The 230,686-nt window shown below is 29.9% G+C and carries 251 protein-coding genes, 1 tRNA gene, 1 other RNA gene, 1 pseudogene and 1 riboswitch (2 of these 255 cut by a window edge); of the genes and pseudogenes, 229 read left to right on the top strand and 25 right to left on the bottom strand.

What is annotated here, in order from left to right; all coding sequences use genetic code 11:
• The 20 genes from CLTEP_RS02070 to aspS all read left to right on the top strand — a co-directional run.
• On the top strand, nt 1-1,652 hold the 3' portion of the coding sequence (locus CLTEP_RS02070; RefSeq protein WP_066821807.1) for a phosphoenolpyruvate carboxykinase (ATP). The gene continues 82 nt to the left of window position 1, outside the view; 1,652 of the gene's 1,734 nt are visible here — the last part of the coding sequence; its start codon lies off the left edge, out of view; the stop codon is at nt 1,650-1,652.
• Nucleotides 1,653-1,893: 241 nt separating this feature from the next.
• Complete coding sequence (locus CLTEP_RS02065) at nt 1,894-2,484, top strand: hypothetical protein (RefSeq protein ID WP_066821804.1); 591 nt, start codon at nt 1,894-1,896, stop codon at nt 2,482-2,484.
• 127 nt (nt 2,485-2,611) lie between these two features.
• Complete coding sequence (ruvA, locus tag CLTEP_RS02060) at nt 2,612-3,211, top strand: Holliday junction branch migration protein RuvA (protein ID WP_066821803.1); 600 nt, start codon at nt 2,612-2,614, stop codon at nt 3,209-3,211.
• A 10-nt stretch (nt 3,212-3,221) separates the two neighbouring features.
• Complete coding sequence (gene ruvB, locus CLTEP_RS02055; protein WP_066821801.1) at nt 3,222-4,280, top strand: Holliday junction branch migration DNA helicase RuvB; 1,059 nt, start codon at nt 3,222-3,224, stop codon at nt 4,278-4,280.
• 88 nt (nt 4,281-4,368) lie between these two features.
• Nucleotides 4,369-5,394 (top strand): tRNA preQ1(34) S-adenosylmethionine ribosyltransferase-isomerase QueA, encoded by a 1,026-nt coding sequence (queA, locus tag CLTEP_RS02050; protein ID WP_066821798.1) that lies wholly within the window; start codon nt 4,369-4,371, stop codon nt 5,392-5,394.
• 30 nt (nt 5,395-5,424) lie between these two features.
• Complete coding sequence (tgt, locus tag CLTEP_RS02045) at nt 5,425-6,561, top strand: tRNA guanosine(34) transglycosylase Tgt (protein ID WP_066821796.1); 1,137 nt, start codon at nt 5,425-5,427, stop codon at nt 6,559-6,561.
• 79 nt (nt 6,562-6,640) lie between these two features.
• Nucleotides 6,641-6,928, top strand: coding sequence for a preprotein translocase subunit YajC (yajC, locus tag CLTEP_RS02040; protein ID WP_066821793.1), 288 nt, complete (start codon nt 6,641-6,643; stop codon nt 6,926-6,928).
• An 88-nt stretch (nt 6,929-7,016) separates the two neighbouring features.
• Complete coding sequence (locus CLTEP_RS02035; RefSeq protein WP_066821790.1) at nt 7,017-7,385, top strand: TIGR04086 family membrane protein; 369 nt, start codon at nt 7,017-7,019, stop codon at nt 7,383-7,385.
• A 69-nt stretch (nt 7,386-7,454) separates the two neighbouring features.
• Nucleotides 7,455-7,592, top strand: a complete 138-nt coding sequence (gene scfA, locus CLTEP_RS02030; RefSeq protein WP_066821788.1) for a six-cysteine ranthipeptide SCIFF — start codon at nt 7,455-7,457, stop codon at nt 7,590-7,592.
• A gap of 67 nt (nt 7,593-7,659) precedes the next feature.
• The gene (scfB, locus tag CLTEP_RS02025) at nt 7,660-9,051 is read left to right on the top strand and encodes a thioether cross-link-forming SCIFF peptide maturase (RefSeq protein ID WP_066821786.1); all 1,392 of its coding nucleotides are present in this window, start codon (nt 7,660-7,662) and stop codon (nt 9,049-9,051) included.
• 69 nt (nt 9,052-9,120) lie between these two features.
• On the top strand, nt 9,121-10,359 hold the full coding sequence (gene secD / locus CLTEP_RS02020) for a protein translocase subunit SecD (RefSeq protein WP_066821783.1): 1,239 nt from the start codon (nt 9,121-9,123) through the stop codon (nt 10,357-10,359).
• A gap of 4 nt (nt 10,360-10,363) precedes the next feature.
• Entirely contained in the window at nt 10,364-11,239 is an 876-nt protein-coding gene (gene secF, locus CLTEP_RS02015; protein WP_066821781.1) for a protein translocase subunit SecF, read from the top strand.
• A 130-nt stretch (nt 11,240-11,369) separates the two neighbouring features.
• Nucleotides 11,370-12,281: a DHH family phosphoesterase gene (locus CLTEP_RS02010; protein WP_066821779.1), complete on the top strand. Its 912-nt coding sequence runs from the start codon at nt 11,370-11,372 to the stop codon at nt 12,279-12,281.
• A 1-nt stretch (nt 12,282) separates the two neighbouring features.
• Nucleotides 12,283-12,801, top strand: coding sequence for an adenine phosphoribosyltransferase (locus CLTEP_RS02005; RefSeq protein WP_066821777.1), 519 nt, complete (start codon nt 12,283-12,285; stop codon nt 12,799-12,801).
• Nucleotides 12,802-12,936: 135 nt separating this feature from the next.
• The gene (locus tag CLTEP_RS02000) at nt 12,937-15,114 is read left to right on the top strand and encodes a RelA/SpoT family protein (protein ID WP_066821775.1); all 2,178 of its coding nucleotides are present in this window, start codon (nt 12,937-12,939) and stop codon (nt 15,112-15,114) included.
• Nucleotides 15,115-15,127: 13 nt separating this feature from the next.
• Nucleotides 15,128-15,577 (top strand): D-aminoacyl-tRNA deacylase, encoded by a 450-nt coding sequence (dtd, locus tag CLTEP_RS01995; RefSeq protein WP_066821772.1) that lies wholly within the window; start codon nt 15,128-15,130, stop codon nt 15,575-15,577.
• A 28-nt stretch (nt 15,578-15,605) separates the two neighbouring features.
• On the top strand, nt 15,606-16,220 hold the full coding sequence (locus tag CLTEP_RS01990; RefSeq protein ID WP_066821770.1) for an MBL fold metallo-hydrolase: 615 nt from the start codon (nt 15,606-15,608) through the stop codon (nt 16,218-16,220).
• Nucleotides 16,221-16,247: 27 nt separating this feature from the next.
• Nucleotides 16,248-17,684 carry a coproporphyrinogen III oxidase gene (locus CLTEP_RS01985; RefSeq protein ID WP_066821768.1) on the top strand — a complete coding sequence of 479 codons (1,437 nt, stop codon included), beginning with the start codon at nt 16,248-16,250 and terminating at the stop codon, nt 17,682-17,684.
• Nucleotides 17,684-18,937, top strand: a complete 1,254-nt coding sequence (hisS, locus tag CLTEP_RS01980; RefSeq protein WP_066821765.1) for a histidine--tRNA ligase — start codon at nt 17,684-17,686, stop codon at nt 18,935-18,937. The genes CLTEP_RS01985 and hisS overlap by 1 nt, the downstream gene beginning before the upstream one ends.
• 23 nt (nt 18,938-18,960) lie before the next feature.
• Nucleotides 18,961-20,751: an aspartate--tRNA ligase gene (gene aspS / locus CLTEP_RS01975; RefSeq protein WP_066821762.1), complete on the top strand. Its 1,791-nt coding sequence runs from the start codon at nt 18,961-18,963 to the stop codon at nt 20,749-20,751.
• A 41-nt stretch (nt 20,752-20,792) separates the two neighbouring features.
• Here the strand turns inward: aspS and CLTEP_RS01970 are convergent, their stop codons facing one another.
• From CLTEP_RS01970 to CLTEP_RS01960, 3 genes are all read right to left on the bottom strand, one after another.
• The gene (locus CLTEP_RS01970) at nt 20,793-21,041 is read right to left on the bottom strand and encodes an AbrB/MazE/SpoVT family DNA-binding domain-containing protein (protein WP_066821759.1); all 249 of its coding nucleotides are present in this window, start codon (nt 21,039-21,041) and stop codon (nt 20,793-20,795) included.
• Nucleotides 21,042-21,171: 130 nt separating this feature from the next.
• Nucleotides 21,172-22,188: a hypothetical protein gene (locus CLTEP_RS01965; RefSeq protein WP_084364526.1), complete on the bottom strand. Its 1,017-nt coding sequence runs from the start codon at nt 22,186-22,188 to the stop codon at nt 21,172-21,174.
• A gap of 13 nt (nt 22,189-22,201) precedes the next feature.
• Entirely contained in the window at nt 22,202-23,200 is a 999-nt protein-coding gene (locus CLTEP_RS01960) for a polysaccharide deacetylase family protein (RefSeq protein WP_066821752.1), read from the bottom strand.
• 89 nt (nt 23,201-23,289) lie between these two features.
• Between CLTEP_RS01960 and ssrS the strand changes: the two genes are divergently transcribed.
• From ssrS to CLTEP_RS01945, 3 genes are all read left to right on the top strand, one after another.
• Nucleotides 23,290-23,467, top strand: a non-coding RNA gene (gene ssrS / locus CLTEP_RS01955) — 6S RNA.
• A 288-nt stretch (nt 23,468-23,755) separates the two neighbouring features.
• The gene (locus CLTEP_RS01950) at nt 23,756-24,019 is read left to right on the top strand and encodes a metal-sensitive transcriptional regulator (protein ID WP_066821918.1); all 264 of its coding nucleotides are present in this window, start codon (nt 23,756-23,758) and stop codon (nt 24,017-24,019) included.
• A gap of 227 nt (nt 24,020-24,246) precedes the next feature.
• Nucleotides 24,247-25,887 (top strand): glycosyl hydrolase family 18 protein, encoded by a 1,641-nt coding sequence (locus CLTEP_RS01945; protein WP_066821749.1) that lies wholly within the window; start codon nt 24,247-24,249, stop codon nt 25,885-25,887.
• Nucleotides 25,888-25,915: 28 nt separating this feature from the next.
• On the opposite strand, the gene CLTEP_RS01940 is transcribed toward CLTEP_RS01945, so the two are convergent.
• The 3 genes from CLTEP_RS01940 to CLTEP_RS15430 all read right to left on the bottom strand — a co-directional run bounded on the left by CLTEP_RS01940 (nt 25,916) and on the right by CLTEP_RS15430 (nt 28,314).
• Nucleotides 25,916-26,563 (bottom strand): MgtC/SapB family protein, encoded by a 648-nt coding sequence (locus CLTEP_RS01940; RefSeq protein ID WP_066821746.1) that lies wholly within the window; start codon nt 26,561-26,563, stop codon nt 25,916-25,918.
• Between the two features lie 382 nt (nt 26,564-26,945).
• A complete protein-coding gene (locus CLTEP_RS01935; RefSeq protein WP_066821743.1) occupies nt 26,946-27,968 on the bottom strand; it encodes a LysM peptidoglycan-binding domain-containing protein in 1,023 nt (340 codons plus the stop codon).
• A gap of 220 nt (nt 27,969-28,188) precedes the next feature.
• Entirely contained in the window at nt 28,189-28,314 is a 126-nt protein-coding gene (locus CLTEP_RS15430) for a hypothetical protein (protein WP_278319505.1), read from the bottom strand.
• Between the two features lie 235 nt (nt 28,315-28,549).
• On the opposite strand from CLTEP_RS15430, the gene CLTEP_RS01930 reads away from it, so the two are divergent.
• Nucleotides 28,550-29,200, top strand: a complete 651-nt coding sequence (locus CLTEP_RS01930) for an HD domain-containing protein (protein ID WP_242863846.1) — start codon at nt 28,550-28,552, stop codon at nt 29,198-29,200.
• Between the two features lie 132 nt (nt 29,201-29,332).
• Here the strand turns inward: CLTEP_RS01930 and CLTEP_RS01925 are convergent, their stop codons facing one another.
• Nucleotides 29,333-29,524 (bottom strand): H-type small acid-soluble spore protein, encoded by a 192-nt coding sequence (locus CLTEP_RS01925; protein ID WP_066821740.1) that lies wholly within the window; start codon nt 29,522-29,524, stop codon nt 29,333-29,335.
• 450 nt (nt 29,525-29,974) lie between these two features.
• On the opposite strand from CLTEP_RS01925, the gene CLTEP_RS01920 reads away from it, so the two are divergent.
• Nucleotides 29,975-30,652, top strand: a complete 678-nt coding sequence (locus tag CLTEP_RS01920; protein WP_066821737.1) for a CvpA family protein — start codon at nt 29,975-29,977, stop codon at nt 30,650-30,652.
• Nucleotides 30,653-30,724: 72 nt separating this feature from the next.
• Here CLTEP_RS01920 and CLTEP_RS01915 read toward each other — a convergent pair whose 3' ends face one another.
• A complete protein-coding gene (locus CLTEP_RS01915; protein WP_066821913.1) occupies nt 30,725-31,165 on the bottom strand; it encodes a methylglyoxal synthase in 441 nt (146 codons plus the stop codon).
• Between the two features lie 660 nt (nt 31,166-31,825).
• Here CLTEP_RS01915 and CLTEP_RS01910 point away from each other — a divergent pair.
• The 10 genes and pseudogenes from CLTEP_RS01910 to CLTEP_RS14300 all read left to right on the top strand — a co-directional run.
• Entirely contained in the window at nt 31,826-32,746 is a 921-nt protein-coding gene (locus CLTEP_RS01910; protein ID WP_066821734.1) for an ABC transporter permease, read from the top strand.
• A 13-nt stretch (nt 32,747-32,759) separates the two neighbouring features.
• On the top strand, nt 32,760-33,707 hold the full coding sequence (locus tag CLTEP_RS01905) for an ABC transporter permease (RefSeq protein ID WP_066821731.1): 948 nt from the start codon (nt 32,760-32,762) through the stop codon (nt 33,705-33,707).
• 14 nt (nt 33,708-33,721) lie between these two features.
• A complete protein-coding gene (locus CLTEP_RS01900; protein WP_066821728.1) occupies nt 33,722-34,732 on the top strand; it encodes an ABC transporter ATP-binding protein in 1,011 nt (336 codons plus the stop codon).
• A complete protein-coding gene (locus CLTEP_RS01895) occupies nt 34,732-35,709 on the top strand; it encodes an ABC transporter ATP-binding protein (protein WP_066821725.1) in 978 nt (325 codons plus the stop codon). Before CLTEP_RS01900 ends, CLTEP_RS01895 begins: the two co-directional genes overlap by 1 nt.
• An 88-nt stretch (nt 35,710-35,797) precedes the next feature.
• On the top strand, nt 35,798-37,453 hold the full coding sequence (locus CLTEP_RS01890) for a peptide ABC transporter substrate-binding protein (protein WP_066821723.1): 1,656 nt from the start codon (nt 35,798-35,800) through the stop codon (nt 37,451-37,453).
• A 113-nt stretch (nt 37,454-37,566) separates the two neighbouring features.
• The gene (locus CLTEP_RS01885; RefSeq protein ID WP_066821719.1) at nt 37,567-38,154 is read left to right on the top strand and encodes a DUF1836 domain-containing protein; all 588 of its coding nucleotides are present in this window, start codon (nt 37,567-37,569) and stop codon (nt 38,152-38,154) included.
• Between the two features lie 144 nt (nt 38,155-38,298).
• A complete protein-coding gene (locus CLTEP_RS14820; RefSeq protein WP_066821708.1) occupies nt 38,299-38,478 on the top strand; it encodes a hypothetical protein in 180 nt (59 codons plus the stop codon).
• Nucleotides 38,468-38,818 carry a hypothetical protein gene (locus CLTEP_RS01875; RefSeq protein WP_066821705.1) on the top strand — a complete coding sequence of 117 codons (351 nt, stop codon included), beginning with the start codon at nt 38,468-38,470 and terminating at the stop codon, nt 38,816-38,818. The genes CLTEP_RS14820 and CLTEP_RS01875 overlap by 11 nt, the downstream gene beginning before the upstream one ends.
• A gap of 64 nt (nt 38,819-38,882) precedes the next feature.
• Nucleotides 38,883-40,262 carry an MBL fold metallo-hydrolase gene (locus CLTEP_RS01870; RefSeq protein WP_066821703.1) on the top strand — a complete coding sequence of 460 codons (1,380 nt, stop codon included), beginning with the start codon at nt 38,883-38,885 and terminating at the stop codon, nt 40,260-40,262.
• Between the two features lie 160 nt (nt 40,263-40,422).
• A pseudogene (locus tag CLTEP_RS14300) lies at nt 40,423-40,518 on the top strand (transposase); the annotation flags it as partial.
• 168 nt (nt 40,519-40,686) lie between these two features.
• On the opposite strand, the gene CLTEP_RS01865 reads toward CLTEP_RS14300, so the two are convergent.
• Nucleotides 40,687-41,286: a flavin reductase family protein gene (locus CLTEP_RS01865; RefSeq protein WP_066821693.1), complete on the bottom strand. Its 600-nt coding sequence runs from the start codon at nt 41,284-41,286 to the stop codon at nt 40,687-40,689.
• Nucleotides 41,283-41,447: a hypothetical protein gene (locus CLTEP_RS14600; protein WP_423230722.1), complete on the bottom strand. Its 165-nt coding sequence runs from the start codon at nt 41,445-41,447 to the stop codon at nt 41,283-41,285. Before CLTEP_RS14600 ends, CLTEP_RS01865 begins: the two co-directional genes overlap by 4 nt.
• 205 nt (nt 41,448-41,652) lie before the next feature.
• On the opposite strand from CLTEP_RS14600, the gene CLTEP_RS01860 reads away from it, so the two are divergent.
• From CLTEP_RS01860 to orr, 9 genes are all read left to right on the top strand, one after another.
• Nucleotides 41,653-41,853 carry a cold-shock protein gene (locus CLTEP_RS01860; protein ID WP_066821689.1) on the top strand — a complete coding sequence of 67 codons (201 nt, stop codon included), beginning with the start codon at nt 41,653-41,655 and terminating at the stop codon, nt 41,851-41,853.
• Between the two features lie 337 nt (nt 41,854-42,190).
• Nucleotides 42,191-43,552, top strand: coding sequence for a sigma-54 interaction domain-containing protein (locus CLTEP_RS01855; RefSeq protein ID WP_066821686.1), 1,362 nt, complete (start codon nt 42,191-42,193; stop codon nt 43,550-43,552).
• A 319-nt stretch (nt 43,553-43,871) separates the two neighbouring features.
• Complete coding sequence (gene ord / locus CLTEP_RS01850) at nt 43,872-44,921, top strand: 2,4-diaminopentanoate dehydrogenase (RefSeq protein WP_066821683.1); 1,050 nt, start codon at nt 43,872-43,874, stop codon at nt 44,919-44,921.
• A 15-nt stretch (nt 44,922-44,936) separates the two neighbouring features.
• Nucleotides 44,937-45,236, top strand: coding sequence for a 2-amino-4-oxopentanoate thiolase subunit OrtA (gene ortA / locus CLTEP_RS01845; protein WP_066821680.1), 300 nt, complete (start codon nt 44,937-44,939; stop codon nt 45,234-45,236).
• 22 nt (nt 45,237-45,258) lie between these two features.
• Entirely contained in the window at nt 45,259-46,671 is a 1,413-nt protein-coding gene (ortB, locus tag CLTEP_RS01840) for a 2-amino-4-oxopentanoate thiolase subunit OrtB (protein ID WP_066821910.1), read from the top strand.
• Between the two features lie 20 nt (nt 46,672-46,691).
• A complete protein-coding gene (locus CLTEP_RS01835) occupies nt 46,692-47,054 on the top strand; it encodes an ornithine aminomutase subunit alpha (RefSeq protein WP_066821677.1) in 363 nt (120 codons plus the stop codon).
• Nucleotides 47,054-49,249: a D-ornithine 4,5-aminomutase subunit OraE gene (gene oraE / locus CLTEP_RS01830; protein ID WP_066821674.1), complete on the top strand. Its 2,196-nt coding sequence runs from the start codon at nt 47,054-47,056 to the stop codon at nt 49,247-49,249. Before CLTEP_RS01835 ends, oraE begins: the two co-directional genes overlap by 1 nt.
• A complete protein-coding gene (locus CLTEP_RS01825) occupies nt 49,239-50,567 on the top strand; it encodes a GlmL-related ornithine degradation protein (RefSeq protein ID WP_066821671.1) in 1,329 nt (442 codons plus the stop codon). Before oraE ends, CLTEP_RS01825 begins: the two co-directional genes overlap by 11 nt.
• A 22-nt stretch (nt 50,568-50,589) precedes the next feature.
• Nucleotides 50,590-51,657: an ornithine racemase Orr gene (gene orr / locus CLTEP_RS01820; RefSeq protein ID WP_066821668.1), complete on the top strand. Its 1,068-nt coding sequence runs from the start codon at nt 50,590-50,592 to the stop codon at nt 51,655-51,657.
• A 40-nt stretch (nt 51,658-51,697) separates the two neighbouring features.
• Here the strand turns inward: orr and CLTEP_RS01815 are convergent, their stop codons facing one another.
• Entirely contained in the window at nt 51,698-52,216 is a 519-nt protein-coding gene (locus tag CLTEP_RS01815) for a hydrogenase maturation protease (protein WP_161938339.1), read from the bottom strand.
• A gap of 132 nt (nt 52,217-52,348) precedes the next feature.
• Between CLTEP_RS01815 and CLTEP_RS01810 the strand changes: the two genes are divergently transcribed.
• Together CLTEP_RS01810 and CLTEP_RS01805 are read left to right on the top strand one after the other, a co-directional pair.
• Entirely contained in the window at nt 52,349-53,263 is a 915-nt protein-coding gene (locus CLTEP_RS01810; protein WP_066821655.1) for an AEC family transporter, read from the top strand.
• A 146-nt stretch (nt 53,264-53,409) separates the two neighbouring features.
• Entirely contained in the window at nt 53,410-54,702 is a 1,293-nt protein-coding gene (locus CLTEP_RS01805; RefSeq protein WP_066821651.1) for an MFS transporter, read from the top strand.
• 51 nt (nt 54,703-54,753) lie between these two features.
• Here the strand turns inward: CLTEP_RS01805 and CLTEP_RS14815 are convergent, their stop codons facing one another.
• Together CLTEP_RS14815 and CLTEP_RS01800 are read right to left on the bottom strand one after the other, a co-directional pair.
• Nucleotides 54,754-54,897 carry a hypothetical protein gene (locus CLTEP_RS14815; protein WP_161938338.1) on the bottom strand — a complete coding sequence of 48 codons (144 nt, stop codon included), beginning with the start codon at nt 54,895-54,897 and terminating at the stop codon, nt 54,754-54,756.
• Nucleotides 54,898-55,049: 152 nt separating this feature from the next.
• On the bottom strand, nt 55,050-55,601 hold the full coding sequence (locus CLTEP_RS01800) for a helix-turn-helix domain-containing protein (RefSeq protein WP_066821649.1): 552 nt from the start codon (nt 55,599-55,601) through the stop codon (nt 55,050-55,052).
• A gap of 346 nt (nt 55,602-55,947) precedes the next feature.
• On the opposite strand from CLTEP_RS01800, the gene CLTEP_RS01795 reads away from it, so the two are divergent.
• From CLTEP_RS01795 to proC, 3 genes are read left to right on the top strand one after another with little or no spacing between them, the layout of a single operon-like run.
• Nucleotides 55,948-56,859: a trans-4-hydroxy-L-proline dehydratase activase gene (locus CLTEP_RS01795; RefSeq protein ID WP_423230721.1), complete on the top strand. Its 912-nt coding sequence runs from the start codon at nt 55,948-55,950 to the stop codon at nt 56,857-56,859.
• Nucleotides 56,856-59,216 carry a trans-4-hydroxy-L-proline dehydratase gene (gene hypD / locus CLTEP_RS01790; RefSeq protein ID WP_066821646.1) on the top strand — a complete coding sequence of 787 codons (2,361 nt, stop codon included), beginning with the start codon at nt 56,856-56,858 and terminating at the stop codon, nt 59,214-59,216. Before CLTEP_RS01795 ends, hypD begins: the two co-directional genes overlap by 4 nt.
• Before the next feature lie 32 nt (nt 59,217-59,248).
• Nucleotides 59,249-60,055 (top strand): pyrroline-5-carboxylate reductase, encoded by an 807-nt coding sequence (gene proC / locus CLTEP_RS01785; RefSeq protein WP_066821643.1) that lies wholly within the window; start codon nt 59,249-59,251, stop codon nt 60,053-60,055.
• 116 nt (nt 60,056-60,171) lie between these two features.
• On the opposite strand, the gene CLTEP_RS01780 is transcribed toward proC, so the two are convergent.
• Nucleotides 60,172-61,950 (bottom strand): aminopeptidase P family protein, encoded by a 1,779-nt coding sequence (locus CLTEP_RS01780; protein ID WP_066821640.1) that lies wholly within the window; start codon nt 61,948-61,950, stop codon nt 60,172-60,174.
• Nucleotides 61,951-62,325: 375 nt separating this feature from the next.
• Between CLTEP_RS01780 and CLTEP_RS01775 the strand changes: the two genes are divergently transcribed.
• From CLTEP_RS01775 to CLTEP_RS01590, 38 genes are all read left to right on the top strand, one after another.
• On the top strand, nt 62,326-63,141 hold the full coding sequence (locus CLTEP_RS01775; RefSeq protein ID WP_066821637.1) for a carbon-nitrogen hydrolase family protein: 816 nt from the start codon (nt 62,326-62,328) through the stop codon (nt 63,139-63,141).
• A 75-nt stretch (nt 63,142-63,216) separates the two neighbouring features.
• Nucleotides 63,217-64,206: a DUF2971 domain-containing protein gene (locus tag CLTEP_RS01770; protein WP_066821634.1), complete on the top strand. Its 990-nt coding sequence runs from the start codon at nt 63,217-63,219 to the stop codon at nt 64,204-64,206.
• Nucleotides 64,207-64,297: 91 nt separating this feature from the next.
• Nucleotides 64,298-64,726, top strand: a complete 429-nt coding sequence (locus tag CLTEP_RS01765; protein WP_066821631.1) for an RrF2 family transcriptional regulator — start codon at nt 64,298-64,300, stop codon at nt 64,724-64,726.
• Between the two features lie 2 nt (nt 64,727-64,728).
• Nucleotides 64,729-65,910, top strand: a complete 1,182-nt coding sequence (gene nifS / locus CLTEP_RS01760) for a cysteine desulfurase NifS (RefSeq protein ID WP_066821628.1) — start codon at nt 64,729-64,731, stop codon at nt 65,908-65,910.
• A gap of 5 nt (nt 65,911-65,915) precedes the next feature.
• Nucleotides 65,916-66,335: a Fe-S cluster assembly scaffold protein NifU gene (gene nifU / locus CLTEP_RS01755; protein WP_066821625.1), complete on the top strand. Its 420-nt coding sequence runs from the start codon at nt 65,916-65,918 to the stop codon at nt 66,333-66,335.
• Nucleotides 66,336-66,477: 142 nt separating this feature from the next.
• On the top strand, nt 66,478-67,554 hold the full coding sequence (gene mnmA, locus CLTEP_RS01750; RefSeq protein WP_066821623.1) for a tRNA 2-thiouridine(34) synthase MnmA: 1,077 nt from the start codon (nt 66,478-66,480) through the stop codon (nt 67,552-67,554).
• Between the two features lie 19 nt (nt 67,555-67,573).
• Nucleotides 67,574-67,969: a Fe-S cluster assembly scaffold protein NifU gene (nifU, locus tag CLTEP_RS01745; protein WP_066821620.1), complete on the top strand. Its 396-nt coding sequence runs from the start codon at nt 67,574-67,576 to the stop codon at nt 67,967-67,969.
• Between the two features lie 165 nt (nt 67,970-68,134).
• Nucleotides 68,135-68,614 carry a PRC-barrel domain-containing protein gene (locus CLTEP_RS01740; RefSeq protein ID WP_066821618.1) on the top strand — a complete coding sequence of 160 codons (480 nt, stop codon included), beginning with the start codon at nt 68,135-68,137 and terminating at the stop codon, nt 68,612-68,614.
• Between the two features lie 19 nt (nt 68,615-68,633).
• Complete coding sequence (locus CLTEP_RS01735; protein WP_066821615.1) at nt 68,634-69,656, top strand: AI-2E family transporter; 1,023 nt, start codon at nt 68,634-68,636, stop codon at nt 69,654-69,656.
• 277 nt (nt 69,657-69,933) lie between these two features.
• The gene (gene alaS / locus CLTEP_RS01730) at nt 69,934-72,573 is read left to right on the top strand and encodes an alanine--tRNA ligase (RefSeq protein WP_066821612.1); all 2,640 of its coding nucleotides are present in this window, start codon (nt 69,934-69,936) and stop codon (nt 72,571-72,573) included.
• A 78-nt stretch (nt 72,574-72,651) separates the two neighbouring features.
• Entirely contained in the window at nt 72,652-72,906 is a 255-nt protein-coding gene (locus CLTEP_RS01725; RefSeq protein WP_066821609.1) for an IreB family regulatory phosphoprotein, read from the top strand.
• Between the two features lie 58 nt (nt 72,907-72,964).
• Nucleotides 72,965-73,375 carry a Holliday junction resolvase RuvX gene (gene ruvX / locus CLTEP_RS01720; RefSeq protein WP_066821605.1) on the top strand — a complete coding sequence of 137 codons (411 nt, stop codon included), beginning with the start codon at nt 72,965-72,967 and terminating at the stop codon, nt 73,373-73,375.
• Between the two features lie 12 nt (nt 73,376-73,387).
• Nucleotides 73,388-73,636 (top strand): DUF1292 domain-containing protein, encoded by a 249-nt coding sequence (locus CLTEP_RS01715; RefSeq protein ID WP_066821602.1) that lies wholly within the window; start codon nt 73,388-73,390, stop codon nt 73,634-73,636.
• A 345-nt stretch (nt 73,637-73,981) separates the two neighbouring features.
• The gene (locus CLTEP_RS01710) at nt 73,982-74,434 is read left to right on the top strand and encodes a Fur family transcriptional regulator (protein ID WP_066821599.1); all 453 of its coding nucleotides are present in this window, start codon (nt 73,982-73,984) and stop codon (nt 74,432-74,434) included.
• A gap of 32 nt (nt 74,435-74,466) precedes the next feature.
• Nucleotides 74,467-76,134, top strand: a complete 1,668-nt coding sequence (locus CLTEP_RS01705; RefSeq protein WP_066821597.1) for a ribonuclease J — start codon at nt 74,467-74,469, stop codon at nt 76,132-76,134.
• Between the two features lie 162 nt (nt 76,135-76,296).
• Nucleotides 76,297-78,123 carry a translational GTPase TypA gene (gene typA, locus CLTEP_RS01700; protein ID WP_066821594.1) on the top strand — a complete coding sequence of 609 codons (1,827 nt, stop codon included), beginning with the start codon at nt 76,297-76,299 and terminating at the stop codon, nt 78,121-78,123.
• Nucleotides 78,124-78,151: 28 nt separating this feature from the next.
• Nucleotides 78,152-79,162 carry an endolytic transglycosylase MltG gene (gene mltG / locus CLTEP_RS01695; protein WP_066821591.1) on the top strand — a complete coding sequence of 337 codons (1,011 nt, stop codon included), beginning with the start codon at nt 78,152-78,154 and terminating at the stop codon, nt 79,160-79,162.
• A gap of 15 nt (nt 79,163-79,177) precedes the next feature.
• On the top strand, nt 79,178-79,846 hold the full coding sequence (locus CLTEP_RS01690) for an O-methyltransferase (RefSeq protein WP_066821587.1): 669 nt from the start codon (nt 79,178-79,180) through the stop codon (nt 79,844-79,846).
• Complete coding sequence (locus CLTEP_RS01685) at nt 79,839-81,065, top strand: peptidase U32 family protein (RefSeq protein WP_066821577.1); 1,227 nt, start codon at nt 79,839-79,841, stop codon at nt 81,063-81,065. Before CLTEP_RS01690 ends, CLTEP_RS01685 begins: the two co-directional genes overlap by 8 nt.
• Nucleotides 81,066-81,067: 2 nt before the next feature.
• Nucleotides 81,068-81,688 (top strand): uridine kinase, encoded by a 621-nt coding sequence (gene udk / locus CLTEP_RS01680; RefSeq protein ID WP_066821574.1) that lies wholly within the window; start codon nt 81,068-81,070, stop codon nt 81,686-81,688.
• Nucleotides 81,689-81,746: 58 nt separating this feature from the next.
• Entirely contained in the window at nt 81,747-83,450 is a 1,704-nt protein-coding gene (locus tag CLTEP_RS01675) for a penicillin-binding transpeptidase domain-containing protein (protein WP_066821571.1), read from the top strand.
• A gap of 73 nt (nt 83,451-83,523) precedes the next feature.
• Nucleotides 83,524-84,252, top strand: a complete 729-nt coding sequence (sigK, locus tag CLTEP_RS01670; RefSeq protein WP_084364520.1) for an RNA polymerase sporulation sigma factor SigK — start codon at nt 83,524-83,526, stop codon at nt 84,250-84,252.
• A 75-nt stretch (nt 84,253-84,327) separates the two neighbouring features.
• Entirely contained in the window at nt 84,328-85,380 is a 1,053-nt protein-coding gene (locus CLTEP_RS01665; RefSeq protein ID WP_201786573.1) for a type IV pilus twitching motility protein PilT, read from the top strand.
• Between the two features lie 222 nt (nt 85,381-85,602).
• Nucleotides 85,603-86,868, top strand: coding sequence for a cell division protein FtsA (ftsA, locus tag CLTEP_RS01660; protein WP_066821565.1), 1,266 nt, complete (start codon nt 85,603-85,605; stop codon nt 86,866-86,868).
• 4 nt (nt 86,869-86,872) lie between these two features.
• Nucleotides 86,873-87,973 (top strand): cell division protein FtsZ, encoded by a 1,101-nt coding sequence (gene ftsZ / locus CLTEP_RS01655; RefSeq protein WP_066821563.1) that lies wholly within the window; start codon nt 86,873-86,875, stop codon nt 87,971-87,973.
• Between the two features lie 213 nt (nt 87,974-88,186).
• Nucleotides 88,187-88,993, top strand: a complete 807-nt coding sequence (spoIIGA, locus tag CLTEP_RS01650; protein ID WP_066821561.1) for a sigma-E processing peptidase SpoIIGA — start codon at nt 88,187-88,189, stop codon at nt 88,991-88,993.
• 22 nt (nt 88,994-89,015) lie between these two features.
• The gene (gene sigE, locus CLTEP_RS01645; RefSeq protein ID WP_066821558.1) at nt 89,016-89,723 is read left to right on the top strand and encodes an RNA polymerase sporulation sigma factor SigE; all 708 of its coding nucleotides are present in this window, start codon (nt 89,016-89,018) and stop codon (nt 89,721-89,723) included.
• Nucleotides 89,724-89,786: 63 nt separating this feature from the next.
• A complete protein-coding gene (gene sigG, locus CLTEP_RS01640) occupies nt 89,787-90,569 on the top strand; it encodes an RNA polymerase sporulation sigma factor SigG (RefSeq protein WP_066821555.1) in 783 nt (260 codons plus the stop codon).
• 267 nt (nt 90,570-90,836) lie between these two features.
• The gene (locus CLTEP_RS01635) at nt 90,837-91,106 is read left to right on the top strand and encodes a YlmC/YmxH family sporulation protein (RefSeq protein WP_066821552.1); all 270 of its coding nucleotides are present in this window, start codon (nt 90,837-90,839) and stop codon (nt 91,104-91,106) included.
• A 144-nt stretch (nt 91,107-91,250) separates the two neighbouring features.
• Nucleotides 91,251-91,706, top strand: a complete 456-nt coding sequence (gene nrdR, locus CLTEP_RS01630) for a transcriptional regulator NrdR (RefSeq protein WP_066821549.1) — start codon at nt 91,251-91,253, stop codon at nt 91,704-91,706.
• A gap of 175 nt (nt 91,707-91,881) precedes the next feature.
• On the top strand, nt 91,882-92,577 hold the full coding sequence (locus CLTEP_RS01625) for a response regulator (protein ID WP_066821546.1): 696 nt from the start codon (nt 91,882-91,884) through the stop codon (nt 92,575-92,577).
• Between the two features lie 2 nt (nt 92,578-92,579).
• Complete coding sequence (gene pnpS / locus CLTEP_RS01620; protein ID WP_066821543.1) at nt 92,580-94,280, top strand: two-component system histidine kinase PnpS; 1,701 nt, start codon at nt 92,580-92,582, stop codon at nt 94,278-94,280.
• A 212-nt stretch (nt 94,281-94,492) separates the two neighbouring features.
• Nucleotides 94,493-95,377: a phosphate ABC transporter substrate-binding protein PstS family protein gene (locus CLTEP_RS01615; protein ID WP_066821540.1), complete on the top strand. Its 885-nt coding sequence runs from the start codon at nt 94,493-94,495 to the stop codon at nt 95,375-95,377.
• A 76-nt stretch (nt 95,378-95,453) separates the two neighbouring features.
• Complete coding sequence (gene pstC / locus CLTEP_RS01610; RefSeq protein WP_066821531.1) at nt 95,454-96,347, top strand: phosphate ABC transporter permease subunit PstC; 894 nt, start codon at nt 95,454-95,456, stop codon at nt 96,345-96,347.
• Nucleotides 96,347-97,237, top strand: coding sequence for a phosphate ABC transporter permease PstA (pstA, locus tag CLTEP_RS01605; protein ID WP_066821528.1), 891 nt, complete (start codon nt 96,347-96,349; stop codon nt 97,235-97,237). Before pstC ends, pstA begins: the two co-directional genes overlap by 1 nt.
• 20 nt (nt 97,238-97,257) lie before the next feature.
• The gene (gene pstB, locus CLTEP_RS01600; RefSeq protein ID WP_066821526.1) at nt 97,258-98,010 is read left to right on the top strand and encodes a phosphate ABC transporter ATP-binding protein PstB; all 753 of its coding nucleotides are present in this window, start codon (nt 97,258-97,260) and stop codon (nt 98,008-98,010) included.
• A gap of 27 nt (nt 98,011-98,037) precedes the next feature.
• Entirely contained in the window at nt 98,038-98,694 is a 657-nt protein-coding gene (phoU, locus tag CLTEP_RS01595; RefSeq protein ID WP_066821523.1) for a phosphate signaling complex protein PhoU, read from the top strand.
• A 65-nt stretch (nt 98,695-98,759) separates the two neighbouring features.
• Nucleotides 98,760-99,626: a type 2 periplasmic-binding domain-containing protein gene (locus CLTEP_RS01590; protein WP_066821520.1), complete on the top strand. Its 867-nt coding sequence runs from the start codon at nt 98,760-98,762 to the stop codon at nt 99,624-99,626.
• A 113-nt stretch (nt 99,627-99,739) separates the two neighbouring features.
• On the opposite strand, the gene CLTEP_RS01585 is transcribed toward CLTEP_RS01590, so the two are convergent.
• Nucleotides 99,740-101,788 (bottom strand): methyl-accepting chemotaxis protein, encoded by a 2,049-nt coding sequence (locus tag CLTEP_RS01585; protein WP_066821517.1) that lies wholly within the window; start codon nt 101,786-101,788, stop codon nt 99,740-99,742.
• Nucleotides 101,789-102,002: 214 nt separating this feature from the next.
• Here CLTEP_RS01585 and CLTEP_RS01580 point away from each other — a divergent pair, with 214 nt between their 5' ends.
• The 5 genes from CLTEP_RS01580 (at nt 102,003) to CLTEP_RS01560 (ending at nt 107,388) form a co-directional block, all read left to right on the top strand.
• Complete coding sequence (locus CLTEP_RS01580; protein WP_066821514.1) at nt 102,003-103,337, top strand: DUF512 domain-containing protein; 1,335 nt, start codon at nt 102,003-102,005, stop codon at nt 103,335-103,337.
• A gap of 1 nt (nt 103,338) precedes the next feature.
• The gene (der, locus tag CLTEP_RS01575) at nt 103,339-104,655 is read left to right on the top strand and encodes a ribosome biogenesis GTPase Der (RefSeq protein ID WP_066821511.1); all 1,317 of its coding nucleotides are present in this window, start codon (nt 103,339-103,341) and stop codon (nt 104,653-104,655) included.
• A 1-nt stretch (nt 104,656) separates the two neighbouring features.
• The gene (locus CLTEP_RS01570) at nt 104,657-105,652 is read left to right on the top strand and encodes an NAD(P)H-dependent glycerol-3-phosphate dehydrogenase (protein WP_066821901.1); all 996 of its coding nucleotides are present in this window, start codon (nt 104,657-104,659) and stop codon (nt 105,650-105,652) included.
• 62 nt (nt 105,653-105,714) lie between these two features.
• Complete coding sequence (spoIVA, locus tag CLTEP_RS01565; RefSeq protein ID WP_066821508.1) at nt 105,715-107,193, top strand: stage IV sporulation protein A; 1,479 nt, start codon at nt 105,715-105,717, stop codon at nt 107,191-107,193.
• Nucleotides 107,194-107,312: 119 nt separating this feature from the next.
• Nucleotides 107,313-107,388 (top strand) — tRNA-Pro (locus CLTEP_RS01560).
• 91 nt (nt 107,389-107,479) lie between these two features.
• Here the strand turns inward: CLTEP_RS01560 and CLTEP_RS01555 are convergent.
• A complete protein-coding gene (locus tag CLTEP_RS01555; protein WP_066821505.1) occupies nt 107,480-109,087 on the bottom strand; it encodes a DEAD/DEAH box helicase in 1,608 nt (535 codons plus the stop codon).
• A gap of 263 nt (nt 109,088-109,350) precedes the next feature.
• On the opposite strand from CLTEP_RS01555, the gene CLTEP_RS01550 reads away from it, so the two are divergent.
• From CLTEP_RS01550 to CLTEP_RS15055, 21 genes are all read left to right on the top strand, one after another.
• The gene (locus CLTEP_RS01550) at nt 109,351-110,634 is read left to right on the top strand and encodes a glycoside hydrolase family 18 protein (protein WP_066821897.1); all 1,284 of its coding nucleotides are present in this window, start codon (nt 109,351-109,353) and stop codon (nt 110,632-110,634) included.
• Nucleotides 110,635-110,721: 87 nt separating this feature from the next.
• On the top strand, nt 110,722-110,892 hold the full coding sequence (locus CLTEP_RS14810) for a hypothetical protein (protein WP_161938337.1): 171 nt from the start codon (nt 110,722-110,724) through the stop codon (nt 110,890-110,892).
• A gap of 223 nt (nt 110,893-111,115) precedes the next feature.
• Nucleotides 111,116-112,102 carry an asparaginase gene (locus tag CLTEP_RS01545; RefSeq protein ID WP_066821501.1) on the top strand — a complete coding sequence of 329 codons (987 nt, stop codon included), beginning with the start codon at nt 111,116-111,118 and terminating at the stop codon, nt 112,100-112,102.
• An 81-nt stretch (nt 112,103-112,183) separates the two neighbouring features.
• Nucleotides 112,184-112,283, top strand: a riboswitch (purine riboswitch).
• Between the two features lie 105 nt (nt 112,284-112,388).
• Entirely contained in the window at nt 112,389-113,762 is a 1,374-nt protein-coding gene (locus CLTEP_RS01540; RefSeq protein WP_066821490.1) for an NCS2 family permease, read from the top strand.
• Nucleotides 113,763-113,953: 191 nt separating this feature from the next.
• Nucleotides 113,954-115,105, top strand: a complete 1,152-nt coding sequence (locus CLTEP_RS01535) for an aminotransferase class I/II-fold pyridoxal phosphate-dependent enzyme (protein WP_066821487.1) — start codon at nt 113,954-113,956, stop codon at nt 115,103-115,105.
• Nucleotides 115,106-115,276: 171 nt separating this feature from the next.
• A complete protein-coding gene (locus CLTEP_RS01530) occupies nt 115,277-116,155 on the top strand; it encodes a YicC/YloC family endoribonuclease (RefSeq protein ID WP_066821484.1) in 879 nt (292 codons plus the stop codon).
• Nucleotides 116,156-116,175: 20 nt separating this feature from the next.
• Entirely contained in the window at nt 116,176-116,448 is a 273-nt protein-coding gene (remA, locus tag CLTEP_RS01525; RefSeq protein WP_066821481.1) for an extracellular matrix/biofilm regulator RemA, read from the top strand.
• Nucleotides 116,448-117,062, top strand: a complete 615-nt coding sequence (gmk, locus tag CLTEP_RS01520) for a guanylate kinase (RefSeq protein ID WP_201786576.1) — start codon at nt 116,448-116,450, stop codon at nt 117,060-117,062. The genes remA and gmk overlap by 1 nt, the downstream gene beginning before the upstream one ends.
• Nucleotides 117,055-117,276: a DNA-directed RNA polymerase subunit omega gene (gene rpoZ / locus CLTEP_RS01515; RefSeq protein WP_066821476.1), complete on the top strand. Its 222-nt coding sequence runs from the start codon at nt 117,055-117,057 to the stop codon at nt 117,274-117,276. Before gmk ends, rpoZ begins: the two co-directional genes overlap by 8 nt.
• Complete coding sequence (gene coaBC, locus CLTEP_RS01510) at nt 117,257-118,474, top strand: bifunctional phosphopantothenoylcysteine decarboxylase/phosphopantothenate--cysteine ligase CoaBC (RefSeq protein WP_242863845.1); 1,218 nt, start codon at nt 117,257-117,259, stop codon at nt 118,472-118,474. Before rpoZ ends, coaBC begins: the two co-directional genes overlap by 20 nt.
• Before the next feature lie 38 nt (nt 118,475-118,512).
• Nucleotides 118,513-120,711, top strand: coding sequence for a primosomal protein N' (gene priA, locus CLTEP_RS01505; RefSeq protein WP_066821473.1), 2,199 nt, complete (start codon nt 118,513-118,515; stop codon nt 120,709-120,711).
• Nucleotides 120,712-120,766: 55 nt separating this feature from the next.
• The gene (def, locus tag CLTEP_RS01500) at nt 120,767-121,222 is read left to right on the top strand and encodes a peptide deformylase (RefSeq protein WP_066821469.1); all 456 of its coding nucleotides are present in this window, start codon (nt 120,767-120,769) and stop codon (nt 121,220-121,222) included.
• Nucleotides 121,215-122,147, top strand: a complete 933-nt coding sequence (gene fmt, locus CLTEP_RS01495; RefSeq protein ID WP_066821458.1) for a methionyl-tRNA formyltransferase — start codon at nt 121,215-121,217, stop codon at nt 122,145-122,147. Before def ends, fmt begins: the two co-directional genes overlap by 8 nt.
• Nucleotides 122,148-122,179: 32 nt before the next feature.
• Complete coding sequence (gene rsmB / locus CLTEP_RS01490; RefSeq protein WP_066821455.1) at nt 122,180-123,511, top strand: 16S rRNA (cytosine(967)-C(5))-methyltransferase RsmB; 1,332 nt, start codon at nt 122,180-122,182, stop codon at nt 123,509-123,511.
• Nucleotides 123,512-123,519: 8 nt separating this feature from the next.
• Complete coding sequence (gene rlmN / locus CLTEP_RS01485; protein WP_066821452.1) at nt 123,520-124,554, top strand: dual-specificity RNA methyltransferase RlmN; 1,035 nt, start codon at nt 123,520-123,522, stop codon at nt 124,552-124,554.
• A gap of 12 nt (nt 124,555-124,566) precedes the next feature.
• Entirely contained in the window at nt 124,567-125,310 is a 744-nt protein-coding gene (locus CLTEP_RS01480) for a Stp1/IreP family PP2C-type Ser/Thr phosphatase (protein ID WP_066821449.1), read from the top strand.
• Nucleotides 125,285-127,141 carry a Stk1 family PASTA domain-containing Ser/Thr kinase gene (gene pknB, locus CLTEP_RS01475; protein ID WP_066821446.1) on the top strand — a complete coding sequence of 619 codons (1,857 nt, stop codon included), beginning with the start codon at nt 125,285-125,287 and terminating at the stop codon, nt 127,139-127,141. Before CLTEP_RS01480 ends, pknB begins: the two co-directional genes overlap by 26 nt.
• 88 nt (nt 127,142-127,229) lie before the next feature.
• Nucleotides 127,230-128,096 (top strand): ribosome small subunit-dependent GTPase A, encoded by an 867-nt coding sequence (gene rsgA, locus CLTEP_RS01470; RefSeq protein ID WP_066821891.1) that lies wholly within the window; start codon nt 127,230-127,232, stop codon nt 128,094-128,096.
• Nucleotides 128,090-128,743: a ribulose-phosphate 3-epimerase gene (rpe, locus tag CLTEP_RS01465; RefSeq protein WP_066821444.1), complete on the top strand. Its 654-nt coding sequence runs from the start codon at nt 128,090-128,092 to the stop codon at nt 128,741-128,743. The genes rsgA and rpe overlap by 7 nt, the downstream gene beginning before the upstream one ends.
• On the top strand, nt 128,740-129,375 hold the full coding sequence (locus CLTEP_RS01460) for a thiamine diphosphokinase (RefSeq protein ID WP_066821442.1): 636 nt from the start codon (nt 128,740-128,742) through the stop codon (nt 129,373-129,375). Before rpe ends, CLTEP_RS01460 begins: the two co-directional genes overlap by 4 nt.
• Nucleotides 129,372-129,707 carry a hypothetical protein gene (locus CLTEP_RS15055; RefSeq protein WP_066821440.1) on the top strand — a complete coding sequence of 112 codons (336 nt, stop codon included), beginning with the start codon at nt 129,372-129,374 and terminating at the stop codon, nt 129,705-129,707. The genes CLTEP_RS01460 and CLTEP_RS15055 overlap by 4 nt, the downstream gene beginning before the upstream one ends.
• A gap of 120 nt (nt 129,708-129,827) precedes the next feature.
• On the opposite strand, the gene rpmB is transcribed toward CLTEP_RS15055, so the two are convergent.
• Nucleotides 129,828-130,019, bottom strand: coding sequence for a 50S ribosomal protein L28 (gene rpmB, locus CLTEP_RS01450; RefSeq protein WP_066821437.1), 192 nt, complete (start codon nt 130,017-130,019; stop codon nt 129,828-129,830).
• A 191-nt stretch (nt 130,020-130,210) separates the two neighbouring features.
• Here rpmB and CLTEP_RS01445 point away from each other — a divergent pair, with 191 nt between their 5' ends.
• From CLTEP_RS01445 to CLTEP_RS01420, 6 genes are all read left to right on the top strand, one after another.
• Entirely contained in the window at nt 130,211-130,561 is a 351-nt protein-coding gene (locus CLTEP_RS01445) for an Asp23/Gls24 family envelope stress response protein (RefSeq protein ID WP_066821435.1), read from the top strand.
• Nucleotides 130,562-130,574: 13 nt separating this feature from the next.
• Nucleotides 130,575-132,206: a DAK2 domain-containing protein gene (locus tag CLTEP_RS01440; protein ID WP_066821433.1), complete on the top strand. Its 1,632-nt coding sequence runs from the start codon at nt 130,575-130,577 to the stop codon at nt 132,204-132,206.
• Between the two features lie 164 nt (nt 132,207-132,370).
• Nucleotides 132,371-134,407, top strand: coding sequence for an ATP-dependent DNA helicase RecG (recG, locus tag CLTEP_RS01435; protein ID WP_066821431.1), 2,037 nt, complete (start codon nt 132,371-132,373; stop codon nt 134,405-134,407).
• Nucleotides 134,408-134,539: 132 nt separating this feature from the next.
• Complete coding sequence (gene rsmD, locus CLTEP_RS01430) at nt 134,540-135,097, top strand: 16S rRNA (guanine(966)-N(2))-methyltransferase RsmD (protein WP_066821429.1); 558 nt, start codon at nt 134,540-134,542, stop codon at nt 135,095-135,097.
• 1 nt (nt 135,098) lies between these two features.
• Nucleotides 135,099-135,575 (top strand): pantetheine-phosphate adenylyltransferase, encoded by a 477-nt coding sequence (coaD, locus tag CLTEP_RS01425; protein WP_066821426.1) that lies wholly within the window; start codon nt 135,099-135,101, stop codon nt 135,573-135,575.
• Nucleotides 135,576-135,600: 25 nt separating this feature from the next.
• Nucleotides 135,601-136,125 (top strand): ATPase, encoded by a 525-nt coding sequence (locus CLTEP_RS01420; RefSeq protein ID WP_066821424.1) that lies wholly within the window; start codon nt 135,601-135,603, stop codon nt 136,123-136,125.
• Here CLTEP_RS01420 and ylbJ read toward each other — a convergent pair.
• Nucleotides 136,108-137,244: a sporulation integral membrane protein YlbJ gene (ylbJ, locus tag CLTEP_RS01415; RefSeq protein WP_066821888.1), complete on the bottom strand. Its 1,137-nt coding sequence runs from the start codon at nt 137,242-137,244 to the stop codon at nt 136,108-136,110. The genes CLTEP_RS01420 and ylbJ overlap by 18 nt on opposite strands.
• A gap of 111 nt (nt 137,245-137,355) precedes the next feature.
• Nucleotides 137,356-138,588 (bottom strand): nucleotidyltransferase, encoded by a 1,233-nt coding sequence (locus tag CLTEP_RS01410; RefSeq protein WP_066821421.1) that lies wholly within the window; start codon nt 138,586-138,588, stop codon nt 137,356-137,358.
• A 422-nt stretch (nt 138,589-139,010) separates the two neighbouring features.
• Between CLTEP_RS01410 and pta the strand changes: the two genes are divergently transcribed.
• From pta to CLTEP_RS01315, 19 genes are all read left to right on the top strand, one after another.
• On the top strand, nt 139,011-140,009 hold the full coding sequence (gene pta, locus CLTEP_RS01405) for a phosphate acetyltransferase (RefSeq protein WP_066821420.1): 999 nt from the start codon (nt 139,011-139,013) through the stop codon (nt 140,007-140,009).
• Between the two features lie 28 nt (nt 140,010-140,037).
• Nucleotides 140,038-141,228: an acetate kinase gene (locus tag CLTEP_RS01400; RefSeq protein WP_066821417.1), complete on the top strand. Its 1,191-nt coding sequence runs from the start codon at nt 140,038-140,040 to the stop codon at nt 141,226-141,228.
• 186 nt (nt 141,229-141,414) lie between these two features.
• Nucleotides 141,415-141,945: a YceD family protein gene (locus CLTEP_RS01395; RefSeq protein WP_066821413.1), complete on the top strand. Its 531-nt coding sequence runs from the start codon at nt 141,415-141,417 to the stop codon at nt 141,943-141,945.
• Between the two features lie 33 nt (nt 141,946-141,978).
• Nucleotides 141,979-142,161, top strand: a complete 183-nt coding sequence (gene rpmF / locus CLTEP_RS01390) for a 50S ribosomal protein L32 (RefSeq protein WP_066821410.1) — start codon at nt 141,979-141,981, stop codon at nt 142,159-142,161.
• 130 nt (nt 142,162-142,291) lie between these two features.
• Nucleotides 142,292-143,296, top strand: coding sequence for a phosphate acyltransferase PlsX (gene plsX / locus CLTEP_RS01385; RefSeq protein ID WP_066821407.1), 1,005 nt, complete (start codon nt 142,292-142,294; stop codon nt 143,294-143,296).
• 124 nt (nt 143,297-143,420) lie between these two features.
• Complete coding sequence (acpP, locus tag CLTEP_RS01380) at nt 143,421-143,654, top strand: acyl carrier protein (protein ID WP_066821404.1); 234 nt, start codon at nt 143,421-143,423, stop codon at nt 143,652-143,654.
• A gap of 58 nt (nt 143,655-143,712) precedes the next feature.
• Complete coding sequence (gene rnc, locus CLTEP_RS01375) at nt 143,713-144,426, top strand: ribonuclease III (RefSeq protein WP_066821402.1); 714 nt, start codon at nt 143,713-143,715, stop codon at nt 144,424-144,426.
• Nucleotides 144,416-145,495 carry an elongator complex protein 3 gene (locus CLTEP_RS01370; RefSeq protein WP_066821399.1) on the top strand — a complete coding sequence of 360 codons (1,080 nt, stop codon included), beginning with the start codon at nt 144,416-144,418 and terminating at the stop codon, nt 145,493-145,495. The genes rnc and CLTEP_RS01370 overlap by 11 nt, the downstream gene beginning before the upstream one ends.
• Before the next feature lie 163 nt (nt 145,496-145,658).
• Nucleotides 145,659-149,228 carry a chromosome segregation protein SMC gene (gene smc, locus CLTEP_RS01365; protein ID WP_066821393.1) on the top strand — a complete coding sequence of 1,190 codons (3,570 nt, stop codon included), beginning with the start codon at nt 145,659-145,661 and terminating at the stop codon, nt 149,226-149,228.
• A gap of 13 nt (nt 149,229-149,241) precedes the next feature.
• Nucleotides 149,242-150,153 (top strand): signal recognition particle-docking protein FtsY, encoded by a 912-nt coding sequence (gene ftsY / locus CLTEP_RS01360; RefSeq protein WP_066821389.1) that lies wholly within the window; start codon nt 149,242-149,244, stop codon nt 150,151-150,153.
• A 95-nt stretch (nt 150,154-150,248) separates the two neighbouring features.
• Nucleotides 150,249-150,590, top strand: coding sequence for a putative DNA-binding protein (locus CLTEP_RS01355; protein WP_066821387.1), 342 nt, complete (start codon nt 150,249-150,251; stop codon nt 150,588-150,590).
• A 9-nt stretch (nt 150,591-150,599) separates the two neighbouring features.
• Nucleotides 150,600-151,949 (top strand): signal recognition particle protein, encoded by a 1,350-nt coding sequence (ffh, locus tag CLTEP_RS01350; protein ID WP_066821385.1) that lies wholly within the window; start codon nt 150,600-150,602, stop codon nt 151,947-151,949.
• A 41-nt stretch (nt 151,950-151,990) separates the two neighbouring features.
• Nucleotides 151,991-152,236: a 30S ribosomal protein S16 gene (rpsP, locus tag CLTEP_RS01345; protein WP_066821382.1), complete on the top strand. Its 246-nt coding sequence runs from the start codon at nt 151,991-151,993 to the stop codon at nt 152,234-152,236.
• Between the two features lie 21 nt (nt 152,237-152,257).
• A complete protein-coding gene (locus CLTEP_RS01340) occupies nt 152,258-152,485 on the top strand; it encodes a KH domain-containing protein (RefSeq protein ID WP_066821380.1) in 228 nt (75 codons plus the stop codon).
• Nucleotides 152,486-152,642: 157 nt separating this feature from the next.
• Nucleotides 152,643-153,143, top strand: a complete 501-nt coding sequence (rimM, locus tag CLTEP_RS01335) for a ribosome maturation factor RimM (protein ID WP_066821378.1) — start codon at nt 152,643-152,645, stop codon at nt 153,141-153,143.
• A complete protein-coding gene (gene trmD, locus CLTEP_RS01330) occupies nt 153,140-153,850 on the top strand; it encodes a tRNA (guanosine(37)-N1)-methyltransferase TrmD (protein ID WP_066821376.1) in 711 nt (236 codons plus the stop codon). The genes rimM and trmD overlap by 4 nt, the downstream gene beginning before the upstream one ends.
• Before the next feature lie 116 nt (nt 153,851-153,966).
• A complete protein-coding gene (gene rplS, locus CLTEP_RS01325) occupies nt 153,967-154,311 on the top strand; it encodes a 50S ribosomal protein L19 (protein WP_066821374.1) in 345 nt (114 codons plus the stop codon).
• A gap of 72 nt (nt 154,312-154,383) precedes the next feature.
• Nucleotides 154,384-155,226: a ribosome biogenesis GTPase YlqF gene (ylqF, locus tag CLTEP_RS01320; protein ID WP_066821371.1), complete on the top strand. Its 843-nt coding sequence runs from the start codon at nt 154,384-154,386 to the stop codon at nt 155,224-155,226.
• Between the two features lie 88 nt (nt 155,227-155,314).
• A complete protein-coding gene (locus CLTEP_RS01315) occupies nt 155,315-156,133 on the top strand; it encodes a ribonuclease HII (protein ID WP_084364540.1) in 819 nt (272 codons plus the stop codon).
• A 21-nt stretch (nt 156,134-156,154) separates the two neighbouring features.
• Here CLTEP_RS01315 and CLTEP_RS01310 read toward each other — a convergent pair whose 3' ends face one another.
• Nucleotides 156,155-156,523 carry a YraN family protein gene (locus tag CLTEP_RS01310; protein ID WP_066821368.1) on the bottom strand — a complete coding sequence of 123 codons (369 nt, stop codon included), beginning with the start codon at nt 156,521-156,523 and terminating at the stop codon, nt 156,155-156,157.
• A gap of 151 nt (nt 156,524-156,674) precedes the next feature.
• Here CLTEP_RS01310 and CLTEP_RS01305 point away from each other — a divergent pair, with 151 nt between their 5' ends.
• The gene (locus CLTEP_RS01305; protein ID WP_066821365.1) at nt 156,675-157,739 is read left to right on the top strand and encodes a YifB family Mg chelatase-like AAA ATPase; all 1,065 of its coding nucleotides are present in this window, start codon (nt 156,675-156,677) and stop codon (nt 157,737-157,739) included.
• Here CLTEP_RS01305 and CLTEP_RS01300 read toward each other — a convergent pair.
• Nucleotides 157,705-159,249 carry a recombinase family protein gene (locus tag CLTEP_RS01300; RefSeq protein WP_066821362.1) on the bottom strand — a complete coding sequence of 515 codons (1,545 nt, stop codon included), beginning with the start codon at nt 159,247-159,249 and terminating at the stop codon, nt 157,705-157,707. The two genes, CLTEP_RS01305 and CLTEP_RS01300, sit on opposite strands and share 35 nt — an antisense overlap.
• 12 nt (nt 159,250-159,261) lie before the next feature.
• A complete protein-coding gene (locus CLTEP_RS01295; protein ID WP_066821360.1) occupies nt 159,262-159,642 on the bottom strand; it encodes a helix-turn-helix domain-containing protein in 381 nt (126 codons plus the stop codon).
• 254 nt (nt 159,643-159,896) lie between these two features.
• Between CLTEP_RS01295 and CLTEP_RS01290 the strand changes: the two genes are divergently transcribed.
• From CLTEP_RS01290 to CLTEP_RS01020, 59 genes are all read left to right on the top strand, one after another.
• Nucleotides 159,897-160,091 (top strand): helix-turn-helix domain-containing protein, encoded by a 195-nt coding sequence (locus CLTEP_RS01290; RefSeq protein ID WP_066821358.1) that lies wholly within the window; start codon nt 159,897-159,899, stop codon nt 160,089-160,091.
• Between the two features lie 4 nt (nt 160,092-160,095).
• A complete protein-coding gene (locus CLTEP_RS14805) occupies nt 160,096-160,242 on the top strand; it encodes a hypothetical protein (protein ID WP_161938336.1) in 147 nt (48 codons plus the stop codon).
• Complete coding sequence (locus CLTEP_RS01285; RefSeq protein WP_066821355.1) at nt 160,235-160,966, top strand: Rha family transcriptional regulator; 732 nt, start codon at nt 160,235-160,237, stop codon at nt 160,964-160,966. Before CLTEP_RS14805 ends, CLTEP_RS01285 begins: the two co-directional genes overlap by 8 nt.
• Nucleotides 160,967-161,221 (top strand): hypothetical protein, encoded by a 255-nt coding sequence (locus CLTEP_RS01280; RefSeq protein WP_066821354.1) that lies wholly within the window; start codon nt 160,967-160,969, stop codon nt 161,219-161,221.
• A gap of 17 nt (nt 161,222-161,238) precedes the next feature.
• Complete coding sequence (locus tag CLTEP_RS01275) at nt 161,239-161,535, top strand: hypothetical protein (protein ID WP_066821352.1); 297 nt, start codon at nt 161,239-161,241, stop codon at nt 161,533-161,535.
• 18 nt (nt 161,536-161,553) lie between these two features.
• A complete protein-coding gene (locus tag CLTEP_RS01270) occupies nt 161,554-161,736 on the top strand; it encodes a hypothetical protein (protein ID WP_066821350.1) in 183 nt (60 codons plus the stop codon).
• Nucleotides 161,737-161,746: 10 nt separating this feature from the next.
• Nucleotides 161,747-161,905, top strand: coding sequence for a flavodoxin (locus CLTEP_RS01265; protein ID WP_066821347.1), 159 nt, complete (start codon nt 161,747-161,749; stop codon nt 161,903-161,905).
• The gene (locus CLTEP_RS01260) at nt 161,906-163,843 is read left to right on the top strand and encodes an AAA family ATPase (protein ID WP_066821343.1); all 1,938 of its coding nucleotides are present in this window, start codon (nt 161,906-161,908) and stop codon (nt 163,841-163,843) included.
• Nucleotides 163,844-164,566, top strand: coding sequence for a phage recombination protein Bet (bet, locus tag CLTEP_RS01255; RefSeq protein WP_084364512.1), 723 nt, complete (start codon nt 163,844-163,846; stop codon nt 164,564-164,566). It begins immediately after the preceding gene.
• Between the two features lies 1 nt (nt 164,567).
• Entirely contained in the window at nt 164,568-165,296 is a 729-nt protein-coding gene (locus tag CLTEP_RS01250) for an MBL fold metallo-hydrolase (protein WP_066821340.1), read from the top strand.
• A 175-nt stretch (nt 165,297-165,471) separates the two neighbouring features.
• Nucleotides 165,472-166,245 carry a DnaD domain protein gene (locus CLTEP_RS14295; RefSeq protein WP_161938335.1) on the top strand — a complete coding sequence of 258 codons (774 nt, stop codon included), beginning with the start codon at nt 165,472-165,474 and terminating at the stop codon, nt 166,243-166,245.
• The gene (locus CLTEP_RS01245; protein ID WP_084364508.1) at nt 166,208-166,927 is read left to right on the top strand and encodes an ATP-binding protein; all 720 of its coding nucleotides are present in this window, start codon (nt 166,208-166,210) and stop codon (nt 166,925-166,927) included. Before CLTEP_RS14295 ends, CLTEP_RS01245 begins: the two co-directional genes overlap by 38 nt.
• A 4-nt stretch (nt 166,928-166,931) precedes the next feature.
• Nucleotides 166,932-167,336, top strand: coding sequence for a single-stranded DNA-binding protein (locus tag CLTEP_RS01240; RefSeq protein ID WP_066821334.1), 405 nt, complete (start codon nt 166,932-166,934; stop codon nt 167,334-167,336).
• A gap of 29 nt (nt 167,337-167,365) precedes the next feature.
• Nucleotides 167,366-167,539 carry a hypothetical protein gene (locus tag CLTEP_RS15050; RefSeq protein WP_169798780.1) on the top strand — a complete coding sequence of 58 codons (174 nt, stop codon included), beginning with the start codon at nt 167,366-167,368 and terminating at the stop codon, nt 167,537-167,539.
• A 16-nt stretch (nt 167,540-167,555) separates the two neighbouring features.
• A complete protein-coding gene (locus CLTEP_RS01235) occupies nt 167,556-167,744 on the top strand; it encodes a hypothetical protein (protein WP_066821331.1) in 189 nt (62 codons plus the stop codon).
• 25 nt (nt 167,745-167,769) lie between these two features.
• A complete protein-coding gene (locus CLTEP_RS01230) occupies nt 167,770-167,994 on the top strand; it encodes a hypothetical protein (protein ID WP_066821328.1) in 225 nt (74 codons plus the stop codon).
• On the top strand, nt 167,987-168,166 hold the full coding sequence (locus CLTEP_RS01225; protein ID WP_066821325.1) for a hypothetical protein: 180 nt from the start codon (nt 167,987-167,989) through the stop codon (nt 168,164-168,166). The genes CLTEP_RS01230 and CLTEP_RS01225 overlap by 8 nt, the downstream gene beginning before the upstream one ends.
• Nucleotides 168,167-168,168: 2 nt before the next feature.
• Nucleotides 168,169-168,528, top strand: a complete 360-nt coding sequence (locus tag CLTEP_RS01220; RefSeq protein WP_066821323.1) for a dUTPase — start codon at nt 168,169-168,171, stop codon at nt 168,526-168,528.
• 225 nt (nt 168,529-168,753) lie between these two features.
• Nucleotides 168,754-169,479, top strand: a complete 726-nt coding sequence (locus CLTEP_RS01215) for a phosphoadenosine phosphosulfate reductase domain-containing protein (protein ID WP_066821320.1) — start codon at nt 168,754-168,756, stop codon at nt 169,477-169,479.
• 47 nt (nt 169,480-169,526) lie between these two features.
• Entirely contained in the window at nt 169,527-169,766 is a 240-nt protein-coding gene (locus CLTEP_RS01210; RefSeq protein ID WP_066821312.1) for a hypothetical protein, read from the top strand.
• A 95-nt stretch (nt 169,767-169,861) separates the two neighbouring features.
• The gene (locus tag CLTEP_RS01205) at nt 169,862-170,041 is read left to right on the top strand and encodes a hypothetical protein (protein ID WP_066821311.1); all 180 of its coding nucleotides are present in this window, start codon (nt 169,862-169,864) and stop codon (nt 170,039-170,041) included.
• A complete protein-coding gene (locus CLTEP_RS01200) occupies nt 170,038-170,331 on the top strand; it encodes an HNH endonuclease signature motif containing protein (protein ID WP_066821309.1) in 294 nt (97 codons plus the stop codon). Before CLTEP_RS01205 ends, CLTEP_RS01200 begins: the two co-directional genes overlap by 4 nt.
• Nucleotides 170,331-170,705, top strand: coding sequence for a RusA family crossover junction endodeoxyribonuclease (locus tag CLTEP_RS01195; RefSeq protein WP_066821306.1), 375 nt, complete (start codon nt 170,331-170,333; stop codon nt 170,703-170,705). Before CLTEP_RS01200 ends, CLTEP_RS01195 begins: the two co-directional genes overlap by 1 nt.
• 4 nt (nt 170,706-170,709) lie before the next feature.
• Nucleotides 170,710-171,036 carry a hypothetical protein gene (locus CLTEP_RS01190; RefSeq protein WP_066821304.1) on the top strand — a complete coding sequence of 109 codons (327 nt, stop codon included), beginning with the start codon at nt 170,710-170,712 and terminating at the stop codon, nt 171,034-171,036.
• A 3-nt stretch (nt 171,037-171,039) separates the two neighbouring features.
• Nucleotides 171,040-171,237 carry a hypothetical protein gene (locus CLTEP_RS01185; protein ID WP_066821301.1) on the top strand — a complete coding sequence of 66 codons (198 nt, stop codon included), beginning with the start codon at nt 171,040-171,042 and terminating at the stop codon, nt 171,235-171,237.
• 72 nt (nt 171,238-171,309) lie between these two features.
• On the top strand, nt 171,310-171,687 hold the full coding sequence (locus tag CLTEP_RS01180) for a hypothetical protein (RefSeq protein WP_084364506.1): 378 nt from the start codon (nt 171,310-171,312) through the stop codon (nt 171,685-171,687).
• Nucleotides 171,684-172,103: an ArpU family phage packaging/lysis transcriptional regulator gene (locus tag CLTEP_RS01175; RefSeq protein WP_066821298.1), complete on the top strand. Its 420-nt coding sequence runs from the start codon at nt 171,684-171,686 to the stop codon at nt 172,101-172,103. The genes CLTEP_RS01180 and CLTEP_RS01175 overlap by 4 nt, the downstream gene beginning before the upstream one ends.
• A 23-nt stretch (nt 172,104-172,126) precedes the next feature.
• On the top strand, nt 172,127-172,465 hold the full coding sequence (locus CLTEP_RS01170) for a hypothetical protein (protein WP_066821295.1): 339 nt from the start codon (nt 172,127-172,129) through the stop codon (nt 172,463-172,465).
• 181 nt (nt 172,466-172,646) lie between these two features.
• On the top strand, nt 172,647-172,835 hold the full coding sequence (locus CLTEP_RS01165) for a hypothetical protein (RefSeq protein ID WP_066821291.1): 189 nt from the start codon (nt 172,647-172,649) through the stop codon (nt 172,833-172,835).
• 92 nt (nt 172,836-172,927) lie between these two features.
• Complete coding sequence (locus CLTEP_RS01160) at nt 172,928-173,305, top strand: hypothetical protein (RefSeq protein WP_066821289.1); 378 nt, start codon at nt 172,928-172,930, stop codon at nt 173,303-173,305.
• Nucleotides 173,306-173,362: 57 nt separating this feature from the next.
• On the top strand, nt 173,363-173,776 hold the full coding sequence (locus CLTEP_RS01155; RefSeq protein WP_066821287.1) for an HNH endonuclease: 414 nt from the start codon (nt 173,363-173,365) through the stop codon (nt 173,774-173,776).
• 100 nt (nt 173,777-173,876) lie between these two features.
• Nucleotides 173,877-174,329, top strand: coding sequence for a phage terminase small subunit P27 family (locus CLTEP_RS01150; RefSeq protein ID WP_066821284.1), 453 nt, complete (start codon nt 173,877-173,879; stop codon nt 174,327-174,329).
• 11 nt (nt 174,330-174,340) lie between these two features.
• Complete coding sequence (locus CLTEP_RS01145; RefSeq protein ID WP_201786572.1) at nt 174,341-176,065, top strand: terminase large subunit; 1,725 nt, start codon at nt 174,341-174,343, stop codon at nt 176,063-176,065.
• A 1-nt stretch (nt 176,066) separates the two neighbouring features.
• The gene (locus CLTEP_RS15045) at nt 176,067-176,231 is read left to right on the top strand and encodes a hypothetical protein (RefSeq protein ID WP_169798782.1); all 165 of its coding nucleotides are present in this window, start codon (nt 176,067-176,069) and stop codon (nt 176,229-176,231) included.
• 4 nt (nt 176,232-176,235) lie between these two features.
• Nucleotides 176,236-177,486, top strand: coding sequence for a phage portal protein (locus CLTEP_RS01140; protein WP_066821281.1), 1,251 nt, complete (start codon nt 176,236-176,238; stop codon nt 177,484-177,486).
• A complete protein-coding gene (locus CLTEP_RS01135; RefSeq protein WP_066821278.1) occupies nt 177,486-178,229 on the top strand; it encodes a head maturation protease, ClpP-related in 744 nt (247 codons plus the stop codon). The genes CLTEP_RS01140 and CLTEP_RS01135 overlap by 1 nt, the downstream gene beginning before the upstream one ends.
• A gap of 39 nt (nt 178,230-178,268) precedes the next feature.
• On the top strand, nt 178,269-179,426 hold the full coding sequence (locus CLTEP_RS01130) for a phage major capsid protein (protein ID WP_066821275.1): 1,158 nt from the start codon (nt 178,269-178,271) through the stop codon (nt 179,424-179,426).
• A gap of 40 nt (nt 179,427-179,466) precedes the next feature.
• A complete protein-coding gene (locus CLTEP_RS01125; protein WP_066821271.1) occupies nt 179,467-179,769 on the top strand; it encodes a head-tail connector protein in 303 nt (100 codons plus the stop codon).
• Nucleotides 179,766-180,095: a phage head closure protein gene (locus CLTEP_RS01120; protein ID WP_066821268.1), complete on the top strand. Its 330-nt coding sequence runs from the start codon at nt 179,766-179,768 to the stop codon at nt 180,093-180,095. Before CLTEP_RS01125 ends, CLTEP_RS01120 begins: the two co-directional genes overlap by 4 nt.
• Nucleotides 180,095-180,535, top strand: a complete 441-nt coding sequence (locus CLTEP_RS01115; protein ID WP_066821256.1) for an HK97 gp10 family phage protein — start codon at nt 180,095-180,097, stop codon at nt 180,533-180,535. Before CLTEP_RS01120 ends, CLTEP_RS01115 begins: the two co-directional genes overlap by 1 nt.
• A 13-nt stretch (nt 180,536-180,548) precedes the next feature.
• On the top strand, nt 180,549-180,998 hold the full coding sequence (locus CLTEP_RS01110; RefSeq protein ID WP_066821253.1) for a phage tail terminator family protein: 450 nt from the start codon (nt 180,549-180,551) through the stop codon (nt 180,996-180,998).
• A gap of 26 nt (nt 180,999-181,024) precedes the next feature.
• Complete coding sequence (locus CLTEP_RS01105) at nt 181,025-182,116, top strand: phage tail sheath C-terminal domain-containing protein (RefSeq protein ID WP_066821249.1); 1,092 nt, start codon at nt 181,025-181,027, stop codon at nt 182,114-182,116.
• Nucleotides 182,117-182,137: 21 nt separating this feature from the next.
• Nucleotides 182,138-182,569: a phage tail tube protein gene (locus tag CLTEP_RS01100; protein ID WP_066821242.1), complete on the top strand. Its 432-nt coding sequence runs from the start codon at nt 182,138-182,140 to the stop codon at nt 182,567-182,569.
• 67 nt (nt 182,570-182,636) lie between these two features.
• Nucleotides 182,637-183,065, top strand: coding sequence for a hypothetical protein (locus CLTEP_RS01095; protein ID WP_066821240.1), 429 nt, complete (start codon nt 182,637-182,639; stop codon nt 183,063-183,065).
• Nucleotides 183,066-183,263: 198 nt separating this feature from the next.
• Entirely contained in the window at nt 183,264-185,591 is a 2,328-nt protein-coding gene (locus CLTEP_RS01090) for a phage tail tape measure protein (protein ID WP_066821238.1), read from the top strand.
• 48 nt (nt 185,592-185,639) lie between these two features.
• A complete protein-coding gene (locus CLTEP_RS01085; protein ID WP_066821236.1) occupies nt 185,640-186,053 on the top strand; it encodes a hypothetical protein in 414 nt (137 codons plus the stop codon).
• A 1-nt stretch (nt 186,054) separates the two neighbouring features.
• Nucleotides 186,055-186,990, top strand: coding sequence for an XkdQ/YqbQ family protein (locus tag CLTEP_RS01080; RefSeq protein WP_066821231.1), 936 nt, complete (start codon nt 186,055-186,057; stop codon nt 186,988-186,990).
• Nucleotides 186,991-187,326, top strand: a complete 336-nt coding sequence (locus CLTEP_RS01075; RefSeq protein WP_066821228.1) for a DUF2577 family protein — start codon at nt 186,991-186,993, stop codon at nt 187,324-187,326. It abuts the gene before it with no gap.
• Nucleotides 187,326-187,781, top strand: a complete 456-nt coding sequence (locus CLTEP_RS01070; protein ID WP_066821226.1) for a DUF2634 domain-containing protein — start codon at nt 187,326-187,328, stop codon at nt 187,779-187,781. The genes CLTEP_RS01075 and CLTEP_RS01070 overlap by 1 nt, the downstream gene beginning before the upstream one ends.
• Nucleotides 187,774-188,802, top strand: a complete 1,029-nt coding sequence (locus CLTEP_RS01065) for a baseplate J/gp47 family protein (RefSeq protein WP_084364504.1) — start codon at nt 187,774-187,776, stop codon at nt 188,800-188,802. The genes CLTEP_RS01070 and CLTEP_RS01065 overlap by 8 nt, the downstream gene beginning before the upstream one ends.
• Nucleotides 188,803-188,816: 14 nt before the next feature.
• A complete protein-coding gene (locus tag CLTEP_RS01060; protein ID WP_084364502.1) occupies nt 188,817-189,194 on the top strand; it encodes a phage tail fiber protein in 378 nt (125 codons plus the stop codon).
• A 9-nt stretch (nt 189,195-189,203) separates the two neighbouring features.
• A complete protein-coding gene (locus tag CLTEP_RS01055; RefSeq protein ID WP_066821221.1) occupies nt 189,204-190,025 on the top strand; it encodes a putative phage tail protein in 822 nt (273 codons plus the stop codon).
• Between the two features lie 11 nt (nt 190,026-190,036).
• The gene (locus CLTEP_RS01050; protein WP_066821218.1) at nt 190,037-191,590 is read left to right on the top strand and encodes a WD40 repeat domain-containing protein; all 1,554 of its coding nucleotides are present in this window, start codon (nt 190,037-190,039) and stop codon (nt 191,588-191,590) included.
• 31 nt (nt 191,591-191,621) lie between these two features.
• A complete protein-coding gene (locus CLTEP_RS01045; protein ID WP_066821215.1) occupies nt 191,622-191,924 on the top strand; it encodes a hypothetical protein in 303 nt (100 codons plus the stop codon).
• Between the two features lie 163 nt (nt 191,925-192,087).
• The gene (locus tag CLTEP_RS01040) at nt 192,088-192,321 is read left to right on the top strand and encodes a hemolysin XhlA family protein (protein ID WP_066821212.1); all 234 of its coding nucleotides are present in this window, start codon (nt 192,088-192,090) and stop codon (nt 192,319-192,321) included.
• 10 nt (nt 192,322-192,331) lie between these two features.
• Complete coding sequence (locus CLTEP_RS01035; RefSeq protein ID WP_066821209.1) at nt 192,332-192,931, top strand: peptidoglycan recognition protein family protein; 600 nt, start codon at nt 192,332-192,334, stop codon at nt 192,929-192,931.
• Between the two features lie 12 nt (nt 192,932-192,943).
• Nucleotides 192,944-193,144, top strand: a complete 201-nt coding sequence (locus CLTEP_RS01030) for a hypothetical protein (protein ID WP_066821206.1) — start codon at nt 192,944-192,946, stop codon at nt 193,142-193,144.
• 194 nt (nt 193,145-193,338) lie between these two features.
• Nucleotides 193,339-194,472: a hypothetical protein gene (locus CLTEP_RS01025; protein WP_066821203.1), complete on the top strand. Its 1,134-nt coding sequence runs from the start codon at nt 193,339-193,341 to the stop codon at nt 194,470-194,472.
• A 542-nt stretch (nt 194,473-195,014) separates the two neighbouring features.
• Nucleotides 195,015-196,604 carry an MBL fold metallo-hydrolase gene (locus tag CLTEP_RS01020; RefSeq protein ID WP_066821200.1) on the top strand — a complete coding sequence of 530 codons (1,590 nt, stop codon included), beginning with the start codon at nt 195,015-195,017 and terminating at the stop codon, nt 196,602-196,604.
• A gap of 38 nt (nt 196,605-196,642) precedes the next feature.
• Here the strand turns inward: CLTEP_RS01020 and CLTEP_RS14290 are convergent, their stop codons facing one another.
• From CLTEP_RS14290 to CLTEP_RS01010, 3 genes are all read right to left on the bottom strand, one after another.
• Nucleotides 196,643-196,795, bottom strand: a complete 153-nt coding sequence (locus tag CLTEP_RS14290; RefSeq protein WP_084364500.1) for a ribbon-helix-helix domain-containing protein — start codon at nt 196,793-196,795, stop codon at nt 196,643-196,645.
• 59 nt (nt 196,796-196,854) lie between these two features.
• A complete protein-coding gene (locus CLTEP_RS01015) occupies nt 196,855-197,061 on the bottom strand; it encodes a helix-turn-helix domain-containing protein (RefSeq protein ID WP_242863843.1) in 207 nt (68 codons plus the stop codon).
• Between the two features lie 422 nt (nt 197,062-197,483).
• The gene (locus CLTEP_RS01010) at nt 197,484-197,933 is read right to left on the bottom strand and encodes a helix-turn-helix domain-containing protein (protein ID WP_201786571.1); all 450 of its coding nucleotides are present in this window, start codon (nt 197,931-197,933) and stop codon (nt 197,484-197,486) included.
• 17 nt (nt 197,934-197,950) lie between these two features.
• Between CLTEP_RS01010 and CLTEP_RS01005 the strand changes: the two genes are divergently transcribed.
• The 31 genes from CLTEP_RS01005 to CLTEP_RS00855 all read left to right on the top strand — a co-directional run.
• Entirely contained in the window at nt 197,951-198,439 is a 489-nt protein-coding gene (locus CLTEP_RS01005) for a magnesium chelatase subunit ChlI family protein (protein ID WP_278319506.1), read from the top strand.
• 41 nt (nt 198,440-198,480) lie between these two features.
• A complete protein-coding gene (gene dprA / locus CLTEP_RS01000; protein WP_066821191.1) occupies nt 198,481-199,575 on the top strand; it encodes a DNA-processing protein DprA in 1,095 nt (364 codons plus the stop codon).
• Between the two features lie 59 nt (nt 199,576-199,634).
• Entirely contained in the window at nt 199,635-201,716 is a 2,082-nt protein-coding gene (topA, locus tag CLTEP_RS00995; protein WP_066821188.1) for a type I DNA topoisomerase, read from the top strand.
• A 208-nt stretch (nt 201,717-201,924) separates the two neighbouring features.
• Nucleotides 201,925-202,698 (top strand): GTP-sensing pleiotropic transcriptional regulator CodY, encoded by a 774-nt coding sequence (codY, locus tag CLTEP_RS00990; protein ID WP_066821185.1) that lies wholly within the window; start codon nt 201,925-201,927, stop codon nt 202,696-202,698.
• 149 nt (nt 202,699-202,847) lie between these two features.
• Complete coding sequence (gene rpsB / locus CLTEP_RS00985; protein ID WP_066821182.1) at nt 202,848-203,549, top strand: 30S ribosomal protein S2; 702 nt, start codon at nt 202,848-202,850, stop codon at nt 203,547-203,549.
• Between the two features lie 65 nt (nt 203,550-203,614).
• Nucleotides 203,615-204,535 (top strand): translation elongation factor Ts, encoded by a 921-nt coding sequence (gene tsf / locus CLTEP_RS00980; protein WP_066821179.1) that lies wholly within the window; start codon nt 203,615-203,617, stop codon nt 204,533-204,535.
• Nucleotides 204,536-204,608: 73 nt separating this feature from the next.
• On the top strand, nt 204,609-205,319 hold the full coding sequence (gene pyrH / locus CLTEP_RS00975; RefSeq protein WP_066821176.1) for a UMP kinase: 711 nt from the start codon (nt 204,609-204,611) through the stop codon (nt 205,317-205,319).
• 14 nt (nt 205,320-205,333) lie between these two features.
• Nucleotides 205,334-205,891, top strand: a complete 558-nt coding sequence (gene frr / locus CLTEP_RS00970) for a ribosome recycling factor (protein WP_066821173.1) — start codon at nt 205,334-205,336, stop codon at nt 205,889-205,891.
• A gap of 208 nt (nt 205,892-206,099) precedes the next feature.
• Entirely contained in the window at nt 206,100-206,792 is a 693-nt protein-coding gene (locus tag CLTEP_RS00965; RefSeq protein WP_423230724.1) for an isoprenyl transferase, read from the top strand.
• Nucleotide 206,793: 1 nt separating this feature from the next.
• Entirely contained in the window at nt 206,794-207,588 is a 795-nt protein-coding gene (locus tag CLTEP_RS00960; protein WP_066821171.1) for a phosphatidate cytidylyltransferase, read from the top strand.
• A 2-nt stretch (nt 207,589-207,590) separates the two neighbouring features.
• Complete coding sequence (locus CLTEP_RS00955; RefSeq protein WP_066821169.1) at nt 207,591-208,559, top strand: AI-2E family transporter; 969 nt, start codon at nt 207,591-207,593, stop codon at nt 208,557-208,559.
• A gap of 15 nt (nt 208,560-208,574) precedes the next feature.
• Nucleotides 208,575-209,732 (top strand): 1-deoxy-D-xylulose-5-phosphate reductoisomerase, encoded by a 1,158-nt coding sequence (locus CLTEP_RS00950; protein WP_066821167.1) that lies wholly within the window; start codon nt 208,575-208,577, stop codon nt 209,730-209,732.
• 40 nt (nt 209,733-209,772) lie between these two features.
• Nucleotides 209,773-210,762 carry an RIP metalloprotease RseP gene (gene rseP / locus CLTEP_RS00945; RefSeq protein WP_201786575.1) on the top strand — a complete coding sequence of 330 codons (990 nt, stop codon included), beginning with the start codon at nt 209,773-209,775 and terminating at the stop codon, nt 210,760-210,762.
• A gap of 12 nt (nt 210,763-210,774) precedes the next feature.
• A complete protein-coding gene (ispG, locus tag CLTEP_RS00940; protein ID WP_066821861.1) occupies nt 210,775-211,824 on the top strand; it encodes a flavodoxin-dependent (E)-4-hydroxy-3-methylbut-2-enyl-diphosphate synthase in 1,050 nt (349 codons plus the stop codon).
• A gap of 190 nt (nt 211,825-212,014) precedes the next feature.
• The gene (locus CLTEP_RS00935) at nt 212,015-216,340 is read left to right on the top strand and encodes a PolC-type DNA polymerase III (RefSeq protein ID WP_066821165.1); all 4,326 of its coding nucleotides are present in this window, start codon (nt 212,015-212,017) and stop codon (nt 216,338-216,340) included.
• A 218-nt stretch (nt 216,341-216,558) separates the two neighbouring features.
• Nucleotides 216,559-217,011 carry a ribosome maturation factor RimP gene (gene rimP / locus CLTEP_RS00930; protein WP_066821163.1) on the top strand — a complete coding sequence of 151 codons (453 nt, stop codon included), beginning with the start codon at nt 216,559-216,561 and terminating at the stop codon, nt 217,009-217,011.
• Between the two features lies 1 nt (nt 217,012).
• Entirely contained in the window at nt 217,013-218,134 is a 1,122-nt protein-coding gene (gene nusA, locus CLTEP_RS00925) for a transcription termination factor NusA (protein WP_066821161.1), read from the top strand.
• Between the two features lie 15 nt (nt 218,135-218,149).
• On the top strand, nt 218,150-218,419 hold the full coding sequence (gene rnpM, locus CLTEP_RS00920) for an RNase P modulator RnpM (protein WP_066821158.1): 270 nt from the start codon (nt 218,150-218,152) through the stop codon (nt 218,417-218,419).
• Nucleotides 218,409-218,738: a ribosomal L7Ae/L30e/S12e/Gadd45 family protein gene (locus tag CLTEP_RS00915; protein WP_066821155.1), complete on the top strand. Its 330-nt coding sequence runs from the start codon at nt 218,409-218,411 to the stop codon at nt 218,736-218,738. The genes rnpM and CLTEP_RS00915 overlap by 11 nt, the downstream gene beginning before the upstream one ends.
• 1 nt (nt 218,739) lies before the next feature.
• Complete coding sequence (infB, locus tag CLTEP_RS00910) at nt 218,740-220,836, top strand: translation initiation factor IF-2 (protein ID WP_066821151.1); 2,097 nt, start codon at nt 218,740-218,742, stop codon at nt 220,834-220,836.
• A gap of 16 nt (nt 220,837-220,852) precedes the next feature.
• Nucleotides 220,853-221,215, top strand: coding sequence for a 30S ribosome-binding factor RbfA (gene rbfA / locus CLTEP_RS00905; protein ID WP_066821148.1), 363 nt, complete (start codon nt 220,853-220,855; stop codon nt 221,213-221,215).
• Nucleotides 221,205-222,167, top strand: a complete 963-nt coding sequence (locus tag CLTEP_RS00900) for a DHH family phosphoesterase (protein WP_066821145.1) — start codon at nt 221,205-221,207, stop codon at nt 222,165-222,167. The genes rbfA and CLTEP_RS00900 overlap by 11 nt, the downstream gene beginning before the upstream one ends.
• Nucleotides 222,164-223,033: a tRNA pseudouridine(55) synthase TruB gene (truB, locus tag CLTEP_RS00895; protein WP_066821142.1), complete on the top strand. Its 870-nt coding sequence runs from the start codon at nt 222,164-222,166 to the stop codon at nt 223,031-223,033. The genes CLTEP_RS00900 and truB overlap by 4 nt, the downstream gene beginning before the upstream one ends.
• 10 nt (nt 223,034-223,043) lie before the next feature.
• The gene (locus CLTEP_RS00890) at nt 223,044-223,967 is read left to right on the top strand and encodes a bifunctional riboflavin kinase/FAD synthetase (RefSeq protein WP_066821856.1); all 924 of its coding nucleotides are present in this window, start codon (nt 223,044-223,046) and stop codon (nt 223,965-223,967) included.
• 122 nt (nt 223,968-224,089) lie between these two features.
• Nucleotides 224,090-224,353 carry a 30S ribosomal protein S15 gene (gene rpsO, locus CLTEP_RS00885; protein ID WP_084364534.1) on the top strand — a complete coding sequence of 88 codons (264 nt, stop codon included), beginning with the start codon at nt 224,090-224,092 and terminating at the stop codon, nt 224,351-224,353.
• Between the two features lie 251 nt (nt 224,354-224,604).
• Nucleotides 224,605-226,719 carry a polyribonucleotide nucleotidyltransferase gene (locus CLTEP_RS00880; RefSeq protein ID WP_066821852.1) on the top strand — a complete coding sequence of 705 codons (2,115 nt, stop codon included), beginning with the start codon at nt 224,605-224,607 and terminating at the stop codon, nt 226,717-226,719.
• A 69-nt stretch (nt 226,720-226,788) separates the two neighbouring features.
• Nucleotides 226,789-228,060, top strand: coding sequence for a M16 family metallopeptidase (locus CLTEP_RS00875; RefSeq protein ID WP_066821138.1), 1,272 nt, complete (start codon nt 226,789-226,791; stop codon nt 228,058-228,060).
• A 72-nt stretch (nt 228,061-228,132) separates the two neighbouring features.
• Nucleotides 228,133-228,396, top strand: a complete 264-nt coding sequence (locus tag CLTEP_RS00870) for a YlmC/YmxH family sporulation protein (protein ID WP_066821136.1) — start codon at nt 228,133-228,135, stop codon at nt 228,394-228,396.
• 15 nt (nt 228,397-228,411) lie between these two features.
• Complete coding sequence (dapG, locus tag CLTEP_RS00865; protein WP_066821134.1) at nt 228,412-229,596, top strand: aspartate kinase; 1,185 nt, start codon at nt 228,412-228,414, stop codon at nt 229,594-229,596.
• Between the two features lie 68 nt (nt 229,597-229,664).
• Nucleotides 229,665-230,369 carry a ClpP family protease gene (locus CLTEP_RS00860; RefSeq protein ID WP_066821130.1) on the top strand — a complete coding sequence of 235 codons (705 nt, stop codon included), beginning with the start codon at nt 229,665-229,667 and terminating at the stop codon, nt 230,367-230,369.
• 77 nt (nt 230,370-230,446) lie between these two features.
• On the top strand, nt 230,447-230,686 hold the beginning of the coding sequence (locus CLTEP_RS00855; RefSeq protein ID WP_066821128.1) for an FtsK/SpoIIIE family DNA translocase. 2,112 nt of this gene lie beyond the right edge of the window; 240 of the gene's 2,352 nt are visible here — the first part of the coding sequence; the start codon lies at nt 230,447-230,449; its stop codon lies beyond the right edge, outside the window.

Genomic DNA, 230,686 nt, shown 5'->3' with positions numbered 1-230,686 from the left:
TGGATAGCTATGGATTTAAAAAAGTTTTGGGTACTTATATAAAAAGAATAAAAAAACGTGATTGTGGAATATACAACTATATAGTAAATTGTATAGATAATGATGATGATGTATTAATGGACTGTATAGTAACATTGTTTAAACTTTTAGTTGTTTTAGATGTAGACAGTATAAAGAAAATCGATGCTAGATATGCGTGTCTTTTAAAAGATACTGAAAAATTTGTTGAGCTTATTGAAGGGTTATATAACTTTTGGAGAAAAATAGAGAGATATACTATTGTGCATAATAAAAGGATTGGTGATGGACTTCAAAATGTTAGTTTTATAGAAGCTAATTACAATTTTACAAAGCTGGTATTGGATACTTATAGAAAAATAGAAGAAACTGTCTTGGGATATAATCACAAGGTTTATAGACAGTTGTCTGCAGGTGGAAATGTTGGTTTAATATTGAATGATATTAAAGGCAATTGTCCAGAAGAATATTCATTTTTAAATGCAGTTCCATTTGTTGATTCCATACTACTTCAGACGCCTTTTATAAGTTATCCAAAGAGAAACAAAAGAAGTGGAATATTTAAGGAAGAATTTAAAAATCCATTAGAGGGACTTTCGATAAATGCTGATCATTGGTTTTGCTTCCCAATTAAAGTGGGAGAGTTACTAGCATATGTGTATTTTCACAGAGATTTTATGACTCAGGGAGTATCTTTAAGCAATTTATTTGAGATTGCAAGAGAAGAGGAATACAATGGTAAGAAACCTGATATTATTTATGTTTATGGAATAAGAGATAATAATAATGAAATGAAAACAGTTTTTTATAAAGATAAAAGTAATGATATAATTCTTGGATATGCAAATCATAATGAAGATATAGATTATTTTGGATATATGAAAAAAATGCTCTTAACAATTCATAACATCAAAATGATTGAATCTGGTTATATACCTATACATGGAGCTATGGTTAATATAACTATGAAGAATGGTAAAACTGCAAATGTAATAATAATGGGTGATAGTGGTGCTGGAAAATCAGAGAGCCTTGAAGCGTTCAGACAACTAAGTGAGGATTATATAAAGGACATGACAATTATATTTGATGATATGGGTGTTGTTAAGATTGAAAAAGAAAATGAACTGAGAGCTTATGGAACAGAAATAGGTGCTTTTGTAAGATTGGATGATTTGGATGTTGGATATGCTTACAAAAATATAGATAGAAGTATATTTATGAATCCTGACAAGATAAACGCTAGGGTTATTATACCTGTAGCCAGTTACAGCGAAATAATGAGAGGATATCCTGTAGATATTTTCCTTTATGCAAATAATTATGAAGAAGGAGAAGAAATTCAATTCTTCAATACTCCAGAGGAGGCAATCCCAGTTTTTAAAGCTGGAGCAAGAATGGCAAAGGGAACGACTACTGAAAAGGGACTTGTAACTTCTTATTTTGCAAATCCATTTGGTCCTGTTCAGAGAAAAGAAGAAATGGATAAACTTTTAGAGAAATATTTCAATAAATTCTATGAGAATAATGTAAAAGTTGGTGTGATAAGAACATGCTTAGGTATAGATGGCAAAGAAAAGGAAGGTCCAAGAAAAGCAGCTGTAAAGCTTTTTGAACTAATTAAATCTCTATAAAATAGTTAGAATACAGGTGAATCTTTTACACTGACTTATATTCCCTGTAAGGTTTCTAAATTTAAAATATATACAAATGCCCTAGAACATTTGAAAACGTTCTAGGGCGTTTGTGTGAAGTTATATTTACAATTGTATCTCAAGTTACAGCGCTAATTTTTGTAGTAGTTTAAAATTTGCTCCCCATATTTGAATAAAATTACAACATTTGGGTAAAATCAGATTTAAAGGGAGTGATTTTATGTTTAAGAGAAATTATTTAATCGAATTTCTTATGTTGTTAATAATAGTTTTAGGATTAGGTTTGTGGATAAATGTAAATTTGAATAGCAATAAAGAAGCTGTTATTAGTTATATTGAGCATGTATACTCAGATGATGATTGTGTTAAAATAATCTATCAAAGTAAGTATATTACCGATGAACAAAGTAAAAAAGAAAAATGCATAATTGATGAAACTATAAGTAAGTACGATGATAAAAAGATAGTTTTATCTATGTCTAAAGAAGAACTAATAAATATGTTTGGAAAAGAAGACTATAATTTTGAAAAGATTGAAGGAAATAAAATATTTTTTACGAGAAAATATAAAAAATACAAGTATGAGCCTAATAAGTATGTGATAGGTATTAAGAATAATAGAATAGCAATTTTTAAAACCAATGAAAAGGGAGAATTATTTATTGAAGATCCAAAGAAAGATGTTACTGATATATTTGTGGATAAATTACCCGAAGATGATATCATATATTTGAAATTTGGGGGTAAAGAATATCAATATAATTCTAGAGAAGAGGCTGAAGAAGGAGTTAAGGCAATGTTTAAATCATAGGGACTATCTTAAAGATGGTCTCTTTTTCATTTTGAACGATTTAATTTTAACTTAATGTGTGATAGTATTGAATTAAAGCAATTTAGATGGTAAAGTATATTGTAGTCTTTTGTAAGGGGTTGAGTTTATGTATGAGTATATTAAAGGCTTTTTTAAAGGTATAAATAAGGATTATGTTATAATAGAGAATAATGGATTAGGGTACAAAATATTTACATCCGGAAGTACAATGGCTAAAATGCCCAAAGTTGATGAAGAAGTACTGCTTTATTTGGTGCAAATTGTTAGACAAGATTTTATTGGGTTATATGGTTTTTTAACAAAAGATGAACTCGATATGTTTAATAAACTTATAACTATTAATGGTGTAGGTACTAAGGCAGCATTATCCCTATTATCGATAACAAGTATAGATAAATTGAAATATTCTATAATTTCCTCAGATATGAAAACTATTATTAAGGCACCGGGTATTGGTAAAAAGATAGCTCAAAGGATAATTCTAGAATTAAAAGATAAGATAGATGTTAGCGAAAGTGCCATTGGTGCTGAAGATGAAAATATAATTATAAATAGTGAGTCGAGTAATAACAGTATGGAAGCAATGGCTGCACTCATGTCGCTTGGATATACAGAAAAGGAAGCGAAAAAGGCACTTAAAAATGTCGAAAAAGATGATTCAATAGAAAATATTATTAAAAATTCCTTGAAAATTTTGATGAATTAAGGGTGATACTATGGAAGAAAGAATTATTACTTCTTCAGTACTTGAAGAAGATATAGTGACAGAGTATTCATTAAGACCACAAAGATTAAGTGAATATATAGGTCAGAAAAAAGTAAAAGAAAAACTGAAAATTTTTATTGAAGCAGCTAAAAAAAGAGATGAACCACTTGATCATGTTCTTTTGTATGGACCTCCTGGATTAGGTAAAACAACTTTAGCGAATATTATTGCAAAAGAAATGGGAGGAGAACTAAAAATTACTTCTGGGCCTGCAATCGAAAGGGCAGGAGATTTAGCTGCAATACTGACAAACTTGAAGGATTTTGATGTTCTTTTTATAGATGAAATTCATAGGCTTAATAGAGCAGTAGAAGAAATATTGTATCCTGCTATGGAAGATTATGCTTTGGATATAGTTATTGGAAAGGGTGCAGCGGCAAAATCCATAAGAATTGATTTGCCTAAATTTACTCTTATAGGAGCGACGACAAGGGTAGGATTATTAACATCACCATTAAGAGATAGATTCGGTGTAATGTGTTCTATGGAGTTCTACGATGAGAAAGAACTATCTGAAATAGTTATAAGATCTTCTGATATTTTGGATGTAAAAATACAACAAGAAGCGGCTTATAAAATAGCAAAGAGATCAAGAGGTACACCAAGAATTGCTAATAGGTTGCTTAAGAGGGTTAGAGATTATTGTGAAGTCAGAGGAGATGGAATTATAGATGATGAAGTTGTAAGAAAAGCTTCTGAATTGCTTGAAATAGATGATGAAGGATTTGACAGAATAGATAAAAAGATATTGTTAGCAATAATAGATAATTTTAATGGTGGACCAGTTGGAATTGAAACACTTGCATACTTTATTGGTGAAGAAACTGAAACTATAGAAGATGTGTATGAACCATATTTACTTCAAAAAGGATTTATTATTAGAACTCCACGAGGAAGAATTGCGGGTGATAAAGCTTTTGAACATTTTGGGAGAAAAGCTTCAAAGAGTAGAACATCAACTTCAATGCAAGATAATGTTAAACAATGTAGTATATTCAATAGTGATTAATCAATGTATATTCAATAAAATAACTGACTTGTTATTTTTGAATACATAAGCTGATTTAAATTTTGATGACAGAAAGGGTGTAGTAGATTTGAAAGTTAAAGATTTTGATTTTGATTTACCACAGGAATATATAGCACAGCATCCAATAGAAAAAAGAGATGAGTCTAGGCTATTGGTTTTAGACAAAAAAACAGGGAATATTGAGCATAGGAAATTTAAAAATATTATTGAATATTTAAGAGATGGAGATTGTTTAATTCTCAATAACACAAAAGTTTTGCCAGCTAGACTTTTTGGCATTAAAGAAAATACTGGAGGCAAAATGGAATTCCTTTTGCTTAAAAGAGTATCTGAAGATACTTGGGAAACACTAGTTAAGCCAGGCAAGAGGGCTAAGATTGGTTCAAGATTTGTTTTTGGTGATGGTGAGTTAAAAGCAGAGATAATGGGTATGGGTGAAGATGGAAGTAGAATTGTGAAATTTGAGTATGAAGGCATATTTGAGCAAGTATTGGATCAGCTTGGACAAATGCCTTTGCCACCATATATAACAGAACAATTAGAAGATAAGGATAGATATCAAACAGTGTACTCAAAGGAGTTGGGTTCTGCAGCTGCACCAACAGCGGGGTTACATTTTACACAGGAATTATTGAAGAAAATAGAAGAAAAGGGTGTTAAAATTGGATATGTAACACTGCATGTAGGATTGGGTACATTTAGACCAGTAAAATCAGATACTATTGAAGAGCATCATATGCATTCAGAATACTATGAAATGTCTAAGGAAACAGCGGAGCTTATTAATAGAACAAAAGAGAATGGTGGAAGGGTAATAGCTGTTGGTACAACTTCTTGTAGAACATTGGAAAGCATAGCTGATGAAAGTGGAAATGTAGAAGCAAAGTCTGGTTGGACAGATATATTTATTTATCCAGGATATAAATTCAAAGTTCTTGATGCATTAATTACAAATTTCCATTTGCCACAATCAACGCTCATTATGCTTGTAAGTGCTTTAGCAGGAAAAGAAAAAGTTATGAATGCTTATAAGATAGCAGTTGAAGAAAAATATAGATTCTTTAGCTTTGGAGATGCTATGTTCATAAAGTGATTACAAAAATTAACAAAGGAAGTGAATAAAATGGGAGAATATAAACTATTAAAAAAAAGTGGTAAGGTTAGAAGAGGTGAATTTAAGACGGTTCATGGTGTTATTCAGACTCCCGTATTTATGAATGTGGGTACGTTAGCTGCTATTAAAGGAGCGGTATCAACCATGGATTTAAAAGAAATACGTTGTCAAGTAGAATTATCTAATACATATCACCTACATTTGCGACCAGGAGATGAAATTGTAAAAAAGATGGGTGGACTTCATAAATTTATGAATTGGGATAGACCTATATTAACAGATTCGGGTGGATTTCAAGTTTTTTCTCTTTCGGGTATTAGAAAGATAAAGGAGGAAGGAGTATATTTTAGTTCGCATATTGATGGTAGAAAGATATTTATGGGACCAGAGGAAAGTATGCAAATCCAGAGCAATCTAGGGTCAACTATTGCTATGGCATTTGATGAATGTATTCCTAATCCTTCGCCAAGAGAATATGTAGAAAGGTCTGTTGCAAGGACAACAAGATGGCTTGAAAGATGCAAAAATGAATTGGACAGACTTAACTCTCTACCAAATACTGTTAATAAAGAGCAGATGTTATTTGGAATTAATCAGGGTGGAACATATGAGGATATAAGAATAGAACATGCTAAAACAATTTCAAAAATGAATTTAGATGGTTATGCAATTGGAGGATTGGCAGTTGGTGAAACACATGACGAAATGTATAGAATAATTGATGCAGTTGTTCCATATTTACCTCAAGACAAACCAATATATTTAATGGGGGTAGGTCTTCCTAGTAATATTTTAGAGGCTGTATCAAGAGGGGTTGATTTCTTTGATTGTGTACTTCCTGCGAGAAATGGACGACATGGTCATGTATTCACCAAAAATGGTAAGATAAATTTATTTAATAAAAAATATGAATTAGATGATTCACCTATTGACGAAGGTTGTCAGTGCCCGGCATGTAGAAATTACTCAAGAGCATATATTAGGCATTTATTTAAAGCTAAGGAAATGCTTGCTATGAGATTATGTGTGTTGCATAATTTATATTTTTATAATAAGCTAATGGAAGATATTAGAGATGCAATTGATAATGATTATTTTGATGAATTTAAAGAACAAAAATTGCAAGAATGGAATGGCAAAGCTTAATATATAATAAAAATATATTATCAATTTGATAAAAATTAGAATTTAGATTACAATATAAATATGGAAAGGAGGGAATAACATGCAACAATGGGCATCAATGATACCTATAATTGTGATACTTGTACTGTTTTATTTGATTATTTTTATTCCAGAAAGCAGAAGAAAAAAGAAATACAATCAGATGTTGAATGATCTTAAAGTAAACGATGAGATAATGACAAAAGGTGGAATAATGGGAAAAATAATCAACATAAAAGATGATTACATAATTTTAGAATCTGGTCCTGATAGAGCCAGAATAAAATTGAGTAAGAATGGAATTTCTACTGTACTATCAAGTAACAATGAAAATGTTGAAAGTAAATAACAGATAATATTTTAGAATTCAAAAAAAGAGTAATAAAAGACCTCCTGTTTACATAATTAATATTAATTGGTAAATGGGGGGCGCTTTTATGAGTAAGAATATTAAATTTTCATGTATTTCTGAAGGGGTTATAAGAGGCATAATACTGACAGTAATAGCATTACTGATATATTCAGCTATTACAATGATTTTCCCGGATAATGTAAAGGTTAAAGCTATTTTTTTAATGATAATAACTTGTATTAGTGTATTATATGGAGCAGCATTTGCGGCTAAAAAAGCAGGTAGAAAAGGATGGCTCACGGGTATGCTTGTGGCACTATTATATTGTTTTGTTATTTATATTGTTTCAGTTATAGCTGGAAGGGGTTTTATTATTGGAACTAAGGATATATTGAGGATACTAATAGCCTTGATGGTTGGAGCTTTATCGGGAATGCTAGGAATAAATCTTTAAAAATACTTTATTTTAAAAAATATTTATGATATAATCTTAAGGAAATCTTTGAGCAATGGGGGAATATAAATGAAGCATATTAAAGTTATTAATAAATCAAATTTAAAAGAAAGCTTAAAAAGACCAGGATGCAAGGAATGTGCAAATTCTTGTCAATCAGCATGTAAAACTTCATGTACTGTTGCTAATTTAGCATGCGAAAGATAATATTATCTTTAAAGCAGTAACAAGATTGTTACTGCTTAAAATTTAGTTTGATACAGGAGGAATGGACGTGGCATTTATACATAAATTTAAACAAGGCAATGAATATTTTGTATTAGACGTAAATTCAGGTTCGGTTCATAAAGTTGATGAACTGGTATATGATATTTTGGATGAAGAAAAATTGTTGGATAAGCAAAATGTGATTGAAAAATTAAAAGATAAATATTCTAGAGAAGAAATAAGTGAAGCTTATGATGAAATTGAATATTTAATTAGGGAAGATATTCTTTATTCAAAAGATCTATATGAGGATATAGCGAATGAAAGTGGTACAAGTCCTACTTACATAAAAGCATTGTGCTTGAATGTTATTCATGATTGTAATTTGAGATGTAAATATTGTTTTGCAGATGAAGGGGAATATCATGGTGAAAGAAAGGCTATGCCGGTAGAAGTTGGCAAAAAAGCTATTGATTATGTTATAAAACATTCTGGTCCTAGAAAAAATATTGAAGTTGACCTATTTGGAGGAGAACCATTAATGGCTATGAAACAGATAAAGGAGATTGTTTCATATGCTAGAGAACAGGAAAAAATACACAATAAAAATATTAGATTTACTATGACAACAAATTGTACATTGCTCAATGATGAATTAATGGATTATTTGAATGAAAACATGGTCAATATTGTATTAAGTATTGATGGAAGGAAAGAGGTTAATGATAAAGTTAGGATTAGAATAGATGGTTCTGGAACATATGATTCTATAATGCCTAAAATAAAAAAAATGGTAGAAAAAAGAGATAAGGACAAGCTTCACTATGTAAGAGGAACTTTCACGAGAAATAATTTGGATTTCTGTGAAGATGTAATTCATTTATCAGATCAAGGCTTTACGGAGATTTCTATTGAACCTGTTGTTCTTCCAGATGAACATACTTTATCTATAAGAAAGGAAGATTTACCTAAAATATTTGACGAGTACGATAGATTATATGATGAAATTTTAAAACGTGAAAAGGAAGGTAAGAAAATCAATTTTTATCATTTTAATATTGATTTAAATGGTGGACCATGTGTTTATAAAAGGATATCTGGTTGTGGTGCAGGACATGAATATATAGCGGTAACACCTGATGGCGATATATATCCTTGTCATCAATTTATTGGAAATGAAGATTTTAAGATGGGCAATATTTTTACTGAAGAATTCAATGAAGATATGGCCACTGAATTTAAAAATGCACATATTTACAATAAACCGCAATGTAGAGAGTGCTGGGCTAGATTTTATTGCAGTGGGGGATGTCAAGCAAATAATTATAATTTCAATAAAGATATTCATATACCATATGAAATTGGGTGTGAAATGCAGAAAAAAAGAATAGAATGTGCTATTGCATTAAAAGCTAAAAGAATGGAAGAAAGACAAGAATTATTACCTATTATTGACTAATTTAACTAAAAGTAATATAATGTTGCTTATGGAATATTATAATGCAATGGTTAGCGAAGGAGGATAAACATGAAAAAAGGGAGAAGTACAGCGTTTTTTATATTATTTGTACTTATGACGGGCTTTTTAGGTTATTGGGGATTCAATGGATTTACACTAGGAAATTATAATTTTTTACCATTTACACAATCTATTAACAAGGGTTTAGACTTACAGGGAGGAATTTCAGTTGTTGAAGAGATTCAAGCAGATAATGTGAAACAGGAAGACCGTAATAGAGTAATAGAATTGTTGAAGAGAAGAGTAGATAAGCTTGGTATAGCAGAAACCACAGTTGCCGCTGAGGGACAGAAGAGAATTAGGATTGAAATACCAGGTGAATCGAATTCAAAGTCAATTATTGCAATGTTAGAAAAAACTGGGGAATTAAAGTTTGTTGGCCCAGATAATAAAGTTATTTTAACTGGTAAAGATGTTAAGGATGCTAAACCTGTTTTAGATCAATTTGGAAAGCCTGAGATAAAATTAGAATTGACAACAGATGGGGCTAAAAAGTTTGCTGATGCTACAAGAAAGTTTGTAAAGCAGAAAATTTCAATCTATATGGATGACCAAGTATTGACTGCACCTGTTGTTAATGACGTTATAACAGATGGAAATGCCGTTATTAGTGGTAATATGACTCAAGATGAAGCTGCATACCAAGCAAGCATTATTAAATCAGGTGCATTACCGGTTCCTGTTAAAACAGTTACGCATAAAACGGTAGGGGCAACACTAGGCAAAAATGCTCTTCCGCTTAGTATGAAAGCAGCTAAAATTGGTGTTTTATTGGTTATGTTATTTATGATACTATATTACAGAGTACCTGGTATTATAGCAGATATTGCTTTGGCATTATTTATAATATTAGATTTGGGAGTATTTTCTGCAATAGGTGCTACAATGACACTTGCAGGTATTGCGGGTATGCTTTTGACTATAGGTATGGCAGTTGATGCTAATGTGCTTATATTTGAAAGGATTAAAGAAGAATTGAAGACGGGTAAATCAATAAGGTCTTCAGTTGAGTCTGGCTTCCATAGAGCACTTTCATCTATATTAGATTCTAATATTACAACTATTATCGCCGGAATAGTTCTTTACTCTGTTGGAACAGGTTCAGTAAAAGGCTTTGCTTTAACACTAATGATTGGTATAGTTATAAGTATATTTACGGCTTTGACTGTTACAAAATTATTGATGAGATTTGCAATAGACATGGGAATGTTAAAGAAGGCAAGCTACTTCGGAGTAAAGAGGAGGTAATTTTATGCTAAAAGTTGTTGAAAAGACTAAAATTTGGATTGCAATATCTTTAACTATAATTATTATAGGTTTAGGATTTATTGCTTTTAAGGGTCTTAATTTTGGAATAGATTTTAAAGGTGGTTCTGTTATTACAGTAGACATTGGGAAGAAAGTAACGACTCAAGATTTGGATACTGTAAGAGATGTTATAGGAAAGTATGTAAAATCAGATTCTTATTCTTTACGTACAACAAATCAAAAAGAGATAGAAATGACAATAAAGAGTGGTGCTATTGAAGAAGAAAAAGTTGGTGCATTGAAGGATGATGTTATAAAATCGTTTAAATCTGCTAAACTTTTATCAGAAGAAACGATTGGTTCTGTTATAGGGAAAGAGTTAACAAAGAAAGCTTGGATTGCTGTAATTATTGCATCAATAGCTATGCTCATTTACATAGCAATGAGATTTGAATTTACATTTGGCTTAGCCGCAATAATAGCTTTGGTTCACGATATTTTAATTACATTAAGCGTGTATGCTATATTTGGTTTGAAATTGAATTCACCATTTATTGCGGCTATGTTGACTATTCTAGGATATTCTATAAATGATACTATTGTTGTGTTTGATAGAATAAGAGAAAATATGAAAAAGTCGCATAAGCTTAGTTTAGATGAATTAACAAATATGAGTGTAAACCAAACTTTGGCTAGATCGATAAACACTAGTTTATCAACACTATTTACGATTGTAGCTGTATTGATATTCGTTCCATCTATAAGAGAGTTAGCTATTCCATTGATAGTTGGTATTATTTCAGGTTCTTATTCATCTATATTTATTGCAAGTCCTATATGGGTGCTATTAAAGAAGAGAAAGTCAATTGCAAAGGCATAAATGTTTAAGGTAGATTATTTAGACACCAAGGTAAATTATTACTTTGGTGTTTTTTTTACAAAAAAATTTGTAAAATATCGAATTATAAATTATAATATATATGTTTTTTAAATAATTTGGGGGTAATTTTATGTTTAAGCATTCAGAGAAAATAGAAAAACAGAATAGTATACCCTTTAAAATTGACTCATACTATAAAAATTATAATCCATATCTTTTAAAGAATATGAGTGAGTTATTGAAAAGAATAATTAGTTCTATAAATAACAGAGAAAAGATAATACTTTATTCTTATCCAGATGTTGATTGTATAACAAGTGTATCAATGCTACTCTTGGTTATGAGATATTTAAATGCTGATGTTGAACATTTTATTACCAGCAATATTGATTGCAATAAATGTTTAAATTATGATGATGTCTTGGGTCATTTGAAATTTTTAAATCCAGATTTAATATTATGTATTGGTTGTGGAAACAATTCTTCTATTGAAGTGGAGTTATGCAATAGAATGGGAATCGATGTTATAATAATTGGGAATCAATATTTTGATGATACGGTTTTAAATGATATTTCTATAAATCCGAGCCAAAAAGGATGTGAGTATCCTTTTAAAGAATTATCCTGTTCTGGTGTTGTTTTTAAATTAATTCAAACACTATCTAATTGTTATAAAATAAAATATTTTTACAGATATGTAGATTTAGCAATGTTGGGTACTCTTTCATGTGGAGTAAAGTTGACTGGAGAGAATAGACTTATTTTGGATGCAGGAATGAAATATTTAAAACATACGAACAATTATGGAATTAGGGCATTAATGAAAATTCACAACATTATAGATATCAATATCGATAATTTATTTAAGCTAATTGATACTATAAAGCCAACTATGAATGCTGTAGGTCTTATAGATAATGCAAGGATTATAATAGAATTGTTTACTACCTCAAATTATTTTAGAGCTGAACAGATTGCGAAATATTTGTATACAGAAGCTCATAAGATTAAGAATGAAAATATTTTTGTAAGGGGGAGTTAGTATGAACTTAAATGATAAGATTAGAATAATTGAAGGTTTCCCAAAAGAAGGTATTAGCTTTAAAGATGTTACGCCTTTACTTCAAGATGGTGAAGCATTAAATGAAACAATTGATAAATTAGCTGAGTATTTAAATGATAAAAATATTGATGTTATTGTTGGACCAGAGGCTAGAGGTTTTTTGTTTGGGGCACCAGTTGCATATAAAATGAAGAAAGGCTTTGTACCTATTAGAAAACCTGGTAAATTACCTTATGATACAATTTCAGTTGAGTATGATCTTGAATATGGTAAAGATAAGATTGAGATACACAAGGATGCAATAAAGCCTGGCATGAGGGTAGCAATAGTTGATGATTTGTTAGCAACTGGAGGTACAATAGCTGCTGCTAGCAAACTTATAGAAGAAATGGGTGGAGATATCGTAGCATTAGCATTTGTAATTGAACTTACCGATTTAAGAGGAAGAGAAAAACTAAAAGATTATGATGTGATGTCGCTTTTGAAATATAATATTTAATAATATTTCAATTAAAATTATATTAATGAAATAAAAATTATAATTATAAATTGCATATTTTAACACAATATTATATAATGAACTTAAAAAATGGCTGGTGGGTGTACCAGCCTTTCACTTTAGGAGAGTTTATGTATGCTAAGTAAGTTATTATTTATAGTAGATGATAATTGTAACAATATTGATAAAAATTTAATAAAAAAAGCATATGATATGGCATATGCGGCACATAAGGAACAAAGAAGAAAGTCGGGTGAACCTTATATAATTCATCCTGTAGAAGTGGCTTGTATATTAGCAGAGCTAGGATTAGATACAGCAACAATAGCGGCAGGACTCTTACATGATATTATTGAGGATACTGAATACACATATAAGGATATTTCGGATATATTTGGTGATGAGATTGCTGATTTGGTTGAAGGTGTTACAAAATTAGGGGAGATTGAATTCAAGTCTAAAGAAGAACAGCAGGCTGATAATGTTAGAAAAATGCTTTTGGCAATGGCAAAGGATATTAGGGTTATTCTTATCAAATTAGCAGATAGATTGCATAATATGCGAACACTAAAATTTATGCCTGTTTTTAAACAGAAGGAGAAGGCAAGGGAGACTCTCGATATATATGCACCGCTTGCACACAGATTAGGTATATCAAAAATAAAGTGGGAACTCGAAGATTTGTCACTCAGATATTTAAATCCGAATCAGTACTATAGTTTGGTAAAAAAAATAGCAGAAAAGAGAGCTGAACGTGAAGAAAATATCAGTAAAATAGTAGATTCACTTCAAAAGAGCCTTGCTAGTTCGGGTATAAGTGCTGAAATTGAAGGAAGACCTAAACATTTCTATAGTATATATAACAAAATGGTAAAAAAGAATAAAACATTAGATCAAATATTTGATTTAACTGCAATAAGAATATTAGTTGATTCAATAAGCGATTGCTATGCTGCATTAGGAATAGTTCACACATTATATAAGCCTATGCCAGGAAGATTTAAGGATTATATTGCTATGCCTAAGCCTAATATGTATCAATCATTGCATTCAACTGTTATAGGACCACAGGGTAAACCTTTTGAAATACAAATTCGTACTTATGAAATGCATAGAACTGCCGAGTATGGTATTGCAGCTCATTGGAAGTACAAAGAAGGAAATATAAGTAGGGAAGATGATTTGGATTCTAAATTGTCTTGGCTTAGAGATGTGCTCGAGTGGCAGTATGAAACTTCCGATGCAGAAGAATTTATGGAAGCATTTAAAATTGACTTATTTTCTGACGAGGTGTTTGTGTTTACACCAAAAGGAAAAGTTATCAATTTACCATATAATTCTACGCCCATAGATTTTGCTTATAGGATTCATACAGATGTAGGGCATAGATGTGTTGGTGCAAAAGTAAATGGTAAAATGGTACCATTAGATTATAGGCTTAAGACGGGTCAAATTGTTGAGATAATTACTTCTCCAACATTTAAAGGACCAAGTATTGATTGGCTTTCTATTGTTAATAGCAATCATGCTAAGAGTAAGATAAAATCTTGGTTTAAAAAATTAAATAGAGAAGAAAATATTGTAAGAGGGAAAGAGCTATTAGAGAAAGAATCTAAGAAGTATGGTTATTATTTTAGCGAACTTGCAGAGAGTAAAGAGATGGAAAAGATTTTCAAGAAATATGCTTTTAAATCTATGGAAGACTTATATGCTGCAGTTGGTACTGGCATTGTATTAGCATCTAATATTGTGGTAAGATTAAAAGATGATTATATCAGTGATTATGAAAAAAACAATAATTTATTAAAACAAATTGAAAGTAAAGCTGTTTCTAATAATAAAGCTAGAAAAAAGTCGAATATATCCCATGCTGTTTCAGTAAAAGGTTCAAATAATATCATGGTAAGATTTGCAAAATGTTGTAATCCTGTACCTGGTGATGATATTATAGGATATATAACTAAGGGCAGAGGTGTTTCAGTGCATAGAAAGGATTGTAAAAATATTGCTCGACTCATGGAAACCGAAGGTGAAAAGATAATAGAGGTTAGTTGGGAAAATATAAAAGGTTCTGATTATGTTACTGAAATTCAAGTTAAGGCTGATGATAGAAATGGATTATTGACGGAAGTAATGAATACCATTATACAAAGTAAAGCAATTATTTGTTCTGTAAGTGCAAATACAGATAGAAATAATATAGCTTCAATAAATATTAAGTTAAAAATAAATGATGTGGCACATTTAAAAAGTGTTAGCAAGAAAATAAAGAAAATAAAGGGAGTAATTGATGTCTTTAGATTAAACAGTTAATTGAGGTGGTATTATGCGTGCAGTTGTTCAAAGAGTTAATGAATCAAAAGTATTAGTTGAAGGCAAAATAGTAGGTGAAATTAGAAAAGGTTTAAATGTTTTGATTGGTATTTCTAATGACGATACAGTTGATGATATTAAGTATATAAGAGATAAGATTTTGAATTTAAGAATATTTGAAGATGAAAATGGGAAGATGAATAAATCGCTTATAGATATAGGAGGCGAACTATTAGTTATTTCTCAATTTACGTTATATGGAGATTGTAGAAAGGGAAGAAGACCTAATTTTATGAGGGCATTATCAGGTGATAAGGCTGAAAAACTATATGATGAATTTGTTCATCAATGCAGAAGTGTAATAAAAAAAGTGGAAACAGGTGTTTTTGGAGCCGATATGCAGGTGTATATTGAGAATGATGGTCCTGTTACTTTGCTTTTAGAAAGCAATAAAGAATTTTGATATATATAACTAAAGGGAGAGATAGAATGTGGAAATAAAGAGAGTTGTTGCAGGAATTTATGGGGCGAATTGTTACATCATAATGGATAAAAAAACAAAAGAAGCTGTTGTTATTGATCCGGGTGGAGATGTAGATGATATAGAAAAAGCTATAAATAGTATTGATGCAAATGTAAAGTACATATTGTTAACTCATGGTCATCTTGATCATACATCGGGGGTAGCAGAGCTAAAGAAGATATTTAATGTTCCTGTTTGTATTAGCAAAAAGGATGATGAATTGATTGCTTGTGGTACTCAATTGTATGGACCCTTGTTAGAAGGAGAAGCCGATATTCATATTAAAGAGGGTGATGTATTTAGTGTTGGAGAAATAAGCATAAGATGTATCGAAACACCAGGACATACACCTGGTGGAATGAGTTTTATTATAGATGGCAAATCGGTTTTTACAGGAGATACATTATTTTATGGCTCTATTGGTAGAACTGATTTGGAAGGTGGAGATTTTGATATTTTAATAAATAGTATAACAAAAAAATTAATGAGTTTAGATGATAATATAATTGTGTATCCAGGACATGGACCGCAGAGTACAATTATGAATGAAAAGAATAATAATCCTTTTTTGAAGAATAAATAATTTATTGATTTTTAGTAAGGAGCAGTCATGATAAAAATTAATTTAAATGATATGCAGTACAGATATGATGTATACCATATAGTTAAGTTATTTTTTGATTTTAGTAGTATTGAATTTGTGGATGAAGAGTGTGATTATAAAGTTGATATTTATGATAATAGATTAAACATAGCAAGTGGTAATGATGTCAAAGAGTTTTTATTTGATGAAAGGTTTACAATAAAAGAGGAAGTCAAAAAGGCAGTATTTAAATATTTTTCTACCAGAACAAATAAGGAATTGCCATGGGGAACTTTGATTGGAATAAGGCCATCTAAGATAGCTATGAAAATGCTTGAGCAAGGTAAAAATTATGATGATATAATTAGGTATTTTAATGATGCTTATTTAACAAGAAGAGATAAGGCAAAATTATGCATAGAAGTTGCTGAAAACGAAAAGAAGTACTTAAATACGAATAGTAATATGGTAAGTATATACATAGGTATGCCTTTTTGTCCTACAAGATGCTTATATTGCTCATTTGCGTCTAATCCTATTCATAAGAGCAAGGAGCTTATAATACCATATTTGGAGACGCTTAAATATGAAATTACCCAAATTAGTCGATATATAGATAATAAAGGTTTAAAAATTCAATCGGTTTATTTTGGTGGAGGTACGCCTACCTCGGTAAATGATGAAAACTTTGAAGAAATAATGAAAACTATAAGTGAGTATTTTGTTTTAAATAGAGATATTCAAGAATTTACTGTAGAATGCGGTAGACCAGATAGCATTACAATAAACAAATTACAAACAATGAAGAGATATTCTGTTGATAGAATAAGTATTAATCCTCAAAGTATGAATGATGAAACACTGAGATTAATAGGCAGAAATCATAATTGTTATGATATAATAGAAAAATATGAAATGGCAAGGAGTTTAGGATTTGATAATATTAATATGGATATTATTGTTGGACTCCCAGGTGAAAAATTAAGTCATATAGAGAATACTTGTGAAAAAATATTAAAATTAAAACCCGACAGCTTAACTGTTCATGGATTGTCTATTAAGAGGGCATCAAGGCTTTATGAAAATATAATTAACAATTTGAGATATGAAATACCAAAACAACATGAATTGAACAAAATGTATGAAAGAACAGCTAGGCTTGCATATGAGTTGAGTATGAAACCTTATTATATGTATAGGCAAAAGAATATGGTTGGCAATATGGAGAATATAGGATATTCATTAGAGGGTAAAGAGTGTATATATAATATAGAAATGATAGAGGATAGACAAACCATAATAGCATTGGGGGCTGATTCTGTCTCTAAAGTTGTATATAATGACACTGGCAAGATAGACAGGTTTGGAAATGTCAAAGATGTAAAGGAATATTTAAAGAGAATTGATGAAATGATAAAGAATAAGTTGAAATTACTTGATAGTTTTGTAAGGGAGGAGTTATAGTGGCTATTAAAGCACCAAAAGGTACAAAAGACTTGTTACCACAAAATTCATATAAATGGCAATATTTAGAGGAAAAATTAAGAAAAATTGCTTCTACATATGGTTGTAGAGAAATAAGAACTCCAATGTTTGAGTCAACAGAACTCTTTAAGAGAGGGGTTGGAGAAACTACTGATGTAGTACAAAAAGAAATGTATACATTTGAAGATAAAGCAGGAAGAAGTATTACATTGAAACCAGAGGGAACTGCACCAGCAGCAAGAGCTTTTATTGAAAATAGCATGTATAATGATGTACAGCCAACAAAGTTATATTATTTTACTCCATGTTTTAGGTATGAGAATGTTCAGAAGGGAAGACTAAGGCAACATCATCAATTTGGAGTTGAGATATTTGGTTCGTATGATGCATCAGCTGATGTTGAGGTAATAAGTATTATAAAAAGAGTTTATGATGAATTAGGTATAGGAGGAGTATCTTTAAGAATTAATAATATAGGTTGTCCTGATTGCAGACCTAAGTACAATGAGGCTTTAAAGCAATATTTATCATCAAGATATGATGAACTTTGTCCAATATGTAAGACAAGATTTGAAAAGAATCCTCTTAGAATATTGGACTGTAAAAATAAAAATTGCAAGGAAATTGTAAAAGAAGCACCTACTATATTGGATTATGTATGTGATGATTGTGCAAACCATTTTGATATGCTTGAGAAGTATTTAAATGCTGTTGAAATTGAGTTTACTGTAGATACTCTTATTGTGAGGGGACTAGATTATTATACTAGAACAGTATTTGAATTTATCGATGGTAATGGAAGCACACTTTGTGGAGGGGGAAGATACAATAATCTTATAAAAGAAATTGGTGGACCTGATGTTCCAGCAGTTGGATTTGGCATGGGAATTGAGAGATTATTGATTGCATTAGATGAGCAAAATATAGAAATACCAAAAGAAAATTATATTGATTTGTTCATTGGCTCTATGGGAGAAAAAGGAAGATTATTTGCACTAGGGTTGGCTAATAAACTTAGATATAGAGGAATAAAATGTGAGTGTGATCACATGAATAAAAAAGTTAAAGGACAAATGAAATATGCAAATAAAATAGAAGCTAAATACTCTGTTATAATAGGTGAAAACGAAATTGAAAATAACAGTGCTATATTTAAAAAAATGGACAATGGAGAACAAATTGACATAAGTTTACATGATTTAGATAGAATATGTCATATTATAAATAAATAGAGTGTAAAAGGAGGAAATATTATATGGGAGAGTCACTAAATGGCCTAAAAAGAACCATAATGTGTGGAGAACCTAGAGAAAACAATGTTGGAAGTAATATAACAGTAATGGGATGGGTTCAGAGAAAAAGAAATTTAGGAGGCCTTGTTTTTATAGATCTAAGGGATAGAACAGGAATTCTTCAGGTTGTTTTTGGTGAAGAAATCAATAAAGAGGCTTTTGAAAAAGCTGATTTGGTTAAGCCTGAATATTGTTTAGCGATATCAGGTAAACTAGTTGAAAGACAGTCTATTAATCCTAAATTGCCTACTGGTAAGGTGGAATTGCTTGGAGAATCGATCAAAATATTGTCTGAATCTGAAACTCCACCAATATATATAAAAGAAAATTTAGATGCTGCTGAAAATGTAAGGTTAAAATATAGGTATTTAGATTTAAGAAGACCAGATATGCAGAAAAAGCTTATTATTAGACATAAAACTGCTAAAATTGTTAGGGATTTTTTAGATGAAAATGGATTCTTAGAAATTGAAACACCTATGCTTACAAAGAGTACTCCAGAAGGGGCAAGAGATTATTTGGTACCAAGTAGAAATTTTCCAGGGAAATTTTATGCTTTGCCTCAATCACCACAAATATTTAAGCAGTTATTAATGGTATCAGGTTATGATAGATATTTCCAAATAGTTAAATGTTTTAGAGATGAAGATTTAAGAGCAAATAGACAACCTGAATTTACTCAGATAGATATAGAAATGTCTTTTGTTGAAGAAGACGATGTTATTGCTATTAATGAAAGACTTATTAAAAGAGTTTTTAAGGAAATTTTGGATGTAGATGTTGAATTGCCAATTAAGAGAATGTCTTATTCTGAGGCGATGAATAAATATGGTTCAGATAAGCCTGATTTGAGATTTGGTATGGAGATAAAAGATTTATCAGATGTCGTTAAAGAGTGTGAATTTGGAGTATTTAAAAATGCTATTGCAGAAGGAGGTTCTGTAAGAGCAATTGTTGCAAAAGATTGTGCAGGTATGGGAAGAAAGAAAATAGATAAATTAGGTGAGTTTGTTAAGACATACAAGGCTAAAGGACTTGCATGGATTGCATATAAATCTGAAGATGAGATTAAGTCTCCAATATCTAAGTTCTTCTCAGAAGACGATATAAAAGCAATTTTGGATAAAGCTGAAGCAAAAGTAGGAGATTTAGTATTAATTATTGCAGATAAAAATAGAGTTGTTCTTCAAGCTTTAGGTGCTCTAAGACTTGAACTTGCAAAACAGCTTGAATTATTGAAAGACAATAAAGAGTTTAATTTTGTATGGATTACAGATTTCCCTCTTTTAGAGTATGATGAAGAAGAAGACAGATATGTAGCACAACATCATCCATTTACTATGCCTAAAGATGAAGACATTCAGTATTTGGAAACAGATCCGGGAAGAGTGAGAGCTAAAGCATATGATATTGTACTTAATGGTGAAGAATTAGGTGGTGGAAGTATTAGGATACATAATACTGAAATACAAGAGAAAATGTTTAAAGCACTTGGATTTACTCAAGAAAAAGCATGGGAGAGATTTGGTTTCTTGCTTGAAGCATTTAAATATGGACCACCTCCACATGGTGGTATAGCTTATGGGCTTGATAGATTGATAATGTTTTTATCAGGAACAGAGAATATTAAAGATGTTATTGCATTCCCTAAGAATCAGAATGCCTACTGTCCTATGTCTGAAGCACCTAATATAGTTGATTACAAACAATTAGAAGAATTAGGAATTGAAATCAGTAAACTTGATGAAAACTAAAAATAACAAAAATAAAAAGTACAGCTTTTAAGCTGTACTTTTTATTTTTCGTTATTTCTTAATTCTGCTAAACAAGCTTCACATATGTTTTTACCTTTATAATGTACAACATCTTTAGCATCTCCGCAGAATATACAAGAAGGATTGTATTTCTTTAAAATAATCTGTTCGCCATCTACGAATATTTCTAAAGAGTCTTTTATGTTAATGTCCAAAGTTCTTCTCAACTCTATTGGAATTACAATTCTTCCTAATTCATCAATTTTTCTCACTATACCTGTAGATTTCATTATGTTACCTCCTAAAACAAATTTCGACCTTATCTCTGTTATATGGTATCACTCTTACAAAAAAAAGTCAATATTTTTTCGGAAAAATAATATTTAGATTAAAAAAATCTATAATTAATAGAATTTTTTATCAAATATTTGGTCTATCTTGATCACTATCACCTTTAAAAAAAACATATTCATCATAGTTACCCTTATGTCCACATATAATTTCAATATTTTTTTGCTCGAAAGGTTCAAAGTAATTTGGTATTATAATGTTATTATCATGCTCTTTTTTTAAGAATCCGAGTGTTGTGAATATTTGCTCATCAATACCATAATTGTAGCAATCTATGTACTCGGCATTTTCTTTTTTGAGTATTTCTTGAAGTTGAGCAGAAATATTACCAACTTTATTTAGCCTGCCATATATGTCTATTATACGTATACAGCTTCTATCTAATATTGATATTTTTCTTGTAACTAACACAGACAACAACTTATTAAAACAGTAAATTCCATATAACTTATAGCTATAAACAGGATGATTTAAATATTTGTTTTTAATAAAAGCTGGTGATTTATATGGCTTATATAATTCTTTAATTGATTCAAGTTCACTAATGTTATATAGTTCGCGTATTGTTGTATTTGTGTTCCTATATGGTGTATGGGAAAGTGAACTGTTAAGAGGTATTTTAGCAATTTTATATTCACATAAAGATTCATTTAATAAATAGTAGTGGCTTAATTTACCCATTGTAAATCCATTTTGAGTAAAAGACTTAACAGAGTATTTGCTCATACCAATTCCAGCAGAAGAATTTAAATTTAGTTTATCTTCTACAAAAAAGAGCAAATCAATACCTCTTATTTTACCAAGAGTTTTTTCTTTTTTGATTTTCCAAATTGCATACCACAAATCATTATTTTTTAAATTTTTATCATACTGTTTAAAGGGTATAAAACCCAATATAGCATCGAATTCACCGTCATTTTTATTTTCAGCGACAACGAAATTAATTCTATTATTAATTCTATCTAAATGCTGCCATCTGAAAAGCTCTTTATTTTTAATGAAAATATGGTCTTCTTTCCAATTTTCTTTCAGAAAGTTTAATAGTTTTTCTTCTTCACTTATTTTGCAAAAACGTATTTCATACATAATCATTACCTCACTAGTATTTATAATTACATACTTCTTTCAATTTATTTATGTTATTTGGAGCGTATCTATCCTTAGGAAAATCATTTGTGTCGAATCTTGGCACTTCATGTTTATTACACACATTAAAGTCAGCAAAATTAACATCACTTGTAAAAGCTAGTTTACAATTTTTATTTTTAAGTATTTCAATTGTGTTTTTATTGTGTCCACTATATGGATAACACATAGTCCAATTTGTTAAATCAATGCCAATGTCTTTTAAGAATTTCAAACTCATATCTACTTGCTTTTCTTGTTCATGAAAGCTTAAGCTATTAAGCCAACAATGATCATAGCTGTGAGAGCCAATATGCATACCATGTCTATACATGCATTTGATTTGACTTGAGTTTACATACAGTTCTTTTGAAAAACTTTTTTCATCCATTCCTATATATTTTTCAAAAAGATAGTTTAATATTTTTTTTCTCAAGTTTTCTTGAAGTTCAACTTGGAGTAATCGCTTTATAAATATTATTTCTTTAGAATCATATCTATTGGCAATAGCTAATTTTTTAAAATATTCTTCATTTGATTTTAAGTTGTAATCTTTTCTGTAAAAATCAAGTTGCTCAAAAATATCATTAACAAGTTTTGATTTATCATCTTCAGAAGCTAGTATGAAATGTATTTTGTTCACATCAAGTACTTTATTTTCGAGTATAGCCTTTGCTGGTATAAAAAAACTACCTTTTAATTTCATTTCATCTAATATTGGAAATACATATTTATAATGATCAGTATATCCATCATCAAATGTTAAAAGCATAGAATTATTGGGGATTTTTGATCCATTTTCAATAGCATCAATAGCTTCTTCCATTGAAATTATAGTATAATATTTTTTTAGATAATTTAATTGTTCAACAAAAAGTTTTATATCAAGTCCTTTTAATTCTGGAAATCTAGAATGTTTTATTTCTCTTACATAATGATACATTACGCAAGTTATTTTTGGAAAATATCTCATTGTAATCTCCTTTCAATTTGAAAATCATTTCTTAAGTGAATATGTATATAATTATAGCATATAATAGGAATATAGGAATATAGGAGTATGTTGTCCTGCTGTATTTGTATATTAAGTTATGTTGAATCAACATAAATGAATTGGGAATCCAGCTCTTCTTGTGGAATGATACTTATTTTGATTATAAGAACATGAAATGAGAAGGAGATACCCACTTAATGGGTTTGGATTTAGACAATAACTTATTTACGGTACAGCGGGGTTAATTATTTTTATTTTCAATTTGTGGTTTAGATTCTTATGATGAATATTAATATAAAATATATGTATACAATGTATTGTGCATATAACGAATTGAAGTTTGTGTTGAAAGTTTTTAGTTATAATGATATAATCTATTCGTTATTTGTAAAGTAAATTAATATTTTACTAATTATTTAGTGATAATTTTCATAGTAGGAGTTGGTATTCGTGGAAGAAAAAAAAGATATGAAAGAAGAAAAAAAAGATGTGAAATTGGAAGAAAATGAAAAGATAGATTATAATACACTTGGTTTGGATGATAATTTACAAAAGAGTATTCTAGTTAGGCTTAGAAGAATTGAAGGACAAGTAAAAGGTATTGAAAAAATGGTATCTTCTGAGGCGTGCTGTAAGGATATTTTGGTTCAGGTGGCAGCTGTTCGTTCAGCTTTAAATAAGGTTGGAGGATTATTGCTAGAGAATTATTCTCGAAATTGTTTATTATCAGGCGATGATAAAATCACTGATGAAAAGCTTCAACAGTTGGTTTCAACGTTTTTAATGTTTTTGAAATAATATTGTTTCTATAATTTTATGCCAAAAGACTCAAGAGATCTTTCTATATTTTGAGAAGATATTGGGGTCTTTTTTTAATAATAATTATTGGGAAATTAAGAGTGAAATATATAGAAAATAAAATACCATAAATTACATGTGATATTATTGATGATTTTATCTAAAGTTTATAGAAATTATCACGTTTACTAATATGTAATATATAATTATGTTTTGGAGTGATGACAATGAGGAAAAAGATATATTTTTTAATGTATGTGTTTATTATTTTGATGATTCCAATATGTGTACAAGCTAAAGAAATGAAAGCATCAAATAGAGTAAGTATAAATAAGATTTGGACTATAAAATTTAGCAAACAAATTGATAAAAGTACAGTTAATGATAAAAATATATATGTGATTGATAGCAATAAGAATAGAGTAGATATTGACTTAGAAATATTGAATGATGGTAAGTGGATCACGGTATCACCAAAATATAGTTACAAATCAAATGAAACTTATACATTATTTGTTTCCAATAGAATAAAAGATATAAATGGTAATCATATGAAAGATAGTACTGCTATGGTATTTACAACTTCTGATAAGACTAATGATAAAATAGTTTTAGCATGGAATTATGTTTATAATAAAGAAAAAAATAAAAGTTTTTATGATTCCAAAGATGATGTAGTAATGAATAGTTCAGATTACTCGGGTATAAGTGTAATTAGTCCTATATGGTTTAAACTTAAATGGAGGGATGGCAATGTTATTGGTATTACAGAAAAAATGGATGAAACTTATTTAAAAATTGCTAGAATGAATGGATACGAAATATGGCCCTGTTTTCAAGGAATGTACAAAAGTTCCATAGCTAATTCGCTAGATGATTATGCAGATAAGATGGACAAGTTCTTTCAGAACGAAGATGTAGAAAACTTAGTTATTGACCAATTGATTGCTTATATAGACAAATACAATTTTAAAGGTATCAATGTCGATTTTGAGGCATTAGGTAAGAAAAATAGAGAAAACTATAGCCAATTTGTAAAAAAATTAACTGATAAACTCCGAAGCAGAGGAGTTATTACTTCTGTTGATGTTAATGAACCGGTTCTTCATTCAGCGTATTCTGAATGTTATGATAGGGCTGCATTAGCTGATTATGCTGATTATATTATGTTTATGGCATATGATGAACATTGGGTAGGAGATAAAAATCCAGGTTCGGTTGGTTCATATCCATGGGTTGAAAAAGGCATAAACAAAATATTGAATTTAGGGGTTCCGAACGAAAAATTAATACTAGGGGTACCATTTTATATGCGAGAATTTCAAGAAGTTGAAGCTTCACCCAAAGTTGAGTCTGTAGTAGTAACCAAACGAATTATTGGTAATGTTAGAACAATGCTTTATTCAGAGCCGAGTCAAAGTAGCAAGAATATTAAATCATGTGCATATGGCGACTTGTTTAGTGTTATATCTTTTGATGGAGAATGGTATAAAGTTATGTATAATAATGAAACTGCATATATTAAAAAAGAAGCAGTTGCTCTTGTTAAAGGAAATGAATCAAAAAAAATAGCTGTAGGATGTCATACTAAAACTATGAATGATATCAAAAAAATACTTAGTGATGAATCTAAAAGACCTTATATATATTATGATAAAGTCTCGAAGCAAAATGTTTTAGTTTATTATGACTATGATAGTAGTAGAACTTCTCTGTTAAAACATGAAATATGGCTTGAAGATAAGGAATCTATGAAGTGGAGAATTGATTTGGCTAATAAATATGATTTAAAAGGTGTTGCAGCATGGAATATAGGATACTCAAGCTATGAGTTACTTCAGGTATTAAGAAATTATAATAACAATTAGAGAGCAGTGTTCCTGTTCTCTAATTGTTTTAACAGATAATTTTTTCTATACCCTTTATTTTATACAATTCGTATTCAAGTATTTTTATGTCGAAATCTTTTGGTAATTTTAATGCTAATCTTATCATTATTTTCCCAGAATCATTACTTTTTGTGTTAGAAAGCTTTAATTCTTTTATTGAAATATTGTATTCAGAAAATAGCAGTCCTAATTCGCCAACAAGACCTTTTCTATCTATGCATTGAATATTTACTTTTTTTAAATTGTTTCTAAACATTTTCTTTTCAATAAATCCAAGAGAAAACAGAGAAAACAATACTATACCGGTTGCAAAACAAGCTCCGAAATAAAAACCATTACCAATAGCAAGTCCAATTCCACCACTAACCCATATGCTTGCAGCTGTTGTAAGACCGCTAATGTCACTGCCGTTTCTTATTATTGTACCAGCACCTAAGAATCCTATACCGCTTATTACTTGTGCTGCAAGTCTTGAAGGATCGCCATATGTAAAGCCATACATAGATATAAGCATTACTAAAGTAGAACCTACTGTGACTAATATATGAGTTCTTAGACCGGCGGGTCTATTGTTTATTTCCCTTTCAATTCCTATTAAACCACCAAGAATACAAGATAACAATAGCCTAATAATTATTGTAAAATAAAAATTCATAAAAATTCCCCCAATGATTGTATTATTGTGGAGATAAACTATTTATTATTATGATATAATATAAACATATAGAAGTAAAGTGAACTCTTTTTGCTGAAACAAAATATAGAGACTTCAGGTGGATATTTTATTCCACCTGAAGCAAAAAACTTCAATCTCCTACTTATAGAAGGGAGAGTTTTGTAGAATTGATAAAAATCGTATTATGTTAAATGAAGAATATAAAGGGATATAGTAACTAGTGAAAATTAGGATTTTAGAAGCTTAAGGGGTTGTCGCATTAAGGAATTTACATACAATATATTGTTTTGCGAATTTTATATTAGCACAATATATTGTAGTATTTACTCTTAGTGCGACAGCCCCTTATAAAGTTGATAAATTATTGACCATTCGCAATTAATATGTTTTTTTGACTTACACTATCAATTTGATTTGTTTTATGGCTTGTACTATTATAAAAATACATACAGAAATGACCATTTACTCCATTGTCATAAATATCTGTAGTAGAATGAGGCATACCTATTAGGCTTACAGCTAATTGATAATTTTTATTGCCTTGGTTAAAATATAATACCATAGGTCTTTTATATTCCCATGACCAAACAGGGAATATTTTTTTCATTTGATACGTGTCTGACTTGGTCAGAGGTACTATATCAGCATGATGTGAACCACCATAGTATTTTATATTAAAACAAATTCCTGTTTTTAGATCTTTTAGGGTACCTTTTGTTCCAACTGTAAATAGTCTTCTGCCATTATCCCAATCATATATATCGCCGTAGTTATCATTTAATCTTCTTTTAATCATCGTTATTCCAACTGGAGTTACTATTTTAGTTGAATTAACAGGAATGGTTAGTACTTGACCGGGCATTAAGTTATCAGCATTTAAGAAATTACTCTTTTTTATAGTATCTATTGAGGTGTTAAATTTTTTAGATACTGACCATATAGTGTCACCTGAAACAACTCTATAGTTGACAGTTTTAACTGAAATATTTTCAGAAATTGAAGAAGAGTTTTTTGGAATATTCAGAACTTGTCCGATAAATATCATATCATTTGACAGATTATTTGCATTTTTTATTTTATCAATTGTTGTTGAATACTTTATTGATAATTTCCAAAGAGTATCTCCTTTTACAACTGTATGTTTGATATAATGATGATTTGTAGGACTATCAATAAGCAAAGTTTGTCCAACATAAATATATTTATTTACATCAAGTGAATTTAGTGAAGCTATTTTATAAATTGATGTATTGAATTTTTGTGAGATCTTCCAAAGGGAGTCTCCACTTTGAACTGTGTATTTGATTGTATCTGCATTTACTAAATGTGGAAATGAACACAACATCAGTGCTGTAATCATTGTTGCAATTTTCTTTGATTTCATAGTATCCCTCCATATACGAGTATATCTATATTATTAATGATTTTAAGTATTAAATAAATAGTGGATTGATGGGTATGAAGGAATTATTATGAATTATATTTAATATGGTAGTTGCAATGTTTGGGTTATAAGAAATTTGTATGAAGAAATTATTATTAAATGTATTTTCATAATATGAGAAAGGATGATGAGGTTACATACTGTAACCCCATCAATTAGATTAAGAGAGATTCTTTTTTCTAGGCATGTTTTTATGGTTTTTCCTTACTTCTCTTGTGATTGGTGTATCTCCATTACTTTTTTTTATTCTTGAAATTTTATTGTCAGGTTGACTGTCTTTAGGCATAAAATCATCTCCAAATATAATGTATTACACGATTATTATTTGCCGATAGAATTTAATATATACAAAATATGCATCTACATATTTTGATAAATAACAAACTATATTATAGATAACATCAGTAAACTTGTTTTGCTAAAAAAACGTTGTAAAACCTTAATAATTGAATTATATTTTTGTTTTATTATATAATAATTGATAAGATAATTTCAAAAGATAAGTATGAGGAAATATTATTATGAAAATATTAGGAGATGACAAATATATGAATAAACACTTAAATATATTTAAAGAATTTGATAAGCACTTATTAAATGACGAAAAGCCATCAAAATACTTCAATGAAATAAAGAAAACAGGGATTTTTTATAATGTATATCCCTTTACTTTTTTAGGAGACTTAATAGGTGTCCCTCAATCGCTTCAGCATCATCCAGAAGGAGATGTTTGGAATCATACAATGCTAGTTGTTGATTATGCTGCTAAAAAGAAACAAATTAGCAAAGAACCTAGAACATTAATGTGGGCTGCATTGCTTCATGATTTAGGAAAAGCACGTACCACAAGATTGAGAAAAGGAAAAATCACATCATACAATCATGATAAGGTTGGTAAAGAATTAGTGTTAAATTTTTTAGAGTATTTTGATGAAGATAAAAATTTCATAAAAAAGGTTTCTGCACTAGTCAGATGGCATATGCAGTCGCTTTTTGTTGTAAAAAATATGCCATATGCAGAAATAGAAAATATGCTAAAAGATGTAGAACCTAGAGAGATTGCGTTGCTTACTGAATGCGATAGATTGGGTAGAGGAGGACTAACAGAAGAAAAAATAAATTCTGAGAAAAAAAGTATAGATTTGTTTTTATATAAAATTACAAAACGCTAAATTTAAACAATTTCAACACGGTTGGTGAAAAAAGAGATTTCAGATGGAGTAGAATTTTCATCTGAAATCTTGATACTTTGCTTTAGTAAAACGAGTTTAATTTCCGACAATCTTATTTTGGTATATAGACAGTCACTGTTTTAAACCAAAATCTTCATTGAGTGTTTTTACATTCACAACAAAATCCTTTCCAGTTTGAAGATTTTCGACTTTGACAGTATCGCTCTTATTATCAACTTCTTTTATATGCACCGGTGTATTTTTATAATATACAGTTTCTTTTTTCTTAGAATCTATAATTTGTTGTGCTCTTTTAGAATCCATATTTATCTCCTCACGTTTCAAAGTTGTTTACACGATTATTTTTTACGTATATAATTCATATTATACATGTTTTTTAATGTAAATATACTTTAATGTTAATTAAAGGACATGTATACTCATTATAGAATATATTTTCTTAAGGGCATTTATCGATTTTACAAAACTCCTACTTCTATAAGGCATTTGAAAGAAAATAACAAGTCAAAGATGCGACGTATATTTTGTGAAATACAAAGAGTTGGGTTCCGCTGATAGTAGGTCCTATCAACGGGTTCCGACGATGAAGTAGTTCGCAAAATAGACTAGCATACTGACTAGTTATTTTTTTGAAAATGCCTAAGTGGGAGATTGAAGCTTTTGCTTTAGGTGGAGTAGAGTCTCCACGTGAAGTCCCGATGTTTTGCTTTAGCAAAACGAGTTCGTTTAAGAGTTATGAGAGGAGTGATATTATTGAATACTATAGATATAATAATTATTTCTATTGTAGTTATTGGAGCATTATTTGGATTGATTAGAGGGTTTATGCTATCCTTGTTTAGCTTTGCTAGTTATATTGTGGCGGTGGTTTGTATTAAAATGTATTCAGGAAGACTAGCAAATTTTTTTGCGGCTAATACAACTATATTAAATAGAGTTACAGACTTTGTGGCAGGAAAATTGAGTTCAATGGCTGTGCCGTCTTCGAGTATTCCTGCTTCGAATACTGTGTTCCCAACAAGTAATAAAAATATGGGTATATTTTCTTTTGTAGAGGATACTATTAAGAGTGGTTTAACATCAGGTGAACATACGATTGCTGAATTTTTAGTACACATTATACTTATAACAATAAGCGCTATATTGATTTTTGTTGCTGTTAAAACTGTATTTGCTTTAATAGGCTTGTTGATTAATAGTTTGCTGAAAAAGAGTTCAATACTCAATGCTATGAATAGGATATTAGGAATGCTTTTGGGAATAGTGACATCAACAATTATTATTGCTTTTATAATAATGATTGTTACGCCATTTGTATTTATGACACCAGATTCGTATATAGCACAAATGTTTAATAAGTCTATAATTTTAGTTTATATATACAAAAGTGGAATGATTTCAAATATATTAAATGGAATATTGCTTAAATAATAAGAACATGTCTTTTGGCATGTTCTTATTTAAAAAGTTGATATGTCTATTTTAAAGGTTGATATGTCTATTTTAAAGGTTGATATGTCTATTAAAATAACCTTCATATATGTTTAATTTTCTTTCGTACTCTTCATTCATAAGAGGAGAAGATATTATAAAATCTGCTGTTGCTTTGTTTGTCGCCACTGGTATATTATATAGTGCAGCAATCCTAAGCAGAGCTTTTACATCGGGGTCATGAGGTTGAGATTCTAATGGATCCCAAAAGAATATCAAACAATCTATTTCGCAATCAACGATTTTTGCACCTAATTGCTGATCTCCTCCCAAAGGTCCGCTTTTATATTTTGTTATAATAAGATTTGTTTTATCAGCAATAATTGAGCCTGTTGTTCCGGTAGCACATAGTCTGTGATTTGTTAATTTCTCAGAATTATTCATTACCCATTCTAAAAGTTCTTTTTTCATATTATCATGAGCAACTAAAGCTATAGTTTTTCTTTTATCCATTGTCTGTTTTTTATTTATCACAATGTTCACCTCTTTTTAAGTCTAAATAGATTATATACATTTTGCTTTATATACACTATATTCTATCAGAAAGTAATTTATCCTTCAATTTAGTAAATTTTTTTATTATATTTTTATTTATGCTAGATTGAGGATTTTTGTGTATTCAACAATTTTTATATTCTCAATGTTTAAAAATCATCAAAATAACTACAATATTTCGACTATTTGCGCAAATGCTTTTTTTATTTAATATTATTTCATATACAAATATTTTGATTCATATATTAAAATACCAATATAATACAAATATAGAACATAAACAATATTATTAATTGTTTTTGCCATATAAAAAGAATTTCATATATTGTTTATTTTAAATAAAATTATTTAGAAATTTAAACATCATATTAAATATAAACAGTAAATACGGGTGATATAGTGGAGCTTGGGTGGGTTAAACGACAAAAAAATACAAATATCGTCGATGAAATGTAAAAACTGTAATATGAATAAAGTTGACAAATCGTAATGCGTGTGATAACATTATTTTTGAATTTATGGAATTTCAAATTTGTTCAGAATTGATTGAAAATTTAATAATTTGAAATTCTACAATTCGATTTTTTTATTACGTATATTTAGAGTGGGGGGAATGAAATGACAGTTTACATTTTAAAGAGACTTGTAGCAAGTATTGTTACATTGTTTATCGTAGTGACGGCGACGTTTTTTTTGATGCATCAAATGCCAGGTGGACCATTTGATAGCGATAAACCTCTTCCGCCAAAGATTAAGGCAAACATGGAAAAAAAATATGGCTTGGATAAACCTATTGGTCAGCAGTATGCTTTGTATATGAAAGGCATTTTACATGGAGACTTAGGTGATTCAATGAAGTATGAGGGCATGACTGTAAATTATGTTATTGGGTATTCATTTAAGGCATCAGCAAAACTTGGAGCCGCATGTGTAGTATTTGCTCTTTTATTTGGATTGTTTTTGGGCATAAATGCTGCATTAAATCAAGGTAAATGGCCCGATGGAGTTAATATGGTTTTATCAACTATAGGAGTTGTAGTACCAAGTTTTGTTTTAGCTACTTTTTTGATATATGTTTTTGCGGTTAAGCTTCACATATTCAATGCTATTGGATTTAGTAGTCCTAAAGATTATGTGTTGCCAGTTATTTCTCTAGCAGGTTTTCCTCTTGCAACGATTGCAAGGCTTTCTAGGTCTTCAATGCTTGATGTGATTAGGCAAGATTATATAAGAACTGCTAAAGCGAAAGGTCTTTCTAGAAATATGATCATATATAAACATGCATTGAGAAACGCACTAATACCAGTTGTAACATATCTTGGACCGTTGATTGCGGCAATATTAACAGGTAGTTTTATTGTGGAGTCTCTATTTGGTATTCCCGGTTTAGGTAGAGAATTTGTAACAAGTATTAGCAATAGAGATTTTCCTACTATTTTGGGCGTTACAGTATTTTACAGTGCATTTTTGGTTCTTTGCAATCTTATAGTGGATATATTATATGTTTATATTGATCCGAGAATTAAGCTTGAGGGTTAGGAGGAATACGCATATGAATACTGGAGTTATAGACAAGTCATTAGAATTAAAATTAGATGATAGTATGTTTGAACTGGTGCCAAAAGAGCAAAAGAAATTAAATGAGATAGTTAGACCAAGTATGTCATATTGGCAAGATGTTTGGAGACGATTAAAGAAAAACAAATTGGCTATGTTTGGATTGATAGTTGTTATTTTGATGACGGTGATAGCGATTTTTGGGCCTATGTTTTCAAAATATAATTATTTTGCAAATGATTTTACTATAGCAAATCAGAGACCGAGTCTAGAGCATTGGTTTGGAACAGATCAATTCGGTAGGGATATATTCGTGAGGGTTCTTTATGGAGCTAGAATATCATTAATTGTTGGATATGCGGCTGCATTTATAAGTTTTGTAATTGGAACTTTATATGGTAGTATATCAGGATACGCCGGTGGTTTGGCTGATAATATAATGATGAGAATTGTTGATATACTTATGTCAATACCTATGATGATTTATGTAATACTTTTAATGGTGGTAATAGGAGCGGGATTAAAGAGTATTATAATTGCACTGGCTATTACTCAATGGTTGGGTATGGCAAGGATAGTTAGAGGGCAGATAATACAGTTAAAGAATCAAGAATTTGTATTAGCAGCTAAAACATTAGGTGCTTCTAGGAATAGAATATTATTGAAACATTTAGTGCCTAATAGCATGGGACCTATAATAGTTACGTTGACTCTAGCGGTTCCTTCTGCAATATTTACAGAAGCGTTTTTGAGCTTTATAGGTTTAGGGGTTTCTGCACCTAAAGCATCATGGGGTACTTTGGTTTCGGAAGCTCAGCAGCTTTATATGATTTATCCTTATCAGCTGTTCTTCCCAGCGATTGCTATTTGTATTACTATTCTTGCATTTAACTTACTAGGTGATGGATTGAGAGATGCACTTGATCCTAAAATGAGAAGATAGTTAGGGGGAGCGATATGGATAATTTACTTGAAATATGTAATTTGCAAACATCTTTTTTTACTTATGCTGGTGAGGTACAAGCTGTTAGAAATATATCTATCGATTTAAGAGTTGGTGAAGCAATAGGAATTGTTGGTGAGTCTGGTAGTGGTAAGAGCATTACTATGATGTCATTGATGAAACTTTTAGATGATAACGGAAAAATAAAAAATGGCAAACTGTTATTTAATGGTAGTGATTTATTAGATGTTTCTGAAAAGGGTATGCAGAGAATAAGGGGAAATGAGATAGGGATGATATTTCAGGATCCTATGACATGCTTAAATCCTGTATTTACTATAGGTAATCAATTGATTGAGCCAATAATAAAACATAAAAAGGTTAGTAAACAGGAGGCTTTTAAGAGAGCTGTTCATATGCTATCTTTGGTAGGAATTCCAAGCCCTGAAGAAAGAATGAAGCAATATCCTCATGAATTTTCTGGTGGTATGAGGCAGAGGGTTATGATAGCTATGGCACTTTCATGTGATCCAAAATTATTAATAGCAGATGAGCCTACAACTGCATTGGATGTAACAATACAGGCGCAGATATTGGAATTGATGAAGGATTTAAGAGAAAAATTAGGTACATCAATAATTCTTATTACGCATGATTTAGGGGTTGTTGCCGATGTTTGTTCTAGAATAAATGTTATGTATGGAGGAACAATAGTCGAAACTGGTACTACTAGAGATATTTTTTACAAATCAAAACATCCATATACTTGGGGGTTATTGAGGAGTGTACCAAATCCAAAAACTTTAGTTAAAGAAAGGCTTATCCCTATTGATGGTACTCCACCAGATTTGATTAAACCACCTTTAGGATGTCCTTTTGCACCAAGATGTGATTATGCAATGAAGGTGTGCATGACAAATAGACCTCCATTGTTTGAGATAGAAGGACAGCATAAATCAGCGTGTTGGTTAAATCATCCTAAGGCACCAAAGGTTGAATCACCACTTGTAAGGAGGGATAGCTAATGCAGAATACTGAAAACTTTATTGAAATTAAAAACTTAAAGAAATGGTTCCCTGTCAAGAAAAAGTTATTTGGTGGACATATAAGTTTTGTTAAAGCTGTTGATGATGTGTCTTTTTCTATAAATAAAGGTGAGACGTTGGGGCTTGTAGGAGAGTCAGGATGTGGAAAAACTACAACAGGAAGGACAATAATTAAGTTATATGAACCGACTGGCGGTAATATTATATATAATGGGGAAGATATTTCAAGACTTACACCTAAGCGTATGTTACCTTATAGAAGAAAAATGCAGATGATTTTCCAAGACCCTTATGCATCTTTGAATGCTAGAATGACTGTTGGAGATATTATTGGAGAAGCGATAGATATTCACAATCTAGCAAAGGGAAAGGAAAGATTAGAAAGAATACAGTATTTGTTGAGGAGGGTTGGATTGAATTCTGAGCATGCGAATAGATATCCGCATGAGTTTTCAGGTGGTCAAAGGCAGAGAGTAGGCATAGCAAGGGCACTGGCTGTAGAACCAGAATTTATTGTGTGTGATGAACCAATTTCAGCACTTGATGTATCAATACAGGCACAGGTTGTTAACATGCTTGAAGATTTACAGGAAGATTTAGGACTAACGTATTTGTTTATTGCGCATGACCTTTCAATGGTTAAGCATATATCTGATAGAGTTGGAGTTATGTATTTAGGTAAGATGGTTGAAATTGCAGAAAGCAATGAATTATATAGCCATCCAGTACATCCTTATACACAGGCTCTGTTATCAGCAATACCTATACCTGATCCTGATGAAGCGGCTACAAGCCAGAGAATAGTGCTAGAAGGGGATATTCCTTCACCGATAGACCCACCACCGGGATGCAGATTTAAAAACAGGTGTAGGTTTGCGAAACCTATTTGTTCTGAGGAAGAACCTGAATTAAAGGATGTAGGAGGTGGACATCTAGCGGCGTGTCATTTATTATAAATGATTAATTATTACAAGGCTTATTTACATATGATTGAATATTTTTGATGTTCTATCATGTGAAATTATAAATAAAGGGGGATTATTAATGTTAAAAAGTAAAAAAACTAAACTTGGAGCAATTATTTTAACGGTTGCTATGAGTTTAACTATGTTGGCTGGCTGTGGAGGAACAAGCGGCGACAAAGCTGAAAAGCAAATTATTACTTATAATCTCGGTGCAGAACCTAAGACATTAGATCCTGGAACAAACGAAGCAGTAGACGGTGCTACCGTTGTTGTTAATGCTTTTGATGGATTAACTAGACTTGATGCACATGACAATCCAGTTGCAGCTGTTGCAGAAAAATGGGATGTATCTCCGGATGGTAAAAAATATACTTTTCATTTAAAGAAAGGTATACTTTGGTCAGATGGAAAAGAAGTTACAGCTAAAGATTTTGAATATGCTTGGAAGAGGGCATTGGACCCTAAGACGGCTTCAGGTTATGCATATCAGCTTTATTATTTGAAAAATGGTGAAGCGTATAATACAGGAAAAGTTACTGATCCAAATGAAGTTGGAGTAAAAGCTATCGATGATTATACATTAGAAGTTGAATTGGATTATCCAACAGCTTATTTCTTATCATTAACTGCATTTCCAACTTATATGCCATTAAGAAAAGATGTTGTTGATGCTAATCCTGATAGTTGGTTTAGAAATCCTGATACTTATATTTGTAATGGTCCATTCAAGATGAAAGAATGGAAACCAAAAGATCAGATTACATTTGTTAAGAATGATAAGTATTGGAATGCTAAAAAAATTAAGTTGCAAGAAATTCATTATAAGATGATTGAACAAGAAACTAGTGCACTAGCTGCATTCAAAACTGGTCAAATGGATTTTATAGAAGGACCACCATCTCAAGAGATACCAACTCTATTAAAAAATGGAACTGCAAAAATATATCCATATTTAGGAACTTATTTCTATTGTGTTAATGTTTCAGATAAAGCTGCAGAGGTAAATGCAGATGTTGCTAAAGTGCTCAAAGATAAGAGAGTAAGAAAAGCTTTAGCATTGGCTATCAATAGAAAAGATATAGTAGAAAAGATTACAAAAGGTGGACAGATTCCAGCAACAAGTTTTGTACCACCTGCAATAGCAGAAAACAAGGAAGGTAAAGATTTCAAGGATAAGGATTACTACCCACCGGAAGGTAATGTAGAGGAAGCTAAGAAGCTTCTCTCAGATGCTGGTTATGCAGATGGTAAAGGATTTCCAACAATCACTCTTCTTTACAATACCAACCAAGGACATCAAAATATTGCTATGGCTGTGCAAGATATGTGGAGAAAGAATTTAGGTATAAATGTTGAACTTCAGAACCAAGAGTGGAAAGTATTCCAAGTTACGAGAACTAATAAAGACTATGAAATTGCTAGACATGGTTGGATTGGTGACTATGTTGATCCAATGACTTTCTTAGATATGTGGACTACTACTTCAGGTCAAAATGATGCTGGTTGGTCAAATTCAAAGTATGATGAATTGATAAAGAAAGCTAAAATGGACAGCAAACAAGCAAATAGAATGAAGTATATGCATGAAGCAGAAGATATATTAATAGATGAAATGCCTGTAATTCCGATTTATTACTATACAAATGTAGTTTGTATAAAAGACTATGTTAAGAATGTTCATAAGTCTCCATTAGGAATGGTTTACTTCGATGACACTTATATAGCTAAACATTAATAAAGGTAGAAGTGTTTTGCTTTTCGGCAAAACACTTCTACTTTTATATGGAAACAAATCGATGTATGTGATATAGTAGTAATGAAAACTATTTGTTGTGATGAGGTGATACGGTGGAATTTAGTGAAAAATTAAATAATATTATCAATGATATATCTTTTTTTGATGAAATTGAAATCAGTGAGATACCTTGTGTTGATTTGTATATGGATCAGGTTACAACGTTTTTTGATGATAAGTTAAACCATTATAAGAGAAATGATAAAGATAAAATATTGACAAAAACTATGATTAACAATTATTCTAAGGCTAGAATTTTACCTCCGGCTAAGAAAAAGAAATATTCTAAGGAACATATTATTTTATTAATACTTATATATAATCTTAAACAAGTTTTGTCGATTAATGATATCAAAACAATAATGGAACCATTATTAGAAAAAGTAAGTGATGAAAGCAACAGTGTGAGTTTGGAAAATCTTTATTCAATATTTTTGGACATTAAAGAAAAAGAATTCAAGAATTTTAAAGAATCATTTCAGTTTCAGCAAAATCAGATAAAATATAAGCTAGATGAGCTTAGTGAAGAATCGAAAGAAATGGTTCAGGTTATATTATTGATAGTGACATTAATAAACAATGCTTGTATTCAAAAAAGGATGGCTGAGAAGCTAATTGATAATTTTTTTAATAAGAAATAGCCACACATTTTTTAGTGTGGCTATTTCTTTTGATGTGCCCAGCATGGATGTTTGCTTGTCGATGAAAGTCCGATATGGGGGTTGATAGTGCCAACCGTTAGCTTAAGACAAGGCTGTCCACCGTGAGGTGGAATCTGAAAGAAGTTGGCGGCAAAACTCTGGTCTGACGAACAGGAACTACATATGAAGCATATGCTTGTGGGTAAGTTTGCAAAACAAAACATTTCTTCCATGCCCAAAGAAGGAAGAAACGGTGGAAATGAATATGTTAGTGAATTATTTGAGCAAATATTATCAAGAAATAACTTGAATAATGCATATTAAGAAAGTAAAAGTTAATAAAGAAAGTCATGGTATCGACGGTATGAAAGTAGATGAACTTCTACAACATCTAAAAGAACATGGACAAGAATTGAGGCAATCACTAAAGGAAGGTAGATATAAACAACCAGTAAGGAGAGTAGAAATACCAAAACCTGATGGGGGAATAAGGAAAGTTTCAATAGTGTTGTGCGAAGAAGTAAAGGATATTCAATTGAAAGAAAAGGATATTGAAGTAAGTGGAGTTAAAAGAATAGAGACCTATAAGCTCCAAAATATAGAGGAACTGTTAGGTTCATTAAGTACTAAAACTCAAATAACGGATATTATTATTCAACTATAAAAAGGAAAATGAGATTATTTGTAGAAATATATACTCGGAATGGATTAAAAAAGGGGGTATTATGATGAAAAATCGAAAAAAGTTTTATGATAAGCTAGTCAAAAGTGTTTTGTCTGTAATTTTGGGAATAATATTTTTGTCTGCCATTATAGGTAATAGTACAGATGCTAAAGAAACTATAAAGAAAAATAATCAAATAGTAATATCTAAAACTGTAAAACTATCAAAAAAGGACGCAATTAAGATAGAAGAAACTAAATATGGAGCTAATGTAAGAACAAAAATTAATGGGAATTTAAAAGTGCATTTTATTGATGTTGGACAAGCTGATAGTATACTTATTGAACAAGACAAACATTTTATGCTCATTGATGCAGGAAATAATGCTGATAGCACTCTAGTAGTTAATTATTTAAAGCAACAAGGTGTATCTAAACTAGACTATCTTATTGGTACACATCCACACGAAGATCATATTGGAGGTTTAGATGCTGTAATTAATACGTTCAACATTGGCAAAGTTTTAATGCCTAAAAAAGTTAGTACAACAAAAACTTATAAAGATGTAATTTTAGCAATAAAAAATAAAGGGCTTAAAATTACTGTTCCAGTACCAGGAGCAACATATAAACTAGGAGCAGCTGAATGGACTATATTAGCACCAGGTAAAGATGAAGACTATGAAAAGACAAATAATTATTCGATAGTTCAAAAATTAAGGTTTGGAAATACTTCATTTATATTTACAGGTGATGCAGAAGATATATCAGAAAGAGAAATATTAGCGAGAAAATATGATTTAAAAGCAGATGTATTAAAAATAGGTCATCATGGAAGTAAGACTTCAACTACAAAAGAATTTTTAGTAGCTGTGGATCCAAAATATGCAGTAATTTCATGTGGTAAAAATAATGACTATGGTTTTCCACATAAAACAACAATGGATAAATTAAAAAATAGAGGAATTACAGTTTACAGAACTGATGAATGTGGTACTATAGTGTGTACATCAAATGGCAAAAATATTTCTTTTGATACAAAGGCAGGAGATTATATTTACAGAGATAGTGAAACAATAATTGAAGATGACAAGGATAATACCTCTAAAACAAATACCGTTACAAATACTGTTCAAACTTCAAAAGAAACTAATAATAAAATTATTATACAAAGCATAGATAAAGTAGCTGAAATAGTTGTAATTAAAAATAATTCTGATAGAGATATTGATTTAACAGGCTGGAAATTAGTATCTGTTACAGGAAATCAAACATACATATTTCCAAAATATATTCTAAAAGCTGGTGTTTCAATTAAAATTTCAAGCGGAAATTCAAAAGGAGATTTAAAATGGAGCAAAAGAAATATTTGGAATAATTCAAAAGAAGACGATGGAGAACTTTATGATGGTCTTGGGAATTTAGTATATCATTATGATAATTAAACCTTGGATTTTCCAAGGTTTTTTATTGTGAAATGAAAAGCACGGGCTATGCCTGTGGTTCAAAAAAGCTTATAGCTATGAGTAGAAAAAATAAAACCTCCAATGTAAAATGGTAGTAGGTTTGCCGACCGATACCATTAAACAAAGGAGGTTATCCAATATGGATAATAGTAGTTTAGCATATACTAAGTGGAATTGTAAATATCATATAGTTTTTGCACCAAAGTACAGAAGACAAATAATATATGGAAAAATATAAGTTTAAAAGAGTATATTGACCCGTTTACGGGTGGTTATGATTTTTTATAATAATTTAGTGAAGAATGTAAGAAAAAATTGTACATTTGTCGAACGTATCGATGTGCTCGATATTTTTGAAATTATAGCAAATATATTAAAAGCAGAGGAGAAATAATCCCTCTGCTTAGTTCTTTTTATTTCTTCTTTTAGTTTTCTTATTTTTTTTCTTTACGGAGTAACCGAAAGAACCAAGCGGTTCTGAAATTAATCCATAATATTCACCATGACTATAACAAATAAGGTTTGCTTTATTAAAGCATATTTTATTATTTGAATCTAATAAATTTTCATCTACCTTAACATTTAAAACTTCGAGCAAAAACAAATCATGTGTTCCAAGTGGCGTAATTGATTTTACTTTACATTCTAAAGCTACTGGTGAGCATTGTAATGAAGGAGTAGAGATGGATATTCCTTCATGAAGTTTTAAATTAAAATGTTTGATTTTATCTTCTTTTTTACCAGAACGAACACCGCAATAGTCTACAATTTTAACCATATCTTTTGTTGGAAGGTTAATAACACATTCGCCGCTTTCTTTTATATACTGGTAAGAAAGCCTTTCAGGCCTTATTCCCATAGCAATAATAGGTTCCTTTGTGCATACAGTGCTGACCCATGCTACAGTAAAAATATTTAATTTATTAGTCTTACTCTTAGAAGTAACAAGAACTACGGGAGTAGGGTTCAACATTACGCTACCTTTAAAACATAATTTTTTCAAAATGTAAACACCAACTTTCTAAACGGTGTTTGTATCTGTGTAGCAGTTCCTATCCACCCAACGGTAAAAACATTAATTTCATTATTTTTATTTTTAGATGTGACTAATACTGCTGGAACGGGGTTGAGCATAGCGCTTCCTTTGAATGTTTTTTTACTCATAAAATACCTCTTTTCATTTAATATTTTTCAGAATGTAGCTTTAGGGTATACATAAATAGTATTTATATATAGGATTATAATGGTTTATGTGTTATATTGTAAAGAAAGAATTGAGTATTTAATTTTTGGAATTTAATATTGACAAATAATTTTACGTGTGATAGTATCATTAAGAAATATATTTTTAGTTTTGGAGGAAATTTAAATGAAAACAGGAACAGTTAAATGGTTTAATAATCAAAAAGGATATGGATTTATCACAGTAGAAGGTGGAGAAGATGTATTCGTACATTTTTCTGCTATACAAGATGAAGGATTTAAAACTTTAGAAGAGGGTCAAAAAGTTCAATTTGATATAGTTGAAGGTGAAAGAGGACCTCAAGCTGCTAATGTTGTTAAATTATAATCCGTATTTAAAATAGATTATAATATAGTTTTGGATTTAAGCTACTGACTTAGTCGGTAGCTTTTACTTTTATACTCATGTTCAAAAATATGTTATAATATATATTATAACATATTTTTGGTAATAACTGTTTCGATACAATTTTAAGTTTAATACTATAAAAGAGCAAATTTCAATCCATTAAATGTAAAATAACATTTTAGTGCAATTTTCAAGCATCATCTAGTACAGTAAAACAGTAAAATTAAGTATTACAAATTGAGTTGTCAAGTCATTTGTAACTTATTGTAATGATTTTTGCTCATTTAAAGTTTAATATTTTATTAAGGGTGATTATATGAATAAAATAGAAAAGATATTTTTGTGTTTAATAGATAACTTGGAAGAGGGAATTCATATAGTTGATAGTGAAGGTAAAACAATATACTATAATGAAACAATGGCGAGAATGGAAGGACAGAATAAGGAGAATATTATAGGTAAAAAAATTTATGAATATCTTGATGGTGTTGAGGAAGAATCATCAACTCTAATGAATGCACTAAAAAGTAACCAAAAGATTGTTGATGTTCTTCAACATTATAGTAATCACTACAAAAAGGATATAGTAACAATAAATACAACAATACCTGTTAATATAGATGGAAATACTATAGCTGCGCTGGAGATTGCCAGGGATATGACGCAGCTGAAGGAGCTAAATGAAAGGATTTGTAAATTAGAGGAAAGAAGTACTTCAAAAAAAAGAAACTATAAATTTAGCGATATTATTGGTAATAGCAAAGTAATAAGGAAAGCAATTAATAAAGCAATGAGGTCTAGTTTGTCGAATTCTTCGGTATTGATATATGGTGAAACGGGTTCAGGAAAAGAGGTTTTTGCACAGAGTATTCATTATAATGGTATAAGAAAAGATAAGCCTTTTATTGCAGTTAATTGTGCAGCTATACCAAGTGCACTACTTGAGGGTATGTTCTTTGGAACTGTGAAAGGAAGTTATACAGGTGCTGAAAATAAAAAGGGTATATTTGAAGAAGCTAATAGAGGTACATTGCTTTTAGATGAAGTTAATTCATTAGAACCATATCTTCAATCTAAATTGCTTAGGGTGTTGCAAGATGGGTATATTAGGCCATTGGGTAGCAATAAAATAATCGATGTAGACGTAAGGGTTATTGCTACATTGAATGAGAAACCAGAAAAATTGATTGAAGAAGGAAGGCTTAGAAAGGATTTTTATTACAGATTAAGTGTAATACGAATAGATATTCCTCCATTAAGGGAAAGAAAAGAGGATATTATAGAATTTGTAAATCATTTTATTGAGTATTACAATGCTATTCTCGGTAAAAATATACTAGGCATAGACAAGTGTGTTTTAGAGAATTTTTATGAATATGATTGGCCTGGAAATATAAGAGAACTAAAAAATGTGATTGAGTCTGCTGTTAATATGGCAGATAATAATGCTGTGTTGACGAGAGAGTACTTTGAAAGTAAATTAATTAATAAAACTTACAATGATTTTAATATTAAAGATGAATCATTAACACATTATTTGGAGAGAATTGAAAAGAAAATTATTGAGCTAACATTAAGTGAAAATGGGAATAATATCAGCAAGGCTGCAAGAAAATTAAAAATATCAAGACAAAAATTGCAGTATAAAATAAAAAAGTATGATTTGAATATAGAATAATAAAACATTATATATATATATATATATATGCCTAATATTCAGCATATACGTGCAAAATATTTTGCTATTAGTAAGAAAAATAGATGTTATTTTAGTATATATACTTTAGTTAAAGCATAGAAGTGCAAAATTATTTGCACTTCTATGCTTTTTTGAAAAAATAATAGTTAGAATTTTGCCTAAATTCAAAAATATCTGTCAAAATCATAGTTTAATTTTGATAATTCGCAATATTTAATAAACTTTTGATATGTAAATTTTGGCATGGAATTTGCGTGCATTAATAAATGATGAAGTTAATTTTGGGGAGGTATTAAATATGAGGGAAAAAGTTAAAGTAATTTTATGGGGACTAGGTTTAATGGGACAGGGAATGGGAAATATGATACTAAAGAAGAAAGGATTTAAAATTGTAGGAGCAATTGATATAGATACTAATAAAGTTGGTAAAAAATTATATGAAGTTTTAGGAGTTGAAAAAACTGCAGATAATGATGTGACTATAGTTAATAATCCTGATGATGTTATTAAAAAAGGTGCAGCTGATATTGTATTACTTGCTACAGCATCATTTACAAAAGTAGTTTATCCTCAAATAATGAAAGTTGTTGAAAATGGTATTAATGTTATAACTACAGCTGAAGAAATGTCTTATCCAAAGGCATTAGATACAGAGCTAGCAGAAAAAATGGATAAAGCAGCTAAAGAAAATAATGTTGCAATTTTGGGTACGGGTATTAATCCAGGATTTGTGATGGATTATTTAGTAATTGCATTAACTGGTGTATGTGAAGAAGTTAATAAAATAAAAGTTTCAAGAGTGAATGATTTATCATGTTTTGGTAAAGCTGTTATGGAGGAACAAGGAATTGGTTTAACAAAGGAACAATTTATTAAAGGTGTTGAGGAAGAGACAATAGCTGGACATGTTGGATTTGTACAATCTTTTGGTATGTTTGAAGAAGCATTTAATATTAAATTCGATAATATTAAACAAACAAAAGAGCCTATTATTACGAATGTTCCAAGGAGTACAGACTTAGTTGATGTCAAGGCTGGTGATGTTGCTGGTTGTAAGCAGATGGGATATGGATACATTGGTGAAGATGTTTTTATTGAAATGGCACATCCACAACAAATAAAACCTGAAATGGAGAATCAAGGGACAGGAGATTATATTACAATTGAGGGTATACCAAATATAAATTTAGCTAATACTCCAGAAATAGCAGGTGGAGTTGGTACTTATGCTATATGCGTTAACATGATTCCTCATGTACTAAATGCAGTACCAGGTTTAAAAACAATGCTTGATTTACCTATTCCGGCAGCTATTTTGGGTGATGTTAGAGATTTAATAAAAAAATAAAGGATGGTGATTGGAATGATTATTAAGGGTACATGGGTTGAAATTGAAAGGATTGTTCTATCACCTGAGGAGAGAGCTAATAACCTTCCAGAAGATACAAAAAAGACGCCTTTAGTTATGTGGGTGAAAGGATTTTGTTTAGACAATTGTAAAATTGGTGAAGAAGTTGAAGTTGAAACAATTACGGGAAGAATTGAAAAGGGTATAGTTACTCGAGTGGAACCTAATTACACTCACAGTTTTGGCAAATATATAAGTGAAATTGCTTATATAGGATTACAAGCTAGAGAAATATTATTTGGTAATGATGAATAATGCTAAAATGGGGGTGTATATAGTGAATAAGTATGATGAATTGATGAATAGAAAAAATGAAATTATGCTAAAGTCTGTAGGAATCAATTTTGAAAAATATAAAAAAGGGACGATTGCATTTGACTATGAATACATGATGAGAGATGTAGGATATTCAATTAGTGATATTATGAAGATTCAATCTGAAACGGGAGTTGGGAATACACCATTAATTGAATTAAAGAATCTTACACAGCTAGCAAGAAAGGTTTCTAAAACAGGTAGAGCGGCGCGTATATTTGTTAAAGATGAACAATGTAATCCTTCGGGAAGTTTTAAGGATAGGAGAGCTGCAGTATCGGTATATGATGCAAAGAAAAAAGGATATGTTGGGGTTGTATCAGCTACATCAGGTAATTATGGTGCAGCTGTGGCATCACAGGCAGCAATGAGAGGTTTGAAATGTATTATAGTTCAAGAGTGCTATGATTCAAAAAAAGTTGGTCAACCTGAAATTATAGAAAAAGCTAGAAAATGCGAATGTTTTGGTGCAGAGGTAATTCAATTAACTGTTGGACCAGAACTATTTTATACATTTTTGAAAGTGCTTGATGATACAGGTTATTTTAATGCTTCGTTGTATTCGCCGTATGGTATTGCAGGGGTTGAAACGCTTGGATATGAAATAGCAACTCAATGCAGAGAAAAACTCGGTAAGGATCCGGATGTTGTTGTTGCTACTCATGCTGGAGGAGGAAATTTAACAGGTACAGCAAGAGGACTAAAAAAAGCAGGGGCTGATAGTACAAAAGTTATTGGAGCTTCTGTTGATTTAACTGGACTTCATATGGCATCTGATTATGATTTTAATAGGAAATCATTTACTACTGGTCATACTGGATTTGGAATTCCTTTTATGACATGGCCAGATAGATCTGATGTTCCAAGAAGTGCTGCAAGACCTTTAAGATATATGGATAGGTATGTTACAGTTTCTCAAGGGCAGGTATTTTATATGACTGAATTACTTGCTCAGATAGAAGGATTAGAAAGAGGACCTGCCGGAAATACATCACTTGCAGCGGCATTTGTAATAGCTCAAGAGATGGATAATGATCAAATAATAATTGTTCAAGAAACTGAGTATACTGGTGCAGGTAAACATGTTATGCCTCAGTTATCATTTGCTAAGGAGAATGGTATAAAGATTATAAAAGGGAATCCACTTGATGAAATACCAGGAAAGAATATTGTTCTTCCTGACCATCCTTCAAAATTAGCAGTTAATGAAAAGGATTTAGATGTATATAGAAAATCATTAATAAGAAATTCAGTCAAAGGATTAGAATGCAGTACAATAAGTATTATTGATGTTGATTACTTATGTGAGGAGACAAGGTTAGATAAAGTTAATGTTATAAAAATAATAGAAGAATTAGGTGTATATATAAAATAATCTGATTTGGGGGTAGTGTAATGAAGAGAGATGATGATTTTGAAAAGAGAAGAACTCACTTAAAGGATTTATCAGATGAAGAATTGAGTGAGAGGTTTTGGCAACTTACAACTGAAGTAGTGAAACCACTGGTTGAATTAGCATATTCACATACATCTGCATCTATTGAACGTTCTGTACTTTTAAGAATGGGTTTTTCGAGTATTGAAGCTGCTGATATAGTTAAAGAAGGGTTAGCGTGGAATCTTTTAGGAAAGGGTATGGGTAATGTAGTGCTTACATATGCTGAACTAAAGGATATGGAATACTTAAATGCTGGTAGAGAATTAGCCTCTGGTAAGGGTTGGAGTGAAGTTAATAAAGTAATGAGAGGTGATAATTAATGCTAGATAAGAATAAAAAAATAGATGTAGAGGAAATATTGAAGGATTTAGATAAATATGAACCTAAGAGAAGAGGGTGGCACTGGAGAGAAAAACACGATACAGGTAATATAGGTGAATTTCATTATTCTGAAGTATCAAAAGACTTAGTTCAAAGCGAAGGTTTACCTGCATCACCTAGTTTTGGGAATATTGATCCACAACCTATGCCTGTTATTACTTCTGAAATTGCATCTGGAAGGTTTGAAGATGATATCAGAAGAATGAGAATGGCTGCATGGCATGGTGCAGATCATTTAATGGTAATAAGAACGGCTGGTCAAAGTCATTTTGATGGTTTGATTGAAGGTACTCCTGAAGGCGTTGGAGGAGTTCCTATAACGAGAAAGCAGGTTAGAGCAACAAGAAAAGCACTTGATATGATTGAAGAAGAAGTTGGAAGACCCATTAATTTTCACTCATATGTATCTGGAGTAGCGGGGCCTGATATCGCTGTAATGTTTGCTGAAGAAGGTGTAAATGGTGCACATCAGGATCCACAGTATAATGTACTTTATAGAAATATAAATATGATACGTTCTTTTGTTGATGCGGCTGTTGCAAAGAGGATTATGGCAGCGGCTGATATGGCACAAATCGATGGAGCGCATAATGCGAATGCTACTGCAATGAAGGGATATGCAGTCATGCCTGAATTGATGGTTCAGCATGCAATTAATTGTAAATTTTCAGAGATGGTTGGAATGAAAAAGGAGAATATTTGTCTTTCGACTGTACCACCTTCTGCTCCTCCAGCTCCATGTATGAAACTTGATTTACCTTATGCAGTTGCGCTAAGAGAGCTATTTAAAGAATATAAGATGAGGGCGCAGATGAATACAAAATATATGACTTCATGTACAAGAGAAGCAACTGTTACTCATGTATTAAATCTTTTGATTTCTGAGCTTACTTCTGCTGATATACAAAGTACAATTACTCCTGATGAAGGAAGAAATGTACCATGGCATTACAATAATATACATGCAATAAATACTGCTAAACAGGCTTTGATAGGCATGGATGGACTTAATGAAATGGTAGAGCTTAAGAAGGATGGCTATTTAAGAAATAAAGTAAGAGAGTTGAAGGAAAGAGCTATATTGTTCCTTGAAGAGATACTGGAAGTTGGTGGATATTTTAAAGCGGTTGAATACGGTTTCTTTGTTGATTCAGGAGAGTATCCTGCAAGAAATGGTGATGGAATAGCTAGATTTATAGATAAAGGTGTTGCTGCAGGAACTGTAGTTGAAAGAGAAGAGGACTATTTCGCACCAGTTTGTGCACATTTTGGTTATAATAATGTTCCTAGGGAATATAATAAGCCTTGCGATGCAATAGATGGATGTACTCTGTGTGTTCATTCAAAGATTAAGTATATTGATGAATTAGATGAAGAAGATAATGTGTATAAGAGATTAGAAAGAGTAAAAGATGATGCTACTATTACTCCAGAGGTTGAATGGAAAAAAGATGGTTATGTTACTGTTACGCTAATGATTCCTGAAGAAGAAAATGTTGCAGAGGCTGCAGCATTGGAGATGGGTAAAAGAATGAATTTAACCGATGTTGAGGTAATTCATAAACAGGTTATGCAAGCAGCAGAAGGAACTTTAGTTGAAATTAAGGGAAGGGTTAATTTTAAAATAGATAAGTCTAATTTAGTTATTCCAGAGAAGCAGAAACTTTTAGATGAACAATTTATGAAAGATTGGGTAGCTGAGCATCCTGTTAAAGTTGTTTGTGCTACGGTTGGACAAGATGAACATTCTGTTGGTTTAAGAGAAGTAATAGATATTAAACACGGAGGAATTGAAAAATATGGTATCAAATATATATACCTTGGAACGTCCTGTCCTGTTGAGAAATTGGTTGATGCTGCAATAGAAAGTAAAGCTGATGCAATAATTGCAAGTACAATAATTACTCATAATGATGTTCATACAAAGAATATGGATAAATTAAATAATATTTGTATTGAAAAAGGTGTAAGAGATAAGTTTATACTTATTTCAGGTGGTACTCAAGTTACAGATGAGATAGCTAAAGCACATGGTATGGATGCTGGATTTGGAAGAGGAACTCATGGTATTCATGTAGCTTCATTTTTGATAGAAACTTTGATTAAGAAAAGAGGTAACACCAATGAAAGCTGATTATATAATAGCTGAAATTGGAAGTACTACAACCGTTGTAACTGCATTTGATTTTTCAGGAGAGAAACCCAAAGTATTAGCCCAAGGTAAGGGTTATACAACTGTTTTAGAAGGTGATGTTACTATAGGCTTGAAAAAAGCTATTAATGATATAGAAAATCAAACCAACCAAAAATTGATATGGGGTAAGATGCTTGCAACTAGTAGTGCAGCAGGAGGACTTAAAATGACTGTTCATGGTCTTGTACATGATATGACAGTTAAAGCTGCTAGGGAAGCTGCACTTGGTGCAGGTGGAATTATCAAAATGGTTACATCAGGTAAATTAAGGGAAAATGATATTAAAAAAATAAGAGAAATTAACCCAAACTTAATAATGATTGCTGGTGGTACAGATTATGGAGAGAGAGATACTGCTCTTTACAATGCAAATGTAATAAGAAAAGCTGATTTTAATATTCCTGTTATATACTGTGGTAATGTAGCAAATGATGATGAAATAAGAGAGATATTTTTTGAAAAAGAGATTTATGTTGTTGAAAATGTATATCCTAGAATTGATGAATTAAATGTTGAACCTGCAAGAAAAATAATACAGGAAGCATTTGAAAATAATATAATAAAAGCTCCAGGTATGGATAAAATAAGGTCTATGGTAGATGGCACTATAATGCCAACACCTGGTGCAGTAATGCAAAGTACAAAATTATTATATGAATTACTTGGAGATGTTGTAGTTTTTGATGTCGGTGGTGCGACCACAGATGTTCATTCTGTAACTGAAGGTAGTTCTGATGTTCTTGATATATTAGTAAATCCAGAACCTAAAGCTAAAAGAACTGTTGAAGGAGATTTAGGTGTTTATATTAATAGTAAAAACGTAATTGATATATTGAATGAAAGGGATATAGGGGATTTGAATAAGGAATATATAAGGCAGCATATTAAACCTATACCAACCCAAAAAGAGGATATTGATTGCAGTCTTATTCTTACCAAAAAAGCTGTGGAAACAGCAATAAGCAGGCATGTTGGCTACATTAAAAGGTTGTATACGGGTGGCAAAAATTTTGTAGCATATGGAAAAGACCTTTCCCAAGTGAAATATATTGTTGGAACTGGTGGTGCATTAACAAGATTGCCTAAAGGAAGGAGTATACTTGAAAATATAAGATATAATGGTGAAGAATTGACTATGCTACCTAGAAAAGAAGCTAAAGTATTAATTGATGAAATGTATATTATGGCTTGTGCAGGAGTTTTAAGCAGGGAAAACAAAGAGGGTGCTATAAGACTTTTGAAAGCGAGCGTAATGTAGCAAATTTTTGGAGGGGAATTTCATGGGGAAAAAATATCCTTGTATGGAGGTGGACTTAAATAAAATAACTCATAATACTAGATTTATAGTATCAAAGTGTAAAGAAAAAGGAATTGATGTTTTTGGTGTAACAAAGGTATTTTGTGCAAATATTCCTATTGTAAAAGCTATGATTAAAGGTGGAATTGTTGGTGTTGCTGATGCTAGAATAAAAAATCTTATTAAAATGCAGGAGTTACCGATTCCAAAAGTGTTATTAAGAATTCCTGAAATCAGTGAAGCATACAATGTAATAAAATATTCGGATATTAGTTTTAATTCAGAATATAAAACTATTGAAAAGCTATCAGAGGTGGCAGCAAAACAAGGCAGTATTCATAAAATAATATTAATGGTTGATTTAGGAGATTTAAGAGAAGGAATATGGGAAAATAATATAGTGGCGGTTACCAAAAAGATAATGAAACTTAGTAATATAGATGTTATTGGAATAGGTACTAATTTGACTTGCTATGGAGGAATTATACCTAATGATGACAATTTAGGTGAATTGGTTAATATTAAGAATATGTTAAAAAATGAAGTTGGACTAGATTTTAAAATTATATCTGGTGGAAACTCAAGTAGCTTATATAAAGTTTTTGATGGTACTATTCCAAAGGAAATTAATAATTTAAGAATTGGTGAAGCAATTGTTTTGGGGAGAGAAACAGCTTATGGGAAGCATATAGAAGGTTGCTACTGTGATGCATTTACAATAAAAGGTGAGATAGTAGAGATTAAGCAAAAACCGTCTGTACCTATAGGAACTATAGGTAAGGATGCATTTGGGAATATTCCTCATTTTGAAGATAAAGGTATTATGAAAAGAGCTATTGTGGCATTGGGAAGACAGGATGTTAATATTGATGGTATGTTTCCTTATGATAAAAATATTGAAATACTTGGTGCAAGTTCAGATCATTTGATTTTAGATGTAACTAATAGTTATAAAGAGTATAATGTAGGAGATGTAATTGATTTTAATGTTGATTATGGTTGTTTACTTAGAGCAATGACATCAGAATATGTTAATAAATATTATAAATAAAATATAACGATATGAATAAGCCTATCCTTTAATGATAGGCTTATTCATATAAGGCATTTTCAAAAAAATAATCGTAATATAATGATGAATGAATATAACTTGAATTTACTATTTTAAGTATTTTGTAACATATTTCATCAAATGAATTATATAGTTCTTTTGATATACTATTGCAAAGATTTATGCTAGATATTTCTATTCCAATTAGAAAACCCGAATTATATTTACTGTATGAGTTTACTAGTGTCATTAATGCTTGTTCATGCTGTGAGTAAAATTGTCTAGAAGACATAATATCGTGAATATTCAGCAATGATAAGCTTCCGGGTGATTTGCCCGTACATATTGAGTCTATAATTATTAAGAAATCATTTTTATATACCTCTTCGATACAGTATTCAGTATCTATTTCACCAATAATAAATTTTATATTGTCATATTTAAGTTTATTTTTGATATTTTCTCCTACAAGTATGCCAATGCCATCATCACCCATATATTGATTACCAATGCATACTATTTTTATTGGAATTCTTCTTAAAATGCTAATCGTAAACACCTCCTATAGTACATTACAATAAATTATATGAAAGTGATGTAAAAAATACATTAAATATTTTCTATATATTGTGGACTAGCAAGGAAATAATTGATATTATTGTTATATCATTTAATGGGTGGGTGATTTGTTATGGCTAGAAATGCTATTTTTAATCAGGTAATAATATTATTTTTGATTATGTTAATTGGGTTTTATGTAAGGAAGAAAAAGATTTTTAATGGTGAAATAAACAAAGGTTTATCAGAATTACTAATTAATATTACTTTGCCATGTATGATTATTTCATCATTTATGATGGAGTATGATAGTAAAATGATGCTCAAAGGAACTAAAATATTAATTTATTCAATAATCATACATAGTACATTAGTGTTTGTTGGATATTTGTTGTTTTTAAGATATCCTAAAGATAAGAGAAATGTGTTGAGATTTATTACAGTATTTTCAAATACAGGTTTTATGGGATATCCAATTTTATATGGTATTTTGGGCAAAACAGGAGTGTTTTATGCTTCAATTTTCAACATACCATTTAATCTTTTTCTGTGGACAGTTGGAGTTATGATTTTTACAGGAGATAAAAGCTTTAATTCAATTAAAAAAGTGGCTACAAATCCCTCAACGATTTCAGTATTTGTTGGATTGATTATTTTTAGATTTTCTATTAATATTCCATATTCAATTGAATCTACAGTTAAAATGGTGGGGGATATTACAACACCAATATCAATGATGATAATAGGTTCAATGTTAGCAGAAAGAAGTGTTAAAGAAATATTAAAAGATATTACACTTTATTATGGTGCTGTCGTAAGATTGATTTTAGTACCCATTAGTATTTTCTTAATAATGAAATTATTAGGCGTTGAAGATTTATTGATTAATATATGTGTTATATTGGAAGCTATGCCAGCTGCAGTTGTTACTGCTATAATTGCCGAAAAGTATGATGGTAATGCAATTTATGCATCACAAAGTGTTTTTATAACAACTGTATTATCTATAATTACTATTCCGATGATGGTTATTTTATTAAAATTTTGAGTATATATGTATATATAAGTATGTTCTTTAACTAATTATGATAGGCGATTAATGTTTGGTGAAGTATTTCGACAAAATTTTCTAAACATTTGCATTTGTTTTTGATATAATAAATTGTATGACAGTTTATTATTGGGAGGAAATATATGGAAAAGAATATCAACAAATTAAAGAAATATCGTTGGGCGGTATGGGGAATATTATCGTTAGCGTATATTATTGTTTTTTTTCACAGATTGGCTGTTGGCGTTGTTAGAGATGATTTAGTTGGTTGTTTTAATATATCATCTACGACATTTGCTAATTTGGGAGCTACATATTTTTATGCTTATATGTTAATGCAAATACCATCAGGTATATTAGCAGATACATTAGGGGCTAGATTAACGGTTACTATTGGAACAATGCTTGCAGGTGCTGGATCGATACTGTTTGGGCTTGCACCAAACATAACTAGTGCATTTATTGGAAGGTTGGTTGTTGGTATAGGGGTATCTGTTGTATTTATTTCTATATTAAAAGTACAGTCTGAATGGTTTTATGAGAGAGAATTTGGTACTATGTCAGGGTTGACTTCATTTGTAGGTAATATAGGTGGTTTATTGGCCCAAACACCACTTGTGATGCTTGTTGCAGCTTTTACTTGGAGAAAGACATTTGTAGCAATAGGACTAATTTCATTGGCAGTTTCTTTACTGTGTTATATGATAGTTCGAAATAGACCAACTGATATAGGATTACCTTCCATAGCAGAGCTTGAAGGAAGAAAGATTAAAAATAATAAAATCAATATCAAAAATGCACTTTTAGAGGTTATTAGCAATTTAAAGACTTGGCCCGCATTTTTTGTTTTTGCTGGTTTCTTTGGTGCATATGTTTCAATAACAGGTACGTGGGGAGTAAGCTTTTTGAAGGATGTATATGGAATGTCAAAGATAACAGCTGGAAATTACATGATGATTGCTGTTCTTGGGCTATCTATTGGTAGTATTGCCATTGGAAAAATATCTGATAAGATGGGCAGAAGAAAGTTACCCATGATAATATTTGGTTCTGTATATTTATTATCTTGGTTTGTTTTGGTATTTGTTAATGGTGGCAGACCACCAGTTAAGATATTGGGAATTTTATTCTTTGTTATGGGATTTTCATGTTCGACTTTTGTACTTGGTTGGGCATGTGGTAAAGAAATTAATAATCCTAAATATTCAGGTATTTCGACTTCTGTTGTTAATATAGGTGGATTTGTTGGAGCAGCTTTGATTCCTTTGTTGATAGGTAAATTTATGGATAAGTATGCCAATGTATTAAATTCAACAAATCTCTATCATAGAGCATTTTTATTTTCTCTTGTGGCTGCTCTTATAGGATTTATTTTTATTCTTCTTGTAAAGGAGACAGAGTGTAGAAATATTTATTCAAATAATGAAGGTAATTAGGTTAAAATATATTATGGAAGCTACAGAGAGTTTGTAGCTTCCATAATATATTTACCTTTTTAAATTTTTTCTTGCAGGCATTAGTTCTTTCTCCTTATAACCAGTTTTTGAAGATTTACTATCCATGTTTGCATCATATGCAGATTTAATTTCATTGCTTATTTTTAGATTTGTCTTGTTTCGGTTTTTATCCATTTTATGCCTCCCCAATAAAATATACTTCATTATTAGTCTTGGCAAATGAGTTTTTTTAATGCACATTAGTGTACAAAAATAAACATTCTTTTGGTTTTAAATTTAAGTTTTTATACAACAAAACTGCATAACATAATCAATTATGAATGAAGCTATGTCAAATTATTTGGAGAATGTACAACTAATATTTTAACTTTTTTATTTGTGAAATTAGCCCAGTTATGGGGAGTGGTTGACATCATATGAATAGAATCACCTGGATACAATTCATATTTTTTATCATGTAGATAGAGAGTCAAAATTCCTTCTAATACATATACAAATTCTTCACCTTTATGGTTGTAACAAGTGATTTCTTCATCTTCTTTATGAGGAAGTATTTCAATTAGTCTAGGTACAAATGATTTATCATATACATTTGTAGTTAGTAAGTAGTGTATGAATCCACTTTTATCTACATCGAGTACAACTTTTTCATAACTTCTTAAAATTTTAATATCTTTTTTTTGGGGTAAATCAAAAAAATATGTTAATTGAACATCGAATATATTAGCTATTTTTTCTAAAGAATCTACTGCAATAGTTGTTAACCCTCTTTCTAGTTGTGATAAAAAGCCAATAGATAGATCGCATTTTTCACTTAGTTCTTTCAGTGTCATTCCATTTTTTATTCGTAAGTTTTTTATTTTACTTCCAATATCCATGTTTTCACCTCATTTTGATAATAATTACTATACACAATATTATACATCATTTTTGTGATTAGCAATATACAGTTGTGAATTTTTTTTACAATAATGAATTTTTAAATTAAGAAATAAAACAATAATTGCCATATAATTTTACTATGAGGAAACAACAAAAGATAAACAGGGTATTATTGCGATGTTTTGTTTAATTTATACATGCACGTATTCATTATTATGAAACAGATTTAATATATACAAAAAAATATTATTTGATGTGTTTTATTTTATCATAAAAAATAGTATAATATAAGTATAAAATTGATTTCATATATATGAAATCAATTTTGTAAGGAGGGATTTTTTGAAAACTGGAATTATAATGAACATTCAAAAGTACTCAATACATGATGGACCGGGTATACGTACTACAGTATTTTTAAAAGGCTGCCCACTAAATTGTTGGTGGTGTCACAATCCTGAAAGTCAATTAAATAATTGTGAAATTATGTTTTGGAAGGATAAATGTAAATTGTGTGGTGCTTGTATAAAAGTATGTCCGCAGGGAGCTATAGAAATTAAAGATAACAAATTAATTACGGATAAAAATAAGTGTAATGTATGTGAAAAATGTGTAGATTTCTGTATACATAATGCAAGGGAAATTGTTGGGCAAAAAATGAATACAAGCCAACTTATGAAGGAAATACAAAAGGATGAGGTTTTTTATAATGAGTCAGGTGGAGGAGTTACTTTTTCGGGTGGTGAACCTTTGCAGCAGCATGAATTTTTAAGCTACATGTTAGACGAATGTAGAAAAAAAGGCATACATACTGCTGTGGATACATCAGGTTTTACATCATGGGATATTTTAAGTAAAATAGCTGATAAAACAGATTTATTTTTATATGATATAAAGCATATGGATGATGATAAACATAAAAAATATACTGGTGTTTCAAATAAAATTATATTAGATAATCTTAAAAAGCTTTCATTAAGGCATAATAATATTTCTGTGAGAATGCCTATTATACCGGATATAAATGATGATTATGAAAATTTAAATAGGACTAAAGAATTTTTATCCACAATAAATGTTACACAGATAAATTTATTACCTTATCATAAAATAGGTATCGATAAGTATAATAGAATTTTTAAAGAGTATAAGCTTTTGAATATTGAGGAACCTTCAAAGGAAAAAATGTCGGAAATTTTAAAAAGCTTTTGTGAATTAGGAATAAAGGTTAAAATAGGAGGATACTTTATATGAATGAAAGAGTTTCAAAATTACGCCAACAGAGTGTAAATGCTATGCCATATATTTCAATGGAGAGAGCAAGAATAGTAACTGAGACTTATAAAAAATATCAAGGGACGGTATCTGTACCTGTCCTAAGAGCATTAACTTTTAAGAATATAATGGAGAATAAGAAATTATGTATCAACGATGGTGAGCTTATTGTTGGAGAAAGAGGAGAAAGCCCTGCAGCTACACCTACTTATCCAGAATTATGTTGCCATACTATTGAAGATTTAGAAATAATGGATAAGAGAGATAAGATTTCATTTAAGGTAAGTGATGAAGCAAAGAAATTTCAAGAGAATGTGATAATACCATTTTGGGAAAATAGGGCAATGCGCCACATAATTTTAAACGAAATGGATAAAGAGTGGTATGATATATATGAGGCTGGTATAATTACTGAATTTATGGAGCAGAGAGCGCCTGGACATACTGTTTGTGATGATAAGATTTATAAGAAAGGTTTTTTAGATTTTAAAGCTGATATAAAAGCCGAATTAGATAAGCTTGATTTTATAAATGATATGGATGCATACCATAAAAAATCACAATTAGAGGCAATGTATATATGTTGTGATGCTATAATAACTCTAGCTGAAAGATATGCTTCTTTAGCAGAAAAAATGGCACAAGAAGAAAAGAGAGAAAAAAGAAAAAAAGAACTTATTCACATTGCAGAAAATTGTAGATGGGTTCCGGCACATGCACCAAGAACATTTGAGGAAGCACTCCAAATGTACTGGTTTGTTCACATAGGAGTTATAACTGAATTAAATACATGGGACTCATTCTGTCCGGGTAGGTTAGACCAACATTTATATCCTTTTTACAAAAGAGAAATTGAAGAAGGAAGTTTAACGGAAGAAAAAGCTAAAGAACTTTTGGAATGTTTTTGGGTTAAATTCAATAATCAGCCAGCACCTCCCAAAGTGGGAATAACACTGGAAGAGAGTGGTACGTATACAGATTTTTGCAATATCAATATTGGAGGGCTTACAAAAGAGGGGAGAGATGGAGTTAATGATGTGACGTATCTTATTCTCGATGTAATAGAAGATATGAGATTACTTCAACCAAGTTCTAATTTGCAGGTTAGTAGTTTGAATCCAGATGAGTTTATAAAAAGAGCATGTAAAATATTAAAAACTGGTTTTGGTCAACCTTCAATATTTAATGCAGATGTTGTAATTCAAGAAATGTTAAGAGTGGGTAAGTCAATTGAAGATGCTAGATGTGGTGGTACAAGTGGGTGTGTAGAAACTGGAGCCTTTGGTAAAGAAGCATATATATTGACTGGATATTTAAATTTGCCGAAGATACTTGAAATAACATTGAATAATGGAATTGATATTGAAACGGGGAAAAAACTTGGATTAGAGACAGGCGATCCAACAACCTTTGAAACTTATGAAGAATTATTTAATGCTTATAAAAAACAGATAAAGCACTTTGTAGATATAAAGATAAGAGGTAATCAAATTATTGAAAAGTTATATGCTGATAAAATGCCAGCTCCATTTATGTCAGTGGTTATAAGTGATTGCATCAAAAAGGCTAAAGATTATAATGCTGGTGGCGCAAGATATAATACTAGATATATTCAAGGTGTTGGAATAGGAACAATAACAGATTCGCTTACTGCAATAAAATATCATGTTTATGACAAGAAAAATATTGGTATGGAAGAAATGTTAAATGCACTTAAATATAATTTTGAAGGACATGAATTAGTATATAATTTAGTACGCAATAAAACACCTAAGTATGGTAATGATGATGACTATGCAGATGATATTATGCAGTCTGTATTTAATGCATATTATGATGCTGTTGATGGGAAACCAACTGTTAATGGTGGAATATATAGAATAGATATGCTTCCTACTACATGCCATGTTTATTTTGGGAAGGTTATGGGAGCTTCTCCAGATGGTAGAAAAGCGCATGAACCTCTTTCGGAGGGTATATCTCCGTCTAAAGGAGCTGATAGATTAGGACCTACAGCTGTTGTGAAATCAGCATCTAAAATGGATCATGTTAGGACGGGAGGAACTCTGCTGAATCAGAAATTTCTACCAAGTGTGTTTGCAACAGAGGAAGGTTTAGATAATTTAGTACATTTAATAAGAGCATACTTTAAACTTGGAGGACACCATATTCAATTTAACGTAGTAGATAAACAAACACTTATTGCTGCTCAAAAGGAACCTGAAAAATATAAAAATTTGATTGTAAGAGTGGCAGGGTATAGTGATTATTTTTGTAATCTAAATAAGGTTTTACAGGATGAAATTATTAATAGAACAGAGCAAAGTTTTAACTAATAAAAATTGAAATAATAGTGGAGGAAAATAATATGGAAAAGATTATTGGATTTATTGGTTGTGGTAATATGGGTAAGGCGATGATAGGAGGATTGGTTAAATCTAAATTGGTAGAATCAGATAGTATTATTGTATCCGATAAAAATAAAACTAGTTTAGAGCTTGTACAAGAGGAATGTGGTATTAAAATAGCAATGAATAATAGAGAGGTTTCAAAAGTTGCTGATATTCTGATATTATCAATTAAACCTAATATATATACAATGATAATTGATGAAATAAAAGATTATGTAAAAGATGAAGTTATAATAGTAACAATAGCTGCAGGAAAAGCTATAAATGATACTGAAGCAAGATTTGCGAGAAAATTAAAAGTAGTTAGAGTAATGCCTAATACGCCTGCACTTGTAGGAGAAGGAATGGCTGCTATTTGCCCAAATGAAAAAGTATCAGAAGAAGAAATTAAAGAAGTAATTAGTATATTTGAAAGCTTTGGTAAAGCTGAAATTGTAGAGGAAAAATTGATAGATGCTGTTACGGCAGTAAGTGGTTCTTCTCCAGCATATGTATTTATGTTTATTGAAGCTTTAGCAGATGGAGCGGTGTTAGAGGGGATGCCAAGGAATAAAGCATATAAAATGGCTGCACAAGCTGTACTTGGTTCGGCAAAAATGGTGCTTGAAACAGGAAGGCATCCGGGTGAACTCAAGGATATGGTTTGTTCTCCAGGAGGAACTACTATTGAAGCAGTTTCTGAATTAGAAGAAAAAGGATTTAGAGCTGCTGTTATTTCAGCTATGAGAAAATGTGCAGATAAGTCGAGGAAAATGTCAAAGTGAACTTGTTTTGCTAAAACAAAATATTCAATTTCCTATGTATAGAAGTTGAGTCTTGCAGAATTTATTAAAAAATATGCGTAAATTACTCAGTAATTTACGCATATTTTTTAATAAGATTAAATTTTTCTTGTTTTATTTTTTAGCCACTGTTTTTCATCTTCATTCAAATAAATTGATAATTTATCATATACTTGTTTGTGATAATTATTCAACCAATTTCTTTCTTCATCTGTTAGCATAGTTACATCTATAGCTTCTATATCAATAGGACAATACGTTAGTGTTTCAAATTTCATAAATTGACCAAATTCTGTTTTTTCATCGTTCACAACTAAAAGCATATTTTCTAATCGAATTCCATGTCTATTTTCTTTATATATTCCAGGTTCATTAGTGACAACCATTCCTTCTTCGAGCTTTATATCATTTGGTGCTAGACTTATTCTATGAGGCCCTTCATGTACATTTAGAAAAAAGCCAACTCCATGTCCTGTACCACATTTATAATCTATTCCTTGTTGCCAAATAGGCATTCTAGCAATGATATCTAAATTTGAACCGGTTGTACCATACAGGAATTTAATCATACTTAAGTCGATCATTCCTTTCAACACTAGTGTGAAATCCTTTTTTTCTTCTTCACTTATATTACCTAAAGATATAGTTCGAGTTATATCAGTAGTTCCATCAAGATATTGTCCACCAGAATCAAATAATAAGAATCCTTCTTTTTTTAGTTTATATGTGTTTTCTTCAGTAGCTTTATAGTGCATCATAGCTGCATGTTCTTTGTATCCTGCTATGGTATCAAAACTTGTATTCATAAATAACTTTTGCTGACTTCTAAAATATTTTAATTTCTCTTCTACGGTAATTTCTGTAATTTCTTCTCTTTCGATATTTTCTTCAAGCCATTTCATAAATTTTACCACAGCAATGCAATCTCTTATTTCACAATTTTTCAAGTTTTCTATTTCGACTGAATTTTTTATTGATTTCAATTTAGTTGTTATATTTAATTCTTCAACTTTTTTCACGTTTGGTTTTATTGAACTATAAAGCCAAAAGTTAGTTTTTGAAGGATCGAAAATGATAGTTTCATTTTGTTCTATTTTTTCAATATATTCTTTTATTTCGTTATAGTGTTTGATAATAACTCCATCTTCTTCTAGTTTACCTTTTGTAATATTGTTTACTTTATTTGTATCAACAAATAGAAAAGCATTTTCTTTTTCGATTAAGGCATATGATGTAACTACTGGATTATTGTTCACATCATTTCCCCTTATGTTAAAAAGCCATGCAATATCATCTAGTGAGGATAAAACATAATACTGTGCTTTGTTTTTAGTCATATTTTCTCTTACCATGGCTAGTTTTTCGATTCTAGATTTACCAGCATATTTAACATCGTGATCCATTATAGGATTATCGGGTATATCAGGTCTGTCGTTCCAAATCGCACCAATTAAATCATAATCGCTTTGAATTTTAATATTCTTATTCATAAATTTTTTCTGCATTTTTTTAACTGCGGCAGTTGAAAAAACGCGTCCATCAAATCCTATTACAGAGTTATTGAAAAGAATTTCATTTAGCCAATCAACATATGATGGTACGTCAGGTAAACCTTCTTTAAATAATTTTATGCCTGTACCTTTAAGTTGTTTTTCTGCTTGAATGTGATATCGTCCATCAGTCCATAATCCAGCTTCACTAAGAGTAACTACTACAGTACCAGCTGAGCCTGTAAATCCAGAAATCCACTGCCTGCATTTCCAATGTTCTGCTACATATTCACTTTGATGAGCATCAAAACTTGGTATAATATAGGCATCGATTGAATATTCTTTCATCAATTCTCTTAATTTTTGTAATTTTTCATTGATTTTCATACAAAATCCCACCCCTTTTGATGTAACATAGTTATTTTAAACAAATTGATTAAAATAATTATGTTTTTTATACTGTATTAAACAATAATATTATACAACATTTTTAGAAATATATATACATATATATGAATTTTTTTTATATATATGAATTATTGATATTAATGAATTGAATAATATAAGTGCGATTTTCATAGGAGATTTCACGTGAAATATATTAATAATTTCTACATATCAAAATTCATAATTATAAAATTTCATAATAACTTATATAAATGTATATTTAATTTTGCAACTAAATTTGACAAATCTTTTGAAAAATTTGTAGTATAATTATTAAAAGCAGATAGTATATGGTATGTTAACTGGAGGAGTAAGATGAGTACTGTAAAAGTTGCAATATGTCAAATGATTGTTACAGATAATAAGATGAAAAATATTGTTAAGGCAGAAGAAATGATAGTGAAAGCTTCTGAAAAAGGAGCAAAGTTAGTGGTATTACCAGAAATGTTTAATTGTCCTTATGACAAGAAGTATTTTGCAGAATTTGCAGAAAGTTATCCGTGTGGTTGTACAATTAAAATGTTATCCAAAGTATCTAAAGAAAATAAGATTTATTTGATTGGGGGTTCTATACCAGAAAGAGATAGTGAAGGGAGAATTTATAATTCAAGCTTTATATTTGACAGTAATGGCAATCTTATAGGAAAACATAGAAAAATTCATTTATTTGATATCGATATAGAAGGAAAAATAAAATTCAAAGAATCTGACACTTTACATGGAGGAAATGATATTACAGTTTTTAATACGGAATATGGCAAAATAGGAGTGGCTATCTGTTATGATATTAGATTTCCAGAGTTAATAAGACTTATGGTGTTAAATGGTGCTGAAATTATAGTAATTCCTGCTGCGTTTAATATGACAACCGGTCCCGCTCATTGGGAAACTTTATTTAAGTGTAGAGCACTGGATAATCAGGTATATATGTTAGGATGTGCTCCAGCAAGAAATGTGAATGCGTTTTATATATCTTATGGGAATTCAATCATTACTGATCCATGGGGATGCGTAATAGGTAGATTGGGTGAAGAAGAAGGAATTTTGATTCAAGATTTGAATTTGGATAGAATAAAGAGAGTAAGAGCAGAGTTGCCCTTATTAAAGCATAGAAGAACAGATGTATACTAATAAGTCTTACAATGCATAATAAGATTAGTGTTGTGTTTGTAATTAGTGAGTTTGATTGGAGATGATGGAACAAATATGAGTTATGATAATATACAACTAAAAAGAAAAGGTAATTTATCGTACATTGATTCTTTTGATATTGAAGATGTGTTTCACTATACAAATATAGAATCTTTAGAAAAAATAATATTATATAATAGCTTCAAGATTACAAATTGTAAATATGTTAATGATAAAACGGAATTAGATTATTCTATTGCTTTGATTGAAAGGTTATTTAACACTAAAACTGATTTTAAAAATATATCACAAAAAGGTATGATTGATATAGTAAACTATATTAAAAATAGATTCGAGGAAAGTTACGTTTTAAGTTTTTCGGTAAAAGATGATTCATTGGCGTTGTGGGGAAATTATTCAGAATTTGAAGGATATAATTTAAATTTAAATATTAACAAAATCATTAATAAATTTGATTGTGGCAGTGTTTATATATTGAGCAATTATACTGATAAGAATGATGATTATGAGCTAATTCAAATAAATGCTCTAAAAGATAGTATTTCGGTGTGTTCTGGAAGAGTAATCTATGATTCATGTAAGCAAGAACAGATAATTATTGATATATTTACTACTTTAGACGACTTTTATAGAAAAACAGCAGAACAAAATATTCAACTATACAAATCGGAATTAATATGTATTTACAATGAATTAGCAAATTTTAGTCAATTATTTAAAGATCCATGTTTTGAACAGGAAGAAGAGTATAGAATAATATTTACTGTAAAGGATAATCTAGATGTGATTAAATTTAAGAAAAGTAGAGGAGTGTTTATTCCATATATAGAAATAGCTTTTAGAGATGATAATAATAAAACAAAAAGAGGACTACCTATAGAAAGCATTACTATTGGACCTAAAAACAACATGGATATTGCTGCTAAAGGGCTTAGAGGATTTTTGAGAAGTAATGGTTATAAAGCATATTTAGAAAATGAAATTGAGTATGATTGTTCTGAAAATGTTATAATAAAGAAATCAAAAATACCTTTAAGATATTAGATAAAAGGTTATCAATAATGTTGACAAATTTACTTGGGTTTGTTATTATAATTAAAGTAGAGTAAATTACTCGGAATAAGGATGTGATTTAATGAAGTTGTCTACTAAAAGCAGGTACGGAGTTAAAGCTTTGGCGGATTTAGCACTTCAAAGTTCTTCTGAACCTGTTACAATAAAAAGTATTTCTGAAAGGCAAAATATTTCAGAATATTATTTGGAACAGTTATTTGCTATACTACGAAAGGCAGGACTTATTAGGAGTATAAGAGGAGCACAGGGGGGATATGTATTAAATAAATCGCCTGAAAATATTACTGTAAAGGAAATTATAAGTGCTTTAGAGGGACCTATAAGTGTATCAGCATGTTTGACTGAGGAATCATGTGAAAACATTAACGATTGTCCAACAAGATTACTATGGAAAAAAATCAAAGAAAGTATTGATTTAGTAACATCAACAACGACATTGAAAGATATTATTGATGATTATAAAGAATTCAGTAAGAAAAGGAGCGAATAGCAATGAAAAAAATTATTTATATGGATCATGCAGCAACAACTTATACTAAACCAGAAGTTGTAAAAGAAATGATGCCATATTTTACAGAATATTATGGTAATCCTTCTTCTATTTATTCATTTTCGCGAGAGTCAAAAAAAGCAATTGATATTGCAAGAGAAAGGGTTGCAGGTGCAATTAATGCTGATGCGAGTGAAATCTATTTTACTGGTGGTGGATCAGAAGCAGATAATTGGGCTATAAAAGGTATTGCATTTGCACATAAAGATAAAGGAAATCATATTATCACTACTAGTATTGAACACCATGCTGTTTTGCATGCATGTGAATTCTTAAAAAAGCAAGGATTTGAAATAACTTATTTACCTGTTGATGATAATGGTATGGTGAGATTAGAAGATTTGAAGAATGCAATTACTGATAAAACAATTTTGGTAACCATTATGTTTGCAAATAATGAAATTGGCACAATACAACCAATAAAAGAAATTGGGAAGCTATGCAGGGAAAGGAATATAATTTTCCATACTGATGCTGTTCAGGCAGTAGGACACATACCAGTAGATGTCAAAGAAATGAATATTGATTTGCTATCTATGGCTGCACATAAGTTTTACGGACCAAAGGGTGTAGGTGCACTTTATATAAGAAAGGGAATTAAAATTGATAATTTAATCCATGGAGGAGCTCAGGAGAGAAACAGAAGAGCTGGTACAGAAAATATTTCTGGTATTGTTGGATTGGGTAAGGCAATCGATATGGCAGTTAAAAATATGGATGCTAATTCAAAGAGAATAAGCAAGCTAAGAGATAAATTAATTGATGGATTATTAAAAATTCCACATACTATATTAAATGGTGCAATTGGAGAAAATAGATTACCAGGAAATGTTAATGTATGTTTCAGGTTTATTGAAGGTGAGTCTATACTGTTGCTTTTAGATATGAATGGAATATGTGCTTCTAGTGGAAGTGCCTGTACATCAGGTTCGTTGGATCCATCTCATGTATTATTGGCGATTGGATTGCCACATGAAATAGCACATGGTTCATTGAGATTGACATTAGGTGATGAAACTACGGAAGATGAAGTGGATTATGTTTTGGAAGTTGTTCCCAAAATAGTTCAGAGATTGAGAGATATGTCTCCACTGTGGGATGACTATTTGAAGAAGGGAGAGTAGGAGAAATGATATATAGTGAAAAAGTATTGGAGCATTTTAATAACCCAAGGAATGTAGGAGAAATACCAGATGCTAATGGTATAGGAGAAGTTGGAAATCCTCAGTGTGGTGATATAATGAAGATATACTTAAAGGTTGAAGACAATATAATAAAAGATGTTAAATTCAAAACTTTTGGGTGTGGATCTGCAATTGCTTCTTCAAGCATGGCAACAGAATTAATAAAAGGAAAAACATTGGAAGAGGCTTGGCAGCTTACAAATAAAGCAGTTGCAGAAGCACTTGATGGACTTCCACCTGTAAAAATGCATTGTTCTGTACTTGCTGAAGAGGCTATACATAAAGCTATAAACGATTATAGAGAGAAAGCTGGTTTAGAAGTATGGGACTATAAAGAACATGATGATGTTCACAGTATTATATAATAGTATTAGTATATTAATACTGATGTAAATAGGGGTTATCAGATTATGAAAAAAGTAGTTTCCAAAGCATTAAATATGTTTTATTGGTTTTAATAATTTTGGTAACCTAAAGTAACAATGAATAAAATATAGGAGATATGCTATGAAAAAAAGAGTTGTTATTGGTATGAGCGGAGGCGTTGATAGTTCTGTGGCAGCATATTTGCTTAAAGAACAGGGATATGATGTAATCGGTATAATGATGAAATTAACTAAGGATGATTCTGAAATTGTAAATACTGAGGGGGGATGTTGTTCTTTATCTGCTGCTAATGATGCAAGAAAAATAGCGGATTTATTAGATATACCATTTTATGTTCTTAATTTTAAAGAACCTTTTAAGATAAATGTAATTGATTATTTTATTGATGAGTATATTAAGGGAAGAACGCCAAACCCATGTGTTATGTGTAATAAAACTATTAAATTTTCTCGATTATTAGATAAAGCAAGAATGTTAGGTGCAGATTATATAGCAACAGGGCATTATGCTGAAATAGTAAAGAAAAATGATAGATATGTATTAAAAGTAGGTAAAGATAAAAGGAAAGATCAGACTTACATGCTTTATTCTTTAAATCAAGATATATTAGAGCATACGTTGATGCCGTGTGGGCAGTATACTAAAGAAGAAATAAGGGAAATTGCTGAAAAAATAGGAATGCATGTATCATCAAAGAGAGACAGTCAAGAAATTTGTTTTATTCCAAACAAAGATCATGGTGATTTTATTGCTAAAAATTCTAATAAAAAAATCAGACCAGGTAATTTTGTTGATAAGCAAGGAAATATATTGGGTAGGCATAAAGGAATTGTGTATTATACTATTGGTCAAAGGAAGGGTCTTGGTATAGCAGTTGGCAGACCAGTATACGTGATTGATATTTTACCGCAGAAGAATCAAGTGGTTTTAGGAGATGAAGGCGATTTATTCAAATCAGAATTGATTGCTAAAGATTTAAACTTTTTACCTTTTGACAGCCTTAAAGAAAAAATGAAAGTAAAAGCCAAAATAAGATATTCAGCAAAACCAGCGCATGCTGAAATTGAGCCTTTGAGTGATGGAACTCTTCATGTTAGATTTGCTGAAAAGCAAAGGGCGATTACTAAAGGTCAATCTGTTGTATTTTATGATGGAGATTATCTTTTAGGTGGAGGAATAATTGATAAAGTTCTATAATTTATAGGGAGTGATATTGTTGGAGTATAGTGAAAAGGTTTTGGAGCATTTTTATTCGCCAAGGAATGTTGGAATTATTCCTTATGCAAATGGTATAGGTGAAGAAGGGGATCCCAATTGTGGCGATATAATGAAGATATATTTATTTGTTGAAGATAATGTGATTAAGGAAGTGAAATTCAAAGCATTTGGTTGCGGATCGGCTATTGCTTCGGCTAGTATTGCAACCGAGCTTATAAAAGGTAAGACTTTAAAAGAAGCATGGAAATTAACTAATAAATCAGTAATTGAAGCGTTAGATGGATTGCCTGCATCAAAGATACATTGTTCAGTATTGGCTGAGCAGTGTATACATAAGGCTATAAATAATTATTTAGTTTCAAGTGGTCTTGAACCTTGGCAAGATAACTATTAATATGTAGTTTTGCTCATATTATTGAAAATTGATTCAGTATGTTCAATAATATGAGCAATTTTTAATTTATGATGAAATTTTACTAGAAAATGTAGAATATATTTTGATTTAATGCAAATTATAGGAACAGAAGTATAACGACGCAATTTTGTGTAAGGTGATGCTATGTATAAAAAGAAAGATTTTATTTTTATGGATGTTTTTGATAATAAAGGTAAAAAGGTTGGATACATAAATGACATTCTCATTGATTGTCACAAAGGAAAAGTAATTGGGTTTAATATTATACCAAAAAGATTTTTTAAAAAGAGCATGAGTGTATTAAAAGAGGATATAGTGTATTACAATAATACAATGGTTATTAGAAAAATTGCTAGATATAAAAGTTTAGGCTTTTCTGAAATCAACAACATGGATGTGATTGACAATAAAGGTAATGTTATTGGAATAGTTGAGGATATTATTTTTGATGAATATACTTTTCAAATTCATGCTATTATTGTGTCAGTGGGTTTTCTTAAACGATTTACGGAGGGGAAAAAAATCATTTTATTAAAAAATATTCTTTTTGGAGAAAGAAATTTATTGAATTTCAATTGTTCAAATATGGTTAATTTTTATTGCAAACTTAAAACAAGCATTTAAACTATTAGGAGAAAATATTATGAAGAAATTAAACATAAAATACAGAACAATTGTATATGTTTTAATTATGTTTTCTATAGTGTTTTGCATAATTCAATTCCAGTTTTTGAGGGGAGTTGCAGAAATAGTTTTTATATCATTTATTATAGCGTATACATTAATGCCTATTCACAAGAAAATGATAGAAAAAGGATTAGGGAATAAATTTTCTGCTTTATGTATAATATTATTATTTATTACTATTTTTTCTTTGTTTTTCGTGATATTAATACCTATGATTACTAGAGAAAGTGTTAACATTAATGATATAATAGAACAAATAGGCAAGTATTTTAATAGACTATGCAACAGTAAAAAATATTTAAGAACAAATAAAATAGTTGGAGTGATTACGGATAAATTATATTCATATGGAAATACGACATTAAAAAAGCTTATGGAATCAATTGTTAATAATGTTATTAAGTTTGGTGAAAGTTTTTTATCATTTCTTGTTGTGCCTATATTTGTCTATTACTTTTTAGTTGATAGAGAAATGATAAGCAATAGATTTATGATGTATTTTCCACGAGAAAGAAGAGGCATAATCAAAAAAATTTTAAAAGATATTGATAAGATATTGAGTAGATATATAATTAGTCAATTTTTATTATGTACATTGATAGGTATATTTACATATTTTGTACTATTGATTGCTGGAGTAAAGTTTGCAGTCATATTGTCTGTTATAAATGGATTTTTTAATATTATTCCTTATTTTGGACCTATAATTGGATGCATACCAGCAATATTGATAGGATTTACTAAGTCGATTAAGACGGGTGTTATAACTTTCTTGGGGCTTTATATAATTCAACAAATAGAAGGTAATATTATTTCACCTAAAATAGTTGGAGAGACTGTAAGTATACACCCATTTATTGTTATTTTACTTTTAATAATAGGTGGAAAAGTGGGCGGCTTTTTAGGAATGGTATTAGCTATTCCAATAGGAGTTACAGTAAAAATAATATATGAAGATATAAACTACTATTTATTTTAAAGATTGAGCTGTGGAGTTAAAAATTAATAATTATTGACATCAATAGTTATTTTTTTTATAATCGAAGTTAAGATTGATACATGAAAAAATATGCAATTTTGCGAATTTGGACTTATCTCATAAGAGACTTTAATAAATGTTAGTATTCAAGAGTTTATCTGATTGAGTGTAGTTTTAGTTTTTTATCGATTTTACAAGACTCCCACTTCTATAAGTGGGAGATTGAAGATTTTGCTTTAGCAAAACGAGTTCACTTATGCGTATTGGAGGCGATTTTGTGGAAAAAATGAGTTTAAATGATATACGTGAATCATATTTGAAGTTTTTTGAAAACAAAGGACATTTAAGGTTAAAGAGTTTTTCACTGGTTCCTAAAAATGATAAAAGTTTATTGCTTATTAATGCCGGTATGGCACCGTTAAAACCATATTTTACGGGACTTCAAGAACCACCAAAAAAAAGGGTTACTACGTGTCAAAAATGTATAAGAACTGGTGATATTGATAATGTTGGTAAGACTTCAAGACATGGTACATTTTTTGAGATGCTTGGAAATTTTTCTTTCGGAGATTATTTCAAAAATGAGATTATTCCATGGGCATGGGAATATGTTACTGAAGTATTGAAAGTGCCTAAAAGCAAATTGTATGTTACAATATATTTAGAAGATGATGAAGCTTACGAAATTTGGAGTAAAAAGACTGATATCGATCCAGCTAGAATATTCAGATTGGGTAAAGAAGATAATTTTTGGGAGCATGGAAATGGACCTTGTGGACCATGTTCAGAAATACACTATGATAAAGGCGAAGGAAAGATAAATAACGTTGAAGAGTTTGTTAAAGCTAGTGAAGAAGATAGAATTGTTGAATTTTGGAATCTTGTGTTTACTCAGTTTAACAAAGAAGAGGATGGAAGTTATTCTGATCTTGAACATCCCAATATAGATACTGGAATGGGATTAGAAAGAATAGCATCAATTATGCAAGGAGTAGAAAGTATTTTTGAAGTGGATACCATAAGAAGTATATTAGATAAAGCTTCAAGTATTTTTAAGCTTCAATATGGAGAGAATGAAAAAAAGGATGTTTCATTGAGAATAATTACAGATCACATAAGAAGTATTACATTTATGATTAGTGATGGTATTCTCCCGTCTAATGAAGGCAGAGGTTACGTTTTAAGACGACTTTTAAGAAGAGCTGCCAGACATGGTAGACTATTAGGTGTAGAAGGAGTTTTTTTGTGTGATCTATGTGATGCTGTTATAGAGAATTCTTCAAATGCTTATCCAGAGTTGAATGAGAAAAAGGATTATATAAAGAAAGTTATAAGATTAGAAGAGCAAAGATTTGCTGAAACTATAGGTGCGGGTTCAGATATACTCAAAGGTTATGTGAAAGATATGGAAATGGAAAAATCAAAAATTCTCTCAGGTGATAAGGTATTCAAGTTGTATGATACTTATGGATTTCCATATGAGCTTACGGAAGAGATACTTGCTGAGAAAGGTTTTGGTATTGACTTAGAAGGCTTCAATAAAGAGATGAAAGAGCAGAGAGAAAGAGCTAGAGCCGCTAGGAGTGAAACCAATTATATGGGAAAAGATGAAAGTATCATTGACAAAGTACCTAGTGATATAGAAACTCATTTTGATGGGTATGATAATATTGAGAGCACTTCACTTATTGTTAAATTAGCAAAGGATGAGGAATTTGTTAATGAGCTAATTGAAGGAGATAAAGGTATACTTATAACCACTAATACTCCTTTTTATGCAGAAATGGGTGGTCAAGTAGGAGACACAGGATATATATATTCTGATGGTTGTAAGGTTAAAGTGTTTGATTGTCAGAAGAATATTGCAGGTAAAATTATTCATTTTGTTGAGATTTTAGAAGGAAAAATATCCATAAATGATGAAGTGAAACTTGTAGTTGAAGAAGATAGAAGAAATTCTATATGTAGAAATCACACAGCTACTCACATGTTACATGAGGCATTAAAAGAGGTTTTAGGTGAGCATGTACAGCAGAAGGGTTCATATGTAGATGAGAAGAGATTAAGATTTGACTTTACTCATTTTTCGGCAATGTCAAAGGAAGAACTTAAAAAGGTTGAATACATTGTGAATAATGCTATTATGAAAGCATATATTGTTAATACTGATGTTATGAGCATTGATGAAGCTAAGGCGAGTGGTGCTGTTGCTTTATTCGATGAAAAATATTCTGAAAAAGTGCGTGTTGTATCTATTGGTGATTTTAGCAAAGAACTGTGTGGGGGTACTCATGTAAAAAACAGTGGTGAAATAGGATTATTTAGAATAGTATCTGAATCAGGAGTTGCATCAGGAATAAGAAGAATTGAGGCACTTACTGGTAACAATGCTATTAACTTTATAGATGAAAAAAGTAAATTGTTATATGAAGTGAGCAGTATATTAAAATGTGCAGAAAAAGATATTGTACACAAAATAAGTATGAAGATTGATGAATTGAAAAATAAAGATAAGGAAATCAATTCTTTGAAGAAGGAACTATCAAAAGGATTAGAAGAGGAATTGTTAAGTAGTGTAAAAGAGATTAATGGTATAAGATTTGTTACTGCTGTTGTTAATGATATTGATGCAAATTCTCTGAGGGATTTAGCTGATAAGGTAAGAGATAAACTTAAATCAGGTGTTGTAGTTTTAGGTAGTGCTAATGGGGCTAAGGTTGTGTTTATAGCAATGGCAACTAAGGATGTTGTGTCTAAGGGAATTCATTGTGGAAATTTAGTTAAGGAAGCTGCTCTTGTAACAGGAGGCGGTGGTGGTGGAAGACCAGACATGGCACAAGCTGGAGGTAAAAATATAGATAAAATTAGTGATGCTATCACCAAAGTTGAAGAATTAATTGCTTCAATGACTAAATAATAAAAATCTGTTATTAAAGCTTTATTTGTGATACAATTGTATAAGAAGTGAGTGTTAAAATTTACGAGGTGGTATGTTATGGTAGATAACCAAAATACTGTTCAATTTGATGCTTTAAAGAATAAGAAGGATTTGACAAAAGTTATTCTTAATGAGGTATATGAAGCTCTATTAGAGAAGGGATATAACCCGGTTAACCAATTAGTAGGCTATTTTATATCTGGAGATCCAACATACATTACTAATTTTAATGGTGCAAGAGCACTAATTAGAAAATTAGAAAGAGATGAAATATTGGAGGAAGTTTTGAAGCACTATTTGAACATAAAATAAAAATGCCCCTAGGGGCATTTTTATTTCTAAATAGAGAAAAATATTAAGGAGCATTATTATGAGAATATTAGGATTGGATGTGGGTGACAAAACTATAGGAGTTGCTTTGAGTGATCCTTTGGGATTTACAGCACAGGGAATTACTACTATTAGAAGAAGAAAAGAAGATTATGATATAAATGAAGTAAAAAAAATATGTATGGAGTATGATGTTGATAAAATTGTTTGTGGATTGCCTAAAAATATGAATGGCTCAATAGGAAACCAAGGAGAAAAAGTATTAGAGTTTTGCGAAAAAGTTAAGGAAATTATTGATTTACCTATAATAATGTGGGACGAGAGGTTAACTACGGTTGCAGCACATAAAGCAATGCTTGAAGCGGATATTTCAAGGAAAAAGAGAAAAAAAATTGTTGATAAAATAGCTGCGACATATATTTTACAAGGATATCTTGATAGTTTACATTAAGGAGGAAATATTATGGAAAATGTTGTATTATATGACGAAATGGGAAATGAAGTTGAATTTGAGGTTGTTACTAAGCTAGAAATTGAAGATAATGAGTACTTTATTGTTGTTCCATTAGAAAGATTAGAAAATGAAGATGGTGAAGCAATTGCATTAAAGGTAGATAAAGATGATAAAGGTGAGGAAGTTCTTACTGTTGTAGATGATGATGATGAATTTAATATGGTAGCAGAGGCATATGAAATCTTATTTTCAGAGTAATATGTTATGAGTTGCTGGATGCTAGGCATTAGGTGCTAGGTACTAGGATGGAAAAGAAGGTACTGCGAATTCGGTATTAGGTACTAGGAATAAGGTATCGGTGCAGACTTTCTTAAGTGAATAAACTAGTAGAGTTGCTTACTTAAAGTATGTTTTTTTACTAATTTGTGTGGTTAAGAAAGTCTGCACTGGCATCTATATTTGCATGCTTTATATATACAATAATTATAATAAGTTGGAAAAGGGTAATGATTATCAATTGACAAAACCACTCTTTATATATTAAACTAGTACATATGTTTTATATGCATGTATTGGATAAATTGTATGAAATGAGGTATTGAAATGTCAAAAATTTCACTCGATAGAATTAATGAATTAAAGGAAATATTAAAGAATAGAGGATATAAACTTACTCCTCAGAGGAGAGCAATTATAAACGGAATAATAGATAGTGTAGGAACACATCTTACTGCTGAAGAATTATATGATGTAGTAAAAAAGAAATGTCCTGAAATTGGATTGGCTACGATTTACAGAACACTCCAATTGTTGGAAGATACCGGAATTGTGTGTAAATTAGATTTTGATGATGGATGTAGCAGATATGAATTGGCTAATGATAATGAAAAACATCAGCATCATCACCTTATTTGTAGTAAGTGTGGAAAGGTTATAGAGGTTGAAGGTGATCTGCTAGGTGAATTGGAAAAGTTAATTGAACAAAAATATAATTTTGATATTCAAGACCATAGCTTAAAATTTTATGGTATTTGTGAAGAGTGTAGAAAAAAATAATTTGAAATAATAAAATTGAGGAGGGTTGCATTTTGAGACGAGATAAGGAAAAAATCAAAATAATTCCGTTAGGTGGACTTAATGAGATAGGAAAGAATTTGACAGCTTTTGAATATAAAAACGAAATTATTGTTATTGATTGTGGACTTAAGTTTCCTGATGATGAAATGCTAGGAATAGATGTTGTAATTCCAGACATTAGTTATTTGTTAAAAAATCAAGATAAAGTGAAAGGTATATTTTTGACGCATGGTCACGAGGATCATATTGGTGCACTTCCATATATACTTAAACAGTTGAATGTCCCTGTATATGGTACAAAATTGACACTAGGTATAGTGGAAACTAAGCTTAGAGAACATGGACTATTAAGTTCTACTAAACTTAGATGTGTTAGACCAAAAGATGTAGTAAAATTAGAGAATTTGTCTGTGGAATTTATTAGAATAAGTCATAGTATTGCAGATTCGGTTGCTATTGCTATACATACTCCAATTGGAATAATACTTCATACTGGAGATTTCAAAATAGATTTTACACCTATTGATGGTTGTGTTGCCGATTTAACAAGATTTGCAGAACTAGGTAAAAAAGGTGTAATTGCAATGTTAGCAGATAGTACAAATGTAGAGAGAAAAGGTTATACTATGTCTGAAAGTACGGTTGGAGAGGCATTTGAAAATATATTTTCTCAAGCAAAGGGAAGGATTATTGTAGCAACATTTGCTTCGAATGTTCATAGGATTCAACAGATAATCATGGCTGCTGAAAAATTTGAGAGAAAGGTAGCTGTTTCTGGTAGAAGTATGGAAAATATAGTTGCTGTTGCAACTGAACTAGGATATTTAAATGTTAAAGATGGAATTCTTATCGGAATTGAGGATATAAATAGATATCCAGATGACAAAATAGTTATTATTACTACTGGAAGTCAAGGTGAGCCAATGTCTGCGCTTTCTAGGATGGCAGCATCTGAACATAAAAAAGTAAATATTGAAAAAGGTGATATGGTTATTATTTCGGCTACACCAATACCCGGTAATGAAAAATTTGTATTTAAGGTTATAAATCAGTTGTTTAAAAAGGGTGCTGAAGTAATATATGAATCGCTTGCGGATGTTCATGTTTCAGGTCATGCTTGTCAAGAAGAATTAAAACTTATGCATACTTTAGTAAAACCGAAGTTTTTCATGCCAGTTCATGGTGAGTATAGGCATTTAAAACAACATGCAGAATTGGCTATTAAGCTTGGTTTACCTGAAGAGAATGTAGTAATTGCAAATAATGGAGAAGTGATTGAAGTTAGCAGAGATTCGATACGAAAGAATGGTACTATAATAGCAGGACATGTTTTTGTTGATGGACTTGGAGTTGGAGATGTTGGAAATATAGTATTAAGAGATAGAAGACATTTATCACAAGATGGAATTTTAACTGTTGTAGTTACTATAGAAAAAGAAACAGGTAAAGTTGTTGCAGGTCCTGATATTATTTCAAGGGGATTTGTGTATGTTAGAGAATCTGAGGACTTAATTGATGAAGCTAAGGAAAAGGTTAGAAATGTTCTTAAAGAATGTGAGGCAAAGCATATTAAAGAATGGGCAACAATAAAGTCTAGTGTAAAAGATGTACTTAGAATGTTTTTATATGAAAAAACAAAGAGAAATCCAATGATACTTCCAATCATTGTTGAGGTTTAATTGTGTTTTTTATCGTAAAAAACATTAAACTTTCAAAACATTAGTAAATGATTTGACTTTTTATGAATGTAATATTAGAATTAAGTAGGATTATTGAAGATTGGATACTTAAAGTGTCCAATCTTTTTATAAATATATATTGGAAACTATGGAGGAATTTAAATGACTAATTTTACAAGGAATGATATTAGAAATATAGCTATAATTGCACACGTTGACCATGGTAAAACAACTCTTGTTGATGCTATGTTAAAACAAAGCAATGTATTTAGAGAAAATGAAAAAATTGAAGAGAGAATTATGGATTCTAATGATTTAGAAAAAGAAAGAGGTATTACTATACTTTCTAAAAATACATCGGTATTTCATAATGGTATAAAAATAAATATAATTGATACACCAGGACATGCTGATTTTGGTGGAGAAGTTGAGCGTGTTTTAAAAATGGTTGATAGCGTTCTATTAATTGTGGATGCTTATGAAGGTGCTATGCCTCAGACTAAGTTTGTTTTAAAAAAAGCATTGGAATTGGAATTGAAACCAATAGTTGTAATCAACAAAATAGATAGAAAAGATAGTAGGCCTGGAGAGGTTATAGACGAAATATTTGATTTGTTTGTTGAATTAGGTGCAAATGATGAACAATTGGATTTCCCTATTGTGTACTGTTCTGCAAAGCAAGGAATAGCTAAAAAAGAATTAGATGATGATAGCGATAATATGAATCCTTTATTTGATGTAATAATTAAGCATGTTAAAGCACCAGAAGGAGAATTAGATAAACCATTTCAGCTGCTTATTTCAAGCATTGATTATAATAATTTTGTTGGTAAAATAGGAATAGGTAAGATTGAAAGAGGAAAATTGAGTAAAAATCAACAGGTTGCTTTGATAAGAAAAGATGGACAAATTAATAATGTAAGAGTTTCAAATTTGTTTGTGTTTGATGGATTAAAAAGGGTTGAAACAGATGAAGCTATTTTGGGAGATATTGTTGCAGTATCAGGTATACCTGATATCAATATTGGAGAAACTCTTGCTGATAAAGAAAATCCAGAGGCTTTGCCTTTTGTAGAAATTGATGAACCTACTTTGACAATGAATTTTATGGTAAACAATTCTCCATTTGCTGGTCAAGATGGTGAATATGTAACATCAAGACATTTGAGAGATAGATTATTAAAAGAACTAGAAACTAACGTAAGTTTGAGGGTTGAAGAAACTGATTCACCTGATTGCTTAAAAGTAAGTGGAAGGGGTGAATTACATCTTTCTATACTCATTGAAACAATGAGAAGGGAAGGATATGAATTTCAAGTTTCAAAGCCAAGTGTTATATATAAATATGAAGATGGAAAAAAACTTGAACCAATGGAATATCTTACAATTGATGTTCCAGAAGAATTTATGGGAGTTGTTATGGAAAAACTAGGTCCAAGAAAAGCTGAAATGATTAATATGACTTCAGCAGTAAATGGATATGTAAGGCTTGAATTTAACATACCTTCTAGGGGACTTATTGGTTTTAGAAATGAATTCATGACTGATACAAAAGGTAATGGAATAATGAATCATGTTTTAGAAGGGTATGAAAAATATAAAGGAGAAATACCAGAAAGAAGCAGAGGTTCTTTAGTAGCTTTTGAAACAGGAACTGCAATTACTTATGGTTTGTTTAATGCACAAGAAAGAGGTACTCTTTTTATACTTCCAGGTACAGAAGTTTATGAAGGTATGATAGTTGGTGAAAATTCAAGAACAGGGGATATTGAAGTAAATGTTTGTAAGAAAAAACATCTAACTAATACTAGATCTTCTGGTGCTGATGATGCACTTAAATTAGTACCGGCAAAACAAATGAGTTTAGAACAATGTTTAGAGTTTATAGCATCAGATGAATTAGTTGAAATAACTCCTAAAAATATTAGAATGAGAAAGAGGATTCTTGATACTTCGCAGAGAAAGAAACAATTAAACAGAAAAAGGTAAATTTGGTTCTTTGGTTTAGGGGGATACTATGAAAAAAGGTATTATTATGGTATTATGTGTAGTTTTTATAGTCTGTATGGGTGCTTTGTATGTAAATATTGAGTGTAATAAAGCTATTACCGATCCATTAAAAATAACTAAAGAATTAACAGTGAAAGTCGATAGACATGAGGGGTTATATAGTGTATTAAACAGGCTCTATAAAGAAAAAAAAATAATTAATCCATTCTTTATAAAGTATTGTATTAAGAAAAATAATATAAATACAGAAATAAAACAGGGTGAACATAAAATTTCACCACATACAGACTTGGTGGGGATGATTAAAACATTAAATGAAAGTGTTGACCTAAAGGAAGATATAAAGGTGACTATTAAGGAAGGGTATGACATTGAAGATATTGCAGAAGTTTTAGATGATAAGGGAGTAATAAGTAAGGAAAAATTTCTAGAATGTTGTAGAAATTATAAACTTCCTCAATACATAAAAAAGGATTCTAAAAGAAGATATGCTCTAGAGGGCTTTTTGTTTCCAGATACTTATAGATTTAAAGCAAATACAGATGGAAATATTATCATTTCTACAATGCTGAAACGATTTGAGTATGTTATAAGTGATATTTATGCCCATGGTAAAATTAATTATGATAAATTGGATAAAATAATAACTATAGCTTCAATTATTGAAAAAGAAGTAAGAGTACCGGAAGAGAGAGCTAAGGTTTCTTCAGTAATATACAACAGATTAAAGAAAAATATGCTTATTCAGTGTGATCCGACGGTATTGTATGCTTTGGGTAAACATAAAGAAAAAGTTTTATATAAAGACCTAGAGGTTGATTCCCCTTATAATACCTATAAGTATAAAGGACTACCTGCAGGTCCTATCTGTAATCCTGGTAAAGCTTCTATATTAGCGGCAATTAATCCAGATAACACTAAATATATTTATTTTGTTTCTAACAATGATGGCACTCATTTTTTTACAGATAACTACAATGAATTTTTAAGGGTTAAAAAGGTTACTCAAGGATTTTAGCATGGAGGAAAATTTATGAGTGGAATAATGTACGACTACATGGAGAAATATATAAGAAGTTTGATACCTGAAAATAAGGGAGTATTAAGAGAAATAGAAGAATATGCAAAAGAAAACAATGTTCCTATAGTTCAAAAAGAAACGGCAAATTTCTTAGAATTGATGATACATTTAAAAAAACCAAAAAGGATACTAGAACTTGGGACTGCAATAGGTTACTCAGCTATATTGATGCATACTGCATCAAACTGCAGTAATAAAATAGTTACGATTGAAAGAGATTCCAACATGATATGTAAAGCAAAGGAAAATATAAAAAGATTTAATTTTGAAGAAAATATAAAGATTGTTGAGGGAGAATGTTTAGATGCATTACATGAGTTATCAGAGAATAGTGCTGGTGACTTTGATATGATTTTTATGGATGCAGGTAAGGGACATTATAATCATTTTTTACCGTATTGTCTTGAATTGTTAAGTAATGATGGTGTAATAATTGCTGATAATGTTCTATTTAGGGGTATGGTTGCTTCAAGGGAATTGCTTAAGAGAAGAAAGATAACTATAGTTAAGAGAATGAAGAATTATTTAGAGATTGTTTCAGATAAGCAAAAATTTATTACTACGGTTATACCTATGGGAGATGGAATTGCGGTAACTGTGAGGAGGAATTCAGATGAATAAGCCAGAGATTTTGTCACCAGCTGGAAATTTAGAGAAGTTAAAGGCAGCGATTAATTTTGGAGCAGATGCTGTTTATTTAGGTGGAAACAGGCTAAATTTAAGAGCTTTTGCAGATAACTTTACAGATGAAAAACTTGAAGAAGGAATTAAATATGCGCATGACAGAGGAAAAAAAGTTTATGTAACATTAAATGTCTTTCCTCATAATGAAGATATGATAGGTTTGGAAGAGTATCTTATTAAGCTGTATAATATGGGAGTAGATGCTATAATTGTGTCTGATCCAGGTATTATAATGACCGCTAGGGAGGTTGTGCCTGAACTTGAACTCCATTTAAGTACTCAAGCAAATTGTGTAAACTGGAAATCAGCCCTTTATTGGCATAGACAAGGTATAAAGAGGATTGTATTGGCTAGAGAATTGTCTCTTGAAGAAATAATAGAACTGAGAAAAAAACTTCCTATGACATGTGAAATTGAAGCATTTGTTCATGGTGCAATGTGTGTTTCTTATTCCGGTAGATGTTTACTTTCAAATTATTTAACAGGAAGAGATTCAAATAGAGGTCAATGTGCTCAACCATGCAGATATAAATATTATATTATGGAAGAAAAGAGAGAAGGGGAGTATTTCCCAATATTTGAAGATGAGAGAGGCACTTATATAATGAATTCTAAGGATATGTGCATGATTGAACATATTCCAGAGTTAGTTAAAGCAGGTGTTAGTTCTTTTAAAATTGAGGGAAGAATGAAAAGTGTATTTTATGTTGCATCTGTCACGAAGGCGTATAGGCAGGCATTAGATGCTTATTTAGAGGATCCAGTTAATTATAAATTTCAACAAAAGTGGATGGATTACTTGATGAAGCCGAGTCATAGAAAGTATTTTACAGGATTCTATTTTAATGAAGATAATAAACAGGTTTTAGAATCATCAGCTTACGAAAGACAATATGATATAGTTGGAACAGTAGTTGATTATGATGAAACAGAAAACAGGGTGACAATAGAACAAAGAAATAAGGTATGGGATTCACAAGAAGTTGAGGTTTTAAGACCTGAAGGAGACAATGTGATTGTAACTTTGAATGATATGCGCAATGATAATGGCGAAAAAATAGAATCTGCACCAGCTGCTCAAATGATTTTTACGGCAGTTGTAGATAAAAAGCTAGAGAAAAATGATATTATTATAGTGAAAAAGGAGGACAAATAATAATGAAGCGTCCAGTAATAATAGGTATCACTGGTGGTTCTGGATCAGGTAAAAGTACAATTTCAAGGGCGATATTTGAGAAATTTGATGATGAATGTATAGCTACAATTGAAATGGATTCATATTATAAAGATCAAAGTCAACTTACATTTGAAGAGAGAGTTAAAACAAATTATGACCACCCTGATGCATTTGATACAGATTTATTGATAGAACATATTGAGGCATTATCAAATGGACAAGCGATTAATAAACCTATTTATGATTTCGAGATACATAATAGGAAAAAAGAGACGATACTTGTACAACCGAGGGATATTATAATTGTTGAGGGAATTCTAGTGCTTGAAGATGAAAAATTAAGAAATCTTATGGATATAAAAATATTTGTGGATACGGATCCAGATGTGAGATTTATTAGGAGACTAGTTAGAGATATTAAAGAAAGAGGAAGAACGGTTCAATCAGTTATTGATCAATACTTAAATGTAGTTAGACCAATGCATATGCAATTTACAGAACCAACTAAAAGATATGCTGATCTTATTATTCCAGAAGGTGGACATAATAAGGTTGCTATAGATGTAATAACAGCAAACATAAAGCACATTCTTCAAAATTGATAATATTTGAATAAACAACCTCATTTTGGCAATAATTAAGCTGAGTGAGGTGTTTTTTATGTATAAGTACTATAAATCTAAGCATATAACGTTTTACAAAGATAAATTATCAAAAAAGAGAATAGTTTCAATTGGTATTTTGCTATCCATTATATTTTTCGCATTAATTTTAAGATATAGTTATATATGTATGTATCGTGGAGATAAATTAGCAGCGATGGCTCAATCTCAATATTGCTATGAAGAAAACATTGAAAACTTAAATTATAGAGTATTTGATACAAATGGTAAAGAACTAATTGAACATTATTTTAAATATTATGCTGTTATTGATCCTATGTTTTACTTGAAATATAATTCTAATAAAAACGCAGATGAAATTAAAGATATAAAAAGAGCACTAATAAAATGTAATGCTGATTATAAATTGCCTGACGAAATAAATAATGTTTGTATAAAAAATAAAATTTATTATGAAATAGATGAAAATACATATAAGAAAATCATTAATATTAGTGGACTGGAGAGAATAAAAGGATTTTATGTATATAGGAATTCGATTGCCAAGAGTGATAAAGCTTGGAATATTATTAATATGTTAACAAGAAAATTTGATAGTAGAACTGGTAAACCTAAAAAGCAGTATTGCCTTGAAATGTATATTGAGGATAAAGTTGCGAAAAATAAGTTTACAGAAATTAAAATTATGAACGATATATATAATGATAAATATAATAACAAAATTGTCATGCCGAGTGATAACATTAATGTGAAATTGACTTTAGACAAAAATATTCAAGATAGCATAAAAAGAATAATATCTAATAAAAAATACGATAAATATGAAGAAATTAGCGTAGTGCTTATGGAAGCTAAAACTGGGAAAATAAAAGCATTAACTCAAAGGGATGATTCTAAGCCCAATCTAAATTTAGGTGTTGCGTCAAATCATGGATATTTTCCAGGGTCGATTTTTAAAGTTATAGTAGAAGAGGCTGGATTGGATTTGGGTATAATTTCAAAGCATGATGTATATGAGTATACAGATGCAAAAAGTAGGTCTAGTGAAAAAAAGAATATGACAGTTGAGAAGGCATTTATTACTTCTTCAAATGATGTTTTCTATCAAATAGGTGAAGAAGTTGGATTTGATAATATTTATAGATATGCTTATAAACAGGGATTATTAAATACTGTATTGAATTTGTATGATGAACAAAATGGTAATTTTGAAGTTATAGAAAATAATATTACTGTTGATCAAGTTAGACAAGCAGCTATAGGACAAAAGATTAGAATTACTCCTGTAGAGGCTCTGAGTATACCTAGTACTGTTGTTAATAATGGTATATATGTTCGTCCTTACATTATTGAAGGATTTGTTGATAGTAATAATAATTATATTGAAAAAGAACATTCGATTAAAAGAAGAGTAATGAAAAAATCAACTGCAAAAATTTTAAAAGAACAAATGCAGCAAGTTGTAAATTCGCACTTTGGAACCGGTAGGAATGCTAAAATAAGTGGAATTAATATGGGAGGTAAGACAGGGACAACGGAGTATTATGAAATAGATGACCATAATAAAAGGCAGAAATATTCTGATGGATGGTTTGTTGGATTTTTCGAACATAATAAGAAAATATATTCTATGGTTGTTTTGGTTAGAAAAATAAATATAAATACTGAAGAAGCTAGTAACACTGCAGTGCCTATTTTTAAAGAGATTGTTGAAGAATTGATAAAATCAAAATATGTTTAATGTTTACATGATTATGCACATTTTTGATTTAAAAGTCATATTATAATAATAAGCACTGTTAGGAGGAACTACTTTGATATTCATTGAATATTTACTTGGACTTATTGGTAATATGACTTTTTTAACAGCATATGTAACTAGCAATAATTCTTTTCCGCAGCCACTTAGTGAAAAAGAAGAAAAGTATTATCTTAATAAACTTAATGAAGGGGATTTATTAGCTAAAAGTGTACTTGTTGAAAGAAATTTAAGGTTGGTTGCACATATTGTAAAAAAATATTCTTTTTCTAACAAAGATATAGATGACCTTATTTCAATAGGAACCGTTGGATTGATAAAAGCTATAGATTCATTTGATAGCAAAAAGGGGACTAGGTTAGCTACTTATGCTGCAAGATGTATTGAAAATGAGATACTTATGCTTATTAGAAACAATAAGAAAACGAGAGGAGAGGTATATCTTCAAGATCCAATAGGAATCGATAAAGAGGGTAATGAAATTTCACTTATGGATGTTTTAAGTAGTGAAGAGGATTCTATAGTTGAGATTGTTGAAAATAAGATTCAAATTAAAAAGCTTTACGATAAAATAAATACTTCATTGCAAGAAAGAGAGAAATCAATAATTCAAATGAGATATGGACTTTTAGATGGTAAACCGAAAACTCAGAGAGAAATAGCAAAATTATTAGGTATTTCTAGATCTTATGTATCGAGAATAGAAAAAAGAGCATTGAAAAAATTGCAAAAGGAATTAAGCTGTACGAAAATTTTACCTAATAATAAATGTAAAGATAAATAGTAAGTTTTACAAGGATTACCATTATGCGATTGATAAAACATATAAACGTATGAGCATATAAGGGGGAACGTACTGATGTTACTTACTGAATTATTAAAATTAACGATTGATAAAAATGCTTCTGATTTACATTTAACTGTAGGTGCTGTACCTAATATAAGAGTAAATGGTAGATTAATTCCTGTAAAATGTAATAAATTAACACCAGATGATACTGAGAATTACGCTAAAGAGATTTTGGGAGAAAATTATAGCGAATATTTAAAGTTAGGTGAATTTGACACATCGTATTCGATTAGTGGAGTAGGAAGGTTTAGAGTAAATGTTTATAAACAAAGAGGTAGTGATGCAATTGCTATAAGAGTAGTTGGACTAAAAATTCCAAGTCTTAAGGAATTAAATTTTCCTGATGTAATTAAAGAATTGTCAGAGAGACAGAGAGGATTGGTATTGGTTACTGGGCCTACAGGTAGCGGGAAAAGTACAACATTAGCAGCGATTATAAATGAAATAAACTCAACAAGAGCAGAACATATAATAACATTAGAAGAGCCAATTGAGTATTTACATAGACATAATAAGTCAATAATTAACCAAAGAGAAATAGGTAGAGATAGTAGGGGGTATAAAAATGCACTTAAGGCAATACTAAGGGAAGATCCAGATGTAATTTTGGTTGGTGAGATGAGAGATTTAGAGACCATTTCAATAGCAATAACTGCGGCAGAGACTGGACATCTGGTATTTTCGACATTGCATACTATAGGTGCAGCTAAGACAATAGATAGAATAGTAGATGTTTTTCCTTCTCATCAACAACAACAAATAAAGATTCAATTAGCAGCCGTACTTCAAGGAATAGTTTCTCAGCAATTACTTCCAAAAATAAATAATTCTGGTAGAGTAGCAGCGCTAGAAGTTATGGTAAATACTCCAGCTATTCAGAATTTAATAAGAGAAGGAAAGACACATCAAATTCAATCTTCAGTGCAGACTGGTTCAAAATATGGTATGAAAACTATGGATATGGCAATAGTAGAATTGTTTAAAAAGGGAATAATATCACAAGAAACTGCAATAACCTATTCTGTTGACAAAGAAATGATAACTAGAATGATGTTTTTATAATCTTTATTTAATTAGGGATAAAGCTATGAATATAGTTTTATCCCTAATTAAATTTGGAGAATTAAATCGATGCCAATAATTGGTTTTTAAATTATAGTATAATTCAATTTGATATTAAATTTGAATTTAATTCAAAAAAAATTATAATTACTTAAGAGGAAATATAAAATTTATGTTGAATATATACCTTTGAGAGTTCTCTTATAAGGAGGTTTATATTTTATGAGCAATTACATTGTTGGAATTGATATTGGCTCTTCGAAGATTTATGCTGCAGTTGGGAAATTAGATGAAAATAGAGAACTTCAAATGGTTGGAATTGATTCTGTCAAATGCAAAGGTGTTAGAAAAGGAATAATTATTGATATTAATGATACTGCTAATTCTATAAAGAAATGTATTGATAATATTGAAGACATGCTTAATATTGAAATAAAAGGAGTATACGTATCTATACCGAGTGGCTTATGTGAGTTTGTAGATAGCAAAGGTGTTGTTGCTATAACTTCAGACAACAGAGAAATTAATTATGATGATATATTTAGGGTAGAAGAATCAGCTAAATTGATATCATTAGATTCGAAAAAAAAGATTGTGGAAGTGATTCCTGAAAATTATGTCATTGATGGTAAATATAATGTTAAGAATGCAATAGGAATGACTGGAACAAGGCTTGAAATTAGTGCAAAAGTGGTTTTTGCAGAGACTGATTTGATAAATAAAATAATCAACAGTGTGAATATGACGGGCAAAAAAGTTGATGGTATAGTTGTTGCTTCTCAAGCTGTACTCAGAACAATATTGGATAATAAAGAGTATAATAATGCTATTGCACTAGTGGACATTGGTTCTCAAACTATTGATATTTCTATTTATAAAAATTATATTTTATGTTATACTGCAAGTATACCACTAGGTGGAAATAATATTACAAATGATATTTCTATATGTTTGAATATGAAATATGATGAGGCAGAAGGAATAAAGGTCAAATATGGCTCTTTAATAGGGAAGAGTAATTCTATTCAAGGTACAGTAAAGAATAGACTTCATGATGGTAGTATTATTGAATTTGATAGAAATATGTTGGCGGAAATAATAGAAGCAAGAGCCGAAGAACTATTAAAATTTATAAGTGTTCATTTAAAAAATAGTGGTTATTTTAATGAAATAGACAAGGTGATTTTATTTGGGGGTGGAATGTCATTATTTGGAGGTATAGAGAATTTTGCGAGTGATATCCTAAACAAGCCTGTGGAAGTTAGTGTTTCACGATGTGTATGTGAAGAAAGCCCTTTATATGTTACGTGTGTTGGTATAGTTAAGTATGTGGCTGAAACACTACTAAATGAAAATATTTCTTGTACTGAAAATGAAAATGACATTGGAAATAAATACTGTGATAGTGAAAATATAAGATATGAGAAAAGGAAGTTTTTGAAGACTGTTAAAGATTATTTGGTTGACTTTTTTAATATAAGGAGGTAGTATTGTGCTGGATTTTGATATTGGTAATCAAGAATTTGCTCAAATAAAGGTAATAGGATGTGGCGGCGGTGGTAATAATGCTGTTAACAGAATGATAAAAGAAGGACTAAAGAATGTAGAATTTATAGGTATAAATACCGATAAGCAGGCGTTGGCTATTTCACAAGCTTCACAGAAGATTCAAATTGGTGATAAATTAACAAAAGGTTTAGGTGCTGGTGCCAATCCTGAAATTGGTAAAAAAGCAGCCGAAGAAAGTAGAGATGAAATTACTGAGGCAATTAAAGGTGCAGATATGGTTTTTATTACTGCTGGTATGGGTGGTGGAACTGGAACTGGTGCTGCTCCAGTGGTTGCTGAAATAGCTAAGTCTATGAATATTCTGACCGTTGGAGTAGTTACTAAGCCTTTTCCATTTGAAGGAAGAAAAAGAATGATGCAGGCTGAAATGGGAATTAAAGAGTTAAAAGGTAAGGTTGATACATTAGTAACCATTCCAAATGAAAGATTACTTACTATGGTTGATAAAAAGACTTCATTAATTGAGGCGTTTAAATTTGCAGATGATGTATTAAGGCAAGGTGTTCAGGGAATTTCTGACTTAATCACTATACCTGGTCTAGTAAATCTGGATTTTGCTGATGTTAAGACTGTTATGGAAAATACAGGTCTAGCACATATGGGAGTAGGAAGAGCTACAGGTGAAAATAGAGCTGAAGAAGCTGCTAAGCAGGCAATATCTAGTCCATTGCTAGAAACTTCGATAGTAGGAGCTACAGGGGTATTGTTAAATGTTACAGGTGGCATGGATTTAGGCTTATTAGAAATTAATGATGCTGCTAAGATAGTTCAGGATGCAGCTGATCCAGATGCAAATATTATTTTTGGTGCTGTTATCGATGAAACGATGCAAGATGAGATTAGAATTACAGTCATTGCAACGGGATTTGATCAGGACAGAGTTAATAAAAAAGAATTGACTGTAGAAGAAAAAAATGATGATAAAAGTAATTCTGGTGTATCAGTAGAAGAGGTGGCAGCAACGAATGATTATGATATTCCAGATTTAGAGATTCCACCATTTTTAAGGAGACACAACAAATAGAGTTATTAAAAAAACAAGCAATCAAAATTTGATTGCTTGTTTTTTTATATTTAATTTTACAATGAATGAAATGGATACTGAAATATTAGGGATTAGCGTGTTTTATATAGCAAAATGTGGAAATATGACGGAATAAAATTACATGTAACACAACAAAAATGACAAAATTTTGAATTAAAATATTGTATAATTGTTTTGAGGAGGGAAAAATAAGTGATAATTTACTTGGATGTCATTATTGTTGAAAATTTTATTGTTGATTTCTTTCTTTTGTATATTACATGCCAAACTTTGAAAGTAAAAGTTAATATTAAATACACTATAATTGCAGCAATATTTGGAGATATATATGGCATATTGGTTTTATATCCTATTGGAAAGTATTTTTCTATAATACCATTTAAAATGATTATAGCGTTTATTATGGTAGCAATAGCCATTAAAAATAGAAATTTAGAATTAATTTTCAAGGGGGGCATAATTTTTTTACTGTATTCTATGCTTTTAGCAGGGAGTTGTATTTTTATAGCTTTGAGAGAAGGTAAATTTTACAACATCAGTAATGTAATAATAGATTTTTCGTATAAAAATTTGATGCTAGCGTTGATAGTCATTTACATAATAATTTCGAGGATAGTAGTATACATCAGGGATAGAAAAACTCTTGATAAACTTATATACACTGTAGAGATAAAATTTAATAATTCACAGAAGACTATTAGGGCTTTTTTAGACACAGGAAATGAGTTGAGAGAGCCTGTTACTAATTTACCAGTGATAGTTGTAGAAAAAGATATGTTAAAAGGAATAGTAATTCCTGAAGATAAAAAAATGGTTATTCCTTATAAAGTAATTAATAAACAATATGGAAAATTGTATGGATTTATTCCAGACAAAGTTGAAATACACATAGATAAGGATGACATAATAAACATTAAAGCTATTATTGCTGAATGTGAAAATAAGTTGAGTGATGTAGGAGAATACAATGCTTTATTATCAAGAGGAATAATTTATTAAATTTATAATATGGGGGAATAATATGATAAATATTCAAGTAATGTTGAATAAACTGATTACAAGATTTAAAATTTTTACAAAGAAACTGTTTTATATTGGTGGAAATGATGCTCTTCCTCCACCACTTTCGAAAGAAGAAGAGTATGAATTAGTTTGTAAATTGTCCAATGATGATGGTAAGATACGCTCTATTCTAATAGAGAGGAATTTAAGATTGGTTGTTTATATTGCAAGAAAATTTGAGAACACAGGTGTAAACGTTGAAGATTTGATATCTGTTGGTACTATAGGGCTAATTAAGGCAGTAAATACATTTGATCCAGAAAAAAAAATTAAATTGGCTACATATGCTTCAAGATGTATTGAAAATGAAATTTTAATGTATCTAAGACGGAATAGCAAGGTGAAGGCTGAAATTTCATTTTATGAGCCTCTAAATATTGATTGGGATGGTAATGAACTTTTGCTTTCTGATATATTGGGAACAGAGAATGATATGGTTTATCATATGATAGAGGATGAAGTTGATAAACAATTATTGGTGCTGGCTATGGAAAAATTGAATAATAGAGAAAAGGAAATAGTTCAATTAAGATTTGGATTGAATGGTAGAACTGAAAGAACCCAAAAGGAAGTGGCAGATATGCTTGGAATTTCTCAATCATACATTTCAAGGCTAGAAAAGAGAATAATAAAAATATTAAAAAAAGAGATTAGAAAAATGTTATAAGTTTGTCTTCAGTATAAAAAGTATTTCAGTAGGGGATAATGAAAATGCGACTATACTGAAGGGATGGATTACCTTATGATAAATAAAGTTGAAATATGTGGAGTAAATACATCGAAATTACCTGTGTTAAATGAAAAAGAAATGAATAGATTGCTTTTGGAATTAAAGAATGGAAATATTCATTCCAGAGAAAAATTTATTAAAGGAAATTTAAGACTTGTTTTAAGTGTAATCCAAAGATTTAATAATAGAGGAGAAAATGTAGATGATTTATTTCAGGTTGGATGTATTGGACTAATCAAAGCAATAGATAATTTTGATTTATCACAGAATGTAAAATTTTCGACTTATGCTGTTCCCATGATAATTGGTGAGATTAGGAGATATTTGAGAGATAATAATTCAATTAGGGTAAGTAGATCACTTAGGGATATTGCATACAGAGCTCTGCAAGTAAGAGATAGGCTTGTTAACAAGAATAATAAGGAACCTACAATATCACAAATAGCTAAAGAATTAAAGATTCCTAGAGAAGAAGTTGTGTTTGCATTAGATGCAATTCAAGATCCAATTTCTCTTTTTGAACCTATATATCACGATGGTGGAGATGCTATCTACGTAATGGATCAAATTAGTGATAATAAGAATACTGATAGAAAGTGGGCAGAGAATATTTCTATTAAAGAAGCAATGAAAAAATTAAACAGTCGTGAGAAATTAATATTGAATTTGAGGTTCTTTAATGGAAAGACTCAAATGGAGGTTGCTGAAGAAATAGGTATTTCACAAGCACAGGTTTCAAGACTTGAAAAATCAGCACTGAAGCATATGCGAAAGTATGTTTAGAGCCATGTAACTTGGCTCTATTTTTATGTCCGTTTATAAGAACACAATATTTTCACTTGAAACTTTAAAATTTTAGAATTTAGTATTTTACTGCATATTGCTGTAATTTTTTAGTAGTTGACTCATTTTGCTTTAGCAAAATGAGTTCACTGAGTTTACTCAATAAGTCAGTTAGGAATATAATTTTATTTTATAAATATAATATACAAAGCGGATTTTATTTTTTATTTTATATATTATTTTATAGAATGTAAGGGGGAACACTTTATGGAATTTGATATTGAATCAAATTTATTTTCAATTAATAGCTTAAAGACAATGGAAGTAATTGATATAAATTCTGGGAGTAGATTGGGATATATTAAGGATTTTGTAATTGATTGTGAGGAGTATAAAGTTTTATCATTGATTATTCCAGTGCAGAAAGTTTCTTTGTTTGGAAAAACTAATACAATTGAGATACCTTGGGAAAAAATAAAAAAAATTGGGGTTGATGTGATATTAGTTGACGGTCAAGATATTGTTGATGAAGAATAAATATAAATGGAGTGGAATTTTATTCATTATGATGGTATTATAAATATGAGGCATATAAAAATAAATTATAATTTGGTTATGCAGTTGATTTTGAATTTGTTTTTATGTGTCAATACAAAATTTATATAGAAAGATGTGAATATTGTGAGATGTCCTTATTGTAATTTTGAGGAAAGTAAAGTGGTAGATTCAAGAGCTACAGATGATAAAACAACTATAAGAAGAAGAAGAGAATGTTTAAATTGCAATAGGAGGTATACTACATATGAAAGAGTAGAAACTATACCAATATTGGTAATTAAAAAGAATTCAAGTAGAGAATATTTTAATAGGAATAAGATTATAAATGGATTGATGAAGGCATGTGAGAAAAGACCTGTTTCGAGAGATAGTATTGAAAAAATTGCTGATGAAATTGAAAAAAAATTATATAATGACATGAAAACAGAGGTTTCATCTACATATATTGGTGAGCTGATAATGAACAAACTTAAAGAAATAGATGAAGTTTGTTATGTGAGATTTGCATCGGTATACAGGCAGTTTAAAGATATAAACACATTCATGGAAGAAATAAAAAATTTAATGGATAGAAAGTAAATTTTAAACAAAATATCTTGCCAGGGACAGTTTATTATGTATCTCTGGCAAGATATTTATCAATTTTGGAAGACTTCTATTTCTATAAGTGGGAGATTGAAGCGTTTTGATTTAGCAAGAGTTCACTAAAACAATTGAAATACTTAATTTAGTGTATTTACGAAGGAGTGGTAGTATGTCAGAGCAAACAATATTAATTGTAGATGATGAAGAGCATATTCAAGAATTAATTAAATTTAATCTTGAAAGAAATGGTTATAAAGTGATATGTGCTAATAATGGAGTAGATGCATTAAGAATCATAAAAGATAAAGTCCCTCAATTGGTACTATTAGATCTTATGCTTCCAGGAATTGATGGCTATGATGTATGTAAAGAAATACGAAAAGATAGTACTATATCAAGCATACCAATTATTATGATTACTGCTAAAAGTGAAGAGTTTGATAAAATTTTAGGGCTCGAATTAGGTGCAGATGATTATATAACTAAACCGTTTTCGGTTAGAGAACTCATAGCTAGGGTTAAAGCATTATTGAGGAGAGCTGCTATGCAATATGAAAAAAAATTCATATCGTTTGGGAATATTGTTATTAATTTTGATAGGCATGAAGTATTAAAAAATGGCGAAATTGTAGAGTTAACATTAAAAGAATTTGAACTCTTAGAAATATTGTGTAAGAATAAAGGAAAAGTAATGACAAGAGAATTTTTGCTTGATAAGATTTGGGGATATGAATATATTGGTGAAACGAGAACTGTTGATGTACATATAAGGCATTTAAGACAAAAAATTGAGGACGATGATAAAAAACCTAGGTATATTCAAACAGTTAGAGGTATAGGTTATAGATTTAGTTTAGGAGAATAAATATGAGAAAAAAGTTGACAGTATACATTTTAACGTCAATAATATTGTTTCTATTTACTATTACATCGCTACTTACATTTATTTTTAAGCAACAGTATCAGGAAAGTGTGAAATCTAATCTTAAAGATAACAATGAGTTTATTAGTAATCTATTAAAGAATGAAAATTATGATTATAAAAAAGTATTTAATGGAGAACGTTTTAAAAATTTTCCTATTAGAATAACATTTATTGATAATAAAGGAACAGTACTATTTGATTCTTCATTAAATCCAATTAGTATGGAAAACCATGGTACACGTCCTGAAGTTATTAGTGCTATAAAATATGGTGAGGGTTATAATATTAGATATAGTAAATCGATAGGCAAAGATATGATTTACTGTGCACTAAGGCTTGAAAATGGATATATAATAAGGAGTTCATTGCCAATGAATTCTGTTAGTTTATTTAATACACAATTTCTAAAAGAATACATATTTATTCTTTGCATTGCAATTATATTAGCAATTTGGTTTTCAAGTAAATTGGCATACATAATTGTTAAGCCTATAAAAGATTTAGATGAAACAACAACATCAATTGCAAGTGGTAATCTTGATAAGAGAGTTCGTATTAATTCGAATGATGAACTAGGTAAACTAGCAGAAAATTTCAATTATATGGCAGAGAAATTGCAAGAATCGATAAATGAAGGTATTGATAAACAAAACAGATTAAGGGCAATATTAACGAGTATGGATAGTGGTGTAATTGCAATTGATAGAAAAAATAAAATAATTATGATAAATCCATATGCGGAAAAAATTTTTGGGATAGATCAAGAAGTAACTAAGAATAAAAATTTAGATACTATTCAAAATATTGAACTCAAGAGGATATTTAAGGAATATTATGGAGAATACAATGAAATTAAAATCTATTGGCCTAAAGAAAGAATTTTAAGAATAAAAACTACAGATATAATAAATAGAAATGAGCACATAGGAACTGTTGCGGTTGTTCAAGATATTACTGATCTTAAAAAGCTTGAACAAATGAGAACTCAATTTGTGGCAAATGTATCTCATGAACTCAAAACACCACTTACATCAATTAAGGGATTTTCAGAAACTCTCAAAGATGTAGAAGATTCAGAAACTAGGATAAAGTTTTTAAATATTATTAATCAAGAGGCGGAAAGACTGACTAGATTGATAAATGACATATTGATATTATCCCGTATTGAGCAACAAAGAGATATAAATACTAAAGAAGAGGTAAATGTAAATAAAATAATACTTGATGTATATAATCTACTAAAAAATACTGCTGAGAAGAAAAATATTTCTTTGGTACTTCAGTGTGAAAAAGTAAATAATTTGATTGGTGATAGTGATAAATTCAAACAAATGGTTATAAATCTTGTTGATAATGGTATAAAATATTCTGAATCAGGAGATTGTGTAACAATAGGTGTTAAAGAAAAAGATGGTAAATGTATTATTTGGGTTAAAGATACAGGCGTTGGTATACCTGAAAAACACATTAGTAGATTGTTTGAAAGATTTTATAGAGTGGATAAAGCAAGGTCAAGGGCTAAAGGAGGAACTGGATTAGGTCTTGCTATTGTTAAACACATAGTAATACTGTTTAAAGGTACAATAGAGGTTGAGAGTAAAGTAGGCAAAGGAAGTAAGTTTACTATCAAAATACCGTATTAAACATAAAAAATATATTATAATTAAATACTATAGAAAACAAGACTACCGCATAAAGGTAGTCTTGTTTTCTATACAAATATTTATGTGTAAATTTTATTTAACATATAATTGTTTTTCTTAACATGTTAATAATAATGGCTTAACTTTACGGTGATACTATTATTAATGTAATGGTAAATGAAATTATATAATAATTTTTGAGGAGGATAATTATGAAATTTAAGGGATTAAAATTAATGGTAGGTGTATTATCAATTTCTTTAATGACAGGGTTATTTTCAGGATGCGGAAATACTACAAAATCAAAGAGTAATATATCAGAATCTCCATATTCAGGAGAGATAACAGCTTTAGGTTCATCTGCGCTACAACCACTTGTTGAAGCAGCTGCAAAGGATTTTATGAATAAACACACTGAAGCAACGATTAATGTACAAGGTGGGGGAAGTGGTAATGGCATAAAAGGAGTAGTAGAGGGAAGTTGTGAAATTGGAGATTCAGACATTAAAGCTGAAGAAAAATTAGGAGATAGTGAATTAGCAAAACAATTAGTTGATCATAAAGTATGTGGTATAGGTTTTGCTGTAGTAGTTAACAATAGTGTTACAGTTGATAGTTTGACTAAACAACAGATTCAAGACATATTTACAGGTAAAATTACAAATTGGAAACAGGTTGGTGGTGAAGATATGAAAATTCAAGTCATAAACAGAAAATCTTCATCAGGTACAAGGGCAACATTTATAGATACAGTTATGGATGGAAAGAGGGAAAAACAAGGATTAGGAACAGTTCAGCCAGAAAACAGTGGAGTTAGAGATGCCATAAAAGTAACAAAAGGAGCTATAAGTTATCTAGCACTATCTTATATTACTGATGATATTAAAAAAGATGTTAAAATAATGAAAATTAATGGTATTGGGGCAACAACAGAAAATATTAAAAGTGGTAAATACCCATTTTGGTCTTTTGAGCATATGTATACTAAAGGTGAAGCAAAAGGACTTACAAAATCATTCTTAGATTTTATGGTAAGCGATGAAAATAAGAAAAATATTAAAAAATTAGGATATATACCAATTAGTGAATTGAAATAAATATTAGTAAAATCCCCCTTAATATAACCGGCATAAAGCTGGTTATATTTTATCAAAATTAGTAAGGCGTGATGATATGAGTAATAGGAATTTTATGAAAAAATTAAAAACTGAATATTTAGGAAGAGGCTTTTCTGTATTTTGTGGAATGCTTATAATTGCTTTAACGATTTCAATAGTAGCTTTTGTAACATATAAAGGATTGAATACATTTACAAAACATGGATATAGCATGACAGAATTTTTATTTTCATTAACTTGGGATCCAGAAGCTAAAATTCCTAAATTTGGGTCATTATATTTTATATTAGGTTCTATATTTGTTTCATTTGGAGCAGTAATAATATCAGCACCAATAAGTATTGCATTGGCAGTTTTTATGAATAATATATCACCTAAATTTGGACAAAATTTCCTTCAACCTGCATTGGAGATTTTTGTTGGAATACCATCTGTTGTTTATGGATGGATTGGTATAACTCTAGTGGTGCCTCTGATAAAAAAATATTTTAGTGGAGTTGGTTTCAGCTTACTTGCTGGCATTTTGGTGCTAAGCGTTATGATATTGCCTACAATAGCAAGTATTGCAGCAGACGCTGTGAGGCTTGTACCTAGGAGCTATGTTGAGGCTTCTTATGGACTTGGAGCAACTAGATGGCAAACAATAAAAAATGTTATAATACCGTCGTCTTTTAATGGAATTTTAACAGGAATTGTACTAGGGCTTGCAAGAGCTTTTGGTGAAGCACTTGCTGTTACTATGGTTATTGGTAATTCTATAAGAATGCCTAGTAATTTATTTAAACCAATGTCAACTTTAACGGGAATTTTGACAATGGACATGGCTAATACGTTTAATGGTACTGCATGGAATGATGCATTATGGTCACTAGCATTGATTTTATTGGTTTCTTCATTTATTTTTATTTTTATAATAAAGGGTATTGGAAGCAGAGGTGACAAACATTGATGAAAGCTAAAGTTATTGATAAATTATGGACAGTAATATTATATATTGTTTCAATACTTGTTGTTGCTTTATTAGCAATGCTCATAATATATATATTGTATACAGGCAGAAATTGTTTTGACATAAATTTTTTATTTGGAGATCCTAAGATAGGTGAAGCAGGGGGAGGAATAGCTCCTCAGCTGTTTAATTCATTTTATATGCTTATAGTTTCGTTATCTATTTCTGTACCTTTTGGCATAGGAGCAGGTATATATTTGTCACAGTATGCTAAGGATGGATTTTGGGTAAGGATTATTAGAGCATCTATTGAAGCAATTGCTGCTTTACCATCAATAGTTGTTGGTCTTTTTGGGTTATTAGTTTTTGTTAATATGACAGGATGGGGATTTACATTATTTGGCGGTGCACTGGCGATAACAATATTAAATTTGCCAGCTTTGACAAGAGTAAGTGAAAATGCTATAACTGCTGCAGCAGAAGGAATTAAGGAAGCTAGCTTGGGTCTTGGAGCAACTAAATGGCAAACAATATGGAAAGTAATACTTCCTACTGCATTTTCACAAATACTAACGGGTATTATATTAGCAGCAGGCAGAATTTTTGGCGAAGCGGCAGCACTATTATATACAGCAGGTATGAGTGCACAACATTTAAATTTTGGAGTTGCAAACATATTAACAGGGAAATCACCATTTAGTTTATTCAGATCTGCAGAAACATTGGCAGTATATATATTTCAATTAAATTCAGAGGCTAGTGTTCCTGATGCTACAAAAATTGCTAGTGGAGCTTCAGCAGTTTTGATAATTATGGTTTTGATATTCAATATTGGTGCAAGAATATTAGGAAAGAAATTGCACGAAAAATATACTGGTAAAAATAATTGAGTTGATAAAGAGGTGTGTATATGGACATAATAACAACAAAAAACTTGAATCTGTTTTATGGAGAGAGTCAAGCATTGAAAAATATTAATATGAATATTGAAAAAAATTCAGTTACTGCATTGATAGGACCATCTGGATGTGGTAAGTCAACTTTTCTTAGAAGTATAAATAGGATGAATGATTTGATTGACTGTGCGAGGATAGAAGGCGAAGTAATATATGAGGGTAAAAATGTTTATTCAGATGATTATGATGAAATTGAACTTAGAAAAAAAATAGGTATGGTTTTTCAAAAGCCTAATCCATTTCCAATGTCTATATATGATAACATTACTTATGGACCTAAAATACATGGAATAAGGAAGAAATCAGAACTAGATGATATTGTCGAAAGGAGTTTAAAGGGGGCTGCACTGTGGTATGAGGTAAAAGATAGACTTCATAAAAGTGCACTTGGTTTATCAGGAGGACAACAGCAGAGACTTTGTATAGCTAGAACTCTTGCAGTAGAACCAGAAGTTATTCTTATGGATGAACCAACATCAGCATTGGATCCAGTATCAACATTAAAGGTCGAAGAATTGATGTCTGAACTTAAGAAGAAATATACCGTTGTAATTGTTACACATAATATGCAGCAAGCTGGAAGAATTTCTGATTATACTGCTTTTTTTCTTATAGGTGAACTTGTTGAATTTGGGAAAACAGAAGATATTTTCTATAATCCTAGAGATAAGAGAACAGAAGATTATATTACTGGAAGATTTGGCTAAAAATATTTTTTAAAAGAGGTGTCAAATATGGTTAGAACAGTTTTCAATGATAGCCTAAATGAAATGCATAATGATGTTGTAAACATGGCGAATGTTGCAAAGCAGCAAATATGCGAAAGTATACAATCATTAGTTAATAAGGATATAACTCTTGCCGAAAAAGTTATAAAAAACGATGATATTGTGGATAATATGGAAAAAGAAATTGAAGATAAAGCTATAAAACTTATAGCAACGCAGCAACCACTTGCCTATGATTTAAGAGATATATTTACAGCAACTAAAATAATTACAGATTTAGAAAGAATTGCTGACCTTGCAGTAGATATAGCTAAGATTACAAAAAAACTATATAAAGAACAATATATGAAACAATTAATTGATATACCTAGAATGAGTAATATTGTAGAATCAATGATTAGTGATTCATTGCAGGCATATATTGATAAAGATGCTGTTAAAGCATATGAGATTTGTAAGAGAGATGATGAAATTGATTCTTTATATAAACAGATATTTAGTGAATTACTGATTATGATGATGGAAAATACAAAGCTTATTGCACAAGCGAGTCAATTCCTCTTCATTTCAAAATATTTAGAAAGAGCTGGTGACCATGTAACAAATATATGTGAATGGATTATCTATCTTTCAACTGGTGAATTAGTTGATTTAAATGAATAAATAAATTTAGAAATGAGAAAACTAATATTGATTTGGAGAAATTGTAATGATTTGGGGTAATGAATATGAAAAAATCAATATTAGTTTTTTTGTTAATAACGATTTTAATTTTAAGCAATGCTTGTACTAAGCAACAGAGTAAAGATAAAAAAGAAAATATTACTAATGCTCAAAATCAAAAGGCTGTTGTGTATTGCGATGAGTCGGTATTAGCAATGGTAAAAGATTTGGTTTTTGTTTATAATTCTAATAATAAGAATAATATTGCTTATAATGTCTTAAGAAGAGAGGATGCATTTGCTAAACTTAATAGTGGTGAAAAGTGCATTTTACTTGGTTATATGAGTGATTGTGATAAAAAAGATAAGAATATAAAGCAAGATGTTATTGCATATGAAGGAATAGCTATAGTAGTGGATAGCGGAAGTCTTATAAATAATATTACAACAGTACAATTAAGGGAAATTTATTCAGGTAAGAAAATTTATGTTAAGGATTTGATATCTAATAGTAAAACAGGAAACATTGATACTGAACAGCTAAATACTTTAGTTAGGCCACTTGCATATAATGGTAATATGAGTCTCGAAAGCTACTTCAGAAGTCAAGTTATGAATATGCCAACAAAACTTTCTTATGGTAGTGATGTAAAATATGTTTCTAATGTTCATGACATGAAAGGAAACATTAAAAATAGTTTTAATATTGGATACGTTAATTTGCAAAATTACGATACAGGTTTAAAGATGCTTTTAGTTGATGGCGTAAAATTAGTGCGAGGAACTTTAGAATCAGAACTATATCCATTAAGAATTCCAATAAATATTTTTTATAATTCAGAGAATGAAGACGCATTGGAAGATTTTAATAAATTTTTAAAAAGTGATTCAAGCAAAGCAATAATAAGAAAATATTGCATTCAAGCGTTTTAAATGCTGAATGATGTTTTATCATTCTACACAATGCTTATACTTCTACAAATAGAAAATTGGAGCTTTTGATTCAGGTGGAGTAAATTCTCCACCTGAAGTTTCTAAATTGGTAATCAATCTATTTTAAATTTTTCTACACCTTTTTCAAGTATTTGTGCTAGTTCATTAAGATTTTCTGATTCTTGTCTTAATTTTTCCATATCATTCAACTGTGAAGCTACACTAGCAGTAATTTCTTCAATAGCAGCTGCTGATTGTTCAGATACTGAAGAAATACTTTCAATAGATTCCATAAGTATAGTGCTTTTCTGAGTTAATTCATTTATACTTACAACTACATTGTTAATTGTAGTTGTAATATTGTCTATAGATTTACTTAATTCTTCAAAAGATTGTTCTGTTATTGTTACAGCATCGTTTTGGCTTTCAACATAGTTGGCTACATTATCCATACTATGAACAGTTTCTTTTGTGGTGTTTTGTATTTTACTAATTATGTTTTGAATTTCTTCTGCTGAATTTGAGGATTGTTCTGATAGTTTTCGTACTTCATCAGCAACAACAGAAAAACCTTTACCAGCATCTCCAGCTCTAGCAGCTTCAATAGCAGCATTTAATGATAATAGATTTGTTTGTGAAGATATACTTAAAATGACTGAAGATATTTTCCCTATATTTTCAGAATAGCTTTCAAGTTCTTTTATTCTTTTAGAAATAGTTGAAACAGCAGTTGTGGTTAAATCGTTTTTTTGCTTCAGATTGACAACTGCATCAAATGCTTCTTTATTATAGTCATTCATTTTTGAACTTTCATTATTAATTTCTTTACTATATGTATTAATTTCATTTAATTTATCAATAAATTTTAGTGCTATTTCTGAGGAGATTTGAGCATCAGTTGCTTGTTGTTGTACTCCAGCAGATATCTCGTCCATTGTAGAAGCTATTTCATTAGCTGATATTGATGATACATTTGACTGGTTTTTGAGAGTATCAGAAAATATTAATATTTTCTTTGAAGTTTCTTTTATGGATGATATTAAATCTTTTATACCAGCTGTCATATTTGAAAAGCTCTTCCCTAAAGTACCGAATTCATCATTAGTTTTTATAGAACATATTTGAGTTAAATCACCATTTTCTGCTTTAAGCATTATTTCATTTAAATGATTAAGTGGATTTGTTACACTTTTAGATATTATTAAAGCAGCAAGTATTGAAATAACTAGGGATACTATAAATACTATAATGAATAGAAGTAGTGTTGAAAAAATTTTTTTTGTAAGAATATTCTTGTCCATTGTAACGATTATTTTCCATCCAGATGCGATGTTATTCATATAATATACAAAATTGTTGGTATTTAAGAAATGAGCTGATTCAAGCCCAGACTTTCCTGACATTAAATTTTTCATCCATGACACTTCAGAAGATGAATTATAAATATTTAATATTTTTGTATCTTTGGTTAGTGCAGCTTCTTTTCTATCTGGATTAAAATTTTTGCCAAGAACATTATCGTTTCTAGATGCAATCGCAACGCCTGTTCTATCTAATAAATACACATGGCCATTATTATCGATTGTAATATCTTTAACTAAATTTTTAATATATGAAATATCAATGTCTATACAAGCAACTCCAACAAAGATGTCATTATTATCAAAAATACTTTTGCAAAGAGTTATAACCATTTTACCAGTGGTTAAATCTTTATATGCATCAACGCAAAGTATATCATTTTTCTTTGTTTTTGTGTCTTTGTATAATTTTGAATCTGTCGGAACAAAATCATTTAATGAATCTGTTTTAGGATAAATTAATATTTTATTGTTCTTTGTAAATATGTATGCATTTAAAATTGATTTGTTGCTTTTTACTATACTAAACAATTCTTTCTCTAATGTTTTATCATCTACTGTAAGACATGATTTTATTATTCCGTTTTCTGACATTTGCAAAATAGAATTTTTATATCCTGTATAGGCTTCTGTTATTATATTGTCGATGAGATTAGATGATTTTTTTAGACTATATGTTGCTTGATTTTGCAAAGAAGATTTTAATATAGTGATTGCTATAATACTTGAAAACATTAAAGGCAATACTATTAGTAAAGTAAAAATTGAAATAAGTTTGTGTTTGATAGATTTAAATTTCATATTGTTCCTCCTCATGATGTAGAATTTTAATATCATAAACGTCTAAAACCTATACTAGTTTAAATCAATTTGGTAACAATTTCAATAGTATTTAAGAAATTTAAATAATTCTTAAGCAGAAAGTGAGAAAATGTAGAAAATTAACCTCATTGACTTACAATAATAATTAATGTAAGATAATTAGATGAATGATTTTTTCTTTTGGGAGGAAATGATGGAAAATAAGATTAAAAGAGTTTTCCCAGGAAGTATTGCTGAAGAAGTTGAAATAGAATCTGGAGATATTCTTCTAAAAATTAACGGAAAAGATATTAAAGATATTATAGATTATAAATTTTTAGTAACAGACGAATTTTTAGAGTTAGAGGTGCTTAAACAGTCAGGCGAGATATGGGAAATAGAAATAGAAAAAACTTATGATGAAGATTTGGGAATTGAATTTTATGAACCAACAATAGATAGTGCTAGAAGTTGTAGAAATAAATGTATATTTTGCTTTATAGATCAACTTCCTAAGGGAATGAGAGAAACACTATATTTTAAAGATGATGACTCTAGGTTATCGTTTTTGCAAGGAAATTTTATAACGCTTACAAATATGAGCGATGATGAAATAGATAGGATTATACAATACAAAATAAGTCCTATTAATGTTTCGGTACATACAACTAATCCAGAATTAAGAGTAAAAATGCTAAATAATAGGTTTGCAGGCAATGTGTATGAGCGATTAAAAAGGATGGCACATGCTGGTATAATAATCAATTGTCAAATAGTACTTTGTCCTGGTATAAATAATGGTGAGGAATTATTGAGAACTGTAGAAGATTTATATGCACTTTATCCTAATGTGCAGAATGTAGCTGCGGTGCCAATAGGAATAACCAAATATAGAAAAGGATTATTTAAGCTTGACATATATGACAAGGAAACTGCTCGAAAAGAAATTGATATGGTTGAAAAACTTCAACGAAAGTATTTTAAATTATCTGGAGTACCTTTTATAAGGCTTTCTGATGAATTTTATGTTTTAGCAGAGAAGGATGTACCGAGTGCAGAATTTTACAGAGATTTTGAACAACTTGAAGATGGAGTGGGTGTTATAAGATTATTTAGAGATACTATACAAGAAACTCTAAAATATTTGAAGAAAAATATTAAAGGAAGTTTTACAATTATTACTGGTGAATCAGCGTATGATGAAATATTGTATGCTTCAAAAAAAATTACCTCAACAAATGAAAATATAAAAATTGATGTAAAAAAAATAGTTAATAATTTCTTTGGTACCACAATAACTGTAGCAGGATTGCTTACAGGGCAGGATATTATTGAACAAACAAGGTATGAAAAACTTGGCGAATATGTTATAATGCCAGATGTTATGTTGAAAAAAGGATATGAGTTAGGAAAAACAGAGGAACAGATTTTATTAGATGATTATACTGTACATGATTTAGAAAAATGCTTAAACAGGAAGATATTAATTTGTGATTATACAGGAAAAGATTTGATAAAAATAATTAATGAATACAGTGAGGAGGAATAATATGGGAAAGCCAGTTGTTGCGATAGTAGGAAGACCAAATGTAGGTAAATCAACTCTATTTAATAGATTAGCAGGTGAGAGAATTTCAATTGTAGAGGATACACCAGGTGTAACTAGAGATAGGATTTATGCGGAAAGTGAGTGGGTTGGTAAACCATTTACTATAATAGATACAGGTGGAATAGAAACAAAAACTAACGATGTGATTTTTTCACAGATGAGGACTCAAGCAGAAATTGCGATTGCAACGTCAGATGTAATAATGTTCATTGTAGATGGTAAACAAGGATTGACTGATTCAGATCATGAGGTTGCATTGATGCTAAGAAAGAGCAAAAAACCTATAGTATTAGTTGTAAACAAGATAGATAAACTGGATGAGGAAGGCAATGCTTATGAATTTTATAATTTAGGATTAGGTACTCCGAATACTATATCTGCTTCACAAGGACTTGGCATTGGTGATATGTTGGATGAAGTTGTAAAGCATTTTGATGATTTAGATTATGATTATGAAGATGATGATAAAATAAGAGTTGCAGTTATTGGTAAACCAAACGTTGGTAAATCATCATTGATAAATAAAATTTTAGGTGAAGAAAGGAATATTGTAAGTAATATTCCAGGTACTACTAGGGATGCAGTTGATAGTTATATTGAAACAGATGAAGGAAAATTTATACTTATTGATACAGCAGGTATTAGAAGAAAAAGCAAAGTTAAAGAAGCTATAGAGAAATATAGTGTAATTAGAAGTTTAACTGCATTGGATAAAGCAGATGTTTGTGTTCTTTTAATAGATGCTGTTGAAGGCTTAACTGAACAAGATGCAAGAATTATAGGATATGCTCATGAAAAGAATAAAGCTATTATGATTATAGTTAACAAGTGGGATTTGATTGAAAAGGACTATAGAACATTAGATATATATAAAAAGCAGTTATCACAAAGACTTGATTTTATGCCTTATGCAAAGTACTTGTTTATTTCTGCTAAAACAGGGCAAAGAGTTCATAAAGTGCTTAAAATAGTTAAAGAATGTTATGATAATTATTCTAAGAGAATATCTACAGGGATACTAAATGATGTAATTAATAGAGCTATATTGATGAAAGAACCACCAGTTATAGGCACTAGAAGATTAAAAATATATTATGCAACTCAGGTTGGAATTAAGCCACCTACTTTTGTGTTTTTTGTTAATTCACCAGAACTTTTACATTTTTCATATAGAAGATATCTTGAAAATCAATTAAGAAGTAGCTTTGGTTTTGAGGGAACAGGTATTAAGCTCATATTTAGGGAGAGGAATGAGTAATATGAAAAGAGTTGCATTTATAGGTGGAGGAAGTTTTGGAACTGCACTAGCTGCAATGTTAGGGAATAAAGGGCTTGATGTATCAATTTGGGATAGAAAGAAAAGTGTAGTAGACAATATAAATAAATTCAGACATAATGAAAAATATTTAAAGAATTGTGTTATTCCTGATTGTGTTACAGCATACGAAGATATTCAAAAAGCTGTAAGTGGTAGTGATATTGTTGTTTTAGCGGTTCCTTCTCATGTAATAAGAGAAATGAGCGTGAAAATATCTAGTTATTTGAGAAAAGATCAAATAATTGTGAGTATAGCAAAGGGAATTGAAGAGAAAACTTTTAAGAGGTTATCCCAAGTAATTAAGGATGAAATACCATATAACACTGTAGTTGTTTTATCTGGACCGAGTCATGCAGAGGAAGTGGCAGTAAATATTCCGACTGCTGTAGTGGCTTCATCTGAAGATATTGAAGCGGCTAAAATAGTTCAAGATGTTTTTATGACAGATAGCTTTAGAATATATACAAATGATGATTTAATAGGGGTTGAGATAGGAGGTGCTGTTAAGAATATTATTGCATTAGCTGCAGGTGTTTTAGATGGCTTAGGATATGGAGATAATGCAAAGGCAGCACTTATGACTAGAGGAATGAGTGAGATAGTTAGAATTGGAGTAAAGCTTGGAGGGAAACAGGAAACATTTTATGGACTGACTGGTATGGGTGATTTAATTGTTACATGCACAAGTATGCACAGTAGAAATAGACGTGCTGGAATATTAATTGGTCAAGGAAACAGTATGGAATATGCATGTGAGAAAGTTGGTATGGTAGTTGAAGGTATTAAAGCTTGTAAGGCTTTCTATGAATTAAAGGAAGAGAGAAATGTTTCAATGCCAATTACGGATTCTTTATACAATGTTTTATTTAACAATAAGGAACCAAGAGAGTGTGTATATAAATTAATGACTAGAGATAAAAAAGATGAAATTTATTAGTAATAATTTTTATATTATTCCAATATATATATAATGTTAAAAAGTATACAGGAGGGTATATATTGGAGACTTTTGATATATATAAGGATATAGCAGAGAGAACCCAAGGAGATATTTATGTTGGGGTAGTTGGGCCAGTAAGAACAGGTAAATCCACGTTTATAAAGCGTTTTATGGATTTAATGGTTATACCTAAGATTGATAATCCTCATAAAAGAGAAAGAGCTAAAGACGAACTTCCTCAAAGTGCATCGGGGAAGTCGATTCATACAACAGAACCCAAATTTGTACCAAATGAAGCAGTAGAGATAAGTTTAGATGAAGAAAGTAAATTTAAGGTTAGAATGGTTGATTGTGTTGGTTATATTGTTAAATCAGCCTTAGGCTATAAAGAAGGAGAAAAACCTAGAATGGTCAGAACACCTTGGTATGATTATGATATTCCTTTTGAGGAAGCTGCTGAAATAGGGACAAAAAAGGTAATTAATGAGCATTCAACAATAGGAATTGTAGTAACCACAGATGGATCTATTACTGATATTAATAGAGAAGATTATATAGAAGCAGAAGAAAGGGTAATAAATGAATTAAAAGAAATAAACAAGCCATTTATGATAATATTGAATACTGCTAATAGTGATTCAGAAGAAACATTAAAAATTAAAGAGAGTATGGAACAAAAATATGATGTTCCTGTTGAAGTAATTGATGTAATGCATATGAGTGAAAGGGATATTTCGGACATATTTGAGAAGGTATTAAAAGAATTTCCAGTTAAAGAAATCAATATTGATATGCCTGAGTGGATAGAGAAATTAAATCCATCTCATTGGCTAAAGAGCGATTTCTTGAAAGTAGTTAAGGAAATGTGTAAGGACATATTTAAAGTGAGAGATATAAAAGACTCTTTGGCAAATTTTGAAACAATAGAATTTTTAAATAATCCTAAAATAGATGAAATAGATATGGGACATGGTATCGCAAGGATAAATTTATTACCTAAAAAGGGATTGTTCTATAAGGTTTTAGGTGAAATTTGTGATTGTGAAATAAAAGATGAGAATGACTTAATGAGTAAGATAAAGATATTTCACGAAGCTAAGATTGAGTATGATAAAGTGAAAGATGCCTTAAAAGATGTTAGGGAAACAGGATATGGGTTGGTTGCACCAGAACTTTCAGAAATGAGTTTAGAAGAGCCAGAAATAGTTAAACAAGGGAATAGATATAGTGTAAAACTAAAAGCGAGTGCTCCTAGTTTACATCTTATAAAAGCAAATATAGAGACGGAAGTTACTCCTATAATGGGTACCGAAAGGCAAAGTGAAGAATTCGTTAAGTCGCTTCTTGAACAATTTGAAAACGATCCTTCTGAAATTTGGCAGAGCAATATGTTTGGTAAGTCACTTGAAGTGTTAGTTAAAGAAGGACTTCAGAAGAAGTTATATAAAATGCCTGAAGATGTCCAAGATAAAATTCAGAAAACACTAGAAAAAATAATTAATGAAGGTAATGGAGGACTGATTTGCATAATACTGTAATGAGTGTATTTACGTGATAAAACATAAATATCCCTGATTTTGTATTTCAAGCTATAACACTTGAAGTAGGGAATTAGGGATTGATTTTATTTGTTTTTTTGATATAATTATTGTGTTAGCTGGGTGTGGCGCAGATGGTAGCGCGCAAGAATGGGGTTCTTGAGGCCGCGAGTTCAAGTCTCGCCACTCAGACCATGGAAAAATGAAGTTTAAACATACTAAAGCGAATGTAATAAGTAAAAAAGCCTGTAATTCATCGAATTACAGGCTTTTTATCATAATATCATTAACTAGCAACTTTTTTAGTTGTTCTTCTTTTACTGTTTGATATTTCCATTGAAATTTTCTTACCTTTGATTTTTTTTCTATTCATTACATCTAAAATTTTATTTACATGGTGGCTAGGAACTTCGACAAAGGAAAACTTATCAAATATGTCTATAACTCCAATTTCACTTCCATTAATTTTAGCTTCACCAGCTATTGCACCTAGTATGTCTTTTGCTTGTATTTTATGTTCTTTACCAGCATTTAAATAAAGCCTAGTCATATCATCTTCAGTGCTGTCAAAAGTATCACTATCGTATGAGTTACTATCTATATTGCTTACTTTTTGAGATTCGATATGCATTTTCAATAATGCTGCCGCAATTTCTGTTGGTGAGCAATTATTATCAGTAATATTATTGATAATTTCAATATAATTTTTCATATCATCTTCCAGTAATATAGTTTTAATCTTATCTTGTAAATTGTTAATCTTTGCAATATTTACATCCTTAACAGATGGAATATTAGACTTTTTAATTTTCTTTTTGGTATAATTCATAATATTTTTTAATTTGTGATATTGTCCTTTTGAAACAAAAGTATATGAGCTACCTTTTCTACCAGCTCTACCAGTTCTTCCTATTCTATGAACATAGTATTCTTCATTTTCAGGAAGATCATAATTAAATACTGCTTCAATATCATCAATATCTATTCCCCTTGCAGCTACATCTGTTGCAACGAGAATATTGATAGTTCCTGAATTAAATCTCCTTAAAACATTTAATCTTAAATTTTGTTTCATATCACCATGAATCTTATCGCAAGCATATCCGCTGGCCTGAAGTTTTTCTGTTATATCATCAACTTTCTTTTTAGTGTTACAAAAAACAAGCGATAATTTATGGTTATTGAAATCTATTAATCTAGTCAATGCTTCAAATTTTTGTCTTTCAGGAATTTCAAAATAATATTGTTTTATTGTTGGAGTAGTGAGTTGCTTGTTTGCTATCTTTACTACAGCAGGGTTGTTTAGATATTTTTTAGCAAGCGATAATATACTCTTTGGCATTGTTGCAGAGAAAAGAATCATTTGCTTTTCATGCTCAATTTCATCGAGTATAGTTTCTATATCTTCCCTAAATCCCATATTAAGCATTTCATCAGCTTCATCCAATATAATGGTATTTAAATTGTCAAATTTTATAGTCTTTCTTCTCATATGATCCATTACCCTGCCAGGTGTACCTACTATAATGTGAATACCTTTCTTTAAGGCCTTAAGTTGGTAGTTGATTGATTGGCCACCATATATAGGTAATATGTTAATTCCATTAACATATTTTGAGAGTCTTTTCAATTCTTCGCTTATTTGAATCGATAACTCTCTAGTAGGGCATAAAATAATTGCTTGAGTCTTCTTTAATTTAGGTGATACTTTTTGCAATACAGGAATTCCAAAGGCGCTTGTTTTACCTGTTCCTGTTTGAGATTGACCAATAATATCTCTATTATCTAATATCAAAGGTATTGCTTCGCTTTGAATTGGTGTAGCATTTTCAAATCCCATGTCTGCTACTGCTTTTTTTAGTTCTTCTAAAATGTTTAATTCTTTAAATTTCATTAATTAAATCCTTCCTACAAGTTTATTATTAATATTATTTTCATAATTAATCTCAAAATTAAGTTAAAAAAACACTAACCTAATCATTATACTTGTTTTCATGATAAATAGCAAGTAAAAATGTTGTTATCATATATTGTAAATTTTAATTAATTTTCCCTGTAGCAGTTTTTACTTCACCAAAATGAGTTTAATTACGGTAACTCATAAGTTGATTATTGAATATGCTATATAAAGAAAATAAATTATATGAGGTGAAAACATTGCAAATACACGTTATTAAGCGGGGAGAAACTTTATGGAAAATTGCACAATTATACAGCATTCCTTTAACTCAGCTAATTCAAGCAAATAAGATACCTAATCCGGAAAAACTTGTAATAGGTCAATCCTTAGTTATTCCTATTTGGGGAATATATCATTGGGTAAAACCTGGTGAAAATTTGTATGAAATCAGTCAAAAATATGATATTTCTGTGCAAGAACTTGCAAGAATTAATGGAATTACTAATCCAGATGAAATTACAATAGGTATGAGACTTTATATTCCTCAAAAGAAAAGAAAATTGATAGATGTTGGGGCATATATCGATCCGAGTATAACAGCAGGACGTTCGGTTAAAGAAGTGGGTAAAATAGGAAATAATTTAACTTTTTTAAATGTATTTAGTTACCATATCAATTCAGATGGTACATTAACATCTTTAAATGATCAGAAAATAATAAATGCAGCTTACCAAAAGAGTATTGTGCCATTGATGGTACTTACTAATTTTGAAAATGGTACATTCAGCAAGGAAATAGCTTCAAAATTATTTAATGATAAAGTACTACAAGATAAGGTATTGCATGAAGCTATCAGTATTATGAAACAAAAAGGCTATTTAGGTTTGGATTTTGATTTTGAATATTTAGGTGCAGAAAATAGAGAAAAATATAATCAATTTTTAAGAAAAGCTTCAGCTGAACTCAAAAAAAATGGATATTTTATATCATCAGCGTTAGCACCTAAAATGAGAGAAAACCAAGTAGGTGTGTTGTATGAAGGACATGATTATGAGGCACATGGTAATATAGTTGATTTTATATTTTTTATGACATATGAGTGGGGATGGTCTGGTGGTCCACCTATGCCGGTTTCTCCAATAAATAAAGTTCGTAATGTTATGGAATATGCTATTTCTAAGGTTCCTAAAAACAAAATTATGATGGGAATTCCTTTGTATGGATATGATTGGACATTACCATATGTAAAGGGAGGAAAATGGGCAAAATCCATTAGTCCTCAACAGGCTATAATGTTAGCGGCAAAATATAATGCGAATATTCAATATGACATTGTTGCTCAGGCACCTTATTTTAAATATATTGATGAACAGAAAAAAGAGCATATAGTTTGGTTTGAAGATGCAAGAAGTATTCAAGCAAAATTAAATCTTGTTAAAGAATTGGGCATAAAGGGATTTTTCTATTGGGTAATGGGAAATGATTTTCCACAAAACTGGTTACTTGTTCAGGATAATTTTGTTGTTAGAAAAAGAGTGTGAAATGCATTAAAAAAATAATTTTGCTCAAAATATTATTAGAATATTGTGGTATATAGGGTTTGAATTACAAAAGTTTGGAAGGTGATTATGTTGAATGAGGAATTTACAAAACTAAGGATGCAGAGAGGGGAGTCTATAGAAAATATTGCTAACATATTGAATTTGTCTGTTGATGAGTATAATGATAAAGAAAAAGGGCATGTTTGCTTAACAAACCATGAAAAAACCATTCTTAGAGAGCACTATAGGCTAATATAAAATCAAGCATTAAAAACCGTAAGGTTTTTAATGCTTGATTTTATATTTCATATTATAGAATTGGGCGTTTTGTAAAATCGATAAATTTAAAAATTAACTATATATTATTCTAAAAAAATGTTGTAAAATGTTCTTGAGGAAATCGATTATTATTTGTGTTGAAATTTGAATCAAATGTTTTTGATTAAGTGGACTAGCCATAATGATATTAGGAGGAAAAACTATGAAAAAAGTTGCGGTAATATTTAATGGTGGTACAATTTCAATGAAGGTTGATCCAAAATTACAAGCTGCTGTACCAGGGTTGAGCGGCGAAGAGATTATGTCTATGGTAACAGGTATAGAAAAATTTGCAGAGATTAAAACTTATACTTATTCTAGTCTTCCTGGACCCCATATGACACCTGAATTGATGATGGGGTTATCAAAATGTGTGAGGGATTTACTAGAGAGAGATGATATATCAGGTGTAGTTGTAACTCATGGAACTGATACTTTAGAAGAAACAGCTTATTTTTTAGATTTAACAATTGATTCAGAAAAACCTGTTGTTGTAACTGGTTCTATGAGAAACAGTTCAGAATTGGGATATGATGGACCTGCTAATCTCGCAGCATCAATATGTACAGCTATATCTAAAGAAGCTAGAAATAGAGGTGTTCTTGTGTGTTTAAATGATGAATTGAATTGTGCTAGTGAAGTAACAAAAGAACACTCAATGCACTTAAATACATTTACAAGTCCAGAATTTGGTCCTATAGGAGTTGTGGATGACAATAAGGTTATTTTTTACAGAGACAATTTAAATAAACAGCATATTTTAACAGATTCATATGAGGAAAAAGTTGAATTAATAAAGGCTTGTGCTGGAATGGATGGTAAATTAATAGATTTTTGCGTAAAAGAAGGAGCAAGAGGATTGGTTATTGAAGGAATGGGAAGAGGAAATATTCCTCCTAAAATGGCGGAATCGGTTGAAAAGGCTGTAAAAAGTGGTGTTGTGGTTGTGCTTGTTTCTAGATGCTACAAGGGAAGAGTACTTGATTCATATGGTTATCCTGGAGGAGGTAAAGGATTAAGAGAATCAGGTGTGATTTTTGGAGATGCTTTGCCAGGACAAAAGGCTAGAATAAAATTAATTCTTGCTCTAGGTAAAACACATAATATTGAAGAAGTAAGAAATATATTTGAGGAAGGATTTTACGCTTAACGAATTATTGATTTATTATATATAAAAATGTTCGTATTTTTCATTGACATATAGTATATCCTCTGCTATCATAGAGTTGTAAATTTAATAGGATTGGATGCTTATATAATGCTGATAATATGGTTCAGCAGTTTCTACCGAATACCTTAAATATTCGACTATGAGTATTCTTAATGTATTTTATGCCATATAATAGCACTTTGTTGCTATTTATTTGGTGTATTAAGACGCTAAGAATCTCATTTTCTTAGCGTCTTAATTTTTATATTTTGCAGGAGGGATACATATGGAAAATTTTTTCAAGTTAAGAGAAAACGGCACTACTGTTAAGAGAGAAGTAATTGGGGGTATAACGACATTTCTTACGATGGCGTATATTATTGCAGTAAATTCAATTATTCTTGGTGAAGCAGGAATGCCAAAAGGGGCTGTAATAACTACAACTTGTTTAACAGCCGGGTTTACAACTATTTTGATGGGGCTTTATGCTAATTTGCCATTTGCACTTGCTTCAGGTATGGGGCTTAATGCTTTCTTTGCATATAGCGTTTGTGGAAGGGGAATACCATGGCAAGTAGCTCTTACAGCAGTTTTTGTTGAAGGTCTTATTTTTATAATTTTATCAGTAACAAAAGTTAGAGAAGCTGTTGCCAATAGCATTCCAAATACTTTGAAAATTGCTGTTACAGCAGGTATAGGATTGTTTATTGCATTTATCGGATTTGTAAATGCAGGTATAGTAGTTTTTGATAAAATAACCAAAATTAAGATGGGGAATTTTTCTGATCCTACTGTTATAATAGCACTTATTGGTATATTAGTAATGGTTGTTTTATATAAAAAGAATATAAAAGGTGCTATATTGGTTGGTATGGTTGTTAGTACGATTATTGCATGGGTTTATGCTACTATATCTCCGGATGTGGCTGCAGGGTTTAAGATTTTTAGACCAAGTGGTAATATATTTGATTTCCAGTCTATTAAACCTATTGCATTTAAAATTGATTTAACCTATTTTAAGGAACCAGCAAAACTTGTTTCGATATTGGGAATAGTTATAACATTTTTATTTGTTGATTTTTTCGATACGGTTGGTACATTAGTAGGGGTTGCTTCAAAGGCAGATATGCTAGATAGTGAAGGTAAAGTAAGGAATGGTGGAAAAGCATTATTGGTTGATTCTATTGGTACTACAGTAGGAGCACTTTTAGGAACATCTACAGTAACTACTTATGTAGAAAGTTCAGCAGGTGTTGCGGAAGGGGCTAGAACTGGACTAGCATCGGTTGTTACAGGAATTTTGTTTTTAGCAGCCATGTTTTTATCACCAATTTTTATGGTGATTCCAAGTTGTGCAACTGCACCAGCTTTAATAATGGTTGGTTTCTTTATGATGGGTAATATTGTTAAAGTCAATTTTGATGATTTCACTGAAGGTATACCAGCATTCTTGACAATTGCATTAATGCCTTTGACATATAGTATTGGTGATGGGTTAACAATAGGTATTTTATCATATGGAGTTATTAATTTTGTTTCTAATTTATTAGAAAAAGATGTAAGCAAGAAGAAAAAGGTTTCACCTGTGATTTATGTTCTAACTATAATATTCATTATAAAGCTTGTTTTAACTGGTTTACATGCAAAGGGAGTTATCTAAATTATATATAAAATGTTTATTTGCTATGATGGATAGTCTTCTTATGAAGTCTATCCATTTTTAGACGATGATTTTAAAAATATATTATTGCTCAACTATTTATAGTTTTGGTTTGTAAGAGCGACTAAAGTTGTAACAAACTTACTTTTAATTGAATAAAATATTATAATCAATTTTAGTGGAGTGATAATATGAAAATAAATAATAGATTAAATTCTATTGAGGAGTACCATTTTAAAGATTTAGAATCTATTAAAGAAAAGGCTAAATCGGATGGTAAGGAAATAATTGATTTAAGCATAGGAGATCCGGATTTGCCTATACATCCATCCATAATACGAGGACTTATTGATGGGTTGGATGGAGAGGAATTTAACAAATATCCACCTTATGATGGATTAAAGGAATTAAAGTTAGAGGTTATTAAATATTATAGAGAAGTTTTTTCTGTTAACTTAAATTTAGAGCAAGTAATTATTTTAATAGGTTCTAAGGAAGGTATTAACAATATTATTCCTGCTGTTTGTGATATTGGAGATATTGTTATTACACCACATCCCTCTTATCCAGTTTATAGAACGAGTGGTAAATTGTGGGGGTGCAAGACATATAATGTATTATTAAAAATGAAGAATAACTATATGCCTATACTTGAAGAAATTCCTTTAGCTATTGCTAGAAAAGCGAAGTTATTTTTTATAAATTATCCTAATAATCCTACTGGTGCGGTAGCTGATGAAATGTTTTATAAAGATATAATATCATTTTGCGAGAAGTATGATATAGTATTGTGTAATGATGCAGCTTATAATGAAATAATTCCACCCAATAAAAGGCCAACAAGTTTACTTCAATTTGATAATAAAATGAATTGTATAGAATTTGGAAGTATGTCAAAAACTTATAACATGACAGGATTTAGAATTGGATATGCTGTTGGTAATTCAAAAGTGATAAAGTCTTTATTAAAGATTAAAAGCAATGTTGATTCGGGACAATTTATACCTATTCAGAAAGCTGCAATAAATGCTTTAAAATTAGATAGAATGTATATAAATACTATGAGAAAGATTTATTATGAAAGAAAAGAAGCTACATGTGATATTTTGGATAAACATAATATTAAATATTTTAGAGGCGAAGGTACATTTTACATTTGGTGTACTACTCCTAAAAACTATACTACAAGTGAATTCTGTGGAGAATTATTAAAAGATTATGGAATTATAATAACTCCAGGTCACATATTTGGAAATATGTGCTATAATAATTTTAGAATTGCACTAACAAACACACGAGAATATATTTGCAACATGCTTTCCCAGATAGGTTATTATAATTGATAATTTTGGGTTGCAATTATGGATAAATTATATGTATAATAAATAATATGTTTTATATTAGTTTTGTGGCGATTTTGTGTGAAAGGTTAGTATGTAAGGGAGAGTTCTTAAAGAAAGGAGTTGAAAACCGTTATTAAGCTATATATAAATACTAAATAACGGTGCATTATTATGATATATAGTATGACAGGGTTTGGACGGGATAGTATAATGGAAGATGGGCAGTGTTTTGTGGTTGAAGTTAAAAGTGTTAATCATAGATATTTAGATATCAATGTTAAGATGCCAAGAACATTGATATCATTGGAAGATAAAATTAGAAAGCTTGTTAGTCAAAGAATCAGTAGAGGGAAGGTTGATATATACATTACTCAAAAAAGATTTGATAGAGAAGATGTTGAGGCATGCTTGAATGAAGTGTTAGCAGACAGTTATTATGATTGCTTATTAAAAATAAGGGATAGATATGGTGTTAGAGATGATATTTCTGTCAGCAGTATAGCACGTTTTCCAGAAGTGATTTCTATTCAACAGAAGGAAGAAGACTATGAAAAAGTATGGTCTATACTTAAGAAGCCACTTGAGGGTGCTCTTGAACTCATGATTTCCATGAGAAAGTGTGAAGGCGAAAAATTATGTAAGGACATATCTCAAAAGTGTGAAAATATTAAGCTATTGATTGATAACATTGAAAAAAGAGCACCTAAGGTTGTAGAGCAGTACAGTGATAAACTTAATGCAAGACTAAAGAAAATTCTTAATGAATCACAATATGATGAGAGCAGAATAGCTATGGAAATTGCTATTTTTGCAGACAAAGCAAGCATAGATGAGGAGATTGTTAGACTAAATAGCCACATTGTTCAACTTAGAGAGACTCTAAATTTAAGTGAGCCTGTTGGAAGAAAGCTTGATTTTATTGTTCAAGAGATGAATAGGGAAACTAATACTATTGCTTCAAAAGCTAATGATTTAGAAATAGTAAATGCAATTTTAAATGTTAAAAGTGAAATTGAGAAAATAAGAGAACAAACTCAAAATATAGAGTAGGTAAATTTAGGAGGAATAATATGGGTATTAAATTAATCAATATTGGATTTGGAAATATTATATCAGCAAATAGGCTTGTAGCAATTGTTAGTCCTGAGTCTGCCCCTATTAAAAGAATAATTCAAGAAGCTAGAGATAGAGGAATGCTTATCGATGCTACATATGGTAGGAGGACTAGGGCTGTAATAATAACTGACAGTGATCATATAATTTTATCTGCTGTTCAGCCGGAAACAGTTGCACATAGATTATCAAATAAAGATATAGATACTTCTGAAGAGGTGGATGTTTAATTATGGAAAGAGGATTGTTAATAGTCATTTCTGGGCCATCGGGTGCAGGGAAAGGAACTATATGTAAAGAATTAATAAGAAAAGGGAAATGTTGGCTTTCGATATCGGCTACAACTCGTTCTCCTAGAGAAGGTGAAGTTGATGGTGAAAATTATTATTTTTTGTCCAAAGAAGAGTTTGCTGATAAAATTAAAAATAATGAATTTTTAGAGTATGCTCAAGTATATAATAACTATTATGGTACTCCTAAGAAAAATATAGAAGAAAAACTTGATGCAGGAATAGATGTTATTCTTGAAATAGATATTCAGGGTGCATTACAAGTGAAAGAAGTTTGGAAAGAAGGGGTATATATTTTTATACTTCCACCATCTATGGAAGAACTTAAAAAGAGAATTATTAACAGAGGTTCAGAAACGGAAGAATCATTAAATACTAGGTTTAACTCTGCATATAGTGAACTTAATTATATGGGTAAGTACAATTATGCAGTAATCAATGATGAAGTTGAAACAGCTGTTCAAAAAATTGAAAGTATTATTATGGCTGAAAAATGCCGTGTACATAGAGTGAAAAATAATTATCTTAATAAGGAGGCAAAAATAAATGATTAATTCAGATGCTATGATTAATCCATCAATTGTTGATTTACTTAAAAAGGTTGATAATAGGTATTCTCTTATTATTGCATCATCAAAAAGAGCAAGGCAAATAATAGGAGGTAGTGATACATTTGCTCATGCACCTTCAAATAAACCTCTTACTATTGCTATTAATGAGATAAACATGGATGCACTATATCTTGAGGATGAGAAAGAAGGTATCTAGTACTATGAGTCACCAAAAGAAAACAGTTGTTTTAGGTGTAACTGGAGGAATTGCTGCATATAAAGCGCTCGATATTGTAAGTAGATTAAAAAAATATGATATCGATGTACATGTCATTATGAGTAATTCTTCATGTGAATTTGTTACACCATTAAGTTTTCAATCATTGAGCCAAAATATAGTTATTAGTGATATGTTTGCTGAACCAAAATCGTGGGAAATACAACATATATCACTTGCAAAAAAGGCAGATTTGCTTTTGATTGCACCAGCAACAGCGAATATTATCGGGAAAGTCGCAAATGGAATTGCTGATGATATGCTTTCAACTACTGTTATGGCAACAAAAGCTCCTGTTGTTTTTGCACCTGCAATGAACACAAATATGTATGCTAATAAAATTGTTCAAGATAATATAAGTAAATTAAAAGGATATGGATATGATTTTATTGAACCTAATAGTGGAAGGTTAGCATGTGGAGATAATGGAACTGGAAAATTAGCTGATACAAAATTGATAGCAGATATTGTAATTAGCAAACTACATACATGTAAAGATTTAGTTGGTAAAAAAGTTTTGGTAACAGCAGGACCTACTATTGCTCCTATTGATCCTGTAAGATATATTTCTAATAGATCATCTGGTAAAATGGGGTATGCAATTGCTGAGGAAGCACGTGATAGGGGGGCTGATGTTACATTGATTTCAGGACCTTGTGATTTAGAAATTCCCTTTGGTGTCAAATTTCTTAAAGTGGAAACAAATGGAGATATGTTGTGTTCTGTATTGAAAATTTATGATAATATGGATATAGTTGTAAAGTGTGCTGCTGTTGCTGATTATAAGCCTAAAAAATATGCAAAAGAGAAGATAAAAAAGACAGATAAAGAATTTACTCTTGAATTGGAAAAAGATAATGATATATTATATGAACTTGGAAAGAAAAAGAAAAATCAAATTCTTGTAGGATTTGCTGCAGAAAGTGAAAATTTGTTAAAGAATGCTGAAGCTAAATTAAATAAAAAGAATTTAGATATGATTGTAGCAAATGATATTTCATGTAATGATACAGGCTTTAAATCTGATTTTAACAGGGTAACTATATTGACACGCAATGATAAGTTTTCATTAGATAAGATGACAAAGAAGGAAGTAGCACACGAATTGTTTAATCTAATAAATAAATTAAAGCGCTAATGCGCTTTTTTGTTATGTAAAGTTCAGAAGGTGATGAAATGAGCTTATATGCCGGTATTGTAGTAAATAATTCTTCAAGGCAACTTGATAGGATTTTTACATATAAAGTACCAGAAAAATTAATAAATTATGTTTCTGTAGGGTACAGAGTTAAAGTGCCATTTGGCAATAGCAACAGATTAATTGAAGGATTTGTTATAGAAATATCTGATCAAAGTGATAAAATTGAAAATTTGAAAGACATTAATAAAGTATGCGATTCGTTTCCTGTGTTAACTAAAAATGATATAGAAATAGTTAAATTCATGAGAAGAAGGTATTTGTGCACGTACATAGATGCTATAAAAGTGTTTATTCCAAGAGGATTAATAAAGGGAAATACTTTCAAGATAAAAAAAACACTTGTTTTTAATAAGGAGTTAAGTGGAAAGTATATTAAAGAATATTATATAAAAATAATTGATATTGTAAAGGAAAATGAAGGTATATTTAGTAAAACTGAATTTGCAAATAAATTTGATGTGTCTATATCTTCGATAAATACTTTGATTAAGCATGACTTTCTAAAATTAAAAGAAGTTTCTGTTAGTAGGTTGGACAAAAAAATATATAAAAATTATGGTAAAAAAAATTTGACTACTGAACAGAAATATGCTGTTGATGTCATTAAAAATTCGAATGAAAAAATGTTCTTAATACATGGAGTAACCGGAAGTGGAAAAACTGAAATATATATGCATCTAGTAGATTATATGCTCAAACAGGGTAAACAATCAATTATACTTGTTCCAGAAATTTCACTTACTCCTCAAATGGTTGAAAGATTTAAAGGAAGATTTGGTACCAATATAACAGTTTTTCATAGTAGACTTTCTGATGGTGAACGATTTGATGAATGGATGAGAATAAAAAATGGTGAAGTAAATGTTGCAATTGGAGCTAGATCGGCTATATTTTTACCTTTTGATAATTTGGGACTTATTGTTATTGATGAAGAACATGAAAATAGTTATAAATCAGATAGTAATCCTAAATATAATGCAAAAGAAATTGCTTTTTTTAAATCAAAGTTTTATGATTGTAGGGTAGTATTGGGTTCAGCTACGCCATCAGTTGAAACATATTATGCATCTATGAACAAAAATATTAGATTAATTTCAATTAAAAATAGAGTCGATAGTTTGCCAATGCCAAAAGTTGAAATAGTTGATATGCGTGATGAACTTTTAAATAATAATAAATCAATATTTAGTAGAAAACTTTATGAAGAGATAAATGGGGCACTTTCAAAGAAGGAACAGGTAATATTATTCTTAAACAGGAGAGGATTTTCTAGCTTTGTTTCTTGCAGAAAATGTGGCTATGTGTTTAAGTGCGATAATTGTGATATATCATTAACATACCATAACAGTGGCAATTATTTAAGCTGTCATTATTGTGGAAAAAAATTTAGAGTTCAAAATGTTTGTCCTAAGTGTGGCAGTAAATATGTTAAGTACTTTGGACTTGGTACTGAAAAGGTTGAAGAGGAAGTTTTAAAGAAATTTCCTAATGCAAGAACATTGAGAATGGACTTTGATACTACAAGGAAAAAAAATTCTCATGAAAATATATATAAATCGTTTAAAAATGGTGAAGCTGATATTCTTATAGGTACACAAATGGTTGCAAAGGGACTAGATTTTCAAAATGTTACACTAGTAGGTGTTATTGCAGCAGATATGTCTCTCAATTTACCAGATTATAGAGCTCAAGAGAAAACGTTTCAGATTATAACGCAAGTATCAGGAAGAGCAGGTAGAGGAAAAAAGAAGGGTAAGGTAATTGTTCAAACATATGACCCAGATAATTTTAGCATAGTATGTGCTTCTAGCAATGATTATGAGAGATTTTACAAAGAAGAAATTAATTTGAGATATATTATGCAATATCCTCCATTTTCAAAGATTATGTTAATTAATTTATCATCTAAAAATGAAAAACAATTAATTGATAATACTAATAACATAGGAAATATTATTAGAAATAAAATAGTGACATATGATAAAATTAATATGTTAGGACCTAGTGCATGTTCTATTAATAAAATCAAAAACAATTATAGGTGGCAGATTATAATAAAGGGTAATTTGAATTATAAAATAATGGATGAAATAAAGACCATAGTGTACAATAATGTACCTCAAAGTACAGGTGTGAAAGTAAGTATTGACATTAATCCTAATAGCCTTATTTAGGGACATTAGTGAATAAAATTTTAATATTGATTTTAAAAGAAAGGAATGATTATGTATGGCATTAAGAAAGATAAGAATTTATGATGATGAAATATTGAGAAAGAAGTGTAGAAAAGTTGAAAATATAAATGAAAGAGTTTTGACTTTAATAGAAGATATGAAAGAAACTATGTATAAAGAAGATGGAGTAGGACTTGCAGCACCACAAGTAGGAATACTTAAAAGAATAGCTGTTATAGATGTTGGAGAAGGGCCTATTACAATTATTAATCCAGAGATAATAGATCAAAGGGGAAGTTATATCGATGTAGAAGGATGTTTGAGTATACCGGGAAAACAGGGAGAAGTTGAAAGACCAGAATGGGTTAAGGTAAGAGCTTTAAATGAAAAAGGAGAAGAAGTGATTTATGAAGGTGAAGAACTTCTTGCAAGGGCATTTTGTCATGAAATTGATCATTTAGATGGAATTTTGTTTATAGATAAAATAGTGGAGAGTGGTGAAAATGATTAAGATTATATTCATGGGTACTCCTGATTTTGCTGTGCCATCATTTGAGGCACTTGTTAAGGAATATGATGTAAAAGCTGTTGTAACACAACCAGATAGACCAAAAGGAAGGGGTAAAAAATTAGCTTTTTCACCAGTTAAGGAAGCTGCATTAAATAAAAATGTAGAAATATTTCAACCAGCTAAACTCAAAAATGATTCTGAAACTATAGAAAAACTAAAAAAAATTGCTCCGGATTTTATTGTTGTTGTTGCTTTTGGTCAGATTTTATCGAAGGAAGTATTAGATATACCCAAGTATGGATGTATTAATTTACATGCTTCTCTTCTACCTAAGTATAGGGGAGCTGCACCTATAAATTGGGCGATAATAAATGGAGAGAAAATTAGTGGTAATACAACTATGCTTATGGATGAAGGATTGGATACTGGGGATATTTTACTTAAGCAGGAAGTTGAAATAACACATAGTATGACTGCCGAAGAATTACATAATATTTTAATGAAAGAGGGGGCAGTATTATTAGTAGAGACTATTAATAAGTTTATGTCAGGGCAAATTCATCCTAAAAAACAACCTAAAGAGTGTGACTTTTATGCTTCTATGTTAAATAAGGATATGGCTAAAATAAATTGGAATTCCTCTGCCGAGAAAGTACATAATTTTATTAGAGGAATGAATCCATGGCCGGTAGCATATACACATTATGAAGACAGAATTATGAAAGTGTTTAGTTCAAAAGTAATATATGAAAAAACAAATAAAGAACCTGGAACAATATGTGATATTTCAAATGAGGGAATAAAAGTTGCATGTAAGGAGAATAGCATTTTAATTGATACAATTCAGTTTCCAGGTAAAAAACCTTTAAAAGTAAAAGAATTTATTAAGGGTAATTCATTAAAGAATGGTACAATACTGGTATAATATATACTAAAAAACGAGTCGAGGTAAAAATAATGGAAAATAGTAGAAAAGTTGCAGTGGATGTTCTCATTAATGTTTTTGATAGAAAGTCATATTCAAATATAACGCTAGATAAAATGCTTAATAGTTCAAAATTAAATGCACAGGATAGAGCATTAACAACAGAAATAGTATATGGTACAATCAAGTATAAATATACTATCGATAAGATTATAGATTCCTTTTTAGTCGAAGGATTAAGTAGTTTAGATAGTTCAATATTAAATATTTTAAGAATTTCAATTTATCAAATAAAGTATCTTGATAAAGTACCTAATTTTGCAGTAGTTGATGAAGCTGTAGAACTTGCTAAGAAATATAAATCTAAAGGAGCTTCAAAACTTGTAAATGCTGTTTTGAGAAATTATATTAGAAAGCCTGATAAACATAGTTTTAATAGATTTAGTTCCATTGATGCAATGTGTTCAGAGTTTTCTTTTCCAAAATGGTTAGTTAAATTGTTTACAAAGCAATATGGTGAAGCTCTAACAAAAAAAATACTTAAGGGTTTAAATGAGAGACCTTGTGTAACTGTTAGAGTTAATTCTTTAAAGGCAAGTTATGATGAGGTTTTTGAAGCACTTCAGCGAAATGGATATGTTGTTAAAGAAGGTATTATTTGTCCTGATGCAATTATGATTATAAGAGGGCAAAGTATTTTAAAAAATACTTTATTTGATGAAGGATATTTCACTGTTCAAGATGAAAGCGCAATGCTTGTTGCAGATTCGATGGATTTATGTGAAAATTTAAATGTATTAGATTTATGCAGTGCACCTGGGGGGAAAACTACTCATATTGCTGAGATAATGAACAATAAAGGAAGTATTGAAGCATTTGATATTTATGAAAATAAATTAGAATTGATTCAGAGCAATTTAATTAGGTTGGGCATCAATAATGTAAAGTGTAGCATTATGGATGCTGAGAAATATAATGAAAGTTTAAAAAATAGTGCTGATAGAGTGTTGATAGATGTACCATGTTCTGGGTTAGGAATAATAAGAAAAAAACCAGAAATAAAGTGGAATAAATCTAATAATCAATTGAATGCTTTGGTAAAAATTCAAAGAAACATACTGATGAATGCTTCGAGGTATGTCAAAGTTGGAGGAAGTATTTTATATTCAACTTGTACATTAAATAAGGATGAAAATGAAAATAACATATTATGGTTTATTAATAATAATACTAATTTTGAGATAGAGCCTTTGTATTTTGGAAAAGGAGATAATTTATTGTATTCAAAAGAAGGATATGTTACAATTCTGCCAAATGAATATATGGATGGATTTTTTATTTGTAAAATCAAAAGATTGAAGTAGGTGTTTTAATGGAAAACATATTAGATTATACTCTAGAGGAATTACAAATTTGGATGAAAGAAAATGGAGAGAGTTCATTTAGGGCAAAGCAAATATTTGATTGGATTTATAAGAATGAATGGAATTTTGAAAATATGTCGAATTTATCAAAAAAGACAATAAAAAATATTTCAGAGAATTTTTATATTGGTATTCCTGAAATAATAAGAGAGATAAAATCCGATATTGATGGTACTCAAAAGTTATTACTTGCACTGAAGGATAATAACCTTATTGAAGCTGTAGTAATGAAGTATAAATACGGAAATTCAATATGTATATCTACTCAAATTGGATGCAGGATGGGGTGTAAGTTTTGTGCATCTACTGTTGGAGGTATGATAAGAAATTTGACAGCAGGAGAAATGCTTGGCGAAATACTTAGAGCCCAAAATAAAATTGGGGACAGAATATCTAACGTAGTTTTAATGGGAACTGGTGAACCATTGGATAATTATGATAATGTAATGAAATTTTTAAAGATTGTTAATTCAAAATACGGTTTAAATATAGGGCAAAGACATATAACGCTTTCAACGTGTGGTATTGTGCCAAATATTATAAAATTGGCAGATGAAAAACTTCAAATTACTTTGGCTATTTCATTACATGCCCCAAACGATTTAATTAGAAAAAAGACTATGCCAATAGCAAATAAATATTCTATTAATCAAATTATAGATGCTTGCAAATATTATATCAATAAAACTAATAGACGAATTACATTTGAGTATGCTCTTATAAATGGACTTAACGATAAAAATGAACATGCTAAAGAATTAAGTAATTTGTTAAAAGGATTACTTTGTCATGTGAATTTGATACCTGTAAATGAAGTTACTGAAAGTGGATTTGTAAGATCAACTTCTGAAAGTATTAATAATTTTAGAAAGATTTTAGAATATAATGGAATAGAAACTACTGTAAGGAGAGAGATGGGTTCTGATATTAATGCAGCTTGTGGTCAGCTTAGAAGAAGTTATATGAAGGGTTCTTTAAAGTAAGGGGGGATAGTAATGGTAAGTGTGATATCGGATATTGGAAACGGAAGAAGCATTAACCAAGATTTTACAGGATACTTTGAAGAAAATGAAATAAGGTTTTATGCTATTGCTGATGGTATGGGTGGACATAATGCAGGAGAAATTGCAAGTGAAATAGCAATTAAGACGACAATTGAGGTCATTAGATCAAATTTAAACACTGAAGATTTAGAAGAACTTATGAGGAATGCTATTAGTGAAGCTAATAAAAAGATATATAATCTGTCAAATAAGGATAAAGCTCTGAAAGGTATGGGTACGACTATCACTACTTGTCTTATAAAAGATAATAAAGCTGTGATTGCAAATGTAGGTGATAGTAGCTGTATTGCAATTGAGGGTTATAACATTTTTAAAATTACAAGAGATCATTCTTTGGTTCAAGAGCTTATTGATAGTGGAGATATTACGGAGGAAGAAGCACAAAATCATCCTAACAAAAATATTATTACTAGAGCACTTGGAACTAATGCTTCAGTTGAGGTGGATATATTTATATTGAATCCTTGTGAAGTTGAAAGATTTATATTATGCACAGATGGATTAACTAATAAGGTTAAATTGAGTGAGATTCTAGAAATTGTTTACAATAATGATGAAGAAGAAAGCTGCAAAAAACTGGTTGAATTAAGCAAATATAAGGGCAGCTCCGATAATATTTCCGTTATTGTTTTTGAAGGAGTGAGAAAATATGATAGGAACTATACTAGGGAGTAGATATGAGATTATCGAAAAAATAGGAGAAGGTGGAATGGCTGAAGTATACAAAGCTAAATGCCATTTACTTGATAGATTTGTTGCTATAAAAATATTAAAAAAGCAGTTTGCAAATGATAAAGATTTTGTTAAAAAGTTTCAAAAGGAAGCTTCTTCAGCAGCTGGGCTATTAGGTACAAATATCGTAAATATATATGATGTTGGTAATGAAAATAATATTAATTATATTGTTATGGAACTTGTAGAGGGCAAAACTTTAAAGGAAATAATTAACGAAAATGGGCCATTGCCCATTGAAAAAGTGATTGACTATAGCATTCAAATTGCCAAAGCTTTAGAGTGTGCACATAAAAATAATATTATTCATAGAGATGTAAAGCCTCATAATATTTTAGTTACAGATGAAGAAAATATTAAGGTAACTGATTTTGGGATAGCAAAGGCTTCAGGTTCGGCTACAATAACTAACACTTGTAAAGTTATGGGTTCAGCACATTATTTTTCACCCGAACAGGCTAAGGGAAGCTATGTTGATTGTAGAACTGATATTTATTCATTAGGAATTGTTATATATGAAATGGTAACTGGTAGAGTACCATTTGATGCAGAAAGCCCTGTTTCTGTTGCACTAAAACATATTCAAGAACCAGTAATACCACCTAGATTAGTTAATCCAAATGTGCCAAGTAATCTAAATAACCTTATTTTAAAATGTATTGAAAAGGAACCAATAAAAAGATATCAATCTATAAGTGAATTGCTTAATGATATTAACATGATTAAAAGAAATAATAGCTATGATATAATTACAAAAGATATTGATGATGGAAATACTAAAATCATGGATCCAGTCATAGTAGATGATAAAAAAAATGCCAATAAAAGGTCTAGGAGTATTAAGAAAAATAAAAATAAAAATAATAAATCAAAATCTAGGATTTTTGTTGCTGTTTTAGCATTATTAGCAATAGGTATATTATCAGGTTGGGGTTATGGAAAAATAATGAGTAGAATGAATGCTATTAAAGAAGTACTAGTACCAGATGTTGTAGGATTGAGAAAAGAAGAAGCTAAGATAAAAATTGAAAACTCTGGTTTGAATTTTATATTAGGGGAAAGTGAAACAAGTGATGAGCCTAAGGATAAAGTTTTAAGAACTTTTCCTAATTCAGGGTCAAAAGTAAAAGTACATTCTGATGTTACAGTTTGTGTTAGCAAAGGTCCTGAGAAGGTTTTGGTAAGAGATTTTAGAGAATATGATTATATTACAGCTAAGAATATTATTAAAAATGATAATTTGAGAGTTGAAATTTCGTATGAGTTCAGCGATGTAATTTCAAAAGGAAGGATAATAACACAAACACCTGAGCCAGGAGTGAAAGTTAATAAAAATGATAAAATTGTTCTCGTGGTAAGCAATGGTCCTAAAGTTAAAATTGTTACTGTGCCTGATTTAAATGGATTAACTTTGAATGAAGCGAAAACACTCTTAAAACTGAAGAAGCTTAATTTAGGAAATTCGGTTAAAACATTAATTGATAAAAAAGAACTCAATGGAAAAATATATAGTCAAAGCATTGAAAAAAATGATGAAGTTAAAGAGGGTAGTAAAATTGATGTGAGTTATTATGTTTATGACAGTAAAGAGGTACAAAGGGTAAAAGTACCAAATTTTGAGGGTATGACTGTTTTAAAAGCAAAGGAATTAGCTAATTCGAAAGGAATTAACATTAATGTTTATGGAAAAGATAATGATATTGTAGTATCTCAAGATAAGGAAGCTGGAAGTGAAATATATTTAGGAGATATAGTTAATTTATCTATTGACTAATCGTTGATTATATAGATATATTAAAATATATATTACATTTTGAAAGGAGTTGAAAAACCGTTAATAAGTATCAATGAATAACGGTAATATGAGAGGGATAATTACTAAAGGAATAGGTGGACTTTATTTTGTTAGTATAGGCGATTCAATTGTAAAGTGTAAAGCTAGAGGCAAATTTAGATACAATGGCCTTACACCCACTGTTGGTGATGAAGTTGAAATATCTATAGATAATGATGAAGGTGTAATAGAAAAAATATTTGAAAGAAAGAATGAATTAATTAGACCTGTTGTTGCAAATGTAACACAAGCATTTGTTGTAATTACTTTGAAAAATCCAAAGTTAAATATGGATTTGCTTAATAAATTTCTTATATTATGTGAATATAACAACTTAAATATTGTTTTATGTGTTAATAAGATAGATTTGGTTTCTGAAAGAGATTTTTTAAAATTTGATGCTTTTAAAAATATCGACTATGAAATTATTTATACTAACGCTATGACAGGTCGAGGCATAGAGAGATTGAAAAATAAAGTAGATAACAATATTTCGGTATTTTGTGGTCCTTCTGGAGTGGGTAAATCAACATTATTAAATGCTCTAGTTGGTGAACAAATTATGAAGACAGGTGATATAAGTAGCAAACTAAAGAGAGGAAAGCACACTACAAGGCATAGTGAACTTATAAAATGTTCTGAAGGGTATTTAGTAGATACACCAGGTTTCTCATCGTTGGATATTTCTTTTATTGATGAAACAGAACTTCAATATTGTTTTCCTGAATTTAGACCGTATATTGGTATGTGTAAGTTTTCGAATTGTATTCACTATAAGGAACCAGACTGTTGTGTAAAACAGGCTGTTATGGAAAATAACATATGTAAAGAAAGATTTGATTTTTATATTAAGACACTAGAGGAACTTAAGAATAGGAGGAGTAATAAATGGTAAAGATTGCACCATCAATATTGTCAGCAGATTTTTCTCAACTAGGAAAGGATATTGAATTAATTGAAAGATTCGGTGCTGATTTTGTTCATATTGATGTAATGGATGGAATGTTTGTTCCAAATATTTCCTTGGGAATACCAGTGATTAAGAGTATAAGAAAAATGACAAAATTACCTTTTGATGTACATTTAATGATTGAAAAGCCAGATAGATATATAGAAGATTTTGTTGATGCGGGTGCAGATATAATTACGGTTCATTACGAGGCTGATAGACATATAGACAGGACTATTAATTATATTAAAAGTTTTGGTAAAAAAGCTGCAATTGCTATTAACCCAGGTACGCCTGTATGTGTAATAGAAGAACTTATTGGTGAAATAGATATGGTATTGATAATGACTGTTAATCCTGGATTTGGAGGTCAAAAATATATAAATTATTGCTCAAATAAAATAAAAAATGTTAAACAATTAGCGGACAAGTATAATCCAAATCTATTGATTGAAGTAGATGGGGGAATAAATGATAATATTATAAAGAATGTTGTTGACTGTGGAGCTAATGTAGTAGTAGCGGGTTCTGCTGTGTTTAAAAATGGTGATGTTGAACAAAATATTAATAGATTAAGGGAAGCATTAATATGAAGGCTGTCATAGTTTCAGGAGGAATGCCGCCATCTAAGGAAATTTTAGAGAATGAACTGATAGAAAGTTCTTTGTTGATTTGTGCCGATGGAGGAGCTAATTGTGTACTTGATTATGAAATTATTCCAGATTATTTGATTGGAGATTTTGATTCAATAGATGAAAGAAAATTAAAGTTTTTGGAAAGCACATCGTGTAAAATTGAGAGATATCCAACAGAAAAGGATTATACTGATTCAGAATTGGCATTGTTTAAAGCAGCTGAGATGGGAGTAGATGAAATCTGTTTTTTAGGGTGTACGGGAACGAGAATCGATCACGTATTTGGAAATATATGTTTATTACATAAAGCAGCAAATATGAATATTAATGCTGTAATAAAAGATAATAACAATGTTATTAGTTTGATGAATAATTCTGGTAAGATTTTGGGCAAAAAAGGGCAGATTTTTTCGATTCAGCCTTATTGTGATTTAGTTAAAAATTTATCAATTACTGGAGCAAAGTATCCATTAACCAATTATGATTTGCATATTGGTGATGTTATTACGATTTCTAATGAGTTTTTAAGCAATGAAGTTGAGATCACATTTGAATCGGGTAGCATATTGATTTTTTGCAGTAAAGATTGATAATATTTATAGAAATAACACAAGAAAACACCCTTGCTTATCTAGGGGAGTTTACAAAGCATGTAGAAAATTTATCTACATGTTTTTTTGTAACCAAATTATTATATGTTCATATAATGGTAGTAGAGTATTTTTGGAGGGTAAATAAGTGTCCAAAAAAAAATAAATATAGAAGTGTTATATATAAGAAAAAGAGTAAAATTAAAAAGTATAGGTTTATTATTTTAGCAATAATCGCTATAATTATTGTTATTCCAGTTATTGGATGGATAATGGCAATTGGAGGATTACTTATATTTGTAGGATGGAATATTATCGATAGGAAGCATTAGGGGGTAAATTTATGAAGTTTGTTACAATTAAAGTTCCCAAATTCATATCTAGGATAATAAGAATTTTCATGAAGAAACAAAAATAAAAAAATGCAGTTAAGACTGCATTTTTTTTATTAATTAAATTGCACGTTGAACTTTTCCTGAACGTAAACATCTAGTACATACATTGATAGTTTTAGGTGTTCCGTTAACAATTGCTTTAACTTTTTTAATATTTGGAGCCCAACTTCTATTTGATCTACGGTGAGAGTGACTGTATTGACCACCAAATACAACGCCTTTACCGCATATATCGCATTTTCTTGACATAGAAAACACCTCCTCTTAACCATAAAATAAACAATGAATTGAAACAAAATCTATTTTAACATAAAAGGTATATTTTTATCAAGTAATATATAAAATTTATAGTAAATAAAGTTATAATAAATTAATTTTCTTGAATAATCTATGTATATAATATAAAATATTCATATGGTGGTAATTAAGGAGGAATAGTAATGAAAGGTAATTTGGTTACTGAGAATGGTAATATTTTTTATACCGAAGATGTTTTAGCAAATATCATAGGTTTATCTACAATGGAATGCTATGGTGTAGTGGGTATGGCATCTAGAACTGCTACAGATGGACTGTGGGAACTTTTAAAGAGAGAAAATTTAAGTAAAGGGGTTAGGATTAATTCAAAAGAGAATGCTCTTAGCATAGAACTATATATCATAGTGCAATATGGAACGAAAATATCTGTTATAGCCAATAATATTATTAAAAGAGTAAAATATACTGTTGAAAATTATACTGGACTAAAAGTGTCACGAATAACAGTTAATGTTCAGGGTGTAAGAGTCTAAGGAGGTACTGAAATTGAATTATTTAAAGATAGATGGTGAGCATTTTTACAATATGGTTGTAAATGCTTCTAATAGACTAGAAGAGCAAAAGGAATTTGTTAATTCTTTAAATGTTTTTCCGGTGCCTGATGGTGATACTGGTACAAATATGTCAATGACATTTAAAACTGCGGTTTGTGAAATAGAGAATATTAATACAAAATCAATTGATGAAGTTTCTAAGAAATTAGCAAGAGGAGCATTGATGGGTGCTAGAGGGAATTCTGGTGTTATTTTGTCCCAAATATTTAGAGGAATATCTAAAGGTATGGAAAATAAAAAAGAAGTCAATTCTAGAGAGTTTGCAATTTCTTTGAAAGAGGGGGCAAATTTTGCATATAAGGCAGTTATGAGACCTACCGAAGGTACTATATTGACTATAATAAAAGCTGCTGGTGAAAGTGCTATAAATAATCCTAATAGTGATATTGTAAAATTATTAGAAGAAGTATGTAATCATTGCGAAGCTGTATTAAACAAAACTCCTGATATGTTACCAGCATTGAAGAAAGCTAAGGTAGTAGATGCAGGAGGAATGGGATTACTTATTTTATTAAAGGGTATGTTAGAGGCATTACAAGGAAATGTTATTACAGAAATAAAAAAAGATATTGCAAAACCAAATATATCTGAAAATAAGCAAATAATACAAAGTGATATCAAATTTGGATATTGCACTGAATTCTTTATATTAGCGAATAATGCTGATATTGAAAGCTTTAAAAAAGAATTAGAGCAGTATGGTGATTCTATGGTTGTAGTTGCTTTTGAAGACATAGTTAAGGTACATATTCACACTAATGATCCTGGTCTGATATTATCAAAAGCACTTAAATTAGGAGAACTTTCAAAGATTAAGATAGATAATATGAGAGAGCAACACAGAAATTTATTAAATATTGAAGATGAAACAAAACAACAAGAAGAGGAAGTAGTTGAGAATGTAAGAAAGAAATATGCATTTGTTTCAGTGTCTAGAGGTAAAGGTTTAGATGATATTTTTAAGGACCTTGGAGTTGACTGTGTTATAGAAGGTGGGCAGACAATGAATCCAAGTACGCAGGACATTTTGAAAAGCATTGAAAAATTGAATGCAGATAATATTTTCATTTTGCCTAATAATAAAAATATCATAATGTCTGCATCACAAGCTTCAGAACTTGCAGATAAGAATGTAGTTGTAATTCCTTCAAAGACAATTCCACAAGGAATTACAGCATTAACGGTGTTTGATTTTAATTCAGACTTAGATGAAAACATTAAAAATATGAATGAAGCTATTGGTATGGTTTCAACTGGAGCTGTAACTTATGCAGTTAAGGATACTGAAACCGATGGAAAAGTTATTAAGCAAGGCGACATATTAGGATTGATAGAAGGTAAAATACAGGAGATAGGAAAAGATGTTTTCAATGTTTGCAGTGATATGATTGAAAAAATGGTCAATGAACATAGTGAACTTATAACACTGTATTATGGAGAGGATTGTAAAAGTGAAGATGTAGAGAAATTTGTTAAAGAGTTAGAGGAAAAGTATTCTGACTTAGATATTCAATACTATGAAGGTAAACAACCTCTTTATTATTTTATTGTTTCAGTAGAGTAAACTCGTTTTGCTAAAGCAAAACATCGGGACTTCAGATGGGGGCTCTATTCCACCTGAAGCAAAAAGCTTCAATCTCCCACTTTTATAAGTGGGAGTCTTGTAGAATTGATAAAAGCCTTAGGGCTTTTTTATTTTAATAATTATTGAATATGGAGTGAAATATAGTGAATTTATATGATGATGTCAGATATTTAAAAGGCGTTGGTCCTAAAATGAGTGCAGAATTGCATAAGTGTGGAGTGTTTACTATTTTAGATTTATTGCTATATTTCCCTAGAGATTATGAGTACATTAAATCAAATAAGTATTTTAAAGAAACTACAGTAAATGAAAATGTTATATTGAAATGTACTGTAGAAAAAATATTACAGGATTCTATTACAAGAACAAGGAAAAAAATGTCTACTGTGATATTCAATGATAGTAAAAGTACATTTAAAGGAATATGGTTTAATCAGCCCTATGCTAAAAGAAATTTTGTTCTGGGAAATTCATATATGATTTACGGTAAAATACAAAAATTAGGGCGTGAAATAGTATTGATAAACCCTAAAATAGTTAAAGGAAATGTACATTGCAAAGATAAGATTATTGCAAAGTATCCATTAAAAGGAAAATTAACTAATAGTTTTATGAGTAGAATTATTTCTCAAGTACTAAATTGTGTAGAAATAACGGAAAATATGCCATTGTATATTATTAACAAATTTAAGTTTTGTTCATTGAAAGAAGCTTTAATAAACATACATATTCCAATGGATTATAATAAGCTTAATGAAGCTAAGAGAAGATTAAAATTTCAAGAATTATTTACTTATTCTTTGAAAATATTAATGCTTAGGCATTATATAAACAAAAGCAAGCTAGGAATATCATTTTCGATTTCACCAGAGTTAAAGTTACTAAAAGAAAAAATACCTTTTTCATTGACCAATGCACAAAGTAGAGTTATTAGGGAAATATTGATTGATGAAAAATCAAACAAACCTATGAATAGGCTTCTACAAGGAGATGTAGGATGTGGTAAAACAATAGTAGCTATTATTAGTATTTTTAATGTTGCTATGAATGGTTATCAAGTAGCTATGATGGTTCCTACTGAAATATTAGCTCGTCAGCATTATAATGAAATGTGCAATATTCTAAGAGATTTTGATTTAAGTATAGAATTGTTAGTTGGTAGTACTTCAAATAAGAACAAGAAATTAATTAAAGAGAGATTAAAAAATGGTGAAATAGATATAATTGTTGGTACGCATTCATTACTAGAGTATGATGTTGAATTTAAAAAATTGGGTTTTGTTGTGACTGATGAGCAACATAGATTTGGGGTAAATCAAAGATGTGTATTGTTAAATAAAGGCAATAACATAGATGTATTAGTAATGACTGCAACACCAATCCCTAGAACATTAACACTTTATTTATACGGTGATTTGGATGTTTCAGTAATTGACGAGTTGCCACCAGGAAGAAAAAAAGTTGAAACATATTATTTAAGCAAGTTTGAGAAAAACAGAGTTTATAAATTTGCTTTAGAACAAATAAAACAGGGTAGACAGATATACATTGTTTGTCCCTTAATAGAAGAAAATGAGAACATGGTGTTGACATCTGTTGATAAGTTATATAATGAATTAAAAGATAAATATTTTAGTGATTCAAATGTTGCTGTATTACATGGCAAAATGAATGGAAAAGAAAAAGAAGATATAATGCTTAAATTTAAGAATCATGATATTGATGTATTGATATCCACAACTGTCATTGAAGTTGGAATAAATGTTCCTAATGCCTCTGTAATGATTATCGAAAATGCAGAGAGATTCGGATTAGCACAATTGCATCAATTAAGAGGGAGAGTAGGGAGAGGTAAGTATAAATCTTACTGTATTTTAATTGCTGATATCAAAAGTGACATTACCAAAAGAAGAATGGAAACTATGAAGAAAAGTTCTGATGGATTTTTTATAGCAGAAGAGGATTTAAAAATAAGGGGAAGTGGAGAATTATTTGGTTTAAAACAGCATGGTGAAGATGAATTAATTCTTGCAGATGTTGTTGAAGATTTTGAGTTATTAAAGTATGCAAATGAAGAAGCAAAAAAATTATTATTAAATGATGAACAGGAATATGTTAAAATAAAAGAAGATATATTAAAAAAGATAGATAAGAGCTCAACGTATATTTGTTTCAATTAGTGTAAATATTTAAAAATATGTGTTTATGCAAAATTACAATTTACAAATTTAAAAAATGAAAAACATTTTGTATAATCTAATCGTATATGCTAAAATGTTTACGTTACTTGAAATAAGAAGGGAGATACAATAGTGAGAATTATTTCTGGTATTGCTAAAGGAAGAAAGATTTTGCCTCCAGAAGGGGATGTGACTCGTCCTACTCTTGATCGTGTAAAAGAATCTATATTTAATATTATACAGAATAGAGTAAGAGGTGCAGTTGTTGCAGATATTTTTGCAGGTACTGGGAGTCTTGGTCTTGAAGCAGCGAGTAGGGGAGCAGAAAAGTGTTATTTAATTGATAGGAATGATACAACATTTTCTTTATTAAAGAAAAATGTAGAGAATTTAAAATTTAAGGGCATATGTAAATGCTGCAAAGGTGATTCATATGAGTGGCTTAAAAAGTTTGCGGATGAGAAAATTGTTTTTGATTTGATTTTTATAGATCCGCCATATGCAAAGGATATGATACCTCCAGCAATTGACATTGTTTCAGACTACAAGTTATTGAAAAATGATGGCTTGATAGTATGTAAGATAGATTCAGGAGAGGATATTTTTGAGGGTAATGACATTATAAAACTTTCGGATAAGAGAAAATATGGAAACACAACAGTTGTTTTTTATAAGCATAGGGAGGACTAATATGAAAAAGGCAGTATATCCGGGCTCATTTGATCCAATTACAAATGGGCACCTAGACATTATTGAGAGAGCTTCAAAGCTTTTTGATGAACTTACAGTGGCTGTTCTTGTAAATCCGGATAAAAAAGGTATGTTTGATATTGATGAAAGAGTGGAATTAATTAAAAAAGTTATTGCACAATATGACAATGTGAATGTTGTGAGCTTTAATGGTCTTCTTATTGATTTTATGAATAAGAATGATATAGATGTTATTGTCAAGGGATTAAGGGCAGTATCTGACTTTGAATATGAGCTACAAATGGCATTAATGAACAATAAACTGGATGCTACAAAGGAAACTGTTTTTATGATGACGAGTGCTAAGTATTCTTTTTTAAGTTCATCTGCAGTAAAACAGGTAGCAAAATTTGGAGGATGCATTGAAGGATTAGTTCCAGATGAATTAGTGGAGTTGATTTCAAAAAGAGTTAAGTAAATTAATAAATAGGTGGGGAGCATTTATGGAAGTAATAAAATTATTGGAATATTTACAGGAATTATTAGACACATCTTCTAAAATTCCAATGACCAATAAAGTAGTTGTTAAATATGATGAATTTAATGAGGTTATTGAACAAATAATTAATTATCTACCTGACGAATTTAAAAAAGCACAGTGGATTTGTGAAGAAAAGGAGAGAATACTCAAAGAAGCCACAGAACATGCAGAATTAATACAAAAAGAAAGCATTGACATAATAAGAAAGAAGATAAACAACCATGACTACGTTAAAGAAGCACATATTAAGGCAGAAGAAATTGTCTCTGCAGCTCAAAGAAATGCAAAGACAATTAAATATACTGCACGTGATTATGCTAATGAAATAATGACAGGTATTCAAAATGAGATTACCGAGAAAGAAAAAATTATGCTGAATAATATTAAAAAAGAGTGCGAAAATTTTATTATTGCTATTGAGAAAGATGTTGCCGAAACAAATGCTGTTCTTAAAAAGAATATTGAGGAACTAAGAAAAATTAAATAATCTAAAGAGTTTTTTTATTAATACAGGTGTAACTAGAACACTAATTGTTAATGGTATATACTTATTTGCATTACTGATATGACTAGTATTAACTATTTTTATAGTTGTAGAAACGGAGTCATTGAATAAAATTTTATATAGCAATGCTGTTATCAATGAAGAAAAGAATCCTTGTATAAATTTTTTATAAATGTACTTTTTTATTGATATTTTGTGTTTGTATGTGAAAGAATAAACTTGCATTATTATAGATAGTCCACTAAATGAAACAAGAAAACTTATTATAATAAGTTTTGTGAGTAAATTTAGAGAAATAGATGAAATCATGTTGCACCCATTTGTCATTTCTAATAATCCTAGAGTACTGCTTTCAACAATTTGTTTTAAAGAAGTTTGAATGAAGAGTTTTGATAATATATATTTAAATAATACATTGTTTTTTAGAATGTGTGTAATAACTGAAAATATAGTTATAAAACCTCCTATCATAAGTGAGGTTTTTATTGAGTCTTCAATACTTATCTGAAATATACTTCCAATATTTTGTGATTTTGGCTTATATATATTTTCAGGAATATATTTTGAAATAACTACTTCTTCATTTTTAAGGATTGTACCCATTATAAAACATGATATATAATTTGATATCAGAAGAAGATATCCTATTTTAGGGTTTCCTAACATAGATGTACCTACTGCACCTATCAAGAATAATGGACTTGCATTAGATGCTACATTTAATAGTTTTTCATAGGTATTGATATCTATAATATTCTTTTCATACAGTTGAGCAGAATATTTAGCCCCTAATGGATATCCACATAGAGCACTAACAATTATCACAAAACTACATTGTTTAGGTAGTCTTAATGGCTTACAGATAATGTTTCCAAATAATTTTGAATATATATCTATTCCATTGGAATAGATTATTATATTACAAACTACTAAAAATGGAAAAAGAGATGGAAAGACATTACTAAAAAAAAGTTTAGCACCTGTTAATGCTGATTGAATACAAATTTTAGGATATATTATTATTTGCAATATAAATATACTAGAAATTATTGTTAATAAAATATTGTTTTTGATATTTTTAAACAATTTAAAAGATAACATAATTATGATGATTATAGTAATATATAAAAATAAGTTTAACAAAATAAAAACTCCTAATAATTGTTTATACTATGTATATTTACTTATTGATGAATTGATTACAAAATATTATTAGTTATCAATTATTATGGGTTTATTTATATAGTCACAGTTATATTTAATATTATTATTTAATAAACTATAAGCTTTTGTTGATTGAATGTCTAAAGCTAGAAAATCATTGTGATATTTTGGAATATTAGTAATAAGAGCTATGTCTGTATTTTTCTTTATTTTATTTAATATGTATTTACCTTTGTTATTAAATCCTAGTATTCTAGCATAAGGTGCTTCCATTTTTCTCATGTTGTCAATATCAAATTGTTCAAATCCTATAAAGTATTGACAAAGAATTCTAGATATTCTCGTGTAAGTATATCTTTTGCTTTTAATGTTTTTTACGATAGCTTCGTAAGAATTATTGTTTTGTAGTACATCTATAATTTTGTTATCTAGTCCCTCTGAAACATCAGGGATTTTTTTTATAGCTCTCTTGTAATCAGTAAGTGCTTTATACTTTAAATGTTTTAGCATATCATCTGGATATGTGAAACTGTAATTTGATAAAATCAATTCATTTATAATATTGTATGATTCATTAGGAACATGTTTTTTTAGAATATCAATTTTTGAACTTGATTTAATGTATCTTCTTATAGATGTAGCACTAGAAAATATGTTATTTAACTTACCTTCATTGTAAGCTCCGCCTTGCCTTTTAATAGTTATTACATCTATGTTACTCTTTAATTTTATCAAAGCTTTGCAGTATTCAATACCTAAAATGTTATTAGAAGAATTTAATATTTTATCTGAATCATTATTAAATTTGTTAAATAAATCACTATTTGCTAAGTATTCTTTTAGAGAATTACTTCTAGCAGTAGGAAATCTCTCACCCCTAGATATGTGATATTTTAACAGTTTTTTATAGTTTGCATCTTCTTTTACTAAAACAGAAGCAATTTTGTATAGAACTTCAGCGTTACCTATTTCACTTCCAAATGAAATATAGTCAACAATACCTAACCTGTTTAGTATGCTTACTGCACCAAAAGCAAAAAATTCAGCTGAAGCTAGGCTATATACTATTGGCAATTCTATGATTAAATCTATACCATTCTTAAGAGCCATTCTTGTTCTTATAAATTTATCAATTAGAGCAGGTTCACCTCTTTGCACAAAATTACCACTCATAATACAAATAACTGCATCGCAATTTGTAAGCTTTTTTGTGCTGTCTATATGGTAAACATGCCCGGAATGAAGAGGATTATATTCTGCAATTATTGCTGCTACTTTCATATAAGTTACCTCCAGTAATTATTATTTAATGGTTATATATTATAATATCACAAATTTGTATAAATAATATATAAAATTTCTATAAATGAGCAAATTTCAATCCATTAAATGTAAAACAACATTTTAGTGCGATTTCCAAGCATCATATAGTACATGAAAATGATAAAATTCAATATTACAAACTGAGTTGTAAAGTCATTTGTAATATATTGTAATGAATTTTGCTCGTTTAAAGAATAATATATATAATTTGATAATGTTAATACATATAAGTATGTTAAATATATAACAAATTAAAATATACATTGTGTGTTATACTAAATCTATAATTTAATGTTTTATTTTAATATTTTACTTGAAATATGTGTATCAAAAGATTATATTATTTATGTAATCCTAAAAGTTTGAAAGGAGTAATAATTATGGAACTCATGAAAAAAATTTATGACATGGCTAAAGCAGATAAAAAAAGAATAGTTCTTCCTGAAGGAGAAGAGGAAAGAACTTTAGTTGCTGCTGAAAAAATAAAAAATGAAGGATTAGCTGAATTGATATTAGTTGGTTCAGAAGATGTAATTAATGAAAAAGCTAAAGAGTTAAATGTAGATATAAGTGGAATTGAAATTGTTAATCCTGAGACATCTAAAAAAACTAGCGAATATGCTAAAGCTCTTTATGAATTGAGGAAACATAAAGGAGTAACTATAGATAAAGCAGAAAAGATGGTTCTAGATACTGTGTATTATGGAACTATGATGGTAAAATTAGATGATGCTGATGGTATGGTTTCAGGAGCAATTCATACAACAGGTGATTTATTAAGACCAGGACTTCAAATAATAAAAACAGCTCCAGGAATTAATGCTGTATCAAGTTTCTTCTTAATGGAAGTTCCAAACTGTGAATATGGAGAAAATGGATTTTTACTATTTGCAGATTGTGCAGTTAATCCGAATCCTACAGCTGAACAATTAGCTTCTATAGCTATTTCGACAGCTGAAAGTGCAAGAGGACTAGCTAAAATAGAGCCAAAGGTAGCAATGTTATCATTTTCAACAATGGGAAGTGCCAGTCACGAATTAGTTGATAAGGTGAAAAAAGCAACTGAAATAGCTAAAGAACAAAGAAGTGATATTATGATTGATGGTGAATTACAATTAGATGCAGCTATTGTTCCAAAAGTTGCAGCACAAAAAGCACCAAACAGCAAAGTTGCTGGAAGTGCAAATGTTTTAGTATTCCCTGATTTACAAGCTGGTAATATTGGTTACAAACTAGTACAAAGATTTGCTAAAGCTGAGGCAATTGGACCGATCTGTCAAGGATTTGCTAAGCCAATAAATGATTTATCTAGAGGATGCAGTCCAGAAGATATAGTAAATGTGGTTGCGGTAACAGCGGTTCAAGCGCAAAGCAAATAACATAAATTTATTTAAGGAGGACAAAGTGATGAAAATATTAGTTATTAATTGTGGAAGTTCATCATTAAAATATCAGTTAATTGATATGGAAAATGAGAAAGTTCTTGCGAAAGGACTTGTGGAAAGAATAGGAATTGAAGGTTCAATACTAACTCAAAAAGTTAATGATGAAAAATACATAATAGAGAAACCTATGAAAGATCATCAGGTGGCTGTTGAGCTTGTATTAGGAGCTCTAGTTGATAGTACTCATGGAGTGATTTCTGACATGTCAGAAATATCAGCAGTTGGACATAGAGTTGTTCATGGTGGAGAAAAATATGATAGATCTGTTATTATAGATGATGATGTTATGAATAACTTGGAGGAATGTGCTAAGCTTGCACCACTTCATAATCCAGCAAATATTATTGGTATTAATGCATGTAAAAAATTAATGCCTAATACTCCTATGGTTGCAGTTTTTGATACAGCATTTCATCAAACTATGCCAGAGCATGCATATATGTATGCATTACCATATGAATACTATGAAAAGCACAGTATTAGAAGATATGGTTTCCACGGTACTTCTCATAAATTTGTTTCACTTGCAGCTGCAGAAATGATGGGCAAAAGTATAGAAGATTTAAAAATAATAACTTGTCATTTAGGCAATGGAGCAAGTTGTACAGCAATTAAAAATGGTAAATCTGTTGATACATCAATGGGATTTACACCACTTGAAGGATTAGTAATGGGTACAAGATGTGGCGATTTAGATCCTGCAATAATTCCTTTTCTAATGAGGGAAGAAAATTTATCAGCTGAAGAGGTTGATAAAGTTATGAATAAGAAATCAGGAGTGCTTGGAGTTTCTGGTGTTAGCAGTGACTTCAGAGATATAGAGGCTGCGGCTGAAAGTGGAAATCATAGAGCACAGCTTGCATTAGATTTATTCCATTACAGAGTGAAAAAATATATTGGTGAATATGCAGCAGCGATGGACGGTGTAGATGCTATTGTATTTACAGCAGGTCTTGGAGAAAATTCTAAAGAATCTCGTAAAGAAATATGCAAAGGTTTAGAATTTATGGGAATTGAAATAGATAAAGAAAAGAATAATATTAGAGGTAAAGCTGTTGAAATAAGTACTGATGATTCTAAAATAAAGGTGTTTGTAATACCAACAAATGAAGAATTGATGATAGCAAGAGATACATTAGAATTAGTAAAATAGAAATATCAAAATAATCTATTAATATTATTTTTAAATATTATTATTTTGGGCAGATTTTACTGCCCAGAATAATTTTATAAGCTAATTAACTTGACTTTTTTTATTATTATTTATATAATAACTTATGTTTGAATTCATTGCTTCTAAAAAAGTTATGAAGAAAGTACATACAAATGAGGGTTGACTATGTTGATTGATTTATCTAAATTGCTTAGAGGACAAGAGCTTAAAAAAAATATTCATATTGAATTTGAAAAAGAAAAATTTTTTGATGGAAGTGAGTATATTGACTTTTCTAAACCAGTTGTTATTACTGGAAGTTTTAGCAAAAGTGGCGATGTAATTGAATTCAAAGGTCAAATAAAAACTGAGTTGATTTTGAATTGCTCAAGATGTCTGGAGAGATTCAAGCATGCATTTGATGAACCATTAGAGGTTTCATTTACATCAGATGTTAAATTATCGGATGAACATATTTTTATTGACTCAGAAGAAATTGAATTTGATTCAATTATTGAATCGTGTATTATTTTTGAACTTCCATTTAAAAGGCTCTGCAGAGAGGATTGTAAAGGTCTATGTCCTTATTGTGGCGTAAATCTTAATTATGTTTCTTGCAATTGTAAACAGAATCATAACTTTGATTTAGAAGAAAATGAAGAAGATAATTTTGATCCTAGATTTGCTAAATTGAAGGATTTATTTAAAAATAATTAATACATTTGTTGCACTTATTAAGGAGGTGTTATAATGGCTCATCCAAAGAGAAAAACTTCAAGAGGAAGAAGAGATCAAAGAAGAGCTTCTAATTTCAAGGCAACTATGCCTGGAATAGTAGAATGTCCTCAATGTCATGAAATGAAATTAGCTCATAGAGTATGTAAGAATTGTGGATATTACAAAAACACAGAAGTTGTTGCAGCTAATGAATAATAAGAAAGTCGAAAGACTTTCTTTTTCTTTGCCCGTTTCTGTTGAATGAGTATTTTATTTATATGGATAAAACAAACAAAATGATATATAATTATATTATTATTTCATTTTTGGAAAGAGAGTGGTAATTGTGAGAATTGTTGTAGATGGAATGGGCGGAGATAATTGTCCAAATGCAATTGTAGAAGGATGCGTATTAGCACAAAAAGAGTATGATATAGAAATTTTTATAACAGGTCCTAAAGAACTTATAAGTAAAGAACTGAAAAAATATAATGTTAATACTAATAAAATAACCATTGTAGATGCTAGGGAAGTAATTAGCCCAGAAGAACATCCTGCAATGGCTGTTAGGAGAAAAAAAAATTCATCGTTAAGTAAAGCACTCTATATGGTTAAAAACGGCGAGGCTAATGCTGTAATATCTGCGGGTAGTACTGGAGCGTTTCTTACTGGTGCGACTCTAATAGTAGGGAGAATTAAAGGTATAAATAGACCAGCATTGGCACCAGTTATGCCAGGGAAAAATGCACCTTTTATGGTGATTGATTGTGGTGCAAATGCAGAATGTAAACCTAAAAATTTGATACAGTTTGCATTGATGGGCGATATATATTTCAAAAAAATTATGGGTGTTGATAATCCTACCATAGGATTGGTTAATATAGGTACAGAAGAAGGAAAGGGTAATGAGCTCACTAAAGAGACTTACAATATGTTAAAACAAATGAAATTTAATTTTGTTGGTAATGTTGAAGCTAGAGAAATTTCTACAGGTAATGTAAATGTGTTGGTTTGTGATGGATTTGTTGGAAATACCGTATTAAAAATGTATGAAGGAGTTTCAATGAATCTATTTAGCATAATAAAAAAGGAAATGTTATCTTCATTTAGAGGTAAAATAGGTGGATTGATGTTAAAACCAGTATTTAAGAAGATAGCTAAAGATTTTGACTATAAAGAGTATGGAGGTGCTGCATTTTTAGGTGTAGATGGAATTTGTATAAAAGCACATGGAAGTTCTGATGCTAAGGCTATTAAAAATGCTATTGCTCAAAGTGTAAAATATTATAATAATAAAATAATTGAGAGTATTAAAAGTGAATTAGAAGAAATAAATAATGAATTTGAATAAAAACTTAATTTTTGTAAACTATATTTTTATATAATTAAAAAATTTATAGTTGATAAAATAACTTAAACATATTAATATTTATGTAGAGGAATTTATATATCTGATTATTATGGGAGGTAAATTTATGGTTTTAGAAAAAGTAAAAAACGTTATAATTGATCAATTAAATGTGGATGAAGAGGAGATTAATTTGGATTCATCTTTTATAGATGACTTAGGTGCTGATTCTTTAGATGTTGTAGAGTTAATAATGGCTCTTGAAGAAGAATTCGACATTGAAATTCCAGATGAAGATGCTGAAAAGGTTTCAACTGTTGGAGATGTAGTTGAATACATTAAGTCTCGTGTTGAAGAGTAATTAGTCCCGCTTAGGCGGGATTTTAAATTCTAATTAATGATTTTTTTCTTAAGGAGAAATGAAAGTGAGCAGTATAGAAGATATAATAAGTAAGTTTGAAGAAGAAATAAATATTAAATTTAATGATAAAAATATAATAAAAATAGCATTAACACATAGTTCTTTTGCAAATGAAAGAAGAGGCATAAAGTATAATGAAAGATTAGAATATCTTGGTGATGCAGTTTTGGAACTTATAATTTCAGAGTATTTATTTAATAACTTCAAAGACAAATCTGAAGGGGATTTGACTAAGCTGAGAGCACTAATTGTATGCGAAAATTCATTATTTGAAATTGCTGAAATGTGGAATTTGGGAAATTACATTATAATGAGCAAAGGAGAAGAAGCAACAGGTGGAAGAACAAGAACTTCAATATTAGCGGATTGTGTTGAAGCTGTGATTGCGGCAGTATATAAAGACAAGGGAATTGATGTTACTAGAAAGTTTATAATCGATAATTTTAAGGAACTCATTAAAAAGGCTAGTAGAGATGAAATTGTATTGGATTATAAAACTAAGTTACAAGAAATGCTTCAAAGAAATGGAGAGGTTTCTATTAACTATAATCTTTTAAACATAGAAGGTCCTGCACATAGACCTAAATTTTATGTTGAAATAAATGTGAACGATAATTGTTTAGGTTTTGGAACAGGATATTCTAAAAAGGATGCTGAACAAAATGCAGCAAAGAAAGTAGTATTGGATTTGGAGGGGAAAAATGAGCAATAGACACTATATAATACCGATATTTGTTCCACATGAGGGTTGTCCGCATAATTGTGTATTTTGCAATCAAAACACAATTACAGGTGTTTCTGAAATGGTTAATGCTCATTTTGTTAAAAGAACTGTAGAGACTTATTTAAAAACAATAAACAAAAAAAAGTTTTCAAATGCTGTGGTCGAGATTTCATTCTTTGGAGGTACTTTTACGGCAATTCCTATTGATAAACAGAATGAATTACTTGAAGAAGCGAAAAGATTTAAAAAGTTAGGATATGTTGATTATATAAGGCTTTCTACAAGGCCAGATTATATTGATGAATATATATTAAGTAATTTAAAGAAATATTGTGTAGATATAATCGAATTAGGTGTACAATCTCTTGATGAAGAAGTCTTGATTAAATCTGGGAGAGGACATACGGCAAATGATGTTGTTTATGCTTCTGAGTTGATTAAAAAATATGGTTTTACGCTAGGGCATCAGATAATGCTTGGTTTGCCAGGAGATAGTTTTGAAAAGGATATTATAACTGCTAAAAATATTATTTCAATGAAACCTGATATATGCAGAATATATCCTACCATAATTGTTAAAAACACTCCAATGGAAATAATGTATGATAAGGGAATATATAAACCTTATTCTATTGAAGAAGCTGTCGATATATGCAAGACTATTTATGGTATGTTTTTGAACGAGGGTATAGATATTATAAGGATAGGGCTTCAACCTACAAAAGAGATAAATGTTAATGCAGAAGTTGTCGCTGGTCCTTTTCATCCTGCTTTTCGTGAATTGGTAGAAGGAAGTTTGATGAATGACATGTTATTTGATGAAATAAATCAATTTAATAATTGCAATATTAATTTACGCATCAATGGTAAGGATGTTTCTAAATTATTTGCAAATAGTAAAAAATACTTTAATGATATGCTGAAGAAAATACCTTCTAACAAAATAAACATTAAGCAAGATATGGATGTTAATAGAGGAACTATTGTAATTGAGGTTGGAGATGTGTTTAAAATTGCTTCTTTAAGAGAGTATACATCTAAAAGATTTAGCTTTTAAGTACTGTTTGGTTAATTATTAAACTTATATATTTGGAGGTAAATTATGAACAGGAAACAGAGCAGAATTGCAACAAAAGTATTTGCGTATTTGACATTAGCAGTTTTTATATTAGGAACTCTTTTATCTGTATTCGCAAGATAGAAAGTAGGGGACTATATTTATGTTTCTAAAATCAATAGAAATAAGAGGATTTAAATCTTTTGCTGATAAAACAGAATTAGAATTTAAGAAGGGAATAACCGCAGTTGTAGGACCAAATGGAAGCGGAAAAAGTAATATTTCTGATGCAGTAAGATGGGTGCTTGGTGAGCAAAGTGTCAAAAGTCTAAGAGGAGATAAAATGTCAGATGTAATTTTTGCAGGAACCCAGTTTAGAAAGCCGGTAGGTTTGGCTCAAGTTTCTTTAGTATTGGATAATGTTCAAAAGGAACTCGATATAGATTATTCAGATGTTAAGATAACAAGGAGGCTTTACCGTTCAGGTGAAAGTGAATACTTTATTAATAATACTAAATGTAGATTAAAAGATATTCAAGAATTGTTTATGGATACTGGTATTGGTAAAGAAGGTTATTCTCTAATTGGACAAGGTAAGATTGATGCTATATTGAATGGAAAGCCAGAAGACAGAAGAAAACTTATGGAAGAAGCAGCTGGTATTGTAAAATTTAAAACCAGAAAAATAGAAGCAGAGAGAAGACTTGAATATACTGAACAAAATTTGGTTAGAATCAATGATATTTTAAGTACTTATTCGGAGAGATTAGAGCCTTTAAGAAATGAAATGGAGAAGGCTAAAAAGTTTTTAAAGTTGTCTTCTGAATTAAAAAACATGGAAGTTAATTTATTAATTGATTCAATTGAAAAAGTTGAACAAAAGATTTTAAATGTAAAAAATGAAATAGATGAAGCAAATAATTTAATAAATTCTCATATAGAAGAAAAAGATAATTTGAAACATGAAAAAATAGAAATTGAAAAAGAGATAGAAGATTTTGATACAAAAATAAGTATTGAAAAACAGAAATATTTTGATATTAAAGAAATGAATCAAGGTATTTTATCAGATATTAAGTTGCTTCAAGAAAAAATCAAAAATCTGTCTGAAACTATTGAAAAATATGATGATGAATTAAACAACATAAATAACAAAAAAGAAATAATTAAGAAAAATTATGATGTTGAAAGTAGCACATTAAGTGAATTGCAAACATACCAAAATAAATTATATCAACAAATTAAGGATTTTGAACAAAAAGTAGATGTTTTGAGTACTTCAATAGCTAAAGAAAACAATATGTTAGATAGATTTAAAAATAAAAAAGTATTATTAGAATCAGAATTAAGCAAACACAATAGTGATATTACTTTATTGAACAAAGATATTGAAATGTTAGTATCTAGAAAACAAAAGCTTGAAATAGATATGAATGGATATTCAAATAAATTGAAGATAAACTTAAGTACAAAAAAAAATATTAAGGTAGAGATTGATAACATTTCTAAGACGATTGATGAAATACAAACTACAATAGATTTAAATAATAATAATCTATCAAAGTATAGACGAGAGTTATCGAAAAAACAAAAAAGTAATGTAGATTTAAATAAGGAATTTCAAAGGATAGAAGCTAATCATAGTGTACTTGTTAATTTAAATAATCAATATGAGGGATATACTAGAGCAGTTAAGCAACTTATGCAACATGTAAATAAAGGGTATGTTGCTGGTACAAAAAATAAGACTTTTGTATTGGGTGAGGTTATTGCAGTAGATAAGGAATATGAAACTGCCATTGAAATAGCATTAGGTGCTGCTATTTCAAATATCATAACTGATGATGATGATGTTGCTAAAAAATTGATTTCTTATCTTAAAAATAGGAATTTAGGTAGGGCGACTTTCTTACCTCTCAACATAATACAAGGGAGAAAAATAAACAATAGTGGAAGTGTTATAAAGCATAATGGTGTTATTGGTATAGCATCTGATTTGATAAAGTATGATAAAAAATTTGTTAAGGCTATTGAATATGTATTGGGTAAAGTTATTATTGTAAATAATATGGATAATGCTTTGGAATTTGCTAAAAGTGCAAATTATCAATACAAAATTGTTACGCTTGGCGGAGAGTTAATAAATCCTGGCGGCTCATTAACTGGTGGTAGTGTATATAAGAAAAACACTAATGTATTCAGTAGAAAAAGGGAAATAGCTTACTTAGAAAATCAAAAAGTAATAATATCAAATAAATTAAATGATATTAAACAAGAAATAATAAAGTATAATAATTTGATTTCAAAGTTAGATGAGGAAAATTTAAATTTAAAAGATGAAATTCATTTTCAAAATATCGAACTAACAAAAACTCAAGCCAAACTTACTGCTATTGAACAAGATAATTCTAATATAAATAATTTATTGATGGATATACGAAAAGAAATGAAATCTATCAATAACGAAATCCATAAAAATAAAAGAGCTATTTCTAGCATCAATGTTGAAATTAAAAATAAAAATTTGATAAGTGATGAACTAAAAGAAAAAATAGAAAATTTGGAATTACAGCTTAAGGATAGGTTAAACAATATAGAAAGCATTAAGAATGATTTGACAGGAATTAAAATTAAAAAAGCTAAGTGCGATGAAAGTGTTATAAACAAAAAACAAAATATTAAAAGAATAGAAAATGAAATATTGGAATATAATACAAAATATCAAAAATTGATTGAAGAAATACATAATAGTATTAAAATTAAGGATATGTGTATAAAAGAATTAGGAGAGAAAAAGATAAAGCATATGGATACGATTCAAGTAATAAAGGATTATGAAGAAAAATTTGAATCACATGATATGCAAAGGTTAAAGCTTAAAGAAAAAGCAAATGTTAATTACGAAAAGCTAGATAAGATTTTAGCAGTTATAAAAAATCATGAGAATCATTTATACAAACTTCAGTTGAATCTTACTAGATTTGAATCTGAGAAGGAAATGCTTTTTTCAAAATTAAATAATGAAATGGAATTAACTTATGCCGAAGCTTTAGATCTAAAAAAGGATATAAAAGACTTTAATAGATTAAAATTAGATATTTCTAAAACAAAAAAGATGATTTCGGATATGGGATTTGTAAATGTTGGTGCCATTGAAGAATATAAAGAAGTGAATGAAAAACATAAATTTTTAAGTGAACAAAGGGAAGATCTTATAACTTCTAAAATGGAGATATTAGATATAATAAATGAAATGACTGAAAAGATGAAAGTTGTATTCAAGCAAAATTTTGAAAAACTTAGGAAGTATTTTGATGAAACTTTTAAAGAATTGTTTAAAGGTGGAAGTGCCGATTTGATTTTATCAGATGGAGATGAACTCAATTCAAATATCGAAATAAGTGTTCAACCTCCAGGTAAAAAACTTCAAAATATAAATCTTATGTCTGGTGGAGAAAAAGTATTATCGGCTATTGCTTTGCTTTTTGCTATATTGAAGATGAAACCAACACCATTTTGTATTTTAGATGAGATAGAAGCAGCACTTGATGATGCAAATGTTTATAGATATGCTCAATTTTTAAGAAAATTTTCTGGTGATATTCAATTTATCGTTATAACACATAGAAAAGGTACAATGGAAGCTAGTGATGTTCTTTATGGAGTAACTATGGAGGAAAAAGGTGTTTCAAAAATTGTATCAGTGGATTTAGCTGAACAATTAATAAGTTAAAAGAGGTGGCAAAATGTTTGGTAAATTTTTTAATAAACTTAAGGGTGGACTTACAAAAACTAGGGACACTTTTACTGAAAAAATTACAGAAGTACTTAATTTATCTGTTACAATTGATGATGAAATGTATGAAGAATTAGAAGAAGTATTGATCATGTCAGATATTGGATATGAGACGACGGTTGATATTATAGAAAAATTGAAAGATAAGATAAAAGAAAATAAAGTAAAGGATCCATCAGAAGTAAAATTTTATTTAAAAGAAGTAATAATAGAAATTTTAGGAGAATCAACAAATGATATTAAAAATATTGTTACTCCTAAAGTAATGCTTGTTATTGGTGTAAATGGTGTGGGCAAGACTACTTCGATAGGTAAAATTGCATCAAGAATAAAAAATGAAAATTATAAAGTGCTTTTAGCGGCAGCGGATACTTTTAGAGCAGCTGCTATTGAACAGCTTGAGATTTGGAGCAAAAGAGCAGGAGTAGCAATAGTTAAACATCAAGAAGGTTCTGACCCTGCAGCGGTTGTTTTTGACGCTGTTCAAGCTGCAAAAGCAAGAAATGTAGATGTTTTGATATGCGATACAGCAGGAAGACTTCACAACAAGAAAAATCTTATGAATGAGCTTGAAAAGATTAACAGAGTTATAGCACGAGAGTATTCAGAAGCTAATATGGAAACTTTACTTGTTCTAGATGCAACTACAGGACAGAATGCTGTACAGCAAGCAAAACAATTTATGGAAGTATGTCATATTGACGGCATAATATTAACTAAGTTGGATGGTACAGCAAAAGGTGGAGTGGTTATATCTATTAAAAGTCAATTAAACATTCCAGTCAAGTTCATTGGTGTTGGAGAAGGAATAGATGATCTACAGGAATTTGATGCAAGAGAATTTGTTGAAGCACTTTTCTAGTAAATTTAAGAGTAAATTTAGAAAGGTGTTAAGTAAAAATACTTGACACCTTCTAAAAAGTTTGATATCATATCCATTGTTGATTGGGTGATTTTATGGAAAAAAGATTTGAAATATCATTATTGCTTGATTTTTATGGAGAATTGTTGACTGACAAGCAAAGAGATATAATGGATTTGTATTATAATGATGATTTGTCGCTTGCAGAAATTGCAGAAAATAATAATACAAGTAGACAGGCAATACATGATTTGCTCAAAAGAGGAGAAAAATTTTTGTTTGAATATGAGAGTAAATTACACTTATTAGAAAGACAGTTTTTTGTCGATAATGTTAAGAAGGATATTGTTGAAAATTTAAATTTACTCATTAATGGTGATATAGATATACAGAAGGCAGTTGATAGAATTATTGATGATTTAAAAGAGATTCATTAGGAGGTTCCTATGTTATTTGAAGGGTTATCAACCAAATTACAAGATACATTGAAAAAGTTAAAGGGAAAAGGAAAACTTAATGAAAAAGATATAAAAACTGCTATGCGAGAGGTTAAGTTGGCGTTATTAGAAGCTGATGTTAACTATAAGGTGGTTAAGGACTTTATAAAAAAGGTTAGCGAGAAATGCATGGGCAATCAAGTTATGGAAAGCTTAACACCGGGTCAGCAGGTAATAAAAATAGTAAGTGATGAGTTATCTATTTTAATGGGAAATGATGAAAGTAAAATTGAGTTTTCTAAAGATGGGCTTACAGTAATTATGTTAGTAGGGCTTCAAGGTGCAGGTAAAACAACAATGGCTAGTAAGTTAGCTTTGCATCTAAGGAAGCATAATAAAAAACCTCTTTTAGTAGCTTGTGATGTTTATAGACCAGCAGCTATAAAACAATTACAAGTGCTTGGAAAACAGATAGATATACCTGTTTTTTCCATGGGAGACAAGGTAAGTCCAGTAGATATTTCTAAAGCAGCAATTGGGCATGCTAAAGATAATGGTTATAATGTTGTTATTATAGATACTGCAGGAAGACTTCATATAGATGAAGCATTGATGGACGAATTGAAAGATATTGAGAATAGTATCAGTCCTAATGAAATACTGCTTGTTGTCGATGCAATGACAGGTCAAGATGCTGTAAATGTTTCAAAGAGTTTTGATGAGCAGTTGGGTATAACAGGTGTAATACTAACAAAACTTGATGGCGATACTAGGGGTGGTGCAGCTTTATCAATTAGAGCTGTTACTGAAAAACCAATTAAGTTTGTAGGAGTTGGTGAAAAACTTAATGATTTAGAGGTGTTTTATCCTGATAGGATGGCATCAAGAATTTTAGGAATGGGAGATGTTCTCTCTTTGATTGAAAAAGCTCGACAAGCAATTGATGAAAAAGAAGCTTTAGAGCTTGGAAATAAAATGCTTACAAAGGAATTTAATTTTGAGGATTTTCTTTTGTCTATGCAGCAGATGAAAAAATTAGGACCTCTTAATAAATTGATTGAAATGATTCCAGGAGTTAATACTAAGCAGCTTAAGGATATAGATTTTAGTCAGAGTGAGAAGGAAATAGTTAAAATAGAAGCTATAATAAAATCTATGACTTTACAAGAGAGGAAACATCCTAGTCTTATTAGTTCATCTTCATCGAGAAAGAAAAGAATTGCTAAAGGTTCTGGTACTACGGTACAACAGGTTAATAAACTATTAAAAGATTTTGAAATGATGAAAAAAATGATGAAGAAAATGAATGGCCCACAAAAGGGTAAAATGAAAAATATTTTTGGAAAGTTACCATTTTAGAATTTTTAAATACAAATAATTCATTAAAAGGAGGTGAGAACATGGCAGTAAAAATCAGACTAAGAAGAATGGGTGCAAAAAAAGCTCCTTTCTATAGAATTGTTGTTGCTGATTCAAGATTTCCTAGAGATGGAAGATTTATAGAAGAAATAGGATATTACAATCCAACAACTGAACCAGTTACTGTAAAGATAAATGAAGAAAAAGCAGTTAAATGGTTAAATAATGGTGCACAACCTTCAGATACCGTTAAAAGACTTTTTAATAATGCAGGTATTTCTAAGTAATGAATGGAGGCGTATCTCAATATGAAAGAATTGTTGGAGGTAATTGCCAAATCATTAGTTGACAATCCAGAAATGGTGCAGGTCAATGAAGTTGTAGGAGAACAATCTATAATTTTAGAGTTAAAAGTGTCTCCTGATGATATGGGTAAAGTTATTGGTAAACAGGGAAGAATAGCAAAAGCTATTAGAACTGTTGTTAAGGCAGCAGCTATTAGGGAAAATAAAAGGGTTGTTGTTGAAATAATTTAGTTAATATTTAGTTTATTACGAGAGTTAGGGATGGCCTAGCTCTTGTTTCATTTGCATATGTGGCAAAATATTTCATATTTACTTCACATTACAATTTAATGCAACTATTTTAATGAATTATTAAGTGTGACGAGTTCACACGAAAGGAGCATGTCTAGTGGAAGATTTTATTATCATAGGTCAGATTTCAAAAACTCATGGTATAAAAGGAGAAGTAAAGGTACTTCCGTTAACTGCTGATGTGAATAGGTTTAAGAAACTGAAAACAGTTTTCATAGATGATATAGAAAAGAGAGTACTGGGATGTAAATTTCAAAGCAAAAGGATTGTATTAAAGATTGAAGGTATAGATACCATTGAAGAAGCAGAAAAATATAAAAACAAATATCTGTATATACAAAGAGAAGATGCAATAAAGCTTTCAGAGGGAGAATTTTATGTTGCGGATATTATAGATTGCTCAGTATATGAAGAAAATGGTAAAGAGCTTGGAAAAGTTTATGACGTTATCGAAACAGGAAGCAATGATGTTTATTGGATAAAGGAAGGCAAAGATAAGAAGGAATTACTAATTCCAGCTTTAAAGACTATTGTACAGAAAATAGATATTGAAAATAAGAAAATTATAATTAAGCCTGTAAAAGAGTGGATGGAATGAATATAGATATACTTACATTGTTTCCTGAGGTATTTAAAATTTTTGATTGTAGTATAATTGGTAGGGCAAAACAAAAAGGAATAGTGTCTATTAATATCCATAACATAAGGGACTATTCATTAGATAAACATAAAAAAGTTGATGATTATCCATATGGTGGTGGTGCCGGTATGCTTATGAAGGCACAACCAATTGTGGATTGTATAAGAAGTGTAAAGAAAAAAAGCAAAGGTAAAGTAGTTTATTTAGGACCAAGAGGAAAGACATTTAATCAAGAAGTTGCTAAAAGATTAGCAAATGAAAATGAGTTAATTTTCTTATGTGGGCATTATGAAGGTATTGACGAAAGAGCAAGAAAATGTATAGATGAAGAGATTTCATTGGGAGATTTTATATTAACTGGAGGAGAAGCTGCATGTATTCCAATAATAGATAGTATTTGCAGATTAGTTCCCGGTGTTTTATCATCAAAAATAAGTTATGAAGATGAATCATTTTATGGAGGACTTTTAGAATATCCTCAGTATACTAGACCTGAAATTTTTGAAGGAGAATCAGTACCTGAAATTTTATTATCAGGACACCATGAAAACATAAGAAAATGGAGAAGGTTAAAATCATTAGAAGTTACTAGAAAATATAGATATGATTTATTTAAGAAGGTTCAATTAACTGATGAAGACAAAAAACTATTACGAAAAAAATAAAAAAATATATTGCAATAAATAATTTAGTGTGATAAAATATAGGTCGTGCTAATCCAGGCGTTCCGCTGTCAATGCTTTGATTATGAGCGTCTAATATTATATGGGAGGTAGTACATATGCAAGATATAATTAGAGAAATTGAAAAAGAACAAATCAGAACAGACTTACCTAGCTTCAATGTTGGAGATAATGTAAAAGTTTTTGTAAGAATTAAAGAAGGTAATAAGGAAAGGATCCAGGCATTTGAAGGAACTGTTATTAAAAAGCAGAATGGTGGAATCAGAGAGACATTTACTGTAAGAAGAGTAGCTTACGGAACTGCTGTTGAAAGAACTTTCCCAATGAATACACCTTTTATTGAAAAAATACAGGTAACAAGAAGAGGTAAGGTAAGAAGAGCTAAGTTATACTACTTAAGAGATAGAGTAGGTAAGGCAGCAAAAGTAAAGGAAAGAATATAAAAAGGGCTATATAGTCCTTTTTTTTATACATTGATACAAATGAGTATTTTAATATAGAAAGGATATGATAATATGGCAATTAACTGGTATCCAGGACATATGGCTAAGACTAGAAGAAAAATAAAAGAAAATCTTAAATTAGTTGATGCTGTAATTGAAATTAGAGATGCAAGAATAGTAACTTCTAGTGCTAATCCTGATATAGATGATATATGCATGAATAAACCAAGAATAATTTTATTAAATAAGGCAGATTTAAGTGAGGAAAAAATAACTAAGGAATGGATTAAGTATCTTACAAAGAATAATATAAAAGTTATTGAAACTAATAGTGTAACTGGAAAAGGATTAAGAAATATAAAACCTGCACTTTTAGAATTATTAAAAGAAAAGCATGATAGATTAAAAGCTAAAGGATTAAAAAGAATTACTGTAAGGGCAATGGTTGTAGGTATACCTAATGTAGGTAAATCATCATTTATTAATAAGATGGCAAATAATAAAATTGCAAAGACAGGTGATAAGCCAGGTGTTACTAAAAACAATCAATGGATTAAAACTAAAATAGGTATTGAATTATTAGATACTCCAGGGGTTCTTTGGCCTAAATTTGAAGATGAAAATGTTGGTTTAAATTTAGCATTTACAGGGGCTATTAAAGATGAGATTATGGATATTGAGGAACTTGCGCTTAAGTTAATAGAAGTTTTACAGAGGGAGTATCCTGAAAGATTAATAAATAGATATAAACTGGATAGTCTTGATGAAAATGCTCTCAATAATATGGAAAATATAGGCCGAAAAAGAGGAGCAATACTTTCTGGAGGAAACATTGATTATAATAGGACAGCAGTTATGCTTTTAGATGAATTCAGAGCAGGAAAGCTTGGTGGAATATCTTTAGACAAACTTTAAAGAGTGAACTCATTTTATTAAAGTAAAAAACTTCATATTCACATTTATAGAAGTGGAGAACCTTATAGAATTGATAAAGGATGATATTATGATAATTGATATAAATAAAATGAAAGTTAATGAGATTAAGGACATAGTAATAAATACTGAACAAAGTATTCATGATTATGATGTCCAAATGATAAAAGATTTTATATGTTCATTAAAAAATGATACTAGAAAATCAGTACAAAAATTAGCTATCAAATTAGATGGTAGCCTAAAAAGATATTTCAAAGAAATTGAAAGAGTTAAAAATATGTATGATTTTGATAAATCTTATGGTGAATATAAATATATAGCTGGAGTTGATGAGGTTGGAAGAGGTCCATTAGCAGGTCCTATAGTTGCTGCGGCGGTTATTTTAAAATTAGATTATGTAAGTTACAAAGAACTCATTTTGTATATAAATGATTCCAAAAAATTATCAGTTCAAAAAAGACAATTACTTGCTGAAATAATTAAAAATAAAGCAATATCCTTTAGTATTGCAAGAATTGATAATGACATAATTGATAAGAAAGGGATTAGTTGGTGTAATAATCAGGTTTTTATTGATGCTGTGCATGGATTAAAAGTTAAACCTGATTTTGTTCTTAGTGATGGTTATGAAATTAAGAATTTTGATGTAAACAATAAGGCTGTTATTAAAGGAGATCTTAAGAGTGCTTCAATAGCATGTGCATCTATTATTGCAAAAGTTTATAGAGATGCAATTATGCAAAAATATGCAGAAAAATATCCAAATTATGATTTTGTTAATAATGTTGGATATGGAACTACCAATCATATTAATGCAATTAAAATGTATGGCAAATGCGATATACATAGAGAAAGTTTTATAAAGAATATTATAAAAAAGAGCTAGAAAAATTTACTAGTTCTTTTTCTATGTTATAAAGGCATTTTTAATATGATTTATACGAAAACAAGTATTTTTATAATTTAGCAGCACCTCTATAACATCGAATCTTACATTTGATTTAGTTAAGCCATTTTTAAGCAAATAATACTGAGAAGATTTTATGATTTTTCTTTGTTTTCTATAATTAATAGCTTCAGAAGGTGAACCGAATTTTGTATTATAGCGACTTTTTACTTCTATAATGCAGATAATATCTTCATACTGACATATTAAATCTATTTCACCAATTTTACAATAAAAATTTTTGCATAATATTTTATAGCCATTTTTAAGTAAATAATCTTCTGCGATATTTTCCCCTAATGTTCCTATATCTTTTTTTAAATGTTTCATGAAAAAACTCCCATACTTTTTAAGATTTAATCAATTAATATACTTAAATTATTGACATATTGAATATTTTAATTCTAAATATTTAAAATTAATTATATATTTTTCAATTAGTGTCAATAATTTATTTATAAAATATTTAGGGGATGATTAAATGTCGATAAAGTTATTCAGTGCATCATTTAATGGAATTGATGGTAATATTGTAACTGTAGAAGTTGATATTTCAAAGGGATTACCATCATTCAATATTGTAGGTTTAGGAGACATGTCTATAAAAGAATCTAAAGAAAGAGTTAGATCTGCTATTGAAAATTCTTCTTTTGAATTTCCACTAGGAAGAATCACCGTAAATTTAGCACCTGCTGATTTGAGAAAGGAAGGTTCTTTGTTTGATTTACCAATTGCAGTAGGTATACTTTTAGCATCAGAGCAAATAAATATATGTGATGTTGAAAAATTTTTATTTGTTGGAGAATTGGCATTATCAGGTGAATTAAATGAAATTAGAGGTGCTCTTCCTATTGTAATTGAAGGTATCAATAAAAATTTTGAAGATTTTATTATTCCTATACACAATATTGATGAATGTTCGCTTATTAGAGATAAAAATATTTATCCTTTTAACAATTTAAACCAAGTAATTCATTTTTTTCAGTATAGAGATTTAATGCCTTATAAAAATGAAGTTATAAGAAAGGAAAAAGAATATAATATTGATTTTAGAGATGTGTGTGGTCAGAACAGTTCTAAGAGAGCATTAGAAATAGCTGCTGCAGGAAATCATAACATTATAATGTTTGGTCCACCTGGTTCAGGAAAATCTATGCTTGCACAGAGAATACCTACAATATTACCAAATTTAGATTATGATGAGGCATTAGAAGTTACTAAGATTTATAGTGTATCGGGAAATTTACGAGGCAAAAATGGTGTTGAATTTTTCAGACCATTTAGAAATCCACATCATACAGTAACTCCGGCAGGATTGATTGGGGGAGGAAATAGGGTTACTCCCGGTGAAGTTTCACTTGCACATAATGGGGTACTATTTCTTGATGAGATACTCGAATTTAAAAAAAATGTATTAGAATTATTAAGACAGCCATTAGAAGATAAATTTGTTGAAATTACAAGAGCATATGGTAAAGTTAAATATCCATCCAATTTTATGCTCGTTGCGGCTATGAATCCGTGTCCGTGTAGGTATCAAGTTTGACTAAGTTGTATACTACATGGATGTTTGGAACTTTTTGACCGTCTTCAACAACGGTTTCTACTTCAATGCTCTTAACTAACAGCCTTACTAAATCATATTTATCCTCATATGTTAAGTTATCTAGTTTGTTATAATATGTTTTTAATTTACTAGAAACAGTAGATATGAGTTCATCTTTGTGTTTACGATTATTAATCTTATTTTCCAATGATTCAATTAAATTCGAAATGCTTTTTTCTTCTCTTTTTATATCTCTTAATTGTTCTTCAACTTCTTCTTCGGAAATAATATTTTTTCTGAATAAAGTTAATATGTTGTTCTTTTCTGACTTCTTATCATTAAGAGCTTTTCTTAATTTTTTTAAATCACTATCAATATCTTCGTTGGAGTTGCCGGCTCTTTTTTTCATTTGTTCAACATAATAATCGTATTTTTTTAATATATGTAAACAATCATTCCAAATTTGTTCCTCAAGCATATCTGCATTCACATTAACGTTGTCGCATTTAATACCATACATCTTTACGTATTCATTTCTTTTCCCACTACAAACATATACATCACTTCTATTTTTGTAGCTAACACCATAATAAGTTTTTCCACAACGCTTGCATTTTATCATCTTTCTTAATAAAAATTCTCTTTTTAGATTTCTCTTGCTAATTATAAAATTTTCTTTTTTCTGAGCTTGAGCTTTTTCCCATACTTTTTCTGATATTATAGCTGGAACTTTACGGACAATTAATTCTTTTCTTCTTGTGCTTCTTTTACCGTAATAATGTAATCCTTTATAAGTTGTATTTGATAATATCCTTTGTATGCTCCCTGATCTCCACTTACCAGTAATACCTTTAGTGCGTTTGCCTTTGCCTTTTCCACAACTACTTAGTATATTAGCATTATTCAAATATATTGCTATATCTATAGTGCTCATTTTATTTTCGGTATACATTCTGAAAATCTTCTTTATTATTTCCGCTTCTTCTTTATTTATTTCGAGATATCCTTTTTTGTTAATAATATAGCCATAAGGCACTATTCCACCCATCCATTTCCCCTTTTTGGCCGCTCTAGTTGCTCCTAAGTACATTCTATCTAAGATATTATTTCTTTCAAGTTCGGCCATGTTAAGATAAGTAATGAATTGGAAACGACCAGTTGATGTATTTAAATCGAAAGGCTCGGTTACACTAAGTATTTCAATATCGTATTTTCGTAGCATTTCAACTGCATTTAAGCCGCTTAATGTATCTCTCCCAAAACGGTCGATTTTCCAAACTAACACAGTGTTAAACATTCCTTTTGAAGCATCTTCAATAAGTTGTTTTCCTGCTGGTCGTTGCTCGAATGCAACAGTTCCAGAAATACCATTGTCTAAGTATTCGTTGTATATTTCTAAATTTTCTTTCATTTCAATATATGTATGTAGAATTTCAACTTGGTTTTCAATTGTATCTCTTTCTTTTTGGTCATCTGAAGAAACCCTGCAATATAGAGCGACTTTTTTCACTTTTATACCTCCTTATTTTTTTCTCTGTTTCCTAATAGAATTTAATGCTATTTCAATAGCCATTTTCAGTTGAGCCTTTTCCTCTGCACTCATTTCAATGTCGTCTAACGTTAGCTCATCTGAACTAAGTACTAGATGCATTGTTTGTTCAACATCTGTCACTATATACTCAACATCTTCTTCAACACTAAGTAATTCATCTGTTGCAACTCCTAACACATTTGCTATTTTTTCTATAGTTTTTGTATTTAAACTCTGCCTCTTCCCACTTTCAATTTGGCTTATAGTAGAAGCACCAACATTAGCTTCTTTTGCTAATCTATATGCACTAATACCTTTTTCTTGCCTAATTCTTTTTATATTCAACCCTATTATAGATATATTATTATCCATATTGTTTATCGCTCCTTTTTATTTATATTTTTGTTTACGGAAATAGTTTACCATTAATTTTTACTTTAGTCAATGAAATAGTTTCGACAATGAAAATATACGAAAATCAAAGAAAAATTGAGAATAATTAAAATAATTTAAAAAAATAACTGAAAATAGCGAAAAATGAATGTTGTATATTTTCGAATTGTGAAATATAATTTAAGCATAGTTTCGGAAACGAAATTAATTTGAGAGCAAAAGGTGGTGAAAATGTGAACTTAAGCGAAATGATAAGACAGAAGGGTCTTACAAATTATAGAGTAGCAAAGGAGGCGAAAATAGGACAAGCAACGATATCAGAATTAATAAATGGCAAAAGAAAGGAACCAAAATTTACAACAGCGCTTAAAATTGCAAATGTTTTAGGTGTAGAAGTAACAGAAATTTACAAAGCATTAAAGGAGTGATTACATGCAAGTAAGAACAGAAATAATTAATGGCAAGAGGAGAATATGCATTACAAAAAGTGCTTCTGGCGAAGACAAAGCACGAGAAGCCGTGCTAAAAGTTATGGGTAACGACGAGTACGAGTACAAAGAGGAGGTAAAGCATGAGTAACTTAGTAAACATTTTTAACAAAGATGGACAACTTGTTGTAACAAGCAGACAAGTAGAAAAGGATTTTGGGAAAAGGCATAGTGATGTACTAGAAAAAATTGATAAGTTGATAAAAGAAATTCAACCAACGGAAAAATCCGTTCGTTACTTTATACCTGGTAAATATAAAGATAATAAGGGAGAAATGAGAAAGGAATACCTATTAACACGAGATGGATTTTCACTTTTGGTAATGGGCTTTACTGGAGCGAAGGCTTTAGAGTGGAAACTAAAATATATCGAAGCGTTTAACAAGATGGAGCAGAAATTAAAAGAGCAAAAGCAACTCTCACCTATACAAGAGCTAAAACTTCACTATCAAGTTTTAGAAACGCACGAAGAGAAACTTACAGAAATAGATAATAGAGTGGAAAACTTAGAAAATAACATGACAATAGACTTCGGACAACAAAAAATCTTAGGTGATATTGCAAAGAGAAAAGCTGTACAAGCTCTAGGAGGTAAAAATGCTTCTGCTTATAAGAACAAAGGTATCAGAACAAAGGTTTTTTCTAAGGTTTGGAAAGATTTTAAAGACTATTTTGGAATCAATAGCTATAGAAATACACCTAGAAAAGATTTTGATAAGGCTAAAGAACATTTAGAAAATTGGCAAGTACAAGGGAAACTTTTAAGAGAAATAGAGGAATGCAATAATCAAGTAAACATAGAGGAGGTAATCTAAATGAATAAATTTGAAGTTAAAAAATTATTTTGGAAACTTGCAGATGGGATTGTAGCTTGCGGTGACACGGTTACGCAAAATAAAGCGGGTGTAGTAGTCGAAAGAGGTATAGCACTATCTGATTACTATGTAATGTTTGGATTAGATGATGGGGTAATTAGAATTTATAACAGTGAATACTTGCCAATAGCAGCTTATACAGAAGAAAGCGAGGAATTAGTTGTACTAAAAGAATTATTCGAGGATTTAGAGTAGATGAGGGAGGTGAGATTATGGATAAAAAGACAATGGAATATTTAAAAACTAGAGTTAAAAAGTATGAAGAATTAGAACGAAGAAAGTATGATTTGGAGCGGGATAAAATGAAATTAAAGGGTTATCAAAAAGACATAGAAGAGGCTAAGAATATTAAAGATTTAAGCTTAAAACTAGAAATTTATATCGGAGGAAGCTATGAAATTAATTATACGCTTATTCCAATGACAAAATATGCAGAACTAGGACAAGTTCTTATGAAAATTTTAGAGGATAGCATTGCGGAAACGGAAAAGGAAATGGAGGAAATCTAATGAAAAGGAGGCAAGAAGATGCTAAAACAATTACTAGAAAGGAGAATAGGACATCTTAGCAATGCAGAATTTGCAGTGATAATGCAAATTACAGAAGACGACATTAAGTTTAACAGAGTTAGCTTTAAAAAGCATACAGACTTAGAGTATGTATTAGATATAGCAGTTAGAAGTGTGAAATTGTTAAGAAAATGTGCATAGGAGGGGTTGAATGATTAAAGAAACAAAAGATTGGAATATAAAACTACATGAGAAGGACATTATGTTCTTAAAACAAGAGAACAAAAAGCTACAAGAGAAAATTAATAAGAATAATGCAGAGATAAAGCAATTAAGAAAGTGGAATAGAGAATTAAAGGGGAGGAATTAGATGAATATAATTTTAAAATCTTTGAAGATTAAAAACTTCAAAGGCATAAAAGATATGAGCATAGACTTCGGGAGAGTAACTAATATTTACGGCGAAAACGCTACTGGAAAAACAACGATTTTTGACGCTTTTACGTGGTTACTATTTGATAAAGATAGCAGAGATAGAAAAGACTTTGATATTAAAACAATAGATAATAACGGAAATGTAATCCATGGTTTAGAGCATGAAGTAACAGGAGTATTGAACGTAGATGGTACGGATATTACATTGTCTAAAATCTACAAAGAGAAGTGGGCCAGAAAACGTGGTGAAGCAACAAAAGAATTTACTGGGCATACAACACTATATCACATTAATGGAGTTCCAGTAAAGAAAAGCGAATATCAAAAAAAGATAAACGACATAATTGACGAGAATTTATTCAAATTGATTAGTAATCCACTCTATTTTAGTAACATGATGAAGTGGCAGGATAGGAGAAAAGTTTTATTAGACATAATTGGAGATATTACTGAAGCTAGAATTATTGAGTTCAATTGCGATTTAAAAGCGTTAGAACAGTTATTGGTAGATAAAGATATTGATACTCTTAAAAAATCAATTATGGCACGTAAAAAAGCATTAAACGATGAAATTAAGTCTATTCCATACAGAATAGATGAATTAAATAATTCTATCCATAAGTTAGATTTTGAAGCTTTAGAATTTAGAAAACGTGGCATTATAGCTGCAATAAAAAATACAGAAGATAAGCTACTAAATAGCAGTAAAATTAACGAAGAATTTCTTAAAAAGCAAGATAAATTATATAAACTTAAATCTAAGCTAAAAGATATTGAATATGTGGCAAAAGATAAAGCCGAAGAACCGCTTAAACAACTAGAATTCGAGTTAAGAGAAGCAGAAAAAGAAAAATCGAAGCTTAAAATGCAGCTATACAAATTAGAAACAGATATAGCGAGTAAAGAAAGTTTTGTATCTAGTATAGAAGAGGAACTTGAAAAATTAAGAAATGAATGGAATTTGGTAAATCAAGAAACTTTGAACATACCTGAAGAAAGTTTTATATGTCCTACATGTAAAAGACCGCTTGAAGAACATGACATTAAAGCTAAGAAAACTGAAATGATAGAAAACTTCAATCAAAATAAAGCTGAAAAACTAGCTGCAATAAATACAACTGGAAAACAAAAGAAAGAGAAAATGGAAGAATTTAAATTTGGAATAGAAAGATTAAAAATTGAGAAAAATTCTGCAGTAAAAAAAATAGAAGAAGTAAATGAGATTTTGGCTGAAAGAAAGGCTAAAATTGATAATTTCACACCATCTATAGATTTAGAAAATAATAAAGAATATCAAGAAGTATTGAAACAGATTAAAGAGTTAGAAACAAAACTTTCAAGCCCAAGAATTGACAATGAAATTAAAGAACTTAAAATAAAAAAAATGCAACTAGACAAAGAACTCGAAGAAATTAATAGTCAACTAGCTTATAAGGAACAAAACGAAAAAACAAAAGTAAGAATAAAAGAATTAATGGATAAAGAAAAAGAACTGGCACAAAAAATGGCTGAATTAGAAGGTCAAGAATTTCTGTGTGAGGAGTTCATAAAGACTAAAGTTGAGCTTTTAGAAGATAGCATAAATAGCAAATTTAAACACGTAAGTTTTAAATTGTTTGACATGCAGATAAATGGCGGACTTAGTGAAACGTGTGAAGCATTAATAAATGGAGTGCCTTTTGGAAGTGCTAATACTGCAAGTCAAATAAATGCAGGGTTAGACATAATTAATACTTTAACTAAGCATTACAATATATCCACCCCTGTTATTATAGACAACAGAGAGAGCATAAATAAGTTAATAGAATGTAATAGTCAAATTATAAATCTTATAGTTAGTAAAGATAAAAAAATAAGAGTGGAGGGGATTTAATTGGCGAATGAATTAATGACAAAAGAATGTAGTTTTATAGTTAATGGTGAGGAAGTGAAGCTTACAGGCAATACAGTCAAAAAATATTTGACAAAAGGAAATGATACTGTTACAGATCAAGAAGTTGTAATGTTTATCAATCTTTGTAGATATCAAAAGTTAAATCCATTTTTGAATGAAGCATACTTGGTTAAGTTCAAAGGTTCTCCTGCACAAATAATTACTAGCAAAGAGGCTTATATGAAAAAAGCAGAAGCTAATCATAATTTCGATGGAATGAGGGCTGGACTTATTGTTCAAAGAGGAAATGATATTATTGAAGTTGAAGGAAGCTTTACTTTAAAAGGTGATATTCTATTAGGAGCATGGGCCGAGGTTTATAGAAAAGATAGAAAGTATCCTTATGTCTCAAAAGTAAGCTTTGAAGAATACAACAGAGGACAATCGACGTGGAAGAAAATGCCTAAAACCATGATACGTAAGGTTGCAATAGTACAGGCATTAAGAGAAGCTTTCCCTGTGGATTTAGGAGCGTTATACATGGAAGAAGAAACTAATGCTGTTGTTGATGTTGCGGTCGAAAATGAAGTTCAAGAAGAAATTAACGAAAAAGCAAATTCGAAACCTTTAAGCATAGATATAGACAATAAAGAAGTGATAGATGTTGAATCGGAGGAAGAGACAAAAGCCGAGCAAACAATAGTGGAAGGGCCAGGATTCTAAGATGAAATTAAAAGTGTTATGGAGTGGCAGTAGCGGAAATTGCTATTTACTCCAAGGAAAAGAAGAAACTTTAATATTGGAATGCGGAATATCTTACAAGAAAATCTTAAAAGGCTTAAATTTTTATTTAAACAAGGTGGTAGGGTGTTTGGTCAGCCATGAGCATAAGGACCATTCTAAAGCGATACAGGACTTAATGAAGAACGGAATAGATATCTATACGAGCAAAGGAACAGCAGAAACTTGTGGGGTTACTGGATACAGAGTAAAACTATTAGAAAGTGAGAAGGTAACTAAAATAGGGAGTTTTATAATACTTCCGTTCGAAACACAGCATGATGCTGCAGAACCTTTAGGCTTTTTAATCTATCACAAAGAGATAGGGAATTTGCTATTCATCACTGATAGTTATTACTGCAAATATAAATTCCATGACTTAAATCATATTTTAGTCGAATGTAATTACTCGGATGAAATATTGAAAGAAAACTTAGAACAAGGATTAATACCAAACAGCTTAAAGAATAGACTTTTGAAATCTCATTTTTCGCTAGCAAATGTAAAAGGCTTTTTAAACGCTACAGACGTGAAGGCAGTGAAAGAAATAATACTTATACATTTAAGCGATAGAAATAGTAACGCTGTGGGGTTTAAAACAGAAGTTGAAAAGTTTACTGGTAAGCCAGTTTATATTGCTAATAAAGGTTTAGAGATAGAATTGGAGGTGTAAGTATGATAACTGAAGAACAAGCCCATAACTAACAAAGTGCCCTCGCATAAGGACACTAAAAACTAAAACTTTATTCGGTTGAGAGCTCGGCAAAGCTCTTAACCCTATTCTAACATGCATTACACATTTTTACAAGTGTATGCGTGTTAGAAAAAATGTAGTGGAAGGTGGTATTTTGGCAGTTTATAGAGTGCATAAAGATAAAAATAATCCTTACGTAATGCTTAATAAATATGGAATTTACGACAATAGATTAAGCTATAAAGCTAAAGGAATATTAAGTTATTGCCTTAGTAGACCAGACGATTGGCAATTCTACGAGGAAGAAATCGCAGAACATAGTACAGACGGAATTGCTTCTGTACGAACAGGGCTAAAAGAATTGATGAATGCTGGATATATAACAAGAGAAAGACTAAGAGATGAAAACGGTAAATTTAAAGGGTATGAATATGTGATATATGAATTACCGAAATGCGATTTTCCAAAAACGGATAATCCGAAAACGGGAAAACCGAAAACGGAAAATCGCATACTACTAAATAATGAACTAACTAATAAAAGAAATAAACTAAATAATGAATATAGTAGTAGTTGTAGTAATAAGAGCAATGTTGAAGTATTTAAACATTTTGAAAAATGTAATTTCTTAATTAGTCTTAACTTGCTAGAAAAGATTGCAGTAGATGTTGAAATCTATAGCAAAGAATGGGTAATGAAAGCAGCAGAAGTTGCAGATGAAAATGGAAAGCATAACTACAATTACGTTAAAGGTATATTAGAGAACTGGAAAGCAAACGGTATTAAGCAAAAGAAAGAAGGTGCAAAACGTGGAGGCGCTAGACAGAATACTGGCGAAAGTAAGGGAAAGTGGGCAGGATTTAAACCACAAAAATCTATTGAACTCACAGATGAAGAACGAGCAGAACTCGAGAAAGAACTTATATAAGTGCCCTGTATGCAAAGATACTGGCTTTATAATCAAAGAAGTAGAAGGTAGCCAACCAATTATGCAAAGATGCAAATGCCAAGAAATCGAGATTGCTAAAAAAATATGGATAAAAGCTGGTATAAATCCCGAACAGGCTAAACAAACTTTCAGCAGCTATAAGATATATAATGACATAACGAAATACGCAAAAGATACAGCAATAAAATATTACAAGGATTTCGAGAATATTAAAAAGGATAGACATAATAGCATAGCATTTCTAGGACAAGTTGGTAGTGGAAAAACTCATTTAAGTTTAGCTTTGGCAGTTAATTTTTTAGAAAAAAAGAGAATATCAGTAGTCTACATGCCATACAGAGATGTAATTACTTCTATAAAGCAAAACATGTTAGATAAAGAATACTATGCAAAACAACTAAGCAAATACCAAACAGCAAAAGTGTTACTTATAGACGATTTATATAAAGGCAAGATTACAGAATCAGATATAAATATAATGTTCGAGATAGTTAATTATAGATATTTAAACTATTTACCGATAATAGTTAGTTCAGAATTTACGATAGAACGTCTACTAAATTTTGATGAAGCAGTTGGAAGTAGAATATATGAAATGTGCAAAAAATATATAGTGCAGATAGAAGGAAAAGAAAATAATTATAGATTAAGAGAGGAGTAATAAAATGAATAAAGTAGTGTTAATTGGTAGACTAACTAAAGACCCGGATTTACGATTTATTCCAGGTAGTGGAACAGCAGTTACCACTTTTACAATTGCAGTTGATAGAAGGTTCAAGAAGGAAGGGCAACCCGAAGCAGATTTTATTCCTGTTGTTGTATGGGGGAAGATAGCAGAAAACACGGCTAATTACATGAGCAAAGGAAGACTTATAGGTATTAGCGGAAGAATACAGACTAGAAGCTATGAGGCTAAGGATGGAACGAGAAGATATGTTACTGAGGTAGTAGCTGATGAAGTGCAGTTTTTGGATTACGGAAATAAGCAGGCTAGCAATGAAAACGAGAATAATAATTTTGATTATGGTCCGGATGTAACACCGGTGGATGATGAGGACATACCATTTTAGTTTTTAAAAATAAAATAGAAGGTGATTAAATGGGATTTATACATTGCCAAAATGATAAATGCAAGTATTACTGGGAAGATATGTGTACTTTGAATATGAAAGAAAAGCTAGTTTGCCTTGATAAAAATGGCAAGTGTTTCAGCTTTGAAGAAGGCATAAGTGAATGGTATAAAGAAGCAGAAGAAAGTGAAAAAGAAAATTAATTAAAGGAGGGTAATGATGGAAGGGTTAAATGGGAATAAAGAACATGACTATAAATTATTAATATTAAGCGTAGAAAAAGACATTGATGATTTAACTAAAGATATAGCTTTTCATAATGAAATCACAGTGCCAGTAGTTAAATATGAATTAGAAAGAATATCAAGATATATTACAACCTATAAGCAATTAATAGGAGAGGATTAATTAATTTAGTTGGAGGTACAAAGATATGATAGCAAGAAATGGGGCAAAGAATAGAAAAATATTCAATGTAGGGGATAAAGTATCTTTTAATTTTCACCCTTCTTGGTTTAAGAAAAAGATAAACTACAAAGGAAAAGTAATATTTGCAAATGAAAATTTTTTTACAATTGATATTGGAATATGGAGAGAAAGTTTTAATTGGGTAGACCTCGAATGCTTAGAAATAAAGGATGTGAAAGTAAATGGATAAGTCATCTCTTAGGAGAAGAATTATAAATACTGCAGTGGCATTAGCGTATCAGCTTGCGGACGAACAGAATAAAAGCTATGAGGAAGTTTTAGGACAAGCAATAGAAGAAGCGTGTATAAGGCATAATGTAGGGCATAAAGAGTTTATAAAAATGTTTATAGGAGGTAAATAAAAGTGGAGATTAAGGAACTTTTAAAAATGCAAGAAGAACTGGACCAGTATATAGTGGATATGCAGTTCAACACAACCGAAGAAGGGCTAGCACAAGTTGATGGAAATGATATGGAGTTTCTTGCAAATAGATTATTAGCATTGCAAGTGGAAGTGAGCGAGTTAGCAAATGCAACTAGGTGCTTTAAGTATTGGAGTAGTAAAGGAATGGAGCCAAAAGAGAGATTACTAGACGAATACGCAGACTGTATGCACTTTATGTTTAGCATAGCGAATACACTTAAATTCACTGCAGATGAAATAGAGAACGCATACATTAAGAAACATAAAGAGAATTACAGAAGACAGGAGGAAGGGTATTAATGTCTTACCAAAATGATAGGAGCCTTTCCAATCCTAGTAGACTAGGTTGCGAGCCTGAGGTTGCATCATCGAACCATTAACAAGCTGGTCTTGTTTTAAAAGGCGTGAGGGTGTGCTAACAAAACGTAAAACCTTGAATAGTTGCGTAAGTGTCTAACCAACACGAGCAAGGGAAGCCTAAAAGGTTACCTGCTTAGATGAAATGTATTCTAAGCAGGTGGAAAGGTGAAAGAAAAACATATTGTTAGTTTTAGTGGTGGAAAAGATAGCACAGCAATATTACTAATGATGGCAGAAAAAGGTATGCAAATAGATGAAATAATATTTTGTGATACCGGAATGGAGTTTTCTGCTATGTATGACCATATAACAGCAGTAAAAAAGTATATAAATAGATCTATAACAGTATTGAAAGCGGAAAATTCTTTCGAATATATGATGTTAGAGCATAAGAAAAGGAATGGAAAGGTCGGCTATGGCTGGCCAGATATGAGAAACAGATGGTGTACTTCATATCTTAAGAAAGATGTTGCAAGAAGATATCTAAGAACTTATGAAAAACAAGGATTTAAAGTTATTGAATATCACGGGATAGCGGCGGATGAAAAACATAGAGCAAATAAAAACCAAGAGAAAAATATTAAATATCCCTTGATAGACTGGAAAATTACAGAACAACAAGCTTTAGAGTATTGCTATAGCAAAGGGTTTAATTGGGATGGACTGTATGAGCAATTTAGAAGAGTAAGTTGTTGGTGTTGCCCAATGAAAGGATTAAAAGAACTTAAGAGTTTATACAAATATCATAGAGTTTTGTGGGAACAACTCAAAGAAATGGATAAGAAAAGCTGGAACAAATTCAGATTAGACTATACATTGGAACAGTTAGAACAAAGATTTAAGGAAGAAATATTTATAGAGGAACATCAGGTAAGTATTTTTGATTTATAGGTAGTACAACTATCCGAAAAAATCGGATAGTTAAAAGGAGGTAAATTATGAAGCAATTCAAGATTGGGTTTACAGAAAAAAAGTATTACGAGGTAATTGTAGAGACAACAGATGATGTAAGACTTCAAGATATGGACATTATTTGTGAAGAGTTAGAAATACAAGATGAATACGCAGGCGAATTAATAAATGACTTGGCATTAAAAGGTATTAAGGGTGAAATTATTTTTGAAGGTCCCAAATTCGGAGAGATTGAAATTAAAGGATTAGAAGAATTGGAGGGGTAAGGATAAAGTATTAACAAAGGAAATAACATCATATGAGAATATAGTCACAACAAAATATTCTCATATGATAGTCAAGTAGGAAAGGAGAAAAGATTATGAATAGTGAGAACATAAAGAGTTTAATAAGGCAGATACAAGACGAGCTCATGCTGGCAGAAAATAAATTTAATAATGCTTTAAATCAAACAGACATGGATATAGCTGCAATAGATATTAAAGCATGTGAGGACAAGTTGAATTTACTCTATAAAAAAGCAAAGGAGATGGGACTATGAATAAAAAAATATATTCAGCTGTAATGGAAAGAGCAAATGGATACTGTGAAGTATGTAATAGGTACTTTGGGGAAAAGCTTCAGCTACATCACATAGTGAGTGGAACAGGGAAAAGACAGAAATATGAAACACTAACAAGTTGTATAGCTGTTTGCATAGAATGCCACAATGAAATTCATTCAAATAGAAAATTAGATTTAGCGTTAAAGAAGTTAGTACAGGAAAAGTATTTTAGACAAGGACTAAACGAAAAAGAAGTAAGAGAGAAAATGGGAGGTAGAATTTATTAATGATTAAAATAATAATTCCTATAGCTCCAATAACTAAGAAAAATAGCCAGCAGATACTTATAAATAAAAGAACAGGCAGGAGGTTTATAGCACCTAGTCAACAATACAAGCATTATGCAAAAGAGTGTAGTTACTATATAAAACCATTGAAAGAACCAATAGATTATGAAGTGAACGTTAAATGTATATATTATATGCCAAGCAGAAGAAAAACAGATCTTACGAACTTAATGGAAGCTACACATGATGTATTAGTTGATTGTGGGATATTAAAGGATGATAATTACAAAATTATTAAAAGTGTAGATGGCAGCAGAGTGCTTTATGACAGAAATAATCCGAGGACAGAAATCTATATAGAACGAGTGGAGTGATTACATGGAGTTGATGCAAATAGGACAAGAAATACACAACACAAGTAAACGTATAGAAGAAGGAGTTAATAGGTTGCATAAGTATGCTGTTGCTTATGCAACTGCTGAAAAAGAATACAGGATAGCACTTGCAAAAGAGATTATGTTTTTAAGAGATAATAAACTACCAGTTACATTAGTAAATGACGTAGCACGTGGGAATACTGCAGAGCAGAAGTTTAAGAGGGATTTAGCAGAAGTTGAGTATAAAACTGCTAGAGATATGCTGAACGCATTACAAGCAGAGCTTAGTGGTTTACAAACACTGTATAAGGCACAAACGGAGGTGTAAACTATGTACGGATGTGAATGGAGGGATAAACTAAATGACATTTTAGATAATAACAGATTTTACGAGAGAAATTACTCAATAAAATATAAATGTAGATATAAGAAAAACGGAAAATGGATAAAAGCTATGATTGATTTAGAACATGGAATTATATACGGACTGAATGGACAAGTAGTTAGGAGGTGCCAAGCATGGCATTAATTATAGGATTATTTATAGGTGGCATGATAGGATTTTTTACAGCCGCATTGTTAACGGCAGGGAGTGAAAAAAATGAAAATTGAGCCAAGAGAGAACGAGTTAAACGGACAGATAGTATTGTTTGACATCATAGAGGAGCAAGAAGAACAAGCAGAATTTAAAATTGTAGCATATCCGAAAAGAAATAATCTAATTTTAAGTTATAAGCAAATAGTTACGATTTTAGAAGCGTTATATAACTTTAAAACGAATATCGAAAAGCTAGAAGTAAATAATTTGCAAGAAAAAATATTTTTGGATAAAAAAGTGCAAGAAATAGACACGCTATTTGAATACTTAGAAAAAGGGATTAACTATAATTTTAAAAATGCGGTTAATAAAAGCATAAATAAGCACAAGAGCGATGTAGGAATTGAAACTTTTGAATGGTTGAGAGGTGAAAACATATGAATGAGTTTAAAAAGAGAAAACAGGTCGAGGAATGGTTAAGAGACTATAAGTCGATAAAGGCAAGTATAAAAAATCTAAAAGAGGAGTACAAGCTATTGCAGGATACTAGCAGTGCAATAGACGTAAGCAAAGAAGTTGTAAGTAAAACTAATAAGTTCAATTCAGAAGTAGAGAATACGATTATAAAGCTAAATGAGTTGGAAAATAGAATAAAAAGAATGGAACATTTAATCAACAAGATAGATAGAGCTTTAAATACGTTAAACGATACGGAAAGAGAGATTGTAATTAACAGATGCATAGAAAATAAATACTACTACCAATTTACGCATTTGATTTACGTGAGTGAGAGAACGGCTAAAAGAATCAAGCAGGAAGCGTTAAGGAAGATGGTAATTGTAATGTTCGGGTTATAAGAATAAGAAAAGGAGGAATAATTATGAAATTTAAAGATTTAGAAGAAGGTAAGAAATATGAAACAGATTCGGGAACTCTATACAGAATAAAAGAGGGCGGATTATATGATGTTAATAGTGATAGATACACTATTTGTTCAATGAAATCCATTATGAATATGAATTTTACAGAAGTACCTAGTTATGTATCTTGGGAAGAGGCACTTAAATATATGCTAAAGGGTGGAAAAGCAAGATTTGGTACTGGCGACGGGATATACACTTTTACAAATGCTTTAAAATACACTTGTAAAAAATATGAGATGCCTGTAAATATTCCATTAGCTAGGTATATGCTTATGAATAAATGGATATTATTATAAAAATGACAAGGAGCAGTGTTTTTAATATCGAAGAAATAAAGTTGTAGTTTGGCACTTTTTTGGCACGCTACAAGCAAAATAACATAGTAAAATAGTATTATAGAAAAGTTACTCATATTAGCCCCCAGTTAGGTAGTCGAAAAATCGGCTGCCTTTTTATTTTAGAAAGGATGTGAGAGGTGTGAAAATTGGAGCAATACTAAGAAGTCAGCAGGCGAATATATACAATCAACTGAATAGAGAAACAAGCAAAAGAAAGAAACAGAGAGGTAAGAAGAAAGAGCACCTCTCACAGAAAGATATCGAAGAACTAATGCAAAATGGACATGTATATAAAAGAGTACATGGAGCGTTTAGGCAGGTTAAGTAAAATAAATCTAATATTGTCGAAACTTGCGAACGATTGGTGGAGGATATTCCTTTTCTACAGAGAATTGTAAGAATAGAAAGGGGAGAAAAATTATGGATATAATAGATAATATCAAAACAGTAGTAAAGACATTGCAACAAATGGATAATTTAGAGTTGAACAGACAAATAATAGATATTGAAACTAAAGTTATGGAATTAATAGAAGAGAATAAAGAGATTAAAAGATGTAATGAAGAATTAAGAGAAAAATTAAAAATAAAAGAAAATCTTGAATTCGAAAATAATATGTATTGGATTAAAGAGAAAGATAAAACAATTGGGCCATTCTGTACACGTTGCTGGGATAATGAAAAAAAATTACTAAGGCTTCATAAAAAAGATGATGGTTGGGGAACAATTTATATGGAATGCCCAGAATGCATCACAAAAATAGTTATAGAAAAACGCAGTATAAAAATAGAATTATAATATAAATTTCAGAGCCAACTGGCTCTTTTTTTATGCTTTAAAAAAGAAGGTGAAACAATGACATTAAAGAAGACTTGTCCTATGTGTGGTAAAGTAATAGACTACAATCAAAAGTATTGCGAAGAATGTGAGAAGAAATATGAGCAAGAAAAAACAGAAAAGAATAGATATTACGACAAGTACTACAGGGATAAAGAAGGCATAGAATTCTACAATAGTAAAGAGTGGAATAGAGTTAAAAAGATGGTAAAGACTAGAGACCACGGATTATGTAGGCTATGCTTAATGAATGACAAGATAAATTTTGTTGATGTAGTACATCATATAGTTGAGAGAAAAGAGAATAAAGAATTAGCATTGGACCCGGATAATTGTATATGCTTATGCAATAGTTGTCATAACTACGTGCATGCGAAATATAAGAAAAGCAAAAGGGAAATGCAGGAAATACTAAGGAAGGCTATGGGGTAGGGGGTATTGAAAAAGTTTTAGGCAAAGGGCTCAAGACCGCGTGCCCTCTTTTCTTGCGAAGAAACTCCCTAAATGAAATTTTCGAAAGGAGGTAAGGAAAGTGGCAAGACCTAGACAACCAACAGAATTGCTTGTAGTAAAAGGCAAAAAACATCTAACTAAAAAAGAAATAGAAGAAAGGAAAAATGTGGAAGTAAAAGCTCCAGCAGATAATGTTGAGCCACCTTCTTACTTGCCTAAGGAATTGCAAGAAGAATTTAATCGTATAGCTAAAGAACTTATTAATATTGGCATAATGAGTAATTTAGATTGTGAAGCATTAGCAAGATTTTTAATAGCAGAATACCAGTATCAAAAGGTAGTTAAGAAAGCTATTAGAATGAGTCCAGAAAATGAAAAATATTACGGTTTATTGCTTATGCAAGAGAAACTATTTAAAATGGCAAGACAAGCAGCAGGAGATTTAGGGTTAACTATTTCTAGTAGATGTAAATTAGTAATTCCTAAAAGCGAAGATGACAAACCCAAAAATAAATTTGCTAAATTTATGTGAGGTGATTCTATGTGATAGATAGAGTTACCAAATATGCTAAAGATGTTATTGAAGGCAGAGAAATTGCTGGAAGGTATGTAAGATTAGCTTGTCAAAGACATTTAGATGATTTAGAAAGAAGCAAATTAGCAATTTTTAAATATGAATTCGATATTGAAAAATCACTTAAAATAATAGATTTCGCTGAAACACTCACAATTGCTGAAGGCGAAGAAGAGACACCTGTAAAATTGGAAGGATTTCAAGATTTTATTTTAGGCTCAATCAACGGGTGGGTAACTAAAGGTACTGGTTACAGGAGATTTAGAAACTCATATATACAATTAGGCAGACAGAATGGTAAGTCATTTCTTAATGGTATTCTTGCAACATACTATGGTAATTTTGATGGGTATAAGTATGGACAGATATATTGTACTGCAACAAAAATGGATCAGGCCAAAATCGTTTTCAAAGAGATAGTTAAATTTATAAATGCGGATAACGATTTAAAAGAATTATTTAAAATAAAAGAATATGAGAGTACAATAGATTGTCTTATAACTAATTCGACCATTAAAGCTTTAGGGAAAGATACTAAAAGCATAGATGGATTTAGGCCGCTTTTGGGAATAGTTGACGAATACCATGCCCATAAAGATAATCAGATGTATAAATTGCTTGAAGGTGGAACTAGAAAGATGAAACAAAGTTTAATATCCGTTATAACTACTGCTGGGTTTAATCTTAATAGTCCATGTTATAAACTTTGGGAATATTGCAAGAATGTTTTAGAAGGAGTGTTCAGCAATGATAAGCAATTTATTTATATAGCACAGATGGATAAAGAAGATGATATTTGGAATCCGCAAAATTGGGTTAAAGCCAATCCTTTAGTCTGTAAAGATAAAGAAGACTTAGAAAATCTTATAGCTGTAGGGAAGACTGCAAAAGATATGGGGGGGAGTGACCTAAGAGATTTTTTAACGAAAGCCCTTAATATTTGGTACAAACATTCCGATAATCAATATCTTAATATAGATAATTGGAAAAAGTGCGCTTGCGACTTAACTTTAGAAGATTTCAGAGGTAAAGAGTGTGGATTAGGGCTAGACTTATCCAGTGGAGGAGATTTAACTTCAGGAGTATTAGAATTTCCTTTCTTAGAAAATGGAGAACCTGCATATTTTTTTCATCAGCATTCTTTCATGCCTAAAATGAGGTTAGCCGAACATATTAAAACAGATAATGCACCATATGATGTATGGGTAAATGAAGGATTAATAACTCTAACAGAGACACTCGGAGGAATTAAAACGGATTATAAATATATAATAAGTTATTTTAAAGAACTTATTGAAAAATATGATTTAAAACTTAAAGTAATAGCTTATGACCCGCATAATGCTGACGCTTTTTTAAGTGATCTAGAAAGTTTTGGGGTTGATTGTATAGAAATAAAACAATCAGCTAAATCTTTAAACACTGCAACAGAAGATTTTAAATTAAGTGTAGATGGCGGTACTGCAAAATACAATAAGAAAGATGGATTGTTTAAATTCTGCGGTGTCAATGCTGTAATTACTAGAAATAGTTTTGGAGAAATAAAAATAGATAAAGAGCACAGAACGGCAAGAATTGACCCAATAGATGCTGCTATAGGTATTCACAAAATAATGATGAACGATAAACAAACGGGCATTGATGTAAACAAATATGCGGACATAGAGTTTCTTAATAAGTTATGGGGTGTATAGAATGAAATTTATAAAAAGATATATTGAAGATATATTGGTTTTAGGTGGCTTAACAATAATAGTTTTAGCTACTTTTTTATTATCCAAAATAGCAGGGTTATATGCTACTGGAGTTATTATGTTTGGATTGGGTGTTTATTTTAGTAAATATCCTCTAAGGAGGTGATATATTGATATTTAGTAGAAAAAAACAAGTTTTTAAGAATGAAACTATTGATGGCTTGCAAAGTCTTTCGCAATGGTTAGAAGAAATGGGATTAAGTACAGATGAATTGAATATTAGTGGTAAAAACTCTTTGAATGAAATTACAGTCTATACTTGCATTAAAATTTTAGCAGAGACTGTAAGTAAACTCCCTTTGAAAGTATACAAGGATAGCAATGGTACAAAAAAAGCTAAGGAACATTATCTATATCCAATGCTAAAATTGAGACCAAACCCATATATGAGTGCAAGCGATTTTTGGAAGTGCATAGAAACTCAAAGAAATATCTATGGAAATGCTTATATTTGGATAGACAGAGCAAGAGTAGGCAGAAAAGCAGGTACTATTTTAGGCTTATATCCTTTGGATAGCGCAAAAGTGAAGATATATGTTGATGATGTAGGATTGCTAAGTTCTAAAAATAAAATTTGGTATGTATTTACTGATAATTTAGGACATCAATATAGAATAGAATCTACTGATTTACTACATTTCAAAGGGCTTACAACTAATGGTATAGCTGGCATAAACCCTATTGAAACTCTTAGAAATAGTATAGAGAATGCTAAAAGTTCAAGTATGTTTCTTAATAATAGCTATAAAAATGGCATGCAAACTAAAGGAATAATTCAATATGTAGGAGATTTGAACCCAAAGGCTGAACAAACATTTAGAGAAAAGTTTGAGCAGATGTCAAATGGGCTTAAAAATGCAAATAAAGTTAGTTTACTACCAATAGGCTTTCAATATCAGCCTATTAGTTTGAAAATGACGGATGCGCAGTTTTTAGAAAATACTAATTTGACGATTAGGCAATTGACTGCAGCATATGGCATAAAGCTACATCAGGTGAACGATTTGCAAAAAGCAAGTTATGCAAGTACAAGTGAAGCAAATAGAGAATTCTATACAGATACTTTGCTTGGTATTTTGAACATGTATGAGCAGGAACTCGTTTATAAGTTGTTTACAACAAAGGAAATAAATGCAGGTTACTACTTTAAGTTTAATGCAGATGTGATACTTAGGGGCGATATAAAAGCAAGGTATGAAGCTTATAGAATAGGAATACAGAGTGGCTTTATTACACCTAATGAAGTAAGAGCACTTGAAGAATTAGAGCCCAAAGAAGGTGGTGACCAACTGCTTGTAAATGGAACTATGACACCTATTGAAAAAGCTGGTGCTGCATATGAGAAAGGGGGTGACAAGTAATGAAGTTCTGGAATTTTGCGACCATAAAAAATGAAAATGATAATACAGAAAGTGTCGAATTGCGAATCGAAGGTGAAATCGTAAGTAATGATGATGCTTGGATATATGAATGGTTTGAAATTGAGCATACTGCACCAAATGCATTTAAAGATGAACTAAGCAAATACAAAGGGAAAGATATAATAGTATGGATTGATAGTTATGGTGGTGATGTATTTGCAGCAGCAGGAATTTATAACGCTCTTAAAGAGCATAAAGGCAAAGTAACCGTTAAAATTGATGGAAAAGCTATGTCTGCAGCTTCTGTAATTGCCATGGCAGGAGATGAAGTGCTTATGTCACCAGTTGCAATTATGATGATACATAATCCACTTACTATTGCTAGTGGTGATATGAGAGAAATGAGAAAAACAGCAGAAATACTAGATGCTGTAAAAGAAACAATTGTAAATGCATATGTGAATAAGACAGGGTTATCTAGGGACAAAATATCTAGCATGATGGATGACGAAACATGGATGAGTGCTAATGTAGCAGTTAAAAATGGTTTTGCAGATGGTGTTTTATATGAAGATAAGCAAATAGAAGTAAGTAATATCAAGGACTTTGCTTATAATAGACTTGCGATAGTGAATAGCACTAATGAAGCTATAAAGAAGTTATTTGCAATAGAAAAAAAGCAGATTGATAATAGCGAAGATTTAGAAAAAGAAAAATTATTGATTGAATTGGACCTTATATAAGGTTCTTTTTTAATATAAAAATATTGGAGGTAATTAATAATGAGCAAGAAAAGACAGGAACTTAAAAATCAAATAGAAATTTTAAAGGCTGAAGCTAGACAACTCGTAGAAGAAAATAAAATGACAGAAGCTAAAAATAAAGTAAATGAAGCTAAAGAATTAAAAAACCAATTAGATCTTATGGATGAACTTGAGGCTTTAGAAGTACAAAATGCTACAGGCAAACAAATTGGGGAACTAAAAGATGAGCAAGAGCAAGAACAACTGTATCAAAATGCATTTTTTAAAGCTTTGAAAGGTAAAAGACTAACAGCTGAGGACAGAGAAATTTTAGAATTTAAAAACTCTTTATCAGAAAGCACTGACGCTGATGGTGGGCTTATAGTTCCTAATGATATTCAAACTAAAATAAATGAATATAAGAGAAGTTTAATTGATTTATCCCAACTCGCAACAATTGAACCAGTTTCTAGTCTTACAGGTAGTAGGGTAATTGAAAAGATAGCAACTATGACTCCACTTGTTAATATTACTGATGATACGGCGGATATAGATGAAATGGCAAGCCCACAGTTTGAGACTGTTAGTTATACAATTCAAAAGTACGCTGGATGGCTGCCAATTCCGAATGATTTACTTAAAGATAGTGACCAAAATATAATTAACTATCTTAAGAAATGGATAGGCAAGAAATCTATTGTGACGAATAATACATTATTTTTAGCGATATTAAATTCTTTAAGTGAAAAAACATTTGCTGACTATAAAGCTATTAAGAAAGCTTTGAATGTTACACTTGATCCAATACATGCTGTAGGAGCTAAGATACTTACTAATCAAGATGGATTCCAATATCTTGATACGTTAGAAGATAAAAATGGTAGACCACTTCTAAAAGATGATATAACTCAACCTACACGCAAAATCTTATTCGGTAAACCTGTTATAGTAGTTCCTAACAGTCAACTGTCTACTACTGGAACTACCACAAAATATGCGCCAATATATGTTGGAGATTTTAAAGAGGGAGTAATTAAATTTGATAGACAAAGATATGAAATAGCTTCAACTAATGTTGGCGGTACAGCATTTAGAAAAGATAGAACAGAGTTGAGAGTAATCGAAAGAGAGCAGTATAAAGCATGGGATAGTGCTGCGGTTGCAAGAGGTAAAATTGACGTTACAGCAGTAGTATAAAAGAAGGGGAATACCCCTTCTTTAAATAGGTGGTGATAATATGGGAATAACAGAAATAAAAGAATTTTTAAGATTAGAGCAAGACTACACAGAAGAAGATATGTTTTTAAATGCATTAATACAAGCAAGTGAAGGTTATATTTATAATGCTACAGGTTTAAATGGTACAGATATAACTGATGCTAATCAAATTGAGCTTTATAAGTTAGCTCAAAAGCTGCTTATAACACATTGGTACGAAAACAGAGAAGCAATATCAGAAAAGAAAACTGATAAAATAGCATTTTCGCTCAACTCTATATTAGTACAATTGCAATATTGTTATGAAGGTGATACTGTATGAATCCAGGAAGATTAAGACACAGGATAGATATATATGGAAAAATCGAAATAGAAAATGAATTGGGTGAAGTAGACTATATAGACAGTAAAATCAAGACTATATGGGCTACTATAATTCCACAGACTGCAAGTTTGCAAAGAGGACAAGTAGAAACTATACTAAGTAATACTACGCATAAAATAATTGTGAGATATAGTGCCGGGAAAGATATTACTCAAGATATGTATATTATATTTAGAGGTAAAAGGTTTGATATAAAATACATCCTTAATCCATATTTTAAAAATTCATTTTTAGAGATATTTTGTGAGGAAGTGATTGAGTAATGTCTGATGTAGAATTTAACACAAAAGAATTAGATCAATTTAGTAAGGATTTGCTAAGTTTAGCACAACAGATAAAAGGAAAACAAAGTAGAAAATTTATGCGAAAAGAAGGAAAAAAGTTAGCAAGAGAGCAACGTAGAGAATTTAAGTCTTGCAATATTGGTACAGGTGAGGGAGATACAAAAGATGTAGAAAAATCTTTTAAGGGTGGAAAAGTATTTAAAAAAGATGGCGATTTGGCTGTAAGAGGATATTCTAGTCATCCACTTACACATCTTTTAGAGGATGGCCATATTATAAAAAATAAAAAAGATGGACCAGAATTAGGATTTGTACTTGGATGGCATTTTGTTGATAAAGCCGCACGAAAATTTGAAAATATTTATGTAGATGATACAGAAATATTTATCGATGAATTATTGCAAGAGCATAATCTATAGGAAGTGATAATATATGCTAACATATATGGATATAAAAAAAGCAATTAATGATAAGCTAAAAACAAAATTTGCGAATATAAAAATAGAGTCTAATAATATTCGAGAAGGTATTAAACGACCTTCTTTTTTTGTGCAATTAGATAATATTGATACAAAAAAATTCATGACAGTTGGTAGAGATAGAAATTTAACAGTTAGAATTTACTATTTTCCATCTGACAGATATAAAAACGAAAATGAATTATTAAAAATGAAAGATGGTTTAGAAACTTTATTTTTATATGATGGAGTATTAGATGTAAATACATATCTAGCCGATGTGGATAATGTAGAGCTAGATGTAGTTGACAATAAAGGACAAGATAAGGTTTTACATTGTTATTTTTGTTTAAGATTCTATGAAAACTGGAATAAAACAGATGAACACGAAGAAGAAGAAATGGAAGATTTATATTATAGTTAAAATAATTAGAAAGGAATGATGATAATATGGCAGATATCGGAATGCCTAAAATTAACATAATATTTAAAGGACTTGGAGCAAGTGCAGTGCAAAGAGGGAGCAAAGGTGTAGCTTGTTTAATTGTAAAAGATACAACAAATACAGACATATTTACGAAGTATAGAAGCACTGACGATTTCACAACAGCAGAACAAGCAAAATATACAGAAGATAATGTACAATACATTAAGGATGTACTAGAAGGAACGCCAAAAGAGTTACTAGTGTTCAGAATCGGAGAAGGGGGAACATTAGCAGACATACTAAGTAAAGTTAAAATAAAAGCTCCTAGAAACTGCTGGATTGCTATAGCAGATGCAACGGATACAGAAACTACGGATTTAGTATCATTTGTTAAAAGTGCAGTAGCGAATAATCACAAAAGATACAAAGCAATCGTATATAATTCAAAAGCAGATAATATGCATATTGTTAACTTTACAAATACCAATGTTTCTTTTGCAGATAGTAGAGGAAAACAAGCAGGAGATAAAGCTATACCTTACTTATTAGGATATTTAGCAGGATTGCCTTTAACTATGTCAGCTATTGCAAAACCACTAAATAAATTTACGGAAGTAGAAGAACCTACTGATTTAGACACTGCCATTAATGCAGGAGAGTTTGTATTGTACAACAATGATGGAGAAGTACGTGTTGCTAGGGGTGTAAATTCTCTTGTTACAACAGGTGAAGGGATTACAGATGATATGAAATTTATATTGATTGTAGAAATAATGGATTTAATCTATAACGATATTTACACTACATTTGACAAATTCTACAAAGGAAAATATAAAAATAATGCAGATAACCAAGCATTATTAATAGGTGCAATTACTGCTTATTTTAAATCTTTAGCATTGGATAATTTGTTAGACAGTAATTTTAATAATAGAGCTACTGTTGATTTAGAGCAACAACGATTAGCTAATATTCCTAAGTATGGGGAAGATGTTGTTTTAACATGGGATGATGAAAAAGTTAAAAATATGACAGTAGGAACAAATGTATGGCTTAGAAGTAATATTAAGATTCTTAATGCAATGGAAGATTTTACGTTTGTAATTACAATGTAAGAAAGGATTAGGTGATGAACGATGTCGCAAGTTGGAAATAAGCAATTCAACGGAAAGAAAGGCAAATGTTGGATAAACGATAAAAGATATATGAATGTGTTTAATCTAACTGTTACAATTACAAACAATTATGAAGAAATTCTTGACCCTAGAGATGATCACTATGGAAAGGTACAAATTCCAAATGGATATTCGATAGAAGGAAGTTTAACACTTAGACGTGATGGTTCTGAAATAGATTTTTTAAAGGAATTGGCAGATGCAACTAAAAATAATCTAATTCCTGAAATCAGTATTGTTGCAAAAATGGAAAGAAATGATGGCTCTAAAGCAGTTAGATATAGATATGATGAAGTAACATTCGATTCATATGATTTACAAAAATTTGAACAGGATAGTGCAGTAACAGAATTGGAATTAAGCTTCAAAGCAGCTACATTTGAAGAAATTTAGCATATAGCACCTTTTTTAGGGTGCTTTTCTTATGTATTTAAAATGAAATTAGAAAGGATTTGATAGAATGTCAAAAGGTAAAAAATTAACACTTGATGATTTTAGAAAAAAAGCATTACAGAGAGAAAAAGCTAAAAAATTATTTACATTTATAGATGTAGATGGTTTTGGAGAAATAAGATTTGAAAGACCTACTGATAATGAAATCTTAAGATATATGAATGAATGTGCTAGAGCAGTAAAAGTAGATGAAAAAGGTAATGTTACAGAACAAGATTTATCAATTACATTTGAAGCGAGTAAAGAATTAGTATATGTGTGTTGTCCTTTTTTGCAAGACAGGGAATTAAGGGAAGAATTAGATATTAAAGACCCTTTAGATGTAGTATCTAAAATATTTGGCATAAATGGAACGATAGAAATTGCATCACAAATTGTAGAAGAATTTGAGGGCGGGAAATTAACTGAGCAAGTAGTTGAAGATGTAAAAAACTAATAGGAGATAGTAAGAAACCAGGTGAAATGTATTGGGTTTCTTACTATCTCCAAAAAGGATTTACATTAGATTACTTACTTAATTTAGATTATGTAGAAAAACAATTCTTTTTACGTTCTATGGAAGTGTGCAAAGAAGAAAAAGTCTTATATGATATAGAAAAATTAAAAGCCATTTTTGGAGAAAAGAGGTGAGAAAATGGCTAGAACGATTGGTACTATATTGGCGATGAGAGATAGAACTTCTAAAACGCTTATGCGTGTAAACAAAAATGTAGAAAATGTAACTAAAAACATGAAAAAATCACAAAGGCAAGTACAAAAATGGCAAAATAACTTTGTAAAAGGCATGGATAAAGTTACAAAAAAAGTAACAAAAGTAGGATTAGCTGTAGGTGCTATGCTTGGAGTATTTGCTACAAAAGTTGGATTTGAAGGACTAAAAGACTTAGAAGAAGGTGCAGCAAAAGTAAAATCTATTGCTAAAAATGCTCTGCAATTAAAAAATATCAAAAAGGATTTACTTAAAGCAAGTACGAAAACAGGTGTAGGAGTGACTGAACTAGCAGAAACACAGTATAGTGCCATATCTAGTGGTGTAAGTCCGAAAGATAGTTTAAAAGCTAGTGTTACAGCAAGCAAACTTGCTAAGGCAGGATTCACAGATGCTAATAGTGCATTAAAAGTAATGACGTCAACGATGAATGTATATGGATTAAAAGGGCAGGAAGCCATGCAAAAAATCTCTGACAAGCTACTTGTTACACAAAATTTAGGGGTAACTACTGTTGCTGAATTATCTGAAAGTATGGGGTCACTTACTCCTATTGCAAATAGTGCAGGTGCATCTATTGACGAACTTATGGCAGGTATGGCAAGTTTAACAAAAAACGGACTTAAAACAGATGAAGCAGTAACAGCTTTTAAAGGTGTTTTGACAAGTGTTATAAAACCTTCCGATGAAGCAGCTAAGATGGCTAAAAAGTTAGGTATTGATTTTTCTGTATCAGCTATTAAATCTAAAGGGTTTAGTAAATTTCTTGAAGAAATAAAAGAAAAAACAGGTGGCAATACAGAATTAATGGGTCAATTGTTTGGAAATGTTAGAGCATTATCTGGAGCATTAGTACTTACAGGTAAAGGCTTTAAAGATTTTAATACTAGTCTTGATGCTATGAAAAATAGCGCAGGTGCTACGGATGAAGCATATAAAACTATGACTAATACTATAGGCTTTAAGCTAAATAAATTAAAAAATACAAGCAAGAATATATTTACAAGTATTATGAATACTCAATCAGGACTTATAGGGCAATATATAGACAAAATTAATAACTGGGTTAATAATAACGAAAAAACTATTCAAGAGTGGGTACGAAGTATAGGTGATGGAATTGTTAAGATTACAAAATTTATTAGGACAATAGTAAAATTTGCTAAAAAGCACGAAAAGTTAATCACAACGTTATTGGTATTTATTGGGACTTTATATACAGTTATAAAAGTGATAGGAATATTAAAAACTGTATTCACTGCATTGAATACAATATGGCTTATATTCAATGGCACATTAGCATTAACTCCACTTGGTTGGATTGTACTAGCTGTAGGTGCAGTAATTACAATAGGTTATGCACTATGGAGAAACTGGGATAAATTAACTAAAAAAGCCAGAGATTTATGGGCAAGTATTAAAGAAACATTCAACAATATCAAAGCTAAAGTGGTAGAAGTTGGTAATGCATTATGGAGTGGTTTTGGTGATAGGTTTCCATTATTGCAGGAGTTTATAGGAACGCATATTAAATCTATAAAGCAAATATTTAGTGGGATTATAGAGTTTGTTACAGGTGTCTTTACAGGCAATTGGAAAAAAGCATGGGAAGGTGTAAAAGGGATTTTTACAGGAATATTTAATGGGTTACAAAACGCCTTCTTATTTCCGTTAAAAGCCATAATAAAAGGCATAAACTATATGATTACCCAAGTAAATGGAATGTCAATTGACATTCCAGAGTGGGTGCCCAAAATTGGAGGGCAAAAGTTTGGCTTTTCTATTCCAATTATTCCAGACTTACCTGAATTCGCTAAAGGCGGTATAGCAACACAACCTTCGATATTTGGTGAAGCAGGTCCAGAAATTGCTATACCTTTAAAACATAGTAATAGAAGCAGGAAATTATTAAATCAAGCTACTAGGATTATTAATCCTAAAGAAAAAGCTAATAGTACTGTTAATAATATTAAAAACACTGTTAAAAATATATTCAATACAATAAAAAATATTACTAATAATATAAGCAACAGTACAAACAATAATACATTTGATAATACTAAAAGTATTGCTAATAGTACTGTTAATAATATTAAAAACAGCAATGTAAGTAAGAAGAACAACGATAAAAAAACTAATGATGTAAAAGTATATGTAACGATCCAAGGTAATGTTATTGGCAATAACGAGTTTATTGATAAAGTAGGAGAAAGAATTGTTAAAAAAGTTAAATTAGCATTAGATACAATGTAGAGTGGTTATTATAACCGCTCTTAAAATTATAGAAAGGATGTGGTTAATATGGATATTTATTTTAGTACTTTAGACAGAAAAAAAGTTATACAATTACCTGTAATTCCTCAGAATGTCGAATTATTAAATTATAGTTTTACAAATGAAGAATTTCCAACTTTAAATAGTGTTATTAATCTTAAAAATTATAAAAAGCAATTATTTACAACTACTTTAGAAAGTTTTTTCCCTAAAACTTCGAAAAGATATAGGTGGTTGAGAAGTGATGTTGATATGAATATAGGTACAGCTTTTTTCTTAGACGTTGCAAATAAGGAAATACCAATTCGTTATATGGTTACTGACAATAATAAAGAATTAACTAATATACCTGTTACTGTAGAAAATTTTGTAACAAAAACTAAAAGAAATGGTGATATAGCTTATACATTAACTATTAAGGAATATAGGGAAGTGATATAAGATGTATAGGTTATATGTAAATAATAAAAATATAACAAACAAAGTTAATAATATTTCTTATAGCACCGATATAGAAACAGTAGGCACTACATTAACATTTGATACAGTAGAAACAGTTTCAGAGGGTGCTATAGTTAGTTTAAAAGAAAATAGCAAAGAGATTATAAGAGCAATAGTTACAAACACAAGTAGAAATAAGGATTATTATTCAGTTACTTCACAAGATTTTGCATTTTATTTAAATAAAAATGAAGTAATAATTCAATTTAATAAAGTTAGTGCAAATAAGGCTATAAAACAATTATTAGATAAATTTGGTATAAAGAATAATATAAATAGCAGCTTAACTACTCAAATAACTAAGATATATAAAGATGAAACTATACTTGATGTAATTAACGATATATTAGAACAATGTTACTTAGAAAAAAATATTAAATATAGAATTGAAATGAGACTAGATGTATTATATATAGAAAAAATAACTAATCTAGAGATTAATCCAACTATATTCTTTGATAACAAAAGTATAAAAAGTTTGAAATTAATATCTGATGATATAACTTATAATAGAAGTATTGAAGATATGAAAAATAAAGTAGTAGTTATAAGTGATGATGAAAAAAGTACAAGAATTATTGCTAAAGTACAAGATAATGCAAATATAAGTAAGTTTGGACTTATGCAGGAAGTTGTAACACTAAAAGATAAGAATATTGCACAAGCTAAGAATATTGCACAAAATACTCTGAAAGACTTAAATAGAATACAAGAAGAAATTAGTTTTACTATTTTAGGAGATAGTACAGTAAAGGCTGGTAGAGTAGTTAATATCAATACAGATATAGTAAAAGGTAAATATTTAATAAAATCAGCTTCACACAGTATAACAGATGTAAATCATGATAAAGTTAATGTAACCTTAGGGGTGATATAAATGAGTTATGATGTTGAGTTTGCTAAAATGTTGAAAGAAAGAAATAATAAGAAAGCTATAGGAGCCATTACAGGTAAAGTAGTTAGTGTAAATCCTTTTAAAATTTCCATATTTGATGGACAAATATTACTTAAAAAAGAACAGTTATATTTTTGTAATAGTATATTAGATAATTACATTAGAGAATATCAAACTTCAGAAATAAATACAGAACAATGGGGTAGTACTCAAAAAATAAAGTTAACTGATACCTTGAAAGTTGATGATGAGGTCATGTTAATAGCAGCAGAAAACGGACAAACTTTTTTCGCTATAGATAAGGTGGTGAAACTATAATGTTTCCACAAACACAAATAAATATTGGTAATATTATTGATGAAAAGACTTCTGAAAATAAACTCGGCAAGTCTTTTTTATTTGATTTTTCTAAAGGTGATTTTATATTGAAAGGTGGAAAATTAATTGAAACTAGTGAAATTGAAGCTATAAAAGTTTGGATAGAAAAAGTATTAAGAACTGAAAAGTTTAAATTTAAAATTTATGAGAAACAGGACAAAAAAAGAGAATACGGGGTTACTATAAGAGAATTACTGATTGGTAATAAATATCCACAAGCATTTGTACAATCTGAACTAAAAAGAGAAATTACAGAAGCATTATTAAAACATCCACAAATTGAAACTATAAAAGAATTTACAACAGATAAAGCATATACAACACTAAATATATATTTTACAGTTATTTTAAAAGATGCTAGAAGTTTTGAACAGGAAGTGAGTTTTAGTGAATAATAGATTAGAAAGAATGTTAAACAATATTGATGATGAATTTGATAAGAGCGAAGGTTCTTTTTTTTATGATAATTTACAGGCGGCAGCTATTGAGTTTGATTTACAAGAAGAAAAAATAAAAAAAATAATTGATAAGGGCTTTGCCGATACTGCAAAGGGTACTTATTTAGATAGAAAAGTAGCTGAAAAAGGCTTAATAAGAAAGCGCGCTACAAAAGCTTCAGGAATAGTAAAAATAATAGGACAAGAAGGAACAAAAGTTGAAAAAGGTATTAAAGTTGCTACAGATTTATGCAATTATACAGTTTTAGAAGAAAGAGTAATTGAAAAAGAAAATTTTACAACTGTAAAAGTAGAATGCGACCAGGCAGGGAAAATAGGAAATATACCTATAGGAGCTATTAAGTATTTTCCAGTAACTATTGCTGGATTAAGCAAAGTTGAAAATATAGAAGAATTTAAAAATGGTTTTGATGAAGAAACAGATGAAGAACTGAGGAAAAGATATTTTGAAGCTGTGCGAGAACCGGTTACGTCTGGGAATATCTATGCATATAAAAAATGGGCTAAGGAGATAAATGAGGTTGGAGATGCAAAAGTAAAACCTCTCTGGAATGGTCCAGGTACTGTAAAAGTAATAATTGTAGATAGAAATAAAACAGAAGCTTCAGAAGTTCTTATAAATAAAGTGAAAAATTATATAGACAAGCAAGCACCTATTGGTGCACAACTAACTGTTACAAGTGCAAAAAGCAAGTCTATAAATATTAAAGTTAATTTAGTTTTAGATGGAGCTTTAAATATAAATGTAATTAAAGAGAAGATACAAGAAAAACTAGAGAGTTATTTTAAAAATATATCTTTTATTTCTAATTATGTAAGCTACGCAAAGATAGGGAGTCTTATACTTACGGTTGATGGAGTATTAGACTATAATAATTTACTTGTAAATTCAAAAAAAGAAAATATTAATATGGGAGAAGATGAAATTTGTATTTTAGGCAATTTAAATATTAGTTAAAGGATGTGAGAAAATTGAATAACATAAGTAATTATCTTAAAAATAAACTTGTAGAAGCTACTTTAAGAGGGCAACAGCTACAAATAAATAATGTATATTTAGCTTTGTTTAAAAGCAATCCCGAAACTAATTCGGGAGAAGTAACTGGAAGAGGATATGAAAGAAAATTAGTTACTTTCAATTCTCCTATAAATGGAGAGACTACAAATTCAATATCAGTTGAATTTGATATAGCACAAAACGCATGGGGAACTATTACCTATGCAGCTTTATACGATGCAAAAGTAGGCGGAAATTTATTGTTTTATGGTCCTCTAGAAGTTAAAAAAACAATAGATAAATATAGTCAATTTAAATTTCCTCGAAACTATATTACGTGCAAAATAAAGTAGGTGTAGGCTATGGGGGTTACTTGGAATTTTTTAAGAAATTCCAGCTGGAATGAATTAAAACAAGCAAATAGAAAATGGAATAAACTAATAAATACATTGGAAGGCAAGCTATTGCTTGAAAATGTATTTAAAAATAATTACACGGGTGTAAAAGTAGAATTTAATAATAAATTAGGCTTATTAAATAGCACAGAGATTAATTTTAAAGGTGTAAAAGTAGAAAATATATTAAACTTTAATTTTGGAATTGAAACAGATTTAATATTTACTGCTTTTTTATCTTTAAGGAATTTTAAACACAACATGCTTAAATATATGCCCAACTACTATCGTAAGTCTAGAGTTATTGATAATTTACTAAATTCTTATGATAGAGAATTTAGACTATTAGATTATAAGATAAACGATTTTGAAGATAACTTGTTTGTAGATAGTTTAAATTCTTATATTCTTAGATGGGAATATATACTTGGAATTAAAAGTAATAATACAAAATCTCTATCTTATAGAAGAGAAAGAATTAAATCTAAACTTCAAGCAAATGCTACAACAACAAAAGAACAATTAAAAAGAATATGTAAAATTTATTGTGATTCTGATGTAGAAATAATAGAAGACTATGAAAATTATACTTTTACAATCAAATTTATTAATACTGCAGGAATCCCTAAAAACATTGAAGCTTTAAAGGAAACAATTGAAGAAATTAAACCCGCACACTTGGCATACAAATTTGACTTCATGTTTAAAATCTGGAATGATGTTAAAAAATATACTTGGAATGAAGCTAAAAAGAAAACTTGGAATCAGCTAAGAGATTTCAAAAGTTAGGAGGAATAAAAATGAAATATAGCACAAGTCTTAAATTTAAGCTACCAGATGGAAATGACGATGTAGACATAAATGACATTAATGAAAACTTTACAAAAGCAGATACAGAAATAATAGATCTAAAAAATAAGTTGCAAAATAGTTTAACTAATGTTACAAAAATTAATGAACAATTAGCTAAAAATACGAAGCAAATTAGTACAGCACAGAGCAAAGCAGATAGTGCTTACAATAAAGTTACATCTGCTACGTATATTCGAGATAGAGTTAAGGCAGTAGATGGTCATGGTAGTGGTTTAGATGCGGATACGGTAGATGGCAAACATGCTACTGGCAATCTGATGACGAACGAAAAAAATAATCTTGTGGCAGCAATAAACGAGGTTTTTACAAATGGCAATAATGTTAAAAATAATACGGTAGACGCATTATTGTCTGTAGATGATAGTCTACCGGTAACACATAATTCAAGTTGGAGCAAAATTATAACTGAAATAGGTAATATTCAAACAGGATTATCTGAAGAAGGTAAAATTTATCCTAAAATTTTTGTTCAAACATCACAACCTATAGCAATAAAAAAATGGGATATATGGATTAAAACTTCTGAAAATATTAATAATATTTATTTTAGAGATCACGAACCACCACATATAACAGGTGTAGGGTGGATAAATATTGGAGATATAGATATGTCATTCAATGTACTTAAAGGACTACAATTTTTAGACGAAAATGGTTCTGAAATAACTATAAACTATAAAACTAAAATGTCTGCAGAAAAATCTTCTACCAAACCAAAAATATGGGAAAATGGATATATGAGCATAATGGCAAATTTAAATTTTATTAAATATAGAAAAGATGACAAATGGTGTTCTATAAATGCTAGTTATTGGAACGGAATAAAATGGGTCGATTTTATTCAAGAAGATTTTTACATATATAGTGGTTCTTATGATGATAGCGTTAGAAAAATATCTCCTAGTGGAAATGAAGTTTGGAAATATACAGGGCATGATGAAGCTGTTCATGGAGTAGCGGTAGATAAAGATGGATATGTTTATAGTGGTTCTAATGATGATAGCGTTAGAAAAATATCTCCTAGTGGAAATGAAGTTTGGAAATATACAGGGCATGATAAAGCTGTTCATGGAGTAGCGGTAGATAAAGATGGATATGTTTATAGTGGTTCTTATGATGATAGCGTTAGAAAAATATCTCCTAGTGGAAATGAAGTTTGGAAATATACAGGGCATGATAAAGCTGTTCTTGCAGTAGCGGTAGATAAAGATGGATATGTTTATAGTGGTTCTAATGATGATAGCGTTAGAAAAATATCTCCTAGTGGAAATGAAGTTTGGAAATATACAGGGCATAATCGTGGTGTTGCCGCAGTAGCGGTAGATAAATATGGATATGTTTATAGTGGTTCTTATGATGATAGCGTTAGAAAAATATCTCCTAGTGGAAATGAAGTTTGGAAATATACAGGGCATAATAAATTTGTTCTTGCAGTAGCGGTAGATCCAGGTTTAATAGGAGCATTTCTTGACGAATGGTAAAATAAAAAAATAAAGAAAGAGAGGTAATAATATGTATTTATTAAAAGGAATAAAAGAAACTGAAGAAAAATTAAATGTACAAATAATTTTTAATTTAGATGTTGAGGAAAATAAAAATATCGACACTACAGATGGAGTAATTGTTGAAAAAATATTAGAACAACCAAAGAAAAAAAGAGGAATTGGATTTAAATTATACGTAAATCCAAAAACAAAAGAACAATTTTACGAAGAATTCGAAAGAATGTTGACACAAGAAGAAAAATTAGATGAGATGAATGAAAAATTAGATTTATTAATGCAATCTAACTTAGAAAGCGAGGGAATTTTATAATGATTAGTGAAGTTAAAATTGAAATGTTGCTAAAATTAATCAAAGCCAAAAAAATAACTATAAATGATATTAAAAATGATGAGTATAAAGCAGAAGTAGAGAAAAGATTAAATGCGTAATAGAGGGTGTATTTTTTATGCCCTCTTAAGACTGGAGGTAAAACATGAATGAAGAATTGTTAAGGGATAAACTTAATACGCACGAAACACGACTTAATGACCATTCTAAACGGTTAGATAAAATTGAACAAAGTCAAGTTGAGTTTAAAATTGAGATTAAAAATCTTTGCGATAATCTAAGAAATTTAACTAATACAATGAAGTGGCTGATGGGAATTTGGGTAACAAGTTTACTCGGATTCTTTTTTTACGTAGTTCAAAATAAAATTTTCAGATAGGAGCGATAATATGAAAATTATAGAAAGCAATTTAAAATTCAAGAGCAAATTAAGCAAGAGAGTTAAAACTAATCTTATCGTATTGCATCATGCTGTAGCGTCACATTGTACAATCCAAGATATTCATAGATGGCATCTAAATCGTGGATGGAGTGGATGCGGATATCATTTTTTGGTTAGAAAAGACGGCAGTATTTACAGAGGTAGACCAGAAAACGTTATAGGAGCACATTGCTTACACCATAATAACTATAGTATCGGCATATGTGCAGAAGGCTCTTACATGCAAGAGGTAATGCCACAAATACAGAAAAAAGCTATAATAGAGCTATGTAAGTATCTAATGTATAAGTACAATATTAAAGATATTAAAGGGCATAGAGAGTTATATAACACTAGTTGTCCAGGAGACAATTTCCCATTTAACGAAATAGTACAAGCGGCACTTAAACCTAAATACAATGCAAATTTCTGCTTACTATTTCAGAAATGGTATAACACTTTAACTAAACATAAATTAGCCGAAGATGGCATATATGGTCCCAAAACGGAAAAGGCATACGAGAGTATTAAAAATATTTTAGAGGATTTTAGTTTTAGAGGATTTTAGGAGGTAATAAATATGTTGAAGAATATCAAATTCGAATACGTATTTGCAGTTTTAGTAGTTGTTATTTTAGCAGCTGCTTTATTTATTTTTAAAGAGAATAAAGATGTAGTAAACACAGTAGTTACAGCTCTTGTTGGAGCTCTTTCTGCTATTACTGCTTTCTTTTTTACAAAGCATGTGCCAAAAGAAGAAAAACAAAATACAGATAAATAATTCGTGCCAGTGCCTTAGGGTGCTGGCTTATTTTTTTGTCAATACTTGTCCTTTTTAGAAAAAAGTTTTACAATATAAAAAAAGAAACCATCACTGATTGCCGTCGAAATGGTTTCTTAAATAAATAATATTCCATTGATACCTCTATTATATATGAGTATTTTATGGAATACAATAAAAATGGAGGGATTTTTATGTATTTAGATAAAAATACTATGGTAAAAATATCAAATTTATTAAATATAGAGGAAGTGAAATCTGATGTAAACTTTTGGATGATAAGAACTAAAAAAGGATTTTTTTATGATGAATTTATAAGCAAAGAATTTGTAGCATTAGGATGGAATATTATTGATAATAAGGTTATAGATTACATTGGTACTAATAGAACCAAAAATAAAGAAATAAAAACATCTATAGAATATAAATATAATTCAAAACAAGGAACTCAAATATTAAATAAATGTATAAGATTTATGAGAGAAATAAAAATTGGCGATATAATTATGATACCTAGTAGAAGAAATGAAGAAATTACTTTTGCTATTGCTGGAAAATATTTTGAAGTAGATAATTTAAATTATGAAAAAGAAATAGAAATAATTTCTCGAATAGATAACAATATTGACTATGGAACAGAAATGATTTGTCCTTATAAGAAGCGAAGAAAAATCAAAATACTTAAAAAAGTTAATGGAGAAAGGCTTAATCCTAATTTATATAAGGTTCTAGCTTCATATCATGGTATAAGTAATATAGATGGGTATGCTGAGTACATATTAAGTTCAATATATAATATTTATTTGTGGAAAAATAGATTAAATGCAGTTTTTAATGTAGAAAAAGAAGGTGATATAGATGCAATAGCATTATCATCTTTTATATATAATTCATCCAGCCTTATAAATAGTTTTGATGAAGGAATGCATGTTACCGCTAGGGTAAATTTAAATTCTCCGGGGAATGTGATACTTACTATCCAAAATATTACCAATGAAACAGTTAATATTTTAGCTTCTCATAAAACTTTATTAGCAATTGCATTTATTTGGATGCTTATAACAGGAGGGGAATTAGGACCTATAAAATTTAACTCTTTATTAGAGCTAATTATGAAATTTAGGGAGCAAAATTCAAAACTAAAATCAGATAAACTTGATAGAGAATTAAAACAAATACAAATAAAAAAAGAAAATATTGAATTGACTGATGAAATGGTAAAGCAAGCTGAAAAAATAAAAGTATCATCTGAAAGTTTACAAATAAACAAGGATGATGCAAAAAAAGTCATTAATTTAAATAGTTATCGTGACGAAAAAGATGATTAGTTGATGGAGTGTAAAATTTGTATGTTATATATAGCGAAACTACAAGTCCATATATTAACAATAATAAGTTAACAGTATAATTAAATTCAAGGTAGAAGGTAGAAAAAAACGTTTTTAAAATATAGGTTGCAACACACACATGTATAGATAAAAACATTAAAAATGTGATTATATATGAAAAAACAATATATACTTTTTTCAATTTACTTCCTCCTCCCTTGATTTAATTATATATTAATAATTCTAAAAATCAATACATATTAAATGATATTTTACATACTGTATAAAAATTACATTAATTTTATAATATATTATTATTTTTTTACATTACCCCATACGTGGACTGTTATTGTAATGCTATAAATGAGGATAGTGGTAATTATGTCATTAAACCAATTGTTATATATCGGAAAATTAATTAATTAGATAGTATTTTATAATCCCCTGGCTATTTGCTAGGGGGTTTTATTCAACTCTAAAAAGGAAAATGAGATTATTTGTAGAAATATATATCGAAATATTAAACTGAGGGGGGCGTAATAATGAAAGAACAACAGAAATTTTATAACAAAGCATGGTTTATGTGGTTAACATTAATATTCTTTCCGCCTATCGGCATATTCCTTATGTGGAAAAACAAAAGATATAATAAAGTAGTCAGAAGTGTTTTGTCTATAATTTTCGGACTATTATTCATGGCAGCAATTGTAGGTGGAAATTCTGACACTAACGAAACTTTAAAACAAAATAAACAGGTAGCAGTATCTAAAACTGTAGAATTATCAAAAGATAAAAAGACAGAGAATATTGCAACCGAGTCCGAAAATATTAATAAACAGGAAGACACTAAAAAAGAAGATGCTATTTCTGAGAAAACAAAAGAAAATGATCAACAAGCTGCATACAGTGAAACAAATATAACAGAAACTAAGAAAGAAACTGAAAAAATAGAAGATATTAAGAAGGAAACTGATACAAAAGCAGAAAACATAGGAGAATTAAAGGTACATTTTATTGATGTCGGCCAAGCTGATAGTATACTTGTAGAGCAAAACAAACATTTTATGCTTATTGATGCTGGGAATAATGCTGATAGCACTCTAGTAGTTAATTATTTAAAACAGCATGGAGTATCCAAACTAGACTATGTTATCGGTACACATCCACACGAAGATCATATTGGAGGTTTAGATGCTGTAATTAATACGTTTGATATCGGTAAAGTTTTAATGCCTAAAAAAGTTAGTACAACAAAAACTTATAGGGATGTAATTTTAGCAATAAAAAATAAAGGACTTAAAATCACTGTTCCAGTACCAGGAGCAACATATAAACTAGGAGCAGCTGAATGGACTATATTAGCACCAGGTAAAGATGAAGACTATGAAAAGACAAATAATTATTCGATAGTTCAAAAATTAAGGTTTGGAAATACTTCATTTATATTTACAGGTGATGCAGAAGATGTATCAGAAAGAGAAATATTAGCGAGAAAATATGATTTAAAAGCAGATGTACTAAAAATAGGCCATCATGGAAGTAAGACTTCAACTACAAAAGAATTTTTAGCGGCTGTGGATCCAAAATATGCAGTAATTTCATGTGGCAAGGATAATGATTATGGCCACCCGAACAAAGAAACAATGGATAAATTAAAAAATAATAGAATTATAGTTTATAGAACAGACGAGTGTGGCACTATAGTGTGTACATCAAATGGCAAAGATATTTCTTTTGATACAAAGGCAGGAGATTATACTTACAGAGATGGTGAAACAATAATTGAAGGCGACAAGAATAATACTTCTAAAACAAATACTGTTCAAACTTCAAAAGAAAATAATAAAATTATTATACAAAGCATAGATAAAGTAGCTGAAATAGTTGTAATTAAAAATACTTCTGATAAAGATATTGATTTAACAGGTTGGAAATTAGTATCTGTTACAGGAAATCAAACATACATATTTCCAAAATATGTTCTAAAAGCTGGTGCTTCAATCAAAATTTCAAGTGGAAATTCAAGAGGAGATTTAAAATGGAGCAAAAGAAATATTTGGAATAATTCGAAAGAAGACGATGGAGAACTTTACGACAACTTAGGAAATTTAATATATCATTATGATAATTAAACCTTGGAAAATCCAAGGTTTTTTATTGTATGTTAAACTTATTCTTCCTCTCTAATTTTATAGTGTTCTTTTATTATTTTTAAAACTAAATTACTAACAGATCTGTCTTCATATTCTGCTTCTTCTATAAGTCTCTTATGAATTTCTTTAGTAATAGTAACAGTTATTCTTGTATTTTCTTCTTTAATCATAATAGCACCTCCAACTAGAGTATATTGGAAGTGCAGTACTATGTGTTAAAAGTACATCACTATGATGTACTTTTTGAATAAATAAAAAGCTCTGCGGGGAGCACGTCTAACGCATTTGCAATTTTGCAGAGTAATGACAATTTAATATCGTATTTGCCGTTTTCGATTTCAGATAAATAACTTTGGCTTATATCTAAAGCTAAAGCTAATTCTTTTTGAGTAAGATTCTTTTTAAGTCTATATTCTTTTATCATTAGTTCGTACATACTCATCACCGGTATAAATTATACGCTATGTATACAGTTGTCGTATACAAGAAAGTTGTGTCAGATATTGCGTAAAAATGTATAAATATATATAATTATGCAATATTAATTGTCAAATTTTGTCGGAAATATCGGGGCACTCGATACGATTCTGTTATATAATAGATACATAAGATATATCTTATAAAAACAATTTATTAGAGAAAAAAATCGAACGTACGTTCTTGAAAAGTGATAATTGTAGAGTTATAATTTAGTAAGAAAGGTAATTAGAATTAATTATGTACTATGACATAAATAGATACGGTAAATAAAGCTGAGGGGGTTGTTGACGTGATAATTAAAGTCTTAATCAAAGATATGAAAGGCAAAAGGAGGGTTGTGATTAAACATAGTGATAAAAATAAAAAGAAGGTAGCAATTTAGAATTTGCCACCATTTTTTAGAGCATTGTTTTTTAGATTATTTAAAGTATTGTTTATTATATATAAGTGTTTTTTATTTGGGGTATAGCGAGTAAGTAAATCACTAACAAATTCTTTACTGTACCCCAAATATTCCGCTACTTCTTTCCATGTTCTAGCTCCAAGTAGAGCTCTAATTTTTATTAACTTTTCTTGAATAGTTTTTTCCGGTAAGGTCAATAATTCTAAATAATCAATATGATTTATACCGAAATAATCACAAATTTTTTTCCAGTAATAATAAGGTTTTTTAACTTTATCGTTCTCGATTCTTTGTAAAGTTTTTGAACTTATACCTGTATATTTAGCTAATTGACTTAAAGTAACATTATTTTTTACTCTTAGATTTTTCAACTTAATTCCGGGTGAATTTTTATTACATATAATATGTAGAAACTTTTTTTTCACAATGTCAAACTTGCAATCTGAATCCATGTCCATGTGGATATTTTGCTTCAGACCAAAGAAAGTGTTTGTGTAGCGAGTATGAAAGAAAAAGATATCTAAATAAATTATCAGGACCTTTGATAGACAGAATAGATATGTTTACTTTTGTTAGTCCTTCAAAATATAGCGATATAAAGAAAGAGAATATGGGGGAGACATCTAGTGCGATTAAAAAAAGAGTTTCTATTGCAAGAGACATTCAAAAGACTAGATTTAAATATGAATCTATAAATACAAATTCTCAAATGAATGTAAAATTAATAAAAAGATATTGTGAACTTGATGAAAAATGTGAAAGTATTATGAAAAAAATATTCACAAATTATAAAATTAGTACACGTGCATATTATAGAATATTGAAAGTATCTAGAACAATAGCCGATTTAAAAAATAGAGAGAATATACTTCAAGAAGATATAATTGAAGCTATCAATTATAGAAAATTTATCAATGGTAATATTATATAGTAAAAGAGCTATTATTTTAGATATTAAGGAGATCGAGTAAAATGATTGATTTTGATATATGGTATTCGCTTGTCAAATTAAATCCCAATATAAAACTTGATATTCTCAAAAAGTTTAAAACTACTGAGCATATTTGGTACAGATATATTGCAAATGAGCAAGACTATGATATTTTCAATAGTAAAATTATTAAATGTCTAAAAAATGCATGGAATAAGGAAAAAATAAATAAAATAAAAGAGAAAATGCTTAATGATAATGTTAATATCATTAATTATTACGATGAATTATATCCTCAAAAGCTGAAAAATTTTGACGATTCACCAAGTGTAATGTATTATAGAGGAAAAATTCAATTTTTAAATACCAATCCATCCATAGCAATAGTTGGAGCGAGAAAATGTACTTTTTATGGTCAAAATACTACAGAGCTAATAGCTAAGGAATTGGCAAAGAATAATATAAATGTGATAAGCGGAATGGCTAGAGGTATTGATACTTTTGCACATAAGGTTACAATCGCAAATTCAGGATTCACATGTGCTGTTTTAGGAACAGGTATGGATATTATATATCCAAGAGAAAATATGCAACTTTATAATGAATTAATTAACAATGGGTGTATATTATCGGAATTCCCATTTGGTACTAAGCCTTATCCTTATAACTTTCCTATAAGGAATAGAATAATAAGTGGTTTAAGTGATATAGTAATAGTTGTTGAAGCAGACATTAAAAGTGGCTCACTTATAACTGCAAGTTCTGCACTTAACCAAGGTAAAGATGTAATGGCAGTTCCAGGATCAGTTTTTTCAGATAAGAGTAGAGGAACAAATAAACTCATTAAAGATGGTGCATATCCTTTTACATGCATGAAAGATTTATTTGAGTTACTTGGTATACAATATTTGATTGAAGCTAAAAGTAAAACAAAAACAATTAATTCAAAAAATAAAAATTATGGTATAATTAATAAATTAATTAGTGATAAACCAATACATATTGATGAAATAATTAGAATAACTAATATTGACATTAAGTGTTTATATGAGTTATTATTTGAAATGCAGATCAATAATGAAGTAAAATGTTTATCAGGAAATTATTATGTTAGGATTAATGATAGATTTTCGTAGAAATCGAATTTAATGATTTAAATTAATGCGAAATTATTCATATAAATGGAGGGGTTAATATGGGACAAAAATTAGTTATAGTTGAGTCACCTGCAAAGTCTAAAACAATTAAAAAATATCTTGGCAAAAATTATGTTGTTGAAGCCACTATGGGACATATAAGAGATTTGCCTAAAAGTCAATTAGGTGTGGATGTAGACAATAATTATACTCCTAAATATATAACTATAAGGGGAAAAGGAAAAACTTTAGAAAATTTAAGAAAACAAGCAAAAAAATCTGACAAAGTATTTCTTGCTACAGACCCTGATAGAGAGGGAGAAGCGATATCATGGCACTTAGCAAAAGCATTGAAAATTGATGAAGATCAAAAATGTAGAATTGAATTTAATGAAATAACTAAGTCGACAATTAAAAATGCTATAAAGTCGCCGAGAAAAATAAACAAAAATTTAGTTGATGCTCAACAGGCTAGAAGAGTATTAGACAGACTTGTTGGATATGAAATAAGCCCTATATTATGGAGAAAAGTAAAGTGGGGATTAAGTGCAGGAAGGGTGCAATCTGTAGCTCTTAAAATGATTTGTAGTAGAGAGGAAGAGATTAATAAGTTTGAACCAAAGGAATATTGGACAATAGAGGCTTTATTGAGTGAGATGAAAAATAAAAATAAACTAAAGGTTAAGCTAATTCAATACCAAAAAAGGAAAATTGATATAAATACTAAAGAAGAAGCTGATAAAATAATTGACAAATTAAAAAAAGGAAAGTTTATTGTATCTAGAATTAAAAAAAGTAAGAAAAGTAAAAGTCCTCTTCCACCCTTTACAACAAGTACGTTGCAGCAGGAAGCATACAAAAAACTTAATTTTAGCACAAAGAAAACTATGTCAATCGCACAACAGCTCTATGAAGGAGTTGATGTTAAGGGTTACGGTACTATAGGATTGATAACTTATATGAGAACTGATTCTGTAAGGGTATCTAATGAAGCACAAACAGCAGCAAGAAAATATATATTGGATACATTTGGTGAAAAGTATCTTCCGGAGAAGCCAAAAATATACAAAAGCAAAAAGAATACTCAAGATGCTCATGAAGCAATAAGGCCAACTAATATTAATATTACCCCTGAAATAGCTAAATTGAGCTTAAATACTCAGCAATTAAAAGTATATAGAGTAATATGGAATAGATTCATGGCTAGCCAAATGGAGAATTGTATATACAATAGCAAAACAATTGATATAAGCAATGATGATTATGTTTTAAGAGCAAGTGGTTCAACTATTGAATTTGATGGTTTTACTAAAATTTATAATTTTTCTTCAGATGAAGATAATAAGAGTATGAGGTTACCTTCATTAAACGAAAATGATGAATTATTATGTGATACAATAGATGGCAAACAACATTTTACTCAACCTCCTGCTAAATATACTGAAGCTTCATTAGTTAAAACCTTAGAAGAGAATGGAATAGGGAGGCCGAGTACATATGCTCCTATAATTTCAACACTTTTGAGTAGAAAATATATTGAGAGAGAGAATAAGGCACTTCAACCAACTGAGTTGGGGAATGTTGTTAATGATTTAGTTAGCAAGTATTTTACACAAATTGTTGATGTTGATTTTACAGCAGAAATGGAAAATAAGTTAGATGAAATAGAAGAAGGAAATGTTGAATGGAATAGAGTTGTAGCTGAATTTTTTGAGCCACTTAAGAAAGCTATTGAAATAGCAGAGAAGGAGATTTCAAAAATTACTATAGAAGATAAGGTTAGTGACGTTAAATGTGAAAAATGTGGCAGAATGATGGTTATTAAACATGGACGATTTGGCGATTTTCTAGCTTGTCCAGGCTATCCAGAATGTAAAAACACGAAGCCTTTAGTGAAAGAACTTGATGTTAGTTGTCCTAAATGTGGCGGAAAAATTTTAGTTAGAAAAAGTAAAAAAGGAAGAACTTTTTATGGATGTAGTAATTACCCTGAATGTAATTTTGTTAGTTGGGCTGAACCAGTGAACAAAAAGTGTCCAGAATGTGGTGAGATATTAGTAAAAAAGCATAGCAAATCTAAAGGAGATTATTTGGTGTGTTCCAACAGGGAGTGTAAATATACGGAAACATATACCAAGTAAATTAATTATAAAAATAATAGAATATTATGTCGAAAAGCTTCAAAAATATGTTGAATTAAATACTATCATATGTTATTATATGATAGTATGTTAAGGATATAATTCAAAATATTTTAAATATTTGTGCAATTAAAAATATACCTATAGTTATCTATAGTTTACTATAAGTTACACAATTATTATTTAAAGAAAAATAGGAGGAATTAAGATGTCATTATTAAAAAAAACACGAATGTTAAATAAAATATTACAAAAATCTGGAGCAGAGCCTGTAGTTTTTAGTGATATTTGTAAATTACTCAGTGAGGTATTAGAAAGCGATGTTTATGTTACTAGCAGAAGAGGAAAAATACTAGGTCATAATTTTTCGAGTGGCTTTGAGTGTGGTATTATGAAAGAAATTGTTTCTGTTGATAAAAGGTTCCCTGAGAAATATAACAATAAGTTGCTCGGTATTGATGAAACAAGACCAAACTTAAATAATATAGATCGCTGTGTATTAAATGAAGAAGAAGAATGCAATGTTAGCAATAAAATAACAACTATAGTTCCTATTATAGGTAACAGAGAAAGATTAGGTACTCTTCTACTTTCAAGATTTGATAAGCCTTTTACTGAGGAAGATTTAGTTCTAGCAGAGTATAGTGCTACTATAGTAGGGCTGGAAATTTTAAGAGCCAAGCAAGAAGCTTTAGAAGAAGAAGCAAGAAAAAAAGCTGTAGTTCAGCTTGCAATAGGTACTCTTTCTTATTCTGAATTAGAAGCTGTTGCACACATTTTTAATGAATTAGATGGAGATGAGGGGCTTTTGGTTGCTTCTAAAATCGCTGATAAAGTTGGAATAACTAGATCAGTAATAGTAAATGCTCTTAGAAAATTTGAGAGTGCAGGCGTTATTGAATCGAGATCTTTAGGTATGAAAGGTACTCACATAAGAATATTAAATGATAAATTATTAGATGAACTAAAAAAGATTAAATAAAATAATATTTTTTATTGATTCCGTATAAACCTTATGGTATACTACATTAGGTAAGAAATACACACATTATCCAATTTATAGATGGTTCCTATTTGGGTGTCTATAAAATTAAGGATAATGGAGGAATAAACCACAGGAGGTAATTAAATATGTCAGTTATTAGTATGAAACAGTTATTAGAAGCAGGTGTGCATTTTGGACACCAAACTAGAAGATGGAATCCTAAAATGGCTCCATACATATTCACAGAAAGAAATGGTATATATATCATTGATCTTCAAAAAACAGTTAAAATGATCGATGTAGCTTATGAATTCATCAAGTCTGTTTCAGCAGAAGGAAAAGATGTTCTATTTGTAGGTACTAAAAAACAAGCTCAAGAAGCTATTTCTGAAGAAGCTGTTAGATGTGGAATGTATTTTGTTAGGAATAGATGGCTTGGTGGTATGCTTACTAACTTCAAGACAATAAGAACAAGAATTAGCAGATTAGATGAATTAGATGCTATGGAAGAAGACGGAACATTTGATGTTTTGCCTAAAAAGGAAGTTATTAATTTAAGAAAAGAAAGAGAAAAGCTTGAAAAGAATTTAGGCGGAATTAGGGAAATGAATGTAAAGAATATTGGAGCAATGTTCGTTGTAGATCCTAGAAAAGAGAAGAATGCAATAGCAGAAGCAAAAATTTTAGGAATCCCTGTAGTTGCAATTGTTGATACAAATTGCGATCCAGATTCTATAGATTACGTAATACCAGGTAATGATGATGCTATTAGAGCAGTAAAATTAATCGCTGCAAAAGTGGCTGATGCTGTTATTGAAGGAAGACAAGGTGAGCAATTAGCTGAGTAATATTGCTCCTAGAATTAAGATAGATGTAAAATTATATGATTGATAGCTTTAGGAGGTAATAATATATGATTACTGCAAGCATGGTAAAAGAGTTAAGAGAATTAACTGGTGCAGGCATGATGAACTGTAAAAAAGCTTTAACAGAAGCTGATGGAGATATGAAAAAAGCTGTAGAAATATTAAGAGAAAAAGGGTTAGCTGCAGCAGCTAAAAAAGCTGGTAGAATCGCAGCAGAAGGACTAGTAAAAACTTATATTTCCGAAGATGGTAAGAAGGCGTCTGTTGTTGAAATAAACTGTGAAACAGATTTTGTTGCTGCAAACGATGAATTTAAGAGTTTTGTTGATAATATAGCAAAACAAGTTGCAGGTTCTTCAGTAGAGAGCGTTGAGCAACTTTTAGAAGAAAAATATATTGCTGACCAGAGTGTTTCAGTTAAAGATGCTGTAACTGCGTTAATTGCTAAGTTAGGTGAAAACATGACTGTTAGAAGATTTGAAAGACTTACTGTTGAAAATGGTGCAATTAATGGTTATGTACATGGCGGCGGAAAAATAGGCGTTTTGGTTAAATTGAGCTGTGATAGTGATAATGAAGAAATAAAGAATGTTGCTAAGGAAGTAGCTATGCAAGTAGCAGCTGCTAATCCACTATTCTTAGATAGGGATGCTGTTGATCAAGAAAGTTTAGAAAAAGAAAAGGAAATATACAGAGTTCAAGCTTTAAATGAAGGTAAACCTGAAAAAGTTGTCGAAAAAATGGTTATGGGAAGAATAAATAAATATTTCAAAGAAAATTGTTTGGTTGAACAGCCATGGGTAAAAGATCCAGATGTTACCATTAAGAAGTATTTAGCAGATAAATCTAAAGAAGTTGGTTCTGAAATCAAAGTAGATAAGTTTGTTAGATTTGAAAGAGGAGAAGGAATCGAGAAGAAAGAAGAAAATTTTGCTGAAGAAGTAAAAAAGCAAATGGGTGACAAATAATATAAGAGAACACAGTGTGTTCTCTTTTTTTAAAGTCATTTGAGTTATTTTTATATTGGAGGTATAATAATATATGGAAACTGTTAAATATAATAGAATAATGTTAAAATTATCTGGTGAAGCTTTAGCAGGTAAAAAAGGTTTTGGAATCGATTTTGATATTGCACGAAAGATTTCAAAGCAAATAAAAGAAATAGTAGAAATGGGTGTGCAATGTTGTTTAGTTGTAGGTGGAGGAAACATATGGAGAGGTAGAAATGGAGAGAATATGGATAGAACTACTGCAGACTATATGGGTATGATGGCTACTTGTATAAATGCATTAGCACTTCAAGATTCATTAGAAAGCATTGGAGTTCAGACAAGAGTTCAAACTGCAATAGAAATGAAAGAAGTAGCAGAACCTTTTATAAGAAGAAGAGCTATGCGACATTTAGAAAAAGGAAGAGTAGTGATTTTTGCAGCTGGAACGGGTAATCCTTATTTTTCAACAGATACTACTGCTGCTTTAAGAGCTGCAGAAATTGAGGCAGATATTATTTTGCTTGCAAAAAACGTAGATGGAGTTTATGATAAGGATCCAAATAAATATGATGATGCTAAAAAGTTCGAGGAGTTGACATATTTAGATGTACTTGAAAAAGGACTTCAGGTGATGGATTCAACTGCTACATCTTTATGCATGGATAACGAAATACCAATAATGGTTTTTGGACTTAATAAACCAGAAAACATTAAAAAAGCTGTTTTAGGTAAAATTACGGGTACTTTAGTACACAAATAGAGGGAGGTAATTATATGGTAAAAGACATTTTAAAATTTGCTGATGAAAAAATGAATAAGTCAATTCATGTTTTAAAAGCTGAATTAGCTTCTATGAAGGCTGGGAGAGCAAATCCTAAATTACTTGAAAAGATAGAAGTTGAATATTACGGTACAATGACACCTATAAACCAACTTGCTAATATTTCTGTACCAGAAGCTAGAATTTTATTGATCCAACCATATGATAAAAATTCAATTAAAGAAATCGAAAAAGCAATATTGAAATCAGATTTAGGATTGAATCCTTCAAATGATGGTACAGCTATTAGATTAATCATACCAGAATTAACTGAGGAAACAAGAAAGTCTTTGGTTAAATCTGTAAAAAAAGCAGGCGAAGAATGTAAAATTGCAATAAGATCAATAAGACGTGATGCGAATGATAAGATTAAGTCCTTAAAAAAGAGTAATGAAATAACTGAAGATGATGCTAAAAATGCTGAAGATAAAATACAGAAAGAAACTGACAAACATGTCAAAAAAGTAGATGAAATAATCAAAGAAAAAGAAGCTGAAATTATGACAGTATAAAACATTATATAAAAACCTGCATAATTGCAGGTTTTTTAATACTTTTCAAAAGCTAAAAATTTGCTATAATAATATTGTTAATGGAAAGTATCATATGATTGGAGAGAATAGTGTGAGGAAAATACGTGAACTTTTTAATCATTTTAAAAATAAAAACATTCAATTGGATAACTTAGATTCTTTAGAATCACAAACTGATAAAGATTTAATGCCAAGGCATGTTGCTATTATAATGGATGGAAATGGACGATGGGCAAAAAAAAGGAACTTACCAAGAACAGTTGGACATAGAGCTGGTGTAGAAACAATAAGAGAGATTGTTAAAGAATGCAGTAATTTAGGAATTAAATACTTAACGCTATATGCCTTTTCAACAGAAAATTGGAAAAGACCTAAAGAAGAAGTAACTACACTTATGAAGCTGTTATCTGAATATCTAAAGAATGAATTTGAAGAATTAAATAGAAATAATGTTGTTATTAATCATATTGGTGACATTAGTAAGTTGCCTTCTGTATGTCAAAAGGAACTTAGTATAGCTTATGAAAAAACAAAATATAATACAGGTCTTGTATTAAATTTGGCTCTAAATTATGGAGGAAGAAATGAAATTGTAGATGCTGTAAAAAAAATTAGTAGGGATATAAGTGAAGGTAGATTAATTATAGACGACATTGATGAAAGTATTATTAATGATTACATTTATACATCTGGTATGCCTGATCCTGAGTTGATTATTAGAACAAGTGGTGAGATTCGATTGAGCAACTTTCTTATTTGGCAGAGTGCGTATTCGGAACTTTATTTTACTGACATATTATGGCCTGATTTTAATAAAACTAATTTAAAAGAGGCTATATTAGATTATCAGAAACGACATAGGAGATTTGGGGGTGTTTAGTGTGAATAAAAGGTATTTAGGTGCAATCCTTGTTGCCCCATTTCTTATTTTTTTGTATATTGGGGGAATGTATTTAAAGATTTTGACATTGATTCTTTCTCTGATAGGACTTTATGAATTTTACAGTGCTGTAAATACTAAAAATACTCATATTTTTGATATTCTAGGATATGTGTTTTGTATTATTTATTATTGGGGATTAAGAAATACATTTAAAATTGATTTGTTAGTTTATGAAATCGCTGCATTAGCATTAATTTCATTTTGTATAACTGTCATTAATAATAAATTTAATTTTTTAGATGTATCAACAACCGTATTAGGTTTTATATATGTTCCAGTATTTTTAAGTTTTATTACATTGACTGAGAGTACCAAATATGGGCATGTTTTGGTATGGATTATTTTTATTTCTTCATGGATGTGTGATACTAGTGCATATTATTTTGGGAGATTTTTAGGCAAAAGAAAGTTGTGTCCGAATATCAGTCCTAATAAAACGATTGCAGGAGCTATTGGAGGACTTTTTGGAAGTACAGTTGCATGTATGGTGTATGGAATTGCTATTAGAAGTAGTGTACAAATACCATTGTACCATTTTGTAATAATAGGATTATTAGGTGGAATTTTAGGACAGTTTGGAGATTTGACAGCATCGTCTATTAAAAGAACAGTTAAAATAAAAGATTTTGGCAACATTATACCAGGACATGGAGGAATTTTAGATAGATTTGATAGCATACTTTTTACATCCTTTCTAGTATACTATTATATATCATTTATTTTGGGGTTATAGTGTTGTTAAAAAAATATGAGAAATTGATTTATACTGTTACATTGTTCATTATATTTTATATATTAACTATATTTGTTAAAAACTATTTTAAGCCTTTTTTCGTAATTTTGATATTATTTTTCTTTTGCTATCCACTTTATAATGTATTGTATTTTGACGCCTTACATAATAAGAGGTTTAGTGCTATATTAGCTATACTGTTAGTTAATATTATATTGTTTTTAGTTTTGATTGTATTAGGGAACAACATTATATCAAATTATGAGTTGTTTATGTCAACTGTTTATGAGGACATAAAAAAATATATTATTTTTATTTTAAATAGGTTCAATCAAACCTTTGGGATAGATGTCTTAGGAAATGAATTTAAAGTGGGTAATTTTTCATTTTTTACATCTGAATTATTGAAGAAAGGTGCTGTTTATACTTCTGAGGGAATGATTGCATATTTTATAGCTAATATATCGATATATTTTTTATTAATAGATAAAAACATTATAATTGATTTTATAGGAAGATTAATAACTAGAGAGAATTTAAATTTTATCAAAGAAAAGTACAAAAATATTAGTAGCTTAATTAAAATTGAGTTACTGCTTGTTATTATTACCACGATTGAAACAATTATTGGATTTTTGATTTTGAGGGTAGAAAATCCTGTTTTACTTGGAACTATTAGTGGTATATTGGATTTATTACCGTATGTGGGAACTATACTGATATTTTTCCCATTAATACTATATAGCATATGTTCAAAAAGGTATTTTGTTTCAGTAGGTTTACTACTTTTGTATATTTTGATTCTAATTAGTAGACAAATTATGGAGACGAAATTTGTGAGCAATAAACTAAAGATTCATCCTCTTTCTATATTGATTTCACTATATATAGGTATGGAGTTATTTGGGGTAATTGGTTTATTCGTTGGCCCTATATTTGTTATCACTGTTAAAGAAATTATTTTGCAATAGATTGGAGAGATTATTTTGAAGTCTATAAGTATATTGGGTGCAACAGGTTCTATTGGAACACAAACTTTAGAAGTTATGCGTTCTAATTCTGAAAAATATACATTGATTGGTGCCTCTGCAAATTCTAATTATAATAAAATGATAGATATAATTAATGAATTTAAGCCTAAATTTGTTGCGTTAATGGATGATTTAGCTTATCACAAAGTAAAAACGTACTGTAAGGATAATAATTTAAATACTGAAGTTATTCATGGTCTTGAAGGATTGAATACAATTGCATCTTGTGATGAAGCAGATATTGTTGTAACGTCAGTTGTTGGTATGATAGGACTTATACCAACTCTCATGGCAATTAATTCAGGAAAAGATATAGCACTTGCGAATAAAGAAACATTAGTGGCAGCTGGTGATATAGTGATGGATGCTGCTAGAAAAAATAAAGTTAGAATATTGCCTGTTGATTCGGAGCATGGTGCTATTTTTCAATGTATTCAAGGAAATGATAAAAACAATATAGAAAAAATATTGTTAACAGCATCTGGAGGACCTTTTAGAGGTAAAAAAAGAAATGAACTTGTAAATATAATGCCTCATGATGCTCTTAAGCATCCTAAATGGAATATGGGGAAGAAGATATCTATTGATTCCTCAACACTGATGAATAAGGGATTGGAAGTTATTGAAGCGCATTGGCTATTTGAAGTAAGTTATGATAAAATAGAGGTAGTCATTCATCCTCAAAGCATTATACATTCAATGGTTGAATATAATGATGGAAGTGTTATTGCCCAACTTGCAAATCCTGATATGAAACTTCCTATACAATATGCTTTGAATTATCCTGAAAGATTTAATGCTGTTATACCAAGACTAGATTTTTACAAATTAAATTTATTGACATTTGAGAAACCTGATACAGAAACATTTAGATGTTTAAAACTTGCATATGAAGCTGGTAAAACAGGTGGAAATATGCCTACAATAATGAATTCAGCGAATGAAATAGCAGTGAATTTATTTTTGGAAAATAGAATTAAATATTTAGAAATTGAGAAAATTATTGAGGAGTGTATGAATAAATTTGAGTATATTCGTACACCTACTATTGACGATATAATATACACAGATAAAAATGTTAAGAAATATGTAAAAAATAAATATTGCAAGTAGGTAGGTGGAGTTTGTGATAATTTTGTATATTTTTGCAGCAATGATGGCGTTTAGTATTTTAATATTGGGTCATGAATTCGGACATTTTATTATGGCTAAGGCTAATGGCGTAAAGGTTGAAGAGTTTTCTCTTGGTATGGGTCCTAAATTATTTGGGATAAAAGGTAAGGAAACAGAATACCTTATAAAGTTACTTCCCATTGGAGGATATGTAAAAATGCTTGGTGAGGAGGGGGAAAGCAATGATGAAAGAGCTTTTTCTAGTAAATCACCTAAGCAGAAATTAAGCATAGTAGCTGCTGGACCTATTATGAATTTAATTTTAGCTTGTGTTTTTTTGATTATTTTAGCATCTATTAATGGAAAGCTTGTTCCAGTTATTTCTTCTTTTTCACTTAATAGTCCTGCTAAACAGGCTGGCATTATGGTTGGAGATAGAATTCTGAAGGTAAATGATAAATCCATTAATAGTTGGGAACAGTGTGTTCAGGAGATTTCTAAATCAAAAGGTAATGATATAAAAATAGATGTATATAGAAAAGGTGATATTAAATCTTTGATTGTCAAACCTAAATTTGTTAAAGAAGAAAACAGGTATGTAATAGGTATATATCCAACGCGTCAAAAATATAGCATTATGCAATTAATTAAGCAAGGTATTTCTGGAACGTGGAATATGATTAAAATGATTTTTGCATCTTTCGGATGGCTATTTACTGGGAAAGCTAAATTAGCAGATGTTGGTGGGCCAGTTTCAATTATTAGATTGTCAGTTAAGACTGCGTCTATGGGAATACCAGCACTACTCTATTTCACTGCTTTTTTAAGTGTGAATTTAGGAATTTTAAATATAATTCCTTTTCCTGCACTTGATGGTGGATGGATTACGTTATTACTAGTAGAAATAATTACTGGTAAAAAATTTGATGAAAATAAGGTAGGAACTATAAATTATATAGGTTTTATGATACTTATGACGATTATGGTATTAGTTACGATTAAAGATATAGTTAAACCTTTAAAGTTTTAGGAGATGGTTATGTTGAAAAGAATTCTTACTCGAAAAGTTAGAGTTGGGAATATGTACGTTGGTGGAGATTCTAAGATTTCTGTTCAGTCTATGACTAACACAGATACAAGAAACATTGAAGCTACAGTGAATCAGATATTAAAATTAGAAGAAGTTGGATGCGATATAGTAAGGTGTGCTGTACCTGATTTAGAGGCCGCAAAAGCATTAGAACATATAAAAAAAAGTATTAATATACCATTAGTTGCAGATATCCATTTTGATTATAGGCTTGCATTGGAATCGGTTAATAGTGGAGTTGATGCGCTGAGGATAAATCCTGGAAATATAGGCGGTGAAGATAGGATTAAACTTGTTGCAAAAGTTGCTAATGAAAAGGGAATACCTATTAGAATAGGGGTGAATTCAGGTTCATTAGAAAAAGACATATTAAAAAAGTATGGGAAAGTAACTTCAGAAGGATTAGTTGAAAGTGCATTAAGACATGTTGAATTATTAGAAAAAAACAATTTTAATAATATTATTATTTCTATAAAATCATCTGATGTTATGCAGACTATTGAAAGTTATAGACTACTATCTCAAAAAGTTGATTATCCACTTCATGTTGGAGTAACAGAAGCTGGTACTACTTGGAGAGGAACGATTAAATCTTCTGTAGGTATTGGAACGTTATTAGCGGAAGGTATTGGAGATACAATAAGAGTGTCATTAACAGGTGATGTCTTAGAAGAAGTTAGAGTTGGAAAAGAAATATTAAAATCTCTAGGAATAATTGAGTATGGAATTAAGTTTGTTTCATGTCCTACTTGTGGGAGAACACAGATTGATTTAGTAAAAATAGCAAAAGAAGTAGAAGAAAAATTAGCATACTGCAATAAAAATATTAAAGTAGCTATTATGGGATGTGTTGTAAATGGCCCAGGTGAAGCTAAGGAAGCTGATATTGGAATCGCAGGTGGAAAAGGTGAGGGCTTGATATTTAAAAAAGGTGAAATTATTAAAAAAGTAAAAGAAAATGAGTTAGTGAGTGAGCTCATAAAAGAGATAGAAAAAATGTAAATGCTAAGGCTATGATTGCTCATAGTCTTTTGTTTTACTCTGTTACTTTCTAGTGAATTGTTTTGCTAAAGTAAAACATGGGAATTTCAAGTAGAGACTATATTCTATCTGAAGCAAAAAGCTTCAATTTCCTACTTAATATAAATAGGAGCCTTATAGGAGCGATCAATAATAGTTTAGGAGGAAATTTATGTCTTCGAATATTATACAGTTATTAACGTCTAATATAGATGAAGCTAATATTAATGAATTAAATGATGTAAAGCTTATTAAAGTGCAGTATTTTAGAAGTAATAACAAACTTTTATTGATATTACGAAGCAGAAAAGAAATAAGCAAAGGAAACTTAGAAATAATAAAAAAGGCGATTTCAAAAAGATTAAGTATTATTAGTGAAATTGAAATTATATGTTATAAAGATATCAATAGTGTAACAATCGAACAAATTATTGATCAATACTGGAACGATGTTGTCACAGCTATGTCAAAGATTATGCCTGTGTGTAAAGAATGTTTAAATAATTCCAAAAAAGAAATACATAACAATACAATACTTATACATTATAGCAATCAATTTGTAGTTAATATTTTGCACGATAAAGGTCTTGAAAAGCACTTAAGTATAATAATTAAGGATATTTTTGACATAGAATGTGTTGTCAAGTTATTGTATTCACCTAATATAAAATCATTTGACTATTTTAAATGTAAAGATAAGGAAAACAAAAGTATTATTAAACAAGTATTGAATGAAACAGCTATTGATATTAATAATAAAAGAGCTACCAATTCTACATCAGTTACAAATAAGAATAGTTACTATAAAAATAAAAAAGTTATAAATAATAAAAATGAAAATACTAATTGTATTATGGGAAAATCAATTAATCAGGATACAATTAGTATGATTGATGTTAACGAAACATCAGGTATTGTATCAATAAAAGGAGAAATTTTTAAACTCGACATAAAAGATACAAAGACTGGTAAAAAAATAGTGATTTTCGATATTACTGATTATACTAGTTCATTGACAGTGAAGTGTTTTCCTAAGGCTCAAGAAATAGAAAAGGTTTTAGAGAACATAAGTGTAGGTCTCTACTGTAAGGTTAGAGGAGAAGCTATGCTAGATACGTATACTAAAGAATTGGTAGTATTAGCCAGAGATATTATGAAACTTAAAAAAATTGAAAAGATGGATACATCATATGAAAAAAGAGTTGAACTTCATATGCATACTCAAATGAGCGCTATGGATGCTGTTACATCAGCAACAAAATTAATTGAAAGAGCTGCAAAATGGGGACATAAGGCTGTTGCAATCACAGATCATGGTGTGGCACAGGCATATCCAGAAGCAATGAAAGCAGCAAAAAAATATAACATTAAAGTAATATATGGTGTTGAAGGATATTTTGTAGATGATGGAGAGCCAATTGCTATTTTAGATAATGATAGTACATTAGAGGACAGTTTCGTAGTTTTCGATCTAGAAACTACTGGATTTTCAAGTGAAAATAATAAAATAATTGAAATTGGTGCTGTTAAAATTAAAAATGGTGAAATAATTGACAGATTTAGTGAATTAGTAACTCCAAAAGAAAACATTCCATATACTATTACTGAGCTTACAGGTATAACTAATTCTATGGTTAAAGATTGCAGAACAATAAGCGATATATTACCTGAATTCATGGAGTTTTCAAAAGGTGCTGTGTTAGTGGCTCATAATGCTTCATTTGATATTTCTTTTATAAAGAAAAATTGTGAAAAACTTAAAATAGATTTTAAAGCATCTATTTTAGATACTATACCACTTTGTAAATTTGTTTATCCTGAATTAAAAAAGTATAAGTTGAATATTGTTGCAAAGCATTTGAATATTTCGCTAGAAAATCACCATAGAGCAGTAGATGATGCTAAAGCGACTGCAGAAATATTGCTCAATTGTTTTCAAAAACTTAAAGAAAAAAATATTAAAACGCTATCTCAATTGAATGATGAGTATTTAGGTAAATTTGATGTCAAAAAAGCAAATACATATCACATAATTATTTTAGCTAAAAATCAAGTTGGGCTGAAAAACTTATATAAATTGATTTCAGAATCAAATTTAAAATACTTTAATAAGCGACCAAGAATGCCTAAAAGTTTGATTAATAAATACAGAGATGGATTAATAATAGGTTCTGCTTGTGAAGCTGGGCAAATTTATAAAAAAGTATTATCTGGAAAATCATATGATGAACTAAAGGAAATTATAGATTTTTATGATTATTTGGAAATTCAACCTCTAGGAAATAATAAATTTATGATTGAAAAGGGAATTGTAAAAGATATTGATGAATTAAAACATATTAATAAAAAAATTTGTGATTTAGGTGAAAGAGCTAATAAACCTGTGGTTGCAACATGTGATGTGCATTTCATGGATCCCAATGATGAAGTCTTTAGAAGAATAATAATGGCAGGTAAAGGTTTTTCAGATGCAGATGAGCAGCCACCCCTTTATTTTAGAACTACAAATGAAATGCTTGAAGAATTTGATTATTTAGGAGAAGAAAAAGCAAATGAAGTAGTAATACAAAATACACAAAAAATTGCTGATATGATTGATGAAGTTAAACCAATACCAGATGAAACTTTTCCACCTATAATAGACGGTGCAGAAGAAGAAATCAAAAAGATGACATGGGAAAAAGCTCATAACATTTATGGAGAAAATTTACCTGAAATTGTTGAAAAAAGATTACAAAAAGAACTTGACTCAATAATTGGAAATGGGTATGCTGTGTTGTATTTAATTGCACATAAACTTGTAGCTAAATCTTATAATGACGGATACTTAGTTGGTTCTAGAGGATCTGTTGGTTCTTCATTTGCAGCAACAATGGCTAATATTACTGAGGTTAATGGATTACCTCCTCATTATATATGTTCAAAATGTAAATATAGTGAATTTATTTTAGATGGTTCAGCTGGTGCTGGTGTGGATTTGCCTGATAAAACGTGTCCGCAATGTGGAAATTTGATGGATAAGGACGGATTCGATATTCCATTTGCTACATTCCTTGGATTCGAAGGTGATAAGGAACCTGATATAGACCTTAACTTTTCAGGTGATAATCAAGCCGATATTCATAGGTATACAGAGGTTTTGTTTGGAAAAGGACACACATTTAAAGCTGGAACTATAGGAACAATAGCAGAAAAAACTGCATATGGATTTGTAAAGAAATATTTGGATGAGAGAAACATAACAGCAACAAGAGCTGAAATAGATAGACTTACTATGGGATGTACTGGAATAAAAAGAACAACAGGTCAGCATCCTGGTGGAATAATGGTTGTTCCAGCTGATAATGAAATATATAATTTTTGTCCTATTCAACATCCCGCTGATGATCCTAATTCTGAAATAATAACAACGCATTTTGATTATCATTCTATAAGTGGTAGACTTCTTAAGCTTGACATATTAGGACACGATGATCCTACTGTGTTGAGGATGTTAAAAGATATTACAGGTATAGACCCTAGGACAGTTCCTTTAGGAGATAAAAAGGTTTTGAGCTTATTTAGATCACCTGAAGCTTTAGGAGTTACAGCAGAAGAATTGGGGTGTGAAGTTGGAACATATGGCTTGCCTGAATTTGGAACGAAATTTGTTAGACAAATGTTGTTAGATACAAAACCAAACACATTTTCAGATTTAGTAAGAATTTCAGGGCTTTCGCATGGTACAGATGTGTGGATAAATAATGCACAGTACTATATTAAAGAAGGTTATACTACATTAAAAGACTGTATTGCAACTAGAGATGACATAATGATGTACTTGATATACAAAGGAGTAGAACCTAAAATAGCTTTTACCATTATGGAGAAGGTTAGAAAAGGAAAAGGATTAACAGAAGAACAGGAAAATTTAATGCGTGAGCATAATGTACCTGATTGGTATATTGAATCATGTAAAAAAATAAAATATATGTTTCCTAAAGGTCATGCTGTAGCATATGTTATGATGGCAATTAGAATAGCTTACTTTAAAGTATATTATCCTGAAGCATATTATTCAGTATATTTTACAGTAAGAGCTGATGAATTTGACGGAGATTTAATTGCAAAAGGTGATGAGGCAGTCATGGCAAAATTGAAAGAGCTAAATCAAGCAGGAAATTCAATTACAAATAAAGAAAAGGGATTGATTACAACATTAGAGATTTGTCATGAAATGTTTTTAAGAGGTATTAAATTTTTGAAAGCAGATTTGTATAAATCTCATGCTAATCATTTTAAAATAGAAAAAGAAGGTATACGATTACCATTATCTGCATTAGAAGGTGTTGGGGAAAATGCGGCAAAAAGTATTGTTGCTGCTAGAACATCAGGTGAATTTCTTTCTAAAGAAGATTTAAGAAACAGAGCAAAAGTACCTAAAACGGTCATTGAAAGCCTTGATAAACATGGATGTTTATATGGATTACCTGAAACAAATCAACTTTCTTTTCTTTAAATGTAAATATTTACATTTAAAGTTTGAACACTTGAATTATTTATATAGCTATGATACAATAACTACTAGTGGATATTATTGCATAGAAATTATGACTTATAAGAGTGGGTTTTAGCCCGCTCTTTCTATTTCGAAAACGCAGCATAGGTTGCGTTTTAATTTTAGTATTTATAATAATTTCAGGTATGGTAGAAAATAATAAAGAAGGAGGGTGAAGCATGAATAATATTGATAAAATTACAGAACTAATAAAATCAGTAGTTAATGAAAATGGATACGAATTATATCACGTTGAGATGGTAAAGGAAGATGGAGATAATTACCTAAGAGTGTATATTGATAATCAAGAAGGTATTTCACTAGATGATTGTGTTAAAGTAAGTAAGCAAGTTAGCAATTTACTTGACGAAGAGGATCCTATAACCTTTTCATATTACTTGGAAGTTTCATCACCTGGTATAGAAAGAGAATTATACAATAATAAACATCTAGAAAAGTATATGGGTTACGATGTTAATATAAAACTCAATAAGTTATTAAATGGTAAGAAGAAATATGAAGGAATTTTAATTGGATTTTCTGATGATACCGTTAGAATTAATTTTGAAGGAAATGATATGGATGTTCCAAGAACTAAAATTTCAAGCATAAATTTAAAAGGGGAGTACTAAAATGAATGAAGAATTTATCATGGCATTGAAAGAAATAGTTAAAGATAAAGGAATTAGTGAGGATTTGCTTTTCACGGCTATTGAAGATGCATTAGTATCAGCGTATAAGAAAAATTATTCAAAGATTTCGCACAATAGTCAAAATGTAATAGTTAAGATCAATAGAGATACCAGTGAAATAGATGTATATTCTAGAAAAAATGTTGTAGAAGAAGTTGAAGATAAGATTACAGAAATTTCACTTGATGATGCAAAAGAAATAGATGCAAGATATGAAATAGGTGACATTGTAGATATTAAAGTTACACCAAAAGAATTTGGTAGAGTTGCTGCGCAGTCAGCAAAACAAGTTGTAATACAAAGAATCAAAGAGGCAGAAAGAAATGTTATTTATAATGAATTTTTGGAAAAAGAATACGATATTGTAACTGGAACTGTTATTAGAAAAGATAGAGGAAATGTGTTTATTAATTTAGGTAAAACAGAAGCTATCTTAGGTCAAAGTGAACAAATACCACATGAAACATATAGTTTTAATCAAAGAATAAAGGTATATGTTGTTGAAGTAAAGAAAACAACAAAAGGTCCTCAAGTGATTGTTTCTAGAACACATCCTGGTTTAGTAAAGAGATTATTTGAGCTTGAAGTACCGGAAATATTTAATGGTGTTGTAGAGATAAAATCGATATCTAGAGAAGCAGGTTCTAGGAGCAAAGTTGCAGTGTTTTCATATGATGAAAGTGTTGATCCAATGGGTTCATGTGTTGGTCCTAAGGGTACACGAGTTCAAAACATAGTTAATGAACTTAACAATGAAAAAATAGATATAATTAAATGGAGTAAGGATCCTAGAGAATTTATTGCTAATTCATTAAGTCCAGCGAAAGCATTGGACGTGACAATTGTGGATGAAGATAATAAATGTGCAAAAGTTGTTGTAGATGATAGTCAATTATCATTAGCAATAGGTAGGGAAGGACAAAATGTAAGATTAGCAGCAAAATTGACTGGATGGAAAATTGATATAAAAAGCAAATCAGAAGTTAGTAAATTAGAAGAAGCTGTTGATATTATTGATGATACCAAAGAGTTAGATAATACTGAAGAAATTGATATTCTATAGGGGGTGACGCTTTAGATGAAGCAAAAGAAAATACCTCAGAGAATGTGTACTGGATGTGGAGAAATGAAACCTAAAAAAAGTTTAATAAGAATAGTTAAGAATAAAGATGGTGAAGTTTCAGTAGATAGTACGGGTAAAAAACCTGGAAGAGGTGCATATATATGCCGAGATCTAGACTGTTTGGAGAAAGCACTCAAAAATAAAAGATTAGAACGAAACTTATCTATCAAAGTAGACGAAAATCTATATAAAAAATTGAAGGATGATATCAAAAATGAAAGATAAATTTTTAAGATTTCTTGCTATCGCAAAAAAAGCAGGAATGCTTGTTGAAGGTTATAATAATTGTGAAATAGCAATAAAAAAAGGAAATGCGTTTTTGGTTGTGATTGCAAATGAGCTTTCTCCAAATTCTAAAAAGAAAATTGAAAGATACTGTAAAGATAATATTGAATTAATTGAAGGTATATCAGAATATGATATGAATCTGTATCTTGGCAGTAATGGAGTAAAAGTTATATGCATAAAAGACAGAAACTTTAGCAATAATTTGCTAGATTTATGGAAAAAGACAAAACTTAATATTAATTTTGGGGGTGAATAATTTGGCTAAAATTAGAATATATGAATTGGCTAAAGAGTTAGGAATTACAAGTAAAGAATTGATTGTAATATTAGAAAAAGAGTTTGACATTAAAGTAAAGAATCATATGAGTGCTATAGATGAAGAAGATGCTGAACTTATAGAAGAGATATTTCAAGACAAAGGAAACAAAACTGAAAAAGATAAATCGGAAATAGTTGAGCATTATGAAAATTTGGAAAATGAAAAAGCAAATAAAAATATGAAGAAAAAAAAGAACAAACAAATTAAATCAGGTAAAGATAAAACAGAATTTGAAGAAAAAGCAAACAGTGATAAAGAAAATGGTGATATTATAGAAATAGAAAAGACTATTACAGTTAAAGAATTAGCAGAAAAAATCAATAAACCTGTATCAGAAGTTATAAAACAATTAATGCTTTTGGGTGTTATGGCGGCTATAAATCAAGAAATAGATTTTGATATTGCTGAGAAAGTTACTAATAAATTTGGAATAGAAGTTATACTTAAAGAAGAGAATACAGGAGTAATAGAAGAAGATATTGAAATAGAATATAATGAAGAAGATATAGTTGATGAAAATGAAGAAAAAAGGCCCCCAATTGTAACAGTTATGGGTCATGTTGACCATGGGAAAACATCTTTATTAGATGTTATTAAAAAGACTCGAATAACAGAAACAGAAGCTGGAGGAATAACTCAACATATTGGTGCTTATACTGTTACTGTGAATGATGAAAAGATCACATTTTTGGATACCCCAGGACATGAAGCATTCACAGCTATGAGAGCGAGAGGTGCCCAAATTACAGATATCGTAATTTTGGTAGTTGCTGCAGATGATGGAATAATGCCCCAAACTATTGAAGCTATAAATCACTGTAAAGCTGCGAATGTTCCTATTATTGTTGCTATTAATAAAATAGATAAAGTAGGAGCAAATATAGATAAAGTTAAACAAGAGTTAACAGAATATGAATTAATCCCTGAGGATTGGGGTGGAGATACTATATGTGTACCTGTTTCAGCGCATACAGAGGAAGGGGTAGATAACCTACTTGAAATGGTAGTTTTAAGTGCTGAAATGATGGAGCTTAAAGCTAACCCAGATAGGAAAGCTAAGGGAACAGTTATTGAAGCAAAATTGGATAAAGGAAGAGGACCGGTTGCAACAATACTAGTTCAAAATGGTACTTTGCATGTAGGTGATTCAATTATTGTTGGTACTACTTATGGTAGAATAAGAGCTATGTTTAATGATAAGAGACAAAAAATCAAATCTGCTGGTCCTTCAGTTCCTGTTGAAATACTAGGTTTATCTGATGTACCATCAGCTGGGGATAGATTCCATGTTGTTAAAGATGAAAAAACAGCTAGAAATACTGCTGAAGCTAGATTGGAAAAAATAAGACAAGAAAAGTTTAAAAAGAGCCATAAAGTTTCGCTTGAAGATTTGTATAGTCAAATTCAAGAAGGAAAAATAAAGGAATTAGATGTTGTTGTAAAAGCAGATGTTCAAGGATCAGTTGAAGCTGTAACGCAATCTTTAGAAAAGCTTTCGACAGATAATGTTAAAGTTAGAGTTATTCATGGTGGAGTGGGTGCTATTACTGAAACAGATGTTATTTTAGCAGCAGCTTCAAATGCAATAATTATTGGTTTTAATGTAAGACCTGATAGTAATGCTATAGGTATAGCTGAAAAAGAAGAAGTTGATATTAAGACTTATAGAGTAATATACAATGCACTTGATGATATAAAGGCTGCAATGCTAGGACTTCTTGATCCTGATATAAAAGAAGTTATTCAAGGAAGAGCTGAAGTTAGGCAAGTATACAAAATATCTAATATAGGAACTATAGCAGGATGCTATGTCATTGATGGCAAAATTACAAGAAATTCAAATGCAAGAGTTCTTAGAAATGGAATTGTAATATTTGAATCAACTTTTGCGTCGCTTAAAAGATTTAAAGATGATGTGAAAGAAGTTGCTTCTGGATATGAATGTGGTTTAAGTATTGAAAAGTTTAATGATATCAAAGAAGGAGATATAATTGAAGCATATGTTTTAGAAGAAGTAAAACCTCAAAACATATAGTTAAGGAGAGAGTTTTATGACTAAATACAGAACTGGAAGATTAAATGAAGAAATAAAGAAAAATGTAAGTGTTATAATTCAGAATAAAATAAAAGATCCTAGAATGTCGGGTTTGGTAAGTGTTACAAGGGTAAATGTTACAAGAGATTTAAGTTATGCCAAAGTATATGTAAGTATTTTTGGAAATGAAAAATCAAAAGAAGATACTTTAAATGCTTTAAAAAGTTCTGCAGGCTTTATTAGAACAGAGTTAAGTCACTCTATTAGGATAAGACATATTCCTCAGATTATTATTGAATTGGATACGGGACTTGAATATGGAATGCATATTAATTCTCTTATACAAGAAATAAAGGAGAAGGGAAAAAATGATGAATAATGATATTCTAAGTGTTATTCAAAAAAGCAACAATATAGGAATAACATTTCATGTGAGTCCTGATGGTGATGCATTAGGTAGTACACTGGGTTTATTATTAGGTCTTATTCAGATGAATAAAAATGTATATATAATGTCTAAAGAAAATTTACCTAGTTCATTATCATTTCTTCCATATTCAAATTTAATAGTTTCGGCTTGTGATTCTGTTAAAGATAATACTGATTGTGTTATTGTATTAGACTGTGGAAATGTTGAAAGAATAAATGCAAATTTAGACTTAGATAGTCGTAAATATATTTTGATAAATATAGATCATCATCTATCAAATGATCAATATGGTGATTTGAATTATGTTGATACTGAAGCCGCTGCAGTTGGCGAAATAATATTTGATTTATTGAAAGAGTTAAATATTAATATTGATAAAAATATTGCAATGTGTTTATATACTTCTATACTTACTGATACAGGATCATTTAAGTATCCTAGCACAACCATACGAACACATAACATTGCAGGAGAACTTATAAGTAAAGGAATAGATTTTAATGATATATATAAAAAAATATATGAAAACAAACCATTTTCTAAGGTGAAATTATATGGTAAGGTTATAGATACTATGGAAATGCACTGCAATAATAAAGCATGCTTTATGTATTTGACTAAAAACATGCTTAATGAATTGAATTTAGAAGATGAGAATTCTGGGGATGTTATTTCTTTTGGTACAATAGTAGATTCATCGGATGTTACAGTTTTGATAAAAGAAACCGAAAATGGCACTAAGGTTAGTTTGCGTTCTAAATATATAATTGATGTGAGAAGGATTTCAGAATATTTTGGGGGCGGAGGTCACACTAGAGCAGCAGGATTTTCAACAGATATGTCAATGGAACAAATCAAATTAAAATTAATTGAAATTTTGAATAGTGAGTTGATAAAATGAATGGAATAATTAATGTATATAAGCCTGCTGGTATTACATCTTTTGATGTCGTTAGGAAAATAAAAAAGATTTCTGGCGAAAAAAAAGTTGGTCATACCGGGACACTAGATCCCTTAGCATCTGGTGTGCTTCCTGTATGTATTGGTAAAGCTACAAAAATAGTTGAACACTTAATGAATAAAAATAAAATTTATAGAGCAGAAATTAGGTTAGGTATTGTTACTGATACTTATGATAGAGAAGGAAAGATATTGCATGAAATAGTACCTAATGTTGAAGTGGATGAAATATACTCTGTAGTAAATTCATTTATTGGAGAAATCAGACAAGTACCCCCAATGTATTCTGCTCTAAAAGTTAATGGTAAAAAACTTTATGAACTTGCACGTAAAGGTATAGAAATTGAAAGAGAACCAAGGGAAATAACTATTTATAATATTGATATACTAAATATTGATATGCCATATTTAGAAATTGAAGTTAAGTGTTCTAAAGGAACTTATATAAGGAGTTTATGCTATGATATTGGGAACAAACTTCAATGTGGTGCTACTATGTGGAATTTAGAAAGAATTGCTACTGGTAATTTTTTAAAAGAAAATTCTGTTAATATTGATGATATTAATAAAAATGTACTTGAACAGAACTTGATTAAAATTGAAGATGTTTTTATGGAATATCCTATATTAAAACTTAATAGTAAGTTTACTCGATTAGCTTTAAATGGTGTTAATATAAAAGATAATGCTTTGCTAAAGGATATTTGTGAAAATATTATGTATAGAGTATACACTCATGATAACATTTTTATTGGTATAGGTATGAGAAATGTTAATGGATTTAAAATCAAAAAGAAATTTTCATAGAGGGTTTTATATGAAGATACTCGAAGATAATTTTAATAGAAAATTTGAATTTTGTACATATGTAACATTAGGAAGTTTTGATGGTTTCCATTTAGGTCATTTAGAATTAATAAATAAGACCAATGAATTATCTAATAAATTGGGTTGTAAGAGTATGATTTTTACTTTTAAAAATCATCCATTAAGTATTATAAATAAGAGCAAAACGCCAAAAATTATATTAAATGATGAAGAAAAAATTGAAATAGTAAATAATACTGGTATAGATATTCTCAACTTGGCTAATTTTAATGAAGATTTTATGAAGATGTATCCAAGCGAATTTATTCATAAACTTGTATACCATTACAATGTAAAAGGATTAGTTGTTGGTTTTAATTATAAGTTTGGATATAAAAATGAAGGTGATATTGAATTACTTCGTATATTAAGTAAAAAACTCAATTTTAAATTAACAGTTATACCACCAATAAAATTGGGTGACGATATAATAAGCAGTTCAAGAATTAGAAGATTAATTAGTGATGGAAATATTAAAGAAGCAAATCTTTTGCTTGGACGCTACTTTATGCTAAGTGGTAATGTAATTGAAGGAAAAAAAATAGGAAGAACCATAGGTTTTCCGACAATAAATTTAGACTACGATGATAAATATATTATTCCAGCTAATGGAGTATATTATACAAATACAGAAATTAATAATAATTTCTATAAAAGCATAACTAATATTGGTTTTAATCCAACAGTTAATGGTAAAAATTTAAGTATAGAAACTAATGTTTTAGATTTTAACAAAGAGATATATGGTGAAAAAGTAAAAATATATTTTATAGAAAGAATAAGAGATGAGAAAAAGTTTGATTCTATTGAACAACTCTCTTTGCAACTACGAATTGATAAGGAATTAGTTAAACAAAAACCTTTTAACTTTTAGCAAAAAATATTTTACAACTAAAGTTTTCTTTGTTATAATTGTTATGAACCCTATACTAAGTATTTCGATTAGCCAACGTATTCTTGGGATAGGGAGATAATATTTCGGAGGTGTTACTTATGATGGATAAGGCTGTTAAAGAACAAATAATTAAAGAGTATGCTATGCACGAAGGAGATACTGGTTCACCAGAAGTTCAGATAGCATTACTTACTTATAGAATCAATCACTTAAATGAACACTTAAAGGTTCATAAAAAAGATCACCATTCAAGAAGAGGATTATTGAAGATGGTTGGTCAAAGAAGAGGCTTTTTAAATTACTTAAAGAAGAATGATATTGAAAGATATCGTGCTATTATTGCAAAATTAGGATTAAGAAAATAATTTAGAGCGGTTGAGCCGCTCTATTATTTTTAAAATCAACAAATGATGGTATAATGTATTAGAAGATATAAAAGAATAATATTAGATATTATAATTTTAAATAACAACTTAATAATTTAGGAATTTCAGAAGGAGGTGGAAACTGATTTCTGTAGTATTAATACATAAACTATATTAAAATACTACCGCACTATTTTTTAGTGTGAAAACTATAAAGTTTTAACTTATGGTTTTAGAAATCAGATATGTTAATGAGTGAAATAAATATACTGGAAACTATTATTGGTAACAGGACATTAAAAGTTGAATATGGAAAGACGGGTATGCTTTCTGATGCACAAATATTTATAAGTTACGGTGAGACGGTAATAATGGTAAATGTCAATTCATCTAAAGAACCAAGAGAGGGTATAGACTTTTTTCCACTTAGTGTAGATTATGAGGAAAGACTATACTCTGTAGGAAAGATACCTGGCGGATTTATAAAAAGAGAAGGTAAACCTTCAGAAAAAGCTATTCTTAGTGCAAGAGCTATAGATAGACCTCTAAGACCATTATTCCCTAAAGGTTACAGAAATGATGTCCAAATTGTATGTACAGTTTTATCCGTTGAACAAGATAATTTACCTGAAATATTAGCAATGAATGGGGCATCTTTGGCATTATGTCTATCAAGTATTCCTTTCAATATTCCAGTAGCTACTGTACTAGTTGGAATGATTGATGGAAAGTTTATACTAAATCCAACTGCTGAGGAGAGGGAAAAAAGCGATCTTAATTTGACAGTTTCAGCTACAAAAGAAAGAGTTATGATGATTGAAGCAGGTGGAAATGAAGTTGATGAAGATACAATGATAAAAGCTATTTATTTTGGGTTTGAACATTGTCAAAAAATTATAGAGTTCCAAGAAGAAGCTATGAAAAAATTTGGCAAAGAAAAAACAGAACCAATTCTCTATAAAGTTGATGGAGAAATTGAAGAAGAAGTTAGAGAATTTTCATATGAAATTATAAAAGAAGCTATGTATATAACTGATAAAGATGAAAGAAATGCAAAGATGGATGAGGTAAAAGAAAGAATAAGTGAGGAGTTTTCAGAGAAATACCCTGATAATGCTGCAGATATAGCAGATGTTGTATACAGAATTCAAAAAGAAGTAGTTAGAAACATGTTGTTATACGAAAAAAGAAGACCTGATGGAAGAGCTTTTGATGAGATAAGACCTTTGAGTTGTGAAGTTGGATTATTACCACGAACACATGGAACAGGTTTATTCACAAGAGGATTAACTCAAGTAATGACTGTTGCAACATTAGGTGCTATGGGAGATGTGCAAATATTAGATGGATTATCAGATGAGGATCACAAAAGGTATATGCATCATTATAATTTTCCTTCATATAGTGTCGGTGAAGTTAGACCAATGAGAGGACCTGGAAGAAGGGAAATAGGTCACGGTGCATTGGCTGAAAAAGCATTAGAACCATTAATTCCTTCAGAAGAAGAATTCCCTTATGCAATAAGACTTGTTTCGGAAGTTTTAAGTTCTAATGGTTCAACATCTCAAGCAAGTGTTTGTGGTAGTACATTGGCACTACTAGATGCAGGTGTACCAATAAAAAGACCTGCTGCAGGTATAGCTATGGGATTGATTACTAGTGAAGATTTATCAGAAGAAGAGGTATTGACAGATATTCAAGGATTGGAAGACTTCTTTGGAGATATGGATTTCAAAGTAGCAGGAACTGAAAAAGGTATAACAGCTATACAAGTAGATACTAAAATTCATGGGCTTTCTAAAAATGTCATTGAAAAAGCTATTTATGGAGCTAGAAAAGCTAGAATTCAAATATTAGAACTTATTAACAAAACTATTCCTGAACCAAGAAAAGAATTATCTCCATATGCACCAAGAATGCTTACAATAAATGTAGACCCTGAAAAAGTAAGAGATGTGATTGGACCTGGTGGAAAAACAATTAAGAAGATAATAGCTGATACAGGAGTTAAAATAGATACTTATGATGATGGAAAGATTGTTGTTATGTCTTCTGATATGGAATGTGCCCAAAATGCTATGAAAATGATTTTAGAAATAACTAAAGAAGTTAAAGTGGGTGAAATTTATCTTGGCAGAGTAACTAAAATAACTAAATTTGGAGCATTTACTGAAATACTTCCTGGCAAAGAAGGATTAGTTCACATATCTAAGTTAGATGTAAATAGGGTTAATAAAGTTGAAGATATTGTATCAATAGGTGATGAAATTTTAGTTAAAGTTACTGATATTGATAGTCAGGGAAGAGTAAATTTATCAAGAAAGGATGCAATAAAAGAAACTATAAATGAAAATAAAAATGATTAAAATATAAGGCACTGAGATGCCTTTTTATTATAGAATAATTGATATTCTATTATTGAGGAGAGAAAACATATGTATGAATTTTTTACTTTAGATAATGGATTAAGAGTAGTTGTGGAAAATATTGATTATGTAAGTTCTATAAGTGTTGGTCTTTGGATTGAAAATGGTTCTAGAAATGAAAATAAATACAATAATGGTATATCTCATTTTATAGAACATATGTTGTTTAAAGGAACAACTAATAGAACAGCTAAAAAAATTGCAGAAGAGATAGAAGATGTTGGTGGACAAATTAATGCTTTTACTGGGAAAGAAGCAACTTGTTATTATATAAAAGTGTTAAATACTCATTTAGAATTAGCATTAGATATTTTATCTGATATGTTGTTTAATAGTAAGCTTGCAGAAGAAGATATTGAAAAAGAAAAAAGTGTTATTTATGAAGAAATTGACATGAACGAAGATTCACCAGAAGATGTATTGTTAGATTTACATAGTAAGGCTATATGGGGAGATGATTCTATCTCTCTTCCTATATTGGGTACAAAAGAAACGCTTAAAAAACTTGATAGGGATTTGTTAAAAGAATATATTTACTCATACTATATACCTGAAAATTCAGTTATCTCTATTTGTGGAAATTTTGATTCAAATAAGATAATTAGATTAGTTGAAAAATATTTTGGCAATTGGAATAGTAAAACAAAGAAAATCACAAAATATTCCAAACCTAGTATATTAGAAAATGTGTTTTTAAAAGAAAAGAATATTGAACAACTCCATATAAATATAGGAATACCTGGTATTGAAATAGGAAATGATGATATATATTCTTTGACATTGCTATGTAATATTTTAGGAGGAGGAGCATCATCAATTTTATTTCAAAAACTTAGAGAAGAATTAGGAATGTGCTATTCAATTTATTCCTATTCATCTTCTTTGATAAATACAGGAATTGTTTCAATTTATGCAGCTTTAAACATAAAATACATAAGAGATGCTCTAAACATAATAAATGATGAATTACAAAAATTTACAAAAGGATTTATAACAGATGAAAAATTGTATAAGGCTAAAGAACAACTTAAAGGAAGCTATATATTAGGTTTAGAAAGTACCAGTAGTAGAATGTTCAAAAATGGTAGAAGTGTTCTTTTCTTAAATAAGGTAAATACACCAGAGCATGTTCTTGAGAAAATTGATAATATAGATATAAATAATATAAACAGTGTTATGGATAAAACGTTAAGAAAAGGAATAAAAAATATTGCTTTAGTAGGAAATAATTATGAAACTGTTTTAAAAGCATTGGGTAGAGATGTGATTTTGTATAAATAGGTATTAAGGTTATAACTTCCAATATGTATTCATATAATTAATATAGATTATTTGAAAATATGGGGGAGTTATATGGAAATAAACAATAAATATTATAGCGAAATGGAAAAATTTGAGATAATAAATATTAATGATGGGGATAAGTATGATTATCTAGGAAATAATGATATTATTGTTGATGAACAGGGAAATTTAAAAGCATTAATTTTAAATTGTAATAGATCAAAATTTAGTTTATTTAGCAAAGATGAATTTAAGGAAATTGAATGGGATTGTGTAAAAAAAATTGGATATAGAACTATAATAATAGATGTGGAGTATGAAGAGTTAAAATAGTGTTTGGAGGTAAATATGAATATAGTTATTCAAAAATTTGGTGGTACATCTGTTTCTACAGAGAAGAGAAGAAAATTGATAGTATCTAAAGTTAAAGGATGTATTGAACAGGGTAATATGCCTGTAATAGTGGTTTCTGCTATGGGAAGAAAAGGAGAACCATATGCAACCGATACATTGTTATCATTGGTAGGCAATGATTTCAAATCAACTAATTTATTGGCAGTTGATTTGTTAATGAGTTGTGGAGAAATAATTAGTTCGGTTGTTATGGCTGAACAATTGAATAAAAATGGTATTAATGCACACCCATTAACGGGAGGACAAGCCGGAATATTGACTGATAGTATACATGGTGCAGCTAATATTATTGATGTTAATACTGAAATGATTTTAAATTTACTTGATGATAATATTATACCAGTTGTTGCTGGTTTTCAGGGTATAGATAGCAAAGGATTTATTACTACAATTGGACGAGGGGGCAGTGATGTAACAGCTGCTATTTTAGGAGCTGCATTAAAAGCCAACAGGGTTGAGATTTATACAGATGTTGATGGTATTATGACTTCTGACCCAAGAATAGTTCCTAATGCCTCTCTAATAAAAGAAATAAGCTATAAAGAAATTTTCCAATTTGCACATCAAGGAGCAAAAGTAATTCATCCTAGAGCAGTTGAAATTTCTGAAAAGCATAATATACCACTTTTGATTAAGAATACATTTAGCGATAGTGAAGGGACTCTAATAAATGAATTTAGTAGTAAATCTGAAAAAATTATTACAGGCATTACTAACATAAATGATAGAGTTCAAATTAGAGTAACAAATAACTTTGAAGAAGCTTATAATAATTTATTTGATGTGCTTGCGGAAAATAATATAAGTTTAGATTTAATAAATGTTTTCCCTAAAGAAAAAATTTTTACGATAGATAAGAAAGATTTAGATAAATTAATATTGATTATAAAAGATTTAAAATTAAGTTTTTCATATATTGAAAATTGCAGTAAGTTATCTGTGATTGGTGAAGGAATGAAAGGAAGACCTGGAGTTATGGCAAAGATATTAAAGGCACTTACACGTGAAGGAGTAGAGGTTTTACAAACTGCAGATTCACATATGACAATTTGGTGTCTAATTAATTCAAATGATGTATCTAATGCGATTAATGCACTCCATAATGAATTTGATTTATAAAAATTAATATAATTATGAATATCATAACCTTCTAATGCGAAAAATAATTTGTGTTAGGAGGAATTGCTATGTTAAATATTGAAAAAGAAAGCAATACAGATGATGAAAAGAAAGAAGTTGCTAAAGAAATTAAGAATATTAAAGAATTAGGTGTTACAGGTATTACAAAATCAGATGAAAGTATTCAGATATTGCCTATAATAGGTCAAATTGAAGGACACATGGTACAGTCACCTCAGACAAAAACGACTAAGTATGAGCATATTATTCCACAAATTATTTCTATGGAAAGAAGTGATAAAGTTAGAGGAGTTTTGATTGTATTAAATACTGTAGGAGGGGATGTTGAAGCAGGTCTTGCAATTGCTGAGATGATAAGAAGTTTAAGCAAACCAACAGTTTCTTTGGTTATTGGTGGAGGCCATTCGATAGGAGTGCCTTTGGCTACGTCTGCTGATTTTTCATTCATTTCGCCAACAGCTACAATGATTATTCATCCAATAAGAATGAATGGACTTATTATTGGGGTTCCTCAAACATTTGAATATTTTAAGAAAATGCAAGATAGAATACTAGAATTTATTACAAGAACATCAAAAATCAATAAAGAGACATTGAAAAAAATGATGCTTCAAACAGATGAATTACTAAATGATATGGGAACAATTTTGATTGGAAAACAAGCTGTTGAATATGGTTTAATAGATGAAGTTGGTGGAGTGAAGGAAGCTCTTAATAAATTAAATGAAATCATTAAGAATAAAGAATCATAGACTTTCTATGGTTCTTTACTTTTGTATTGGAGGAAAAATATAACGAATGTAGAAATAATACTTGTGGAGGTGATATTTTGGCTAGAAGAAAAAAGTCTACAAATAAGAAGATAAAGGAAAATAATTTGGAGTCTGTTAATGAAATAAAAGGTATCATTATGATAACAACAGGTATTTTAATAATTTTTAGCGTATTTTCTAGATTGTTTAATTCAACAACTTCATCAGGTTTTTTTGGCGATTTTATTAGAAAATTATTGATTGCAGTTTTAGGATTAGGATCATATATATTTCCCTTTATAATAATATTTGTTGGT

Origin of the sequence: Clostridium tepidiprofundi DSM 19306 (assembly GCF_001594005.1) — a bacterium.
In the GTDB taxonomy this organism is placed as follows: domain Bacteria; phylum Bacillota; class Clostridia; order Clostridiales; family Clostridiaceae; genus Clostridium_AC; species Clostridium_AC tepidiprofundi.
This window is presented reverse-complemented; position numbering and strand designations above follow the sequence as displayed.

Excerpts from the sequence above, each read along its gene's own strand:
- CLTEP_RS02065 (WP_066821804.1), top strand. The coding sequence starts at position 1,894 with ATGTTTAAGAGAAATTATTTAATCGAATTTCTTATGTTGTTAATAATA.
- ruvA (WP_066821803.1), top strand. The coding sequence starts at position 2,612 with ATGTATGAGTATATTAAAGGCTTTTTTAAAGGTATAAATAAGGATTAT.
- ruvB (WP_066821801.1), top strand. The coding sequence starts at position 3,222 with ATGGAAGAAAGAATTATTACTTCTTCAGTACTTGAAGAAGATATAGTG.
- tgt (WP_066821796.1), top strand. The coding sequence starts at position 5,425 with ATGGGAGAATATAAACTATTAAAAAAAAGTGGTAAGGTTAGAAGAGGT.
- yajC (WP_066821793.1), top strand. The coding sequence starts at position 6,641 with ATGCAACAATGGGCATCAATGATACCTATAATTGTGATACTTGTACTG.
- CLTEP_RS02035 (WP_066821790.1), top strand. The coding sequence starts at position 7,017 with ATGAGTAAGAATATTAAATTTTCATGTATTTCTGAAGGGGTTATAAGA.
- scfA (WP_066821788.1), top strand. The coding sequence starts at position 7,455 with ATGAAGCATATTAAAGTTATTAATAAATCAAATTTAAAAGAAAGCTTA.
- secD (WP_066821783.1), top strand. The coding sequence starts at position 9,121 with ATGAAAAAAGGGAGAAGTACAGCGTTTTTTATATTATTTGTACTTATG.
- secF (WP_066821781.1), top strand. The coding sequence starts at position 10,364 with ATGCTAAAAGTTGTTGAAAAGACTAAAATTTGGATTGCAATATCTTTA.
- CLTEP_RS02010 (WP_066821779.1), top strand. The coding sequence starts at position 11,370 with ATGTTTAAGCATTCAGAGAAAATAGAAAAACAGAATAGTATACCCTTT.
- CLTEP_RS02005 (WP_066821777.1), top strand. The coding sequence starts at position 12,283 with ATGAACTTAAATGATAAGATTAGAATAATTGAAGGTTTCCCAAAAGAA.
- CLTEP_RS02000 (WP_066821775.1), top strand. The coding sequence starts at position 12,937 with ATGCTAAGTAAGTTATTATTTATAGTAGATGATAATTGTAACAATATT.
- dtd (WP_066821772.1), top strand. The coding sequence starts at position 15,128 with ATGCGTGCAGTTGTTCAAAGAGTTAATGAATCAAAAGTATTAGTTGAA.
- CLTEP_RS01985 (WP_066821768.1), top strand. The coding sequence starts at position 16,248 with ATGATAAAAATTAATTTAAATGATATGCAGTACAGATATGATGTATAC.
- aspS (WP_066821762.1), top strand. The coding sequence starts at position 18,961 with ATGGGAGAGTCACTAAATGGCCTAAAAAGAACCATAATGTGTGGAGAA.
- CLTEP_RS01970 (WP_066821759.1), bottom strand. The coding sequence starts at position 21,041 with ATGAAATCTACAGGTATAGTGAGAAAAATTGATGAATTAGGAAGAATT.
- CLTEP_RS01965 (WP_084364526.1), bottom strand. The coding sequence starts at position 22,188 with ATGTATGAAATACGTTTTTGCAAAATAAGTGAAGAAGAAAAACTATTA.
- CLTEP_RS01960 (WP_066821752.1), bottom strand. The coding sequence starts at position 23,200 with ATGAGATATTTTCCAAAAATAACTTGCGTAATGTATCATTATGTAAGA.
- CLTEP_RS01945 (WP_066821749.1), top strand. The coding sequence starts at position 24,247 with ATGAGGAAAAAGATATATTTTTTAATGTATGTGTTTATTATTTTGATG.
- CLTEP_RS01940 (WP_066821746.1), bottom strand. The coding sequence starts at position 26,563 with ATGAATTTTTATTTTACAATAATTATTAGGCTATTGTTATCTTGTATT.
- CLTEP_RS01935 (WP_066821743.1), bottom strand. The coding sequence starts at position 27,968 with ATGAAATCAAAGAAAATTGCAACAATGATTACAGCACTGATGTTGTGT.
- CLTEP_RS15430 (WP_278319505.1), bottom strand. The coding sequence starts at position 28,314 with ATGCCTAAAGACAGTCAACCTGACAATAAAATTTCAAGAATAAAAAAA.
- CLTEP_RS01930 (WP_242863846.1), top strand. The coding sequence starts at position 28,550 with ATGAAAATATTAGGAGATGACAAATATATGAATAAACACTTAAATATA.
- CLTEP_RS01925 (WP_066821740.1), bottom strand. The coding sequence starts at position 29,524 with ATGGATTCTAAAAGAGCACAACAAATTATAGATTCTAAGAAAAAAGAA.
- CLTEP_RS01915 (WP_066821913.1), bottom strand. The coding sequence starts at position 31,165 with ATGGATAAAAGAAAAACTATAGCTTTAGTTGCTCATGATAATATGAAA.
- CLTEP_RS01910 (WP_066821734.1), top strand. The coding sequence starts at position 31,826 with ATGACAGTTTACATTTTAAAGAGACTTGTAGCAAGTATTGTTACATTG.
- CLTEP_RS01905 (WP_066821731.1), top strand. The coding sequence starts at position 32,760 with ATGAATACTGGAGTTATAGACAAGTCATTAGAATTAAAATTAGATGAT.
- CLTEP_RS01900 (WP_066821728.1), top strand. The coding sequence starts at position 33,722 with ATGGATAATTTACTTGAAATATGTAATTTGCAAACATCTTTTTTTACT.
- CLTEP_RS01895 (WP_066821725.1), top strand. The coding sequence starts at position 34,732 with ATGCAGAATACTGAAAACTTTATTGAAATTAAAAACTTAAAGAAATGG.
- CLTEP_RS01890 (WP_066821723.1), top strand. The coding sequence starts at position 35,798 with ATGTTAAAAAGTAAAAAAACTAAACTTGGAGCAATTATTTTAACGGTT.
- CLTEP_RS01875 (WP_066821705.1), top strand. The coding sequence starts at position 38,468 with ATGCATATTAAGAAAGTAAAAGTTAATAAAGAAAGTCATGGTATCGAC.
- CLTEP_RS01870 (WP_066821703.1), top strand. The coding sequence starts at position 38,883 with ATGAAAAATCGAAAAAAGTTTTATGATAAGCTAGTCAAAAGTGTTTTG.
- CLTEP_RS14600 (WP_423230722.1), bottom strand. The coding sequence starts at position 41,447 with ATGAGTAAAAAAACATTCAAAGGAAGCGCTATGCTCAACCCCGTTCCA.
- CLTEP_RS01860 (WP_066821689.1), top strand. The coding sequence starts at position 41,653 with ATGAAAACAGGAACAGTTAAATGGTTTAATAATCAAAAAGGATATGGA.
- CLTEP_RS01855 (WP_066821686.1), top strand. The coding sequence starts at position 42,191 with ATGAATAAAATAGAAAAGATATTTTTGTGTTTAATAGATAACTTGGAA.
- ord (WP_066821683.1), top strand. The coding sequence starts at position 43,872 with ATGAGGGAAAAAGTTAAAGTAATTTTATGGGGACTAGGTTTAATGGGA.
- ortA (WP_066821680.1), top strand. The coding sequence starts at position 44,937 with ATGATTATTAAGGGTACATGGGTTGAAATTGAAAGGATTGTTCTATCA.
- CLTEP_RS01835 (WP_066821677.1), top strand. The coding sequence starts at position 46,692 with ATGAAGAGAGATGATGATTTTGAAAAGAGAAGAACTCACTTAAAGGAT.
- oraE (WP_066821674.1), top strand. The coding sequence starts at position 47,054 with ATGCTAGATAAGAATAAAAAAATAGATGTAGAGGAAATATTGAAGGAT.
- CLTEP_RS01825 (WP_066821671.1), top strand. The coding sequence starts at position 49,239 with ATGAAAGCTGATTATATAATAGCTGAAATTGGAAGTACTACAACCGTT.
- orr (WP_066821668.1), top strand. The coding sequence starts at position 50,590 with ATGGGGAAAAAATATCCTTGTATGGAGGTGGACTTAAATAAAATAACT.
- CLTEP_RS01810 (WP_066821655.1), top strand. The coding sequence starts at position 52,349 with ATGGCTAGAAATGCTATTTTTAATCAGGTAATAATATTATTTTTGATT.
- CLTEP_RS01805 (WP_066821651.1), top strand. The coding sequence starts at position 53,410 with ATGGAAAAGAATATCAACAAATTAAAGAAATATCGTTGGGCGGTATGG.
- CLTEP_RS14815 (WP_161938338.1), bottom strand. The coding sequence starts at position 54,897 with ATGGATAAAAACCGAAACAAGACAAATCTAAAAATAAGCAATGAAATT.
- CLTEP_RS01800 (WP_066821649.1), bottom strand. The coding sequence starts at position 55,601 with ATGGATATTGGAAGTAAAATAAAAAACTTACGAATAAAAAATGGAATG.
- hypD (WP_066821646.1), top strand. The coding sequence starts at position 56,856 with ATGAATGAAAGAGTTTCAAAATTACGCCAACAGAGTGTAAATGCTATG.
- proC (WP_066821643.1), top strand. The coding sequence starts at position 59,249 with ATGGAAAAGATTATTGGATTTATTGGTTGTGGTAATATGGGTAAGGCG.
- CLTEP_RS01780 (WP_066821640.1), bottom strand. The coding sequence starts at position 61,950 with ATGAAAATCAATGAAAAATTACAAAAATTAAGAGAATTGATGAAAGAA.
- CLTEP_RS01775 (WP_066821637.1), top strand. The coding sequence starts at position 62,326 with ATGAGTACTGTAAAAGTTGCAATATGTCAAATGATTGTTACAGATAAT.
- CLTEP_RS01770 (WP_066821634.1), top strand. The coding sequence starts at position 63,217 with ATGAGTTATGATAATATACAACTAAAAAGAAAAGGTAATTTATCGTAC.
- CLTEP_RS01765 (WP_066821631.1), top strand. The coding sequence starts at position 64,298 with ATGAAGTTGTCTACTAAAAGCAGGTACGGAGTTAAAGCTTTGGCGGAT.
- nifS (WP_066821628.1), top strand. The coding sequence starts at position 64,729 with ATGAAAAAAATTATTTATATGGATCATGCAGCAACAACTTATACTAAA.
- nifU (WP_066821625.1), top strand. The coding sequence starts at position 65,916 with ATGATATATAGTGAAAAAGTATTGGAGCATTTTAATAACCCAAGGAAT.
- mnmA (WP_066821623.1), top strand. The coding sequence starts at position 66,478 with ATGAAAAAAAGAGTTGTTATTGGTATGAGCGGAGGCGTTGATAGTTCT.
- CLTEP_RS01740 (WP_066821618.1), top strand. The coding sequence starts at position 68,135 with ATGTATAAAAAGAAAGATTTTATTTTTATGGATGTTTTTGATAATAAA.
- CLTEP_RS01735 (WP_066821615.1), top strand. The coding sequence starts at position 68,634 with ATGAAGAAATTAAACATAAAATACAGAACAATTGTATATGTTTTAATT.
- CLTEP_RS01725 (WP_066821609.1), top strand. The coding sequence starts at position 72,652 with ATGGTAGATAACCAAAATACTGTTCAATTTGATGCTTTAAAGAATAAG.
- ruvX (WP_066821605.1), top strand. The coding sequence starts at position 72,965 with ATGAGAATATTAGGATTGGATGTGGGTGACAAAACTATAGGAGTTGCT.
- CLTEP_RS01715 (WP_066821602.1), top strand. The coding sequence starts at position 73,388 with ATGGAAAATGTTGTATTATATGACGAAATGGGAAATGAAGTTGAATTT.
- CLTEP_RS01710 (WP_066821599.1), top strand. The coding sequence starts at position 73,982 with ATGTCAAAAATTTCACTCGATAGAATTAATGAATTAAAGGAAATATTA.
- typA (WP_066821594.1), top strand. The coding sequence starts at position 76,297 with ATGACTAATTTTACAAGGAATGATATTAGAAATATAGCTATAATTGCA.
- mltG (WP_066821591.1), top strand. The coding sequence starts at position 78,152 with ATGAAAAAAGGTATTATTATGGTATTATGTGTAGTTTTTATAGTCTGT.
- CLTEP_RS01690 (WP_066821587.1), top strand. The coding sequence starts at position 79,178 with ATGAGTGGAATAATGTACGACTACATGGAGAAATATATAAGAAGTTTG.
- CLTEP_RS01685 (WP_066821577.1), top strand. The coding sequence starts at position 79,839 with ATGAATAAGCCAGAGATTTTGTCACCAGCTGGAAATTTAGAGAAGTTA.
- udk (WP_066821574.1), top strand. The coding sequence starts at position 81,068 with ATGAAGCGTCCAGTAATAATAGGTATCACTGGTGGTTCTGGATCAGGT.
- CLTEP_RS01675 (WP_066821571.1), top strand. The coding sequence starts at position 81,747 with ATGTATAAGTACTATAAATCTAAGCATATAACGTTTTACAAAGATAAA.
- CLTEP_RS01665 (WP_201786573.1), top strand. The coding sequence starts at position 84,328 with ATGTTACTTACTGAATTATTAAAATTAACGATTGATAAAAATGCTTCT.
- ftsA (WP_066821565.1), top strand. The coding sequence starts at position 85,603 with ATGAGCAATTACATTGTTGGAATTGATATTGGCTCTTCGAAGATTTAT.
- sigE (WP_066821558.1), top strand. The coding sequence starts at position 89,016 with ATGATAAATATTCAAGTAATGTTGAATAAACTGATTACAAGATTTAAA.
- sigG (WP_066821555.1), top strand. The coding sequence starts at position 89,787 with ATGGATTACCTTATGATAAATAAAGTTGAAATATGTGGAGTAAATACA.
- CLTEP_RS01635 (WP_066821552.1), top strand. The coding sequence starts at position 90,837 with ATGGAATTTGATATTGAATCAAATTTATTTTCAATTAATAGCTTAAAG.
- CLTEP_RS01625 (WP_066821546.1), top strand. The coding sequence starts at position 91,882 with ATGTCAGAGCAAACAATATTAATTGTAGATGATGAAGAGCATATTCAA.
- pnpS (WP_066821543.1), top strand. The coding sequence starts at position 92,580 with ATGAGAAAAAAGTTGACAGTATACATTTTAACGTCAATAATATTGTTT.
- CLTEP_RS01615 (WP_066821540.1), top strand. The coding sequence starts at position 94,493 with ATGAAATTTAAGGGATTAAAATTAATGGTAGGTGTATTATCAATTTCT.
- pstC (WP_066821531.1), top strand. The coding sequence starts at position 95,454 with ATGAGTAATAGGAATTTTATGAAAAAATTAAAAACTGAATATTTAGGA.
- pstA (WP_066821528.1), top strand. The coding sequence starts at position 96,347 with ATGAAAGCTAAAGTTATTGATAAATTATGGACAGTAATATTATATATT.
- pstB (WP_066821526.1), top strand. The coding sequence starts at position 97,258 with ATGGACATAATAACAACAAAAAACTTGAATCTGTTTTATGGAGAGAGT.
- phoU (WP_066821523.1), top strand. The coding sequence starts at position 98,038 with ATGGTTAGAACAGTTTTCAATGATAGCCTAAATGAAATGCATAATGAT.
- CLTEP_RS01590 (WP_066821520.1), top strand. The coding sequence starts at position 98,760 with ATGAAAAAATCAATATTAGTTTTTTTGTTAATAACGATTTTAATTTTA.
- CLTEP_RS01585 (WP_066821517.1), bottom strand. The coding sequence starts at position 101,788 with ATGAAATTTAAATCTATCAAACACAAACTTATTTCAATTTTTACTTTA.
- CLTEP_RS01580 (WP_066821514.1), top strand. The coding sequence starts at position 102,003 with ATGGAAAATAAGATTAAAAGAGTTTTCCCAGGAAGTATTGCTGAAGAA.
- der (WP_066821511.1), top strand. The coding sequence starts at position 103,339 with ATGGGAAAGCCAGTTGTTGCGATAGTAGGAAGACCAAATGTAGGTAAA.
- CLTEP_RS01570 (WP_066821901.1), top strand. The coding sequence starts at position 104,657 with ATGAAAAGAGTTGCATTTATAGGTGGAGGAAGTTTTGGAACTGCACTA.
- CLTEP_RS01555 (WP_066821505.1), bottom strand. The coding sequence starts at position 109,087 with ATGAAATTTAAAGAATTAAACATTTTAGAAGAACTAAAAAAAGCAGTA.
- CLTEP_RS14810 (WP_161938337.1), top strand. The coding sequence starts at position 110,722 with ATGTTGAATGAGGAATTTACAAAACTAAGGATGCAGAGAGGGGAGTCT.
- CLTEP_RS01545 (WP_066821501.1), top strand. The coding sequence starts at position 111,116 with ATGAAAAAAGTTGCGGTAATATTTAATGGTGGTACAATTTCAATGAAG.
- CLTEP_RS01540 (WP_066821490.1), top strand. The coding sequence starts at position 112,389 with ATGGAAAATTTTTTCAAGTTAAGAGAAAACGGCACTACTGTTAAGAGA.
- CLTEP_RS01535 (WP_066821487.1), top strand. The coding sequence starts at position 113,954 with ATGAAAATAAATAATAGATTAAATTCTATTGAGGAGTACCATTTTAAA.
- CLTEP_RS01530 (WP_066821484.1), top strand. The coding sequence starts at position 115,277 with ATGATATATAGTATGACAGGGTTTGGACGGGATAGTATAATGGAAGAT.
- remA (WP_066821481.1), top strand. The coding sequence starts at position 116,176 with ATGGGTATTAAATTAATCAATATTGGATTTGGAAATATTATATCAGCA.
- rpoZ (WP_066821476.1), top strand. The coding sequence starts at position 117,055 with ATGATTAATTCAGATGCTATGATTAATCCATCAATTGTTGATTTACTT.
- coaBC (WP_242863845.1), top strand. The coding sequence starts at position 117,257 with ATGAGAAAGAAGGTATCTAGTACTATGAGTCACCAAAAGAAAACAGTT.
- priA (WP_066821473.1), top strand. The coding sequence starts at position 118,513 with ATGAGCTTATATGCCGGTATTGTAGTAAATAATTCTTCAAGGCAACTT.
- def (WP_066821469.1), top strand. The coding sequence starts at position 120,767 with ATGGCATTAAGAAAGATAAGAATTTATGATGATGAAATATTGAGAAAG.
- fmt (WP_066821458.1), top strand. The coding sequence starts at position 121,215 with ATGATTAAGATTATATTCATGGGTACTCCTGATTTTGCTGTGCCATCA.
- rsmB (WP_066821455.1), top strand. The coding sequence starts at position 122,180 with ATGGAAAATAGTAGAAAAGTTGCAGTGGATGTTCTCATTAATGTTTTT.
- rlmN (WP_066821452.1), top strand. The coding sequence starts at position 123,520 with ATGGAAAACATATTAGATTATACTCTAGAGGAATTACAAATTTGGATG.
- CLTEP_RS01480 (WP_066821449.1), top strand. The coding sequence starts at position 124,567 with ATGGTAAGTGTGATATCGGATATTGGAAACGGAAGAAGCATTAACCAA.
- pknB (WP_066821446.1), top strand. The coding sequence starts at position 125,285 with ATGATAGGAACTATACTAGGGAGTAGATATGAGATTATCGAAAAAATA.
- rsgA (WP_066821891.1), top strand. The coding sequence starts at position 127,230 with ATGAGAGGGATAATTACTAAAGGAATAGGTGGACTTTATTTTGTTAGT.
- rpe (WP_066821444.1), top strand. The coding sequence starts at position 128,090 with ATGGTAAAGATTGCACCATCAATATTGTCAGCAGATTTTTCTCAACTA.
- CLTEP_RS01460 (WP_066821442.1), top strand. The coding sequence starts at position 128,740 with ATGAAGGCTGTCATAGTTTCAGGAGGAATGCCGCCATCTAAGGAAATT.
- rpmB (WP_066821437.1), bottom strand. The coding sequence starts at position 130,019 with ATGTCAAGAAAATGCGATATATGCGGTAAAGGCGTTGTATTTGGTGGT.
- CLTEP_RS01445 (WP_066821435.1), top strand. The coding sequence starts at position 130,211 with ATGAAAGGTAATTTGGTTACTGAGAATGGTAATATTTTTTATACCGAA.
- coaD (WP_066821426.1), top strand. The coding sequence starts at position 135,099 with ATGAAAAAGGCAGTATATCCGGGCTCATTTGATCCAATTACAAATGGG.
- CLTEP_RS01420 (WP_066821424.1), top strand. The coding sequence starts at position 135,601 with ATGGAAGTAATAAAATTATTGGAATATTTACAGGAATTATTAGACACA.
- ylbJ (WP_066821888.1), bottom strand. The coding sequence starts at position 137,244 with ATGTTATCTTTTAAATTGTTTAAAAATATCAAAAACAATATTTTATTA.
- CLTEP_RS01410 (WP_066821421.1), bottom strand. The coding sequence starts at position 138,588 with ATGAAAGTAGCAGCAATAATTGCAGAATATAATCCTCTTCATTCCGGG.
- pta (WP_066821420.1), top strand. The coding sequence starts at position 139,011 with ATGGAACTCATGAAAAAAATTTATGACATGGCTAAAGCAGATAAAAAA.
- CLTEP_RS01400 (WP_066821417.1), top strand. The coding sequence starts at position 140,038 with ATGAAAATATTAGTTATTAATTGTGGAAGTTCATCATTAAAATATCAG.
- CLTEP_RS01395 (WP_066821413.1), top strand. The coding sequence starts at position 141,415 with ATGTTGATTGATTTATCTAAATTGCTTAGAGGACAAGAGCTTAAAAAA.
- rpmF (WP_066821410.1), top strand. The coding sequence starts at position 141,979 with ATGGCTCATCCAAAGAGAAAAACTTCAAGAGGAAGAAGAGATCAAAGA.
- acpP (WP_066821404.1), top strand. The coding sequence starts at position 143,421 with ATGGTTTTAGAAAAAGTAAAAAACGTTATAATTGATCAATTAAATGTG.
- rnc (WP_066821402.1), top strand. The coding sequence starts at position 143,713 with ATGAAAGTGAGCAGTATAGAAGATATAATAAGTAAGTTTGAAGAAGAA.
- CLTEP_RS01370 (WP_066821399.1), top strand. The coding sequence starts at position 144,416 with ATGAGCAATAGACACTATATAATACCGATATTTGTTCCACATGAGGGT.
- smc (WP_066821393.1), top strand. The coding sequence starts at position 145,659 with ATGTTTCTAAAATCAATAGAAATAAGAGGATTTAAATCTTTTGCTGAT.
- ftsY (WP_066821389.1), top strand. The coding sequence starts at position 149,242 with ATGTTTGGTAAATTTTTTAATAAACTTAAGGGTGGACTTACAAAAACT.
- CLTEP_RS01355 (WP_066821387.1), top strand. The coding sequence starts at position 150,249 with ATGGAAAAAAGATTTGAAATATCATTATTGCTTGATTTTTATGGAGAA.
- ffh (WP_066821385.1), top strand. The coding sequence starts at position 150,600 with ATGTTATTTGAAGGGTTATCAACCAAATTACAAGATACATTGAAAAAG.
- rpsP (WP_066821382.1), top strand. The coding sequence starts at position 151,991 with ATGGCAGTAAAAATCAGACTAAGAAGAATGGGTGCAAAAAAAGCTCCT.
- CLTEP_RS01340 (WP_066821380.1), top strand. The coding sequence starts at position 152,258 with ATGAAAGAATTGTTGGAGGTAATTGCCAAATCATTAGTTGACAATCCA.
- trmD (WP_066821376.1), top strand. The coding sequence starts at position 153,140 with ATGAATATAGATATACTTACATTGTTTCCTGAGGTATTTAAAATTTTT.
- rplS (WP_066821374.1), top strand. The coding sequence starts at position 153,967 with ATGCAAGATATAATTAGAGAAATTGAAAAAGAACAAATCAGAACAGAC.
- ylqF (WP_066821371.1), top strand. The coding sequence starts at position 154,384 with ATGGCAATTAACTGGTATCCAGGACATATGGCTAAGACTAGAAGAAAA.
- CLTEP_RS01315 (WP_084364540.1), top strand. The coding sequence starts at position 155,315 with ATGATAATTGATATAAATAAAATGAAAGTTAATGAGATTAAGGACATA.
- CLTEP_RS01310 (WP_066821368.1), bottom strand. The coding sequence starts at position 156,523 with ATGAAACATTTAAAAAAAGATATAGGAACATTAGGGGAAAATATCGCA.
- CLTEP_RS01305 (WP_066821365.1), top strand. The coding sequence starts at position 156,675 with ATGTCGATAAAGTTATTCAGTGCATCATTTAATGGAATTGATGGTAAT.
- CLTEP_RS01295 (WP_066821360.1), bottom strand. The coding sequence starts at position 159,642 with ATGGATAATAATATATCTATAATAGGGTTGAATATAAAAAGAATTAGG.
- CLTEP_RS14805 (WP_161938336.1), top strand. The coding sequence starts at position 160,096 with ATGCAAGTAAGAACAGAAATAATTAATGGCAAGAGGAGAATATGCATT.
- CLTEP_RS01285 (WP_066821355.1), top strand. The coding sequence starts at position 160,235 with ATGAGTAACTTAGTAAACATTTTTAACAAAGATGGACAACTTGTTGTA.
- CLTEP_RS01280 (WP_066821354.1), top strand. The coding sequence starts at position 160,967 with ATGAATAAATTTGAAGTTAAAAAATTATTTTGGAAACTTGCAGATGGG.
- CLTEP_RS01275 (WP_066821352.1), top strand. The coding sequence starts at position 161,239 with ATGGATAAAAAGACAATGGAATATTTAAAAACTAGAGTTAAAAAGTAT.
- CLTEP_RS01270 (WP_066821350.1), top strand. The coding sequence starts at position 161,554 with ATGCTAAAACAATTACTAGAAAGGAGAATAGGACATCTTAGCAATGCA.
- CLTEP_RS01265 (WP_066821347.1), top strand. The coding sequence starts at position 161,747 with ATGATTAAAGAAACAAAAGATTGGAATATAAAACTACATGAGAAGGAC.
- CLTEP_RS01260 (WP_066821343.1), top strand. The coding sequence starts at position 161,906 with ATGAATATAATTTTAAAATCTTTGAAGATTAAAAACTTCAAAGGCATA.
- CLTEP_RS01250 (WP_066821340.1), top strand. The coding sequence starts at position 164,568 with ATGAAATTAAAAGTGTTATGGAGTGGCAGTAGCGGAAATTGCTATTTA.
- CLTEP_RS01245 (WP_084364508.1), top strand. The coding sequence starts at position 166,208 with ATGAAGAACGAGCAGAACTCGAGAAAGAACTTATATAAGTGCCCTGTA.
- CLTEP_RS01240 (WP_066821334.1), top strand. The coding sequence starts at position 166,932 with ATGAATAAAGTAGTGTTAATTGGTAGACTAACTAAAGACCCGGATTTA.
- CLTEP_RS15050 (WP_169798780.1), top strand. The coding sequence starts at position 167,366 with ATGGGATTTATACATTGCCAAAATGATAAATGCAAGTATTACTGGGAA.
- CLTEP_RS01235 (WP_066821331.1), top strand. The coding sequence starts at position 167,556 with ATGGAAGGGTTAAATGGGAATAAAGAACATGACTATAAATTATTAATA.
- CLTEP_RS01230 (WP_066821328.1), top strand. The coding sequence starts at position 167,770 with ATGATAGCAAGAAATGGGGCAAAGAATAGAAAAATATTCAATGTAGGG.
- CLTEP_RS01225 (WP_066821325.1), top strand. The coding sequence starts at position 167,987 with ATGGATAAGTCATCTCTTAGGAGAAGAATTATAAATACTGCAGTGGCA.
- CLTEP_RS01210 (WP_066821312.1), top strand. The coding sequence starts at position 169,527 with ATGAAGCAATTCAAGATTGGGTTTACAGAAAAAAAGTATTACGAGGTA.
- CLTEP_RS01205 (WP_066821311.1), top strand. The coding sequence starts at position 169,862 with ATGAATAGTGAGAACATAAAGAGTTTAATAAGGCAGATACAAGACGAG.
- CLTEP_RS01200 (WP_066821309.1), top strand. The coding sequence starts at position 170,038 with ATGAATAAAAAAATATATTCAGCTGTAATGGAAAGAGCAAATGGATAC.
- CLTEP_RS01195 (WP_066821306.1), top strand. The coding sequence starts at position 170,331 with ATGATTAAAATAATAATTCCTATAGCTCCAATAACTAAGAAAAATAGC.
- CLTEP_RS01190 (WP_066821304.1), top strand. The coding sequence starts at position 170,710 with ATGGAGTTGATGCAAATAGGACAAGAAATACACAACACAAGTAAACGT.
- CLTEP_RS01185 (WP_066821301.1), top strand. The coding sequence starts at position 171,040 with ATGTACGGATGTGAATGGAGGGATAAACTAAATGACATTTTAGATAAT.
- CLTEP_RS01180 (WP_084364506.1), top strand. The coding sequence starts at position 171,310 with ATGAAAATTGAGCCAAGAGAGAACGAGTTAAACGGACAGATAGTATTG.
- CLTEP_RS01175 (WP_066821298.1), top strand. The coding sequence starts at position 171,684 with ATGAATGAGTTTAAAAAGAGAAAACAGGTCGAGGAATGGTTAAGAGAC.
- CLTEP_RS01170 (WP_066821295.1), top strand. The coding sequence starts at position 172,127 with ATGAAATTTAAAGATTTAGAAGAAGGTAAGAAATATGAAACAGATTCG.
- CLTEP_RS01160 (WP_066821289.1), top strand. The coding sequence starts at position 172,928 with ATGGATATAATAGATAATATCAAAACAGTAGTAAAGACATTGCAACAA.
- CLTEP_RS01155 (WP_066821287.1), top strand. The coding sequence starts at position 173,363 with ATGACATTAAAGAAGACTTGTCCTATGTGTGGTAAAGTAATAGACTAC.
- CLTEP_RS15045 (WP_169798782.1), top strand. The coding sequence starts at position 176,067 with ATGAAATTTATAAAAAGATATATTGAAGATATATTGGTTTTAGGTGGC.
- CLTEP_RS01135 (WP_066821278.1), top strand. The coding sequence starts at position 177,486 with ATGAAGTTCTGGAATTTTGCGACCATAAAAAATGAAAATGATAATACA.
- CLTEP_RS01130 (WP_066821275.1), top strand. The coding sequence starts at position 178,269 with ATGAGCAAGAAAAGACAGGAACTTAAAAATCAAATAGAAATTTTAAAG.
- CLTEP_RS01125 (WP_066821271.1), top strand. The coding sequence starts at position 179,467 with ATGGGAATAACAGAAATAAAAGAATTTTTAAGATTAGAGCAAGACTAC.
- CLTEP_RS01120 (WP_066821268.1), top strand. The coding sequence starts at position 179,766 with ATGAATCCAGGAAGATTAAGACACAGGATAGATATATATGGAAAAATC.
- CLTEP_RS01115 (WP_066821256.1), top strand. The coding sequence starts at position 180,095 with ATGTCTGATGTAGAATTTAACACAAAAGAATTAGATCAATTTAGTAAG.
- CLTEP_RS01110 (WP_066821253.1), top strand. The coding sequence starts at position 180,549 with ATGCTAACATATATGGATATAAAAAAAGCAATTAATGATAAGCTAAAA.
- CLTEP_RS01105 (WP_066821249.1), top strand. The coding sequence starts at position 181,025 with ATGGCAGATATCGGAATGCCTAAAATTAACATAATATTTAAAGGACTT.
- CLTEP_RS01100 (WP_066821242.1), top strand. The coding sequence starts at position 182,138 with ATGTCGCAAGTTGGAAATAAGCAATTCAACGGAAAGAAAGGCAAATGT.
- CLTEP_RS01095 (WP_066821240.1), top strand. The coding sequence starts at position 182,637 with ATGTCAAAAGGTAAAAAATTAACACTTGATGATTTTAGAAAAAAAGCA.
- CLTEP_RS01090 (WP_066821238.1), top strand. The coding sequence starts at position 183,264 with ATGGCTAGAACGATTGGTACTATATTGGCGATGAGAGATAGAACTTCT.
- CLTEP_RS01085 (WP_066821236.1), top strand. The coding sequence starts at position 185,640 with ATGGATATTTATTTTAGTACTTTAGACAGAAAAAAAGTTATACAATTA.
- CLTEP_RS01080 (WP_066821231.1), top strand. The coding sequence starts at position 186,055 with ATGTATAGGTTATATGTAAATAATAAAAATATAACAAACAAAGTTAAT.
- CLTEP_RS01075 (WP_066821228.1), top strand. The coding sequence starts at position 186,991 with ATGAGTTATGATGTTGAGTTTGCTAAAATGTTGAAAGAAAGAAATAAT.
- CLTEP_RS01070 (WP_066821226.1), top strand. The coding sequence starts at position 187,326 with ATGTTTCCACAAACACAAATAAATATTGGTAATATTATTGATGAAAAG.
- CLTEP_RS01055 (WP_066821221.1), top strand. The coding sequence starts at position 189,204 with ATGGGGGTTACTTGGAATTTTTTAAGAAATTCCAGCTGGAATGAATTA.
- CLTEP_RS01050 (WP_066821218.1), top strand. The coding sequence starts at position 190,037 with ATGAAATATAGCACAAGTCTTAAATTTAAGCTACCAGATGGAAATGAC.
- CLTEP_RS01045 (WP_066821215.1), top strand. The coding sequence starts at position 191,622 with ATGTATTTATTAAAAGGAATAAAAGAAACTGAAGAAAAATTAAATGTA.
- CLTEP_RS01040 (WP_066821212.1), top strand. The coding sequence starts at position 192,088 with ATGAATGAAGAATTGTTAAGGGATAAACTTAATACGCACGAAACACGA.
- CLTEP_RS01035 (WP_066821209.1), top strand. The coding sequence starts at position 192,332 with ATGAAAATTATAGAAAGCAATTTAAAATTCAAGAGCAAATTAAGCAAG.
- CLTEP_RS01030 (WP_066821206.1), top strand. The coding sequence starts at position 192,944 with ATGTTGAAGAATATCAAATTCGAATACGTATTTGCAGTTTTAGTAGTT.
- CLTEP_RS01025 (WP_066821203.1), top strand. The coding sequence starts at position 193,339 with ATGTATTTAGATAAAAATACTATGGTAAAAATATCAAATTTATTAAAT.
- CLTEP_RS01020 (WP_066821200.1), top strand. The coding sequence starts at position 195,015 with ATGAAAGAACAACAGAAATTTTATAACAAAGCATGGTTTATGTGGTTA.
- CLTEP_RS14290 (WP_084364500.1), bottom strand. The coding sequence starts at position 196,795 with ATGATTAAAGAAGAAAATACAAGAATAACTGTTACTATTACTAAAGAA.
- CLTEP_RS01015 (WP_242863843.1), bottom strand. The coding sequence starts at position 197,061 with ATGTACGAACTAATGATAAAAGAATATAGACTTAAAAAGAATCTTACT.
- dprA (WP_066821191.1), top strand. The coding sequence starts at position 198,481 with ATGATTGATTTTGATATATGGTATTCGCTTGTCAAATTAAATCCCAAT.
- topA (WP_066821188.1), top strand. The coding sequence starts at position 199,635 with ATGGGACAAAAATTAGTTATAGTTGAGTCACCTGCAAAGTCTAAAACA.
- codY (WP_066821185.1), top strand. The coding sequence starts at position 201,925 with ATGTCATTATTAAAAAAAACACGAATGTTAAATAAAATATTACAAAAA.
- rpsB (WP_066821182.1), top strand. The coding sequence starts at position 202,848 with ATGTCAGTTATTAGTATGAAACAGTTATTAGAAGCAGGTGTGCATTTT.
- tsf (WP_066821179.1), top strand. The coding sequence starts at position 203,615 with ATGATTACTGCAAGCATGGTAAAAGAGTTAAGAGAATTAACTGGTGCA.
- pyrH (WP_066821176.1), top strand. The coding sequence starts at position 204,609 with ATGGAAACTGTTAAATATAATAGAATAATGTTAAAATTATCTGGTGAA.
- frr (WP_066821173.1), top strand. The coding sequence starts at position 205,334 with ATGGTAAAAGACATTTTAAAATTTGCTGATGAAAAAATGAATAAGTCA.
- CLTEP_RS00965 (WP_423230724.1), top strand. The coding sequence starts at position 206,100 with ATGCCAAGGCATGTTGCTATTATAATGGATGGAAATGGACGATGGGCA.
- rseP (WP_201786575.1), top strand. The coding sequence starts at position 209,773 with ATGATGGCGTTTAGTATTTTAATATTGGGTCATGAATTCGGACATTTT.
- CLTEP_RS00935 (WP_066821165.1), top strand. The coding sequence starts at position 212,015 with ATGTCTTCGAATATTATACAGTTATTAACGTCTAATATAGATGAAGCT.
- rimP (WP_066821163.1), top strand. The coding sequence starts at position 216,559 with ATGAATAATATTGATAAAATTACAGAACTAATAAAATCAGTAGTTAAT.
- nusA (WP_066821161.1), top strand. The coding sequence starts at position 217,013 with ATGAATGAAGAATTTATCATGGCATTGAAAGAAATAGTTAAAGATAAA.
- rnpM (WP_066821158.1), top strand. The coding sequence starts at position 218,150 with ATGAAGCAAAAGAAAATACCTCAGAGAATGTGTACTGGATGTGGAGAA.
- CLTEP_RS00915 (WP_066821155.1), top strand. The coding sequence starts at position 218,409 with ATGAAAGATAAATTTTTAAGATTTCTTGCTATCGCAAAAAAAGCAGGA.
- rbfA (WP_066821148.1), top strand. The coding sequence starts at position 220,853 with ATGACTAAATACAGAACTGGAAGATTAAATGAAGAAATAAAGAAAAAT.
- CLTEP_RS00900 (WP_066821145.1), top strand. The coding sequence starts at position 221,205 with ATGATGAATAATGATATTCTAAGTGTTATTCAAAAAAGCAACAATATA.
- truB (WP_066821142.1), top strand. The coding sequence starts at position 222,164 with ATGAATGGAATAATTAATGTATATAAGCCTGCTGGTATTACATCTTTT.
- CLTEP_RS00890 (WP_066821856.1), top strand. The coding sequence starts at position 223,044 with ATGAAGATACTCGAAGATAATTTTAATAGAAAATTTGAATTTTGTACA.
- rpsO (WP_084364534.1), top strand. The coding sequence starts at position 224,090 with ATGGATAAGGCTGTTAAAGAACAAATAATTAAAGAGTATGCTATGCAC.
- CLTEP_RS00880 (WP_066821852.1), top strand. The coding sequence starts at position 224,605 with ATGAGTGAAATAAATATACTGGAAACTATTATTGGTAACAGGACATTA.
- CLTEP_RS00875 (WP_066821138.1), top strand. The coding sequence starts at position 226,789 with ATGTATGAATTTTTTACTTTAGATAATGGATTAAGAGTAGTTGTGGAA.
- CLTEP_RS00870 (WP_066821136.1), top strand. The coding sequence starts at position 228,133 with ATGGAAATAAACAATAAATATTATAGCGAAATGGAAAAATTTGAGATA.
- dapG (WP_066821134.1), top strand. The coding sequence starts at position 228,412 with ATGAATATAGTTATTCAAAAATTTGGTGGTACATCTGTTTCTACAGAG.
- CLTEP_RS00860 (WP_066821130.1), top strand. The coding sequence starts at position 229,665 with ATGTTAAATATTGAAAAAGAAAGCAATACAGATGATGAAAAGAAAGAA.